The sequence below is a fragment of the Pseudomonas salmasensis genome, assembly GCF_014268375.2.
Taxonomy (GTDB): domain Bacteria; phylum Pseudomonadota; class Gammaproteobacteria; order Pseudomonadales; family Pseudomonadaceae; genus Aquipseudomonas; species Aquipseudomonas salmasensis.
Map to the genome: position 1 here is coordinate 576,715 of NZ_CP077083.1, position 230,686 is coordinate 807,400.

At 60.3% G+C, this 230,686-nt stretch carries 200 protein-coding genes and 1 tRNA gene (2 of these 201 running past the window's edge); 115 read left to right on the forward strand and 86 right to left on the reverse strand.

Annotated features, from left to right (window positions below; translation table 11 throughout):
* The 3 genes from HU731_RS02355 to HU731_RS02365 all read right to left on the reverse strand — a co-directional run.
* A protein-coding gene (locus HU731_RS02355) for a transcriptional regulator SouR (RefSeq protein ID WP_186607630.1) crosses the window boundary here: on the reverse strand, positions 1-613 show its 5' portion. 371 nt of this gene lie to the left of the window's left edge; 613 of the gene's 984 nt are visible here — the first part of the coding sequence; it begins with the start codon at positions 611-613; the stop codon falls past the left edge of the window.
* Between the two features lie 881 nt (positions 614-1,494).
* Positions 1,495-2,103 carry a LysE family translocator gene (locus HU731_RS02360; RefSeq protein WP_014718583.1) on the reverse strand — a complete coding sequence of 203 codons (609 nt, stop codon included), beginning with the start codon at positions 2,101-2,103 and terminating at the stop codon, positions 1,495-1,497.
* 122 nt (positions 2,104-2,225) lie between these two features.
* Complete coding sequence (locus HU731_RS02365) at positions 2,226-2,675, reverse strand: winged helix-turn-helix transcriptional regulator (RefSeq protein WP_186607550.1); 450 nt, start codon at positions 2,673-2,675, stop codon at positions 2,226-2,228.
* Between the two features lie 96 nt (positions 2,676-2,771).
* Between HU731_RS02365 and HU731_RS02370 the strand changes: the two genes are divergently transcribed.
* A complete protein-coding gene (locus HU731_RS02370; protein WP_186607549.1) occupies positions 2,772-3,713 on the forward strand; it encodes an aromatic alcohol reductase in 942 nt (313 codons plus the stop codon).
* A 49-nt stretch (positions 3,714-3,762) separates the two neighbouring features.
* Here the strand turns inward: HU731_RS02370 and HU731_RS02375 are convergent, their stop codons facing one another.
* Together HU731_RS02375 and HU731_RS02380 are read right to left on the reverse strand one after the other, a co-directional pair.
* Positions 3,763-3,930, reverse strand: a complete 168-nt coding sequence (locus tag HU731_RS02375) for a hypothetical protein (protein WP_186607548.1) — start codon at positions 3,928-3,930, stop codon at positions 3,763-3,765.
* A 216-nt stretch (positions 3,931-4,146) separates the two neighbouring features.
* Complete coding sequence (locus HU731_RS02380) at positions 4,147-4,956, reverse strand: META and DUF4377 domain-containing protein (protein ID WP_186607547.1); 810 nt, start codon at positions 4,954-4,956, stop codon at positions 4,147-4,149.
* 374 nt (positions 4,957-5,330) lie between these two features.
* On the opposite strand from HU731_RS02380, the gene HU731_RS02385 reads away from it, so the two are divergent.
* Positions 5,331-5,900 (forward strand): DJ-1/PfpI family protein, encoded by a 570-nt coding sequence (locus HU731_RS02385; RefSeq protein ID WP_186607546.1) that lies wholly within the window; start codon positions 5,331-5,333, stop codon positions 5,898-5,900.
* A gap of 93 nt (positions 5,901-5,993) precedes the next feature.
* Here HU731_RS02385 and HU731_RS02390 read toward each other — a convergent pair whose 3' ends face one another.
* The 3 genes from HU731_RS02390 to pvdQ all read right to left on the reverse strand — a co-directional run bounded on the left by HU731_RS02390 (position 5,994) and on the right by pvdQ (position 9,524).
* Positions 5,994-6,725, reverse strand: a complete 732-nt coding sequence (locus HU731_RS02390) for a purine nucleoside phosphorylase YfiH/LACC1 family protein (protein WP_186607545.1) — start codon at positions 6,723-6,725, stop codon at positions 5,994-5,996.
* Between the two features lie 231 nt (positions 6,726-6,956).
* A tRNA-Cys gene (locus HU731_RS02395) sits at positions 6,957-7,030 on the reverse strand.
* Between the two features lie 214 nt (positions 7,031-7,244).
* Positions 7,245-9,524 carry a bifunctional acylase PvdQ gene (gene pvdQ, locus HU731_RS02400; protein WP_186607544.1) on the reverse strand — a complete coding sequence of 760 codons (2,280 nt, stop codon included), beginning with the start codon at positions 9,522-9,524 and terminating at the stop codon, positions 7,245-7,247.
* Between the two features lie 238 nt (positions 9,525-9,762).
* Between pvdQ and HU731_RS02405 the strand changes: the two genes are divergently transcribed.
* Complete coding sequence (locus HU731_RS02405) at positions 9,763-10,143, forward strand: hypothetical protein (protein WP_014718590.1); 381 nt, start codon at positions 9,763-9,765, stop codon at positions 10,141-10,143.
* A 10-nt stretch (positions 10,144-10,153) separates the two neighbouring features.
* Here the strand turns inward: HU731_RS02405 and HU731_RS02410 are convergent, their stop codons facing one another.
* On the reverse strand, positions 10,154-10,348 hold the full coding sequence (locus tag HU731_RS02410) for a hypothetical protein (protein WP_014718591.1): 195 nt from the start codon (positions 10,346-10,348) through the stop codon (positions 10,154-10,156).
* 172 nt (positions 10,349-10,520) lie between these two features.
* On the opposite strand from HU731_RS02410, the gene HU731_RS28725 reads away from it, so the two are divergent.
* Both HU731_RS28725 and HU731_RS02415 read left to right on the forward strand, forming a co-directional pair.
* Positions 10,521-10,652, forward strand: coding sequence for a hypothetical protein (locus HU731_RS28725; protein ID WP_264083090.1), 132 nt, complete (start codon positions 10,521-10,523; stop codon positions 10,650-10,652).
* 223 nt (positions 10,653-10,875) lie between these two features.
* Complete coding sequence (locus tag HU731_RS02415; protein WP_186607543.1) at positions 10,876-15,735, forward strand: membrane-targeted effector domain-containing toxin; 4,860 nt, start codon at positions 10,876-10,878, stop codon at positions 15,733-15,735.
* Between the two features lie 54 nt (positions 15,736-15,789).
* On the opposite strand, the gene HU731_RS02420 is transcribed toward HU731_RS02415, so the two are convergent.
* From HU731_RS02420 to HU731_RS02440, 5 genes are read right to left on the reverse strand one after another with little or no spacing between them, the layout of a single operon-like run.
* Positions 15,790-16,551, reverse strand: coding sequence for an ABC transporter permease (locus HU731_RS02420; protein WP_186607542.1), 762 nt, complete (start codon positions 16,549-16,551; stop codon positions 15,790-15,792).
* Entirely contained in the window at positions 16,548-17,747 is a 1,200-nt protein-coding gene (locus tag HU731_RS02425; RefSeq protein WP_186607541.1) for an ABC transporter substrate-binding protein, read from the reverse strand. The genes HU731_RS02420 and HU731_RS02425 overlap by 4 nt, the downstream gene beginning before the upstream one ends.
* Complete coding sequence (locus tag HU731_RS02430; protein ID WP_186607540.1) at positions 17,734-18,537, reverse strand: ABC transporter ATP-binding protein; 804 nt, start codon at positions 18,535-18,537, stop codon at positions 17,734-17,736. The genes HU731_RS02425 and HU731_RS02430 overlap by 14 nt, the downstream gene beginning before the upstream one ends.
* A complete protein-coding gene (locus HU731_RS02435; RefSeq protein ID WP_186607539.1) occupies positions 18,534-19,595 on the reverse strand; it encodes an acyl-CoA dehydrogenase family protein in 1,062 nt (353 codons plus the stop codon). The genes HU731_RS02430 and HU731_RS02435 overlap by 4 nt, the downstream gene beginning before the upstream one ends.
* A 39-nt stretch (positions 19,596-19,634) precedes the next feature.
* The gene (locus HU731_RS02440) at positions 19,635-20,195 is read right to left on the reverse strand and encodes a carboxymuconolactone decarboxylase family protein (RefSeq protein WP_186607538.1); all 561 of its coding nucleotides are present in this window, start codon (positions 20,193-20,195) and stop codon (positions 19,635-19,637) included.
* A gap of 102 nt (positions 20,196-20,297) precedes the next feature.
* Between HU731_RS02440 and HU731_RS02445 the strand changes: the two genes are divergently transcribed.
* The 21 genes from HU731_RS02445 to HU731_RS02545 all read left to right on the forward strand — a co-directional run bounded on the left by HU731_RS02445 (position 20,298) and on the right by HU731_RS02545 (position 45,586).
* Complete coding sequence (locus HU731_RS02445; RefSeq protein WP_186607537.1) at positions 20,298-21,230, forward strand: AraC family transcriptional regulator; 933 nt, start codon at positions 20,298-20,300, stop codon at positions 21,228-21,230.
* A 305-nt stretch (positions 21,231-21,535) separates the two neighbouring features.
* A complete protein-coding gene (locus tag HU731_RS02450; protein WP_225931577.1) occupies positions 21,536-22,207 on the forward strand; it encodes a calcium-binding protein in 672 nt (223 codons plus the stop codon).
* A gap of 157 nt (positions 22,208-22,364) precedes the next feature.
* Positions 22,365-22,823 carry an SRPBCC family protein gene (locus tag HU731_RS02455; protein WP_186607535.1) on the forward strand — a complete coding sequence of 153 codons (459 nt, stop codon included), beginning with the start codon at positions 22,365-22,367 and terminating at the stop codon, positions 22,821-22,823.
* Between the two features lie 93 nt (positions 22,824-22,916).
* Complete coding sequence (locus tag HU731_RS02460) at positions 22,917-23,363, forward strand: DUF411 domain-containing protein (protein ID WP_186607534.1); 447 nt, start codon at positions 22,917-22,919, stop codon at positions 23,361-23,363.
* A gap of 3 nt (positions 23,364-23,366) precedes the next feature.
* Positions 23,367-23,810 (forward strand): YqaA family protein, encoded by a 444-nt coding sequence (locus HU731_RS02465; protein WP_186607533.1) that lies wholly within the window; start codon positions 23,367-23,369, stop codon positions 23,808-23,810.
* 45 nt (positions 23,811-23,855) lie between these two features.
* Positions 23,856-24,857 (forward strand): alpha/beta fold hydrolase, encoded by a 1,002-nt coding sequence (locus tag HU731_RS02470; RefSeq protein WP_186607532.1) that lies wholly within the window; start codon positions 23,856-23,858, stop codon positions 24,855-24,857.
* Between the two features lie 25 nt (positions 24,858-24,882).
* Positions 24,883-25,836, forward strand: a complete 954-nt coding sequence (locus HU731_RS02475) for a D-2-hydroxyacid dehydrogenase family protein (protein WP_186607531.1) — start codon at positions 24,883-24,885, stop codon at positions 25,834-25,836.
* A 455-nt stretch (positions 25,837-26,291) separates the two neighbouring features.
* Entirely contained in the window at positions 26,292-27,848 is a 1,557-nt protein-coding gene (glgA, locus tag HU731_RS02480) for a glycogen synthase GlgA (protein WP_186607530.1), read from the forward strand.
* 31 nt (positions 27,849-27,879) lie between these two features.
* Positions 27,880-29,625, forward strand: coding sequence for a malto-oligosyltrehalose trehalohydrolase (gene treZ / locus HU731_RS02485; protein ID WP_186607529.1), 1,746 nt, complete (start codon positions 27,880-27,882; stop codon positions 29,623-29,625).
* Positions 29,622-31,706, forward strand: coding sequence for a 4-alpha-glucanotransferase (gene malQ, locus HU731_RS02490; protein WP_186607528.1), 2,085 nt, complete (start codon positions 29,622-29,624; stop codon positions 31,704-31,706). Before treZ ends, malQ begins: the two co-directional genes overlap by 4 nt.
* Positions 31,703-34,453 (forward strand): malto-oligosyltrehalose synthase, encoded by a 2,751-nt coding sequence (locus HU731_RS02495; protein WP_186607527.1) that lies wholly within the window; start codon positions 31,703-31,705, stop codon positions 34,451-34,453. Before malQ ends, HU731_RS02495 begins: the two co-directional genes overlap by 4 nt.
* A 23-nt stretch (positions 34,454-34,476) precedes the next feature.
* The gene (locus HU731_RS02500; RefSeq protein WP_003191595.1) at positions 34,477-34,746 is read left to right on the forward strand and encodes a DUF2934 domain-containing protein; all 270 of its coding nucleotides are present in this window, start codon (positions 34,477-34,479) and stop codon (positions 34,744-34,746) included.
* A 121-nt stretch (positions 34,747-34,867) separates the two neighbouring features.
* Complete coding sequence (gene glgX, locus HU731_RS02505) at positions 34,868-37,027, forward strand: glycogen debranching protein GlgX (protein ID WP_125970132.1); 2,160 nt, start codon at positions 34,868-34,870, stop codon at positions 37,025-37,027.
* Position 37,028: 1 nt separating this feature from the next.
* Complete coding sequence (locus HU731_RS02510; protein WP_186607526.1) at positions 37,029-38,027, forward strand: acyl-CoA dehydrogenase family protein; 999 nt, start codon at positions 37,029-37,031, stop codon at positions 38,025-38,027.
* Positions 38,024-38,782, forward strand: coding sequence for a PIG-L deacetylase family protein (locus tag HU731_RS02515; protein WP_186607525.1), 759 nt, complete (start codon positions 38,024-38,026; stop codon positions 38,780-38,782). The genes HU731_RS02510 and HU731_RS02515 overlap by 4 nt, the downstream gene beginning before the upstream one ends.
* Complete coding sequence (locus HU731_RS02520) at positions 38,779-39,378, forward strand: SAM-dependent methyltransferase (protein WP_186607524.1); 600 nt, start codon at positions 38,779-38,781, stop codon at positions 39,376-39,378. The genes HU731_RS02515 and HU731_RS02520 overlap by 4 nt, the downstream gene beginning before the upstream one ends.
* Positions 39,375-40,034: a glycosyltransferase family 2 protein gene (locus HU731_RS02525; RefSeq protein WP_186607523.1), complete on the forward strand. Its 660-nt coding sequence runs from the start codon at positions 39,375-39,377 to the stop codon at positions 40,032-40,034. Before HU731_RS02520 ends, HU731_RS02525 begins: the two co-directional genes overlap by 4 nt.
* 327 nt (positions 40,035-40,361) lie before the next feature.
* On the forward strand, positions 40,362-41,123 hold the full coding sequence (locus HU731_RS02530) for a PIG-L deacetylase family protein (RefSeq protein WP_186607522.1): 762 nt from the start codon (positions 40,362-40,364) through the stop codon (positions 41,121-41,123).
* A gap of 212 nt (positions 41,124-41,335) precedes the next feature.
* The gene (locus HU731_RS02535; protein WP_186607521.1) at positions 41,336-43,489 is read left to right on the forward strand and encodes a TonB-dependent siderophore receptor; all 2,154 of its coding nucleotides are present in this window, start codon (positions 41,336-41,338) and stop codon (positions 43,487-43,489) included.
* A 183-nt stretch (positions 43,490-43,672) separates the two neighbouring features.
* Complete coding sequence (locus HU731_RS02540; protein WP_186607520.1) at positions 43,673-45,160, forward strand: methyl-accepting chemotaxis protein; 1,488 nt, start codon at positions 43,673-43,675, stop codon at positions 45,158-45,160.
* A gap of 69 nt (positions 45,161-45,229) precedes the next feature.
* Complete coding sequence (locus HU731_RS02545; RefSeq protein ID WP_186607519.1) at positions 45,230-45,586, forward strand: VOC family protein; 357 nt, start codon at positions 45,230-45,232, stop codon at positions 45,584-45,586.
* Between the two features lie 78 nt (positions 45,587-45,664).
* On the opposite strand, the gene HU731_RS02550 is transcribed toward HU731_RS02545, so the two are convergent.
* Positions 45,665-46,186, reverse strand: coding sequence for a DUF2867 domain-containing protein (locus HU731_RS02550; protein WP_186607518.1), 522 nt, complete (start codon positions 46,184-46,186; stop codon positions 45,665-45,667).
* Between the two features lie 66 nt (positions 46,187-46,252).
* Between HU731_RS02550 and HU731_RS02555 the strand changes: the two genes are divergently transcribed.
* Together HU731_RS02555 and HU731_RS02560 are read left to right on the forward strand one after the other, a co-directional pair.
* Positions 46,253-46,513 (forward strand): DUF6429 family protein, encoded by a 261-nt coding sequence (locus tag HU731_RS02555; protein WP_186607517.1) that lies wholly within the window; start codon positions 46,253-46,255, stop codon positions 46,511-46,513.
* 95 nt (positions 46,514-46,608) lie between these two features.
* Positions 46,609-47,229: a LysE family translocator gene (locus HU731_RS02560; RefSeq protein WP_034135720.1), complete on the forward strand. Its 621-nt coding sequence runs from the start codon at positions 46,609-46,611 to the stop codon at positions 47,227-47,229.
* A gap of 469 nt (positions 47,230-47,698) precedes the next feature.
* On the opposite strand, the gene HU731_RS02565 is transcribed toward HU731_RS02560, so the two are convergent.
* From HU731_RS02565 to HU731_RS02590, 6 genes are all read right to left on the reverse strand, one after another.
* Positions 47,699-48,214 (reverse strand): GNAT family N-acetyltransferase, encoded by a 516-nt coding sequence (locus HU731_RS02565; RefSeq protein ID WP_186609056.1) that lies wholly within the window; start codon positions 48,212-48,214, stop codon positions 47,699-47,701.
* A 260-nt stretch (positions 48,215-48,474) separates the two neighbouring features.
* A complete protein-coding gene (locus tag HU731_RS02570; protein WP_120248115.1) occupies positions 48,475-49,689 on the reverse strand; it encodes an aldose 1-epimerase family protein in 1,215 nt (404 codons plus the stop codon).
* A 279-nt stretch (positions 49,690-49,968) separates the two neighbouring features.
* Complete coding sequence (locus HU731_RS02575) at positions 49,969-50,454, reverse strand: hypothetical protein (RefSeq protein WP_098951317.1); 486 nt, start codon at positions 50,452-50,454, stop codon at positions 49,969-49,971.
* A gap of 206 nt (positions 50,455-50,660) precedes the next feature.
* Positions 50,661-51,110, reverse strand: a complete 450-nt coding sequence (gene aroQ / locus HU731_RS02580; protein ID WP_034127575.1) for a type II 3-dehydroquinate dehydratase — start codon at positions 51,108-51,110, stop codon at positions 50,661-50,663.
* 19 nt (positions 51,111-51,129) lie between these two features.
* On the reverse strand, positions 51,130-52,524 hold the full coding sequence (locus HU731_RS02585; RefSeq protein WP_034127576.1) for an MFS transporter: 1,395 nt from the start codon (positions 52,522-52,524) through the stop codon (positions 51,130-51,132).
* Positions 52,525-52,621: 97 nt separating this feature from the next.
* Positions 52,622-53,674 (reverse strand): Gfo/Idh/MocA family protein, encoded by a 1,053-nt coding sequence (locus tag HU731_RS02590; RefSeq protein WP_186609054.1) that lies wholly within the window; start codon positions 53,672-53,674, stop codon positions 52,622-52,624.
* Between the two features lie 109 nt (positions 53,675-53,783).
* Between HU731_RS02590 and HU731_RS02595 the strand changes: the two genes are divergently transcribed.
* Positions 53,784-54,725, forward strand: coding sequence for a LysR family transcriptional regulator (locus tag HU731_RS02595; protein ID WP_069558916.1), 942 nt, complete (start codon positions 53,784-53,786; stop codon positions 54,723-54,725).
* A gap of 81 nt (positions 54,726-54,806) precedes the next feature.
* On the opposite strand, the gene HU731_RS02600 is transcribed toward HU731_RS02595, so the two are convergent.
* Positions 54,807-55,700: a LysR family transcriptional regulator gene (locus tag HU731_RS02600; protein WP_186609052.1), complete on the reverse strand. Its 894-nt coding sequence runs from the start codon at positions 55,698-55,700 to the stop codon at positions 54,807-54,809.
* A 94-nt stretch (positions 55,701-55,794) separates the two neighbouring features.
* Between HU731_RS02600 and HU731_RS02605 the strand changes: the two genes are divergently transcribed.
* The 6 genes from HU731_RS02605 to HU731_RS02630 all read left to right on the forward strand — a co-directional run bounded on the left by HU731_RS02605 (position 55,795) and on the right by HU731_RS02630 (position 66,757).
* Positions 55,795-56,973, forward strand: a complete 1,179-nt coding sequence (locus HU731_RS02605) for an MFS transporter (RefSeq protein ID WP_186609051.1) — start codon at positions 55,795-55,797, stop codon at positions 56,971-56,973.
* A gap of 76 nt (positions 56,974-57,049) precedes the next feature.
* Positions 57,050-57,769, forward strand: coding sequence for an SDR family NAD(P)-dependent oxidoreductase (locus tag HU731_RS02610; protein WP_186609050.1), 720 nt, complete (start codon positions 57,050-57,052; stop codon positions 57,767-57,769).
* A 65-nt stretch (positions 57,770-57,834) separates the two neighbouring features.
* Positions 57,835-58,317, forward strand: coding sequence for a VOC family protein (locus HU731_RS02615; protein WP_186609049.1), 483 nt, complete (start codon positions 57,835-57,837; stop codon positions 58,315-58,317).
* A 215-nt stretch (positions 58,318-58,532) separates the two neighbouring features.
* Positions 58,533-63,443 carry an RHS repeat-associated core domain-containing protein gene (locus HU731_RS02620; RefSeq protein WP_186609048.1) on the forward strand — a complete coding sequence of 1,637 codons (4,911 nt, stop codon included), beginning with the start codon at positions 58,533-58,535 and terminating at the stop codon, positions 63,441-63,443.
* 774 nt (positions 63,444-64,217) lie between these two features.
* Positions 64,218-65,594 carry a pyridoxal-phosphate dependent enzyme gene (locus HU731_RS02625; protein WP_166405671.1) on the forward strand — a complete coding sequence of 459 codons (1,377 nt, stop codon included), beginning with the start codon at positions 64,218-64,220 and terminating at the stop codon, positions 65,592-65,594.
* Positions 65,591-66,757, forward strand: a complete 1,167-nt coding sequence (locus HU731_RS02630; RefSeq protein ID WP_186609047.1) for a cystathionine gamma-synthase — start codon at positions 65,591-65,593, stop codon at positions 66,755-66,757. The genes HU731_RS02625 and HU731_RS02630 overlap by 4 nt, the downstream gene beginning before the upstream one ends.
* A 164-nt stretch (positions 66,758-66,921) precedes the next feature.
* Here HU731_RS02630 and HU731_RS02635 read toward each other — a convergent pair whose 3' ends face one another.
* Positions 66,922-69,120 carry an OsmC domain/YcaO domain-containing protein gene (locus HU731_RS02635; protein ID WP_186609046.1) on the reverse strand — a complete coding sequence of 733 codons (2,199 nt, stop codon included), beginning with the start codon at positions 69,118-69,120 and terminating at the stop codon, positions 66,922-66,924.
* A 251-nt stretch (positions 69,121-69,371) separates the two neighbouring features.
* Here HU731_RS02635 and HU731_RS02640 point away from each other — a divergent pair, with 251 nt between their 5' ends.
* Positions 69,372-69,932, forward strand: coding sequence for a cysteine hydrolase family protein (locus tag HU731_RS02640; RefSeq protein ID WP_186609045.1), 561 nt, complete (start codon positions 69,372-69,374; stop codon positions 69,930-69,932).
* Positions 69,933-69,951: 19 nt separating this feature from the next.
* Here the strand turns inward: HU731_RS02640 and HU731_RS02645 are convergent, their stop codons facing one another.
* From HU731_RS02645 to HU731_RS02655, 3 genes are read right to left on the reverse strand one after another with little or no spacing between them, the layout of a single operon-like run.
* Positions 69,952-70,407, reverse strand: coding sequence for an NUDIX hydrolase (locus HU731_RS02645; RefSeq protein WP_186609043.1), 456 nt, complete (start codon positions 70,405-70,407; stop codon positions 69,952-69,954).
* Positions 70,400-71,197: a nucleotidyltransferase domain-containing protein gene (locus HU731_RS02650; RefSeq protein ID WP_186609041.1), complete on the reverse strand. Its 798-nt coding sequence runs from the start codon at positions 71,195-71,197 to the stop codon at positions 70,400-70,402. The genes HU731_RS02645 and HU731_RS02650 overlap by 8 nt, the downstream gene beginning before the upstream one ends.
* Positions 71,194-71,673: a P-loop nucleotide/nucleoside kinase family protein gene (locus HU731_RS02655; RefSeq protein ID WP_186609039.1), complete on the reverse strand. Its 480-nt coding sequence runs from the start codon at positions 71,671-71,673 to the stop codon at positions 71,194-71,196. Before HU731_RS02655 ends, HU731_RS02650 begins: the two co-directional genes overlap by 4 nt.
* A gap of 733 nt (positions 71,674-72,406) precedes the next feature.
* Here HU731_RS02655 and HU731_RS02660 point away from each other — a divergent pair.
* Positions 72,407-72,832 carry a DUF2231 domain-containing protein gene (locus HU731_RS02660; RefSeq protein ID WP_161905870.1) on the forward strand — a complete coding sequence of 142 codons (426 nt, stop codon included), beginning with the start codon at positions 72,407-72,409 and terminating at the stop codon, positions 72,830-72,832.
* Positions 72,829-74,121, forward strand: a complete 1,293-nt coding sequence (locus tag HU731_RS02665; protein ID WP_186609037.1) for a PQQ-dependent sugar dehydrogenase — start codon at positions 72,829-72,831, stop codon at positions 74,119-74,121. Before HU731_RS02660 ends, HU731_RS02665 begins: the two co-directional genes overlap by 4 nt.
* A 30-nt stretch (positions 74,122-74,151) precedes the next feature.
* Here HU731_RS02665 and HU731_RS02670 read toward each other — a convergent pair whose 3' ends face one another.
* A complete protein-coding gene (locus HU731_RS02670; RefSeq protein ID WP_186609035.1) occupies positions 74,152-75,060 on the reverse strand; it encodes a LysR substrate-binding domain-containing protein in 909 nt (302 codons plus the stop codon).
* Between the two features lie 92 nt (positions 75,061-75,152).
* Here HU731_RS02670 and HU731_RS02675 point away from each other — a divergent pair, with 92 nt between their 5' ends.
* Complete coding sequence (locus HU731_RS02675) at positions 75,153-76,136, forward strand: DMT family transporter (RefSeq protein ID WP_186609033.1); 984 nt, start codon at positions 75,153-75,155, stop codon at positions 76,134-76,136.
* Complete coding sequence (locus HU731_RS02680; RefSeq protein WP_186609031.1) at positions 76,133-76,978, forward strand: alpha/beta fold hydrolase; 846 nt, start codon at positions 76,133-76,135, stop codon at positions 76,976-76,978. Before HU731_RS02675 ends, HU731_RS02680 begins: the two co-directional genes overlap by 4 nt.
* On the opposite strand, the gene HU731_RS02685 is transcribed toward HU731_RS02680, so the two are convergent.
* Both HU731_RS02685 and HU731_RS02690 read right to left on the reverse strand, forming a co-directional pair.
* On the reverse strand, positions 76,965-78,368 hold the full coding sequence (locus HU731_RS02685) for an MFS transporter (RefSeq protein ID WP_186609029.1): 1,404 nt from the start codon (positions 78,366-78,368) through the stop codon (positions 76,965-76,967). The genes HU731_RS02680 and HU731_RS02685 overlap by 14 nt on opposite strands.
* A gap of 143 nt (positions 78,369-78,511) precedes the next feature.
* Positions 78,512-79,042, reverse strand: a complete 531-nt coding sequence (locus tag HU731_RS02690; protein ID WP_186609027.1) for a GNAT family N-acetyltransferase — start codon at positions 79,040-79,042, stop codon at positions 78,512-78,514.
* A 327-nt stretch (positions 79,043-79,369) separates the two neighbouring features.
* On the opposite strand from HU731_RS02690, the gene proP reads away from it, so the two are divergent.
* Together proP and HU731_RS02700 are read left to right on the forward strand one after the other, a co-directional pair.
* Positions 79,370-80,872 carry a glycine betaine/L-proline transporter ProP gene (proP, locus tag HU731_RS02695; protein ID WP_032892100.1) on the forward strand — a complete coding sequence of 501 codons (1,503 nt, stop codon included), beginning with the start codon at positions 79,370-79,372 and terminating at the stop codon, positions 80,870-80,872.
* Between the two features lie 53 nt (positions 80,873-80,925).
* Positions 80,926-81,432, forward strand: coding sequence for a GAF domain-containing protein (locus HU731_RS02700; RefSeq protein WP_032892101.1), 507 nt, complete (start codon positions 80,926-80,928; stop codon positions 81,430-81,432).
* Here HU731_RS02700 and HU731_RS02705 read toward each other — a convergent pair.
* Positions 81,407-82,330 (reverse strand): AraC family transcriptional regulator, encoded by a 924-nt coding sequence (locus HU731_RS02705; protein WP_057975769.1) that lies wholly within the window; start codon positions 82,328-82,330, stop codon positions 81,407-81,409. The two genes, HU731_RS02700 and HU731_RS02705, sit on opposite strands and share 26 nt — an antisense overlap.
* Positions 82,331-82,493: 163 nt before the next feature.
* Between HU731_RS02705 and HU731_RS02710 the strand changes: the two genes are divergently transcribed.
* Positions 82,494-83,516, forward strand: coding sequence for an alpha/beta hydrolase (locus HU731_RS02710; protein WP_186609026.1), 1,023 nt, complete (start codon positions 82,494-82,496; stop codon positions 83,514-83,516).
* Positions 83,513-84,703, forward strand: a complete 1,191-nt coding sequence (locus HU731_RS02715) for an MFS transporter (RefSeq protein WP_186609025.1) — start codon at positions 83,513-83,515, stop codon at positions 84,701-84,703. The genes HU731_RS02710 and HU731_RS02715 overlap by 4 nt, the downstream gene beginning before the upstream one ends.
* Here HU731_RS02715 and HU731_RS02720 read toward each other — a convergent pair.
* A complete protein-coding gene (locus HU731_RS02720; RefSeq protein ID WP_186609024.1) occupies positions 84,696-85,517 on the reverse strand; it encodes an AraC family transcriptional regulator in 822 nt (273 codons plus the stop codon). The genes HU731_RS02715 and HU731_RS02720 overlap by 8 nt on opposite strands.
* 102 nt (positions 85,518-85,619) lie before the next feature.
* Here HU731_RS02720 and HU731_RS02725 point away from each other — a divergent pair, with 102 nt between their 5' ends.
* The gene (locus tag HU731_RS02725) at positions 85,620-86,831 is read left to right on the forward strand and encodes an MFS transporter (RefSeq protein WP_034135455.1); all 1,212 of its coding nucleotides are present in this window, start codon (positions 85,620-85,622) and stop codon (positions 86,829-86,831) included.
* Between the two features lie 575 nt (positions 86,832-87,406).
* Here HU731_RS02725 and HU731_RS02730 read toward each other — a convergent pair.
* The gene (locus HU731_RS02730; protein ID WP_014718650.1) at positions 87,407-87,721 is read right to left on the reverse strand and encodes a DUF2834 domain-containing protein; all 315 of its coding nucleotides are present in this window, start codon (positions 87,719-87,721) and stop codon (positions 87,407-87,409) included.
* Between the two features lie 180 nt (positions 87,722-87,901).
* On the opposite strand from HU731_RS02730, the gene HU731_RS02735 reads away from it, so the two are divergent.
* The gene (locus HU731_RS02735; protein ID WP_186609023.1) at positions 87,902-89,611 is read left to right on the forward strand and encodes an amidase; all 1,710 of its coding nucleotides are present in this window, start codon (positions 87,902-87,904) and stop codon (positions 89,609-89,611) included.
* Positions 89,612-90,132: 521 nt separating this feature from the next.
* Here the strand turns inward: HU731_RS02735 and HU731_RS02740 are convergent.
* Entirely contained in the window at positions 90,133-91,458 is a 1,326-nt protein-coding gene (locus HU731_RS02740) for an aminotransferase-like domain-containing protein (protein ID WP_186609022.1), read from the reverse strand.
* A gap of 87 nt (positions 91,459-91,545) precedes the next feature.
* On the opposite strand from HU731_RS02740, the gene HU731_RS02745 reads away from it, so the two are divergent.
* Genes HU731_RS02745 through yghX form a run of 3 tightly spaced genes read left to right on the forward strand, consistent with a single transcriptional unit; the run spans position 91,546 to position 93,915 of the window.
* Entirely contained in the window at positions 91,546-92,436 is an 891-nt protein-coding gene (locus tag HU731_RS02745) for a DMT family transporter (RefSeq protein ID WP_186609021.1), read from the forward strand.
* A 52-nt stretch (positions 92,437-92,488) separates the two neighbouring features.
* Complete coding sequence (locus tag HU731_RS02750; protein ID WP_032892109.1) at positions 92,489-92,983, forward strand: PaaI family thioesterase; 495 nt, start codon at positions 92,489-92,491, stop codon at positions 92,981-92,983.
* A 44-nt stretch (positions 92,984-93,027) separates the two neighbouring features.
* Positions 93,028-93,915 (forward strand): YghX family hydrolase, encoded by an 888-nt coding sequence (gene yghX / locus HU731_RS02755; RefSeq protein WP_186609020.1) that lies wholly within the window; start codon positions 93,028-93,030, stop codon positions 93,913-93,915.
* A 95-nt stretch (positions 93,916-94,010) separates the two neighbouring features.
* Here the strand turns inward: yghX and HU731_RS02760 are convergent, their stop codons facing one another.
* On the reverse strand, positions 94,011-94,883 hold the full coding sequence (locus tag HU731_RS02760) for a LysR family transcriptional regulator (protein WP_186609018.1): 873 nt from the start codon (positions 94,881-94,883) through the stop codon (positions 94,011-94,013).
* A gap of 129 nt (positions 94,884-95,012) precedes the next feature.
* Here HU731_RS02760 and ampC point away from each other — a divergent pair, with 129 nt between their 5' ends.
* The 3 genes from ampC to HU731_RS02775 all read left to right on the forward strand — a co-directional run bounded on the left by ampC (position 95,013) and on the right by HU731_RS02775 (position 97,353).
* Positions 95,013-96,155, forward strand: a complete 1,143-nt coding sequence (gene ampC, locus HU731_RS02765; protein WP_186609016.1) for a class C beta-lactamase — start codon at positions 95,013-95,015, stop codon at positions 96,153-96,155.
* Positions 96,156-96,268: 113 nt separating this feature from the next.
* Positions 96,269-96,832 carry a nicotinamide riboside transporter PnuC gene (gene pnuC, locus HU731_RS02770; protein ID WP_186609014.1) on the forward strand — a complete coding sequence of 188 codons (564 nt, stop codon included), beginning with the start codon at positions 96,269-96,271 and terminating at the stop codon, positions 96,830-96,832.
* The gene (locus HU731_RS02775; protein WP_186609013.1) at positions 96,829-97,353 is read left to right on the forward strand and encodes an ATP/GTP-binding protein; all 525 of its coding nucleotides are present in this window, start codon (positions 96,829-96,831) and stop codon (positions 97,351-97,353) included. The genes pnuC and HU731_RS02775 overlap by 4 nt, the downstream gene beginning before the upstream one ends.
* A gap of 122 nt (positions 97,354-97,475) precedes the next feature.
* On the opposite strand, the gene ggt is transcribed toward HU731_RS02775, so the two are convergent.
* Entirely contained in the window at positions 97,476-99,200 is a 1,725-nt protein-coding gene (gene ggt / locus HU731_RS02780) for a gamma-glutamyltransferase (protein ID WP_186609012.1), read from the reverse strand.
* A gap of 201 nt (positions 99,201-99,401) precedes the next feature.
* On the opposite strand from ggt, the gene HU731_RS02785 reads away from it, so the two are divergent.
* Positions 99,402-100,547 carry a MalY/PatB family protein gene (locus tag HU731_RS02785; RefSeq protein ID WP_186609011.1) on the forward strand — a complete coding sequence of 382 codons (1,146 nt, stop codon included), beginning with the start codon at positions 99,402-99,404 and terminating at the stop codon, positions 100,545-100,547.
* Between the two features lie 55 nt (positions 100,548-100,602).
* On the opposite strand, the gene HU731_RS02790 is transcribed toward HU731_RS02785, so the two are convergent.
* Positions 100,603-100,818, reverse strand: coding sequence for a TOBE domain-containing protein (locus HU731_RS02790; protein WP_003173733.1), 216 nt, complete (start codon positions 100,816-100,818; stop codon positions 100,603-100,605).
* 345 nt (positions 100,819-101,163) lie between these two features.
* On the opposite strand from HU731_RS02790, the gene HU731_RS02795 reads away from it, so the two are divergent.
* From HU731_RS02795 to pcsA, 4 genes are all read left to right on the forward strand, one after another.
* Complete coding sequence (locus HU731_RS02795) at positions 101,164-102,414, forward strand: ribonucleotide-diphosphate reductase subunit beta (protein ID WP_032892020.1); 1,251 nt, start codon at positions 101,164-101,166, stop codon at positions 102,412-102,414.
* A gap of 150 nt (positions 102,415-102,564) precedes the next feature.
* Positions 102,565-103,053, forward strand: coding sequence for a DUF1289 domain-containing protein (locus tag HU731_RS02800; RefSeq protein WP_186608533.1), 489 nt, complete (start codon positions 102,565-102,567; stop codon positions 103,051-103,053).
* Positions 103,054-103,641: 588 nt separating this feature from the next.
* Complete coding sequence (locus HU731_RS02805) at positions 103,642-104,562, forward strand: class I SAM-dependent methyltransferase (protein ID WP_186608530.1); 921 nt, start codon at positions 103,642-103,644, stop codon at positions 104,560-104,562.
* Positions 104,563-104,710: 148 nt separating this feature from the next.
* Entirely contained in the window at positions 104,711-105,427 is a 717-nt protein-coding gene (gene pcsA / locus HU731_RS02810) for a phosphatidylcholine synthase (protein ID WP_073525045.1), read from the forward strand.
* A gap of 4 nt (positions 105,428-105,431) precedes the next feature.
* On the opposite strand, the gene HU731_RS02815 is transcribed toward pcsA, so the two are convergent.
* The 3 genes from HU731_RS02815 to HU731_RS02825 are packed head-to-tail and all read right to left on the reverse strand — an operon-like array spanning position 105,432 to position 107,652.
* Entirely contained in the window at positions 105,432-106,196 is a 765-nt protein-coding gene (locus HU731_RS02815) for a nuclear transport factor 2 family protein (RefSeq protein ID WP_186608529.1), read from the reverse strand.
* A 38-nt stretch (positions 106,197-106,234) separates the two neighbouring features.
* The gene (locus tag HU731_RS02820; RefSeq protein WP_186608528.1) at positions 106,235-106,705 is read right to left on the reverse strand and encodes a nuclear transport factor 2 family protein; all 471 of its coding nucleotides are present in this window, start codon (positions 106,703-106,705) and stop codon (positions 106,235-106,237) included.
* 2 nt (positions 106,706-106,707) lie between these two features.
* On the reverse strand, positions 106,708-107,652 hold the full coding sequence (locus HU731_RS02825) for a haloalkane dehalogenase (protein ID WP_186608527.1): 945 nt from the start codon (positions 107,650-107,652) through the stop codon (positions 106,708-106,710).
* Positions 107,653-107,766: 114 nt separating this feature from the next.
* On the opposite strand from HU731_RS02825, the gene HU731_RS02830 reads away from it, so the two are divergent.
* Together HU731_RS02830 and HU731_RS02835 are read left to right on the forward strand one after the other, a co-directional pair.
* Entirely contained in the window at positions 107,767-108,705 is a 939-nt protein-coding gene (locus HU731_RS02830) for a LysR substrate-binding domain-containing protein (RefSeq protein ID WP_186608526.1), read from the forward strand.
* 233 nt (positions 108,706-108,938) lie between these two features.
* Positions 108,939-109,718 (forward strand): TSUP family transporter, encoded by a 780-nt coding sequence (locus HU731_RS02835; protein WP_003191011.1) that lies wholly within the window; start codon positions 108,939-108,941, stop codon positions 109,716-109,718.
* Here HU731_RS02835 and nudC read toward each other — a convergent pair.
* Both nudC and HU731_RS02845 read right to left on the reverse strand, forming a co-directional pair.
* Complete coding sequence (nudC, locus tag HU731_RS02840) at positions 109,686-110,519, reverse strand: NAD(+) diphosphatase (RefSeq protein ID WP_186608525.1); 834 nt, start codon at positions 110,517-110,519, stop codon at positions 109,686-109,688. The two genes, HU731_RS02835 and nudC, sit on opposite strands and share 33 nt — an antisense overlap.
* A 5-nt stretch (positions 110,520-110,524) precedes the next feature.
* Positions 110,525-111,337 (reverse strand): crotonase/enoyl-CoA hydratase family protein, encoded by an 813-nt coding sequence (locus tag HU731_RS02845; RefSeq protein WP_186608524.1) that lies wholly within the window; start codon positions 111,335-111,337, stop codon positions 110,525-110,527.
* A 183-nt stretch (positions 111,338-111,520) separates the two neighbouring features.
* Between HU731_RS02845 and HU731_RS02850 the strand changes: the two genes are divergently transcribed.
* The 3 genes from HU731_RS02850 (at position 111,521) to HU731_RS02860 (ending at position 114,121) form a co-directional block, all read left to right on the forward strand.
* A complete protein-coding gene (locus HU731_RS02850; protein ID WP_186608523.1) occupies positions 111,521-112,075 on the forward strand; it encodes a UPF0149 family protein in 555 nt (184 codons plus the stop codon).
* Positions 112,076-112,335: 260 nt separating this feature from the next.
* Positions 112,336-113,592 (forward strand): 3-phosphoshikimate 1-carboxyvinyltransferase, encoded by a 1,257-nt coding sequence (locus HU731_RS02855; protein ID WP_186608522.1) that lies wholly within the window; start codon positions 112,336-112,338, stop codon positions 113,590-113,592.
* A 139-nt stretch (positions 113,593-113,731) separates the two neighbouring features.
* On the forward strand, positions 113,732-114,121 hold the full coding sequence (locus HU731_RS02860) for a hypothetical protein (protein ID WP_186608521.1): 390 nt from the start codon (positions 113,732-113,734) through the stop codon (positions 114,119-114,121).
* A 1-nt stretch (position 114,122) separates the two neighbouring features.
* Here HU731_RS02860 and HU731_RS02865 read toward each other — a convergent pair whose 3' ends face one another.
* Entirely contained in the window at positions 114,123-114,722 is a 600-nt protein-coding gene (locus tag HU731_RS02865) for an NAD(P)H-dependent oxidoreductase (RefSeq protein ID WP_186608520.1), read from the reverse strand.
* A gap of 72 nt (positions 114,723-114,794) precedes the next feature.
* On the opposite strand from HU731_RS02865, the gene HU731_RS02870 reads away from it, so the two are divergent.
* Positions 114,795-115,397, forward strand: coding sequence for a TetR/AcrR family transcriptional regulator (locus HU731_RS02870; protein ID WP_186608519.1), 603 nt, complete (start codon positions 114,795-114,797; stop codon positions 115,395-115,397).
* Here HU731_RS02870 and HU731_RS02875 read toward each other — a convergent pair.
* Together HU731_RS02875 and HU731_RS02880 are read right to left on the reverse strand one after the other, a co-directional pair.
* A complete protein-coding gene (locus HU731_RS02875; protein WP_186608518.1) occupies positions 115,387-116,064 on the reverse strand; it encodes a GNAT family N-acetyltransferase in 678 nt (225 codons plus the stop codon). The genes HU731_RS02870 and HU731_RS02875 overlap by 11 nt on opposite strands.
* Before the next feature lie 56 nt (positions 116,065-116,120).
* Positions 116,121-117,005: a LysR family transcriptional regulator gene (locus HU731_RS02880; RefSeq protein WP_186608517.1), complete on the reverse strand. Its 885-nt coding sequence runs from the start codon at positions 117,003-117,005 to the stop codon at positions 116,121-116,123.
* A 113-nt stretch (positions 117,006-117,118) separates the two neighbouring features.
* Here HU731_RS02880 and HU731_RS02885 point away from each other — a divergent pair, with 113 nt between their 5' ends.
* From HU731_RS02885 to HU731_RS02895, 3 genes are all read left to right on the forward strand, one after another.
* Complete coding sequence (locus HU731_RS02885) at positions 117,119-118,339, forward strand: MFS transporter (RefSeq protein ID WP_186608516.1); 1,221 nt, start codon at positions 117,119-117,121, stop codon at positions 118,337-118,339.
* Positions 118,340-118,420: 81 nt separating this feature from the next.
* Positions 118,421-119,272 carry a CAP domain-containing protein gene (locus HU731_RS02890; RefSeq protein WP_186608515.1) on the forward strand — a complete coding sequence of 284 codons (852 nt, stop codon included), beginning with the start codon at positions 118,421-118,423 and terminating at the stop codon, positions 119,270-119,272.
* A 173-nt stretch (positions 119,273-119,445) separates the two neighbouring features.
* Positions 119,446-121,650, forward strand: a complete 2,205-nt coding sequence (locus HU731_RS02895; RefSeq protein ID WP_186608514.1) for an ATP-binding protein — start codon at positions 119,446-119,448, stop codon at positions 121,648-121,650.
* Here the strand turns inward: HU731_RS02895 and HU731_RS02900 are convergent.
* The 4 genes from HU731_RS02900 to HU731_RS02915 all read right to left on the reverse strand — a co-directional run bounded on the left by HU731_RS02900 (position 121,629) and on the right by HU731_RS02915 (position 130,602).
* Positions 121,629-122,750, reverse strand: a complete 1,122-nt coding sequence (locus HU731_RS02900) for a GGDEF domain-containing protein (RefSeq protein ID WP_186608513.1) — start codon at positions 122,748-122,750, stop codon at positions 121,629-121,631. The genes HU731_RS02895 and HU731_RS02900 overlap by 22 nt on opposite strands.
* Before the next feature lie 80 nt (positions 122,751-122,830).
* Positions 122,831-125,077: a 1,4-alpha-glucan branching protein GlgB gene (glgB, locus tag HU731_RS02905; protein WP_186608512.1), complete on the reverse strand. Its 2,247-nt coding sequence runs from the start codon at positions 125,075-125,077 to the stop codon at positions 122,831-122,833.
* The gene (gene treS, locus HU731_RS02910; RefSeq protein WP_186608511.1) at positions 125,074-128,421 is read right to left on the reverse strand and encodes a maltose alpha-D-glucosyltransferase; all 3,348 of its coding nucleotides are present in this window, start codon (positions 128,419-128,421) and stop codon (positions 125,074-125,076) included. The genes glgB and treS overlap by 4 nt, the downstream gene beginning before the upstream one ends.
* 192 nt (positions 128,422-128,613) lie before the next feature.
* Positions 128,614-130,602, reverse strand: coding sequence for an alpha-1,4-glucan--maltose-1-phosphate maltosyltransferase (locus tag HU731_RS02915; protein ID WP_186608510.1), 1,989 nt, complete (start codon positions 130,600-130,602; stop codon positions 128,614-128,616).
* 204 nt (positions 130,603-130,806) lie between these two features.
* Between HU731_RS02915 and HU731_RS02920 the strand changes: the two genes are divergently transcribed.
* Positions 130,807-130,995 (forward strand): hypothetical protein, encoded by a 189-nt coding sequence (locus HU731_RS02920; RefSeq protein ID WP_032892035.1) that lies wholly within the window; start codon positions 130,807-130,809, stop codon positions 130,993-130,995.
* Between the two features lie 14 nt (positions 130,996-131,009).
* Here HU731_RS02920 and HU731_RS02925 read toward each other — a convergent pair whose 3' ends face one another.
* Entirely contained in the window at positions 131,010-131,501 is a 492-nt protein-coding gene (locus HU731_RS02925; protein ID WP_186608509.1) for an MgtC/SapB family protein, read from the reverse strand.
* Positions 131,502-131,624: 123 nt separating this feature from the next.
* Here HU731_RS02925 and HU731_RS02930 point away from each other — a divergent pair, with 123 nt between their 5' ends.
* The 4 genes from HU731_RS02930 (at position 131,625) to HU731_RS02945 (ending at position 135,566) form a co-directional block, all read left to right on the forward strand.
* Positions 131,625-131,864: a DUF3203 family protein gene (locus tag HU731_RS02930; protein WP_186608508.1), complete on the forward strand. Its 240-nt coding sequence runs from the start codon at positions 131,625-131,627 to the stop codon at positions 131,862-131,864.
* Between the two features lie 184 nt (positions 131,865-132,048).
* The gene (ccoG, locus tag HU731_RS02935; RefSeq protein WP_186608507.1) at positions 132,049-133,458 is read left to right on the forward strand and encodes a cytochrome c oxidase accessory protein CcoG; all 1,410 of its coding nucleotides are present in this window, start codon (positions 132,049-132,051) and stop codon (positions 133,456-133,458) included.
* A gap of 146 nt (positions 133,459-133,604) precedes the next feature.
* Positions 133,605-135,014: a GntR family transcriptional regulator MpaR gene (mapR, locus tag HU731_RS02940; protein ID WP_032892039.1), complete on the forward strand. Its 1,410-nt coding sequence runs from the start codon at positions 133,605-133,607 to the stop codon at positions 135,012-135,014.
* Positions 135,015-135,077: 63 nt separating this feature from the next.
* Positions 135,078-135,566, forward strand: a complete 489-nt coding sequence (locus tag HU731_RS02945; RefSeq protein ID WP_225931579.1) for a hypothetical protein — start codon at positions 135,078-135,080, stop codon at positions 135,564-135,566.
* Between the two features lie 12 nt (positions 135,567-135,578).
* On the opposite strand, the gene HU731_RS02950 is transcribed toward HU731_RS02945, so the two are convergent.
* The 9 genes from HU731_RS02950 to HU731_RS02990 all read right to left on the reverse strand — a co-directional run bounded on the left by HU731_RS02950 (position 135,579) and on the right by HU731_RS02990 (position 150,359).
* Entirely contained in the window at positions 135,579-136,325 is a 747-nt protein-coding gene (locus HU731_RS02950) for an SDR family oxidoreductase (RefSeq protein WP_186608506.1), read from the reverse strand.
* Positions 136,326-136,394: 69 nt separating this feature from the next.
* The gene (locus tag HU731_RS02955) at positions 136,395-137,468 is read right to left on the reverse strand and encodes a Kelch repeat-containing protein (protein WP_186608505.1); all 1,074 of its coding nucleotides are present in this window, start codon (positions 137,466-137,468) and stop codon (positions 136,395-136,397) included.
* A 112-nt stretch (positions 137,469-137,580) separates the two neighbouring features.
* The gene (locus tag HU731_RS02960) at positions 137,581-139,650 is read right to left on the reverse strand and encodes a putative bifunctional diguanylate cyclase/phosphodiesterase (protein WP_186608504.1); all 2,070 of its coding nucleotides are present in this window, start codon (positions 139,648-139,650) and stop codon (positions 137,581-137,583) included.
* A 291-nt stretch (positions 139,651-139,941) separates the two neighbouring features.
* Entirely contained in the window at positions 139,942-141,483 is a 1,542-nt protein-coding gene (locus HU731_RS02965; RefSeq protein ID WP_186608503.1) for an efflux transporter outer membrane subunit, read from the reverse strand.
* The gene (locus tag HU731_RS02970) at positions 141,480-144,587 is read right to left on the reverse strand and encodes an efflux RND transporter permease subunit (RefSeq protein ID WP_186608502.1); all 3,108 of its coding nucleotides are present in this window, start codon (positions 144,585-144,587) and stop codon (positions 141,480-141,482) included. Before HU731_RS02970 ends, HU731_RS02965 begins: the two co-directional genes overlap by 4 nt.
* Entirely contained in the window at positions 144,584-147,685 is a 3,102-nt protein-coding gene (locus HU731_RS02975) for an MdtB/MuxB family multidrug efflux RND transporter permease subunit (RefSeq protein ID WP_047710745.1), read from the reverse strand. The genes HU731_RS02970 and HU731_RS02975 overlap by 4 nt, the downstream gene beginning before the upstream one ends.
* On the reverse strand, positions 147,682-148,980 hold the full coding sequence (locus HU731_RS02980) for an MdtA/MuxA family multidrug efflux RND transporter periplasmic adaptor subunit (protein WP_138762617.1): 1,299 nt from the start codon (positions 148,978-148,980) through the stop codon (positions 147,682-147,684). Before HU731_RS02980 ends, HU731_RS02975 begins: the two co-directional genes overlap by 4 nt.
* 231 nt (positions 148,981-149,211) lie before the next feature.
* Positions 149,212-149,712, reverse strand: coding sequence for a thiol peroxidase (gene tpx, locus HU731_RS02985; protein ID WP_014718696.1), 501 nt, complete (start codon positions 149,710-149,712; stop codon positions 149,212-149,214).
* Positions 149,713-149,957: 245 nt separating this feature from the next.
* The gene (locus HU731_RS02990) at positions 149,958-150,359 is read right to left on the reverse strand and encodes a hypothetical protein (RefSeq protein WP_186608501.1); all 402 of its coding nucleotides are present in this window, start codon (positions 150,357-150,359) and stop codon (positions 149,958-149,960) included.
* Positions 150,360-150,598: 239 nt separating this feature from the next.
* On the opposite strand from HU731_RS02990, the gene HU731_RS02995 reads away from it, so the two are divergent.
* Complete coding sequence (locus HU731_RS02995) at positions 150,599-151,888, forward strand: glycosyltransferase (RefSeq protein WP_034135499.1); 1,290 nt, start codon at positions 150,599-150,601, stop codon at positions 151,886-151,888.
* Positions 151,889-151,960: 72 nt separating this feature from the next.
* Positions 151,961-152,866 (forward strand): AraC family transcriptional regulator, encoded by a 906-nt coding sequence (locus HU731_RS03000; RefSeq protein WP_003190965.1) that lies wholly within the window; start codon positions 151,961-151,963, stop codon positions 152,864-152,866.
* Between the two features lie 68 nt (positions 152,867-152,934).
* Here HU731_RS03000 and HU731_RS03005 read toward each other — a convergent pair whose 3' ends face one another.
* From HU731_RS03005 to HU731_RS03035, 9 genes are all read right to left on the reverse strand, one after another.
* On the reverse strand, positions 152,935-153,414 hold the full coding sequence (locus HU731_RS03005) for a DUF6392 family protein (RefSeq protein WP_186608500.1): 480 nt from the start codon (positions 153,412-153,414) through the stop codon (positions 152,935-152,937).
* Positions 153,415-153,532: 118 nt separating this feature from the next.
* Complete coding sequence (locus HU731_RS28225) at positions 153,533-153,934, reverse strand: DUF6392 family protein (protein ID WP_367616870.1); 402 nt, start codon at positions 153,932-153,934, stop codon at positions 153,533-153,535.
* A gap of 110 nt (positions 153,935-154,044) precedes the next feature.
* Positions 154,045-154,632 carry a DUF6392 family protein gene (locus HU731_RS03010; RefSeq protein WP_225931581.1) on the reverse strand — a complete coding sequence of 196 codons (588 nt, stop codon included), beginning with the start codon at positions 154,630-154,632 and terminating at the stop codon, positions 154,045-154,047.
* Between the two features lie 56 nt (positions 154,633-154,688).
* Complete coding sequence (locus HU731_RS03015) at positions 154,689-155,168, reverse strand: DUF6392 family protein (protein WP_186608499.1); 480 nt, start codon at positions 155,166-155,168, stop codon at positions 154,689-154,691.
* A 163-nt stretch (positions 155,169-155,331) separates the two neighbouring features.
* Positions 155,332-155,685: a DUF6392 family protein gene (locus HU731_RS03020; protein WP_186608498.1), complete on the reverse strand. Its 354-nt coding sequence runs from the start codon at positions 155,683-155,685 to the stop codon at positions 155,332-155,334.
* 353 nt (positions 155,686-156,038) lie between these two features.
* Positions 156,039-156,500: a DUF6392 family protein gene (locus HU731_RS03025; RefSeq protein ID WP_189661257.1), complete on the reverse strand. Its 462-nt coding sequence runs from the start codon at positions 156,498-156,500 to the stop codon at positions 156,039-156,041.
* A complete protein-coding gene (locus HU731_RS28230; protein WP_225931583.1) occupies positions 156,500-156,739 on the reverse strand; it encodes a hypothetical protein in 240 nt (79 codons plus the stop codon). The genes HU731_RS03025 and HU731_RS28230 overlap by 1 nt, the downstream gene beginning before the upstream one ends.
* Before the next feature lie 3 nt (positions 156,740-156,742).
* On the reverse strand, positions 156,743-157,963 hold the full coding sequence (locus HU731_RS03030; RefSeq protein ID WP_225931585.1) for an S-type pyocin domain-containing protein: 1,221 nt from the start codon (positions 157,961-157,963) through the stop codon (positions 156,743-156,745).
* On the reverse strand, positions 157,960-158,340 hold the full coding sequence (locus HU731_RS03035; protein WP_186608497.1) for a PAAR domain-containing protein: 381 nt from the start codon (positions 158,338-158,340) through the stop codon (positions 157,960-157,962). The genes HU731_RS03030 and HU731_RS03035 overlap by 4 nt, the downstream gene beginning before the upstream one ends.
* Before the next feature lie 290 nt (positions 158,341-158,630).
* On the opposite strand from HU731_RS03035, the gene HU731_RS03040 reads away from it, so the two are divergent.
* From HU731_RS03040 to HU731_RS03080, 9 genes are all read left to right on the forward strand, one after another.
* Complete coding sequence (locus tag HU731_RS03040) at positions 158,631-158,879, forward strand: DUF6124 family protein (protein ID WP_098951657.1); 249 nt, start codon at positions 158,631-158,633, stop codon at positions 158,877-158,879.
* A 409-nt stretch (positions 158,880-159,288) separates the two neighbouring features.
* A complete protein-coding gene (locus tag HU731_RS03045) occupies positions 159,289-160,599 on the forward strand; it encodes an ABC transporter substrate-binding protein (protein ID WP_032892053.1) in 1,311 nt (436 codons plus the stop codon).
* 134 nt (positions 160,600-160,733) lie between these two features.
* Positions 160,734-161,624 carry a carbohydrate ABC transporter permease gene (locus HU731_RS03050; protein WP_186608496.1) on the forward strand — a complete coding sequence of 297 codons (891 nt, stop codon included), beginning with the start codon at positions 160,734-160,736 and terminating at the stop codon, positions 161,622-161,624.
* A 10-nt stretch (positions 161,625-161,634) separates the two neighbouring features.
* On the forward strand, positions 161,635-162,465 hold the full coding sequence (locus HU731_RS03055; protein WP_005788583.1) for a carbohydrate ABC transporter permease: 831 nt from the start codon (positions 161,635-161,637) through the stop codon (positions 162,463-162,465).
* 22 nt (positions 162,466-162,487) lie between these two features.
* The gene (locus HU731_RS03060) at positions 162,488-163,591 is read left to right on the forward strand and encodes an ABC transporter ATP-binding protein (RefSeq protein ID WP_186608495.1); all 1,104 of its coding nucleotides are present in this window, start codon (positions 162,488-162,490) and stop codon (positions 163,589-163,591) included.
* An 18-nt stretch (positions 163,592-163,609) separates the two neighbouring features.
* A complete protein-coding gene (locus tag HU731_RS03065) occupies positions 163,610-165,091 on the forward strand; it encodes a mannitol dehydrogenase family protein (protein WP_186608494.1) in 1,482 nt (493 codons plus the stop codon).
* Positions 165,092-165,205: 114 nt separating this feature from the next.
* The gene (gene xylB / locus HU731_RS03070; RefSeq protein ID WP_186608493.1) at positions 165,206-166,687 is read left to right on the forward strand and encodes a xylulokinase; all 1,482 of its coding nucleotides are present in this window, start codon (positions 165,206-165,208) and stop codon (positions 166,685-166,687) included.
* A 12-nt stretch (positions 166,688-166,699) separates the two neighbouring features.
* Positions 166,700-167,638, forward strand: coding sequence for a carbohydrate kinase family protein (locus HU731_RS03075; RefSeq protein WP_186608492.1), 939 nt, complete (start codon positions 166,700-166,702; stop codon positions 167,636-167,638).
* Between the two features lie 145 nt (positions 167,639-167,783).
* Positions 167,784-170,378 carry an autotransporter family protein gene (locus tag HU731_RS03080; protein ID WP_186608491.1) on the forward strand — a complete coding sequence of 865 codons (2,595 nt, stop codon included), beginning with the start codon at positions 167,784-167,786 and terminating at the stop codon, positions 170,376-170,378.
* 72 nt (positions 170,379-170,450) lie between these two features.
* Here HU731_RS03080 and HU731_RS03085 read toward each other — a convergent pair whose 3' ends face one another.
* A complete protein-coding gene (locus HU731_RS03085; RefSeq protein ID WP_186608490.1) occupies positions 170,451-170,720 on the reverse strand; it encodes a DUF1652 domain-containing protein in 270 nt (89 codons plus the stop codon).
* Between the two features lie 360 nt (positions 170,721-171,080).
* Between HU731_RS03085 and HU731_RS03090 the strand changes: the two genes are divergently transcribed.
* On the forward strand, positions 171,081-171,281 hold the full coding sequence (locus HU731_RS03090; protein ID WP_003190946.1) for a ParD-like family protein: 201 nt from the start codon (positions 171,081-171,083) through the stop codon (positions 171,279-171,281).
* Complete coding sequence (gene map / locus HU731_RS03095) at positions 171,281-172,060, forward strand: type I methionyl aminopeptidase (RefSeq protein WP_186608489.1); 780 nt, start codon at positions 171,281-171,283, stop codon at positions 172,058-172,060. Before HU731_RS03090 ends, map begins: the two co-directional genes overlap by 1 nt.
* Positions 172,061-172,097: 37 nt before the next feature.
* Here the strand turns inward: map and sfnG are convergent, their stop codons facing one another.
* Both sfnG and HU731_RS03105 read right to left on the reverse strand, forming a co-directional pair.
* A complete protein-coding gene (gene sfnG / locus HU731_RS03100) occupies positions 172,098-173,222 on the reverse strand; it encodes a dimethylsulfone monooxygenase SfnG (RefSeq protein ID WP_186608488.1) in 1,125 nt (374 codons plus the stop codon).
* Between the two features lie 660 nt (positions 173,223-173,882).
* Complete coding sequence (locus HU731_RS03105) at positions 173,883-174,668, reverse strand: sulfite exporter TauE/SafE family protein (protein ID WP_054897461.1); 786 nt, start codon at positions 174,666-174,668, stop codon at positions 173,883-173,885.
* Between the two features lie 193 nt (positions 174,669-174,861).
* Between HU731_RS03105 and HU731_RS03110 the strand changes: the two genes are divergently transcribed.
* From HU731_RS03110 to HU731_RS03120, 3 genes are all read left to right on the forward strand, one after another.
* Positions 174,862-175,383, forward strand: coding sequence for a DUF3455 domain-containing protein (locus HU731_RS03110; RefSeq protein WP_186608487.1), 522 nt, complete (start codon positions 174,862-174,864; stop codon positions 175,381-175,383).
* Between the two features lie 86 nt (positions 175,384-175,469).
* Positions 175,470-176,000 (forward strand): sigma-70 family RNA polymerase sigma factor, encoded by a 531-nt coding sequence (locus HU731_RS03115; protein ID WP_186608486.1) that lies wholly within the window; start codon positions 175,470-175,472, stop codon positions 175,998-176,000.
* Complete coding sequence (locus HU731_RS03120) at positions 175,997-176,671, forward strand: anti-sigma factor (RefSeq protein WP_186608485.1); 675 nt, start codon at positions 175,997-175,999, stop codon at positions 176,669-176,671. The genes HU731_RS03115 and HU731_RS03120 overlap by 4 nt, the downstream gene beginning before the upstream one ends.
* Here the strand turns inward: HU731_RS03120 and HU731_RS03125 are convergent, their stop codons facing one another.
* The gene (locus tag HU731_RS03125; RefSeq protein WP_186608484.1) at positions 176,672-177,973 is read right to left on the reverse strand and encodes an ATP-binding protein; all 1,302 of its coding nucleotides are present in this window, start codon (positions 177,971-177,973) and stop codon (positions 176,672-176,674) included.
* Between the two features lie 3 nt (positions 177,974-177,976).
* Positions 177,977-178,678: a response regulator gene (locus HU731_RS03130; RefSeq protein WP_186608483.1), complete on the reverse strand. Its 702-nt coding sequence runs from the start codon at positions 178,676-178,678 to the stop codon at positions 177,977-177,979.
* Between the two features lie 171 nt (positions 178,679-178,849).
* On the opposite strand from HU731_RS03130, the gene HU731_RS03135 reads away from it, so the two are divergent.
* The 3 genes from HU731_RS03135 (at position 178,850) to HU731_RS03145 (ending at position 184,482) form a co-directional block, all read left to right on the forward strand.
* Positions 178,850-179,992 carry an efflux RND transporter periplasmic adaptor subunit gene (locus HU731_RS03135; RefSeq protein WP_186608482.1) on the forward strand — a complete coding sequence of 381 codons (1,143 nt, stop codon included), beginning with the start codon at positions 178,850-178,852 and terminating at the stop codon, positions 179,990-179,992.
* Between the two features lie 6 nt (positions 179,993-179,998).
* On the forward strand, positions 179,999-183,097 hold the full coding sequence (locus tag HU731_RS03140) for an efflux RND transporter permease subunit (protein WP_186608481.1): 3,099 nt from the start codon (positions 179,999-180,001) through the stop codon (positions 183,095-183,097).
* Positions 183,098-183,459: 362 nt separating this feature from the next.
* Positions 183,460-184,482 carry an IS110 family RNA-guided transposase gene (locus HU731_RS03145; RefSeq protein ID WP_186609620.1) on the forward strand — a complete coding sequence of 341 codons (1,023 nt, stop codon included), beginning with the start codon at positions 183,460-183,462 and terminating at the stop codon, positions 184,480-184,482.
* 193 nt (positions 184,483-184,675) lie between these two features.
* Here the strand turns inward: HU731_RS03145 and HU731_RS03150 are convergent, their stop codons facing one another.
* The gene (locus tag HU731_RS03150; protein WP_217894829.1) at positions 184,676-184,951 is read right to left on the reverse strand and encodes a hypothetical protein; all 276 of its coding nucleotides are present in this window, start codon (positions 184,949-184,951) and stop codon (positions 184,676-184,678) included.
* A 56-nt stretch (positions 184,952-185,007) separates the two neighbouring features.
* On the opposite strand from HU731_RS03150, the gene HU731_RS03155 reads away from it, so the two are divergent.
* From HU731_RS03155 to HU731_RS03165, 3 genes are all read left to right on the forward strand, one after another.
* On the forward strand, positions 185,008-185,649 hold the full coding sequence (locus HU731_RS03155) for a DUF1345 domain-containing protein (RefSeq protein ID WP_069558968.1): 642 nt from the start codon (positions 185,008-185,010) through the stop codon (positions 185,647-185,649).
* Positions 185,650-185,721: 72 nt separating this feature from the next.
* Complete coding sequence (locus HU731_RS03160; RefSeq protein ID WP_186609289.1) at positions 185,722-186,576, forward strand: AraC family transcriptional regulator; 855 nt, start codon at positions 185,722-185,724, stop codon at positions 186,574-186,576.
* A 39-nt stretch (positions 186,577-186,615) separates the two neighbouring features.
* The gene (locus HU731_RS03165) at positions 186,616-187,209 is read left to right on the forward strand and encodes a LysE family translocator (protein ID WP_186609328.1); all 594 of its coding nucleotides are present in this window, start codon (positions 186,616-186,618) and stop codon (positions 187,207-187,209) included.
* A 51-nt stretch (positions 187,210-187,260) separates the two neighbouring features.
* Here HU731_RS03165 and HU731_RS03170 read toward each other — a convergent pair whose 3' ends face one another.
* From HU731_RS03170 to HU731_RS03180, 3 genes are all read right to left on the reverse strand, one after another.
* Positions 187,261-189,534 (reverse strand): autotransporter outer membrane beta-barrel domain-containing protein, encoded by a 2,274-nt coding sequence (locus HU731_RS03170; RefSeq protein ID WP_186609290.1) that lies wholly within the window; start codon positions 189,532-189,534, stop codon positions 187,261-187,263.
* Positions 189,535-189,748: 214 nt separating this feature from the next.
* Positions 189,749-191,794: a hypothetical protein gene (locus HU731_RS03175; RefSeq protein ID WP_186609291.1), complete on the reverse strand. Its 2,046-nt coding sequence runs from the start codon at positions 191,792-191,794 to the stop codon at positions 189,749-189,751.
* Between the two features lie 103 nt (positions 191,795-191,897).
* Positions 191,898-193,898: a hypothetical protein gene (locus HU731_RS03180; RefSeq protein WP_186609292.1), complete on the reverse strand. Its 2,001-nt coding sequence runs from the start codon at positions 193,896-193,898 to the stop codon at positions 191,898-191,900.
* A gap of 226 nt (positions 193,899-194,124) precedes the next feature.
* Between HU731_RS03180 and HU731_RS03185 the strand changes: the two genes are divergently transcribed.
* From HU731_RS03185 to HU731_RS03205, 5 genes are all read left to right on the forward strand, one after another.
* Positions 194,125-195,171, forward strand: coding sequence for a LacI family DNA-binding transcriptional regulator (locus HU731_RS03185; protein WP_186609293.1), 1,047 nt, complete (start codon positions 194,125-194,127; stop codon positions 195,169-195,171).
* 122 nt (positions 195,172-195,293) lie between these two features.
* On the forward strand, positions 195,294-196,076 hold the full coding sequence (locus HU731_RS03190; protein ID WP_186609295.1) for a sugar phosphate isomerase/epimerase family protein: 783 nt from the start codon (positions 195,294-195,296) through the stop codon (positions 196,074-196,076).
* Entirely contained in the window at positions 196,069-197,010 is a 942-nt protein-coding gene (locus HU731_RS03195) for a sugar kinase (protein WP_186609297.1), read from the forward strand. Before HU731_RS03190 ends, HU731_RS03195 begins: the two co-directional genes overlap by 8 nt.
* Before the next feature lie 45 nt (positions 197,011-197,055).
* Positions 197,056-198,348 carry an MFS transporter gene (locus HU731_RS03200; RefSeq protein ID WP_186609299.1) on the forward strand — a complete coding sequence of 431 codons (1,293 nt, stop codon included), beginning with the start codon at positions 197,056-197,058 and terminating at the stop codon, positions 198,346-198,348.
* Positions 198,345-199,322, forward strand: coding sequence for an NAD(P)-dependent oxidoreductase (locus tag HU731_RS03205; protein ID WP_186609301.1), 978 nt, complete (start codon positions 198,345-198,347; stop codon positions 199,320-199,322). The genes HU731_RS03200 and HU731_RS03205 overlap by 4 nt, the downstream gene beginning before the upstream one ends.
* A gap of 132 nt (positions 199,323-199,454) precedes the next feature.
* On the opposite strand, the gene HU731_RS03210 is transcribed toward HU731_RS03205, so the two are convergent.
* The gene (locus tag HU731_RS03210) at positions 199,455-201,215 is read right to left on the reverse strand and encodes a methyl-accepting chemotaxis protein (RefSeq protein ID WP_437180728.1); all 1,761 of its coding nucleotides are present in this window, start codon (positions 201,213-201,215) and stop codon (positions 199,455-199,457) included.
* Positions 201,216-201,313: 98 nt separating this feature from the next.
* Between HU731_RS03210 and HU731_RS03215 the strand changes: the two genes are divergently transcribed.
* Positions 201,314-202,744, forward strand: a complete 1,431-nt coding sequence (locus tag HU731_RS03215; protein ID WP_186609305.1) for a nucleobase:cation symporter-2 family protein — start codon at positions 201,314-201,316, stop codon at positions 202,742-202,744.
* Between the two features lie 12 nt (positions 202,745-202,756).
* On the forward strand, positions 202,757-203,218 hold the full coding sequence (locus HU731_RS03220) for an LEA/WHy family protein (RefSeq protein WP_186609307.1): 462 nt from the start codon (positions 202,757-202,759) through the stop codon (positions 203,216-203,218).
* Positions 203,219-203,785: 567 nt separating this feature from the next.
* Here the strand turns inward: HU731_RS03220 and HU731_RS03225 are convergent.
* On the reverse strand, positions 203,786-204,712 hold the full coding sequence (locus HU731_RS03225; protein ID WP_186609308.1) for a carbon-nitrogen hydrolase family protein: 927 nt from the start codon (positions 204,710-204,712) through the stop codon (positions 203,786-203,788).
* A gap of 91 nt (positions 204,713-204,803) precedes the next feature.
* Here HU731_RS03225 and HU731_RS03230 point away from each other — a divergent pair, with 91 nt between their 5' ends.
* The gene (locus HU731_RS03230) at positions 204,804-205,724 is read left to right on the forward strand and encodes a LysR family transcriptional regulator (RefSeq protein ID WP_186609310.1); all 921 of its coding nucleotides are present in this window, start codon (positions 204,804-204,806) and stop codon (positions 205,722-205,724) included.
* On the opposite strand, the gene HU731_RS03235 is transcribed toward HU731_RS03230, so the two are convergent.
* Complete coding sequence (locus HU731_RS03235) at positions 205,696-205,950, reverse strand: hypothetical protein (protein ID WP_110624909.1); 255 nt, start codon at positions 205,948-205,950, stop codon at positions 205,696-205,698. The genes HU731_RS03230 and HU731_RS03235 overlap by 29 nt on opposite strands.
* Before the next feature lie 163 nt (positions 205,951-206,113).
* Between HU731_RS03235 and HU731_RS03240 the strand changes: the two genes are divergently transcribed.
* Positions 206,114-206,434, forward strand: coding sequence for an ElaB/YgaM/YqjD family protein (locus HU731_RS03240; RefSeq protein ID WP_003190903.1), 321 nt, complete (start codon positions 206,114-206,116; stop codon positions 206,432-206,434).
* A gap of 32 nt (positions 206,435-206,466) precedes the next feature.
* Here HU731_RS03240 and HU731_RS03245 read toward each other — a convergent pair whose 3' ends face one another.
* On the reverse strand, positions 206,467-207,504 hold the full coding sequence (locus HU731_RS03245; protein ID WP_186609312.1) for an Ldh family oxidoreductase: 1,038 nt from the start codon (positions 207,502-207,504) through the stop codon (positions 206,467-206,469).
* Between the two features lie 171 nt (positions 207,505-207,675).
* On the opposite strand from HU731_RS03245, the gene HU731_RS03250 reads away from it, so the two are divergent.
* The gene (locus HU731_RS03250) at positions 207,676-212,817 is read left to right on the forward strand and encodes a dermonecrotic toxin domain-containing protein (RefSeq protein WP_186609314.1); all 5,142 of its coding nucleotides are present in this window, start codon (positions 207,676-207,678) and stop codon (positions 212,815-212,817) included.
* A gap of 19 nt (positions 212,818-212,836) precedes the next feature.
* Here the strand turns inward: HU731_RS03250 and HU731_RS03255 are convergent, their stop codons facing one another.
* A complete protein-coding gene (locus HU731_RS03255) occupies positions 212,837-213,106 on the reverse strand; it encodes a PepSY domain-containing protein (protein ID WP_014718736.1) in 270 nt (89 codons plus the stop codon).
* A 147-nt stretch (positions 213,107-213,253) separates the two neighbouring features.
* On the opposite strand from HU731_RS03255, the gene HU731_RS03260 reads away from it, so the two are divergent.
* From HU731_RS03260 to fapF, 7 genes are all read left to right on the forward strand, one after another.
* A complete protein-coding gene (locus tag HU731_RS03260) occupies positions 213,254-214,252 on the forward strand; it encodes a FecR family protein (RefSeq protein ID WP_186609316.1) in 999 nt (332 codons plus the stop codon).
* A 313-nt stretch (positions 214,253-214,565) separates the two neighbouring features.
* Positions 214,566-215,024: a fibril amyloid chaperone protein FapA gene (gene fapA / locus HU731_RS03265; RefSeq protein WP_186609317.1), complete on the forward strand. Its 459-nt coding sequence runs from the start codon at positions 214,566-214,568 to the stop codon at positions 215,022-215,024.
* Positions 215,024-215,575, forward strand: a complete 552-nt coding sequence (gene fapB, locus HU731_RS03270) for a fibril amyloid subunit FapB (RefSeq protein WP_186609318.1) — start codon at positions 215,024-215,026, stop codon at positions 215,573-215,575. The genes fapA and fapB overlap by 1 nt, the downstream gene beginning before the upstream one ends.
* 72 nt (positions 215,576-215,647) lie before the next feature.
* On the forward strand, positions 215,648-216,382 hold the full coding sequence (gene fapC / locus HU731_RS03275) for an amyloid-like fimbrin subunit FapC (protein ID WP_186609319.1): 735 nt from the start codon (positions 215,648-215,650) through the stop codon (positions 216,380-216,382).
* Between the two features lie 61 nt (positions 216,383-216,443).
* Complete coding sequence (fapD, locus tag HU731_RS03280; RefSeq protein ID WP_044273466.1) at positions 216,444-217,124, forward strand: fibril amyloid maturation endopeptidase FapD; 681 nt, start codon at positions 216,444-216,446, stop codon at positions 217,122-217,124.
* 36 nt (positions 217,125-217,160) lie between these two features.
* Positions 217,161-217,904: a fibril amyloid subunit FapE gene (fapE, locus tag HU731_RS03285; protein ID WP_186609320.1), complete on the forward strand. Its 744-nt coding sequence runs from the start codon at positions 217,161-217,163 to the stop codon at positions 217,902-217,904.
* A gap of 49 nt (positions 217,905-217,953) precedes the next feature.
* The gene (fapF, locus tag HU731_RS03290; RefSeq protein WP_186609326.1) at positions 217,954-219,261 is read left to right on the forward strand and encodes a fibril amyloid transporter FapF; all 1,308 of its coding nucleotides are present in this window, start codon (positions 217,954-217,956) and stop codon (positions 219,259-219,261) included.
* A gap of 487 nt (positions 219,262-219,748) precedes the next feature.
* Here the strand turns inward: fapF and HU731_RS03295 are convergent, their stop codons facing one another.
* Positions 219,749-221,071: a sigma-54 dependent transcriptional regulator gene (locus tag HU731_RS03295; protein ID WP_186608312.1), complete on the reverse strand. Its 1,323-nt coding sequence runs from the start codon at positions 221,069-221,071 to the stop codon at positions 219,749-219,751.
* Positions 221,072-221,415: 344 nt separating this feature from the next.
* Here HU731_RS03295 and HU731_RS03300 point away from each other — a divergent pair, with 344 nt between their 5' ends.
* On the forward strand, positions 221,416-221,676 hold the full coding sequence (locus tag HU731_RS03300) for a hypothetical protein (RefSeq protein WP_032892091.1): 261 nt from the start codon (positions 221,416-221,418) through the stop codon (positions 221,674-221,676).
* Positions 221,677-221,742: 66 nt separating this feature from the next.
* Here HU731_RS03300 and HU731_RS03305 read toward each other — a convergent pair whose 3' ends face one another.
* Genes HU731_RS03305 through gnd form a run of 3 tightly spaced genes read right to left on the reverse strand, consistent with a single transcriptional unit; the run spans position 221,743 to position 225,067 of the window.
* Positions 221,743-222,567, reverse strand: a complete 825-nt coding sequence (locus HU731_RS03305; protein ID WP_186608313.1) for an HAD family hydrolase — start codon at positions 222,565-222,567, stop codon at positions 221,743-221,745.
* A complete protein-coding gene (gene zwf / locus HU731_RS03310; RefSeq protein ID WP_186608314.1) occupies positions 222,564-224,087 on the reverse strand; it encodes a glucose-6-phosphate dehydrogenase in 1,524 nt (507 codons plus the stop codon). The genes HU731_RS03305 and zwf overlap by 4 nt, the downstream gene beginning before the upstream one ends.
* A complete protein-coding gene (gene gnd / locus HU731_RS03315; RefSeq protein ID WP_186608315.1) occupies positions 224,084-225,067 on the reverse strand; it encodes a phosphogluconate dehydrogenase (NAD(+)-dependent, decarboxylating) in 984 nt (327 codons plus the stop codon). Before gnd ends, zwf begins: the two co-directional genes overlap by 4 nt.
* 274 nt (positions 225,068-225,341) lie before the next feature.
* Here gnd and HU731_RS03320 point away from each other — a divergent pair, with 274 nt between their 5' ends.
* The 4 genes from HU731_RS03320 (at position 225,342) to HU731_RS03335 (ending at position 230,123) form a co-directional block, all read left to right on the forward strand.
* On the forward strand, positions 225,342-225,503 hold the full coding sequence (locus HU731_RS03320; protein ID WP_003190881.1) for a DUF6026 family protein: 162 nt from the start codon (positions 225,342-225,344) through the stop codon (positions 225,501-225,503).
* Positions 225,504-225,660: 157 nt separating this feature from the next.
* Positions 225,661-227,403 carry a phosphoethanolamine transferase CptA gene (locus HU731_RS03325; protein ID WP_032892095.1) on the forward strand — a complete coding sequence of 581 codons (1,743 nt, stop codon included), beginning with the start codon at positions 225,661-225,663 and terminating at the stop codon, positions 227,401-227,403.
* Between the two features lie 128 nt (positions 227,404-227,531).
* Positions 227,532-229,769, forward strand: a complete 2,238-nt coding sequence (locus HU731_RS03330; protein ID WP_186608316.1) for a TonB-dependent siderophore receptor — start codon at positions 227,532-227,534, stop codon at positions 229,767-229,769.
* A 141-nt stretch (positions 229,770-229,910) separates the two neighbouring features.
* Positions 229,911-230,123, forward strand: coding sequence for a hypothetical protein (locus tag HU731_RS03335; RefSeq protein WP_186608317.1), 213 nt, complete (start codon positions 229,911-229,913; stop codon positions 230,121-230,123).
* A gap of 101 nt (positions 230,124-230,224) precedes the next feature.
* Here HU731_RS03335 and HU731_RS03340 read toward each other — a convergent pair whose 3' ends face one another.
* Positions 230,225-230,686: the 3' portion of a GNAT family N-acetyltransferase gene (locus HU731_RS03340; RefSeq protein ID WP_161906913.1), read on the reverse strand. The gene runs 30 nt beyond the window's last position; only the last 462 of its 492 coding nucleotides appear in the window; its start codon lies beyond the right edge, outside the window; the stop codon is at positions 230,225-230,227.

Genomic DNA, 230,686 nt, shown 5'->3' on the forward strand with positions numbered 1-230,686 from the left:
CCAGGATATCTTCGATGCCTTCGACCAAGGCTTTGCCATGCAGGCTCTTGATCCAGTCCAGGGCCATATGGAACGCCCCCGAGGGGCTGGACGCGGTGAGGCGGTCGCGGTCGATCACATAGGGTTCGCTGGTGACCTGCGCCGCCTTGGACACTTCCGCCAGTGCCGGCCGATGCTCGGGATGGATGGCACAGCGGTAACCCTGCAACAGCCCCGCACGCCCGAGGAACCACGAGCCGTTCCACAAACCGGCGAGGCGCACGCCCGCTTCACCCGCGCTGCGCAGCCATTGGATAAAGGGCTCGCTGGCCTTGAGCTCGGTGCGAAAACCACCGCAGATCACCAGCAGGTCCACGTCCTGCAAGCTCGCCAACATCAGGTTCGCATCCGGGCGAATGACCAGGCCCAGGTCGCTGATGACTTCGCCCTCACCCCACCCGAAGGTGCGCGTAACGAACAGATCGGGGCGCAACAGGTTGGCGGTCACCAGCGTGTCGAGGGTCTGGGTAAAGGCCGGAAGCGAAAAGTGTTCGAGCAGCAGGAAACCGACACGGGTGACCGAGGTTGATTGCTGAGGGTTATCACTGAGGTAGCGCAGGTTCTTGCCTTGCATGCCACCGCTGAACTGGCGTCTTTCCATCGAGGGTCGGCCCATGCTTATTGTTGTGCAGTGGGCGCTATCTTAGGGGCAAATGCCGTTTCTGTCTCAGGTGACGCTCAAGGCTGATAGCGGCAATAGCGCTGATCTTGATAAAAGCCGTTCGCGTGAAAAGCCACGGACCAGGCGCTGCGCGGTGATCTGATACGGTTTTTTCTTTTCGATCTGCGCCTGTATTGAAAAGCCCTTGAGGCGGACAATAGCCCCATCCCGACATTCCTGTCGTCCCCTTCCCCTCGGAGGCCTTATGACCAAGATGGCAATTTTCCTGTTTGGCTTTTTGGTGTTGACCATTGGCATCGGTATGTTGGCGACCATCTCGCCGGTCTAAGCCCGCATTAGCTTGCTCCCGCGACGGCCTGTTACCCGACGCCTCACGATTCAACTGTGGGAGCTGGCTTGCCTGCGATGGCGGCCTGACAGCCGACATCTATCTTCCTGACACCCCCGCGATTCTACTGTGGGAGCGGGCTTGCTCGCGAAGGCGGCCTGGCAGGCGACACTGTTATACCGAGTACATATCCATTCCTGCGGTAACGGCTACTTAGGGTTCCGCTCTGACAGCGGGTCACTTTGGAAAAGCCCCAAAGTAACCAAAGGGCTCTTGCCCCACCCCTCGGCACCTCGCCTTGGCTCGGTGTGCCCGAACGCAGGCTTGAATCCGTGGGCCGCCGCCACGCGCCATCCATGGCGCGGGGCGGCTAACCCGGCGTCCTGCCGGGTTACCCACGAATTCAAGCCTGCGTTCGGCCAGCGGGGTTTAACGGGGCGCTTCAGATCAAAAGCAGATCAAGAGCAAGATCAAAAGCGGCTCGCTTCGCATCGTGGTTACTTACTCAGCCCACAAACAGCATCGGATACAGCGACAACACCAACAGCCCGGCCATGGACCAGTTGAACATCCGTAACCAGCGCGGCTCACGCAGCAAGTTGCGTAAGCCGCTGCCACACCCCACCCACACGCACACACTCGGCAAGTTGACCACTGCAAATACCAGGGCGATCACCAGCACGTTGGTCACATAACCTTCAGCCGGCGTGTACGTGGTGATCGCCCCCAGCGCCATGATCCATGCCTTGGGGTTGACCCACTGGAAGGCCGCCGCACCGAGGAAGGTCATCGGCTTGCCGTGTTCATCCGGGTTGTCAGACATGCCGCCCGCATTGGCAATCTTCCACGCCAGGTACAACAAATACGCGGCGCCGACATAACGCAACAGCGTGTAGGCCCACGGGAACAGCTTGAACACCTCGCCCAAGCCCAGCCCCACACAGATCACCAACAGCATGAAGCCGATACTGATCCCCAGCGCATGGGGCATCGAACGGCGAAAGCCGAAATTCACGCCTGAGGCCAGCAACATGGTGTTGTTGGGCCCAGGGGTGATCGAAGAGACAAAAGCGAACAGCACGAAGGCTGATAACAGGCTGGTAGACATGAACATGGCGCGGCATCCAAGCGGTGGTGATGTGCCTGCGACAGTAGTGGGTTATGGCGCGCTGCGCCCCGTACAGCTAGGGGTGGATCGAGGCATACACTTGCACAGCCTTCATCGAGAAGTAGCGCTTACCGAGGCGCATCCGGAATCGGTGTGGGAACCTGCCATGCCGGTTTTTTGCCCTCCTCACTGTCGAAAATACGCCGAGCCTTGCGAAAGTCCTCCACGTTTTCGACCACCCAGGTCCAGACGGGCGACATGCGAATCAAAAGCTCCCTGCCCAGCGGCGTCAGCTCGTACTCGACGCGGGGCGGAATTTCACCGAACTCGCGCCGAACCAACAAACCATCGCGCTCCATGGCGCGTAGGGTCTTGGTCAACATGCGCTGAGTCACACCTGTCATCTGCCGTTTTATTTCGGCATGACGCATCGCACCGTACACACCCAGCGCATGCAGGATGCCCAGTGACCAGCGGCTACCGGCGTGCGCCAGGACTTCACGCCTGACGCCATCGTCTTCTTCCCTGAGCGACTGGCAGATAATTTCTGCCTGGCTGAGCGTTTCATGATCGGTCATTTCTACCCCTGGTATCACCCGTGTGCCTTCTTATGAGCGCTGCCGAATCGTGCCAGCATGAACTCATCTTATCGCCAACAGGTCTGCGGAGAAATCATGCCTGAAATGACCCCACTTCCCTCTCAATCGATCCTTGTTCTAGGTGCCGGCGAGCTCGGCCTGCCGGTTTTGCGCAACCTGGCGCGTGAGGCCAAACGCGCGCCCGGCTCCACCCTCAGCGTGTTGCTAAGGGAGTCGACCATCAACACGCAAGTGCCCGAGAAAAAGGTAGAGATCGATGAGCTGCGCGGCCTGGGCATTCAGATGGTCGCCGCAGACCTGGTGAACGACTCAATCGATCAACTTGCCAAGGTCTTCGCACGCTTCGATACCGTGATCGGCTGCGCGGGCATGGTCGCGGGCCGCGAAACCCCGATGAAGCTGGCGACCGCCGCGCTCAAGTCCGGCGTGAAGCGATACTTCCCTTGGCAGTTCGGCGTGGATTTCGAAGTGATTGGCCGGGGCAGCCCCCAGGATCTGTTCGATGCCCAGCTCGATGTGCGCGAGTTGCTGCGCGCCCAGGACAACACTGAATGGGTCATCATCTCGACAGGGATGTTCACCAGTTTCCTGTTCGAGCCGGCGTTCGAGGTCGTCGACTTCGACAACAACACAGTCAACGCCCTGGGCAGTCTGGAAAACAGCGTGACGCTCACCACACCGGACGACATCGGTACGCTGACAGCGCAAATCGTGTTCTTCGAACCGCGCCTGCGCAATCAGATTGTCTATCTTGCCGGCGACACCGTGACCTATGGGCAGGTTGCGAGCATGCTGGAGCGTGTTCTGGATCGCCCGTTCAAACGCAACGTGTGGACGGTTGACTACCTCATGCAGGCACTGGAGCAAGACCCCACACACCACATCAAGAAGTACCGTGCCGTATTCGCACAAGGTAAAGGTGTGGCCTGGCCTAAGGCGGCCACCTTCAACGAGCAACAGTCGATTCCGGTCACCACTGCCGAGCAGTGGGCTCGGGAAAACCTTGCAGACCTTTGAAAGCCGGATCCTGAGGCCAGCCGTAAAGGCTGGCCAGGTGAAGGGACGTTTAGCGGCTTTGAGCTTCACGCTGCTGGCCAGAGGCATGTTGTTTTTTTACACGCTTGCGCGACCTGAGCTCGTATTGATGGTGAATAAACCAGGCGACCAACAACACCCCAGTGACGCCAAAAACCAAGACCAATAGCTCTAGTGCAGTGCCTTCATGTGAAAACATTTTTCGTTCCTCGTCCTGAAGCCGTGTGACCGAAAAAACAGCCACACCGAAATTGTTTGTAATAATTCAAACATTTTCAGGGTAGACGGCAAATCCTCGGGTGACAACCCCGATCGGGCTACAACCCTTGATCTAGACGTGTCACTCGTCGAAAAACGGGTAAATCGCAGGCAATAAAAAACCCCGTAGACGCTAATCTACGGGGTTTGCGCGAGCTTATTTGCTGCCAGAAGCGTCCTGCTCAACCACCATATCCAACACGTAGACCGTCGAAGGCGCATCCGCTGGCGGATTCTTCCATTCGTACTGTTTGACCCGCAGCACAGTGCGCACGCCGTCATGATGCACAAAGCCTTCGATAGGCTGGTACAGCGGATGCCAGGTGTCTTGGGTCGCCAGTTGCAGGCCCGCGTCGTCATAGCGGCGCTCGCGCACTTGCAGGCACTGATAGTCCGGGATCAAAGGATGGCTGCACTTGACCGTCTTGGCCGCCACTTCCAGAAACTTGACCTCACCCTCGCTACCGTAGCGGGTCTGCGGGGTGGCCTCGCCTTGCAACTTGAGCACCGAGCCGTCCGCTGTCGTCAGTTGCAGCATCGGCGCCCCGTTATCGCCGGTGATCACAGCGCGCAGATCGCCCTTGAACAGCCACCCTACCTGGGCGTCAAGGTCCATCAGGCTCTTGTCACAGCCCATCAGCGTAGAGGCCAGTGGCTGCACCTTCAGAACCCCGTCCTGATACTGATAGCCGCCGAACTGACGATTGCAGCCACCGCTGATGCTCAGGTTCTTGTCGCCGAAGGCAACGCGCAACTTGCGCTCGATGCCTTTGTTCATCGCCATGAGAGGCTTTCCCGACGCATCCGTTGCCGAGACCAGGTTCCAGTCGTAAGCAAATAAGGTTGGCTGGGCTACAGCGGCTGAGGTAGTTGGCATCGAAGGTGATTCTTCATGGCTTTTGGAAGGGGCGGCACAGCCTTGGATGAGTGCAGCACACACGGCTACAAGAAGAATTTTTTGTTTCATGGGTCACTCTGTCAGCTTTGATGAGTGCGGGCGTTTCCTGCGTTGGCAGGATAAGCGCGCGGCTAAAACGGCGTGAGGAGGTCGCTTGAGACCTTACTGAGCCTAGACCCAATGCGTGCTTGGCGGACCTCATCCTTGGCCGATAGCAATCGGACATCATTTGCTTCGATCAGTTTCACGCAATGAGGGCGACGGCGGTAATGATTCGTTGCGTTCGATGGGCGCCATTCTGTACTCAGTTGCCTATACCTGTAGCTTATCTCAAGGATGTACCGATGCCTCGGCCAAAAGCAGTCAGTCATAACCGGCCGGCTGCCCTTGATGTAGCTGTGTTGTCGCCCTATCTTATTGGCATTCATGGAGGATTCTGACTGATGCCACGTGTGGGATTGATACTGACACCCGGTTTTGCGGACTGGGAATACGCTTTCATTGCTGGAACTGCGTCTGCGTTTTACGGGATCGACGTCAGGTTTTTCGCTTCTGCTACGGGGCAATTTCGCTCGCAGGGTGGATTGGCGGTAACGGTCGATAGCAGTTTGCAACAATGTCTGGACTGGAAGCCGGACGTTGTAGTCGTGATTGGAGGAATGGTCTGGGAGCGTGCAGAAGCACCCGATATTCGAGAGTTTCTTCATGCGAGCCGTTCAAATGGAGCGACAATTGCCGGTATCTGCGGGGGAACGCTGGCACTTGCCAGGGCCAGCCTTCTCGACACCGTTGCTCATACATCGAACAGCGCTGACTTCCTGCAACAGAATGCCGTAGGTTATGAGGGGCGCGCGCTTTATCGAAGCAGTCCAGTGGCTGTGGTTGCAGACCGCATCATCACTGCTCCAGGCCCTGCACCCGTTAGCTTCACCTGCGCAGTGTTCGAAGCTGCCGGGCTATCTTGCGAGACCACTTCTCAATTCAGATCAATGTTGGCAGCGGAGCATCGGTGACTGCGCCGCCTTACAAAACAGCCGGCTAGGTGATGTGTTCGAGTGGCCGCCCATGGACAATTTTTGCCTGTTATGAACGGCTGAAATCGCCATTCAATAAACCGGATCCCGAGAACGTCTTATCCAGGAATACTGGAAGGATTTAGCCTCGACTTGATGGCTTCGCCGCCGATAGCTGCCCAGCTGAGCGCTGCAGCAATAAGTACAGTGTTCGAGCACCTGAATCTGTTCAATACTCACGCCGCTCGCCACCAAGTGGCGCAGCGCATATTTGCGTAGATCAAACCAGGCTTCATTATGTGTGATCTCAGGTTCGACCCAAGGCGCACTTGCCGGTGGCACACGATGGGGGGTCCACGGCGCAGAATCGTGTTGCCAAAGATGGCTGTCGGCATATTCAATACCTTCGACAAACTTCCTGCTCACCTCATAACAACAGGGGCCGATAGATGGGCCTATCGCTATTCTCAATCCCGTAAGAGAAGCACCTTCTTTCTCTAGCCGGCTGATCGACTGACCGAGAATGCCTGCTTTCAAACCCTGCCATCCGGCGTGGATTGCCGCTACAAGTGGTTGATCAACCGAAGCAACCAGAACCGGCAAGCAATCGGCAGTGATGACCGCTATCGCACCCTGGGCTCCTCTCGAGAATAGTGCGTCCGCGACAGGACGCTCATCTCGCCCTTTCCGGTCAGCATCGACGATGTGCGTACCGTGAGCCTGAGCGCAGTAAAGTGTTCCTTCCGGCAGCGTTAAATTTCCCGAAGTCTCGAAACCGTGGTCCACGCCAGGGATCTCGAGCAGCAACGAAGACAGGTAGGTCATGGCGCATGATCCTATCGATGGCAATCCGGGTACCGGCATATCATCCGTAAGAGGGATGGGTCAAGTTCGTATGGAACTCTGTGTTTCGGATGAGGTGAGCGCACGTTTAACGGCGTCTCATTTGCTGAAAAAAGGCAGGGTTGCGCAAACGATCCGAAAAATTGCGGAAGCGATGACTAAATCGAAGGCAATAAAAAACCCCGTAGACGTTAATCTACGGGGTTTTAAGAGTGGAGGCCGAGGTCGGAATCGAACCGGCGTAGGCGGATTTGCAATCCGCTGCATAACCATTTTGCTACTCGGCCTCAAACGATCAATGCCCTTGTTGCTGACATTCACCGCATACAAACTTGAGTGGGCTATGTGAAGCTTGCCTCTACTCTAACTCATTGAATACATTGAAGTTTTTAATGCTTCGTTGCGTTCGATGGGCGCCATTATGTACTCATTTGCCTAGGCCTGCAACCCCTTGATTTCAAAAAATATTCTGTCTTGGCATCAAGGGGTTGCGCGTCAGCCCTACTCCTTCACCCTGTGGATCTGGTAGTGCGGGTCGGCCTTGATCTGGGCCTCGGTGAAGGGCAATGGGCGCAGGTTTTTCTCGGAGAAGGCTTGGGTCTGGTCCTTTGAGTAGGCGGACGCTGGGTTGCTGGACTCGGAGAAAGCGAGTACGCCGACTGCGTTGGGGCCTTTGTCGTCGAAGCTGACGATTTGCAGGTAGCTGGTGCCGCTGACGACTTCGCGTTTGCCGTCGGCGCGGGGCACGGTTTGCATGGCGTTGTAGATGCCCAGTTCTTGCGGGCCACCGTGGATGGGGGTTTGGCCGGAGACTTGGATATCGCCCCAGCGGGTCTGGCCCAGTTTGCCGACCTCTGCGCTGGAGGCCAGCATGGCTTCGCGCAGGGCCTTGGCGACCGGGGCGCGGTCGATGGCGAGGCCACTTGGGGTGATCAGGGGCTGGGTCGGGTCGAAGGCCACGCGCCAGGCGTCGGGGAGTTGCTGCAGGTGCTGCATCAGGTTGATGAAGTGCACCAGGCCCACGCCGCTGTCGAGGTTGGCGCGCTGGTCCCAGTTTTTCAGGCTGGTGCACAGCGGTTGCAGCGCGTTGGCGTCGGTGCCGAGCTGGTTGGCGCAGAACGTGAGCAGGTCGGGCATGACTTGGCCTGCCAGGTACACCTCGTTGTCCATGACCATATTTTGCAGGTCGGTGACGCTGATCGGCTGTTTCTCAAGGGTTTGCAGGCGCTGAAGCGCGAAGCGCGCGCGCGGGCCGAGGCCGAGGTTGTCCTGGCTGATCACCGGCGAGAAGCCGCTCAGGGGCGCCTTGGGGTTGGCCATCCAGGCAGAATCATTGGAGTGCTGCACGTAGTCGGTGCGTTGCAGCTGTGGCAACTGGTCGGCCGGGAAGATACCGGGCTGGGCCGCGCGCGGGTCGATATCCCAGGCGCAGGCGCTGTGGGCGCCGTCGAGCACGATCATTTGCAGGCCGGCCCGTGGGTCGCTGCAGGTTGCCAGCTTGGCGGCGCTGACGTTGGGCACCACCGACAGGTTCATGTACAGGCTCTGGCCCTGGTCATCGGCGGCCAGGGTGTTGACCCAGGGGATGCCTTGCAGGGTGTGCACCGAGGTTTGCAATTCCTTGAGGCTGCCGGCGCGGTTCATGGCGTACCACTGTTGCAGCACACGGTCGTTGCCCAGGTTGGCGTCGCGCAGGCTGAAGGCGTAGTGGCTGTCCCAGTTGAGCTTGCCAGGCCATTGCACCACGGGGCCGAACTGTGAACTGTAGACGGTGTGGGTTACCGCCTTGAGGCTGCCGTCGGCTTGCTTGACCTGTACCGTTACCGCCGTTTTTTCCAGGGGGATGGACTTGCCGTCCAGCAGGTAACGGGTGGCGTCCTTGGGGTCGAGGGTCAGGCGGTACAGGGTGAAATGCTTGGATGTGTCCACGGTATGGGTCCACGCCACATGCTGGTTGAAGCCGATGTTCACCACGGGCAGCCCTGGCAGTGCGGCGCCCATCACATCCAACTGGCCAGGGATGGTCAGGTGCATCTGGTAAAAACGCATGCCGCCCACCCAAGGGAAATGCGGGTTGGCCAGCAGCATGCCACGGCCATTGAATGAGCGGTCACGGCCCACGGCAACGGCATTGCTGCCTCGGTCCAAGGTGAAGCGTTGCTGGTTGGCTGCGGCCAATGCAAAGGCTTTGACACTGCGTTGCACACCAGCGGTGGCTTGGGGTGGTGCTGCCCCCACCAAGGCCTCGGCGAATTGGCCGACGCCACCTTCCACTAATAGCCTACGCGTCAACTTGACCAGGTCTTCCTTCACCAAGGGCCGTACCCAAGCGGCCTTGCACTGCGCGGGCGCGCCCTGCTCCTTGAGGTAACGGTTGTAGCCGGCCACGTACCCTTCGATGCGCTGCTGCATCGCTGGCGTCTGGGCTTTCCAGAATGCCGCCACGGCCTCGGGTGTATTCAGCCAGTTGAAGAACACATCGCTGGCGAGGTTGTTACGCTCCTCCAGGGTCGCCTGGTCCGGCCCAAAAAAACTGGCGCGCTGGCCATTGACCGTGGCCACCTCATTGGCCAACAGGCACAGATTGTCCTGGGCATAGGCGTACCCCATACCCACCCCCAGGCCACGCTCATCAACGGCGCGAATATGCGGCACGCCATAACTGGTACGGCGGATATCCGCCGACGCCTGCGTCACTTGTTCCCGTGCCGATGCGGCCAGGCTCAGCCCCAGCAACAGCCCTGCCACGCCCACTCTGGACAACCCGTTGGAAATAATCACGCCGACTCCACAGTCAAATTGAACACCCTCACAAGGGATGGTTACCCCACCGTAAGAACGCACATCGACCGGAATAATTTAGCCGCACACGGCTGTATATCGTCAGCGCTTGAAAAGTGACAAACCCGATACCGACAAATTTTCTACATCCGTCGTTTCATGATTTGCGCCACTCGTTCGTCTTATTACTCAAGAGCACCATCTTTTTCCTGATCAGGCTCTGAAAAGGAGTTTTTGCATGTATAACCCGCAAGTGCCCACGGATGGACATTCAAAGGCCACAGATACTCACTTTGGCAACGACACACGGGCGTTCGGCAACGCGCCCGAACAGCAGGGCAACCAGCGCATCCGCCATTTGCTCAAGTGTTTCGGTTTACGCACCAGCCTGATCCGGCTGAAGGTCATCGACGCCCTCCTCACTGCCGCCGACAACCAGCGCACCCTCGGGGTACGCGGCGTGCACAGCCACTTGCTGGAGCTGGGCATTCCGTTGTCGTTTCTCAGCGTGCGCGAGGTGCTCAAGCGTCTGTGCAGCGAGGGCGTGATCACCCTGAACGCCGACAAGAGCTACAGCCTCCATGAAGAGGCTGCCAAGGTACTCGAAGGTCGTGCCTGACTGACGCCCGTCAGAAGTTAGGCTTGACCTTGCGGCGCATGATGCCATTGATCACCACGACCACCACGGCAATCGCGATCGCCAGGTACTGAAAGGTTTTTTCGCTGATCACGCCTGTGTTCTGCAGATAAGACAGGCCGAACATCGCCCCCAGTACCGCCAGGGCAATCAGAAGCGAGTATTTCAAGCGTTGCTTTTGGGTCATGACAAGTTCCTGAACCTGAGAATGTATCCACTGTGTATCGCCGTGCATGCCAAGCACATACCCAATTTCGGGGATGGCACGGGGTCGGCGGGGTCTTATGTTACAGGCGATCAATAGTTTTGGCTTGTCCGGCGCCTGACTGACTTTGTAAGGCTCCCTTGAGGATCATTAAATGCTTCGACGACTCGTGCTGCTAATTCCCCTTCTGATCATGCTGAGCCTCAGCGGCTGCTTCTTCTTCCCGCGCGGCGGTGGCTGGCATGATCACCACGATGATGGCGGCCGGGGTTACGAACGGCGCTGATCCCCTCCATAAAATTTACCTGACCCTGCGTACACACTGCGTGCGGCAAGCTGGGCACCCCAGCATTGCCGCCACGGGGGTACATATTTGTAAATAACATTTCAGCGGGCCTGCTCGGAACCTTCCGACGCTTTCACCCCAATTATCCGAGGCCCAACTAAGGAAGAATCATCCACCGGATTACCATCAGGACGCCTGGGCCAATGCCATCGGAATAACTCACTTGCTTACAGGTATCGCCCACCCTCGCCTGCGCCGGGACATCTCCAGCGAGGAAACCACCCAGGCTTCTCACACCTCACAGATGTCACCCTCGGCCCAAGCCCCTTCTGCTCCTGAGGTAGAGGCTATCGCACCGGTCAGCGCGATTCGCTCTGACCTGATCAAGGGCCTGCAAATCACCGACCAACGCCTGCTGCTCAATCAATACCAGGCCCTCAACCAGGACATTCAGGCACTGCTGCTACGCCAGCCGACGCTCAGCGGTGTTATCGAGCAGCAACTCGCTCGGAGTTTCGGCATTACGCCTCCCGTGGACGTCTCGTCGCTGTACGTGCACCGCTACCACACCGATGAGCAGGGCCAACGCACGTTGGTCTCGGTGGAAGGCATCACTGAGGCGCTATTCAATGCGTTGCGCCAGCTCAAGACATCTCCCGACGCTCAGCCCTCGACCAGCACCGCCGGCATGGAAATCGGCTTTTACCGCAGCGACTCGCCAAGCGAAAGCAGCGAGCAATTGAAGGCTCGCGACCCCCTGCTTTCAATGGCACAAGCCATCGAAAAAGAACTGCCCCTGAGCCTTGCCCGATTCTGGACCGAGCCACGCACGGGCGAACCCAATCCTGAGTCAGCCCAAAACGAGTTACTGGGTATTCACCGAGAGATGCTCTCCACCCTGGCAGCGTTGGGCGTGGAAGACGGCGCGTTGACGCCCGCTGCCAAATCATTGATCGACAAGGCATTCGAATACCCGACCCTGGAAGCTCGGGAAAGCGCGATGAAAGATGGAGAACGGCCGGGTGTCTACCCGATCAAGCTCGAGGTACCACGCCCGGCCGGCAGCCTGCTGGCAGGTGCCTTCCTGGTCACCCGCAGCGATGGGTCGTCAGCGACACGCCCATTCGATAGCGCGAACACTGACCGGACCTTGCGCCCAGGCGATCAGCAAGGGCTGACCGTGCTCTACACCCCCCGCGATGGCTACGAAACATTCGACAGCCCGGCCGCGGCACTGGCGGCGCTGCGTCAACGCATCAATGACGACCCCGATGCCGCGCAGCAATTATTGCAAAGCTTGCCAGCCGTTGTTCAGCAGGGCCTGAAGGATGACTGGAAAAATCAGTTGAGCCAGAACCTCTCCCCGGTGGAGGCCGACGTCATTGCGGCAGGCGTGCCGCAATTGCTGGAGCGCCAGCGACAGCAGGTGAGCAACGAACTACGAGCGCTCTATGACGCGCACAGCCAAGAACCGATATTAGTAGACCCCTGGCGACACCTGTTGACTGAGAGAGGCCTGCATGAAGCCGCCGACCTGGGGTGGCATTTCGACGGCGACAACGCCTTGTTGACGCGCGAGCAATGGCTGGACAACCAATCACGCAATCAGGGCCCTCGCCAGGCGCTGGATCAAAGCCTTGGGGATCAGAAAAACTGGCAATACCTGGCTCAAACACTCAACGAGTCCGTCCAGACATTGCCGGAAAAACCCACAGAGCGGGACGTGTCGGCCATCCTGAAAAAAACACCGATGAATATCGCGCCAGACTCCGGCCATTACCAAACCTATATACGCGCACCTGGCATGTCCGTAAGCGTTGAAGCGTTCCTGACTGAAAACGGCTTGCCATTGCCCAAGACCCTCGACGACCTACTGGCCTTGGCGCAAACCGCGAACGTTCGAGCGCAGCAGCACCCCTTGGGCAATTTCGCAGGCGCCCTGTCATGGCCACTGCCCCTGAGCGTTGAAAACCAACGCGAACTGTTCAACGTAGTCGCAGGCAACAGCGCCAGCCTTGAGGGCTTGCCGTTGCAACATCCCAGCTGGGGCGCATTGGACTACCTGGTCAACGCCGTATCGTTGTCGCCAACCGACCTGCAAGACCCAACCAAAGCGCTGGAAAAACTGCTCGACTCGCCCCGTTACAAGGCCCTGGGCGAAGCGCTCCAAAGCAAGATCAATGGCATAGCCACCCACAGCAGTATCAACGATTACGTATTGGCGGCGATCCATTTGGGGCTTGATCACGAGTCCATCGACCATCCCAGCCAAAGCCGTGTGGCAGGCTTCGATCTCGCTGCCGATACATTCTGGAGCAAGCCGCCCTCAAACATTATCGGCGCCCTGGCAGAGCACCTGATTACCAGTGGCAAGACCTCCAAGGAGACAGCTGCATTGGGCGCGCGCCTGCTGTTGGGACGTGTCGCCCCTCAGTTCTTGGTCAAAGACATTCCTGCCGCCGTCACCGTCGGCAGCATGGCATGGGCGAATCTGTGCCTGGCAGTAGCCCGCATCGAAGCACAAACGCCTGGCAAGGCTGCGTCGATGAGTTTCAGTGAAGTCATGCTGGCTGCAGAAGACACACCGCCGGCCAGCGAAGCGGTACAGAAAGCGGTACTGATCGACTGGGCAGTTGCCAATCAAATTATCCATGTCCACCCTAGTGGCGTTCACCCGCAGGAGAACATCGAATACGCCCGTACGGTGTTCAACCAGCAACTGGATGCTCTGAAAGTAATGTCCGAATGGCTTGAAACACCGATGCCGAATCGAAGGGCAATGGCATTGGCTCTGCTCAAAGAAAAATTCGGCGATGATATCGATTTTGAAGAAAAGTGCCTGCGCATCAACTACGGGCCTGAATCTATCGGCCCTAGATTCGGCCCCGCCCATTCGATGCTGGACCTCACCATGGAGGGGATGAAACTCGATGAGTATTGGCAGCTCAGGGATGGCGCCACAATCAGCAAGCAAACATTTGACGACTTTGTCGCGTTCACTCGTAATAAAGCTGAATACAACGTCGTGGGCGAGTTCAGCAAGAAATTCACGGAGGTCACCAACCTCTACAAAGACATCAAAAAGCATCTGGTGATGAACGCTATCACGCACTTGCCCCTGGAAGACCGAACCCAACTTAACTTCGGCAAAATCCGGTTCTTCAAAGAAAACTCTTACAGGGCTTCTTACGTTCCATTCGTCGGTGAAAAGCTGTTCCATTCGAGCACTACCATTCAAGTGCAAACCGAGCTGAATGGAAAAAAGCAGTCATACTTGTTTGACACCGAGAAAGGCACCATTAAAAAAACCGGATTACACCCTGACAACCACAAACCCGTCACTTTTTCGGACGAAGTCATCAGGGTCGAGGAGTATTCCCCCAACTCCGGCTCTTTAAAGCATGGGATACCGCTGTATCACGGCAATAATCAGAACCACTTCCAAAACTCGCGCATTCAGGATGTAGCAAAAGCGGTCGTGGAGGGGCTGGGGATTGACAGTGACGCAGTCAGGCGCCGGGCCGAAGGCAGAACGGCCAGGGAACAACAGCGTGACACCCTCACCACGATAGGCGAGTTTTTGCTGGATCTTATCCCCTTCAGATCGGCCATCGTCAATTTTCGCAACGGTAACATAAAGGACGGTGCCATAGACTTGACGTTTGATTTGTTCGGCTTCCTCACTGCGGGCGTGGGCATGGTCGGAAAGTTGGCAAAAGGCGCCGGCAAAACCGGCAATGCGTTCGCCAAAGTCGCCCGCAGCAGCCGAATCATTGGGGCCACCGCCTTCAGCGCATTCAACCCGCTGGGTGGCCTAGGTGACTTGACGGTAGGCGCAGGGAAATTACTGACAGAAGGTGCTAGCTCCGCCCGCGCGGGTGTTCAACGAATGCGCGGCATGGCCACGGGCAGTAACCTGGTCGAAGCGAGCAAGCGTTTTGAGGCCGCCGCAACAGGCACTTTTAACATCGGCGGAAAGAGTGTCGAAGGCAGTGCGGTGATGCGGGATAAGCGTTGGTATGCATACGATGCGCATAAGCAGGACGCTTTCGGTGCACCTCAGGATTTCGATCCGGTGCATACGCTGATGCCCCCCTCCCCCCAGGCTGACTTTTCCCCTCGAGGGCATGTGAGCACTCGTCCCAACAACCGATTTCAGCCCTATAAAAAAACCAATACAAAAATGCCGTACAGCAATGGGAGCCCGGCAACGAAACCGCCGATAGTCGACAAAACCGATCATCTGGATGCCGTCGAAGGCGAATACATAAAGCGCTTTAATGGTGCTTCCAATGAAGCCCATTTCACACCGAGCCGCAGGGGGCCGACAGAGAAGCGGTTTGAGCATGAAATGAATGAATTTCTTCAAGCGTTTGACCCGCTGAACCCACCGAATCGCCCCGTGATTGCAGAAACGGCAGACTACGAAAACATACCCGATCTGATCGAAAAAGCCCTGGACAGCTCGGATGTGGTGATATTTGGGGAGAGCCACCAGAACCTGGCCATGTTCCGTGAAATAGACAAAAGCATAGAGATGTTCAAGCGCAAAAATGTAAAGGTGGTCGGCATTGAAGGTGTCGTCTATGACAGAGCCGGAAAGCTCATAGACGATGGCATGGGTTTTACAGGTCCTGGCCTGAGACCCGCCCACCCTCAATTCAATCTTGATACGCTGAGGGAAAAATTCGAAAAGGCCGGAATAAAGGTCGTGCCACTGGACCACATGTATCTGACACGCCACCGGCATAACCGCGACACCTATAGGGCGCTAGGAGAAGCCGATCGAAACCTGCAGCGACTCAAGCAATTTAACTACTACGCCACACGCATCATTGAACAACACAAACACGAGGGTAAAGTGATCGCCTTGGTGGGGCGCCAACACATCAACACTACCCAAGGCGTCATCGGCCTGGCTGAGGCGACCGGAGGGATCGGTATCGGTGTTTACGAACGAATAGGCATGAACGTGGGCTACGGCGCGAAAGCCGCGGACAAAGCCAAACCAGGCCCGATGGGCATCCTGAGCGAGGGAAACGATCTGACAGGAGACCTGCAAATCTATTCGCTACCAACCTGACAGTGCGTTAATTAAATAGTTGCCTGCGCAGCACGCAGGCAACGATCAAGTTCATCAGCCGCCATGCACCCACCGCCGGTGTAACCCACGCGCAAACGCATCCAGCGCAAACCCCAGCACGCCGATCACCACCACCATCGCCATCAACTCCGAATACGCGAGCCGATCACGGGTGTCGAGGATGTAATACCCCAGCCCCGCACTCACCCCAAGCATCTCGCACGGCACCAGCACGATCCACAGGATACCGATGGCCAGGCGCACGCCGGTCAGCACATGCCCGACGACGCCAGGAATGACCACCCGGCGCAATGTCTCCCAACGCGTGGCGCTCAAGCTCTTGCTCAGCTGCAACCAGCGCGGGTCCAACTGACGTACGCCCGCTGCGGTGTTGAGCATGATCGGCCAGACGGCGGCAAAGGCCAGCAGGAAGTAGATTGGCTGGTCGCCCACGCCCATCAGCATCACCACGATCGGCATCCAGGACAGGGGTGAAATCATCCGCAGAAACTGGAACGCCGGCGTGGTCGCCGCCTCCAGGTTACGCGAACTGCCCACCAGCAAACCGAGGGGCACCCCGACCAACAACGCCAGGAACAGCCCGACAAAAATACGCTTCAGGCTCACGGCGATATGCAGGTACAGCTCGCCGCGCCCGAGCAATTCCCACAGGCTGCTGGCAGTGGCCGCCAGGGAAAAACGCGCCGACAGGCCATCGGCCTCGCCAAACACGTTCACGCCCAACCACCACAGCACCAACAAACCCGCCAAGCCACTCAGCCCCAGCCACCAGCCGGGGATTGTGCTGTTGTTCAAACGCCGATCTCCTCGTGCCGCTCATAACCGTCCGGCAAACCGAAGGTCTGCATGCCGCCCACGGCTTCAATCGCCTTGCGCACGAAGCGGTCGTCCACCAGGTCCTTGGCCACGAAGGCTGGGTCCAGGTCTGCGAGGAATTTTTTGTCGCCTTCGATCAAGGTGTCCTTCAAGCGCCGCACCAGTTCTTCGGTGTAGCTGGGGAACGGGTAGGGTTGAAAGTCGATGCGATGCTCGTCCCAGTTGGCATGCTGGATCGCGCCGTCGGCCACATAGCCTGCGCGGTCGCTTGCTGCGGGGTTCAGGACTTTGCTCAACACCGGTTCGGCATGGGGGGTGTAACGGTTCGGGCCATCCTTGGACAGCAGCTTAACCGCCTCTTCACGGTTGTCGCGGGTCCACACCTGGGCCTTGACGATAGCATTCACCACCTTCTGCGACCACTGCGGACGGTTGGTCAGGTCGTGCTCATGCATGAACACCACGCAGCAGGCATGGTTGCGCCACACGTCGCCGGTAAAGCGCTGCACGCGACCGACCTTGAGGTTTTCTGCCAGGGCATTGAACGGCTCGGCGACGATGTAGCCGTCGATGCGTTTGCTGGCCAGGGCCGGAGGCATGTCCGAGGGCGGCAACACGATCAGGTTGACCTCATTGGCGGCAATCGAACTGCCAGTGGCGCGAGTAACGGGCGTGAGGCCGTTATCGCGGAACAGTTGCTGCACCACCACGTTATGAATCGAGTACCAGAACGGAATCGCCACCGACTTGCCGCCCAGTTGCTTCACGTCGGTAATGCCTGGGGATACGCTCAAGCCCGACCCGCCCACATGGTTCCACGCCACGACTTTGGCCGGCACCTTGCTGCCATAGCGCGCCCATACGGTCATCGGCGACAGCAGGTGTATGACGTTGACCTGGCCGGAGATAAACGCCTCGATTACCTGGGCCCAACTGCGCAACAACACCGGGCGCTCGGCCTTGATACCTTCGGCTTCGAACAGGCCGTTGTTGTGGGCCACCAGCAGTGGTGTGGCGTCAGTGATGGGCAAGTAGCCGATGCGCACCGGCGCGTCGGGCTCGCTGGCGGCGCGCGCCTGCAGGCTGCTCAACAGCGGCAAGGCGCCTGCGGCACTGAGCACGGCGGAGAGTTTGAGAAAGTCACGGCGCGAGTGGGTCAGGTCATCCAGACACATGGGTAAACTCCTGTTGTTCAAGGGGGTGGGGTTGAGGGCGGCTCGCCTGCCGTAAGGTTTTCAGAATTTCGATACGCAGCGCGCCAATGGCCTCGACCTGTTCTTCACGAGGGTGCGGCAGGTCGATAGCCCACTCGCCCAACGTCCGCGCCGGGCGGTTACCCAGTAGCAGGATGCGGTCCGACAGCAGCAGTGCTTCGTCGATGTCGTGGGTGATCAATACGGCCGCCGAGCCTTGCTCACGATTGACCTTGAGCAGCAGGTGCTGCATATCGGCGCGGGTGACTTCGTCCAGCGCGCCGAAGGGTTCGTCGAGCAGCAACACTTGCGGCTGACGCGCCAGGCAGCGAGCCAATGCCGTGCGCTGGGCCATGCCACCGGACAACTGCGCCGGGAACTGCTGGCGCGCAGGCTCCAGCCCCACCGCGGCAATGGCGTGGTCGACACGCCGGCGGAGCTCTTCAACACTCAAGTGCGGTTGGCGGGCGAAATCCAGACCAAAGGCGACGTTCTTTTCCAGGGTCAGCCAAGGCAGCAGGCTCGGGTCTTGAAAGGCCACCACCACGCGCGGATGCGGGCCGCTCAATGGCTCGCCCAATACCTGCACACGGCCAGATTGAGGTGCCTGCAAGCCGGCCAGCACCCGCAGCAGGCTGGATTTGCCCACGCCGCTGGGGCCCAGGATCGACACCACTTCGCCCGGTTGCAAGTGCAAGTCGAAGCCCTGCAGCACCGGCCCACTGCCATACCCCAGGCAAATACCCTGGGCCGTCAATACCGCCTGGCTCATAGACTGGCCTGGCGGTTAAGCTCGGTACGCAATTGCACCAGGCTGGGCGTCACGATCGGCACAAAGGCCGACTCGCGCCAGCGCCGGGCAAACCCGCTGCCGTGGGCGGTGAGATAGGCCTTGCCGCCGCTGGCTTGCAGTTCAAGCTGCACGGCGCTGGCGGCGGTTTCGGCCAGGGCGATGCGCAGCTTGAACAGCGGTATCGGCTCGGCGGTAAAACGCCCGGCCAACAACCCATTTTTAAGCTCGCTGACCAGATGATCCAGGGTCACGCGCAGGGCTTCCAACTCTTCGCGCAGTACAGTGCGACTGGCACCCAAATGGTGGGCCACTTCGGCCAGGGAACGCCGGGCCAAGCCAATCGACATGCCGCACTGCAAGCCCAGGAACGCCGGGCGTACCACTGGCAAGAACTTGCGCGCATCCTCGTGCAACAACCACTCGCGACTCAGCTCCACGCCTTCCAGGCCAAGCGCTGCGGTGTTGCTCGATTGCAGCCCGAGCAGCTCCAGGTCGCGTGAACGCTGTAACCCGGCCACCGAATCCGGAATCGCCAGGATAAACGGCGCGCCGCCGCCTGCATGCTCGATGGCCGCCGCAGCGACAAAACCGTTCTTGCGCAAATTGGTCACCCAATGCAGGCGACCGTTGAGGGTCCAACCGTGGTCGTTGGGCTCGGCGCTGATCTGCAACGTCTCGATACCCGACAGAAACTTCATCGCATTCGACAGCCCGGTGGCCCCGGCCAACTTGCCGCTGAGCAGGTCTGGCATCAGTTGCTCGCGCAGGCGCTGATTGGGACTCTGCAGCAAGTACTCGATAAACGAGCGCTGGCCCCAGCACACAAATGCCGCTGCCAGGGAATGGCTGGCCACATTGGCGATGGCCTCGACGGCACCCGCCACATCACCGCCCAGGCCGCCCAGTTGGGTGGGCACGCCGATTTTCAGAATATTGGCTTCTGCCAGCCGCGGCAGCACTTCCTGTGGATCGCAACTGCCCACGTCCAGGGCCTGCGCTTGAACATCGAGCCAACGGCTCAAGATTGGGTCAAGCATTCATGTCTCTCCTTTTACAGCAGGTGGGCCAACGCCGAATCAGTTGGCCGGTTTTTCCCAACGGTATTGCGCCAGCTCCGGGTTCAGCGGGGTGCGGGCAAACACGTTGGCGAAGTTGCACAGCGTTGCCAGGCTGACACCCAGGATAACTTCCAGCGCGTGGCCGTCGGTGTAGCCGGCGGCGCGGAATGCCTCAAAGCCCGCATCACTCACATCCCCACGGGTGGCGATCACTTCTCGGGTAAAGGCGGCGAGTGTCTCATAGCGCGCGTCAGGCAATTCACTGCGGCGGCGCAGGGCCTCGATCACCTCCTCTGGCAACTTGGCTTTATTTCGGGCAACTGCGGTGTGCCCGGCGACGCAGAAATCACACCCGTGGCTGGTGGCGGCAATCAACTGCACCACTTCACGGTCGGCCAGGCTCAGTTCGGCCTTCGCATTCAAGCCGGAGACGGTGATGTAGGTTTCCAGCGCAGCCGGTGCGTTGGCCAGTACCCCCAGCAGGTTAGGAATAAAACCCGAGCCTTTGAGCGCGTTTTCCAGGAAGGGTTTGGCGGCTTGCGGGGCAGTTTCCGGGGTGAGCAACGGTACACGGGACATGACGGGACTCCTGTTGGGTTCGAATGCCCCAGTCTGTTGGTTCTAAAAAAAGCGCTCAATAGGCTAAAGTAGCGATTACTTGCTCTTGAGTCTTTCCATTAGATGAATTCGTCCGGCGTACTTGTCGATTGGTTATTAGATAGCCTCGAACTCAACACCAGCCTGTTTCACGTCGGCCGCTATTGCGGTGACTGGCACGCGAGCACCCACGGCCTGGCACAGGCGAGCTTCCACTTGATCGTGCAGGGCGAATGCTGGCTGCATATCGACGGCGATCCAAGGCCACAACACCTGAATAATGGTGACGCGGTGTTTCTGCTGCGTGACTTTGCCTTCCGGCTCTCCGGCCAAGCCACGGCAGCCGGCGCCCAGGAGTGCCCACGCCGCGCGATGCTGCCCCTCGATAGCATGGCCACGGACGGTGTGGGATTAGTCTGCGGTTTCTTTCACTTCCAATCCGGCTTGTCGACACTAATCGTCGACACCCTGCCCAGCTGGATCATCCTGCGCGCCGGCGACCCGTCGCTGACGGCTGCACGCAACCTGTTCGAATTGATCCTGCAAGAATGCGCACGCGCACCAGCGCCCTCTTCCGCGCTGCTTGAGCGCCTGTGCCACCTGTTGTTCCTGTATGTGCTGCGTCAGCAAGTGCTCGATAACACCGAGCTTGGCGGCTTGGCGGCGCTGGGCCGAACACCTGCGTTCGCACATTTGCTGGAGCAATTGATCGCTCGCCCTGCCGAGCCCTGGAGCCTGGAAAGCATGGCGGCCTGCACGGGGCTTTCGCGCTCGGCGTTTTTCAAGCGCTTCAGCGAATTGTGCGGGCAGTCGCCCGGGCAAGTACTGCTGATGATCCGCATGCGCCACGCCTGTGGGTTACTCAAGGCGGACCAGACCGTGGCCGAGGTGTCGCTGGCGGCCGGGTATCAGTCGGTGGCGGCGTTTACCCGTGCATTTCGTAAGATCACCGGGCAACAGCCTGGGGCTTACCGCAGAGACCAACTGCACAGTCAGCCTGCTACCCGTGGCCAGTAAAACGCGACCTGACCGGTCGCCGATACAGGCTCGGTACAAACGCTTTGAATCACATCCTCCCTTCACCCACAGGAACTCTTTCGGCCGGTCTTCCACGCAAGAGTAGTCATGACGCCCCGTCAGACTTTCTACGATCAACCGAAGGACACCTAATGCTATCTCCTCTCACTTACCCAGTAGTAACACGACATTCCACGCCCTCCATCGAACCGAAAACAAACGACCCGTCGCCTTACGATCCGCCCTGCGACCTGACGCCAGGGGCCCAAAACGTGCGAACGCATCGGTTGCTGGAGAAAAGTGGCGTGACCTTCAGCCGCGAAATCACGTGGAACACCAAGGACGCTGAAAAGCCAAAAATTGTCTCCAGCCGGCTTGTGGTAGAAACCGGTGATGATGCCGATCGCATCCATGTGCGTCGTTGGCCAGGAGACAAGCTGCAGTTCATCATCAATGGCACGTCCTACCTGCTCGATGCCAAAGCACCACAAGGGCCGGAGCAAAGCCTGTGGATCAAAGCCAACGGTCGCGATGACAGGGTCATCGTCGATGATGACGTCAAGCATGTTCTGCAAGTCGATGGCGGCCGCGGCCACGACTTCATCCAGGCGGGAGGAGGCATTTCTGCGCTCTTTGGTGGGGCGGGCAACGATAACCTGATCTTGGGCAGCAACGACGGTTATGTCGAAGGCAATGACGGAGACGACCTGATCTTGGGTGGTCAGGGCAACACGGTACTATTGGGCAACGAGGGCAACGACCGGCTCTACGCAGGGGTTGGCAACGCGAATAAGCAGAACTTCCTGGACGGTGGCGACGGCGACGACAGCCTCTTCGCCGGTACCGGTAACAACGTGCTCAATGGCGGTAACGGCCGTGATCATCTGACAGGATATGCGCGTACCGCCTTCTATAACGGCGAAGTTCACCACACGTTGGGGGGCAATCAGAACAAAAGACTACTTTCACTCACCTAGGTCGCCCCTCCTCCCCATCAACGCTTTGACTGAGGAGAACCGTGAAGGGTCGCCTTGAGGGGTGTTGATCAATGGTCTGAATACTCCCGTGCAAAGCACAGGAGTCAGACTATTCTCACAGCTCCTAGTGTAAAAACCGCCACACAGGAGGTGTGTCATGCACGCGACTGAGCATTCGGTCCGCTTGGAGCAGATCAGTCAGGAGCGCTTCATCCAGGCGCCGATCGAGGCGGTTTATGACTATGTCACCCAGCCCGACCGCTGGCACGAATGGCACCCCACCTCCCTCAGCGCCGACACCGGTACCACAGGCTCATTGCCGGTGGGCACGCGCTTTACCGAAATCATCGACCTGCTGGGCATACGCGTCCCCATGAGTTACCGCGTACAAATCGCCCGCCGCCCCAGCGAGTTCAAAACCGTGTTCACCTCCCTGGCGGTTGACGGTTCCATCCATTACTTCTTGCACGCTCATCAGGGCGGTACGCTGTTCAAGCGGGTGCTGACTTACGAGACCGAACTGCAACTGGCGTCTTTGCATGAGCGCATGGTCGCGTTGTCGGCGATTGCGTTGGACCGGCTCAAGCAGCGACTGGAAAACCAGTGCTTCGTATAATTTAGAAACATTACAACGGCGACACATTGCAAACATGCCCGCAAAAGCAGGGAGAATGCCCGGCTTATTGCCGCGCCTTCAGTGAGACCCACGATGAAAACCCCATTGCGACTGGCCCTGCTCAGTGCCCTGTTCACCACCACCCTGGCTCAGGCCGCCGAGCTGATCCCCATCGACGTCCACCGCGACGCCAACTGCGGCTGCTGCAAAAAGTGGATCAGCCACTTGGAGAGTAACGGTTTCAAGGTCAACGACCACCTTGAAGCCGACATAAGCGCGGTAAAACAACGCCTGGGCGTGGCGCCACGCCTTGGTTCGTGCCACACCGCGGTCATCGACGGCAAATTCGTCGAAGGCCACGTGCCTGCCGAGCAGGTTCTGGCTCTGCGCAAGCGCAACGACCTGCTGGGCCTTGCCGCACCGGGCATGCCGTTGGGCTCGCCAGGCATGGAAGTGGACGGACGCAGCGAGGCCTATCAAATCATTGGCCTGACCCGAGACGGCAAAGACGTGGTGGTAGCGGACTACCCGGCTCACTGACCGGTGTTGATGGGTTACCTGGGGCTGTTCGTCGCGGCATTTGGCGCCGCGACGTTATTGCCCCTGCAATCGGAAGCCGTGCTGGTCGGCCTGCTGCTCAGCGAGCATTACAACCTGTGGCTGCTGCTGGGCATCGCCACCCTGGGTAACGTGCTGGGGTCGGTAGTCAATTGGCTGCTGGGCCGCTCGGTGGAACGCTTCAAGGAACGGCGTTGGTTCCCGGTCAGCGCCAGGCAGTTGGACAAGGCTCGCAGCCATTACGCGCGCTGGGGGCATTGGACATTGTTGCTCAGTTGGGTGCCGATCATTGGTGACCCGCTGACGTTGGTGGCTGGGGTGATGCGTGAGCCGTTATGGCGCTTTCTACTGCTGGTAACCCTGGCAAAAAGCCTGCGTTATGGCGTACTCGCAGCGCTGACGTTGCAGTGGGCGTTAATCCCCCGTTAATCGCGGGCAAAGAGCATCCGGGCATCTGTCTCGGAGCCAAAACCCATGCCTATCATCCGTACATTGTGCGTAGCCGGCCTGTTGTCGGTCAGCGCGGCACCCGTGTTAGCTGACACCTACGGCCCTGAGTTGCAGGGCTTTGAATACCCCTACCCCTTGAATCATTTTGCCTTCCAATCCCAAGGCAAATCCCTGCAAATGGGCTACATGGACGTCCCCGCCACCGGCACTCCAAACGGTCGCAGCGTGGTGCTGATGCACGGCAAGAACTTCTGCGGTGCCACCTGGGAAGGTTCGATCAAGGCCCTGAGTGACGCCGGTTACCGCGTTATCGCCCCGGACCAGATCGGTTTTTGCACCTCCAGCAAGCCCGACCACTACCAGTACAGCTTCCAGCAACTGGCGACCAACACCCACCAATTGCTGGAAAAGCTCGGCATTCAAAAAGCCACGGTGATCGGCCATTCCACCGGCGGCATGCTCGCCACGCGCTATGCGCTGATGTACCCCCAGCAAACCGAACAGCTTGGCCTCGTGAACCCCATCGGCTTGGAAGACTGGAAAGCCCTCGGTGTGCCTTACCAGAGCGTCGACCAGTGGTATCAGCGCGAGCTGAAACTGAGCGCCGACGGTGTACGCAACTATGAGCGCACCACCTATTACGTGGGGCGCTGGAAACCTGAATACGAGCGCTGGGTGGACATGCTCGCCGGCCTGAACAAAGGCCCGGGGCATCTGCAGGTTGCCTGGAACTCGGCGTTGATTTACGACATGATCTTCACCCAACCGGTGTACTACGAGTTCAAGGACCTGCAGGTGCCCACCCTGCTGCTGATCGGCACCAGCGACACCACCGCCATCGGCAAAGATGTGGCGCCGCCGGCGGTCAAGGCCAAAATCGGTCATTACGAGGTACTGGGCAAACAGGTGGCCAAGCTGATTCCCCGCGCCACGTTGGTAGAGTTCCCCGGCCTTGGCCATGCACCGCAGATGGAAGAACCTGAACAGTTTCATAAAGCCCTGTTGCAGGGGTTGAAAGCCCTTTAATTGCCACTTTTCGAGGCCCGCGTGTATGTCGATACAGATCGCAGTGTTGGATGATTGGCAGCACGTGGCCAGAGACGTAGTGGATTGGTCGACGCTGGACAGCGTGGGCAAGGTGCATTTTCTCCACGACTACCCCGCCGATACCGCCACCATGATCGAGCGCTTGAAAGGGTTCGAGGTGATTTGCCTGATGCGCGAACGCTCGACCTTTGACAAGGCGCTGCTGCAAGGGCTGCCCAAGCTCAAATTGCTGGTGACCGGCGGCATGCGCAATGCCGCCATCGATCTTCCCGCAGCCAAGGCTCTGGGCATCCAGGTGTGCGGCACCGACAGTTATAAGCACGCCGCCCCGGAACTGACCTGGGCCTTGATCATGGCCTCTACGCGCAACCTGCTCGCCGAAGCCAACTCGCTGCGCGCAGGTGGATGGCAGGTCGGCCTGGGCGGCGACCTACACGGCAAGACCCTGGGCATTCTGGGGCTGGGCAGTATTGGCCAGAAAGTCGCAAAGTTCGCCCAGGTGTTTGGCATGCGGGTGATTGCCTGGAGTGAGAACCTCACGCCTGAACGTGCGGCGGAGTCGGGGGTGACCTGGGTCAGCAAGCGCGAGCTGTTTGAGCAGGCAGATATCCTGACCATCCACCTGGTGCTCAGCGAGCGCAGTTGTGGCCTGGTGGATGCGCAAGCCTTGGGTTGGATGAAACCCAGCGCGCGACTGGTGAACACCGCACGCGGGCCGATTGTGGATGAGCAGGCGCTGGTGCAGGCATTACGCAGCGGTCGCCTGGCCGGGGCGGCACTGGACGTGTATGCCGAGGAACCGCTGCCGGCTGACCATCCGTTTCGCAGCCTGCCCACTGTGCTGGCTACGCCACACGTGGGGTATGTGAGCGAGCAGAATTACCGGCAGTTCTATCAGCAGATGATCGACGATATCCAGGCTTGGGCCAGCGGTGTGCCCATTCGCGGGCTCACCTGACGCACCATTAAAGTGCAATCTTGGTGGCTCGCGAAAAACGCCGACGATAACTTGGGCATTCTGGTTTTACGTGGCGCTCTCTGGTTTTTTGCGAGCAAGCTCGCTCCTACAGGGGCAGGGTGGCATATCGTTAAAAGTTTTTTGTCCTACAAAATCTGCATGAAAACCCAGCAGGCGCTGGGATCTGTCCTAGACTCATGACCGATGGGTCCGTTCCAAAACAAAAACCCCGCAAAAAATCTAAACTTTCGAAACCTGCCGCTGGTCAAGTTTTAGGTAAGGGCGAGCACGCGCGCTTCAGGCCGAATGCCCGCTCATCCAATCTTTTTAAGCCGACGTTGCAACTGGCATACGCCTTGCCAGCTTGTATAGCGCTTGTGTGCCTGGCCGCAGGATGCGGTCACTCGGAGCCGATGGCAGCGGGCCATTAGCCAACCAACAGATGGGAGTGCATTATGATCAGTGCCGCAGTAGATACTCAGGGAGAGCGTTTTAGTCAGCCGGCAGGAGGGCCTAAGTCTTTGGCCGACCTGCCCAACACTGTGCGGCCGGTCGTGAGTCAGAATCCGAATCGAAAGAAAGTCTTGTTTGTCACCTCCGAGTTCGCGGACCTGGTGAAAACCGGTGGCCTGGGCGACGTCTCCGCTGCCCTGCCCCGCGCCATGGCCCACCTGCATGATGTGCGGGTGCTGATCCCGGGTTACCCGCAAGTGATGGAAAGCGACAACCCGATTCATATCGTCGGTGAACTGGGCGGCCACGCTGCGTTGCCACCGTGCAAGATCGGGCGCATGGACCTTGCGGACGGTCTGGTCATCTACGTGCTGATCTGCCCCGAACTGTATGAGCGTGAAGGCACGCCCTACGGCGCCAACAATGGTCGCGACTGGCCAGACAACCATATCCGCTTCGCCCGCCTGGGCCTGGCCGCCGCCGACATGGCCGCCAACCTCGCGCAGATCCACTGGTGCCCAGACCTGGTGCACGCGCATGACTGGCCTGCGGGCCTGGCTCCGGCTTACATGCACTGGCGTGGGTCACGCACGCCAACCCTGTTCACCATTCATAACCTGGCCTACCAGGGCGTGGTCAGCTTGGCCTCGACGCCAGAGCTGGGCATTCCGCCCCACGCCCTGCAACAAGAAGGCATGGAGTTCTACGGCAAGATGTCGTTTCTCAAGGCGGGCATGGCGTATTCCAGCCATATCACCACCGTGAGCGCCACCTACGCCCAAGAGATCACCACCCCGGAATTCGGGTGTGGCCTGGATGGCTTCCTCGCCAGCAAGACCCAGCAAGGTCTGCTCAGCGGCATTCCCAACGGCATCGATGAGAGCTGGGAAACCTCCACCGACACGCACCTGACCCACAACTTCAATATCGGCGACTGGGAAGGCAAGGCCATCAATGCCGCCCATGTGCGCGAGCTGTTTGAGCTGCAGCCATCCAGTGGCCCGCTGTTCGCGGTGGTCTCGCGCCTGGTCTACCAGAAAGGCCTGGACCTCACCGAAGCCGTCGCCAGTTTCATCGTTGAAAACGGCGGCCAGATTGCGATCATCGGCCGTGGCGAGCCGGAAGAAGAGCAAGCCATGCGCGAATTGGCGCTGCGCTTCCCAGGCCAGGTGGGCGTACGCATCGGCTTCAATGAGACCGATGCGCGCCGCATGTTTGCCGGCAGCGATTTTCTGCTGATGCCGTCGCGCTACGAGCCTTGCGGCCTGAGCCAGATGTATGCGCAACGCTTCGGCTCGTTGCCGGTGGCGCGTAACACCGGCGGGCTGGCGGACACCATTGAGGATGGCGTCACCGGGTTCCTGTTCAATGAATCCACCGTGCAAAGCTACGAAGAGGCGCTGCGCCGCGCCTTCAAGGTATTCGCCTTCCCCGGTCTGCTCAATGCCATGCGCAGCCGTGCCATGACCCAGCCGTTCAACTGGTGCCAGGCCGTGGAACCCTACGCCGAACTCTACGAACAACTGGTGGCCAAGGCCCTGGGGAAATCGAACAAATAGCGATTGGAACAACTAAGGGAGGTCTTCATAGATGCCGTTACGGACTCTGGAAACCTGGCCCCACGGCGCAATCATGCTGGACGCGCACCGCACGCGCTTTGCGTTATGGGCGCCAGATGCATTTTATGTCAGCGTTGAACTGGAACAGGGTAAAACCATCGTCATGCTGCCCCAGGCCGGTGGTTGGTTCGAAGTCGAAGTCGCGTGCCCTGCCGGCACGCTTTACCGCTTTAACATCGATGGCGAAAACACGGTGCCCGACCCCGCCTCCAGGGCCCAGGCGCTGGATGTGCATGGGTGGAGCCGAGTAGTCGACCCCCTCGCCTATGAATGGCGCCACAGCCAGTGGCAGGGCCGCCCCTGGCACACGGCGGTGATCTACGAGCTCCACGTCGGCGCCATGGGCGGCTACGCTGGCGTCGAGAAACACCTGCCACGCCTGGCCGAACTGGGCGTCACCGCCATTGAGTTAATGCCTCTGGCGCAATTTCCCGGCGAACGCAATTGGGGCTATGACGGCGTACTGCCCTACGCGCCCCACGCCACCTACGGCCCCCCCGAGCAACTCAAGCAACTGATCGACAGTGCCCACGGCCACGGCTTGGCGGTGATCCTTGATGTGGTCTACAACCACTTCGGCCCCGATGGCAATTACCTGGGCCAGTACGCCCAGGGTTTCTTCCAGGAAGACGTGCACACGCCCTGGGGCGCCGGCATTGATTTCGAACGCCGCGAGGTGCGGGATTTCTTCCTTGATAACGCCTTGATGTGGCTACTCGAATACCGCTTCGACGGCCTGCGCCTGGATGCCGTGCACGCCATCGACAACCCTGGGTTTCTGCAGGAACTGGCACAACGGGCACGCCAGCAGGTGGACGGCGGGCGCCACGTGTGGCTGATGCTGGAAAACGAACTGAACCAGGCCAGCCTGTTGCAGCACGATTTTGACGCGCAATGGAATGATGACTTTCATAACGTGTTGCATGTGTTGCTCACCGGTGAAACCGACGCCTACTACAGCGACTTTGCCGAGCAGCCCACCGCCAAGCTGGCGCGCTGCCTGGCCGAGGGGTTCATCTACCAGGGCGAGACCACCCGCCATGGCCATGCACGCGGTGAACCCAGTGCGGATCTGCCCCCCAGCGCCTTCGTGGCGTTCCTGCAAAACCACGACCAGGTCGGCAACCGCGCCTTGGGCGAACGCCTGCACCAGTTGTGTTCGCCCCAGGCACTGAGTGCGGCGACTGCCCTGCTGTTGCTGTGCCCCATGATCCCGATGCTGTTCATGGGCGACGAGGTGAATGCCGCCGAGCCGTTCCTGTTTTTCACCGACCATCATGGCGAACTGGCCGAGGCGGTGCGCGAGGGGCGGCGCAATGAGTTTGCCGACTTCGCGGCGTTTCACGACCCCGAGCAACGCAAGCGCATCCCAGACCCCAATGCACTGCAAACCTTTTTGCAGTCGATGCCCTCCTTCGTCGAGAACGACCACACCCAGCTCTACCGTCACCTGCTGAGCCTGCGTCACACGCACGTGGTGCCGCACGTGCCCGGCACTGTGGCGCTCGGCGCGCGCGTGCTGGCCGACCATGCCGTCACCGCGCGCTGGCGCCTGGGCAATGGCCGTGTGCTGCAGATCGACCTGAACCTGAGTGAGCAGCCCCTGGACCATCCGGCGCCCCACCCGATTATTTTCCAAACGCCTGCCGAGCAAGGTGCGCACTTACCGCCCTTGAGCGCACGCGTTTGCTTATCCCCTGTTGGAGAAATGCTTTGAGCGAAGCGAACCTGGAAATTCTCGCCAGCCGCGCGGGCCTGGCCGTCGATTGGATCGATGCCAACGGTCGCCCGCAGCATGTAAAGCCTGACGCCCTGCGCGCCGTTCTCAAAGGCCTTGGGCACCCGGCCGACAGCGATGCCGAGATCGACGCCAGCCTGCAGCAACTTGAGCAGGCGCAGCAAGACACCCACCTGCCACCCTTGATGACCACCGACAGCGGCGCGGGCCTGGACCTGGCGCGCTATTTCGCCCCGGACACGCCGTGCCGCGTCAGCCTGGAAGGCGGCGAAACCCTCGAGTTGCGCCTGGACGGCGAAGCCGTGCTGCCCGGCGTCATTGCCCTCGGCTACCACCAGGTGCATATCGACGGGCAAACCTTCACCCTGGCCGTCGCGCCCAGCCACTGCTACAGCGTGGCCGACGCGGTCGACAGCCAACCCGCTCGCGCCTGGGGCCTGAGCGCCCAGCTGTATGCCTTGCGCCGCCTCGGCGATGGCGGTTTCGGCGATACCCTGGCCCTGGAACACCTGGTGCGTTCAGCCGCCGAACGCGGCGCAGACGCCGTGGCAATCAGCCCGATGCACGCGATGTTCAGCGCCGACACCGAGCGCTTCAGCCCTTATTCACCCTCCAGCCGCCTGTTTCTCAACAGCCTGTATGCTTCGCCGGCATGCATCCTCGGCGAACGTGAGGTGCGCAACGCCATCGAGGCTGCCGGCTTGGCCGATGAGCTGCATGCCCTGGAACAGCTCATGCTGATCGACTGGCCCGCTGCCGCCAAAGCCAAGCAACGCCTGCTGCGCACGCTGTATGAAGACTTTCGCCACGGCGCGCATCCCCAGCACGCCGACTTCCAAAGCTTCCGCCAGGCCGGCGGCGAAGCCCTGGAAAACCACTGCCGCTTCGAAGCCATACAGGCCCAGCGTGCTGCCGCCGGTGAGGACCTGGACTGGCGCCAATGGCCCGAAGCCTGGCGCACGCCGCAAAGCCCGGCCCTGGCGCAATTCGCCGAGGAAAACCGCGACGAAATCGGCTATTTCGCCTTCACCCAGTGGCTGATCGCCCGCAGCCTTGAGCGCGCGCAACAAGCCGCCCGTGGCAGCGGCATGGGCATCGGCCTGATCGCTGACTTGGCAGTGGGCGCCGACGGTGGCGGCAGCCAGGCCTGGAGCCGTCAGGACGAACTGCTGGCCGACCTGACCGTGGGCGCGCCACCGGACATTCTCAACCGCGCAGGCCAAGGCTGGGGCATCTCAGCCTTTTCACCCGAAGGCCTCAAACGCAATGGCTTTCGCGCCTTTATCGAAATGCTGCGGGCCAATTTCGCCCATGCCGGCGGCTTGCGCATCGACCATGTGATGGGCCTGCAACGCCTGTGGGTGATCCCCCTGGGTGCATCACCCCGCGAAGGTGCCTACTTGTATTACCCGGTGGATGACCTACTGCGTTTGCTCGCCCTGGAATCGCACCGCCACCAGGCCATCGTCCTCGGTGAAGACCTGGGCACCGTGCCCGACGGCCTGCGCGAAAAGCTCAGCGCCCGCTCGATCCTGGGCATGCGTGTGCTGCTGTTCGAACAGAACCATGACGGCCAGTTCAAGCCTATCCTCGACTGGCCCGACAACGCCTTGGCCACCACCAGTACCCACGACTTGCCCACCCTCAATGGCTGGTGGCACAGCCGCGACATCGAATGGAATATCCAGCTGGGCCTGATCGACGCGCCTACTGTGGACCAATGGAGCGAACACCGCCTGCGCGAACGCCAGGCACTGCGCCAAGCCTTGAGCCAGGACCCGCAGAACTTCATCGATGAGATCCGCAACGACACCGACCATATGATCGACGCCAGCGTGCGTTACCTGGGCCATACCCGCGCGCCCCTGGTGTTGTTGCCCCTGGAAGATGCATTGGGCATAGAGGAGCAAGCCAACCTGCCGGGCACGCTTGACACCCACCCCAATTGGCGCCGCCGCTTGCCCGGCGAAGCCGCCAGCCTGCTCGACAATGACAGCGCCGCGCGTCGCCTCGAACTGCTGGCCGTGGCGCGCAACCAAGCCTATGAGCGTGACCGATGAACGCACTGCCCATGCGCGCCACCCAGCGCCTGCAATTTCATAAAGGTTTTACCCTCGATGACGCGGTGCCGCTGGTGCCGTATTTCGCCCAACTGGGCATCAGCCACCTGTATGCCTCACCGCTGTTGAGCGCCCGCGCCGGCTCCATGCACGGCTACGATGTGGTCGACCCGACCCGCGTCAACCCAGAGCTGGGTGGCGAAGCGGCGTTGCGTCGCCTGGTCGACGCGCTGCGTGAGCACGACATGGGCTTGATCCTCGATATCGTCTCCAACCATATGGCCGTGGGCGGCGCGGATAACCCTTGGTGGCTCGACCTGCTGGAGTGGGGGCGCCTGAGCCCCTACAGCGAGTTCTTCGACATCCAGTGGCACTCCCCCGACCCGCTGCTCAAGGGCCAGTTGCTGATGCCCTTCCTCGGCAGCGATTACGGCGAAGCCTTGCAGAACGGTACTTTGCCGCTCAAGTTCGATGCCGCCCAGGGGAGTTTCTACGTCGAGCATTACGAACACCGTTTTCCGATCTGCCCCAGGGACTACGGCCTGGTCCTGGGCAACGATGAGTCACTCAAACCGCTGGCCGAACGTTTCGCCGCCCTCGCCTATCAGCACGACGCCTACGCCGAAGCCACCACGCTCAAACAAGCCTTGGCCGAACGCGCCAGCGAGCTGCTACCAACTATTGAACACCGCCTGGCCGCATTCGACAGTCGCCAGCCCGAGGGCTTCGAGCGCCTGCATCATCTGCTTGAACAACAGACCTATCGCCTGGCCAGTTGGCGCACCGCCGCGGACGACATCAACTGGCGGCGCTTCTTCGACGTCAATGAGCTGGGCGGCCTGCGGGTCGAACGTACAGCGGTGTTCGAAGCCACCCATGGCAAGATTTTCGATCTGATCAGCGCAGGGCTGGTCGACGGGCTGCGCATCGACCATATCGACGGCCTGGCCGACCCGCGTGGCTATTGCCGCAAATTGCGTCGGCGGGTGGATGCGCTGTCACCCCAGCGTCACCTGCCGATCTTTGTCGAAAAGATCCTCGGCGAAGGCGAAACCCTGCGTGAAGACTGGCAGGTGGACGGCACCACTGGCTATGAGTTCATGAACCAGTTGTCATTGCTGCAACACCACCCCGAGGGGTTTGCGCCGCTGGCCCAGATGTGGACGCGCTACAGCGAACGGCCCTCAGCCTTCAGCCAAGAAGCGCGGCTGGCGCGCCAGCAGATCCTCAATGGCTCGTTGGGCGGCGACTTCGAAAGCGTGGCCCAGGCCCTGCTGCAAGTGGCCCGCGATGACGTGATGACCCGCGACCTGACCCTGGGCGCCATCCGCCGTGCGTTGCAGGAACTGATTGTGCATTTCCCGGTGTACCGCACCTATATCAGCGCCAAGGGCCGCAGTGCGGACGATGACAAGGTGTTCCAGCAGGCCATGGAGGGTGCGCGCAGCACCCTCAACGAAGGCGACTGGCCGGTGCTCGACCACCTGGAGCAATGGCTCGGCGGCCAACCCTGGCGCAATCGCCCGGTGGGCCGCGAGCGCAAGATGCTCAAGCATGCCTGCGTGCGCTTCCAGCAACTGACCTCGCCCGCCGCCGCCAAGGCTGTGGAAGACACCGCGTTCTACCGTTCGGCGGTGCTACTGTCGCGCAACGACGTGGGTTTCAGCACCGAGCAATTCAGTGCGCCGCTTACAGACTTCCATGCGGCCAATCAACAACGCCTGAAGACCTTCCCTGGCAACCTGCTGGCCACCGCCACCCATGACCACAAACGCGGCGAAGACACCCGCGCGCGCCTGGCGGTGCTCAGCGAGTGCGCCCCCTGGTATGCCGAACAGGTCGAGCACTGGCGTCGTCTGGCCGAGCCCCTGCGCGAGAGCGCCGACAGCCCCTCGGCAGGTGATGAGTTGATTCTCTATCAGGTGCTGCTGGGCAGTTGGCCGCTGGAGCCCAACCCCGATCTGGAGGCGTACCAGCAACGCCTCTGGCAGTGGCAGCAAAAAGCCCTGCGCGAGGCCAAGCTGCAGAGCAGTTGGAGCGCGCCCAACGACGCCTATGAACAGGCAGTGGAAGGGTTCCTCAAGCGCCTGCTGCTCAGCGAGGCCGGTGCGCCGCTGCGCAGTGCGCTGGACAGCGCGGCCCAAGCCATCGCCCCCGCTGGCGCCCTGAACGGGCTGGCGCAAACCTTGCTTCATCTGACCGTGCCGGGTGTGCCGGATATTTACCAGGGCGATGAGTTCTGGGACTTCAGCCTGGTAGACCCGGACAACCGTCGCCCGGTGGATTTCGCTGCACGCCAACGTGCATTGCAGGCACCACCGGACATCGGCGAACTGTTGTTCAACTGGCGTGACGGGCGTATCAAACAGGCAGTGATCGCCCAGGTACTGCGCCTGCGCAAAGCCTGCCCCGAGCTGCTGCGCCATGGCAGCTACACACCGCTGGAAGTGCTGGGCCAGCACGCGGAGCGCGTGGTTGCGTTCTACCGTGAACATCAGGGCAAGCAGTTGCTGGTGGTGGTGCCGCGCTGGACTTATCTGCTGCTTGAAAACGGGATGTTTCCCCAGATCAATGCGCAGGTTTGGGGCGATACGCGGGTGAAATTACCGTTCGCCGCTCCTACGCAAAACTGGAAGGGACTTTTTCAAACGGGCGTAGTCACACCCAACAAGGAGCTGTTGATCAGCGCTGCCCTGGGGGATCTCCCGGTCAATGTCTTTATCAATCCTGATAATCAAGAAAGCTGAAAATTTTCTGTGAGGAGTTTGTGATGAGTAAAGAAGACAAACGCATTCGCGAACTGGCGCATCAGATCTGGGAGTCTGAGGGCAAGCCCGATGGCGCCCATGATCGTCACTGGGAGATGGCGCGCAAGCTGGCCGAAGCCGAGGCGCTGACGCCAAGCAAGCCCAAACCGGCCGCCAAACCGAAAACCGCGCCCAAGGCTGCGGCCAAGCCCAAGCCGGCTGCGCCTGCCGCCGCCAAGCCTGCGGCAAAGAAACCCGCCGCCCCGAAGAAGCCCAAACCGCCCGCCCCATGATTTCTCGGGCCTGCAGCACGCAATGCGCGCTGCAGGCCCTTCTCCGTCCATGCCATGCGCTGAAGCACCGTCAGTACGGCGGCGTTCGGCCCGAAAAAAGACCCCTTGCAGGAGCAACTCGATGAGCAAACCCGACAACACCACAGCGACGCCGGTTAATGAGCCGTCGCGGATCCGTGAAGGTTTGCCCTTCCCCCTTGGCGCCACCTGGGATGGCCTGGGTGTGAACTTTGCGCTGTTTTCCGCCAACGCCACCAAAGTGGAACTGTGCCTGTTCGACGATACCGGCGAGGTTGAGCTGGAGCGCATCGAACTGCCCGAATACACCGACGAAATCTTTCATGGCTACCTGCCCGATGCTCACCCTGGGCTGATCTATGGCTACCGCGTATACGGCCCGTATGACCCGGCCAATGGTCACCGTTTCAACCACAACAAGCTGCTGATCGACCCCTACGCCAAGCAACTGGTGGGCGAACTCAAATGGTCCGAAGCGCTGTTTGGTTACACCATCGGCCACCCGGACGACGACCTCAGTTTCGATGAACGCGACAGTGCGCCCTTCGTGCCCAAGTGCAAGGTCATCGACCCGGCGCACACCTGGGGCAACGACCAACCGGTACGGGTGCCGTGGGACCGCACGATCATCTACGAAACCCACCTGCGCGGCATCAGCATGCGCCATCCTTCGGTCGGCGAGTCAGTACGTGGCACCTGCGCTGGCTTGATGGAAGATGACGTACTCAAGCACATCCGTCAGTTGGGCATTTCCTCGGTCGAGCTGCTGCCCGTGCACGCCTTCGTCAACGACCAGCATCTGCTGGAAAAAGGCATGACCAACTACTGGGGCTATAACAGCATCGCGTTCTTCGCCCCCGACCCGCGCTACCTGGCCAGCGGCAAGATCGCCGAATTCAAAGAGATGGTCGCGCACCTGCACGAGCAGAAGCTGGAAGTGATTCTGGACGTGGTCTACAACCACACCGCCGAAGGCAACGAACGCGGCCCGACCCTGTCCATGCGCGGTATCGACAACGCCTCCTACTACCGGCTGATGCCCGACGACAAGCGCTTCTACATCAACGATTCCGGCACCGGCAACACCCTGGATCTGAGCCATCCGTGCGTGCTGCAAATGGTCACCGACTCCCTGCGTTACTGGGCCACCGAGATGCACGTGGACGGCTTCCGCTTCGACCTGGCGACCATCCTCGGGCGCTACCGCGATGGGTTCGATGAGCGCCACAGTTTCCTCGTGGCTTGCCGCCAGGACCCGATCCTGCGCCAGTTAAAACTCATCGCCGAGCCCTGGGACTGCGGCCCCGGTGGCTACCAGGTGGGCAACTTCCCACCGGGCTGGGTGGAATGGAACGACCGCTTCCGCGACACCGTGCGTGCGTTCTGGAAAGGCGACGACGGCCAACTCGCAGACTTCGCCGGGCGCATGACCGCCTCGGGCGAAATGTTCAACCACCGCGGTCGCAGGCCGTACAGCTCGGTGAACTTCATCACAGCCCACGACGGCTTCACCTTGCACGACCTGGTGTCGTACAACGACAAACACAACGAGGCCAACGACGAAAACAACCAGGACGGCAGCAATAACAACCTGTCCTGGAACCACGGTGTCGAAGGCCCTACCGACGACCCGGAGATCAACGCGCTGCGCCTGCGCCAGATGCGCAACTTCTTCGCCACCCTGTTGCTGGCCCAGGGCACGCCGATGATCGTCGCCGGGGACGAGTTCGCTCGCACTCAGCACGGCAACAACAACGCCTATTGCCAGGACAGCGAAATCGGCTGGGTCAACTGGGACCTGGACGATGACGGCAAGGCCCTGCTCAAGTTCGTCAAGCGTCTGATCAAGTTGCGCCTGGCGTACCCGATCCTGCGGCGCGGGCGCTTCCTGGTGGGCGACTACAACGAAGACATCGGCGTGAAAGACGTCACCTGGCTGGCTCCGGATGGCAACGAGATGACCACCGAGCAGTGGGAAGACAGCCAGGGCCGTTGCCTGGGCATGCTGATGGATGGCCGCGCCCAGGAAACCGGGATTCGCCGCGCCGGGGCCGACGCCACCTTGCTGCTGGTGGTCAACGCCCATCACGACCTGGTCAATTTCCGCCTGCCACCGGTGCCGGAGGGTGAGTTCTGGACCTGCCTGCTCGACACCAACGACCCGGCTGTGCGTGGCCAGGAGCGCTTTGATTTCGAACATGAGTACGCGGTCACCGGCCGCTCACTGTTGCTGTTTGAACTGCAGCACGAAGGCGAGGTGTGAGATGGCGTTGCACGGTTTCCTTCAGGGCTACCGGGGCTACGCCGACACGCAAGCCCTGGGGAATGCGCTGAGGGCTCTTCAAGAGGAAGGCCTTGATCAACTGCCGCTGCCGGGCAGCGGCCAGACCCTCGCCCGCCTGAGCCAATTGGCCCAGGTGGCCGGGCATGACCTGCGCCTGTGCAAGTTGTTCGAAGGCCATACCGATGCGCTGGCGATCATTGCCGAACTCAACAGCCCCTTGCCGCCGCTGGGCAGCACCTGGGGCATGTGGGCGGCCGAGCCGCCGACCGCCAAGGTGCGCGTGCGTCGCGACGGGCAGCAATTGCTCGTCGAGGGGCGCAAGGCCTGGTGTTCCGGTGCGGCGGTGGTCAGCCACGGCTTGCTGACGGCCTGGGACGAAGAGGACCGCCAGCAGTTGGTGGCCGTGGCAATGGATCAGCCTGGCATCACGGTGACAGATGAGGGCTGGAAGGCGGTGGGCATGGCGGCGACCGGTAGTGTCGACATCCTGTTCAGCGCCGCCAGGGGAATCCCCGTGGGAGGCCCGGGTGACTATCTGTCCCGCCCAGGCTTCTGGCACGGTGGGATCGGCATCGCCGCGTGCTGGTACGGCGCCGCGCAACGCCTGGGTGAAGTGCTGCGCGCCCAGTGTGCCGAACGAGGAGAGCCCCATGCACTGGCACACCTTGGCGCGGTCGACAGCGCCCTGAACAGCGCCGCCTGCGTGTTACGCGCCAGCGCCGCGCAGATCGACCGCGAGCCTCGCGCCGATGCGCGGCAACTGGCGCAACAGACGCGCGCGTGTATCGAGGACACGGTCGAGCAAGTGATCCAGCATGTGGGCCGTGCGGTCGGCGCCGGGCCGTATTGCAAGGACCCGCACTTTGCCCAGTTAATGGCGGATTTGCCGGTGTATGTGCGGCAAAGCCACGCCGAACGCGACTTGGCCGCCCTGGGCGAACAGGTCGCCGGCGAGCCTACAGGGAGATGGGCGCTATGAAGCCCAATCCGATTGTTGGCCAGGGCACCCCGTTAAGCCACTGGCAAAACTCTGAACGGCTGGCCGAGTTGCCCCACATCAGCGTGGCGCAGTTAGTGCCGCCAGGGCATCGAGCGGTGATCGTCGCCCCGCACCCGGATGATGAAGTGCTGGGCAGCGGCGGCTTGCTGCAAGGGTTGGCTGCGCTGGATCGCCCCATCCAGTTGATCTCCGTCACCGATGGCAGCGCCAGCCATCCGGGCTCCCGACGCTGGCCGGTGGAGCGCCTGAGCGTGGTACGCCCGCAGGAGTCGGCCCAGGCCTTGCACCGCCTTGGCCTGCCGCTGCACAGTTTGAAATGGCTGCGCGGCGGGTTTGCCGACAGCCACGTAGCCGAGCGTGAAACCCAGCTTAGCGAATTTATCCAGCGCCATCTCAAGCCCAACGACGTGGTGTTTGCCACGTGGTGCGAGGATGGCCATTGCGACCATGAAGCCGTGGGCCGCGCCAGCGCCAAGGCAGCCAAGGCCGTCGGCGCAGTGTTGTGTGAACTGCCGGTATGGACCTGGCACTGGGCCACTGCCGAAGACCACAAGGTGCCCTGGCATCGTGCGCGCAAGATCCCGCTCACCGCCGAGCAAGTGGCGCGCAAACGCCATGCGATCCACGCCTTTGCCAGCCAATTGGAGGGCGACCCGCAAATCGGCCTGCCTCCTGTGCTGGCGCCCTATGTGGTGGAGCGCTTGCTGCAACCTTTTGAAGTGGTGTTCGTATGAGTGTGGCAACCCCCTACTTTGACCAGTTGTTCGCCGGCAATGACGACCCCTGGGCTTTTCGCCAACGCTGGTACGAACAACGCAAGCGCGCCCTGACCTTGGCCGTGCTGACGCGGCCGCGCTATGCGTCGATATTCGAGCCCGGCTGTGCCAATGGCGAACTGAGTGCCGAGCTGGCGCCACGTTGCGACCGCCTGCTGTGTTGCGACACCGCCAGCGCTGCGGTGCGCCTGGCACAGGCGCGGCTGGAGTGTTTTCCTCACGCTCGCGTGGAGCAGCGTTGCCTGCCGGAACAATGGCCCAGTGGGCAGTTCGAACTGATCGTATTGAGTGAGCTTTGTTACTACCTTGATGCAGAGGATTTTAATCGCCTGATCGACCGCGCCCTCGCCGCCTTGAGCGCTGATGGTCAACTGCTGGCCTGCCATTGGCGAGCGCCCATTGACGGCTGCCCACAAACCGCCGAACAGGTGCACGCCGTGCTGCAACAGCGTCTGGGTATAGCACCGCTGGTGCAGTACCAGGACGCGGATTTCCTGCTCGACCTGTGGAGCCTCGACGGCACCTCGGTCGCTCGCCACGAGGGTTTACGATGATCGGTATTCTGATCCCGGCACATAACGAAGAAGCCTTGCTCGATGATTGCCTGAGGGCGGCGCGAATCGCCGCCGACCATCCTGGCTTGCTGGGTGAAGCGGTGCAGATCCTGGTGGTGCTCGACAGTTGCAGCGACGCCAGTGCAGCGATTGCCCAGGCCCACCACGTGCACTGTCTGCACGTGCAGGCTCGCAATGTCGGCCACGCGCGTGGCGTGGGTGCGAGGTACTTGCTGGAGCAAGGCGCACGGTGGATTTCCTGTACCGACGCCGACAGCCGTGTTGCCCCTGACTGGCTGGTGGCCCAACTGGCTCAAGGTTGCGACGCGGTGTGCGGCACCGTCACCGTGGACGCCTGGAACGAACGCTTCGACCCGGCTGCACAGATCCGCTATCAGCAGGCCTACCAAGCTCGCGATGGGCATCGGCATATCCACGGTGCCAACCTGGGCGTGAGCGCCCGCGCCTATGTAGAAGCCGGAGGGTTTGAACCGCTGCAATGCCACGAGGATGTACAACTGGTGCGCGACCTGGAGCGTTGCGGTGCTTCTATTGCCTGGAGCCATGCACCGCAAGTGGTGACCAGCGCACGCTTGGACTGCCGGGCTGAGGGTGGGTTTGGGGACTATTTGAAAAGTTTGATGCAGGCTGGGTGAAAACGAAAACGCCTTTAACAGCAGGCGGCTGGGGCGCCGTCATCGCAGGCAAGCCAGCTCCCACACTGGTCATGTATTACCCACAAAATCAACGCCTGGCACAGTCCCTGTGGGAGCGTGGGACAGCAGGATAATAGTCGACTGTCATGCGGCATCGCATCCAAAGTTGTGCAGATACCCAGGCCTGTCTATGCTCCTAACGCCTCGCACAGCATTCCGATAGTGGCATGCCACGCACTCACCCCAGCGGAGCCTGCGGTGAAGACAAGAGCGTCGTCCCGTCAACGGAGCACGACCCGGTATCAACCGACAAGGATGTGACACCCCATGAAGCCTGCCTCCTTAAGCGAAGGCCGTCGCGGCCCCGCGCAAATCTGGAACAGTGCGCCGCAGTTGGCGCAAACCCCCATCATCTCCCTGAATACCCTGGTACCGCCCGGCGCTCGCGTGGTGGTGATCGCCCCGCACCCGGGCGATGAAGTGCTGGCGTGCGGCGGTTTGCTGCAACTGCTCAGCACCCAGGAGCATCCACTGCAATTGATCTCCATCACCGATGGCAGCGCCAGCCATCCGGGCTCTCAGGTATGGCCGGCCAGCCGCCTAAGCGTGGTGCGCCCCCAGGAAAGCGCCGAGGCCCTGCGCCGATTGGGCATGCCCTTGCACAGCCTGAAATGGATTCGTGGCGGGTTTTGTGATGACGCCCTGGCCGCCCGTGAACAGCCCATGAGCCAATTCATCGCGCGCTACCTGCAACCCGGCGACGTGGTGTTTACCACCTGGCGCAATGACGGCAATGACGACCATGACGCCGTCGGTCGCGCGACTGCCAAGGCGTGCAGCCTGGTAGGTGCACAACTGTATGAACTGCCGATCTGGGCCTGGCATTGGCCAGCCCGGGAAAGCGCGGTAATGCCCTGGCAACGTGCACGCAAGGTCCGCCTGGACGCCTGGACCGTCGCACGCAAGCTGCACGCCGCCCACGCCTACGCCAGCCAGTTGGTGGGCGACCCGCAGATCGGCTTACCGCCGATGCTCGCGCAAATATTGCTGGAACGCATGCGCGAGCCCTACGAAATCCTGTTCACCTGAACACCCCCCTGTAGGAGCGAGCTTGCTCGCGAAAAACCTCAACGATAATGCGTGCTTGCTGAATAAACGCGGCGCCTGTGAGTCTTTCGCGAGCTAGCTCGCTCCTACAGAGTTCGGGCTTTTCCCTACAGACTCAATCTGCCAAACTGATGCGAATAATTATCAACAGATTTATTATTCGCCACGGACGGCGCTTGGGGAGCCCTACTTTCATGTCTGTGCAACAACGCGCCGCTAACGTTTTTACACCCAGCCTGATGGCGATCACTATCGCTCTAGCAACCTCCAATGCGGCCATGGCCGCCGACGCCCAAGCACCAGCCACCATTGAGCTGGGCGCCACCCAGGTCTCCGGCCAACAGCTTGGCGCAACCACCGAAGGCAGCGAGTCGTACACCACCGGCTCGATGAAGACCGCAACCAAACTGCCGCTGACCCTGCGCGAAACCCCGCAGGCCGTCACCGTGATCACGCGCCAGCGCATGGATGACCAGGCCATGACCAGCATCAACGACGTGGTCAACGCCACGCCGGGGCTGTTCCTCAATTACTCCAACGGCCCTGGGCGACAAGGCTTTACCGCACGCGGTTTCGACATCGACAACCTCATGTATGACGGTATACCCAGCGGCTACAACGGTGCCTCGGTAGGCGCCCAGCCGAACCTGGCAATGTTCGACCGCGTCGAAGTGGTGCGCGGCGCTACCGGCCTGGTGACCGGCGCGGGCAACCCGTCGGCCGCCATCAACCTGATCCGCAAGCGGCCACTGGACGAGCAGAAAGTCACGCTCACCGGCGCCGTCGGCAGCTGGGACGACTACCGAGGCGAGCTCGACGCCTCCAGCCCACTCAATGACAGCGGCACCTGGCGCGGTCGCGTCGTCACCTCTTACCGGGATGCCAACAGCTTTATCGAAAAGGCTGAGCAGGATCACGGCCTGTTCTATGCCGTCACCGAAGCCGACCTGGGCGAAGACACAACCCTGACCCTCGGTTACTCGAACCAGAAGGACAAGACCAACTACTTCTGGGGCGCTTCGATGGTCGGCCTGGATGGCCGCCACCTAGGCCTGTCGCGCTCTTACAACCCAGGCACCGACTGGGAAAACAAGGACCAGGAAATCAACACCCTGTTCGCCGAGCTGCGCCAGCGCCTGGCCAACGACTGGAGCCTGCAGGTCAACGCCAACTATGCCGAACAGAACGCCTTGTTCTCCGGCTCCTACCAATCGCGTTGGACCAAAAGCACCTTGGCCCGCACGGTGTACCAAGCCAGCTACGATGAAAACCAGGCCGGGCTCGACGCCTTCGCCAGCGGCCCGTTCGAGGCGTTCGGCCGTACCCATGAACTGGTGGTGGGCGCCAGCAAGCGCATCTACGACATGACCACCCACAACTACAGCCCGTACGACCTCAACTGGCCGATCAACGCCGGCAAACCGAACTTCACCCGCACCAACAATGTGCGCGAAGTCACCACCCAGGACGGTTTTTACCTGACCAGTCGCCTGAGCCTGGCCGACCCGCTGAAGCTGATCCTCGGCGCTCGCCTGGACTGGTACGACTACGACAACCGTGATGCCGCCGGCGACTACAAAGTCACCCGCAACCTCACCCGCTACGCCGGCCTGATCTACGACCTGGACGACCAGCATTCGGTCTACGTGAGCTACAGCGACATCTTCACGCCGCAAAAAGAAAAGAGCACAGCCGGCAGCCCACTCAAGCCCATCGTCGGTAAAAACTATGAGGTTGGGGTTAAAGGCGAATATTTTGGTGGCACGCTCAATGCCAGCGTGGCGCTGTTCCGCATCGACCAGGAAAACCGCGCCGTGCCGGTGGTGGTGCCCAACTGCCCGCAGGCGTCCTGTGCCGAAGCCTCGGGCGAAATCCGCAGCCAGGGTATCGACTTCGAACTGCAAGGCGCCTTGACCGAAAATTGGCAGGTCGGCGGCGGCTATACCTATGCGCGCACCCACACCATCAAGGACGACGCCAACCCGCAGAAGGTCAACAAGCAGTTCGATACCGACATCCCGGAACATCTGTTCAAAGTGACCACACGCTACAACTTCCAGGGCCCGCTGGAAAAACTCCGAGTCGGCGGCAATATCTCCTGGCAGAGCCGCATGTACAACGACATCAAGCTCGCGGACGGCAGCAACTATCGGCTCCAGCAAGGCGGCTACGCCGTCACCGACTTGATGGCGGGCTATCGGGTCAATCAGCACCTGGACCTGCAGCTCAACGCCAACAACATCTTTGATCGCCACTACTACCAGTCCATCTCCAACTCAGTGACTTATGGCGGCGACTCCTATGGCAGCCCCCGCAACATGATGCTGACCGCAAAGTACAGCTTCTGAGGCTCACGGCAACCTCGGCTGCCCGCTCGGGCAGCCGTTCTTAAAGTCCCGCACCCGCGTGCCGATAACGCGTGGGTAACCGGCGACAATCCTGAACATCTGCTTGACTCCACAGCGGCGCGCCTGTGTGGCACACCGCGTGCTTGCTTGACCTCGACGCCCCCTCTCATGGAGTAAGAGTGAATGCCCGTCCGTTTTCTAGAGCACTATCGCAAGGCCGACCGCATCATGCTGGCATTGATCTGGCTGATGTTCCTGTTCTCCCTCGGCCTGGCGTTCTGGCACGACACCCTCATGCAGGCCGTGATCGTCGGGGGAGGCACCGGCGTGGTGCTCACGGCGCTGTACCGCGTCATCGGCGGCACCCGCGTGATGCGCTGTGCACTGGGCGCCGGCTTGATGGTGATGGCGGCGTTACACATCAACCAGGCGCACGGGGTGATCGAATCCCACTTCGGCATTTTCGCGCTGTTGGCGGTGCTGACCTTCTACCGTGACTGGCTGCCGATCCTGGTGGCGGCGCTGACCATCGCGGTGCATCACGTGGTGTTCCATGCCTTGCAGCATCAGGGCTTCCCGGTGTTTGTGATGGAGCATCACGGCGGCTGGACGATGGTCTTCGTCCACGCCTTTTATGTGGTGATGGAGACCGTCGCCCTGCTCTACCTCGCCGTCCACAGCCAGGCCGAAGCGGTGGAGAGCCAGGAAATGCTGGAGAAGATGCTCGCCGTCACCTCGCAGTTCACCGTGGAAACCGCCCACGGTGAAGGCAAGGCCCACGTGTCCCTCGCCAAGCGTTTCGACCACTTCCTGCAGCAACTCACCCACCTGATCGACGGCGTCGCCCGTGACTCCCATGGCCTGGGCCAGCTCGGCCAGGAACTGGCCAGCGCCAGCGGCACCCTGGAAAAAGGCGCCCGGCATCAACTGGCACAGATCGGCGAAATGACCGGCTCGATGCAGCGCATGGAAGACGCCATGGGCCACATTACGGTGCAGGTCGAACAGGCAGTGGAACACGCAGGCCAGGCCAGCCAGCAGATTGTGCGCGGCCAGGAAAGCGTCGGCCGCGCCCAGCATGAAATCAGCCAATTGGCTTCGCGCATCAACGGCACGGAGTCGACCGTAGAATCCCTGGCGGTGCAGGCAGAGCAAATCGGCTCGGTGCTGGAAGTGATCAGCAGCATCGCCAACCAGACCAACCTGCTGGCCCTCAACGCCGCCATCGAGGCCGCCCGCGCCGGCGAGCAAGGCCGTGGCTTTGCCGTGGTGGCCGATGAAGTGCGCAGCCTGGCCCAGCGCACCGCCCTCTCCACCCAGGAAATCAAGGGCATCATCGAGGGCCTGCAACACGGCAGCCGCCAAGCCGTCGAAGCCATGCACGCCAGCCGCGAAGGCGTAGAGCGCTGCGTGGCCGACAGCCAAGAGGCCGTGGACATGCTACGGGCGGTGGGCGAGGACATCGCGCATATCGACCAACTCAACGGCCACATTGTCACCACCACCCGCGAACAGACCTCGGCCAACCTGGAGATCGTCGAGCGCTTGCAATCGGTGCAAAGCATCGCCCAGAACACCGCCGACGACGTCGAGACACTCGCCCGCAGCAGCGAACGCCTGCCACCGATCGCGGTGCGGCTGGATGCGTTGGGGCGCAGGTTTCATCCTTGAGCGTGTGGGAAATGGGCAGGCCCGGATACGCTACACTCGTGGCCTGAACCACGAGCCACGGAGGCAACCATGAGCACAGCCGGTAAAGACAGACAGATCGACAATATCGAATTCAACGTAAGCGACATTGCCCGCAGCAAAGCTTTCTACGGCGCCGCATTCGGCTGGACGTTCGTCGACTACGGCCCCACCTACAGCGAGTTCAGCGATGGCCGGCTCACGGGCGGTTTCACCACCGGCGAGCCTGTGCGACCGGGCGGCCCCTTGGTTATCTTGTATGCAGATGATTTGGACAGTGTGCAGCAGCGGCTTCAACAGCTGGGCGCGGTGATTACGCGCCAGACGTTTTCGTTTCCAGGAGGCCGCAGGTTTCACTTCACCGATCCAGATGGGTATGAACTGGCGGTGTGGAGCGTTGCGCTGTGATCCAGCGCTTTAGCTGTATCGTTGAAGCGCGACAGCTCCGACGGAGAATAAATTGTGTTGAGGGAGTCTTTTCTAGATTCAAAGCTGTTGCAGCTTGCGCTGCAAGCGGGTCATTAGCCGATTGACGATCAGCTTGTGCGCCGGCCCCACCGGCAGCATGTAGAGGCGCCCAAAGGTGTTGTGGGTGATCACCGATGAAGTGATCGTAAGCACACGATCAGCAAGTGAAAGGCAAATCATCACATCCAGGTGCCGGTCACGCTCGGTCAGCACCAGCCTATCCGGCGCGCAGTCCTCCACCAGGAAAAAATCAAGCCGCTCACCCGCTTGCACCGTCACGCACCGATTGCCGGAGAACCCGCCGATGCGCTTTACGCCAAACCTTGAAGAAATCCCATCTCTGATCCGAAAGGCCAATTTTAACAGCGGTCCCGTTTCGGCGGTCATGATGTTCCAGGCATCCAGCGCGCTGATCTCAGTCGACAATGGCACCGACCTGCAATCGTAATAATTGAGTTCAGACGGTGCACCCAACGTGTGACTGACAGAGTGAGTCGCCAAGATTTTTTCGTCCATGATCAAAACCGGGATTGGCATCATAACGCTTCAAGCGAAATGTTGCGCTAAGCTAGGTAGGGTCTGTGGAATTCAAGCGGAGTACCCATTATGGAATACGACGAAAAACGGATTGAGGAAACCGTACTTGCCCTGCTGACCACCTTCAGCTTTGATAACGGCAACTCATGGAAAGGCCACGACTTTCAAATAATGAACCGGCTTCACGAGCAAGGTTTTATCAGTAATCCGGTGAACAAAAACAAGTCCATTTGGCTGACGCAGGAAGGCTTGGAACGGGGCCGGCAAATCGCCGATCGGTTATTTGCCGCAACCCCTGAGGCCAAGCGTTCATCCAATCCGGACACCTGAAGCGCTCGCGGGGCCAGAAGCCCGGCCACGGAGTGTTAAACCGCGCTTCATCCGTTTATCCTCAAGACTCCCCGACCTGCCAACCCGGAGCCGCCATGGACCTCGCCACCCTCGCCCTCTTCCTCCCCGCCTGCTTCGCCCTGAACATGGCCCCCGGCCCCAATAACCTGCTGTCGGTGAGTAACGCTACCCGCTACGGTTACCGCACCTCCTGCCTCGCCGGTCTCGGCCGCCTGCTGGCCTTCGCCGGCATGATCGCCCTCGCTTCCGCGGGGTTGGCGGTGGTGCTGCAAACTTCGGAGCTGTTGTTCTACGGGATCAAGATTCTCGGCGCGGCGTACCTGTTTTACCTGGCGTATCAGCTATGGCGCGCAGACCCGCAGCAGCAGGTAGAAACCGCGACGAGCAAGGTGGGCCTTTGGGCCTTGGCACGGCAGGAGTTTCTGGTGGCGGCGGGCAACCCCAAAGCGATCCTGATCTTCACCGCCTTCCTGCCGCAATTCGTGGTGCCTGGCCAACCCGTCACTGCGCAATTTGCCCTGCTGGGTGTGATGTTCCTGGCTTTGGAATGGGTCGCCATCAGCGCCTATGCCTATATGGGCCTGCATATGCGCCGCTGGTTTGCCGAGCCCAAGGGCAAGCGCCTGTTCAATCGCTGCTGCGCGGGGTTGTTGTCAGCGGCGGCGGCGGTGTTGTTGACTGCGCGCAGGGCATGAGTGAGGTGGGAGTGCCCCGGGCAGCCGACGCCGATCACACTGTGCCCCGCGATCCAACTGTGGGAGCTGGCTTGCCTGCGATGGCGGCCTGGCAGTCAACACCGTTGGATTGTGTGCATATCCATTGCTGCGGTAACGGCCACTTAGGGTTCCGCCCTGACGGCGGCTCACTTTTGAACAGCGCAAAAGTAAGCAAAACGCTCTTGCCCCACCACTCGGCACCTCGCCTAGGCTCGGTGTGCCCGTAATCCGCCAGTGATTTGGGGGGCCGCCGCCACGCGCCATCCATGGCGCGGGGCGGCTAAACCGGCATCCCTGCCGGTTTACCCCCCAAATCCCTGTCGAATTCCGGCCAGCGTGGTTTAACGGGGCGCCTGAGATCAAGATCAAAAGCAGATCAAGAGCGACTCGCTTCGCATCGTGGTTACCGTCGGCTGCTACGGTCTGCAAAGTTGCGTAGATACCTACGCTATCTCAACGGCAAGTCATACCTCACCTCCACCAGCGCAACACCGCCCCTCTCAAGATGGCGCTCAGTCCCGGCCTCCTCCACACACCCCGCCCGGCGATAAAATCGAATAGCCCGTTCATTACCGGCCAAGACCCACAGCGTTAAACGCTCATAGCCTTGCGCCAATAGATCCTGCAAGCCGGCTTTCCACAAGGCCAGCCCAACGCCGGTTTGCCAATGCTCGGCGAGCACGTAGAGGGCCATGACCTCACCTGCATTAGTCTGCACAGCGTCTTCATCACGGCTGGCGCCCACAGCTATCCAGCCAACCACCTGCTGGCCCACCTCGGCAACCCATACCGTCGACTCACCCGAGGCTAGCGAACGAACCCAATGGGCTTCGCGCCTAGCCAGGGTTGCTTGCAACCCGCTCAAGAACTGGGCGGGCATCAAGTCACGGTAGGCGTCTTGCCAACTGCTGATATGCACCTGAGCAATGGCTTTTGCGTCGGCGGGTAAGGCCCTGCGAATCATGGAAATGTTCCTGAAATACGGTTATTCCAGTATGCATGCCCGTCGATGACAAAAAAGCCCTGCGCTGAACACCGCCCAATATCAATACCAACCCCAATGTAGGAGCGAGCTTGCTCGCGAAGAACTTCAACGATAACGCGGGCTTGCTAAGTGAACCTGGCGCCTGTGGTTTTTTCGCGAGCAAGCTCGCTCCTACAACTGCAAGGCGATTCCGGCGTCGATGAAGAACGCCGGGCCCCGCGTAAAAGCTCCAGCCAACATCACCCCTTGGTCAAATCCACCAAAGGCGTCTGCCGCACCTCAGTCTCCCGCCCACCCTGAATCTCGCTGACCTGCTTCAAGGCCCTTTCCACAGCCGCCTTATCCGCCAACAAGCTGTAGCTGATACGGAACTGCTTATGTTCCTTCGCCCCGATCGTAGGCACCAGGTTCAATGGCCGCTGATAACGACGGTTGTACGAAAAACTCGTCCCCGGCTCCAACCCCGTGACATAACCCTGCCCTTGGGTATCAGTGTTCTTCCACAGCGAAAACACCGGCAGCGTCTGCGTATTGAAACCAACCGAAACCCCCAGGCTGCCGGCTTTGTTATGCAGCACCGTCAAGGTATCGCCCTTGGCATCGGCATACGGCACCACGTTGTAGACCGTTTCGTCATAGTCCTTGGTCGGTGCGCGGTAGGTTTGCCAGTCGGCCAGTTCGCCCTTGGCCTTGTCGTTGAACGGCGACACCTGCTTCACCGGCGCAACGAAACGCGCGCCCTGCTCCAGGAATGGGGTGCTGAAGTTACTGTGATACAGCGCCTGATATTCCTTCGGATAATCGCCATTGTTGGTGAGCGTGTCGTTGAGGGCGAACACCACACTGCCAGGCTCGGTGACCAGTTCGGTCGCAACAGAGAAATCGACCTTCTTGAACGCCTGCTCTTTCAGCTCGCCACGCAGGGTGATGGCGTACGGCGGTTTTTCATCGATATGCAGGGTGACTTTATTCGCAGGAATATTGGCGGCCCGACCGTGCAGGGTCAGCAGTTCGCCGTTGTCGATGCCAGGATGCCCAACCCACTCGTAGCCGCAACGGGTGACCAGCTCATTGAACCCTTCCAACCAACCCAGACCACCACGGCCATTGAGCTCGATAAAGGACGGATTTACCACTTCCTTGACCGGCGAATCCCACCCCATGCGCACATCACCAACCGACGCCTGCAACACGTTCATGCCACGCGTCGGCACCACTGAGAGCTTCATCGTGCCGTTATCGATATCAACAATGCTCACACCCTCCTGCCGACCACCGTGCAAAGTGCGCAGGGTAACGCTGAAGGGTTTGTCGGTTTGGATGCCGAGCTGCTGGCTGGTGACCTGCCAGTTCTGGGCGGCTTTGTCGGTATCGAGCAGCACGTAATCCCAGGCCAGGGCGTGGGAGGCGGCAGAGAATGCGCTGAGGGCAACGAGGAGTTTTAGCGGGGTCATGGCGGTGGCCTTTATTGGAGTTGTTTGCGTTTTATAAACTCGATGAAACGTTTCAGCAAGCTTAAAAGACGAGACCGTGTGTGGAAAGGCCATGAAGCAGGTGGAACAGATCAGGAGGTCAAGGCGATGCGCTTGCGGGCAGGCTGGAACGAAAACGCGAGTGGGCGGTGTATGAGCTTTGGTCCATCCGTGCCGGATACAACCTTGCGTTGACTCATTGGCTGCAATCGGCCAGAAGCGGACGCTCTCCAGAGTCCCTATACATAGTTGATTGCCAAGCTAATCCCTAAGCTCGAATTGCTGAAACCCCACGCGCCTGACGTAAACCCAAAAGTCATCCTTTGGCTCATATTGCTCCATGCAAACACTTTGATCCTGGCACAGTTCATCTTCGTCGATCAGGATGCGATCCCAATCGAAGTCAGGGTTCTTGGAAATGGTATAGCTAGGGTAAGGTTTGTCGAGATCGAAGTGGATCGAGTACACGAACAACGGAGATTCCCACGGCATGTGGGTTTCGTACAACCGCATCAGTTCGGGCATCTGTGCTTTACAGTGCTGTTCGGCAAACCTCAATGCCTGGGGCAAATCATCCCACGTAGCCTTGACCGCGCGTTGCGCAGCGGCGAGCCTGGCATAAGGTGGCTCGTCATTGTGGTGCTGGACGTAAATCAATCGGCTGCCGAACTGGAATTCGCATTGCCAGACACCCGAGGGAGCACGCCAGTGACCAAGCATGGATTCGGTCAGTAGATTGATGTCCATATCGGTACCACAGATGGAAAGGTGCTCAGTTTACCCTCTCAAATATCAGCCTGGGAATGCGCAGGCGTTTGGGCTATTTGTCCGACATCCATGGGGTGTGACCGGCAGCAATGGGTCGAAAACTGCCGATCGTGAACGGCGGAAATCGACCCGAAGCGTGGTAATCCGCAATTTCTGGCTCTAGGCAGTGCCAGCAAACGTCTCGGTTAGGCGTTTGATTGTTCCAGGCTGCTTGCATAGTGCTGTATCGCCATTCGATACCCATCAGTGCCGAACCCTGCGAGCACGCCTTTGGCAACGCGTGACACGTAGGAAAAATGCCTGAAATCTTCACGCCTGTGGACATTTGAGATGTGAACCTCAATCACCGGTACCTCGGCTGCAATCAACGCATCGTGGATGGCTGCCGATGTATGGGTCCATGCTCCTGGATTGATCACAATCCCCGCAATCCTTCTACGGGCGTGGTGAATCCATTCAATCATTTGCCCTTCGTGATTGGTTTGCTGAAACTCAATTACAAGCCCAAGTTCTTCGCCGTACTCACGACATGTCTGCTCAACGTCGGCCAATGTTTCCGACCCATACACCTCGGGCTCTCTCAATCCCAACATGTTCAGGTTAGGGCCGTTCAAAACCAGGATGGTTTTCATCATTTAATCCTCGCGAGTCGCTTCATTTCTTTACGGTACTCATGGCTGCCAGACGTGCCTTATGATATTCGCCGGCTTCTGTGGATTGGGCATCGCGGTTACCGAGGTCGGCTGTAGGAATTCGAGAGGTCTCGGGCGCGCACCAGGCCGCGATACCAGCTAGCAACGTGCACACACAGGCGATCCCACCGACAATCAAGGGTATGTTTTCAGTCCCAGGGCCTGCGATCAGGGCAAACAGAGCAGGTAACATTGCGGTGATGAACAGTCCGCTGTTTTGCGAAATTGCCATCCCCGACACGCGGTAACGTGTTTCAAATTGCTCTGGGAAAAAGGATGGGAACACCGCGTTGTAGCCCTGGTAGATCATTCCCCACATCAGCAGTGAGGCGCCGAAAGCAAGCGGGAGGCTGTGAATGCTGATTGCGTATAAATAAGCAAAGGACATCAGCCCGCAACCAAAGGCGCTTGCGATGATCAGAGGCCGGCGCCCAACCTTGTCAGAAAGATTGCCCACGAAAGGGATGCACAGCACCGCCACGATGTTGCCAACGACCGGGATCCACAGGTACACGCTTTTATCGAAACCGATGCCATAGGCAGGTTGCACCGCATAGGCCGCTCCAAACACGGTCGTAATGACTGGAATAACATTCATCAACGAAACCCCAACGACCACCAGCATGCCTCTCCAGCTGTGTTTGAAAGCTCCGATAACCGGCGATTCAGACTTCTCATCTTTCTTTGTTTGCTCTACGAATACTGGCGGTTCCTCAACTTCCCGGCGAATGATAAAGCCAGCGATCAGCACCACAGCGCTCAAAAGAAAGGGAATACGCCAGCCCCAGCTATTGAAGGCTTCATCGGACATGAAATAGGCCAGAGGCAGGAAAATGGCTGCTGCGAGTACCTGACCTGCCTGTACCCCTTGAAGTGTGTAGCTGCCGAAGTATCCTCTTCGTCCTTGGGGTGCATGCTCCAGAATCATTGAGCTGGCTCCCGAGATCTCTCCCGCTACAGCAAACCCCTGCACCAGTCGCAGAACTACTAGCAGGATAGGTGCCCATATACCAATCTGGTGGTAGGTCGGCAGCAGGCCTACCGCCATGGTGGCGAATCCCATCAGGAACATGCATAGCAGCAGTACGTTCTTGCGTCCTCGAGTATCACCCCAGTGCCCCAAGAAGAACGCGCCGATAGGGCGAGCAATGTACCCAACCCCGTAAGTCGCCATAGCCGCCACGATGGCAATCTTTGGATCGGTTGATGGGAAGAAGAGTTGTGGAAATATCAGTGCTGCCGCTTGGGCATAGATGAAAAAGTCGTAATACTCCAACGCGGAGCCGATCCAACCACTCGCGGTGGCTTTCTTGGCTTGCTTGGAACGGTGCTGCTCTGTCGCTGTTGCTGTGTTCATCTGACTACTCCAGATATTGTTTTTATAGGTCTGGCAGGGCAGCAAAAACCGCCCCCGGTACACGCAAAACAGGGCATGACTGGAAGCCATGCCGGGCTCAAATACGGTCGATTTCTATGATCGAGCCGCTTTTTGCGGCCTGTGAAATAGCCTCAGTGATGATCAGATTCCGCAGTCCGTCGCGCACGGAGACCAAAGGCGTTTCCGTGCCTCGTATGACGTTGCAAAAGTGCTCAAGCTGGATCTCAAGGGGATCTGTGCGGTCGACAGCGCAGTGGCCCGTTTGGAAGGGCTTCCACCATGATCTGTCTTCGGCCTTCACGTAGTATTTGAGGCGCATTGTGGGCACTGACAGTGAGCCGTTCTTCCCACTGATGACGTAGCAATCCTCATCCTCGTAGGACGGATAGCTCGCGTTTTCTTGCGATGTTTGTTCCCAACTGCGGGCACATCCGGTGCTATCGGAAAGCAAGAAGGAACCGAGAGCTCCATTCTCAAAGCGCAGGCCGATACACACGGTATCTTCGACAGGAAATCCACGTGCGACACTCGACTGCATTGCTTGAACAGCAACAATTTCTCCGCACAGCGAACGCAGGTTGCCGATCTCATGGATCATATTGATCAAGATAGGGCCACCGCCTTCCTGGCGTCGCCAGATGGCAGCGTCGAAATAGTCATCTGGTTTGTAAAACAGAGCGCTGCCTTGCACGGCAACGATGTCTCCAAGAATGTCGTCACGGATGATCTCTCGCGCCTTGGCAAGAATTGGGCTATGCGCTCGATGATGCCCTACGAGCAGCTTGGCGTCAGTTGCATCGGCAACAGCGAGTAACCGCCTGCCCTCCTCAACGCTGTGCGCCACCGGCTTCTCTATCAGCGCGGCAACACCAGCCTCAATGCATTGCAAAGTCTGTTCGACATGTAAGGCGTTTGGAGTGGCGAGAATTACGCCGTCAGGCTTGTCCTCGGCGAAACAAGCCAGAAGATTTTCATACTGCGAGGCGCCCAGCGAGTCTAGGTAGGAGCCATCAAGTTCGAACGGATCGATAACGGCTGACAGTTCGCAAGAAGAACTCGCTTGGATGAGTTCGATATGGCGTCGACCGATGAGGCCGGCACCCGCTACCGCAATTCTGATTTTGGACATGCTTTGATCTTCGCGAGCGTTATTGTTTTAAATCTCGACGTACTGAAGTCGTGATTCGATCTGCTAGGATCAAGGCTACTATCAACGCGCAAAGCTATAATTGAGCCATATGGAAAATCAGAATTCTCCCTTAGTAAATAATGATCCCTTCCTGAGGGATCTGCTTCTATTCTCAGTCATCGCAAAACGTGGAAGTTTTAGCGCGGCCGGGACAGAGCTTGGAATTTCTCCCGCCCATGTCAGCAAGCGTGTTTTGGCGTTGGAAGAAACGCTGAGCTGCAAGCTCTTTAACCGGACAACCAGGCGGGTTTCGATCACCAAAGATGGCGAAACGATGCTCGTTTGGGCGCAGACGATCATGGACAACGTCAATGGGATGCTGGAGACATCACTGGGTGACCGGGTCGAGCCCAGAGGCACGCTGCGTATCAGCACAAGCCAGCGAATGGGACGATTTCACATCGCTCCAGTTCTAGCCTTGCTTCGTAAACGCTACCCAAAATTAGAGGTGTGGCTTGAGCTGGTTGACCGTCGAACTGATCTCATTGGGGAGCAGTTCGACATCGACATCCGAGTTGGAGAAGTTAACGAGCAAAATCTGATTATTCACAAAATCGCAGATAGCCAGAGGATTCTCTGTGCTGCTCCGAGTTACCTGGAAGAGCGCGGTAATCCAAACTCTGTGAGCGAGCTTCAACGCCACGATTGCCTGTTGTTTCGTGGGAGGGATCAAAGCTTTGGTGTATGGCGGCTCGAGGGGCCAAACGGTCTTGAGTCGGTGAAAGTCACAGGGCCGATGGCGTCCAATCACAGTGATGTCGTTCGAGAGTGGGCGCATGATGGTTTCGGCATCATCATGGCATCAACCTGGGATGTGGCCCCGAGCATCAGGAATGGGACACTCATTCGCATTCTGCCTGAACATTTCCAGCCGGCGAATGTGTCCGCAGTCACTACGATTCGGGCTTCTGGCTCGATGAAGATCAGGGTATGCCTGGAGTTTCTGAGTGCACACCTGAGTTCTGGCCCTTACGCGCTACGAAATGGCTAAGTCCCAGAGGGTGTCGCTACGACCGGCATTTATTGGCCGAAATCCGCCGGTCAGCCCCCTCCTCCCCAAAAATCCCGCCCCTCAACCCACATGCTTCTCCACCAAAAAATCCACAAACGCCCTAACCCGCGCCGGCATCGCCGCTCCCCCCACAAACACCGCATGAATCGGCTCCACATCCCCAGGATTAAATTCCTCCAGCAACGCCACCAACTCCCCCCGCCTCACCTCCTCCACCACACTAAACGCCCCAATCCTCGCCACCCCCGCCCCCAGCTTCGCCAACTGCGCCAATGCCTCGCCGCTGTTCCCCTCAATCGTCCCCGCTACTTTCAGCGAAAACTCCCGCCCCTCCACCCGAAATGGCCAATCCGGCGCCGCCCGGCGGAAGTTGAAGCGCAGGCAGTTGTGCTGCAGTAAATCCTGCGGCGTTACGGGGGTGCCATGCCGTGCCAGGTAGTCCGGTGAGGCGACGATAACCTGCCCGGTAGAGCCGATAAGGCGTGCAGTCAGGGGGCTGTCGGCGAGGGGGCCGAAGCGGATGGCAACGTCGGCCTGGCCGCCGAGGATGTCCACGACTTCGTCGCCGAGCATCAGGTCGACGACGATGGCGGGGTAGCGGGCGCTGAAGGCGGCGATCAGGGGGACGATGGTCATGCGGCCGTGGGCCAGTGCGGCGCTGACGCGCAGGCGTCCGCGTGGGGTGCCTTGGTCGGTGATGGCGTCTTCGACTTCGGCCATGTCGGCCAGGATGCGCCGTGCGCCGCGCAGGTAGGCTTCGCCTTCAGCGGTGAAGGTGATGGCACGGGTGGTGCGCAGCAGCAGGCGGGTGCCGATGCGCTGTTCGGTGCGGGTGATGATGCGGCTGATGGCCGAGGGGGTCAGTCCCAACGCCCTGGCCGCACCCGACAAGCTGCCGTGCTCGGCGACCATGGTGAACACTTCCATCTCTCCCGAACGCCCGCCGATGTCCATTTGTGCCTCCTGCGCAAAGCTGTAGTTCCCAACCGAGGGCTACTGCTGCAAAAGGCAGGATTGTAGCATTTGGCTCACAGATGAGGAGTCACCCATGCGTATCAATCCACCCCTTGTAGCATTGTCCGTCGGTGCCTTTGGCATCGGGGTCACAGAGTTTGCACCGATGGGCATGTTGCCCGGTATCGCCGCTGATCTTGATGTCTCCATTCCCGCTGCGGGGCTGTTGGTGAGCGCCTACGCCATGGGCGTGTTGATTGGCGCGCCGATCATGACCCTGGCGACGGCCAGGGTGCCCCGCCGCTATTTGCTGATCGGGCTGATGGCGATTTTTACCCTGGGTAATTTGCTGTCGGCATTGGCTAGCAACTACCAGACATTGATGATCGCCAGGCTGGTGACGTCGCTCAATCACGGGGCGTTCTTTGGGATTGGCTCGATCGTGGCCGCAAGCCTGGTGGCGCCCGAAAAACGCGCGGGGGCTGTGGCGGCGATGTTCATGGGACTGACCCTGGCAACCATTGGCGGCGTGCCCCTGGCGACCTGGTTTGGCGAGAACTTTGGTTGGCGCACCGCGTTCTGGGGCATCAGTGGGCTTGGCGCAGTGGTGATGGCGGCGCTGTGGTGGGCCTTGCCCAATGCGCCGGCCCCTAAAGGCGGCGGGCTGATGGCGGAAATTCGTGTGCTGGGTCGCGGGCCGGTGCTGGCGGCGTTGGCGCTGACCGTGGTGGGCTCGAGTGCGATGTTCACGGTATTCACCTACATCGCGCCGATTCTGCGAGACGTCACCCACGCTTCGACCAACTTCGTCACCGGGATGCTGGTGCTGTTCGGCATCGGGCTCACCCTGGGCAATGTGTGGGGTGGCAAGTCTGCGGACCGCTCGGTGGACCGCACCTTGATCATCTCGCTGGTGGTGTTGATTGCCGTGCTGTTGGCCTTCTCGGTGCTCATGCAATGGCCGCTGCCTGCGGCGCTGTCGATCCTGCTGTGGGGCGCTGCCAGCTTTGCCCTGGTGCCGCCGTTGCAGATGCGGGTGATGGAGGCAGCAAAGGATGCGCCCAACCTGGCTTCGGCGATGAACATCGGTGCGTTCAATTTTGGTAATGCGATTGGTGCGGCGTTGGGTGGTGCGGTGATTAATGCCGGGTTGGGCTATCCGGCCATTTCACTGGCAGGCGCACTGATGGCGGGCCTGGGCTTGCTGATGGTACTGGGTTTGGGCTGGCGTGCGCGGCGTGCGCGTACCTGCCCGGAAGCGGTGCAAGCGTAAGCACAGCTTCATGCCGGCGCTGGAAAGCCCCAACCAACTGCCTTATAACTACGCCCTTCAGTCAAGGAGACGCGTAATGAAAACCATGGTAGTTGGCGCCAGCAAAGGCCTGGGCAAGGCCCTGATCGAGGGGTTGGGCGAAGCCGGGGATACGCTGATAGGGGTATCGCGCAGCCGTCCTGACCAGCTCAACCACAAGGCTGATGTGCAGGTGCACTGGGTCGAAGCCAACCTGGCCGAACCCGCCAAAGCTGCCCAGACCATCGTGGCCTCGGTGGTCGAGAGCGGGCTGGATACCCTGATCTACAACCTGGGTATCTGGGAAGAGTTTGCCTTCGACCCGGCTTACAACTTTTTGGCCGACAGTGATGAGCAGCTCGAAGCCATTGTCACCTGCAACATCACCTCTACTTTGTTGTTGATCAAGCGCCTGCTGCCGGTGCTGCTCAATAGCGCCAACCCACGGATCATCCTGACCGGCTCCACCTCCGGCCTGCCGCAAAGTGGCCGCCCGGAGGTGGCCTTCGGTGCCTCCAAGTTTGCGCTGCGCGGGATGGCCGATGCCTTGCGTGAAGGTTATCGGCATCAGCGCCTGGGCGTGACCTGCCTGAACCTCGGTTACCTGAATACCGAAGACCCGTTGGGCACACCGCTAGCAGTGGCCGCGCAACGCGGTGAAGGTCAGTTGATCCCTGTACATGACGTGGTGCAGGTGGTGCGCATGACGCTGAGCTTGTCCTCGGCCAGCTTCGTCAAGGACATCACCTTGCCGGCGATTCTGGATGAGCGGTTTTAAGCGAGAAAGTATGCCCGCGGTGTTCGTCTAGACTTCATGCACCTTCCAACCCGAGGAGCCTTGCGATGAACAACAAGAATACGATCTGCCTCTGGTACAACGGCGATGCCCTGGAGGCAGCGACCTTCTACGCGCAGACCTTCCCCGACAGCGCAGTGAAGGCGGTACACCGTGCGCCTGGCGACTACCCGGCCGGCAAGCAGGGCGATGAGTTGACCGTGGAATTCACCGTGTTGGGTATCCCCTGCGTGGGCCTCAATGGCGGCCCGGCGTTCAAGCACAGTGAAGCGTTTTCCTTTCAGGTGTCTACGGATGACCAGGAGGAAACCGACCGTTTGTGGCATGCCATCATCGACAACGGTGGGCAGGCGAGTGCTTGTGGTTGGTGCAAGGACAAGTGGGGGCTGTCGTGGCAGATCTCGCCGAGGGTGTTGGTCGATGCGGTGACCAGTAAAGATCCTGCCGTCGCCAAGCGTGCGTTTGAGGCGATGATGAAAATGACCAAGATTGATATTGCCGCTATAGAAGACGCCGTGGCCGGACGTTGATGGGCATGATGTCGATCCGAACTTGAAGTTCGCCACCTGTCATACAGTTCACAAACATCCTTATTCTTAAAGGGGATTAAAACAGAAAACTCAAAACTATTTGATATAAAATACTGTGAACTCTCACAGTTATCGCAGGCTAACCGGCCGTGTAGTTTTCAAGTCGTAAACATCGCCCCCACGAAGGGGGCCTACTACGACATAAGGAAATGAACATGGCCCACAACCCAATGGGTACGGACCCTAGCGATTCCGAGAACGATCCGATTTTTAACGCCACCACTCAAAAACGCAACGTGGTCGACCCACGCACAGGCCTGTTCGAAACCTTTATTCCACTCCCCTCCATCGTCGGTAACGACGGCAGCGGCCCCGTGTTTGAAATGGGGCTTCATTGCGCGCCCACCTTCAATAATGTCTTCGCGTTGGGGGATGGCTGTTTTTTTGGAGTGACCACTTATAGCATCGCACTTAGCCGTTTAACACTACACTCAGGTGAAACGCTAAAAATACAAGAACACCACGATCCCGCCCCACAAAACGATGCCGTTCACGTGTCATGGGTCATGAATAAGCTAATCGTGAAGCGCAAGGACACGAGACATGAAGTCCTGGAATTACTGGGCGACACAGGCATTTATGTGACTAAAACATTGATAACCCATAACTCCCTCTACAAAAAGCAACAAAACTTAAACTTTACCTGGACATCAATACCCCACGTTATAGAGGGTAAAACTTATCATCAACTTCAATTAACAGGCATCACGGATAGCAGCGATCGAAACCTGCTTAAGATTGAATACACGTCCCCCACGCCAGATACATCACCGGCAATTGGGACGGTCAAGGTTATTTTCTGGCCTGACGATGCCAATCAAACCCTGACCTACACGTTGGCACTTAAAGATTACGCACTGCAGTCCGTTAACCTCGGGAGTACTCGCGAAACCACCCTCGAGTATCTGGACCACCCGGTGTGTGGTTGGCTGTTGAAAAAAATCACCAATTTCGATGGGCTCCAGGAAGAGGTCGAATATAAAGACAATGGGCTGACGTTCCCGAGCAATCCACAGTTGTCGGCGTTACCCTGCGTGAGTACTCATACGCTTACCCCAGTGGGTGGCGGCATGCCTGTTATCACAACCTATGCGTATGAGCGCCAGGATGAAAAAAAATACCGGACAATCATGGCTGAGGGCGTACCGGCCATTCGCACCACGGTTTATCAATACGACGGTGAACATGAAGTCAAGACTGAGACGCTCTCCCAAGGCTCTGCCAAAACCCTGACAACTTATGTCATGAGTAAAGACGATGACCTTGACAGTCGTGAAACCAAAGTAACTTATCAGCAAGCGAACAAAAGCCGGACAACAACTAACAAGAATACCTTTAACGGTACATCCGGCCTTAGAAAAAACCAGCAACATACAATTACTACCGAGATGGATTATCTGCGCAAAAACCCGGACTACAATGTTAGCGCCGGCACGCTGAAGGCCCGCGAGTTACTGAACGCAATCGCACGCGCTTCCAAGGAGGCGCCCAATGACTTACCGAGTACTCAGTGGGAGACCGACGAAGATCAATATAGGAGCGCGTTTCCATCTACCGCCATGGACACCAAGTTTGTCGAAACGCCCGGATTGCTCGCCATAATCCCTGGGCTGTCCGACTTGATCCCCGGTTTGCGGAATGTGGCTGAGTTCGAACTTCACCGATATGAAATGAGATTCTGGGAAGAAGCTAGACTTTATAGGACATTGCAGTGCAGTTTAGCGACCGATAAATTTTCCGATGCCGCGCTAGTAGGTCAACAGTACGAGTACTATGAGCCCAGTTACTCTACAACCGAGGACTTTTGCATCGGACGCGTGAAGAGTATCCGCCGTTCGACATTGAGTAACAAAAATTTGGCGCCCCTAGTGAGTGACCCACTACGCTCGTTCACCTATGCCTTGGGAGGCGTGGGTAATATCGAACTCACCACCACAACGACCGAAACCGATGAACACGGTAACAGCCGTATCTCTTCGGAAACCAAGAGCACCCTTGACGGACGCCTCATTCGCCAAGTCGACATTGATGGCAACCGCACCGAGTACGGCTACAACAATGACGGCCAACTGAGCACTTTGACGGTGTGCGCGCAGAGCGATACCTATCGTCAGGTCACCACATACACTTACCCGGGGCCCGGGCAGATACAAGTGAGCGACCCCAATGGTCAAACTCGCTTGAGTCAGTACGATGGCCAAGACCGGTTGGTCAGCGAATACCTGATCGAAGGTGGCCAGAAAAAACAGACCATCGCCGTCACCTACGACCGTATTGGGCGTGAACTGCGTAAAACCAAGTTTGATTACCAAGAGGGTATTACGGCCCAACTCCATGAGTGGCAGGAGTTGAAGTACGATGACTGGAATCAGGTCAGCGGTCGACGCTACGGTGATGGCAAGGAAGATTTCGACCTTAACGACCCCATCGCAAAGACGCGTACACAGTGGACCGGAAAGGCGACAGACAAGCACAGAACGATTACCACCTATAACTTGGATGAGACCATCAAGAAGATTGAATGGAAAGGCCAGGACGGCAACGTTTACCAGACCCAAACAGCCACCTACACCCGGGCCAGGCAGGTCAAGCAATTGCACACGGACGGCGAACTGGGCGACACCACTATTGATTACACCTACGATGGCAGTGGTCGGCTGTTGAGCGAAAAACATAGCGAAAAGAACAATGGAATACTGGCCCCCAGCTTGGTCTACACCTATTACTACACTTACCCTAAACACTGGCTGAGGACTGAGGCCACCCAAATCGATATCGAATTCTCGAATAAACGCCACGTACTGGGCAAACGCATCATCGACAGTTGGGGCCGAGTCACCTCACTCACACGCGGCACCTGCACTGAAACCTATACCTATACAGGCGCACGCTCAGTCCCTGATTCAACACTCACCGCCGATGGCACTCTCCTCAAACATGAATACATCAAGGAGCTTGGCAACCGTTTGGCAACCACCGGCACGATCAACGCTGCCGAACAGCAATCTCACACCTACGCGTATGGGACACAGAGGACTTCGTCGGGTAGCGAGGGTGAAAAGTTTCTCGAGTACAGCCATAACGCCAATCTGTATGTAACCCGCCAGCATATACAAACTCAGCCTGGTCAAGTCAAAGAGACACTTTCCGATTATTCAATGGGGGGACGTCTGCTCACCAGCACAGACCCTACAGGTTTCAAGTCACTTTTCATTTACAGCGCCGGCCAGCGCAGAGCGGTCAACAATTTTCATTTTATGTGTAGTCATGATTATGACAGCCAGGGACTTTTGAGTCAGGAGCGGATTATGGGTCCTTTTAACTCAGCCGACCCAGACGTCACCTTTGATGTGACCTACACCTGCGACGCACAACGGCGTGAAACTAGTCGCCGATTCACACTCAGTGGCAAAGTTGATCTCAACATCGAGAGCGCGTATTACGGCGACGGTAAATTGAAATCGGTGTTGTTAAAACAAGACAACGCCGTGCTGGGCGCGCGCATCATGACTTACACGCCGGGAGGGCGACTCAAGTCCTATACCACCAAGGGCGTATGGCGACCCAAGACCCCAAAAAATCAGGACATCGACAATCAAGAGTTTACTTACGATGCCCTGGGGAATGTCGCCACTTGCGTCACAAGCTTCGGTGGAGTCAAGAACACCACGACCAACACCTACGACAGCCTGAACGGTTTCAGGTTGACGACAGTCAAGAACAGCCATTCGGACTACCCCGCAACCGCCACATTGAGTTACGACACAGCCGGGCGGGTGACACAGGGTGCTTCGGGGATAAAATACGCTTATGACTGGCACGGCCGATTGAGCCAGGCCGGGAGTATCCGTTATAGCTATGACCCCTCCGACCGCCTGATGATCCGAGACAACAATGGAGAGCACACTCAACCCATCTACGACGGGCTAACGGTATCTGGAGAATATTCGGCGAATAACGACACCAGCCGGGTGCTGAACCCCGGAAGCACGGGTTGCACGGTTTTACAGATCAAGCGCTCGGGCGTGAAAAGAACCCTGTTTGAACTCAGAGACGCCCATGGCACGGTATGGGCGAGCTATGACCTTCAGGCGCAAACCCTCAGGCATCACGCCTATACAGCATACGGCGAGCACTTTTCGGCTGAGACCGATTCTATGCTGGGTTTCAAGGGCGAGTACCTTGACGCCGACACGGGGCAATACGTTCTGGGTGCAGGCGGGCAGGGACGCTATTACTCAGCGTCCAGTATGCGATTCAACACCCCGGACAGCCTCAGCCCCTTCGGGCCAGGGGGCCCTAATCTCTATGCCTACTGCGCCGAGGGTGATCCAGTCAATTTCAGCGACCCCAGCGGACATTATTCAAGTCATGATAAAGCATTGTGGGATACATGGCAGGGCCAAGACCGCATGCCTGGGCCACTCTCGACGGGGTTCGACTTTCCCGTGAGCAGCTTTATTTTCGGTGCGGTTGGCGTACTGGCCGCCGTCGTAAGCGGGGGCACATCGTTACTGCTCACGGCTGCGTTGGTCGGGCTCGCAGGCGTGTCATTAGCGGCAAATATCGCTTCGGTGATTATCGCAGATACCAATCCTGAACTCTCGAAGGCGCTTGCCTGGGTAGCTCTGGGCACAGGCGTATTGGGCGGTGGGTATATGCTCGCTCGCAAAGCCGCGTCTCTTGCCCTGTATCTAGGGCGCTCTGGGGCCGCGATGACCAGAAACCTCTTGGTTAAAGCAGCCCCGAGCCTGACACCCACACTGAGAAGACTTGGACAATTCAAAGACTATGGTCGTCTATACGGAGATTTTGCTTATGGCAAGCCTTCGCACATGGTCGGGCCGATTTCAAGGAACACTGTGCGGGCGTTGGAAAACGCGAACAGGGCCAAAAGCCTCTTTACTGCAGCTGAAGCCAACACGGTCGTATTTATCACTACAGGGGTACTTGGAAATGTTGAAACCTTTAGCTCTGACGCGGCCAACCTCACCAATAACGCTACTGGCAACTTAACATGGTTACCTTGGGGCTCTTTTATGACGCACTGGGTCAAGCTGCGATAGCTAGCCCGATAGCGCCATAAAAGCGTTCTACTATGCCTCTATCTGTGGGAGCGCTCGAGCCTTAGCGATGCCGCGATGGCGGTGGGTCAGGCAGCACAAATGCCAACAGCACCACCGCCATCGCAGCATAGGTATCTACACAATTTTGTAGGTTGTAGCAGCCAACGGTAACCACGATGCGAAGCGAGCCGCCCTTGATCTTGCTCTTGATCTGCTCTTGATCTTAGGCGCCCCGTCAAACCACGCTGGCCGGAATTCGCCAGGGATTTGGGGGGTAAACCGGCAGGGATGCCGGTTTAGCCGCCCCGCGCCATGGATGGCGCGTGGCGGCGGCCCCCCAAATCACTGGCGGATTACGGGCACACCGAGCCTAAGCGAGGTGCCGAGTGGTGGGGCAAGAGCCTTTTGCTTACTTTTGGGCTCTTTTCAAAAGTGAGCCGCTGTCAGAGCGGAACCCTAGGTGGCCGTTACCTAAATAACGGATATGTACTCGGTCTGAGCCAACATTCCGGCAGGCTTTCAGGCCGCCTTCGCAGGCAAGCCAGCTCCCACATTTGTATCGCGGGGCATCAGGTAGATAAGCGTTGGCTGTCAAGCCGCCTTCGCGAGCAAGCCCGCTCCCACCGTTTGATTGCGCGCCCTCCCCCCCATGCGGCAAAAAAAGTCATACAACGGACGCCCGGTTGCGACACTGGCGATACCGGCCTATGTTCCAAGCCATGCTGTTTTTTTGCTGTCCCCCGCCCTACGCCCATCCCGTAACCAGGAGACGACATGCCCACGCCTTCACGCCCTGCCGTACTTGAGCTGATCGGCAACACCCCATTGGTCAAGGTCAGCCGCTTCGATACCGGCCCCTGCACGCTGTTTCTCAAACTGGAATCGCAAAACCCCGGCGGCTCCATCAAGGACCGCATTGGCCTGGCGATGATCGACGCCGCTGAACGCGACGGTCGTTTGCGCCCTGGCGGTACCATCATTGAAGCCACCGCCGGCAATACCGGCCTGGGCCTGGCGCTGGTGGGCCGGGCCAAGGGTTACCGGGTGGTGTTGGTGGTGCCCGACAAGATGTCCACGGAAAAAGTGCTGCACCTCAAGGCCATGGGCGCCGAAGTGCATATCACCCGCTCCGATGTGGGCAAGGGCCACCCCGAGTATTACCAGGACGTGGCGGCACGTTTGGCCAAGGATATTCCAGGCTCGTTCTTCGCCGACCAGTTCAACAACCCGGCCAACCCGTTGGCCCACGAGACCAGCACTGCGCCGGAGATCTGGGCGCAGACCCAGCACGACGTGGACGCCATTGTGGTGGGTGTCGGCTCGGCCGGCACGCTCACCGGTTTGACGCGTTTCTTCAAGCGCGTGCAACCCGAACTGGCCATGGTGCTGGCCGACCCGGTCGGCTCGGTGATGGCCGAGTACAGCCGCAGCCGAACGCTGGAAACCCCCGGTTCCTGGGCCGTTGAAGGGATAGGCGAGGACTTCATCCCCTCGATCGCCGACCTGTCCAGCGTGCGCCACGCCTACTCCATCAGCGATGCAGACAGCTTCGACCACGCCCGCCAACTGCTCAAGGCCGAAGGCATCCTCGGCGGTTCATCCACCGGCACACTGCTCGCCGCGGCCTTGCGCTACTGCCGCGAGCAAACCGAGCCCAAGCGCGTGGTCACCTTCGTCTGCGACACCGGCACGCGCTATCTGTCCAAGGTTTACAACGACCAGTGGATGAACGACGCCGGCCTGTTGCAGTACAAACACTACGGCGACCTGCGCGACCTGATCGCGCGCCGCTTCGAAGACGGCCGCGTGATCAGCGTAAGCCCCGACGACACCCTGCTCACCGCCTTCCAGCGCATGCGCCTGGCGGACGTGTCGCAACTGCCGGTGCTGGTCGATGGCCAGACCCTGGTGGGCGTGATCGACGAGTCCGACATCCTGCTGGGCCTGCACCACGACGCCGCAGATTTTTCCATGACCGTCGCCAGCGCCATGACCAACACCCTGCACACCCTGGCCCCCAACGCCAGCCTGGCCGAACTGCAGGCTGAACTGGATCGCGGCCTGGTCGCCATCATTGCCGACGCCGCAGGCTTTCATGGCCTGATCACCCGCGTCGACCTGCTTAACCACCTACGGAGATCCCTTGCATGAGCCAGCCCGATAAAAGCGCGTTTGCCACCCGTGTGATCCACGCCGGGCAGTCACCCGACCCGACCACGGGCGCGCTGATGCCGCCGATCTACGCCAACTCCACCTACCTGCAAGACAGCCCCGGCGTGCACAAGGGCTTTGACTATGGCCGCTCCCACAACCCCACGCGTTTTGCCCTGGAACGCTGCGTGGCCGACCTTGAAGGCGGCAGCCAGGCGTTTGCATTTGCCTCTGGGCTGGCGGCGATCTCCACCGTGCTGGAACTGCTGGATGCCGGCGCGCATATCGTCTCGGGCAATGACCTGTACGGCGGCACCTTCCGCCTGTTCGACAAGGTGCGCCAGCGCAGTGCCGGGCACCGCTTCAGCTATGTCGAACTCAGCGACGTGTCGGCGTTTGAAGCGTCATTGCAGGACGACACGCGCATGGTCTGGGTGGAGACCCCGAGCAACCCGCTGCTGAGCCTGACCGACCTGCGCGCCGTCGCCCGCATCTGCCGTGCCCGCGGGATTATCTGCGTGGCCGACAACACCTTTGCCAGCCCCTGGATCCAGCGCCCGCTGGAGCTGGGCTTCGACATCGTGGTGCACTCCACCACCAAATACCTCAATGGGCATTCTGATGTGATCGGTGGTATCGCGGTGGTTGGCGACAACGCTGAATTGGCCGAGCGCCTGGGCTTCCTGCAAAACTCCATCGGCGCCATCGCCGGGCCGTTCGATGCCTTCCTGACCCTGCGCGGGGTAAAAACCCTGGCGCTGCGCATGGAGCGCCATTGCAGCAATGCCCTGGACCTGGCCACCTGGCTGGAACAACAGCCGCAAGTGTCGCGGGTGCACTACCCGGGCTTGGAATCCCACCCACAGCACGACCTGGCGAAACAGCAGATGCGCGGGTTTGGCGGGATGATTTGCGTGGACTTGAACAGCGACCTGGCCGGCGCGACACGCTTTCTGGAAAACGTGAAGATCTTCGCCCTGGCCGAGAGCCTGGGGGGCGTGGAAAGCCTGATCGAACACCCGGCGATCATGACCCATGCCAGCATCCCGGCGGCGACGCGAGCGCAATTGGGGATTGGCGATGGGCTGGTGCGGCTGTCGGTGGGGGTTGAAGATGTGGAGGATTTGCGCGCCGATCTGGCGCAGGCCTTGGCCCACATCTAACGCCGACATACCTGTAGGAGCGAGCTTGCTCGCGAAGAACGCAAAGACAACACGGGTATCCAGACAGCCCGCGTTATCGTTGACGTTTTTCGCGAGCAAGCTCGCTCCTACAGAGTTCAGCCTTTGATCGTTCCCACGCGGAGCGTGGGAACGATCAGTGTGGGTCAGCCTTGGGTGATGTTGGCCCGCGCCGCATGCAGCTTCTTGTAGCTGTCAATGAGGCGCAAATGCCGGTCCAGGCCTTCCAGCTTCATGCTGGTCGGCGTCAGCCCATAAAAGCGCACGCTGCCGTCGACCGAACCGATCACCGCGTCCATGCGCTCATCACCGAACATGCGCCGGAAGTTGGCCTCGTAGTCAGCCAGTTCCAAGTCGTCATCCAACTCCATCTCCAGCACCGCGTTCATCGCCTGGTAAAACAGGCCGCGCTCAACGGTGTTGTCGTTGTACTGCAGGAACATCTCCACGCACTCCTTGGCCTCTTCATACTGCTTCAGCGCCAGGAATATCAGCAGCTTCAGCTCCAGGATGGTCAACTGGCCCCACGCGGTGTTGTCGTCGAACTCAATGCCAATCAACGTAGTGATATCGGTGTAGTCGTCTAGCTCGCTTTCTATCAGGCGCTCGACCAACGCCTGCAACTCTTCCTCGTTGAGGCGGTGCAGGTTGAGGATGTCTTCGCGAAAAAACAGCGCCTTGTTGGTGTTGTCCCAGATCAGGTCATCCACCGGGTAGATTTCCGAGTAGTCCGGCACCAGGATGCGGCAGGCGGTAGCGCCCAGGTGCTCATACACCGCCATGTACGACTCTTTGCCCATGCCTTCGAGGATGCCGAACAGCGTGGCGGCTTCCTGGGCGTTGGAGTCTTCGCCCTGGCCGGAGAAGTCCCATTCGACGAATTCATAATCCGACTGGGCACTGAAGAAGCGCCACGACACTACGCCGCTGGAATCGATAAAGTGCTCGACGAAGTTGTTCGGTTCGGTGACCGCCTGGCCTTCGAAGGTCGGCTGCGGCAGGTCGTTCAAGCCTTCGAAGCTACGGCCTTGCAGCAGCTCGGTGAGGCTGCGTTCCAGCGCCACTTCCAGGCTGGGGTGCGCGCCGAACGAAGCGAACACGCCGCCGGTGCGCGGGTTCATCAAGGTCACGCACATCACCGGAAATTCACCGCCCAGGGACGCATCCTTGACCAGCACCGGAAAGCCCTGAGCTTCCAAACCTTCGATGCCCGCCAAGATGCCCGGGTACTTGGCCAGCACGTCGGCGGGTACATCCGGCAGGGCAAATTCGCCTTCGATGATTTCGCGTTTCACCGCCCGCTCGAAAATCTCCGACAGGCACTGCACCTGGGCTTCGGCCAAGGTGTTGCCGGCGCTCATGCCGTTGCTCAGGTAGAGGTTTTCGATCAGGTTGGAGGGGAAATACACCACCTCGCCATCGGACTGACGCACGAACGGCAGCGAGACAATGCCACGGGCTTCGTTGCCGGAGTTGGTGTCGAACAGGTGCGAACCGCGCAGCTCGCCCTCGCGGTTGTAGACTTTCAGGCAGTAAGCATCAAGGATTTCACTCGGCAGCTCATCGTTGGGGCCCGGCTGAAACCAGCGTTCATCCGGGTAATGCACGAACGGCGCGTTGGCCAGGTCCTCGCCCCAGAACTGGTCGTTGTAGAAGAAGTTGCAGTTCAGGCGCTCAATGAACTCGCCCAGCGCCGACGCCAGCGCGCCTTCTTTCGTCGCGCCCTTGCCGTTGGTAAAGCACATCGGCGAATGGGCGTCGCGAATATGCAGCGACCACACGTTGGGCACGATATTGCGCCACGAGGCGATCTCGATCTTCATGCCCAGGCCGGCGAGAATCGCCGACATGTTGGCGATGGTCTGCTCCAACGGCAGGTCCTTGCCGGCAATGTAGGTGCCCGCTGCGGACGTGGAGTTGGGCATCAATAACGCCTGGGCATCGGCGTCGAGGTTGTCGACTTCCTCAATCACGAACTCCGGGCCGGCCTGCACCACCTTTTTTACGGTGCAACGGTCGATGGAACGCAGGATGCCTTGGCGGTCCTTGTCGCAGATGTCCGCGGGCAATTCGACCTGGATCTTGAAAATCTGGTTGTAGCGGTTTTCCGGGTCGACGATGTTGTTCTGCGACAGGCGAATATTCTCGGTGGGAATATTGCGCGTCTGGCAGTACAACTTCACAAAATACGCCGCACACAACGCCGACGAAGCCAGGAAGTAGTCGAATGGCCCCGGTGCCGAGCCATCGCCCTTGTAGCGGATGGGCTGGTCGGCAATGACCGTGAAGTCATCGAACTTGGCTTCAAGCCGAAGGTTGTCGAGAAAGTTGACCTTAATTTCCATGCGGGCACACCAGAATAACGAGCTAAACAAATTGGCCGCCATTATGAAGCGTTTCGCCGGGAAGTCTCAGGGTTTTGCGTATGGGCTGCCGATCGGTGCTAACGTCCAACCTGTGGGAGCGGGCTTGCTCGCGAATGCATGCTGCCAGTTGATAAACAAGTCACTGATAGACCGCATTCGCGAGCAAGCCCGCTCCCACATTTGGACCGCGTTGCGCCAGTTGAATAGTGCTCACCTCTAAAGGACAGGCCATGGAACCGATAGCGAAGAACGCCGCATTGCTGATCATCGATATGCAAAAAGGGATGGCCGATCCCACACTAGGCCGCCGCAACAACCCAGACGCCGAACTGCGCATACAACAGCTGCTCAATGCCTGGCGCCAGGCGCAACGCCCGATCATCCATGTGCGGCATATCTCCCGCTCTGCCGCTTCGGTGTTCCGGCCAGGCCAGCCAGGCTGTGAGTTCCAAGACGCTCTGCACCCCCTGACCCACGAACATGTGGTGGAAAAAAACGTACCGGATGCTTTCAGCGCCACGGGCCTGGAGCGCTGGCTGCACGTGCGCTCGATCCAGCAGTTGGTGATCGTCGGCGTCATCACCAACAATTCAGTGGAATCCACCGCACGCTCGGGAGGCAACCTGGGGTTCGACGTGATCGTGGCGGCGGATGCGTGTTTCACCTTCGATCAAACTGACTTGTCGGGGCGGCTGTGGGCCGCAGAAGATGTGCATGCGTTGTCGCTTAGTAACTTGGCGATGGACTATGCCAGGGTGTTCCAGACGCGTGAAATCCTGACCAGGCATTAATAAGCAATGCGAACATGCATCAGGGCAAGCGCACCCCGGTATCCTCCAGCATTTGCGGCAACGCCTGCGGCCATACCGTATCGCTCGTTGCGCGCAGCGCCTCTGCCGACCACCAGCGATGGTCCGCCATCACCTGGGCCTCTTGCTGCGTCCACTCGGCCCTGGATAACGCCTCGCTGGGCGCATGCACCACGAAGTACCGCTCAACCGCCAGCACCGTTTCGCCGCAGGGCAGCATCAAGGTCACGTTGCGCTCTGCTACACATTCCCCGACGCTGCTGACCGTGATACCCGTCTCTTCGCGCAACTCACGAATCGCAGCGCTGTGGAAGCTCTCCCCTGCCTCCACGCCACCGCCCGGTGTGGCCCAGTAATCCTGACCGGCCAAGGCGCCGTGTTTATGCACGAAGCGAAACAGCAACACCTGCTGTGCAGGGTTTATGACCAGTAATCGTGCGGCTTTGCGTTCACGCATCAGATTGATTCCTTTCTATGACTGCCGAATTCATCCAGCTCAAAAAAGCCCGCAGGCGTGTCGTGAATGCCTCGCCCTCGGCGCTCGGGTTGCGTGCCTCAAACAGGAAGTAGGCGATTTGCACACGCATGTTCGGGTGATGCTGAACAAACAGCCCAACGTAGTCTTCCAGGGTGTGCGGCCAGGTTTGCGCATCTTGCGCTCGCAGGGTGTGGGTGGCGCGGATCAAGGCCCGCGATGCTTCCCGCTGCAAGCGATGGCGTACGTGCTCAGTGCTGGCCTGTTCGATACCTACCAGATACCCCGTGAGCGCCTGTTCAAAATCGCCGTTGACCGCCAGGGCGATGGCGCGAGACGGGCGAAACGGTTCGAAGTGCAGCGACAGGTCTTCGCCCCAGAGACAGCGGCAATGATGTTTGAGCCAGAAGCCCCAACGGTTTCGGTTCTCGGGCGCCAACACCTGAGCGCGGTGGCCGATGTCGAAGTCAATCTTGGTGACGCTCGGATGCCGTTGCTCCAAGGCGAGTCGGGCCGACTCCAATTGTTCAAGCGCGGGCGCATCCGGTGGCTCGACCAGTATCAGGGAAAGGTCAAGATCAGAAGCGCCGATCTCTCCTTCGCCCCGTGCGACGCTGCCATACAGGTAAATCCCGTGCAGCCCCAGCGCAGGCTGGGACAGGGTGGCGCAGATGTCCGTCAGCAGGGGCTGGAACTCGGGTTGTATCGGCCCATCGGCGACGGTGAGGATATAGCCGTCGGCATCGATGCCAGCAGATTTTTGGGTAGTCACGGGCGATGCACCTCAATCACCAACCCTTCCTCCTCCCTCGGCACACTGAAATGGCGAGTGATCAGGTCAAACTCGGCATCGGTGGCGGCAAAATCATGCTCACCCCGAGCGTTGCGCGCATGCAGGCGCGCACGACAGGTGGCATCGTCCAGCTCCAGGTAATGCAGGCAGTGCGGCACCTTGGCTGCCTGGGCCAGGCCAAGCAGCCATTGACGATTGGCGAGGGTGTTGGCCGGAAAATCCAGCACCACATTGACGCCGCGCGCCAACAGATCAATCACCAGCGGCTCAATTACCCCACGAACCCGCTGGGCACAGCGCAGGTAGTCGGCAATGCTCTGGATCTCACCGGGGTAGATACTGGCCAGCCACTGGTCTTCGCTGAGCACGATGGCCCCCTGCTCGGCGGCCAGGGTTTTGGCGAGTGTGGACTTACCGGATGCGATCTTGCCGCAGAGCAGATGCAGGGTGGGCATAACGCGATTCCTCATGTCGGGCCAGGAAGGATGAGTCATATAGCCGCTGTGGTAAACATATGCAGGCATAGGTATCTACATAACTTTGTGGGCTGTAGCAGCAGACGGTAACCACGATGCGAAGCGAGCCGCTCTTGATCTTGATCTGCTTGTGATCTTGATCTCAGGCGCCCCGTCAAACCACGCTGGCCGGAATTCGACAGGGATTTGGGGGGTAAACCGGCAGGGATGCCGGTTTAGCCGCCCCGCGCCATGGATGGCGCGTGGCGGCGGCCCCCCAAATCACTGGCGGATTACGGGCACACCGAGCCCAAGCGAGGTGCCGAGTGGTGGGGCAAGAGCGTTTTGCTTACTTTTGCGCTTTTCAAAAGTGAGCCGCCGTCAGGGCGGAACCCTAGGTGGCCGTTACCTAAATAACGGATATGTACCCGGTCCAACTGTGTTGACTGTCAGGCCGCCTTCGCAGGCAAGCCAGCTCCCACAGTTGGATGGTGGGGTGTCAGGTAGATAGATGTCGGCTGTCAGGCCGTCACGGGAGCAAGCTCCCTCGCCACAGGTTCAGCGTCGCACCAAAATTGTGTAGAGACCTATGCATATGCAGAGGAACGCCGGACCGAAACACACCTCGACACGCCCTCCCAGTGAACTTTCTTACAAGCGCCATGCTCCTTTCCTATGCAAAGTCAGCGCGTCCTGAACCCAGGGTGCAGAACGATAAGGAGCCGCCACCACCATGACTACCCTCCCCACTTACCCCGTCGTCAGGCCCGGGCCGTTGCACGGGACTTTGCTCGCCGGCACCGTGCCGTTGTTTCTCGGAGCCTTGCTCAGTGATATCGCCTACGGCCAGACCTACCAGATTCAATGGGCCAATTTCGCCTCCTGGCTGATCGCAGGAGCCTTGGTGTTCTGTGGTTTTGCCCTGCTGTTTGCACTGGTCAACCTGGTGCGTGCCGAACACAAGGGCGGGCGCCCGGTGGCGTACTTCCTGTTGTTGCTGGGCACTTGGGTGCTGGGGCTGGTGAACGCCTTCCAGCATGCCAAGGACGCCTACGCCATGATGCCCACCGGCTTGGTGCTGTCGGCGATTGTCACCGTGCTGGCGATTGTCGCCACCTGGATCGGCTTGACCAACCTGCGCTCAGGAGCTGCCCGATGAAACCACTCAACACACTGACCCTGCTCAGCGCCGCCCTGTTGCTGAGTGCCTGCGGCGGCGAAGGTGACAAGACCCAGGCGCGCGGCCCAGACCCCAAGCTGCCTGAGCAACAAAGCAGCCTGTTGCCGAGCATGAAAATTGCCGAGCCCACGCCGTGGGGCGACCAAAAGCCCAAGGTGCCCGAAGGCTACAGCGTCACCGCCATCGCCACCGACCTTGCGATCCCGCGCCAGACCCTGGTGCTGCCCAACGGCGATATCCTGGTGGCCGAGGGCCGTGGCGGCAGTGCGGCCAAGCTCAAGCCTAAGGACGTGATCGCCAGTGTGATCAAGGCCCAGGGCAACACCAAGGTCAAAGGCGGCAACCGCCTTACGCTGCTGCGTGACGCCGACGGTGACGGCACCTATGAACTCAAGACCGTGTTCGCCGACAACCTCAACGCCCCCTACGGCCTGGCATTCGCCGACGGCAAGCTGTATGTGGCCAACCAGGACGCACTGCTGCGTTTCGACTACGCCGACGGCCAGACCAAAGCCAGCGCCCCGCCGGTCAAAGTTACCGACCTGCCGGCACAGATCAACCACCACTGGACCAAGTCGCTGGCCGTAAGTGACGACGGGCGTCAGCTGTATGTGGGCATCGGCTCCAACAGCAACATCACCGAACGCGGCATGGAAGTGGAGATCGACCGCGCAATGGTCTGGCAGATCGATGCCGCCACCGGTGCGCATAAGCCCTACGCTACGGGCCTGCGCAACCCGACAGCGCTGACCATCCAACCGGGCACCGGGCAACTGTGGACGGTGGTCAACGAGCGCGATGAACTGGGCCCCGACCTGGTGCCGGACTACCTGACGTCGGTGCGCGAAGGTGCTTTCTACGGCTGGCCCTACAGCTACTGGGGCCAGAACGTCGACCCCCGCGCCCAACCGCAAAACCCGGCCAAGGTGGCTGCGGCGATCAAGCCCGATTACAGCCTGGGCTCCCACGTGGCCGCGCTGGGCGTGGACTTTTCCATCCCTGCCATGGGTGAAAAATTCGCTGACGGCGCGTTTGTCGGCGAGCACGGCAGTTGGAACCGTGACAACCCAGTGGGCTACAAGGTGATCTTCGTACCGTTCAGCAACGGCAAGCCGGCGGGCGAGCCTATCGACTTTGCCACCGGCTTTCGCGGCGACGACGGCAAGACCCGTGGGCGCCCAGTGGGGGTGACGGTGGACCCTAAAGGCGCGCTGATCATTGCCGATGACTTGGCCAATACGATTTGGCGCGTCACGCGTAACCAATAACCGCAGATGACAGGGGCAGCAACGCCCCTGTCAGCCGTCGCTCTGCAATTGCGCCTCAAGCCAAGCCAACAACGCGCTGACCTCGTCCCGACTGCCCGCCCCTTGCTGCCGGTAGACCGAAATAGCCTCGGGCAAAAACACGCTTTCTGCGCAGGGCCGAACCAGCGCGCCACTCTCGATCAGTCGGCTTGCGGTACGACGCCACCCCATGGCGATACCGTGCCCTTCCACTGCGGCTTGCAACATCAGCGGGTAGCTGTCGAAGGTGGCACTGCGCGCATCCCTGGCCAACATACGACCGAACACCTGCAGCCACTCATCCCACTCCATCAAGTGCGGCGGCTCTGAGCTGTGGTGCAGAAATGTGCAGGGCTGTAATTCAGCCAGCGGTAGCGGTTGGTCCGGGCAGAGGTAAGCCGGACTGCACACCGGGAACACCTCGTCGGAGGCGGTGAACATCAGCGTATGGGCGCCACTGGCGCGCCGGGTACTTTGCAGGGCCACGTCGAAATGCCCGTCGAACTGGGTGATCGGCCGCGTGCAGGTCACCACCTGAATCTCGATCTGCGGGTATTGCTGGTGGAAGGTTGCCAGGCGCGGCATCAACCAATAGAACGCCTCGCATAGCTGACACAGCAGTACCACGCGATTGCGCTGCGGTGATGTTCTCAGGCTGACCGCGCCTTCACTGATGCTTTGCAAGGCCAGGCTGACCACCCGCCCCAGCTCACGCCCTTCTTGCGTCAGGAACACCCCCCGGTTGCGCCGAGAAAACAGCTTGACCCCCAGGTTGTCCTCCAGCCCGCGAATCTGCCGACTGACCGCTGCCTGGGTGATGTGCAATTCATCGGCCGCCTTGGAAAAACTCTCCAGGCGCGCCGCCGCTTCAAACGGCAACAAACTGGTCAGCGGCGGTAAGGTTTTGCCAAGTGCATTCATAATCTGTGGTTATGCATCCAAGGCCGAAAACTCGTTTGTAGCACACCCGCCGCGCTGGGCACCATGAATCCCTCACTTCATGGATCAGCCTGATGACCACCGCCCGCGCCTCACTCTTTACCGGAGTGCTATTAGCCGTTGTCGCCACCCTGGGCTGGGCGCTGAACTTCATTGCGCCCTATGTCACCGGCGTCTACAGCCTCTACGATTTGATGGCCGTGCGGTTTCTGATGGCCGGTGGGCTGGGCCTCGCCGGGATGATGGTGTGCAGGGCGCAATTGAGTGCACTCAGCACCGCCCAGTGCCTGGTCGCCGCAGCACTGGGCGCGCTGGGTTGCCTCGGTTATGGCGTGTGCGTCGCTGGCGGTGTGATGTTCGGCGGGCCGGTGCTGACGCCAGCGTTTGTCGGGATGGTCCCGGTGCTACTGGCGTTGATAGGCAACGCCAGCCATAAGACCCTACACTGGCGCCAGTTGGTGATGCCGTTGTCCTGCCTCACCGTGGGGCTGTTGCTGTCCACCATCAGCAGCCTCCACCTGCCCGCCTCCGGCACCGGCTCCTGGCTGGCCGGGTTGTGCTTCTCCCTGGGCGCAGTGGCCTTGTGGCTGGGCTTCAGCGTCATCAATCAACAGCAACTGGCGCGCCTGCCTGCCCGCGCAACCGGCCTGTGGACTGCCCTGATGCTGGTAGGCGCAGGGGGCGCGGCGCTGTGCCTGCTGCCGTGGCTATACACGCTGGGCTTGTTCCGGTTGCCGACCCTTGGTGCGGGCTGGAACCAGGCATGGCCGCTGTATGCCTGGAGCCTGGGCATCGCCGTGATGTCCACGGTGGTCGGCGCCTGGGCCTGGAACGCAGCAACGCGGCGGCTGCCCATGGTACTGAGCGGCCAATTGATTGCCCTGGAATCACTCTTCGCCAGCCTGCTCGGCCTAGGTTTTCACCCGCGCTGGCCGACGCCAATGGAAGCCGTGGGCCTGGCTGCCGTGCTTGTCGGCGTGGTCATGGCGGTTCGTGTCCTCCTGGCACAGGCAAACCCCGCCACAACCCACCAAACCTTAGGGGAGATTCAACCATGACCCATTCAACCGATGCACTGGCACTGCCCCACACCTTTGACTTTTACAACCAAACCGTGCGCTGGGGCCAGCTTGGTACCCAGGGCCCGGCGCTGGTAATGGTGCATGGCACGCCGTTCTCTTCCCATGTGTGGCGCCGTATCGCGCCCTTGTTTGCCGCGCAATACCGCGTGTTCTATTACGACCTGGTTGGCTACGGCCAGTCTGAACAGGCGCCGGGCCAGGACGTCTCCCTGGGCGTACAAAACCTGCTGCTCGCCGCATTGCTGCACCATTGGGGCCTGGAACGTCCCCATGTGCTGGCCCATGATTTTGGCGGTGCCACGGCGTTGCGCGCGCATCTGCTCGATGGCTGTGACTATGCCAGCCTGACCTTGATCGACCCTGTCGCCATGGCGCCGTGGGGGTCGCCGTTGGTGCAGCATGTGCGCCGCCATGAACAGGCCTTCAGCGAAGCGCCGGCCTATATCCATGAGGCGATTGTGCGGGCCTATCTGCAGGGTGCTGCCTTCGCGCCGCTACCTGCGCAGGTGCTGCACGCCTACGTCACACCCTGGACAGGCGAGGTTGGCCAGCCCGCCTTCTATCGCCAGATTGCACAGATGGACCAGCGCTATACCGACCCGATTGAAAACCGACTCGCCGACATGCGTTGCCCGGTGCAACTGCTCTGGGGTGAAGAAGACCAGTGGATCAACGTGGCACAGGGCGACGCGCTCGCAGGTAAATTAGATGCCCGCTACCTGCGCGTACCGCGTGCGGGGCACCTGGTGCAAGAGGACGCGCCTGAGGTCATCGTCGCTGCCTTGATGACCTTTCTAGCTAGCGCTATAGATCAGTGATTTCCTTGTGGCGCGGCACCAGCGTCTTCATCACGCTCCAGGCCACCAGGTAAGCCAGGGCGCAGATGGCAAACATGATCATGTAGCCGGTATGGATGTCGTTGATGGACTTGTAATAGTCGAACACCCAGCCGCCGATCTTGGTCATGAGCACGCCGCCCAGGCCTCCAGCCATGCCGCCAATACCGACCACCGAGGCCACGGTTTTCTGCGGGAACATGTCGGACACGGTGGTAAAAATATTGCATGACCACGCCTGGTGCGCCGAGGCGCCCACGCCAATCAGCAACACCGGCACCCAGAAGCTGAGGTAGCCCAACGGCTGCGCCAGCAACACCACCAGCGGGAACAGCGCAATCACCAGCATGGCTTTCATGCGCCCGTCATAGGGTGCATCGCCGCGCGCCATGAAGTAGCTGGGGAACCAGCCGCCGCCAATACTGCCGACCATGGTCATGCTGTACAGCACCGCCAATGGCATCACGATATCGGCGCCTTTCATGCCGTATTGGGCAGCCAGGTAGGTGGGCAGCCAGAACAGGAAAAACCACCACACGCCGTCGGTCATGAACTTGCCGAAAGCAAACGCCCAGGTCTGGCGGTAGGTCAACAATTTGAACCAGGAGACTTTCTTCGCAGCGGTGCCCGTCGGCGCCGGGGTGAACGGTTGTACGGTCTGGTCGCTGCGAATGTAGGCCAGCTCTTCAGGCGACAGGCGTTTTTGCTGCTCCGGTTTTTCGTACACGGCGGCCCACACGGCTACCCACACAAAACCGAGCATGCCGATGACCATAAACGCCGCCTCCCAACCCCACATGCCAGCAATCAAAGGGACACAGATTGGCGCCAGGATCGCGCCGACGTTGGCGCCAGAGTTGAAGATGCCGGTGGCCAGGGAGCGTTCTTTCTTGGGGAAATATTCGGCAGTGGCCTTAATGGCGATCGGGAAGTTACCCGCTTCGCCAATCGCCAACACCGCCCGTGAAAGCATGAAGCCAGCAATGGACACCGGGATCACCGCCAGGCCAATGGCACCGCTGACGGCTGCGATGCCCTCGCCCATTGGCACCGAAAACGCATGCATGATCGCGCCGGTGGACCAGATACCAATCGCTACTACATAGGCGGCCTTGGTGCCGATCTTGTCGACGAAGCGCCCGGCAAACAGCATGGAAATGGCGTAGACAAACTGGAACACCGCCGCGATGTTGGCGTAATCGGTGTTGCTCCAGCCAAACTGCGTTGACAGTTGCGGTGCCAAGAGGCTGAGCACCTGGCGGTCGAGGTAATTGACCGTGGTGGCGAAAAACAACATCGCGCAGATCGTCCAGCGATAGCTGCCGACCGCCTGGCCGACACGAAGGGCACTGATGGGCTCGTTCAGATTCATGGCATCACTTTTTATTTTTGTTAGGTAGGACATATGTAACGTCATATGTCGTCGTACAACTATGAGTTTTATATCGGGGCGCCAACGGGGTGTCAATCGCAAAGATTGCAGCTTATCGAGGATTTACGTGGAATTGAAACATGTCAGGTAGGTGCAGTTGTAGGATGACAAACCCTGAGCACCAGGCTGGGCGCTTGACCGGGTACATCATCGAGCAGACCGAAACGTTGCATGCCCAGTTTTTCCAGTACGCGGATCGACGCGGCATGATCGGGCCGCACCAAACCAAACACTTCCGGTAATGACAGGGCGTCGAACGCCAGCGCCAGGGCATCCCGCCCCAGCTCAGTGGCATACCCCTGCCCCCAGGCCTCGACAGCCAGCCGATAGCCAAGGTTGATGCGCCGCTGCGTCAGGTAGTTAAGTGGCGCAATGCCGCCAAATCCGATGATGTGTTCGGGGCTCTCTTTGCGGGCAATCGCCCACCAGCCGTAACCCTGGGAGGCCCATTGCTCAAGCCAGTGATCCAATAGCCGTTGTGCCGCAGCCAGGTTGGGCAGCGGGCCGGCAGGATTGAACAAGTTGGTCTGTGGATCACCGAAGATCGCGAACAATCGCTGAACGTCTGCGGCCTGTGGTTGGCGGTAGGTAAGGCATGAATGGCTGCTTGGCATATGAATGACTTCCCTGTTTGCCTGACTGACAATGACAATCCCCTTGTGGGAGCGCTCGAGCTTTAGCGAGGCCGCGATGGCGATAGTTCAGGCAACACAAATGCCAACAGTACCGCCGCCTTCGTAGCCTCGCCGGGGCTCGACAACTCCCACATTTGATCTGTTTCGCCGCTCGTTATGCATAGGCCTCGAAAACCGAACGTTTCATCCCATGCGAGAAAAAATACACAAAGCGGTGAATTATTTCGTGTCCACTTGTATCTGAACTGACAGAGCGGTGCCATCGTAGCGATGGCACCTCCCCTGTTCAGCTTTTGAGTGGCCCGCATGAAACTACGTAAAAAACGCGTCAAACCCATCGGATTGAAAGACATCACCATTGTCGACGACAACAAGATGCGCAAGGCGATCACCGCCGCCGCACTTGGCAATGCCATGGAATGGTTCGACTTTGGCGTCTATGGCTTTGTCGCCTACGTGCTGGGCAAGGTGTTCTTCCCCGACGCCTCCCCTAGCGTGCAGATGATCGCAGCACTGGCCACCTTCTCCGTTCCCTTCCTGATTCGCCCACTGGGCGGCCTGTTCTTCGGCGCACTGGGCGACAAGTACGGGCGGCAAAAAGTCCTGGCCGCCACCATCGTGATCATGTCCTTGAGCACCTTTGCCATCGGCCTGATCCCCGGCTATGCCTCCATCGGCATCTGGGCGCCGATCCTGTTGCTGCTGTGCAAAATGGCCCAGGGTTTCTCGGTGGGCGGTGAGTACACCGGCGCGTCGATTTTCGTGGCTGAATACGCCCCGGACCGCAAGCGCGGTTTCCTTGGCAGCTGGCTGGACTTCGGCTCCATCGCCGGTTTCGTGCTCGGCGCGGGTGTGGTGGTGTTGATCTCCACCGTGCTCGGTGAGGCTGAGTTCGAGGCCTGGGGCTGGCGCCTGCCGTTCTTCCTCGCCCTGCCCCTGGGCATCATCGGCCTGTACCTGCGCCACGCGCTGGAAGAAACCCCGGCGTTTCAACAGCATGTCGACAAACTCGAACAGGGTGACCGCGAAGGCCTGAGCCACGGCCCTAAAGTCTCGTTCAAGGAAATCGCCACCAAGCACTGGCGCAGCCTGTTGACCTGCATCGGTATCGTCGCGGCTACCAACGTGACCTACTACATGCTGCTCACCTACATGCCGAGCTACCTGTCCCACAACCTGCACTATGCCGAAAACAGCGGCGTGCTGATCATCATCGCGATCATGGTCGGCATGTTGTTCGTGCAGCCGTTCATTGGCTTTGTCAGCGACAAAATCGGCCGCAAGCCATTCATCATCGCCGGCAGCATTGGCCTGCTGTTCCTGTCGATCCCGGCCTTCATGCTGATCACCAGCGGCAAGACCGGCCTGATCTTCGGCGGCCTGCTGATTCTGGCGGTAGTGCTGAACTTCTTTATCGGTGTGATGGCGTCGACCTTGCCAGCCATGTTCCCCACCCACCTGCGCTACAGCGCCCTGGCCAGTGCCTTCAACGTCTCGGTACTGATCGCCGGTGTCACGCCCACTGCGGTGGCCTGGCTGGTGGAGAGCACCAACAACCTGTACATGCCCGCTTATTACCTGATGGTGTTCGCAGTGGTTGGCCTGATCACGGGCCTGACCATGAAGGAAACCGCCAACAAGCCCCTGCGTGGCGCGGCCCCGGCAGCTTCCGACATGGAAGAAGCCAAGGAGCTGCTGCAGGAGCATCACGACAATATCGAGCAGAAAATCGAAGACATCGACGCCGAGATTGCCGCGTTGCAAACCAAGCGGGAAAACCTGGTACAGCAACACCCGCGCATCAATTAATAACCTGACTGTGCGTGGTCGCGGCCTGCGACCACGCCATTGGAGCGTTCAGCATGGTTTCAAGCGTCACCGCCGCACACAGGTTACTCAGCGCAGACGAGCGCGCCGCCATTGCCGAAATTGAAGCAACCACCAACATCCTCAAGCTGGTCACCCGCCTGACCGGAATGAGATTCGCCGGCATCGCCAAGTTCACCGACCAGGAATGGGTGGTGTGTTCGGCTTACGACCCGCTGCAAATGGGCATCAACGTCGACGACGTACTCGACCTTGAAACCACCCTGTGCAGTGAGTTCTGCATCAACCCACACACCCTGTTCATCCCCCAGATCAGCCAGAACGGCCGTTTCGCGGCGCGCCCGGTGGTCAAGCAATACGCCATCGAAAGCTACGCCGGCGCGCCGATCTTCCTGCCCGATGGCCGCCTGTTCGGGGCGCTGTGCGCGCTGGACTCCCGGGCCATGCTGTTCGACGACCCCAACCTGCCGGAAACCCTGAGCCTGTTCGCACGGCTGATTGGCTGCATCTTCTACGCTAATCTGACCCCGGCGGATCACTGACACCCGCCCGGCCCCGCAGTGTTGCCATATCGCGCTTGGGCGGCACCCCAAACAACCGGCTGTACTCACGGCTGAATTGCGACGGGCTCTCATACCCGACTTTGAACGCGGCACTGGACACATCCTGGTGCTCGTTCAACATCAATCGACGCGCTTCATTCAAACGCAGCCATTTCTGGTATTGCAGCGGGCTCATCGCGGTCAGTTGCCGGAAGTGATGGTGAAAGGTCGCCGCGCTCATTTGCACCCGCGCTGCCAGCTCTTCCACACGCAGGGCCGCGTCGAAATTCAACTTCAGCCAGTCGATGGCCTTGGCAATCCGATAACCCTGCCCGTCCACCGAGCAGATCTGGCGCAATCGGCCGGCCTGGTCGCTTTTCAATAGCCGGTAATGAATCTCGCGCTGGATCAATGGCGCAAGTACCGGGATAGCCTCGGGTTCATCCAGCAACGCCACCAGGCGCGCGAATGCGGCCAGCATGCCGTCGGTGACTGTACCGATCCCCACCCCCTTCATGACCGCACGCTCACGCACCGGCGGCAAGCCGCCCTGGGCGATCAGCTCGGCCAGCATGCGCAGGTCCAGCTTGAACGTCAGCCCCAGGCAGGGCTGCTCGGGGCTGGCCGCCAGCACCTCGGAGTTGGCCGGGATGTCCAGCGATGTCACCAGGAACCGGGACGTGTCGTAGGGGTAGCCCTCGCCGCCGACCCACAACTGCTTCTCGCCCTGGGCCACCAGCACGATGCACGGCTCAACCATGCACACCACCGGCGCAGCGGGTTGCTCACGCCGATAAAAGCCCAGGCCGGGGATCGGCATGGCGTAGTCGCCGGGCGACGGGGTGCGCGAACCAATCGACTGGATCAGCGCATTCAGGGGGGTGGGAGTGGACGTCATGACAGACCCTTTCATAGCTTCATTGCACTTTACTCGCGCAAGCCACGGGCGTCGTCACCTGGCGCTGAAACTCAGAGGATCAGGCAAGTAATCCACTCAAATGCACTACAGAAGCCCTGCCGTCACCCGGAAAATGTGCGGACACTTCACAAGGAACATCCCTATGAAACGCCTCTTGCTCGCCTTGGGTTTGCTGGTGACTTCTCTTTCTTCATTTGGAGCCGATATGTCCAACGGTGCGGATAACTTCTACAGCAGCGACACAGTGACGGCCGAACCTGTCACCTTCAACAATCAATACGGCATGCAGGTCGCAGGCATGCTGTTCGTGCCCAAGCACCTGGCCCCAGGCTCAAAGCACGCCGCCCTTGTCGTCGGCCACCCGATGGGCGCCGTCAAAGAGCAAAGCGCCAACCTCTACGCCACCAAAATGGCTGAACAGGGTTTCGTGACCCTGTCCCTGGACCTGTCGTTCTGGGGCCAAAGCGCCGGTACGCCGCGCAACGCGGTGTTGCCCGACCTCTACGTGGAAGACTTCAGCGCCGCCGTGGATTTTCTCGGCACTCGCCCACAGGTCGACCGAGAACGCATCGGCGCCATCGGCATTTGTGGCAGCGGCAGTTTCGTGATCAGTGCGGCGAAGATCGATCCGCGTCTCAAGGCAATCGCCACGGTCAGCATGTACGACATGGGCGCGGCCAACCGCAATGGCCTCAAGCACGGCATGACCTTGCAACAGCGCCAGCAGATCCTGCGCCAGGCCGCCAACCAGCGCTATGTAGAATTCCAGGGCGGCGAGACCCTCTACACCGGTGGCACGCCGCACAGCCTCACGGGCGATCCGGTCGGCGACGAGTTCTACGATTTCTACCGTACCCCGCGCGGCGAAGTCACCCCGGCAGGCGCCTCATCCCAAACCACCACCCGGCCGACGCTGACCAGCAACGTCAAGTTCATGAACTTCTACCCCTTCAACGATATCGAGACGATCTCGCCGCGCCCGCTGCTGCTAATTACCGGGGCCGACGCGCATTCCCGTGAATTCAGTGAAGACGCCTATCAACGCGCCGCCGAGCCCAAGCAATTGCTGGTCATCCCCAACGCCGGCCATGTAGACCTGTACGACCGCGTCGAACTGATCCCGTTTGACACGCTCACCACCTTCTTCCAGAGCCACTTGCAGTGAGGTCTGTTACCCCTCAACCGCAACGCTGGGGCGCGGTGCTGGCGATGTCGTTGGCGGCGTTTGCCTTGGTCGCCTCCGAGTTCATGCCGGTCAGCCTGCTGACACCGCTGGCCGCTGACTTGCAGATCACTGAAGGCCAGGCCGGCCAGGGCATTTCCGTGTCCGGGGTGTTTGCCCTGCTCACCAGCCTGGTGATCGCGGCGGTTGCCGCGCGGATGGATCGCAAGCGCCTGCTGATGGCCTTGACCCTACTGATGATCGTCTCTGGCAGCGTGGTGGCGTTCGCACCCAATTACGCGGTGTTCATGCTCGGGCGCGCGTTGATTGGCGTGGCGATTGGCGGCTTCTGGTCGCTGTCGGCGGCCACGGCAATGCGCTTGGTCGAGCCCGCCCAAGTGCCACGGGCCTTGGCCATCGTCAACGGTGGCAACGCCCTGGCGACGGTGATTGCGGCGCCGCTGGGCAGCTTTCTCGGCGGCCTGATTGGCTGGCGCGGCGCATTCTTTTGCGTGGTGCCGGTGGCCGTGATTGCGCTGGCCTGGTTGTGGCTGAGCTTGCCTGCGCTCAAGCACAGCGGCGCAGCGAACACCGGCAATGCACTGCGCCTGCTGAAAAGCCCCAAGGTGGCCTTGGGCATGGGCGCCGTGAGCCTGTTCTTCATGGGCCAGTTCATGCTGTTCACTTACTTGCGGCCATTTCTGGAGGGCGTGACCCGGGTCGAGGTGAGCACACTGTCGTTGATGCTGCTGGTGCTCGGCCTGGCCGGTCTGGCGGGTACGGTGTTGATTGAGCATTTGCTCAAGCGCCACCTCTACCCGACGCTGATTGCCATCCCGTTGATCATGGCCGGCATCGCCCTTGCGCTGATGAAGTTCGGCGGTTCAACGATTGCCACCTCCGTGCTGTTGGGCTGCTGGGGCCTGGTAGCGACAGCTGCACCGGTTGGCTGGTGGACATGGCTGGCGCGCACCTTGCCCGACGACGCCGAGGCCGGCGGGGGGTTGATGGTCGCCATCATCCAGTTGGCGATTGCCGCCGGTGCCACCGTAGGGGGCGTGGCGTTCGACTTGAGCGGCTACCGGGCCACCTTCGAGCTGAGCGCCGCCTTGCTGGTAGTCGCCACGCTGCTGGCTTACCTGGCATCGCGCCGCACTGCTCAGGCGCGCATGGCGAGCGGCGCTACTTGAAAAAATGACTCGGCGTTTTGCCAAACTGTTTCTTGAACATGCTGGTAAAAGCGCTGGGGCTTTCATAGCCCAACTCAAACGCCACATCGATAATCTTCTGCCCCACCGCAATGCGTTCCAGCGCCAGCAATAGCCGCGCTTGCTGGCGCCACTGGCCGAAGGTCATGCCGGTTTCCTTGCGGAACAGGCGCTGGATGGTGGTCTGGTCCAATCCCAACCGCGCACTCCAGTCGGCGACGGTGGAGGCATCACTCGGCTCGTCCTGCAACGCCAGGCAAATCGGGCTCAGGCGTGGGTCGGCAGGCTGCGGCAAAGACAGCGGCAAGGCCGGCAGGATGGCCAGCTCATCAAGAATCAGGTGCATGATCCGCGCGTCGCGTGAATCCTCGGCATATGGCGGTTTCAAACTGACCGAGGCCTTGATCAGTTCGCTCAGCAGCGGCGAGACCGTCACCGTCTTGGGCTCGGCCGGCAGGTTGGGGAAGCTGTCCGGGCGCACGAACACGCTGCGCATCTGCAGCGTACCCACGCAGCGCAGCGAGTGAACTTGACCGCAAGGCATCCAAAAACCACGATTGGGCGGCACCGTCCATTGCCTCAGGGCCGAGTACACCACCATCACACCGCCAATGGCGTACAGCAGTTGGTGCTTGTTGTGGCTGTGTTCGGGGATCACCCAGTTTTCGGGGTAATCGGTGGCCGAGCTGATGACGGCCCAGTCGCCCTCATCGATTTCTCGCAGAAATTTATCCAGTGATTTGATCATTTCGCCCTTTTTGCGATAGTTTCTGCCCGAATTGCGCGAGACAGGCATTGGCGCCGAATCTAGCATAAACGCCGAGTCCAGATGGAGTGGCGGTTCACATCACCGCCGCCCGCCTCCACGCCTGTTAGCTGCCTTGTACGGAATGCCCGCATGTCCACAGTCACAGCGTCACCCGCCGCACCTTCGACCAGCCCGCAAGTAAGCCCCTTAGTCATGCGCGTCCTGGGCGCCTGTGCCCTGGCGCACCTGATCAATGACTTGATCCAGGCGGTGCTGCCGTCGATCTACCCGATGCTCAAGGCCAACTACGGCCTGAGCTTCACCCAGGTCGGCCTGATTACCCTGACCTTCCAGTTGACCGCCTCGCTGCTGCAACCGTGGATCGGCTACCACACCGACCGTCACCCCAAACCCTGGCTATTGCCGGCGGGCATGGTGTGCACCTTGGTCGGCATCTTGATGCTGGCCTTTGTCGGCAACTTCCCGGCGATATTGCTCGCGGCAGCGCTGGTGGGTGTGGGCTCGTCGACCTTCCACCCGGAAACCTCCCGCGTCGCACGCCTGGCCTCCGGTGGGCGCTACGGCCTGGCGCAATCGACCTTCCAGGTTGGCGGCAACACCGGCAGCGCCTTCGGCCCGTTGCTGGCGGCGGCGATCATCATTCCCTACGGCCAAAGCCATATCGCCTGGTTCGGCCTGTTTGCGGTGTTCGCCATTCTGGTGCTGTACGGCTTGAGCCGTTGGTACCGCCACCACCTCAACCTGTTCAAGCTCAAGCAAGGCAGCCAGGCGACCCACGGCTTGTCCAAAGGCCGCGTGACCTTCGCCCTGGTGGTATTGGCCGTGCTGGTGTTCTCCAAATACTGGTACATGACCAGCCTGACCAGTTACTTCACGTTCTACCTGATCGAGAAATTCCAGCTGTCGGTGGCAAGCTCGCAGATGTACCTGTTCCTGTTCCTCGGCGCAGTGGCCGTGGGCACCTTTGCCGGTGGCCCGATCGGCGACAAGATCGGCCGCAAAAAGGTTATCTGGTTCTCCATCCTCGGCGCCGCGCCGTTCACCCTGGCCCTGCCCTACGTCGACCTGTTCTGGACCGCCGTACTCAGCGTGGTCATCGGCTTTATCATCGCCTCGGCGTTCTCGGCCATCGTGGTGTTTGCCCAGGAGTTGGTGCCGGGCAATGTGGGCATGATCGCCGGGATATTCTTCGGTTTGATGTTCGGCTTCAGTGGGATCGGCGCGGCGCTGCTCGGGATGCTCGCCGATCATCACGGCATCGAGTACGTGTACAAGCTGTGCTCGTTCCTGCCGTTGGTGGGTATCCTGACGGTACTGTTGCCGTCGACCAAAGGGGTTTGATCGGTTGCGGGGCCCCAAATAGCCTTACCTTAGGTATCGACACAACTCTGTAGCGCTCAACGCTAACCACGATGCGAAGCGAGCCGCTCTTGATCTGCTTTTGATCTTGATCTTAAGCGCCCCGTCAAACCACGCTGGCCGGAATTCGACAGGGATTTGGGGGGTAAACCGGCAGGGATGCCGGTTTAGCCGCCCCGCGCCATGGATGGCGCGTGGCGGCGGCCCCCCCAAATCACTGGCGGATTACGGGCACACCGAGCCTAAGCGAGGTGCCGAGTGGTGGGGCAAGAGCCCTTTTGGTTACTTTTGGGGCTCTTTTCCAAAAGTGACCCGCTGTCAGAGCGGAACCCTAGGTGGCCGTTACCGCAGCAATGTATATGTACACAATCCAACTGTGTCGCCTGTCAGGCCGCCTTCGCGAGCAAGCCCGCTCCCACAGTAGGATCTTAGGGGTGTCAGGTAGATAGGCGTCGGCTGGGAGGCCGCCATCGCAGGCAAGCCAGCTCCTACATTTGGATCGTCGTGTGTCAGGTAGATCAGCATCGGCTGGCAGGTCGTCACAGGAGCAACAAACCTCACTTCATGGCCCGACGAGAAAACCCATTAACCACGATATAGAGCAACGGCCCTACCGACACAAACACTGCCGTCAGTAGAAAATACGGCAACACTGAGGCCATCGACCGCCCTCGCCCACGCGCATCCCGGTACATCCACACACACGCCAGCACCGCCATCAGATACAGGTCAATCACCACCTGCGCCGTATCGGGCCTGGACATCAGTTCCCATCCAAAGGCCAACAGTGACTGCTCGGCCGTGAGCATGGTCGCCACGGTATAGACGGTAAATCCCAGCAAGGCCGCCAGGGCGATATAAGGTTTTTGCATGGTCTCTTCCTTGAAGTGCAACGTTAATCAACGCGGCCACCTTAGCGATAAGAGGCTGCCGCTTGCAATCCTGCTGAGGTCTTTCTCGAGATGTCCTGCGCGAAGTATGCCGCGCTGGTTTTGTGAAATATCTGTACGTAGACTGCCGCCATACCCCCACTTGAAGGCGGCGAAAAAAACGTGATGCAAGTTACTGAAGTCTCCATTGCCCAATTGCGCGCTGCGCTTGAAGCCGGCCAGACCACGGCGGTTGAACTGGTGCAGGCGTACCTGGCGCGGATCGATGCCTACGATGGCCCGCAGACGGCCACTGCACTCAACGCCGTGGTGGTACGTAATCCCGAGGCGCTGAAAGAAGCCCAGGCCTCCGATGCGCGCCGCGCCAAGGGGCAAACCCTGGGGCCGCTGGATGGCATTCCCTACACCGCCAAGGACAGTTACCTGGTCAAGGGGCTGACGGCTGCATCCGGCAGCCCGGCGTTCGCCACGCTGGTGGCCCAGCGCGATGCCTTCACCATTGAGCGCCTGCGGGCCGGCGGCGCCATCTGCCTGGGCAAGACCAACATGCCGCCGATGGCCAATGGCGGCATGCAGCGTGGCGTGTATGGCCGGGCCGAAAGCCCCTACAACGCCGACTACCTCACCGCGCCGTTTGCGTCGGGCTCCTCAAACGGCGCGGGCACCGCCACCGCCGCCAGCTTTGCCGCGTTCGGGCTGGCTGAAGAAACTTGGTCCAGCGGACGCGGCCCGGCCTCCAACAACGGCCTGTGTGCCTACACGCCTTCGCGTGGGGTGATTTCGGTGCGCGGCAACTGGCCGCTGACTCCGACCATGGACGTGGTGGTGCCCTACGCCCGCACCATGGCCGACCTGCTGGAAGTACTCGACGTCGTGGTGGCCGAAGACCCAGACACCCGTGGCGACCTGTGGCGCCTGCAACCCTGGGTGCCGATCCCCAGCGTCACCTCGGTGCGCCCGGCGTCCTATGCGGCCCTGGCAGCCGGCAGCGAAAGCCTGGCCGGCAAGCGCTTTGGCGTGCCGCGCATGTACATCAATGCCGACCCGGAGGCTGGCACCAGCGAAAAACCCGGTATCGGCGGCCCGACCGGGCAAAAGATCCACACCCGTGCCACGGTGATCGAACTGTGGCAAGCCGCGCGCCAGGCACTGGAAGCGGCGGGTGCCGAAGTGATCGAAGTGGATTTCCCGCTGGTGTCCAACTGCGAAGGCGACCGCCCCGGCGCGCCGACGGTGTTTACCCGTGGCCTGGTCTCCAAGGAATTCCTCCACGACGAACTGTGGGAACTGTCGGCCTGGGCCTTCGATGACTTCCTGCGCGCCAACGGCGACCCAAACCTGAACCGCCTGGCCGATGTAGACGGGCCGAAAATATTCCCCCACGACCCCGGCACCCTGCCCAACCGTGAAGACGACCTGGCCGCCGGCATGGACGAATACGTGCGCATGGCCCAACGCGGCATCACGCCATGGGACCAGATCAGCACCGTGCCCGATGGCCTGCGCGGCCTGGAACAAACCCGACGCCTGGACCTGGAAGACTGGATGGATACCCTGGGGCTTGACGCCGTGCTGTTCCCCACCGTGGCCGATGTAGGCCCGGCGGATGCCGATGTGAACGAAGCGTCTGCCGATATCGCCTGGAGCAACGGCGTATGGGTCGCCAACGGCAACCTCGCCATCCGCCACCTGGGCGTGCCCACCGTCACCGTGCCAATGGGCGTGATGGCAGACATCGGCATGCCAGTGGGGCTCACCTTCGCCGGGCGTGCCTATGACGATTCGGCGCTGCTGCGCTTCGCCTCGGCGTTCGAAGCCACCGGCAGCAAACGCATGATCCCGCCACGTACGCCACCGCTGGTAGCCCGCTAAACACGGTCAACCTGTGGGAGCTGGCTTGCCTTATGCCAGTCAGTTAAGGCTTTTGTAGGAGCGAGCTTGCTCGCGAAGAACTCACGGGCACCGCGTTGATTCAGGAAGCCCTCGTCATCGTTGACGTTTTTCGCGAGCAAGCTCGCTCCTACAGAATTGGCCGCAGCGCCGACTCCATGTGGGAGCTGGCTTGCCTGCGATGGCGGCCGTTCAATCGACAGAGATGTCGAATGTGCCGCCCACAGGTAACCACGATGCGCAGCGAGCCGCTCTTGATCTGCTTTTGATCTTGATCTTAGGCGCCCCGTTAAACCACGCTGGCCGAACGCAGGCTTGAATTCGTGGGTAACCCGGCAGGACGCCGGGTTAGCCGCCGTCAGGGCGGAACCCTAAGTGGCCGTTACCGCAGGAATGGATATGTACTCGGTATAACTGTGTTGGCTGTCAGGCCGTCTTCGCAGGCAAGCCAGCTCCCACATTTCGCCCGTATTTCAAATCAAACCCTGTAGCCGGGTGTTCGCTCACCACACCACCACCTTGCGCACCTTCACCAGCGCCTCACGCAACGCCGCCATGGGCACCGAACCCAGGGCCAGGCGCAGCGCGTGGGGCACCTGGGCCGAGACCGCGAACGGTTCGGCGGTTGAAACCGAGATGCCCGCGCGCTGCAAGGTCATGGCGACCTGATCGGCGCGTGCATCTTCCGCCAACGGCAGCCACAGAAAGTAGGAGGACGGGTGGCTGATCGTCCTCACACCGGTCAGCACCTGCGCCGCCAATGCCTGACGAGCCTGGGCATCCGCGCGCTTTTGCGCCTCCAGTTGCGCCACCGTACCGTCTTCGAGCCAGCCCACCGCAATCGCGCTCATCACCCCTGGCACGTTCCAGGTGGTTGCCATGATCGTGCGTTCCAAGCCGCTTACCCATGCCACAGGCGCAGCGATAAAGCCCACGCGCAAACCGGTGGCAACACTCTTGGACAGCCCGCCGATGTACACCGTGCGCTCCGGTGCGAGGGTCGCCAAGAGTGGCGGCGCTTCTTCGGCGAGAAACGCATAGGCACCATCCTCGATGATCATCAAGTTGTGCTGCCGGGCGATCGCCACCAAGCGCTCGCGCTGCGCCAGGCTCATCACCCAGCCCAGCGGGTTATGCAGGGTCGGCATGCTGTACACCGCTCGCACCGGGCGCTGGCGACACAGGCGGTGCAGGTGGTCGAGGTCCGGGCCGCTGCCGGTGACTGGGATAGCGACCAGTTCCAGGTGCAGGGTTTCGGCCAGCACCTTGAACCCCGAATAGGTCAATGCATCCACCGCGACCACGTCCCCAGGCTTGAGCAAGGTCATCATGCTCACCGCCAGACCATGCTGGGCACCGCTGACCACCAGCACCTGCTCGGCGGGCACCGTCAGCCCTCGGTTCAACAAGTGCCGGGCCACGGCGGCCCGCTCGTGCACACGCCCGGCATGGGGCTGGTAGCGCAGCAGCGCCTCCAGGTCGCCAGACAGGGCAAGCTGGCGCAACGCCGTGCGCAACAGCTCGGCCTGGCCTGGCAACGACGGGTAGTTGAAATTCAGGTCAAGCAACCCCGCCGTAACCGTCATCTGCCCACTGCCCTGCCCCGGCGGTAAGGCGATCTCACGCACAAAGGTACCGCGCCCGGTTTCGCCACTGACCAAGCCCATGGCTTCCAGTTCGCTGTACACCCGGCTGGCGGTGACCAAGGCCAGGCCATGCTCGGCGGCCAATTGCCGGTGGGTGGGCAACCGCGTGCCGGGCAGCAATTGGCCGCTGCGGATGGCCTCGGCGAAGGTATCGACCAGCGTCTTGTAGCGAGCACGGGACATAGGGATGTATCCATGACAATTTTTTGATTGTCTTAATCTTCAATCCTAGGATGCCCTGCACGCAACTGCCTTTTCAGGACGCCCTCCATGGAACGTACTTCTCCCCTCGACACTCTGGACAACAGCACCCAGGGTTGGATCAACGGCTTTATCGGCGTGGTGATTTTCAGCGGCTCGCTGCCGGCCACACGTGTGGCGGTGATGGAATTCGACCCGGTGTTCCTGACCATGATCCGCGCCACCCTCGCTGCGCTACTGGGGCTGTGCCTGCTGTGGTTATTCAAGGAAAAACGCCCCACGCGCCAACAATGGGCACCGCTGGTCATCGTTGCGCTTGGCGTGGTGATCGGCTTTCCGCTGCTGACGGCCCTGGCTTTGCAGTATGTGACCTCGGCCCACTCGATCGTCTTTATCGGCCTGCTGCCACTGGCTACGGCGGTGTTCGGGGTGCTGCGCGGCGGTGAGCGTCCGAGGCCGGTGTTCTGGTTGTTTTCGATCCTGGGCAGCCTGTTGGTGATGGGTTATGCCGTTGCCCAAGGCTTGAGCGCCGCGCCCGCAGGCGATGTGCTGATGCTGTTAGCGGTGCTGGTGTGCGGCCTGGGGTATGCCGAAGGCGCCAAGCTGTCGCGCAGCCTGGGCGGCTGGCAGGTGATCTGCTGGGCGCTGGTGGTGTCGCTACCGGTAGTGGCGCCCTTGAGCCTGTTGCTGGCGCCTGCCACCCTCAGCGGTATCAGCCTGCCGGCATGGCTGAGCCTGGGCTACGTGGCGTTGTTCAGCATGTTGATCGGCTTCGTGTTCTGGTACCGGGGCCTGGCCCAGGGCGGCATTGCTGCGGTCGGCCAATTGCAGTTGCTGCAACCGTTCTTCGGCCTGGCGCTGGCAGCGGGTTTGCTGCATGAACAGGTCAGCCTGGGCATGGTGCTGGTAACGGTGGCGGTGATTGGCTGCGTGGCTGGGGCAAAGAAGTTTGCTCGCTAACCCCTGGCCTGCTAAATAGAAGCGTCGCCCAAAAAAATAACAAGGACTCTGCATGCACAGCGCTTCTCTCCAGGACACCACGGCGCCGGAAGGCATCTGCTACGGCTGCGGCAGCAGCAACCCCCATGGCCTGCACATCAAGAGCCGCTGGGATGACGATGGCGTACACGTCATTGCCGAGCACCAACCCGAGGCTAAATACAGCGGCTGGCCGGACCTGGTCTACGGTGGCCTGATCGCCATGCTGGTGGACTGCCATTCCAACTGGACCGCCATGGCCTACCACTACCGCGCCGAACAGCGTGAACCCGGCAGCCTGCCGCGCATCGATTGCGTCACCGGCAACCTGGGGATCAAATTCATCAAGCCCACGCCCATGGGTGTGCCCCTGGTCCTGCGCGCTCGGGTCGAAGGCGAAGTCGGGCGCAAAAGCCGGGTGGTCTGCGAAGTGTATGCAGGCAGCGTGCTCACCGCCGTCGGCGACTCGGTGTTCGTGCGCGTTGATACCGGGCAACTGGCCGCTGCCGCCCATGGCCGCGAGGTTTGATCCTGGTCTACAGTGACGGCAACCGCTAATCGAGGACTGCATCAATGACTCGTCTGACCGCGAAAGACTTTGCTCCCGAACTGCTGGAACTCTACGACGGCTACGCCCACGGCAAGATCAACCGCCGCGAATTTCTCGACCGCGCCGCGCTGTTCACCCTCGGTGGCCTTACCGCTTCGGCCTTGCTCGCGGCCCTGAGCCCCAATTACGCCCTGGCCGAACAGGTGAAATTCACCGACCCGGACATCGTCGCCGACTACATCACCTACCCCTCGCCCAAAGGCAATGGCACCGTGCGCGGCTACCTGGTGCGCCCAGCCAAGGCCGCAGGCAAGCTGCCCGCCGTGGTGGTAGTGCATGAAAACCGGGGCCTGAACCCCTATATCGAAGACGTGGCCCGACGCCTGGCCAAGGCCGGCTTTATCGCGTTGGCCCCGGACGGCCTGACCTCGGTGGGCGGCTACCCTGGCAATGATGAAAAAGGCGTGGCGCTGCAACAGACTGTCGACCCGACCAAGCTGATGAACGACTTCTTCGCCGCCATCGAATGGCTGATGCACCACGACAGCAGCACGGGCAAGGTCGGCATCACCGGGTTCTGTTATGGCGGTGGCGTGACCAATGCAGCGGCGGTGGCCTACCCGGAACTGGGCGCGGCGGTGTCGTTCTACGGCCGCCAACCCGACGCCAAGGACGTGCCGCGCATCAAGGCGCCGGTCATGTTGCATTTCGGCGAGCTGGATACGCGCATCAATGAAGGCTGGCCGGCGTATGAACAGGCATTGAAGGCCGCGGCTACGACGTACGAGGCGTTTATCTACAAGGGCGCCAACCACGGTTTCCATAATGACTCGACGCCACGCTATGACGAGGCAGCGGCGAACCTTGCCTGGGAACGCACCCTGGGATGGTTCCGCCAATACCTGGTGTAGGAGCGAGCTTGCTCGCGAGAAACGACAACGATAACGCGGGCTTCCTGAATAGACGCGGCGCCTGGGAGTTTTTCGCGAGCAAGCTCGCTCCTACATTAACAATTGCATGCCTGCAACCAACCTTTGAACGCCACCATCGCTGACGTCTCAGCCCGCGACTGCAAGCGCGTCAACCAATAGCTGCCCGTCGTGATCCCCACCTCGAACGGCTGGCGGATCACATCGCTCTCCAATTGCCGCGAGAACATCCGGGCCGGCGCCAGCGCCACGCCAGCCCCCTGCAGCGCGGCCTCCATCATCGCCAGCGAGGAGTCGAATACCACGCTGCGCGGCACCCGGGTGTCGCTGGGCAAACCGGCGGCCTGGAACCACAGGCTCCACTCATCGGCACGGTAGGAACGCAGCAAGGTGTGCTTCAACACATCCGCCGGGCTGCGCAGTTGTTCGGCAATCTGCGGCACACACAATACTGTCAATGGTGCCTCAAGCAAGGGGCAGGCATCGGTGCCGTGCCACGCGCCGGCGCCAAAGCGGATGGCATAATCCAGGCCCTCGGCGGCGACATCCACGCGGTTGTTGTGGGTGGACAAACGCAAGTCGATCAACGGGTAGCGGCTGTGAAAATCCGCCAGGCGTGGCAACAACCAGCCCACCGCAAAGGTACCGACCGCCCCTACGGTCAGCACTTCGCGGTAATGCCCGCCTTCAAACTGATCCAGCGTCAGGGCGATGCGGTCGAAAGCGTCACGCAGCACGGGCAGCAGGGATTCGCCTTCGCTGGTGAGCATCAAGCCCCGTGGCAGGCGCTTGAACAGCGTGACGTTGAGTTGTGCTTCGAGGCTTTTGACCTGATGACTGACCGCCGCTTGGGTCACGCATAACTCGATGGCCGCACGGGTAAAGCTCAAATGCCGCGCCGACGCTTCGAAGGCGCGCAACGCATTGAGCGGCAGGTGGGAACGCAACATGGCTTGACCCAAATTTTTCTAATGGCAGGTGCGAGATATCATCGTTTGCCCAGGCCCGCAAATCCACCTACATTTGCCACGCCTGCGCAGGCTCCGATCGTCATTGCCTTATTTACATGGAAGCGAACCATGAAGCACACCCTGAAAAAATATGCGGTTTCAGCCTTGTTGCTCGGCGCCGGCAGCTGCATGGCCGCCACCGATATGCGCCAACTCGTGGACAGCCACGTCACCCCCTTGATGAAACAGCAAGGCATCCCGGGCCTGACGGTCGCGGTGGTCCAACACGGCACCGTGCAATACTTTAACTACGGCGTCGCCGCCAAAGACACCCAGGCACCCGTCACTGAAAACACTCTGTTCGAAATCGGCTCAGTGAGCAAAACCTTCAACGCCACCCTCGGCGGGTATGCCCAGGCCATCGGCAAGCTCAAGCTGTCGGACATGACCAGCCAACACTTGCCCGTCCTGGCTGGCAGCGCGTTCGATCGCATCAGCCTGCTGCAACTGGCGACCTATACCCCCGGCGGCCTGACGCTGCAGTTTCCGGAGGCCGCCGACAGTGCAACCACCATGATGGATTATTTCCAGCATTGGAAACCCACTTATGCGCCGGGGGAACAACGCCTGTATTCCAACCCCAGCATTGGCCTGTTCGGTTACGTGACAGCACAAACCCTGGGCCAGCCGTTCACCGTCGCCATGGAAAAAACCCTGCTGCCCAAGCTGGGCTTGACCAACACCTATACCCGCGTACCCGCCGACAAGGCCGGCCAATACGCCCAGGGCTATGACAGCCAGCAGAAACCGGTTCGCGTCAACCTCGGCGCCCTGGACTTCGAAGCCTACGGCCTCAAGAGCAGCAGCCAGGACCTGGCCCGCTACGTGATCGCGAACATGCACCCGCAAACCCTGGAGCAACCGGTGCAGCAGGCCATTGCCACCACTCACGCCGGCTACTACACCGTCAACGGCATGACCCAGGGCCTGGGCTGGGAACGCTACCCCTACCCCATCGCCCTGCAAGCGTTGCTGGACGGCAACTCCACACCGATGGCGATGGAGCCGCACAAGGTTAACTGGCTCAAACCCGCCCAGGCGCAGCCTGCCAACGTGCTCTACAACAAAACCGGCTCCACCGGCGGCTTTGGCGCCTATGTGGCGTATGTACCCAGCAAGGACATGGGGGTGGTGATCCTCGCCAACAAGAACTACCCGAATGCCGAGCGGGTGAAAGTGGCCTATGCGATCTTGAGTGCGATGGATAACTGAAGCAGCAAACACCCCAAGGGCGAGGGTTTGCCTTAGAGTTCGCGGTGCACGTTTGAAGATCGCCGACCTCTAGGTACAATCACCGCCCTCTCCCACTCCCCCAAGGATCCGCCATGTCCGGGCTTGAACTGTTCGCCGCCGCCCTGGGGGTGATCGCCGTCTGGCTGACGGTCAAACAAAACCCTTGGTGCTGGCCCATCGGCCTGGTGATGGTGCTGCTCTACACCTGGGTGTTCTTTGAGGTCAAGCTCTACTCCGATATGCTCCTGCAAGTGGTCTATGCGGCCTTGCAGGTCTACGGCTGGTGGCAGTGGACCCGCGCCGGCGAGGTCAAGCAGGGCCGTCAGGTCACGAGCCTGGGAGTGCCTGCGATCATGGTAAGCCTGGCTGTTGGCGCCGTCGGTAGCCTGTTGTTGGGCGCCGCCATGGCCCACTGGACCGACGCCGCCCAGCCCTGGCTCGACGCCGCGCTCACCGGTTTCAGCCTGGTGGCGCAGATGTGGATGGCGCAAAAACGTGTGCAGTGCTGGGCATTGTGGATCGTGGTGGATGTGATCTTCGTCGGCCTGTTCCTTTACAAAGGCCTCTACCTCACCGCCGCGCTCTACGCACTGTTTACCGTGATTGCCGTGCAAGGCTGGCGCGAGTGGCGCGCCGACCCGGCGTTGCGCGCATGAAAGTGGTGGTATTGGCGGGCCCCGAATCCAGCGGCAAGAGCTGGCTGGCGGCGCAGTTGCACGCGCACTTCGGCGGGTTGATGGTGGGGGAATATGTGCGCTACTTCATCGATCAGCATCAACGCGACACCACCTTGGCGGATATCCCGGCGATTGCCCAGGGCCAACTGGCCTGGGAGGACGCCGCCCGCGCCAAACGCCCCGCGTTGCTGATCCTCGACACCCACCTGCTGACCAACAGGCTCTGGAGCCAGACCCTGTTCGGCGACTACCCCGGCTGGCTGGATGATGAACTCCTGGCGCGGCATTACGATCTGCACCTGCTGCTCTCCCCCGAAGACGTGGAGTGGAGTGCCGACGGCCAGCGCTGCCAGCCGGAACTGGCGGATCGGCGGGCATTTTTCCAGGCCAGTCTGGAGTGGATGCAACAGCATCGACAGCCGCTGGTGGTGATTGGTGGCGACTGGCAACAAAGGCGCCAGGCGGCATTTGCCGCAGTAACCCAGTTGCTCACGCCCTGACACTCTGTAGGAGCGAGCTTGCTCGCGAGAAACTTACCGACGCCGCGTGTATTCAGGAAACACGCGTTATCGTTGACGTTTTTCGCGAGCAAGCTCGCTCCTACACGGGGCAGCGCCAGGCTTTAGTAGCCCAACGATAAGCCTGTATTGCGCCGTGGGTCATTCGCCCCATAGAAGCGGTTGTTACCCACCGGCTTGCCACCCAGGGACGGCGCGCCTACCAGGATCGCGGCCAAGTGGTTGGCATCTTGCGGGCCGGCGAACTTATGGCCCCAGCTTTCAAGGATCTTCTGGGTGTCCGGGCTGACCGCAAAGGTCTCCAGGTTGGTGGTCTCAGGCATCCACTGCTGATGGAAGCGTGGCGCGTCCACGGCTTCCTGGATGTTCATCTTGTAGTCGATGACATTCAGGATGGTCAGCAAGGTAGCGGTAATAATGCGACTGCCCCCCGGTGTACCGACCACCATCACCGCCTTGCCGTCCTTGGTGACGATGGTCGGGCTCATCGACGACAGCGGTGCCTTGCCCGGTGCGATGGCGTTGGCTTCACCCTGCACCAGCCCGTACATATTCGGTACGCCGACCTTGACGGTGAAATCATCCATTTCATCGTTGAGAATCACCCCGGTGTTGCTGGCCATCACCCCGGCGCCAAACCAGTCGTTGAGGGTATAGGTCACCGAGACCGCGTTGCCCCACTTGTCGACGATGGAATAGTGGGTGGTGTTGTTGCCTTCATGGGGCGATACACCCGGTTTGATCGCCTGGGAGTCACCGGCCTTCTGTGGTTCGATCGCCGCGCGTAGCTTGGCCGCGTAGTTCTTGTCCAGCAGATGCTCGATGGGGTTCTTCACGAAGTCCGGATCGCCGAGGTAGCTGTTGCGGTCCACGTAGGCATGGCGCATCGCTTCGATCTGGTAGTGCAGGCCCTGGGCCGAGTGATAGCCCAGATCGGCCATCGGGTAGCCTTCGAGGATATTCATGATCTGGCAGATCACCACGCCGCCCGAACTGGGTGGCGGCGCCGAGACCACATGGTAGCCACGGTAGTCGCACTCGATGGGGGCCAGTTCGCGGGTTTTGTAGGCGTCGAGGTCGGCCTGGGTGATGATGCCTTTGCCGGCCTGGCTGGAATCGACCACCGCCTTGGCAACCCAGCCTTTATAGAAACCGTCCGTGCCCTTGGCCGAGATTTCCTTGAGGGTCTTGGCCAGGTCCTTCTGCACCAGCTTCTGGCCCACCTGCATAGGCTTGCCGTTGTGCAGGAAGATCGCGCGCATGTCCTGGTCTTTTTCGAACTCACCGGTGGCGGTGTGCAACAGGTCAATATCGCCCTGCTCCAGCGCAAAGCCGTTTTCCGCCAGCTTGATCGCCGGGGCAATCACTTGAGCGCGCTTGAGGGTGCCGTATTTGCTCAGGGCCAGCTCCATACCAGACACCGTGCCCGGTACGCCCACCGCTAAATGGCCTTTGGCGCTGAGGCCTTCGACCACATTGCCGGCCTTGTCGAGGTACATGTCGGCCGTCGCCGCCAACGGGGCTTTTTCGCGGAAATCGAGAAAGGTCTTGCGCCCGTCCGCCAGTTGCACGGTCATGAAACCACCGCCGCCCAGGTTACCTGCGGCCGGGTACACCACCGCCAGTGCGTAACCTACCGCCACCGCCGCATCGACCGCGTTACCGCCAGCCTTGAGCACATCGACACCCACGTGGGTTGCCAGGTGCTGGGCCGTGACCACCATGCCATTTTCACCCGCAACCGGGGCTTGGGAAGCTGCGTGCACACCGTTGACCGTCAAGACCAGCGCGGTCGCAATCAAAGTGTGACTGAAGGGTTGGTATTTCATCCATGGCTACTCTGATTATTGAGATGCACCAAAATAGCTCCTAGCCGATTCAATCCCCAGCGCAATGGCGTTTTTATTACAGAACTTGTCGGTCATGGAACGCACACCGCTGCGCAAGTCGGCAATCAGCTCTGGCCTATAAAATTAATGGCGCTAGAATCGGCGCCATTCTTTTACCGCCGCCCTGATACGAGCCTGTCCATGAGCTTTGATTTCGACACCATCCACCCACGCTTCGATACCGGCAGTACCAAGTGGAGCCGTTACCCGCAAGACGTTTTGCCGATGTGGATCGCTGACATGGACATCGCCGCGCCACCCGCCATTTTGCAAGCCCTGCACGCACGCCTTGACCAGCAGATTCTCGGCTACAGCGTGGCCGGCCCGGACGTGCGCGACGCTATCGTTGCTGACCTGTGGGCCAAGTACGCCTGGCGCGTACAGCCCGAAGAACTGCTGTTTCTGCCCGGCGTCGAGCCTGGCTTCAATATGGCCCTGCACGCTTTCGTCCAGCCCGGCCAGGCGGTGGTACTGCAAACCCCCAACTATCGGCCGATTCGCCTGGCGCCCGGCAACTGGAACCTGCCACGCATCGAAGTGCCGTTCCAATTGATCGATGACGAATACCGCACACCGCTGCCGGCCATGCGCCAAGCCTTGAGCGGGGCCGGGGCGCTGTTGCTGAGCAACCCGCACAACCCCATCGGCAAGGTGTTTGCCCACGAAGAGTTGCTGGCGGTGGCCAATGCCTGCCTGGATACCGGCGCATTGATCATCAGCGACGAAATCCACGCCGAGCTGTGCTTCGACGGCCGTCACCACATCCCCACCGCCAGCCTCAGCCCCGAGATCGCCCAGCGCACCATCACCCTGATGTCAGCGAGCAAGGCGTATAACGTGGCCGGCCTGAAGACCTGCTTCGCCGTGGTCCAGAACGCCGAGGTGCGTGAGCGTTTCAATCAGGCGCGCTGCGGCATGGTCGACAGCGTCAGCCCACTGGGCCTGGAAGCCACCCGCGCCGCCTACAGCCAATGCACCCACTGGCTCGGCGCGCTGGTGCAGTACCTGCAAGCCAACCGCGACTACCTGCTCGACGCGGTAAAAACTCGCCTGCCCGGCCTGGTGATGCATGCGCCACAGGGCACCTTCCTGGCGTGGCTGGACTGTAGCGCCCTAGGCCTGGATGACCCGCAACGGTTCTTCCTGGAACAGGCCAAGGTGGGCCTGAGCGCGGGGATTGAATTTGGCGATGACAGCCAGCAATTCGTGCGCCTGAACTTCGGTTGCCCACGGGCGATGCTCGAGGAAGGTATACAGCGGATGGAACGTGCCTTGCGCCAGCGCTGACTGGCCAAGCGAAGCATTCGTGGGAGGGGTAAGCAATCCCCCCCCACATCATCCATCACAACTTGGCGATGGACACTTCCGTCGACTTCACAAAGGCAATCACTTCACTGCCCACCTTCAATTCGAGGTCTCGCACCGAGCGCGTGGTGATCACCGACGTCACAATACCCGACGCGGTCTGCACGTCGATTTCCGACACCACCTCCCCCAGCAGAATCTCCTTGATCACGCCTTTGAATTGGTTGCGCACGTTGATCGCTTTGATGGTCATGTCGGCTTTCCTTTTGGCTGTTGGGTCAATCCGCACGAATGCGCAGGCCCTCAAAATGCGCTGCCGGCCAAAACATTAAAAGGAATATATATCTATTTATTTATTCGATAACGGCATAAGCACAATTATGTTTCCTGGCCAGTCTTCTGCTGAACAGCGACCTATGACCGCACATCTTGTGCGTTGACCAACTTTGTCACACCCCATATAGTGTGCCCACAAACAGATCAGACCACTACATAGTGTGCAGCATCGGTATTTACCGACCACACTACGCGCAGTATTTCAATGCCTTGTAGCCTGCAAAAACATTTATTTTTTCGAGTACCAGGAAGGAGTATTTCCATGCTGAGTTGGGATGAAGTCGACAACGAAGACACCGGTGCAGCGGTGATCAAAGGCGCCAACGCCGGCCACGCCACCGAAGCCAACATGGACCGCCTCGACGGTGCTGGCGCCGCTGCCGCAGTGGAAGCCCGCGCCGTCACCGCCAACGACTCCGCCGCCATCGTGCGCGCCAAGGCCGCCCTGGACAAACTCGACGTCGCCGAAGGCCTCGCCGAGCTGGAAGGCGCCTCCGCCCGCGTCGCCGTTGACGAAAAGCGCATGATCAACTGCCGCGCCGACCTCAACCAACTCGTGCCATTCAAGTACGACTGGGCCTGGCAGAAGTACCTCGACGGCTGCGCCAACCACTGGATGCCGCAAGAGGTCAACATGACCGCCGACATCGCCCTGTGGAAAAACCCCGAAGGCCTGACCGACGACGAACGCCGCATCGTCATGCGCAACCTGGGCTTCTTCTCCACCGCCGACTCCCTGGTGGCCAACAACCTGGTACTGGCCGTGTACCGCCTGATCACCAACCCCGAGTGCCGCCAGTACATCCTGCGCCAGGCCTTCGAAGAAGCGATCCACACCCACGCCTACCAGTACTGCATTGAATCGCTGGCCATGGATGAAGGCGAGATCTTCAACATGTACCACGAGATTCCATCGGTCGCCAAAAAGGCCGCCTGGGGCCTGAAATACACCCGTTCGATCTCCGATCCGAAGTTCGAAACCGGCACCGTCGACACCGACAAAGAACTGCTGCGCAACCTGGTCGCCTACTACTGCGTGCTGGAAGGCATCTTCTTCTACTGCGGCTTCACCCAGATTTTGTCCATGGGCCGCCGCAACAAAATGACCGGCGTGGCCGAGCAGTTCCAGTACATCCTGCGCGATGAGTCGATGCACCTGAACTTCGGTATCGACGTGATCAACCAGATCAAAATCGAAAACCCGCACCTGTGGGATGCCGAGATGAAAGAAGAAGCGACCCAGATGATTCTGCAAGGGACGCAGCTGGAGATCGAATATGCGCGGGATACCATGCCGCGTGGGGTGTTGGGCATGAATGCGGCGATGATGGAGGATTACCTCAAGTTCATTGCTAACCGTCGCCTGTCGCAGATCGGCTTGAAGGAAGAATATCCAGGCACCACCAACCCGTTCCCGTGGATGAGCGAGATCATGGACTTGAAGAAAGAGAAAAACTTCTTCGAGACCCGTGTGATCGAATACCAGACCGGCGGCGCGCTGAGCTGGGACTGACATAACCTCTGTAGGAGCGAGCTTGCTCGCGAAGAACGTCAACGATAACGCGTGCATCCTGAATGAACGCGGTGCCCTTGGGGTCTTCGCGAGCAAGCTCGCTCCTACATGGGGGCAGCGGTGTTCTTCAAACTTTTGCAAATTGCCTTTATGCCCAACCAAACCATCAAGACCCCTTGCGTCGGCCTGTGCTCCACCGTCTACGGTGACCTGGTCTGTCGGGGCTGCAAGCGTTATCACCATGAAGTAATCCAGTGGAATGGCTATAGCGCCGAGGAAAAACAGGCGGTGTGGCTGCGCCTGGAGCAGTTGCTGGTACAGGTGATGGCCAGCAAGCTGGAAGTCTTCGATCCGCAGCGCCTGCGTCAGCAACTGGAAGCGCGCAAGATTCGCTTTGTGCCGCACCAGTCGCCGTATTGCTGGGCATACCAACTGATTGCCCGTGGCGCACGAGTGATCTCCAAGCTGGATGCCTACGGCTTGACGTTGCTGCCCGAGTTTCGCGAACGCCACCTGGCGGACCTGCGCGATGCGATAGACCGGGAGTTCTTTCTGCTGTCCGAGGCGCATTACGAACGCTATATCGCCCCGGTTTTCTTGAAAGAGTCATTCGGACCGGCGCTGATTGCCACGCGCTGACCCACATCGCAAACGCTGTGGCTTGCCTGCGATAGTAACCACGCTGCGAAGCGAGCCGCTCTTGATCTTGCTCTTGATCTGCTTTTGATCTTGATCTTAGGCGCCCCGTTAAACCACGCTGGCCGGAATTCGACAGGGATTTGGGGGGTAAACCGGCAGGGATGCCGGTTTAGCCGCCCCGCGCCATGGATGGCGCGTGGCGGCGGCCCCCCAAATCACTGGCGGATTACGGGCACACCGAGCCTAGGCGAGGTGCCGAGTGGTGGGGCAAGAGCCCTTTTGGTTACTTTTGGGGCTCTTTTCCAAAAGTGACCCGCTGTCAGAGCGGACCCCTAAGTGGCCGTTACCTGAATAACGGATATGTACCCGGTCCAACTGTGTTGACTGTCAGGCCGCCTTCGCGAGCAAGCCCGCTCCCACAGTTTGATCGCAGGGTGTCAGGTAGAGAAGTGTCGGCTGTCAGGCCGCTATCGCAGGCAAGCCAGCTCCCACAGTTGGACCGCGGGGTGTCATCCCCTTCACAGGCCAGCCCCCCTCCTACCCAATTGTGTTTAAAATGCCGCCCGCCCCGATGACCGACGCTTAACGATGACCCCAGACGCCCTCGCTACCCTGCACGCCCACTTGCTCACTGCCCTAGCTGACGCGCCTGCGGAAACCCGGCGCGTGTTCCATGGCCGTGGCCGTTGCTGGCCGGGCTTGGAACAACTGACGGTGGACTGGCTGCAAGGGGTGGTGCTGGTTGCTTTGTTCAAAGAAACCGAGCACCTGGATGCCCTGAAGCACACGCTGTTGCAGATCGAGTGGAGCCGTTTCGGCGTGCACACCGTGGCCCTGCAACACCGCTACCTGCCGCAAAGCACCACCGAATGGCTGGTGGGCGACGCCATCGACGAACTGACCATCACCGAGGGCGGCCTGCGCTACCTGATCAACCTGGGTAAAAAACAGAACAGCGGGCTGTTCCTCGACATGCGTTACGGGCGCAACTGGGTGCGCGAACAGGCCAGCGGCCAACGGGTGCTCAACCTGTTCGCCTATACCTGCGGTTTTTCCGTGGCCGCCATCGAAGGCGGCGCCGACCATGTGGTGAACCTGGACATGGCCCGTGGCGCCCTCAGCCGTGGCCGCGACAACCATCGCCTGAATGGGCACGACCTGAGCCGGGTGAGTTTCCTGGGCCACGACCTGTTCAAGTCCTGGGCCAAGGTGACGAACAACGGCCCTTACGACCTGGTGATCATCGACCCGCCCTCCTTCCAGAAAGGCAGCTTCCTGCTGACCAAGGATTACCAGCGCGTGCTGCGCCGCCTGCCAGACTTGCTCAGTGCCCAGGGCACCGTGCTGGCATGCATGAACGATCCTGCCTTCGGCGAAGACTTCCTGATCGACGGCGTGACCCGCGAAGCGCCGGGCCTGCGGTTTGTACAGCGGCTGGAAAACCCACCGGAATTCCCTGACATCGACCCGCAAAGTGGGCTAAAGGCACTGGTGTTCCGTCAGGGCTGATGCCCAAATGGCCTACGCTTGCTACGCTAACGGATACGCCGGGCGGTGAACCTTATCCTCCCCTTCCCGGTCGATACCTGCATTCCCTGGCCAGACTCGACAGCGCTACGTCGTCGGCTGCCCCGTTTGACCTTTTGGAGAACCGCCCGTGATATCGACCCTGCATGTAGCCAGACTCAAAGCCTGGGGCGCCCACGGCTTTACCGCCACCGGTGTGGTGCTGGCCTTTCTGGCCACCCTGGCGCTGCTGGAAAACTCCCCCAAGGCGTGCCTGCTGTGGCTGGGCCTGGCATTGGTGGTGGATGGCGTCGATGGCTCACTGGCGCGACGGGTGAATGTCAGCACGGTGCTGCCCAGCTTTGACGGCTCGGTGCTGGACCTGGTGATCGACTACCTCACCTACGTATTCATTCCGGCACTGTTTATCTACCGCTACATCGACCTGCCCGATTTCACCCACCTGTTTGCGGTGTCGGTGATCCTGGTGTCGTCGCTGTTCTGCTTTTGCAACGTGAACATGAAGAGCAAGGACAACTACTTCGTCGGCTTCCCTGCCGCCTGGAACGTCGTTGCCCTGTGCGTCTATATCATCCAGCCGGATGCCTGGGTCACCTTGCTGACCGTGATCGGCCTGGCGCTGTTGACCGTGACGCCGATGAAGTTTTTGCACCCGTTCCGGGTCAAGCGCTTCATGCCGATCAACATCGCAGTGACGACCATCTGGCTGTTGTGCAGCTTCCTGATGGTGGTGGATTACCCGAATACCAACCCTTGGACATTCGGCTTGTGGTCGCTGATGTCGGCCTACTTCCTGGGTATCTGCATCTGGCGCACGGCCCTGGAATGGCTGGGCGCGCACAAATAACGTTCTAGAACGCCCCGTTGTCGTGGGGTACGACATCGGGGAACACCGCCGCTACCTGCCACTGTTCAGCGATCTTTGCGTGCGCATCGACCCTGAACAGGTCCCAGAAGGTATGGGTTTGACCATTGACCCGTCCTTCTGACTGGACCGCGACAAACTCACCTTCAGCCACCACCTGCCTGATCGCGACATACTCCTTGTCGCTCACCGCCAACGCTTGCGCCAGGCAAGCCGCGCCATCGGCAATTTCCGTAATGTGCTGCGCCAACCCATGCTTGCTGATGAACTCGGGCAGGCGCTGATGCTGCCTGTCGACCAGCACCGTCTGGACGAAGGCGGTTGCAGTGTTTTTGCTGTGCGCGGTCCTATCCGCATGTTCGACTGTCGCCGGCCCGTCGAGTTGGGTGCGACCCGATGCCGAAATACGCATGACGGGCACCGACGCATCCCAATGCTCCTGGATCTGATCATCCGCAACGCGGAACATGTCGATGCCGACAACGGCTTCGCCGCCTGTGAATACGCCGTTGAGCCAGTTGCGATGAATGCCGTGCAACACCACCAGGTCACCGTCGCTGAAGATCCTGGTCAGCTCGTAGCTGTAGTCGTCTCGCAGGCTTGCCACTAACTGCTCAAGACCTTCTCGGCCGGTTTGCACATAGGGGCTGTGCTGCTTGTAGGTCGGGGCGACCCACTTCTGGATAACGGCCGGGTCCTTGGCGGTCATCAGTTCGGTCCACATCGTGGTTACCACATCTTTTGCGTTCATGTATCACCTCGTCTTTGCAATCAGGAGTGCCGCAGTCGCTACTTCGCGTCACCGTCAACCGGACGCGCCAGGCCGAAATCGAGCAGTGCGACGTAGGGGTTCCAATGCTCGCGATAGGTTTTGATCTTGCCGCCTTCCAGCGTCACGATCGAAATGTAGTTTTGCTCGTAGAGCTTGCCCGAACCCTTGATGGTGGCCGTGCCGGAGTATTCGTAGACGTAGGTGTGCGGCTGCTGCAGCCTGTGAATGGTCCAGTTCTCTACCGGCCCGATATCGAGGTTTTCCATATAAGGCACGAGCGAGCTGAAATAGCGCTTCATGGCCTCGGCCCCACGCACTTCCTTGAAGAACAGGCCAAACTCGGTGGGCGCGAACGGAAACTCCCAACCGCCGTCCGGGGTGAAATAGGGAATCATCCGTGTCGGGTTTTCGGTCCAGCCGTTGACGGCATTGCAGACAAAGCGCGCGACTTCCAGCGCATCGTCGGGGCCTTTGTAGGTGTGTTTCATGGTCAACCTCCAGGGGTCAGGTCATGCACGGGTGTGAATGGGATGGCTTCAGATGATGGGCGCAGTTCTCGCAGGAACAGCGACAGCGCCAGGCCGATCTCGGCCGGAGCGTCTTCCTGCAGGCTATGAATACCCGGCACGCTGACTTCGCGTTGATTGGCCCAGGTGCGGGCATAGGCCAACGCACGCCCGGTAAGCACTGCGCCTGGCTCCCCGACGATCAGAAGCTTGGGCAGCGCCTCGGTCGCCAACCACGCGCCGAACGCCTCGACGATCGTGACGACGCCTGCCGGTTCACCCTCGATAGGCAGTTCGCGGGGCCAGGCTAAGGTCGGCCAGCGATCTTCCCGGGTGGCGAAGGGCGCGCGGTAGGCGTCCATTTCCTTGGCGCTCAGGGTGCGCAATGTGGTGTGAGGCAGGATCCCCTCGATGAAGAGGTTCTCCTCAAGGATCATCTGCTCGCCGGCTTCCGAGCGCAGCGCTTTGAAGAGGTCCTTGCCTGCGCCGGCGTAATCTTCCCAACTTCCCGCAAACACCACGCCTTCCATATACACCAGCGCCTGTACGCGATCCCGGTTGCGGTTGGCCCAGTGCGCCCCCAGCGCAGTGCCCCAGTCATCGGTGACCAACACAACGTTGGTCAACCCCATGGCCTCGAACCAGGCATCGAGATAGCGGGCATGGTCCTCAAAACGATAGGCACGGGTCGGCGACTTGCCCGAAAGCCCCATGCCGACCAGGTCCGGCGCCAGGCATCTGCCGTGTGGCAGCGCGTGAGGAATGATGTTGCGCCATAGATACGACCACGTCGGGTTGCCATGCAGGAAGACGATGGGCTCGCCTGTGCCGACATCCACGTAGCTCATGTGGGTGTCGAGGACGGCAACGCGCTGGCGTGGATGGGGGTCGCCGTATTGCGCAAGATTGGCGGCGGTAAGCAGAGGCATGTCGGGGGCTCCTTGGGTACCAGCTGATTCGGTGAGTCATCAGCCTAACCAAAGGACAATCATCCCAGTAGATGCTAGTTTTGAACCCTCTGTTACTTAAAACCGGACAATCGAATGACCACCCAGGCTGTGCTGGAGGACCTCAACGATCTCTACTATTTCTCCATGGTCGCCGAGCACGGCGGGTTCTCGGCGGCGGGACGCGTGCTGGGCATCCCCAAGTCGCGGCTCAGTGCACGCGTCGCGGCGCTCGAACAACGCTTGGGTGCCCGCTTATTTCATCGAACCACACGGCATGTGTCCCTGACCGACCTCGGTGAGCGGTTTTTCATCCATTGCCGCGCCTCGATCACCGAAGCGCTGGCGGCCCAGGAAGTCATCGACATGGCCAGCGCCGCGCCACGCGGGCTGGTGCGCATCAGTTGCCCGGTGCTGGCGACGCAGGTATTCCTGGCGCCTTACCTGCCGGCGTTCATGACCCGTTACCCCCAGGTGCGCGTGCAGGTGCTTGCCACCGATCGCACGGTGGACCTGCAGGCAGAATCCGTGGACATCGCCGTGCGGCTGCGCCGGCCGGAGGACATGGACCCCGACCTGGTCGCCAAACCCCTGGGGATGAGCCGGCGCATCCTGGTCGCCAGCCCCGACTACCTCAAGCGCACGGGGCCGTTGACCCATCCGGACGAGCTGGCACAACGGCAGACGCTGTACTACGAAGCGGCGGATGAGCCACAGCCACAATGGCTATTGGTTGGGCCCGAAGGTGCATACACCACGGCGAGGCTGCGGCCGACCTTGATGTGCCGCGAGCATGAAACGATCCTGAATGCGGCCATCCACGGGTTGGGCATCGCGATGATGCCGGATGTCGCGTGCCTGCCTGCGCTGGCTCGACAGCAACTGGTGGTGGTTCTGCCAGCATGGAGTGCACCCGAGCTGACAGTGCACCTGGCGTATTCGGCGCGGCGCGGCATGCTGCCTTCGGTCAGGGCGCTGATTGACTTTCTGTTCGAGCATCTGCCACAGATTGTGATGCAGAACTCGGTTCGATGAGGCCAGGTGTCTACCCGCTTCCACGGGGAATCTGTGCCGGGTGCTGATTTTGTCGGCAATGCATGACCCATGTGGGAGCTGGCTTGCCTGCGATAGCGGTGGTTCAGTTGAAGATTCAGTGACTGACACGCCGCCTTCGCGAGCAAGCCCGCTCCCACATTTGCATCGCCTAGACCCGCTACATCGCAGTAAGATGCAGCCTTTCTGCGGCCCTCCAACAATAAGCCCTGCCCATGCCCTTTGAACTCAGCGTAGACCTCACCACCCTGGCCATCCTGGCCGTTGTCGCTTTTATCGCCGGTTTTATCGACGCCATCGCCGGCGGTGGCGGTTTGTTGACCACGCCTGCCCTGCTCACCGCTGGCATGCCGCCGCATCTGGTACTGGGCACCAACAAACTCAGCTCCACCTTCGGCTCGGCCACCGCCAGCTTTACCTTCTACCGCCGCAAGCTGTTCCACCCACGCCAATGGGTGCACGCCATCGTCGGTACCTTGATCGGTGCGCTGACCGGCGCAGTCGTCGCCCATTACTTGCCCGCCGAAACCCTGAACAAGATGCTCCCGGTGATCGTCTTCGCCTGCGGTGTGTACCTGCTGTTTGGTGGCACGCCCAAGGCACCCCTGGATGCCGAGGCACCGATCAAGAAGAAATGGCAAGCCACCCAGGGCTTCGGCCTGGGCTTCTACGACGGCGTGGCGGGGCCCGGCACGGGGGCGTTCTGGACGGTCAGCACGATGCTGCTGCACCCCATCGACCTGGTGAAGGCCAGCGGCGTAGCGCGCAGCATGAACTTCGTCAGCAACGCGGCGGCGCTGACGGTGTTTATCATCAATGGGTCGGTGGACTGGATTGTCGGCCTGGCGATGGGGGTATCGGTGATGTGTGGCGCGTTCTTTGGCGCACGCAGCGCGATCAGCGGCGGCGCCAAATTCATTCGCCCGGTGTTTATCACCGTGGTCCTGGGCCTGACCGTGCGCCTAGCCTGGCAGCACTGGTTCAGCGTGGCCTAAACGGCGGGCCAGGTAGAGGTCGATGAGGTAACGCGCAATCGAGCGTGACGCCGGCAACGGCGGCAGTTCGTGGATATTGAACCACTGCGCGTCCTCGATCTCGTCGGCCTGGGGCACGATATCGCCACTGGCGTATTCGGCGTGAAAGCCCAGCATCATCGAGTGCGGGAACGGCCAGCATTGGCTGCCCATGTACTGGATGTTCTTGACCTCCACCTGCACCTCTTCGCGCACTTCACGGATCAGGCAGTCTTCGGCGGATTCACCCGGCTCGGCAAAACCGGCCAAGGTGCTGTAGACCCCCGTGACAAAACGCGGCGAACGCGCCAGCAGGATCTCATCACCACGGGTCACCAGCACAATCATGCTCGGCGAGATGCGTGGGTAGCTGCGCAGGTCGCAGGCCTGACAATACATCGCCCGCTCCCTCGGCACCTGCACCATCGCCTGGCCACAACTGCCACAAAAACGGTGCTCCCGCGCCCAGGTACCGATCTGCGCGGCGTAGCCCAGCACCTTGTACAGGGTGTGATCACCTTGCAGCATAAAACCACGCAGGCCCTGCCAACTGCACCCTTGCACCTCTGCCGGCGCGTTGAGCTCCAGCAGGTACACCGGCTCGCCATCGAGGTGGCCGATGCCGTGTTCAGCGAACACCGACAGCTCTTGGCGCTTGAGCCATTCGCGCGGGAACAGCGGGCCGTTGGTGTCGTGTAAAAAGCCTTCGCGGCTGCGGGCGACGGCCCAGCCGCCAGGGGCGTCGTTGTCCAGAAGCGTTGTGGTAATCCAGCCTGGGGTCATGTCAGTCAATCCACGAATTCGGGTTTCTGCTTACTCATATGGGCCGCGATGGCCACGCGCAGGTCGTTGGATTGCAACATAGCCGAGTTCCAGGTGGCAACGTATTCCAGGCCGTCATTGACTGTGTGGTCACGCATGTAGCTGATCATGGCCTTGGTGCCGGTCACGGCAATCGGCGACTTGGCGGCGATTTGATAGGCCAGGTCCATGACACCCGCCAGCAGGCTTTCATGATCGGCAAACACGCGATTGACCAGGCCGATGCTGCGCGCTTCTTCGGCGCCGAATTGACGACCGGTGTAGGCCAGCTCACGCAGCATCCCGTCGCCGATAATGCGCGGCAGGCGTTGCAAGGTGCCGACGTCAGCGGCCATGCCGATGTCGATTTCCTTGATCGAGAATTGCGCGTCCTCGGCGGCATAGCGCATGTCGCACGCGCTGATCAGGTCGATGGCGCCGCCAATGCAGTAGCCCTGGATCGCCGCCAGCACAGGCTTGCGGCAAGTGTCCACGGCGTTGAACGAGGCTTGCAGCTCGAGAATCTTGCGGCGCAGCAGCCGCGCATTGCGACCCACGTCCTTGCCAAAATCATTGGCGATCGAGGCCAGCATCATCAGGTCGATGCCCGAGGAAAAATGCTTGCCCGCGCCGCTGAGCACCACGGCACGCACGGCGTCGGTCTCGTCGACCCATTGGAAGATGTCGATGATTTCGGTCCAGAACGCCGCGTTCATGGCGTTGATCTTTTCCGGGCGATTGATCTGCACATGGGCAACGTTGCCGCTGAGTTCGACAACGAAGGCTTGGTATTCGGACATGGCAGTGATCCCTGACTGGCGATTGAGAAAGGCCAGACTATATCAAGGGTGCGCCACGGCGCATCGGCCAAAAGCGGGACTGGCACCGCGCAGGAAAAGACGCTGGATAAAACCCCGCACACACGCCATCCTTCGCGCTTTAAGCCGCCCCAACCGCGGCGCTCGACGTTTAAAGGACATGCCATGCAACTTCATCCCCTCGCCCCTGCCGATTTCGACGCCATCGAGGCCATCTTGCTGCAATACGGCGACGACCACTCGGTGCTGAACATGGCCGAACTCGACGGTTACTTCACCGCGCTGGTCTCAAGCCCAGCCCAAGTGGACGTGGCCGAGTGGTTCCCGGCTATCTGGGGTGGGCAGAACCCCGAATGGGACAACATGGACGAAGCCCAGGGTTTCCTTGAGTTGTGCGTGCGGCATATGAATACCCTGGCCGCGCAGTTGGCCACCGACGCCCAGGCGTTCAAGGCCCGTTTCGATGACACCGAGCATCAAGGCCAGGTGGTGACCCTTGCCGAGGAATGGTGCTTTGGCTATGTGCGCGGCGTGGCGATCGCCAACTGGCCGCCATTGCCCGCTGTACAAGCCGGGCAACTGGAGCGGATTTCCTGGTGCGCCGAGCAGGACAATTTCGAACTGCCGGCAGACCTGGATGTAAAGGCCCATCAACAGCGGGTCAGCGAAATCGAACCGGCTGCGCGGGCGCTGCATGACTACTGGCTGAGCCAGCGTTAATTCAGTAGGAGCGAGCTTGCTCGCGAAAAACTTCCAGGCGCCGCGTTCATTCAGGAAGCCCGCTTTATCGTTGGCGTTTTTCGCGAGCAAGCTCGCTCCTACAGTTAGGGCAAGCCCCCCCCCACATTTAGGCCGGAGCGCACGCCAATACATCACGCAAATCACCCGCTCACTCGACAAGCATGGCGTGTTTGCCTGATGATTCGGGTCCGCATGTCGGCCACTCCACGCCACCTCGCCTTGACCAGGAGCCTTGTACCTTGAGTTCGCAGAAAACCGTGACCGTTACACCGCCCAACTTCCCCCTCACTGGCAAGGTCGCGCCCCCCGGCTCCAAATCCATTACCAACCGTGCGCTGTTGCTGGCGGCACTGGCCAAGGGCACCAGCCGTTTGAGCGGTGCGCTCAAAAGCGATGACACGCGCCACATGTCGGTCGCCCTGCGGCAGATGGGCGTTACCATCGACGAGCCGGACGACACCACCTTTGTGGTCACCAGCCAAGGCTCGCTGCAATTGCCGGCACAACCGTTGTTCCTCGGCAACGCCGGCACCGCCATGCGCTTTCTCACGGCTGCCGTGGCCACCGTGCAAGGCACCGTGGTGCTGGACGGCGACGAGTACATGCAAAAACGCCCGATCGGTCCATTGCTGGCCACCCTCGGCCAGAACGGCATTCAGGTCGACAGCCCCACCGGTTGCCCACCGGTGACCGTGCACGGCGTGGGCAAGGTTCAGGCCAAGCGTTTCGAGATTGATGGTGGCTTGTCCAGCCAGTACGTATCGGCCCTGCTGATGCTCGCCGCGTGCGGCGAAGCGCCGATTGAAGTGGCGCTGACCGGCAAGGACATCGGTGCCCGTGGTTACGTGGACCTGACCCTCGATTGCATGCGTGCGTTCGGTGCCCAGGTCGACGCCGTGGATGACACCACCTGGCGCGTGGCTCCCACCGGCTATACCGCCCATGATTACCTGATCGAACCCGACGCTTCCGCCGCCACTTACCTGTGGGCCGCAGAAGTACTGACCGGTGGCCGTATCGACATCGGTGTAGCCGCGCAGGACTTCACCCAGCCCGACGCCAAGGCACAGGCCGTGATCGCGCAATTCCCGAACATGCAGGCCACGGTGGTGGGCTCGCAAATGCAGGATGCGATCCCGACCCTGGCGGTGCTCGCCGCGTTCAACAACACGCCGGTGCGTTTTACTGAACTGGCGAACCTGCGCGTCAAGGAATGTGACCGCGTGCAGGCGCTGCACGATGGCCTCAACGAAATTCGCCCGGGCCTGGCGACCATCGAGGGCGACGACCTGCTGGTCGCCAGCGACCCCGCCCTGGCTGGCACCGCTTGCACCGCACTGATCGACACCCACGCCGACCATCGCATCGCCATGTGCTTTGCCCTGGCTGGGCTTAAAGTCTCGGGCATTCGCATCCAAGACCCGGACTGCGTGGCCAAGACCTACCCTGACTACTGGAAAGCCCTGGCCAGCCTGGGCGTCCACCTAAACGACTGACACACAAACCTGTAGGAGCGAGCTTGCTCGCGAAAAACGTTAACGAAAACGCGCGCTTGCTGAATGAATGCGGCGCCTGTGAGTTTTTCGCGAGCAAGCTCGCTCCTACAGTTGCAGTGAAACCTTGCCGGGAGCGTCAATGACCCTTCGCCAACCCTGCCCACCCGGCGCCTGTGTCTGCAACCGTGAACAACTGCTGGAAGCGCCCAGCGCTGATCTGCGCATTCTGCAACTGACGCGCCAGCAGGAAAAAATCCTGCTGGCGCGCCTGGAAAACCTCAAGAGCCTGCAAGACCTCAAACACCTGCAACAACGGATGTACGACCAACTGGGCATCCGCGTACACATCGCGCCGGGGCATACCGAGGTCAAGAGCATGCGCGGGATCCAGATCGTCATCGACGAACTGCCGGGCATGTGTCGCAAGACCCGCCAGTCCATTCCCGCCTCCATTCGCCGTGGCCTGGAGAAGAACCCCGAGATTGCCTACCGCTTGCTCGACGCCCACGACCTGTTTCGCGACGCTTGAATTATCCCGCCACTGCCTCACGCTCAAACAATCCCTGCCCCACCGCCCGGGCCTTGTGCAAATGCGCCTGGGCCGTGCCGCTTTCCGAGTCCAGCAACAACTGCGAGGTGAGTACCCGCGCCCCGCAATAATCAAAGATGCCGTAGTCGATCTGGGTGTTCATGGCCTTGGCATAACCGTGTCGCTCAAAGGCACTCTCATCGGCCCCACCCAGGGCCAGCAGATGCACCTGCAAATGCCGCAGTTTCTTCTGCACCGGTGTATCGGGGCCGTAATCAATCGCCCAGCCATTGACGAACACGCGGTCCACCCAGCCCTTGAGCAACGCGGGCATCGACCACCAGTAGATGGGGAACGCCAGCACCAGCGCGTCGGCGCGGTCAATACGGGCCTGCTCGGCCAGCACGTCAGCGGGTGGCACCGCCCGAGTACGGTGCACCGAGTGGTCGGCAGCGCTGTAGCGTGGGTCGAACCCTTCAGCCGCAAGGTCGGCCATTTCAAAGGTGTGGCCAGAGGCGGTCAAGCCCGCGCCCACCTCGGCGGCCACGCTGTGGGTGAGAGATTGTGGGTCGTGATGGGCAACAACGATCAGTGCGTGCATGACTTTGACTCCCTTTCGGCTTAATCTACTTTTAGTAAGTTACGTCAATTAAGTTACTTTTGGTATATAAGCATGTCAAGCAGTGAATCCCCTGCCCCACGTCGTCGTTTGTCCCGTGAAGGTCGCCTGCGTCAGTTACTCGACGTGGCCTGGCAATTGGTGCGTGACGAAGGCACCGACGCCCTGACCCTGGGCCGCCTGGCCGAGCTGGCGGGCGTCACCAAACCAGTGGTTTACGACCACTTCGCTACACGCGCAGGGTTGCTGGCCGCGCTGTATGCAGACTTCGACGAGCGCCAGGACCAGGTGTTTGCCGATGCCATCGCCACCAGCAACGCGACCCTTGAGGACCGCGCGTGGGTTATCGCGTCGTCGTATGTCGATTGCGTGTTGTTGCAAGGTCGGGAAATCCCCGGCGTGATTGCCGCTTTGAGCGGTTCGCCGGAGTTGGAAGCATCCAAGCGCGAATACGAGGCGATCTTCCTCGATAAGTGCAGAGACGCGCTGTCGCCCTTCACCCATGGCGCCAGCATCTCTCAGGCTGGATTGCGCGCCATGCTCGGCGCGGCGGAAGCGCTGTCCCACGCGGCGGCCAATGGCGAGATCAGCCGCGAGGAAGCCCAGCAGGAGCTGCTGGAAACTATCCTCGGGATGGTCAGGCGCGTCAGGCCGTAGGCAGACGGCCCTGGACGAACAGTTGCGCCTTGCGCGTCAACTGGTCCAGGTGCCGATCGCGCTGTTTCTCTGCGTCGACCATGGCGCGCTTGCCGTGTTTTTGCAGCAGGTAGGTGTGGATCTGCCGCACTTCCAGCGAGCTGTAGATCGAGGCCACATCCAACACGCCCATCAGCCCTTCGGTGGCGTAGTTACGGGTGTTCATCACGACCTGGGTACCCCGCGCACCGCGCACCTGAAAACCCAGGGCTTGGAACGCCGCAACCTTCTCTACCGCACAGGCCAGTTCGGCGTGGGGATAACGCGCCAACACCTCGTCCAGCATGCTGCGTGCCACACCCTGGCGACGAAAGCCGGCCTGCACCGCCATAAACGCGATGCCACAGGCGTGCGGATCACCCTTCACCGGCAGATACAGGCAAAAGCCTACAACCGTCTCGTCTTCCATCGCCACGACCAACTCCACCGCAACGCCCTTTTCGCCATTCAACGCCTCAAGGTACAGGTGCACCTCAAACCCGATGGCGTACTGGTAGATGTTGTAGAGCAGGTTGCTCGGTGCCAGCGCCACGCTGCTGATGTCGGTGAGGTTGTCCACCACCATCTGCAGGATCTGGCTGTTGATCGGTTCGGGGCACGGCGTGGTATAGCGGGTAAGGCTGAACATGCAAATTCCTGGGGTTTCGCGTCAAGGCAGCGGCGATTGTACCTGTTGCGGGCCGCTCATGGCCCGCACACCTCGCGCAAGCACGCGCGCAGCCAGCGATGGGCCAAGTCTGCGTCCTGTCGCGGGTGCCACAGCATCGCCACGGTGAACGGCGGCAACGTCACCGGCAGCTCAAAGCAGTGCAAGCCTTGAGGCGGCGCGGTGATGTAGCGTTCAGGCACGCTGGCGATCAGGTCGGTGCTCCGCGCCAGGGCGATGGCGGTGTTGAAACCGGCGACCACGATGCTGACCTGCCGAACCAGACCTTGCGCCTCAAGGGCATCGTCGATCTGGCCACGGTCCTGCCCGCGCCGAGACACGTAGATATGTTGTCCCTGGGCGAAACGCGCTGCGCTTAGCGTGCCGCGACTCAGCGGATGGCCCTCGCGCACCACGCCCACCAGCCGGTCACGAAACAGCGCTTGGGTCAGCACTTCGGGGCTGGCGCCGACATCGACCACACCGGTTTCCAGGTCGACGCCAGCGTCGCGCAACAACGTAGTGTCCTTGTCGCTCTTGTGCACGAAACGCAAGCGCACGCTCGGTGCCTCCTGGGCGATACGCGCCAATAGCGCGGGGCCGAAGCGTTCGACGAACTCCTCACTGGTGCGCAGGGTGAAGGTACGCACCAGCTCACCCAAATCCAGGGTGTGCGCGGGGCGCAATACGGCGTGGGCGTCTTGCACCAGTTGGCTGACCTGCTCGCGCAGTTGTAACGCCCGGGGCGTCGGCACCAGGCCGCGACCGGCACGCACCAGCAGCGGATCGCCGGTGGCCGCACGCAAACGCGCCAGGGCCCGGCTCATGGCCGAAGGGCTCAGGCGCAAGCGCTGGGCAGCGCGAGCGACACTGCCTTCGGCAAGCAACACGTCCAGGGTGATGAGTAAATTGAAGTCGGGCATGCGGGCTCCTTATCAGGCGTTCGGTGCAGCTATAACCTGCAACCCATGCGTCTTCCGCCATGTTAGGCGACGCCGTAGATTTGTGACAGGTGCATTCACTCAAGGAAACGCGCATGCAAACCTCCACACGCGGCGGCTTAATCGCTTTGTCGTTGTCCATGTTGCTGGCCGCCCTGGGCACCAGCATTGCTAATGTCGGCCTGCCCAGCCTGGCGCACGCCTTCGGGGCATCGTTTCATGCGGTGCAGTGGGTGGTGCTCGCTTACCTGCTGGCCATCACCGCGGTGATTGTCAGCGCCGGGCGCCTGGGCGACCGTCTGGGGCGCCGGCGCTTGCTGCTGAGCGGGTTGCTGGTGTTTGCCCTGGCCTGCGCCGGGGGTGCCGCCGCGCCAACCCTGCCCTGGCTGATCGGCGCACGGGCATTCCAGGGCCTGGGCGCGGCGATCATGATGGCGATGACCCTGGGCATGGTGGGTGACACCGTCACCAAAGAGAATACCGGCCGAGTCATGGGCCTGCTCGGCACCATGTCGGCACTCGGCACGGCCATGGGGCCGAGTGTCGGCGGGGTATTGCTCAGCCTGTGGAGCTGGCGCGCGCTGTTTTTGATCGGCCTGCCCTTGGCGGGTGTGGCTGCCGCCCTCGCCTACCGTTATTTGCCGGTGGATGCTGACCGCCGCGAAGCTTGGCCAGGCGATACATTCTGGGCCCCCATGCGTGATGCGCCGTTGCGCGCCGGCCTGGCCATGAGTGCCCTGGTGTCGGCGGTGATCATGGCCACGTTTGTGGTGGGCCCGTTCTATCTGTCGCGTGGCCTGGGCCTCGATCCCGCCTGGATGGGCTTGGCCATGGCCGTCGGGCCAGCGGTCGCGGCGCTTACCGGTGTACCGGCGGGTTACCTGACCGATCGCCTCGACAGCCAGCGCGTAACCCTCATGGGGTTGGGTGTAATGCTGTGCGGGAGCTTGTTGCTGTCGCAGGTGTCGGGGCTCGCCATGTATCTCGCGGCCCTGACCGTGTTGACGGCCGGCTACAGCCTGTTCCAGGCGGCCAACAACACGGCGGTGATGAGCGATATACAGGCGACACGCCGAGGCACGGTGTCCGGCCTGCTGAATCTGTCGCGCAACCTGGGCCTGATTTTCGGCGCATCGGCCCTCGGCGCAGTGTTTGCCCGCGTCACTCCGGATGTCAGTCACGCCGCGCCACAGGCGGTAGCTGCCGGCATGCACGCGACCTTTGCCGTGGCCGCGGGTTTGATACTGCTGGCCATTTTGGTGAAGGTCTTGGCCCGGCGCGATCAGGGCGCGAAACACTCGGCATTCAAGAACTGAGCAAAAAAGTTCGGACCAACGGGTGCATGGATGCACCTGGATCGCGCATCATGGGCACTTTCAAGCTCAAGGGTAACGTCCATGCGCGTTCTGTCATTGATGATGGGTCTTACGACGCTGGCCGCCACTACGGTGTTCTGCGCCAGCGCGATGGCGAATGAAGAAAGTCAGTTAGTCCAACAAATCAACCAATACCGCAGCCAGGTACAACGCTGCGGTGACCAGGGTTCCCAGGAGTTGCCACCGCTGGCCAGCGACACACGGCTGGTATTGCCGGCGTCCAATGTCGGCGATTTGCAGCAGTCGCTGGCGCGCGCTGCGTACCCCATGGTGAATGTGCAGGCTATCAGCCTGTCCGGGCCCAAGGATGCCGAGGCCGCGATGAAAGCGGTGCGCGAGAGCTTCTGCCGCGTCGTGCTCGACCCGCAGTTTGTCGATATCGGCGTCAGCAACAGCGGCCAGGACTGGCGCATCGTGCTGGCCCGCCCGCTGGTGACCAGCGGCCTGGGCGATTGGCAGACCGAAGGCAGAAAGCTGCTCGACCTGATCAACACCGCCCGTGCCGAGCCGCGCCAGTGCGGCACCCAGGCGTTCACGGCGACGGCGCCCTTGTCGTGGAACGACACGCTGGCCAGCGCGGCCAACAGCCACACGCGCAATATGGCCAACGGCAATTTCTTCGACCACCTGGACCCCGATGGCCGTACGCCTGGCGACCGCGCCGAATTGGCCGGGTATATCGCGAAGAGTATCGGCGAAAACATCGCCGCCGGCCTCGACACGCCGCGCAAGGTCGTCGACGGTTGGCTCGCCAGTCCCGGCCACTGCGCCAACCTGATGAACCCGCAATTTCGCGAATTGGGTGCCGCCTACGCCATGGACCCCAAGAGTGACGCGGGCATCTATTGGACGGGTTTATTCGGCACGCAATGAAGGTTGGGTGTCGGCCCAACCCGGCCAACAATGACGGCGTGCAAATAGACAATGAAATCAAAGTGCTATCAGGGAGATAATCGCGCTGAACTGAATGCGGTCATTCCGGTCTGTAGCTAGTCGGTGTGACTCTTCAAAGCTAAACAATGCGTGGCAAGCAAGGTGTGAACCCAATGATGAATTGGCTGCAAGGCAGCAGCGAAATGGCAGAGCGGGTTCGTCAGCATGATTGGGCCAATACGCCCTTGGGGCCACTTGAACACTGGCCCGACGTGTTGAAGACAACCGTTGCGCTGTCCTTCGCATCGAGTTTCCCCCAGGCCATCGTCTGGGGGCCTCAGTTGATTACCCTCTATAACGACGCGTTCACGCCCATCCTGGGTAGCAAGCCCGACGCGTTGGGCCGCCCGTTCAACGAGATCTGGCACGAGGTGTGGGACGATATCAGCCCTATCGCCGACGCCGCGTTCGACGGGCACGCCACCTATATCGAAAACTTCCCGCTGTTGATCCAACGCAACGAAGCGCCGGAACAAGCCTATTTCACCTTTTGCTACAGCCCGATTCGCAACGCCCAAGGCATGGTGGTCGGTCTGCTCGACACGGTCACCGAAACCACTGCCACGGTGTTCCTGGCCCGTCGTCTTGAAGTGCTGGACGCCATTAGCAACTGCGTGACCAACGCCACCGACGCTGAAACCATCATGACGTCGACCACCCGTTTGTTGGCCCAGCACCTGCAGGTGTCCATTTGCGCCTACGCCGACATGGACGAGGATCAAGACGGCTTCACCATTCGCGGCGACTGGTCGGCGCAAGGCTCGCCGAGCATCATCGGCCATTACAGCCTGGCGGCGTTTGGCGAGTGCGCGGTCAACTGCCTGCGTGCCGGCGAGCCACTGGTGATACGCAATAATCTGATCGAGTTGCCGCCCCATGATGCCGCAAGCTTCCAGGCGCTCGGTGTGACAGCCACCATTTGCATGCCATTGATCAAAGACGGGCGGCTCACCGCGCTGATGGCCATACACGACAAAGTGCCGCGCTTTTGGTCGTCCTACGACATCGCGCTGCTGGGTGAAGTCACCGAACGTTCCTGGGCACATATCGAGCGCGTGCGTGCCGACGCCGCCGTGCGTAAGGGCCTGGCTGCCTATACGGAACTCAACGCCAGCCTGGAGCAGCGCGTGAATGAGCGTACCCGTGCGCTGGCCGAAGCCGAAGCCGCGCTGCGCCAGTCACAGAAGCTGGAGGCCATCGGCCAACTGACCGGTGGCGTCGCCCATGACTTCAACAACCTGCTGACCATCATCCGCTCATCCGTGGATTTCCTGCGCCAGCCGGGCCTGTCCGAGGAGCGTCGGCAACGCTATATGTGCGCGGTGTCCGACACCGTGGAGCGGGCCAGCAAGCTCACCAGCCAACTGCTCGCCTTTGCCCGTCGCCAACCATTGAACCCGCAGGTGTTCGATGTCGGCCAGCGCGTGCAGAACATCGGCGAGATGCTCGAAAGCGTTACCGGTGCACGCATTCATGTGCAGGTTAAATTGCCCGATCAGCCCTGCTATGCGCGCATCGACCCCAGCCAGTTCGAAACCGCGCTGATCAACATCGCCCTCAATGCCCGCGATGCGATGGACGGCCAGGGTACCCTGACCCTGAAGGTCGCCGGGCAGCAAACGCTGCCCCGTATCCGCGGGGATGCCGAGTCGTGCATGCCTTACATCGCGATCTCCCTGGCCGATACCGGCACCGGGATTCCCAGCGATACCTTCGAGCGCATCTTCGAGCCGTTCTTCACCACCAAGGCCGTGGGCAAAGGCACGGGCCTTGGCCTGTCGCAGGTATTCGGCTTTGCCAAGCAGTCAGGCGGCAATATCGATGTGGCCAGCACCCTCGGCCAGGGCACGGTGTTTACCTTGTACCTGCCGCAAGTCGAAGGCGAAGCGGCGCCGCACCAAGACTCGCATACAGACTTGCCAGCGCCGCAAGAGGCGGCTCATCAGCATGTGCTGATCGTCGAGGACAACCTTGAGGTGGGACGCTTCGCCAGCCAGATCCTCAAGGACCTGGGTTACCAGACCACCTGGGCGACCAATGCCGAACAGGCGTTGAACCTCGCCGGCAATGACGTTCAGGGGTTTGACGCGATTTTCTCCGACGTGGTGATGCCCGGCATGACCGGCGTGGCCATGGCCAAACTACTGCGCCAGCGCCGCCCGGACCTGCCCGTGGTACTCGTCTCTGGCTACAGTGAGGAGCTGGCGGACAGCGGCTATGAAGGCTTTGAATTCCTCGCCAAGCCCTACTCCGCCGACCAGGTTGCGCGGGTGCTGGCAAAGGCGATGTGCAAGGATCAGTCTACGACCGCCACCTGATTGCGGCCCGATGCCTTGGCCTGGTACAGGGCCTTGTCGGCGCTGTTCATCAAGCCGTTCAAATCCAGATGCTGAGCGTGGGTGGACGCCACGCCCAGGCTGGCGCTCACCCCCTGGACCGGGTCGGCGGGCAAGTCACCAATTTTCTGGATCAACTGCTCGGCAATGTCGCGCGCGGTCTCCAACGAGGTATTGGGCAGCAACACCGCAAACTCCTCGCCTCCCAGGCGACCGTAGATATCGGTCTGGCGAAAGGATGCGCTGATCACTGCGCCAATCTGGCGCAACACCTGGTCACCGACTTGGTGGCCGTAGGTGTCATTGATGGCTTTGAAGTGGTCCATGTCCATCATCAACGCACACAACGGCTGCTGCTCGCGCAGGCACTGCGCGTACAGCAACTGGGCCTGCTCGTAAAACGCCCGACGGTTCATCAGCCCGGTCAGCTCATCGGTCTGGGCGGCACGGGTGGAAATATGATGAGCGCGCTCCATCTGCCGCGTCAGGCGAAAGGCTTTCTCCAGGGCATCGGAGAGCTTGCGTGTCGCCCCGACCACAAACGAGGCAAACACCAGCACCGCCAGCGCCACACCGACTTGCATCGGTGAGGGCTGGAGCAGCATCCATACCGTACAGGGAAGCAACACCAGCGCCATGGAACCCAGCGTCATGTAGCGATAGGCCGAATAACAGGACACCGCGCTGACCGACATGCCCACGGTAAACAGCATCACCAACACCTGGGATAAACGGTCATCGACCGGCATCACCGCCAGCGCCCCGCCGCCCCAGATCCCCGCCGACAGCATCAGCGTGACCCAGTAGTGGCGTTCCCAACGGGCGGGTGTGCGCCCCGCGTCAGGGCAGCGAAACCATTGCACGAACAAATGCAGGCGCACCAATGACGAGCCCGCCAGCAGCACCAGCCACGCCAGGATGACTTGATGATCGAACCGATCCCAGCACAGCCAGCAGAGCATGACAGCGCCCAGGTAGCTGCCGAAGATCGCCGAGAATGATTGACGAAACAGCTGGTGCAAACGGTCGGTTCGCACCTGCTCTTCGATTTGCTGACCCTGATCTTGCCCGAGGCTATTCATGGGATTGGCCTGTGTGAACGGCGACGACAAAGCGCCATTGTGGCACCTTGCCAGCAAGCCGAACAGCAGCATCCGCCGCGCTAGAGCGTTTCAGGCTCCTCGGGCCGCAAAATCAGCACGCCCAAGGGCGGCAAGTTCAGCGACAGCGACACCGGTTGCCCATGGCGCGGCTCATCCTGGGTAAACACTGCGCCACCGTTACCGTAATTGGAGCCGGCGTAGGTGTCGGCATCACTGTTGATCACCTCACTCCACCGCCCGCCAAACGGCACACCGACTGCGTAGCCTTCACGGGGCACCGGGGTGAAGTTGGCAACCACCAACACCGGTTTGCCATCCTTGCTCCAGCGCAGCCAGGCGTAGACGCTGTTGATCGCATCGTCACCGATCAGCCATTGGAAGCCCTGGGGCGCATCGTCCTGTTCGTGCAGCGCCGGCTCTTCGCGGTACAGGCGGTTCAAATCGCCTACCAGCTTCTGCACCCCACGGTGCTCGGGGTACTGCAGCAAATACCAATCCAGTTGCTGGTCGTGGTTCCACTCGCGCCATTGGCCAAATTCGCAGCCCATGAACAGCAGCTTCTTGCCGGGGTGCATCCACATGAAACTGAGGTAGGCGCGCAGGTTGGCAAATTTCTGCCAGCGGTCGCCGGGCATCTTGTCGATCAGCGAGTGCTTGCCGTGCACCACCTCATCATGGGAAATCGGCAGGATAAAGCGCTCCGACCAGGCGTACACCAGCCCGAAACTCAGCTCGTTGTGATGATGGGCGCGGTACACCGGGTCTTGCTGGATGTAATGCAGGGAGTCGTGCATCCAGCCCATGTTCCATTTGTAATTGAACCCCAGGCCACCCTGTTGGGTAGGCTGGCTGACGCCGGGCCAGGCCGTGGACTCTTCGGCAATCACCAAGGCGCCCGGGGCTTCAAGGGCAACCACGTCATTCAGGTGCCGCAGGAAGTCGATGGCTTCCAGGTTCTCGCGGCCGCCATGGCGGTTGGGCACCCATTCACCGGCCTTGCGCGAATAATCGCGATACAGCATGGAGGCCACGGCGTCCACGCGCAGGCCGTCCACATGGAAATGCTTGAGCCAGTGCAAGGCCGACGCGAGCATGAAACCGTGGACCTCGGTACGGCCCAGGTTGTAGATCAGCGTGTCCCAGTCCTGGTGAAAACCTTCCAGGGGGTTGGCGTATTCGTACAGCGCGGTACCGTCAAATTGCGCCAGGCCGTGGGTATCGGTGGGGAAATGCGCTGGCACCCAGTCGAGAATCACACCGATATCGGCCTGATGGCAGGCATTGACGAACCAGGCAAAGTCTTCCGGCGAGCCAAAGCGAGCACTGGGGGCAAACTGGGATAATGCCTGATAGCCCCACGAGCCACCAAAGGGGTGTTCCATGATCGGCATCAGCTCGATATGGGTGAAGCCCAATTGTTGAACGTAAGGAATCAGCCGCTCGGCCAGTTCGCGCCAGCCATATTGCCGGGCCACTTCACCGGCCTCGTCCAACTCGCACTGCCAGGACCCTACGTGCAACTCGTAAATCGACAACGGCGCGGTGGATGTCTGCTTGTCGCCCCGCGATTGCATCCATTCATGGTCCTGCCAATCCACTTGCAAAGGTGCGGCGACCTTGGAAGCGGTGTCCGGCGGCAATTGGGTGGCCAGCGCCACAGGGTCGGCCTTGAGCGGCAAAATGCCGTGGGCGCCGAGAATTTCGTACTTATAAGCCGCGCCCGGTTGCAGGCGCGGGATGAAGATTTCCCACACGCCCGATGGATGGCGCAGGCGCATCGGGTGACGGCGCCCGTCCCAGATATTGAAGTCGCCCACCACCGAAACCCGCCGTGCGTTCGGCGCCCAGACGGCAAAGCGCACGCCTTGCACGCCGTCGACGCTGACCACCTGAGCCCCCAGGCAGTTGCCCAGATCACGGTGATTGCCTTCGGCAAACAGGTACAGGTCCATTTCCCCCAGCAGCAATTGGCTGAAGCTGTAAGGGTCTTCGGTGATCTGCTCACCGCCGGCCCACTGGATTTTCAGCAGGTAGGGCTGGCGAGTGCTGAAGTGCCCGACAAACAGGCCCGGCACCTGGGTGGCGTCGAGGCTGCCAAACGGCTCGCCCGTGTCACGCGCCAGCACCTGGGCACTCAGGGCCTCCGGCAGGAACGCGCGGATAAACTGGCCGCCCTGCTCGTCATCATGGGGCCCCAGGATCGAAAACGGATCGGGGTGCTCGGCGCGCACCAGCGCATCGACGTCCTTGGACGCCGGCAATGCAGTCAACTTGGGCTGCAGCGGTTCTCTCTGTGTAAAACTCATGACGTCTCCCCACCGCGTACAGGTTTCGATATAGGTGTCAGCCCGTTCAGCAAACCGTGCAGCCCTTGCAGGGGCACCGGCAGCCAGGTCGGGCGGTTTTCTGCTTCGTAGGCCACTTCGTACGCGGCCTTTTCCAGGCTGAACAAGGTCAGCGCTGCGTCGTGGCCGTTGGCATCCTGCCAGTCATGCGCCAGTGTAGACGCAGCGGCCTGGTAAGCCTGGGTAAATGCTACGCGGGCTTCATTCAGGTAGCGGTCGGTCACGCGTTTGCGCGCCGCGTTCGCTTCTGGCGTGTGATCCACCCCTTGCACATTCAGCGCCATGGCCGCCGCATAATCGAAGGAGCGCAGCACACCGCTCACATCCTTATAAGGGCTGTGCCTGCCGCGCCGCTCATGCAGCGGCCGCGCCGGCTCGCCCTCAAAGTCGATCAAGTAGGCATCGCCCTTGACCACCAATACCTGGCCCAGGTGCAAGTCACCGTGGACGCGAATGCGCAACCCGCCCGCCGTGGCTTTGGCCAACGCCTGAACATGCGCCGCGATGGCTTTTTTCTGCGCCAGTAATTCACTGACCAACGCCTGGTCGGCGGGGTTCAACTGGCTTTGATGAAGCTTGAGCAACTGCAGGGCACGGTCGATCTGGGCCCCGACATCCTTGGCCCAGGCTTGGGTGTCCTTGGCCGTGGTGACTTCTGGCTTGAAGGCGTTATCGCTCGTTGGCGCACCCAATACCACGTGCATTTCACCCAGGCGCTGACCGAGCAAACCGGCAAAATCCGCCAACTCGCCGAGGGCGTTGTAGTGTTGTTCCTGTTCAGAGATCGCGTCGGCCAGCTCATCGCGGATCGCCCGCTCCAGGTTGTTCTGGGTCCAGCTCCAGGCATCGCCCTGGTTGCTCAAGTAACCCTGGGCAATCATCAGCAGGTTGTCCTGCCCCTGACCGTCGCGGCGGCTCATAAAGCCCAGCAGCGGCGAAATGTTCGGGTAGCCGGCAGCGGTCAGGTAGGCGCTCATTTCCAGTTCCGGGTGCACGCCGGCGCTGACTTTACGAATCAGCTTGAGCACCAGGCTGTCACCGACCACCACCGAGCTGTTGGATTGCTCGGCAGACAAATAACGCACCGGCGATTCACGGGTCAGTTGCAGCGCGGCCAAGTGTTCAGTTGCCTCAAACCGCAGATCGCCGTCAGGGGTACTCAGCACGGTACCGGCCTGCATGGCCTGGATCACCTCAAGGATAAAATGCTCAAGGCTGAAGGCATCGGTCACCAAGCCAACCTGGCGGGTACGTCGCACCCGGGCCAGGGCCAATTGCTGGGGCAAAGCACTGGTGAACTGGTCTTCGCCAAGGAAGCCCAAGGGCAGTTGGTAGCGGCTGACCTGGCCGGCACTGGTCACTTCGATCTCACTGAGCAACACCGGATGCTGCGGGTCGCCAAAACGCACGCCGTAGGCGATGTGCACCGTGTCGATTGCCGTGTCTTTGCCGGCAAACCAGCGACGCTTGGGCAGCCAGGCCGGCAGTGAAGTGTGCTCCAGGCTGGTGCGGCAAGGTTCTTCCAGTAGCTCTTCCATGCGTTTTTTCAATACCAAAGTGGTGAAGTCGGGCATGCTTTGCGCCGGTTCCACATGCCAACTGGGCATCTGGTTCTCCGCCGCCAGCACGAACCAATAAAAGCCATAAGGCGCCAGGGTCAGCAGGAAATTCAGCTGGCCGATCGGCGGGAAGGCATTACCGCCGAGCATCTCCACCGGCACCATCCCGGCAAAGGCCGACAGGTCCAGCTCCGCCGCCTGGGCGCTGCGCGACACGTTGGCCACGCACAGGATGATCTCGGTGTGGCCGTCTTCGCCGGTGTATTCACGGGTGTAAGCCAGGATGCGCCGGTTGGTCGGCGAGAGCATTTTTAAGCTGCCACGGCCAAACGCCTTGGACTGTTTGCGCACTGCGAGCATGCGCCGGGTCCAGTTGAGCAATGAGTGCGGGTCCTGGGCCTGGGTCTCGACGTTGACCGACTGGTAGCCGTATTGCGGGTCCATGATTGGCGGCAACACCAGGCTGGCCGGGTCGGCACGGGAAAAGCCGCCATTGCGGTCGATGGACCATTGCATGGGCGTGCGCACGCCGTCACGGTCGCCCAGGTAGATGTTGTCGCCCATGCCGATTTCATCGCCGTAGTACAAGGTCGGCGTGCCCGGCATCGACAGCAACAGGCTGTTAAGCAGTTCCACCCGCCGACGATCACGCTCCACCAGCGGCGCCAGGCGTCGCCGAATACCCAGGTTGATACGGGCGCGGCGGTCTGCGGCGTAGTAGTTCCACAGGTAGTCGCGCTCTTTGTCGGTGACCATTTCCAGGGTCAGCTCATCATGGTTGCGCAGGAAAATTGCCCACTGGCAATTGGCGGGAATCTCCGGGGTTTGGCGCAGAATGTCAGTGATGGGGAAGCGATCTTCCTGGGCCAACGCCATGTACATACGCGGCATCAGCGGGAAGTGGAACGCCATGTGGCATTCATCACCGTCGTCGCCCTTTCTATCCCCAAAGTACAGTTGCGTGTCTTCCGGCCATTGGTTGGCTTCGGCCAGCAGCATGCGGTCGGGGTAATGGGCGTCGATCTCGGCGCGGATCTGCTTGAGGACGTCGTGGGTTTCGGCCAGGTTCTCGTTGTTGGTGCCGTCCCGTTCGATCAAATAGGGAATGGCGTCCAGGCGCAGGCCGTCGATGCCCAGGTCGAGCCAATAGCGCATTACCGACAGCACCGCTTTCATGACTTGCGGGTTGTCGAAGTTGAGGTCGGGTTGGTGCGAGTAAAAACGGTGCCAGAAGTACTGGCCGGCCACCGGGTCCCAGGTCCAGTTGGACTTTTCGGTGTCGAGGAAAATAATGCGCGTGCCGTCGTATTTCTGGTCATCGTCCGACCACACATAAAAGTCCCGCGCCGCCGAGCCTGGCTTGGCCTTGCGCGCACGCTGGAACCAGGGGTGCTGGTCGGAGGTGTGGTTGATCACAAGCTCGGTGATCACCCGCAGCCCGCGTTGGTGGGCTTGGGCAATAAAGCGCTTGGCGTCGGCCATCGTCCCGTAGTCGCTGTGCACGCCGCGGTATTCGGCAATGTCGTAGCCGTCATCACGGCGCGGCGAGGGGTAGAACGGCAGCAGCCAGATGGTGTTCACACCCAGGTCGGCAATGTAGTCGAGTTTTGCGATCAGCCCGGCAAAGTCACCAATGCCGTCGTTGTTGGAGTCGAAATAGGATTTGACGTGAACCTGGTAGATCACCGCGTCCTTGTACCAGAGCGGGTCTTTGATAAAGGTGGCTGCCTTGGGTTTCTTGGCCATTGCAAACTCCTGGAAATACACAATTCTTCAGAGCAAACGCTTTCCTGGGGATAGGGGCTCATCGCGTTCTGTAGGAGCGAGCTTGCTCGCGAAAAACCTCAACGATAACGCGTGCTTCCTGAATAAACGCGGTGACTGTGAGTTTTTCGCGAGCAAGCTCGCTCCTACAAAAAGCCACTCCCCCTTCCCCTCTCAGGGTGTGCTGATGCGCCAGATCCCGAACGGCATCTGTGGCTCCAGCCGGGTCCATTGGGTCTTGCCGTACCAGGTCCAGCGATGGCCGTTCATCAAGTCCTCGCCCTGGGTCTGGGCATCGTCGGGCAAGCCCATCTCCCACAGTGGCAATTCGAAGTGGGCTTGCTGGGCGTTGTGCGGGTCGAGGTTGACGGCGACCAGAATGAAATTGCTGCCGTCCTCGCTGCGCTTGCCGAAATACAGAATGTTGTCGTTCCAGGCGTTGTAGAGCTTGAGCCCCAGGTGCGTGTGCAACGCCGGGTTCTGGCGGCGGATGCGGTTGAGCTGGGCGATCTCGGCGATGATGTTGCCGGGCGCGGTGAAGTCCCGAGGGCGAATTTCGTACTTCTCCGAGTCCAGGTATTCCTCTTTGCCCGGCACCGGCGCGGCTTCGCACAACTCAAAGCCTGAATACATCCCCCACAGGCCCGAGCCCATGGTGGCCAGCGCGGCGCGGATCAGGAAGCCTGCGCGGCCGGATTCATGCAGGAAACCGGGGTTGATGTCCGGCGTATTGACGAAGAAGTTCGGGCGGTAGCATTCACGCCAGGGCGACTGGTTCAGTTGGGTAAGGTACTCGCTCAGCTCAGCCTTGGTGTTGCGCCAGGTGAAGTAGGTGTAGCTCTGGGAATAGCCGACCTTGCCCAGGCGCGCCATCATGGCCGGGGTGGTGAAGGCTTCGGCGAGGAAGATCACCTCCGGGTACTTGGCACGCACATCGCTGATCAGCCATTGCCAGAACGGCAGCGGCTTGGTGTGCGGGTTGTCGACGCGAAAGGTCTTCACGCCCTCTTCCACCCAGCCCACCACGATGTCACGCAGTTCGGTCCACAGGCTCGGGATGGCATCGGCCGCATAGAAATCGACGTTGACGATGTCCTGGTACTTTTTCGGCGGGTTTTCCGCGTACTTGATCGTGCCGTCTGGGCGCCAGTTGAACCAACCCGGATGCTCCTTGAGCCACGGATGGTCCTGGGAGCACTGGATGGCGAAGTCCAGGGCGATTTCCAGGCCGTGGTCGGCAGCAGCCTGGACCAACCGGCGAAAATCATCGCGCGTGCCCAATTGCGGGTGGATCGCCTCGTGACCGCCCTCTTCACTGCCAATGGCATAGGGGCTGCCGGGATCATCGGGGCCGGCGGTGAGCGAGTTGTTCTTGCCCTTGCGGTGGCTACGGCCGATGGGGTGGATCGGCGGGAAGTACAGCACGTCGAAGCCCATGTCGTGAATCATCGGCAAGCGTGCGTGCACGTCGTTAAACGTGCCGTGCCGTGCCGGATCGTCGGTGATCGAGCGCGGAAACAGCTCGTACCAGCTGGCAAATTGTGCAGCTTCACGCTCCACGTCGATCGGATACGCGGGGCTGACGCTCAAATAGGCACGATGGTCGGCCTGCGTCATCAGGTGTGCACTGTCTTCGTGCAGGAACAACGCCACCTGCTCGGTTTCCAGCAGGCCGGAGAGTTCATGGTGCAACAACATCAAGCGCTCACGCAGTTCATTGTCACTGCGTTCGGCGGCCTGCAACACCAGGCTGCGGCCTTCCTGCAACTCGAGGCTGACCGGCACCCCGGCCTCATGCTTCTTGCGTAGCTCGTAGCAAAAGCTGGCGAACGTATCGATCCAGGCTTCGATGCAGTACTCGTGCGGGCCTTGGTGCGCAACGGTAAACGCGCCTTCCCAGCCATTGTTGCCGACATCCAGCATGACCACGCTGTGCCAGCTTTCATCTCCCAGCGCGCGCCAGCGGATCAACACCGCGAGTTTATCGTGGCCATCGGCGAATACTTTGCTGGTCACATGGACCCGCTGGCCCACCACTGCCTTGACGGCAAACTCACCGTTGTCGATGACCGGCATGGTGCTTTCGATCGCGATCCTGGGTAACAGCAGCGCCTGGGACAGCGGCAGCACGGAGTCTTCTGGAACCAGTGTTTCAGCAGTCATCGAGCATCTTCCCCTTACGCCCTGTGGACGCTCTTGGCTTGATCCGAATTCAAAGGCGGCGGCGCTCTTCCCGAGCGTGGCCGTTTAAGGTCCGAGCCTGGGCGCGCAGCAAAAGTTCAGGTGGATATACCGCCACTGGGCAGGGAATCAATTGCCCCAGGCAGCGGTCCACCGCTAGAGCAAAGCACAAAGGAGGCCACACCGATGAATATCCCGATCCCCCCTGAACCTGAAGATCCGAATATCGACAACCCGCCTCTGCCGCCCGGCGAACCGGCGCCCGTTCCGGAGAAAGAACCGCCGGAAAACGACCCACCGCCCGTGGAGGAGCCGCCGACCACTATGCCGCCGGTAATAGGGATACAAGCCTGGCATTCGCCAAGCATCCAGTGATCCATAATGCGGCATCATTTATCCAATATTTTGACGATTCTGGGCATGATGCTGAACACCGCCAGGGCCAGCAGGGTACTGAGTACCGCAGTCGATTCACGGCCCATGCCCGCCGCCACGCCAATGGCGGCGGTCATCCATAACCCGGCCGCCGTGGTCAGGCCCTTCACATGCTGGCCCTCCTCGTCTTCCTTGCCCTTGAGGATGGTGCCAGCACCGAGGAAGCCAATGCCCGCAATCACCCCCTGAACCACACGGCTCATGGCATCTGCCTGGTTGCCGGACATCTGCGGCACCAGCACAAACAGCGCGGCGCCCAGTGCCACCAGCATATGAGTACGCACCCCGGCCGCCTTGCCCTTGTGCTCACGTTCAAACCCCAGGATGCCGCCGAGGATCGCCGCGATCAGCAGGCGTACGGTCACTTGGGTGAGTTGCCGGGCATCGCCGATGTCCGCGAATTCGGCTTGCAGGGTTTGCCACACCAGATGCCACCAGGCGTCCATGGATGCGCTCCTTTTTATTGTGGATAGATAAAAGATGGACAGCGCAGACCGCCAGTCAGTTGCCTGGAACCTGCCTCCATAGGTGCCGCCTAAGGCTATATAGCCCATAGAAAGGAGATCGCCATGACCCTTCGCATCGACAACCATTTTTGCTACTTCAAGCTCGGCGTGGACGGCCAGGAGCAAAGCCTGCCAGCCACCCGCGTGAAGATCCTTACCGACAATGACAAAGCCATGTCGTATGTGGACCTGGCGGGCGAGCGGATCTATATCACTGAAGCCGAAGCCGACGCGCTGACGGTTGAAGGGGCCACGGATGGCCGTAACCATGTGAAGGCGCAAGAGCCTGGTTCGGTGATTTGATTGATCTGTATCGTCGAATCCAATGAATCCCTGCACCCCTATGCCCTGGGGGTGCAGCACATTGACGCACACGAACGCCCCAAACCTATCTGATCCGCTTTTTATCATTCCACCTGAGTCTGTTATGCAAACAGCCTGTCGCCCATAGTTCATCGGCCTGATGGAGGCTGATGAGCGAACGACCATGAGCGAACGAATCCCAACCGTGGAAACCTTTGAGCCCATTCACCCAAAGAAGGTGAAGGCCAAATCCAGCGACAACCTGATCCATACCCGCAGCTTTACCGGTTTGTTCCGCACCTTGCGTGTGGGCGGTGCCGGCCTGCTGTTCCTGGCTTTTTTCGGCACCGTGTGGCTGAACTGGGGGGGGCGCCAAGCCGTACTGTGGGACCTGGCCGAAAGCAAGTTTCACATTTTTGGCGCCACGTTCTGGCCCCAGGACTTCATCCTGCTTTCGGCGCTGTTGATCATCTGTGCCTTCGGCCTCTTCGCGATTACCGTGTTTGCCGGCCGCGTCTGGTGCGGCTACACCTGCCCGCAAAGCTCGTTCACCTGGCTGTTCATGTGGTGTGAAAAGGTGACCGAGGGTGAACGCAACCAACGCATCAAACTGCAGGCCGCGCCCTGGAGCCTGAACAAGCTGGCACGGCGCGCGGCCAAACACACGATGTGGCTGGGCATCAGTGTGTTGACCGGGCTGACCTTTGTGGGCTATTTCACCCCCATCCGCCCCTTGGCCGCCGAACTGCTGACCTGGCAGATGGGCGGTGTGAGCCTGTTCTGGGTGCTGTTTTTCACGGCCGCCACCTACCTCAATGCCGGTTGGCTGCGCGAAGCGGTGTGCATGCACATGTGCCCCTATGCACGGTTCCAGAGCGTGATGTTTGATAAAGACACCCTGACCATTTCCTACGACGCCGCCCGCGGCGAGCAGCGTGGCCCGCGTAAACGTGATGTGCAGCCAGCCGAGGTTGGCCTGGGCGATTGCATCGACTGCCAGCTGTGCGTGCAGGTATGCCCCACCGGCATCGACATCCGCGACGGCCTGCAAATGGAATGCATCGGCTGCGCGGCCTGCATCGACGCCTGCGATTCGATCATGGACAAAATGGGCTATGCCCGTGGCTTGGTCAGTTACACCAGCGAGCATCAACTACAGGGCGGCAAGACTCACCTGCTCAGGCCACGCCTGATCGGCTACAGTGCCGTGCTGGTGGTGATGATTGCAGCGTTGGTGGTGGCCCTGATTGAACGGCCGATGGTGTCGCTGGATGTGACCAAGGACCGTGGTATGTTCCGCGAAAACAGCCAGGGCTTGATCGAGAACATCTACAGCCTCAAGGTGATCAACAAGACCCAGCAGCGCCAGGATTACCGCCTGGAACTGGTGGATGCCGAGGGGTTCCAGCTGCAAGGCAAGACCCAGGTCAGCCTGGCGCCCGGGGAAATTGTCGATGTACCGGTGTCGGTGGCGTTGCTGGCGGACACACCGGCCAGCAGTTCTCAAACTATCCGATTTAAAGTGACGGATGTGGATGAACCGTGGATTTATACCGCTGCCGACAGCCGCTTCGTTGCCCCCTTGAATCGCTAAACAACTGTAGTAGCGAGCTTGCTCGCGAAAAACTCACCGGCGCCGCGTTCATTCAGGAAACACGCGTTATCGTTGACGTTTTTCGCGAGCAAGCTCGCTCCTACATTTCGCCCTGCGTACACATTCAAAAAGCTAATTAGGCCGCCATGAAACGCTACGAAAAATTCGCCGACGACATTGCAGAACTGATCCGCTCCGGCGTCCTCGGCCCCGGCCAGCGCGTGCCATCGGTGCGCTATGCCAGCCAGGCCTACGGCGTCAGCCCGTCCACCGTGTTCCAGGCCTACTACTTGCTGGAGCGTCGTGGCCTGATTCGCGCCCGCCCGCGTTCTGGCTACTTCGTCAACACCCATGCGCCCAGCCCGTTTTCCGAACCGGTGGTGAGTGAGCAGGTGCATGAGTCCACCGATGTAGGCGTGAGTGAGCTGGTGTTCTCGGTACTGGATTCGATCAAAGACCCCAACACCGTGCCCTTCGGCTCAGCCTTCCCCAGCCCCATGCTGTTCCCGCTGCCGCGCCTGGCCCGCTCCCTGGCCAGTGCCAGTCGCGAAATGGACCCGCGCCTGGTGGTCACCGACATGTCGCCAGGCAACCCGCAACTGCGCCGCCAGATTGCCCTGCGCTATATGGTCGGCGGCCTGATGCTGCCGATGGAAGAGTTGCTGATCACCAACGGCGCCCTCGAAGCGTTGAACCTGTGCCTGCAGGCCGTGACCGAACCGGGCGACCTGGTCGCCATCGAAGCGCCGGCGTTCTACGCCTGTCTGCAAGTGCTTGAACGCCTGAAGCTCAAGGCCGTGGAGATCCCGGTGCACCCACGCGACGGGATTGACCTGAACGCCTTGGCCCAAAGCCTTGAGCGCTATCCGATCAAGGCCTGCTGGACCATGACCAGCTTCCAGAACCCCATGGGCGCCACGCTGCCTGAGGAGAAAAAACAGGCGCTGGTGCAACTGCTGCGCAGCCATCAAGTGCCGTTGATCGAAGATGACGTCTACGCCGAGCTGTATTACGGGCAACAAGCCCCAAAACCGGCCAAGGCCTTCGATACCGAAGGGTTGGTAATGCACTGCGGCTCCTTTGCCAAGAGCCTGGCGCCCGGTTACCGCGTGGGCTGGGTCGCCGCCGGGCGCTTCGCGCAGAAGGTGGAGCGGCTGAAATTAATGACCTCACTGTGCCCGTCGATGCCGGCCCAGGCGGCGATTGCCGATTACCTGCAACACGGCGGCTATGACCGCCACCTGCGCAAACTGCGCTATGCCCTGGAAGAACAGCAAAGCGCCATGCTGGCGGCCATCGCCCGCTATTTCCCGGCGCAAACCCGGGTCAGCCAACCGGCGGGAGGCTATTTTCTGTGGTTGGAATTGCCGGAGCAGACCGACTCGCTGAAATTGTTCCAGATGGCCCTGGCCCAGGGCATCAGCATTGCGCCGGGGCCGATCTTTTCCGCGACCCAGCGCTTCAGAAACTGCATACGCTTGAACTATGGCAGCCCGTGGAACGAAGCCTCGGAGAAGGCCATGGAGACATTAGGGCGGATTGTGCGCTCGTTCTAAATGGAACCTACCGTCGCGTCTTAACGACTCAGAGGCCTCCACAGACCGAATAACGAGACCTGCGTGATCACTTGGAAAAACTGCTCGCTGCCAACACGTGTGCCTCGCAGCCTGAGGCCTTTTCCCGTCCCTCGCCACTATATGCGCTGGGCGGAACAACAGCAGGTGCGCCAGATGACAGGCCCGAACGGACGCCCTGCCGGTGATCATCGCTCGGCAGAGGCGATCATCGAGCACAGTAGCGTGACAAAAAACTTCCTCAAAGGCTGCGATTTCTATCAGGTCGTCGATGACCTCAAGCGACAGGTCGGTGACTGGACAAACGCTAATCCAGACCCCAAAGCTCGAGCCAATGCGGCCTACGACCTGGATAAAGTGCTGCGTTTTCTCGATAACGTCGATGACCGAACCCTCAATGGCAGCGATAGCCGTAATGGCCATATCGAGGGTTTTTCCAACTGCGGCTATGGCGTGCTGAAGCACTCCGAAGCCGACCTGCTCCGGCAGTTCTCCTGGTACGGGTACCAGGTGCTGCGCACGCTGCGGACCTGATCAGCCAGTGCCTTAACGGCCGCCGCCCAGGTCGATAAACGTGCCAGTGGAATACGACGCCTTGTCCGAGAGTAACCAGATAATCGCCTCGGCCACTTCATCCGGGCGCCCGCCACGCGCCATGGGAATGCCCGACTCCAGCTTGCTGACCCGGTCCGGGTCGCCGCTCAGGGCATGGAAGTCGGTAAAGATATAGCCAGGGCGTACCGCGTTGACACGGATGCCCTCACCTGCGACCTCTTTCGATAAGCCGATGGTGAAGGTATCCAGCGCGCCCTTGGAGGCGGCGTAGTCGACATACTCACCCGGCGAGCCTAGCCGCGCCGCCACCGACGACACGTTGACGATACTGCCGCCCTGCCCGCCATGGCGGGGCGACATGCGCAGCACCGCGTGCTTGGCACACAGGATCGGGCCCAACACATTGGTCTTGAGGATTTTGAGGATACGAAACTCGGACATTTCATCGACCCGCGACTTGTGCCCCACGGTACCGGCGTTATTGACCAGCGCGGTGACCCGGCCCAGCTCCGCATCAACGCGATTGAACAGGCCGATCACTTCATCCTCGATGCTGACATCGGCCCGCACGGCAATCGCCTGGGCGCCCAATGCGCGGACCTGATCAAGTACACGGTGGGCAGCGTCTTCATCCGCCTGGTAGTTGATGCAGATGCGATAGCCCTGGCGCGCAGCAAGCAATGCTGTCTGGGCGCCAATGCCACGGCTGCCCCCCGTGATGATGACGACTTTGTCCATGGCTGCGGCCTCCTGATTCAACCGGATGTTTAGGGTTGGATCCAAGAATACCGCCAACAGACAGTTTTTTCACCGACCCAGGTCAGCACCTTCGCAGTCGGCCTGGGTCAGCGTGTAGATCTGTGCTGATGAGACTGGCGCAGGGTGTGATACCGGTCGTGCCCCTCCGGCCACCAAAACCTCCCCAGAAGGCAGGCAAGACGCACTATGCCCGAAGCGCCCGTACGGCATCTGTGCTGTCAAAGCCCATTGGCCAGAACAGGGCTCATATAACTCAGCGGTCCGAGCGTTTTCGGGGGTTGAAATTGCGCTGTCACCGATGACCAATACCTGACCTGTCGCCAACCTGGTCGCACTGTGATTTTTGCGCGTAACGCACATCACAGACGTCTCCCAACTGTCCGACTTCGGATCATAGGTGTAGGCACAACTTTGTGCCGGCCCAAAAGGCGTATTCGAACCGCCGGCGACCAAGACCCGACCATCCGCGAGCAAGGTCGCCGTATGCTGCATGAGCGGCATGGGCATTGGCTGTACTTGAGACCATTGCCCGGTTGATACGTGATAGATAAAGGCGCTGGACAACGCCACGTTTTGCCTGCCGGAAAAGCCGCCGACGACCAAGACGTTCGTGTCCGCCAATAAAGTGGCCGTGTGATTCATGACGTCGACGGGAAGCCAGCGCTGAAGGTGCCAGAGGTCATCAAGCGGATCATATAGCTCAACGCTGTCTTGCACCTGCCCACCCGAAGGCCCCAGGTTATTTCCGCCGATCACCAGCACCCTGCCTGAATCGAGCACGGTGGTGGTGTGACTCAAACGCGGAGTCTGCAACCGCCCCGCTCCTCTCCAGCGATCTGCTGATACGTCATATAACTGAGCATCACTCAGCGCGTAAGACGCATTGCTGCCACCTACGACCAACACCACATCGGACGGTAAAAGCGCAACGCCACAGGTATGACGAGCCACCGGCAGCAACGCTCGTGCAGACCACTCACCCAACCCTTGATTGTAGAGTTCCACACCACTGGCTCCTGCAATCACCAAAACGCCAAGCCCGGTAGTCACTGCGCAATGCCCATATCGAGGCTCAAGCATTGACCCAGTGCTTTTAAACTCACCTGCTACAGTCGTATTCATGACGCAAGCGCTCGCGCTATCTTCGTAGCACTCAATCTAACCCTCGGCCTGTGCGGTCGCTACTGTCAGAATTAACAGGCACCGGCAAGATCAACCGCGCACTCGGTACCGCTCAACCGTTAGCCTTTTGAATTTCGGCGATGAACTGATCAGCTGGAAGTGGATGACCGAGCAGGTAGCCTTGCAAGGCGTTACACCCCAGACGAGTGAGGAACCGCTGCTGCACATCGGTTTCCACACCTTCAGCAACAATCCGCAGGCCCAGGGCCTGGCCGAGGGCCACGATGGCCGAGACGATGGCCGCGTCGTCGCTGTCGTGTTCCAGGTCACGCACAAAACCGCGGTCGATCTTCAACTCGTTGGCCGGCAGGCGCTTGAGGTACATCAGGCTGGAGTAACCGGTGCCGAAGTCATCGATGGACAGGTCCACGCCCATGTCCGAGAGCTGCTGCAACACCGTCATGCTCGCATCGGCATCGCTCATGGCAGTGGTCTCGGTGATTTCCAGCGTGAGGCTGTTGGCCGGCAAGTGGTGACGCTCCAGCGCCGCCGCTACGCTGTTGACCAGCCCGGCATGGCAGAACTGCAGCGCCGACAGGTTGACGGCGATGCGCCAGCTCTCATAGCCCTGGGCGTACCACACGCGCATCTGGCGGCAGGCTTCATCGAGTACCCACTCGCCGATGGGAATGATCAGCCCGGTTTTCTCCGCCAGTGCAATAAACGTAGCGGGCATCAGCAAGCCTTGTTGCGGATGCTCCCAGCGCAACAGCGCCTCGGCCCCCACGGCAAGGCCACTGACAGCGTCGAACTTGGGTTGGTAGTGCAAGCGAAATTGCGCTTGCTCCAAGGCATTGCGCAGGTCCTGCAGCAATTGCAGTTGTTTGCGCGCATTGGTGTTCATCGACACATCGAAGAAGCTGTAGCCGTTCTTGCCCATGCCCTTGGCGTGATACATCGCCGCGTCGGCGTTCATCAGCAGTTCCTGGGGGTTATTACCGTTGCCCGGGAACATGGCGATACCGATGCTGGCCGAGATTTGCAGTTCATGGTCGGCCACCGTGAACGGGCGGTTGATCAGGCTAACCTGGCGTTCGGCCAAGCCCATGGCATCGTCGGGCTGGGTGAGCTGCACCAGCAACACAAACTCATCACCGCCGATGCGGGCCAGGGTGTCCTGGCTGCGCAAATCCTCGCGCAAGCGCAAGCCGACCTCGCGCAGCAACTGGTCGCCCAGGTGATGACCAAAGGCATCGTTGACCGGCTTGAAACCATCCAGGTCGATAAACATCAAGGCAAAGCAACCGCCCCGCTCGTTCACCGCCTGGATGCCTTGTTGAATGCGATCAGCCAGCAACGTGCGGTTAGGCAGGCCGGTGAGCATGTCATGCAGGGCCAGGTGGGTGAGTTCCTGGTTGGCCAGGGTCAGGGAGTCGGTGAGCACGGCGGTGCGCGCTTCCAGGCGCGCATCCAGCACGGAGGTCAACAGCGCAATGACCAGCACGGCCAGCGAAGTGACCAAGACCAGGTTATCCAGGCCCTTGCCGCTCAGGCCGGTCAATGCGGCGCCGCAGAAGCTGCCATCGGCAAAGCGCGCCGCAGCCATCCCGGTGTAGTGCATCCCCACGATGGCCACGCCCATCACCACGGCGGCGCCACCCCGTGCCAGCCGTACATAAGGTGTGTTGCGCCGCAGGTTGAAGGCAATCCACAGCGCGGCGCCGGAAGCCACCACCGCGATCATCAACGAAGCGCCGAACAAGGTCGGGTCGTAATCAATACCCGGCGTCATACGCATCGCGGCCATGCCGGTGTAATGCATGCTGGCGATACCGGCGCCCATCACCAGCGCGCCAAATGCCAGTTGCCAGGCCGGTAAGCGTGGCTGGCTGACCAGCCATAATGCAAACCCGCTGGATAGCATGGCGATCAACAGCGAGAACAGGGTAATGGCTACGTCAAAACCCAGGGCAAACGGGAGGCGCAGGGCCAACATCCCGATAAAGTGCATGGACCAGATGCCCACACCCATCGCCACTGCGCCGCCAGTGATCCATAGGTAAACAGCCCGCCCCTTGGCGGTCGCGATGCGCCCGGCAAGGTCCAAGGCGGTGTAGGACGCCAGGATGGCCACGCACAGGGAAATCACGACAAGGGAGGTTGAATAGCTACCGATCAGCATGGCACGTCTCGCAGGCGACCGGCGCAAAAGCCCGTGCCGGGTGGCAAATCGGGCGATTGTAGCGAGTATGAATCCGAGGCAGGTGATTAATTGATCCGTGGGCCATGACGCCGTTTCTGGCGTCAATCGGCTGGCTTCATCAGGGTGTTTTCAACGACGCCACGGACATCAAAATGCGGGGTTGTCTGTAGGAGCGAGCTTGCTCGCGAAAAACTCACAGACGCCGCGTTCATTCAGCAAGCACGCGTTATCGTTGACGTTTTTCGCGAGCAAGCTCGCTCCTACAGTCGGTCACTCCTTTTCAGCCAGGGAGGTCTGGCCGTCCCAGCCTCCGCCCAACGCTGCGATCAACTGCACACTGGCCACCAGGCGCGATTGCAGCAAGGTCAACACCGTACGCTCGTTACTCAGGGCCGTTGCCTGCACCGTGACCACATCCAGGTAGGCAATCAGCCCTGCCTTGTACTGGTTTTCGGTCAAGCGCAACGATTCACGCGCGGCCTCCAACGCTTCGTTGCTGACCACCGCCTCGTCGGCTAGCACCTTGAGCTGCACCATGTAGTTTTCCACCTCACGGAAACCATCCAGCACGGTCTGGCGGTACTTGGCCACGGTCTCGTCATAGCTGGCCACGCTGCGGTCGACTTCCGCCGAGCGCTGGCCGCCATCGAACAGGGTCATCGCCAACTTCGGCCCTACCGACCAGAAGCGGTTTGGCAGGCTGATCCAGTCCTCGTACGTACTGCTGGAATAGCCGCCCTGCAGGCTCAGGCTGAGGTCCGGATAATAAGCCGCCTTGGCCACGCCGATATTGGCGTTGGCGGCAATGACCGAGCGCTCGGCCGAGGCGATATCGGGGCGACGCTCCAGCAATTGGGACGGCAGGCTCACCGGTATCTGCGGCAGGGCCGGGATGTCTTTGCTCACCGCCAAGTTGAAGTTGGCCGGTGCTTCGCCGATCAACACCGCAATGGCGTTTTCCAACTGGGCGCGCTGCCAGATCAGGTCAATCAGGCTGGCCTGAGTGGTCTTGAGCTGGGTTTGCGCCTGGGCGATAGCGTCCTTGCCGGCCACACCGGCGCGGTACTGGTTTTCGGTCATTTTCAACGAACGCTGGTAGGTGTCCAACGTGGCTTGCAGCAGGCGCGTCTGCTCGTCCATGACCCGCAATTGCAGGTAGCTTTGCACCAACTCCGACTGTTGGCTCAGGCGCATTGCGGCCAGGTCGGCCGAGCTTGCCTCGGCGCTGGCTTCGTTGGCCTCCAGGCCGCGGCGCAACTTGCCCCAGATATCCGCCTCCCAGCTCACGCCCAACTGCGCATTGAGGGTGTCGCGGATACCGCTGCTGGAACTGCTGAGGCTGGCACTACTGCTGCCGGTGCCCTGGCTGGCGCGGGTCTTGCCAACGCTCAGGTCAACGCTGGGGTAAAACGCCCCGCGTGAGCTGCGCACCAACGCCTTTGCCTGACGAAAACGCGCTTCGGCCTGGGCGACGGTCTGGTTGGATGCGTTGAGGCGTACCACCAGGTCGTTGAGTTGACGGTCACCGTACAGCTCCCACCAGGCGCCGCGGGCCAGGGAGTCGCTGGGGTTGGCCTGGCGCCAGCCCTGAGCCTCCTTGAACTGCACCGGCTCGATGACCTCCGGGCGGTTGTAGTCAGGGCCGATGGCGCAGGCGCTGAGCAACATAGCCAGGCCCACTGTAGGAGCGAGCTTGCTCGCGAAAGCCGTCAACGAGAACGCGTTCATTCTGGATGAGCGCGGCGCATGGGCGTTCTTCGCGAGCAAGCTCGCTCCTACAGGGGTTGCAGGGGCGTTGGTTGGGTCGGTCATAGCGCAGTGTCCAGGGCAGCATCGGTACGCACGCCGCGCCAGGCGTTGAAGCGGTGGCGCGCGCGGTCGAGGTAAAGGTAAACCACCGGGGTGGTGTAAAGGGTCAGGATCTGGCTGAAGACCAGGCCACCGATGATGGTCAGGCCCAACGGATGGCGCATTTCCGCGCCGTCGCCGCTGCCGAGCAGCAACGGCAAGGCACCGAGGATCGCGGCAAGCGTGGTCATCAGGATCGGCCGCAGGCGCAACAGGCAGGCGCTGCGGATCGACTCCAGCGGGCTCATGCCATCGTTGCGCTCCAACTGCAGCGCGAGGTCGATCATCAGGATCGCGTTTTTCTTCACCACGCCGATCAACAGGAACAAGCCCAGCAAGGAAATCAGACTGAACTCGCCGCCTAGCAGGTAGATCGCCAACAACGCACCGACACCGGCCGACGGCAGCGTAGACAGGATGGTCAGCGGGTGAATGTAGCTTTCATACAGAATACCCAGCACCAGGTACACCGCCACCAGCGCGCCGAGAATCATGAACGGCTGGCCTTTCTGAGTCGCGGCGAACGCATCGGCGGTGCCGGCCATCTTGGCGATCACATCTTCGGGCAGCCCGACCTTGGCAATCGCACGCTCGATGGCCGCCGTGCCCTGCTCCACAGTGACGCCAGGCGCCATGTCGAAGGCAATATTCTCCGAAGCAAACTGGCCTTCATGGCTGACACGGTCATCGGCCAGGCTGTTTTCATAATGGGCAATGGTCGACAACGGCACCCGTGCGCCGTCGGCAGTGATCACCTGCATCTGGTTGAGAGTGATCGGGTCCTGGGCGTATTTGGGGTTGACCTCCATTACCACCTGGTACTGGTTGAGGCTGTCGTAGATAGTGGAAATCTGCCGCTGGCTGTAGGCGTTGTTGAGCACTGCCGTGACCATGTCCATGTCGATGCCCAGGCGCTTGGCCTGGTCGCGGTCGACAATCAGCGTGACCTGGGCCGCGCCCCGGCCTTCACGGGCGTCGATGGCGGTCAGCTCTGGCAACTCACGCATGGCCGCCACCACTTTCGGGTACCACAGGCGCAACGCGGCCAAGTCACCGCTTTGCAGGATGTAGGAATATTGCGCGCTGGTCTGGTCGCGACTGCCGCCAAATTGCAGGTCCTGGTCGGCCATCAGGAACAAGCGCCCGCCCGGCACCAGTGGCACCTCTTTGCGCAGGCGCTCGATCACCGCCTGGGCGGAGATCTTGCGTTCGCCGATCGGCTTGAGGCGTACCAGCATCACCGCATTGTTAGTGCCTTGGTTGCCACCGATAAAGCCGGCCACGCTGAGCACCGCCGGGTCCTTGAGCACCGCCTGGCGAAAGATCTCCATCTTCGGCTGCATCACGCTGAACGACAGGCCATCGTCACCGCGCACGAAACCGATCAACTGGCCGGTGTCCTGCTGGGGCATGAAGGTTTTGGGCACCACCACGTACAGCGCGATATTCACGCCCACGGTGACCAACAGGCTGAGCAAGGTCAGGCGCCGATGGCGCAACACCCAATCCAGGCTGGTGGCGTAGCCGGCGACCATGCGGTCGTTGACCTTCTGGCTCCAGCGCTGCAAACCGGTCTGCCGCTCCTTCACATGCGGCTTTAACCAACGGGCACAGAGCATGGGCGTCAGGGTCAGCGAGACAATCAGCGAGACGATGATCGCCGCCGACAAGGTGATGGAAAATTCACGGAACAGGTTGGTGACGATGCCGCCCATAAACAGGATGGACAGGAACACCGCCACCAGCGACACGTTCATCGACAGCAAGGTGAAGCCGACCTCCTGGGCGCCCAGGTAGGCGGCTTTCATCGGTGGCACGCCCTCATCGATGTGCCGGGAAATGTTCTCCAGCACCACGATGGCATCGTCCACCACCAGCCCGGTGGCGAGGATCAGCGCCATCAGCGAAAAGTTGTTCAGCGAAAAACCGTACAGGTACATCACCGCGAAGGTGCCCACCAACGACACCGGCACCGCCAGGGTCGGGATCAGCGAAGCACGGAAGTTACCCAGGAACAGGTACACCACCAGGATCACCAGCCCCACGGCAATCAGCAGGGTCATTTCCGCCTCATGCAGGGTGGCGGTGATCACGGGCGAGCGGTCCATGGCCAGGCTGAGCTTGACGCTGGACGGCAACACCGCCTGCAAGGCCGGCAACTGCGCCTTGATCTGCCGCACGGTTTCGATGATGTTGGCGCCGGACTGGCGGTTGATCACCAGCAACACCGCCGAATCATTGTTGAAGAAGCCACTGTTGTAGCGGTCTTCCACCCCATCGGTGATCTTCGCCACGTCCTTGAGGCGCAGGGCGGCGCCGTCCTGGTAGCGAATCAACAGGGGCTCATAGTCCTTGGCTTTTTCCAACTGATCGTTGGCCTGGATCTGCCAGTTGCGCTCGCTGTCTTCCAGTGAGCCTTTGGGCCGGCGCTGGTTGGCATTGGCGATGGTGTTGCGCACATCGTCCAGGGCGACGCCGTACTGATCGAGGGCCTTGGGTTCCAGCTCGATGCGCACCGCCGGCAGCGAACTGCCGCCGATCTGCACTTCGCCCACGCCCGGCACCTGGGACAGGCTCTGGGACAGGATGGTCGAGGCCAGGTCGTACAACTGGCCCTTCTGCAACACGTCGGAGGTCAGCGACAGCACCATGATCGGCGCTTGGGACGGGTTGATCTTCTTGTAGGTGGGCATGCTGCGCATACCGCTGGGCAGCAGGTTGCGCGACGCGTTGATGGCCGCCTGCACTTCCCGCGCCGCGCCGTTGATGTCGCGGTCGGAATCGAACGCCAGAATCACCCGGGTAGAGCCCTGGCTCGAGGAACTGCTCATGGTGGTGATACCGGCAATCGCGCCGAATGAGCGCTCCAGCGGCGTGGCCACTGTAGACGCCATCACCTCGGGGCTGGCACCGGGCAAGCTGGCCGACACCACGATCACCGGGAAGTCGATCTGCGGCAATGGCGACACCGGCAGCAAATTGAAGCTGACGCCACCGAGCAGCATGATCGCCAGGCTCAGCAGCATGGTCGCGACTGGCCGGCGGATGAAAGGTCCGGACAGGTTCATGGCTCAACCGGCTCCAGGCGTTGTGGCTCTTTGCGCCAGCGCCGGCCAAGACGATCGAAGTACAGGTAGATCACCGGCGTGGTGAACAGCGTCAACACCTGGCTCACCAGCAACCCGCCCACCATTACCAGGCCTAGGGGCTGGCGCAGTTCGGCGCCGGAGCCACTGGCGAGCATCAACGGCACGGCACCGAACAAGGCGGCCAGGGTGGTCATCAGGATCGGCCGGAAGCGCAACAGCGCGGCCTGGTAGATCGCGGTCTGCGGGTCCAGGCCCTGGTTGCGTTCGGCGTCGAGGGCGAAGTCGATCATCATGATCGCGTTCTTTTTCACGATACCGATCAGCAGGATGATGCCGATGATCGCGATCATGCCCAGGTCATTGCCGCTGAGCAGCAACGCCAGCAAGGCCCCCACCGCCGCCGATGGCAAGGTCGAGAGAATGGTGATCGGGTGGATATAGCTCTCATAGAGCACACCGAGCACGATGTACATGGTGACCACCGCCGCCAGGATCAACAGCAAGGTGCTCGACAAGGAAGCTTCGAACGCCTGGGCCGCGCCCTGGAACTGGGTTTGCACGCCCACCGGCATGCCGATGTCCTTCTGGGTCTGGTTGATCAGCTCCACGCCTTTACCCAGCGCCACGCCGGGCGCCAGGTTGAACGACATCATCACCGCCGGGAACTGGCCGATATGGGCAATCGCCAATTGCGCCTGGCGCTGTTCCACATGGGCCAGGCTCGACAGGCGTACCTGGCCACCGTCGGTGGTCTTCACATGGATCTGGTTGAGGGCCGCCGGGCCGAGGGTTTCGCCGGACTGGGCCTGCAACACCACCCGGTATTGGCTGGCCTGGGTGTAGATGGTGGAAATCTGCCGCTGCCCGAAGGCGTCATACAGCGCATCGGTGATGGTCGAGACACTCACGCCCAGGCGCGAGGCCGCATCGCGGTCGATCACCAGGTACACCTGCAAGCCTTTGTCCTGCAGGTCACTGGCAACGTCGGTGAGTTCCGGCAACTGGCTGAGGGCATGCACCAGCTTGCCGCTCCACAACGCCAGCAGCTCGGCGTCCGGGGAGGACATGCTGAACTGGTACTGGGTACGGCTGACCCGGTCCTCGATGGTGAGGTCCTGCACCGGTTGCATGAACAAGCGAATGCCCACCAGCTTGTCGATTTGCGGTTGCAGCCGTGTGATCACCTGGGCGGCGCTCAAGTCGCGCTGGCCGTGGGCCTTGAGGTTGATCAGCAAGCGGCCGCTGTTGAGGGTGGCGTTATCGCCATCCACGCCAATGTAGGACGACAGGCTCTCGACCGCAGGGTCAGCGAGAATGATCTTCGCCAACTCCTGCTGGCGCTGGCTCATGGCCGCAAAGGAAATCGACTGCGGCGCCTCGGAAATGCCTTGGATCACCCCGGTGTCCTGCACCGGGAAAAAGCCCTTGGGCACCACCAGGTACAGCACCACCGTGAGCCCCAGGGTGGCAATCGCCACCAGCAACGTCAGCGGCTGGTGCTTGAGCACCCATTGCAGCTTGCGGCCGTAGGCTTCGATCAGCCAATCAATCCAGGCGCCGCTGGCTTTGTAGAAGCGGCCCTGTTCTTCTTCCTTGGGTTCGCGCTTGAGCAGGCGCGCGCACATCATCGGCGTGAGGGTCAGGGACACCACCAGGGAAATCAGGATCGCCACGGCCAGGGTGATGGCAAATTCACGGAACAGCCGCCCGACCACATCAGCCATGAACAGCAGCGGGATCAATACCGCAATCAGCGACAAAGTCAGGGATATCAGGGTGAAACCGATCTGCTTGGCGCCCTTGAGCGCGGCGGCCATCGGCGTCTCGCCTTCCTCGATATAGCGCGAGATGTTCTCCAGCATCACGATGGCGTCGTCCACCACAAACCCGGTGGCGATGGTCAGGGCCATCAGCGTCAGGTTATTGATGGAGAATCCGGCCAGGTACATCACGCCAAAGGTACCCACCAGGGACAGCGGCACGGCGATGGACGGAATGATCGTGGCGCTGACCCGGCGCAGGAACAGGAACGTCACCATCACCACCAGGGCAATGGCGATCAGCAGCTCATGTTGTACATCTTTGACCGAGGCGCGGATGGTCTGGGTGCGGTCGGTGAGCACCGTCACGTCCAGGCCGGCCGGCAGGTTGTCGGTGATGCTGGGCAGCAGGGCCTTGATGCGGTCCACCACCTCGATCACGTTGGCACCCGGCTGGCGCTGGATATTGAGCAGCACGGCCTGGTTCTCGTTGGCCCAGGCGGCGAGGCGCTCGTTTTCGGCGCCGTCGACGATCTGCGCCACATCCTTGAGCCGCAGCGGTGCGCCATTGTTGTAAGCCAGGATCAGTTCGGCATATTGCTCGGGCGAGACCAACTGATCGTTGGCGTCGAGCATCGACACGCGGGTGGGGCCGTCAAAGTTACCCTTGGGCTGGTTGACGTTGGAGGCGGCGATCAGGGCGCGCACGTCCGAGAGGTTCAAGCCGTTGGCCGCCAGGGCCTCGGGGTTGACCTTGATGCGCACGGCCTGGCGCTGACCACCGGCGATGCTGACCATGCCGACACCGCTGATCTGCGCGATTTTCTGCGCCATGCGCGTGTCGACCAAGTCATTGAGCTTGGGCAGCAACATGGTCTTGGAGGTGATTGCCAGGGTCAGCACCGGGGTATCTGCCGGGTTGACCTTGTTGTACACCGGCGGCGCCGGCAAATCCTTGGGCAGCAGGTTGGTGGCGGCGTTGATCGCGGCCTGCACCTGTTGCTCGGCGACATCCATATTGATGTCGAGGTTGAAACGCAGGGTCAGCACCGAGGCACCGCCGGAGCTGGTGGACGCCATCTGGGTCAGCCCGGGCATCTGCCCGAACTGGCGCTCCAGCGGTGCGGTGACCGCGCTGGTCATCACGTCGGGGCTGGCGCCGGGGTACAGGGTCATCACCCGGATAGTCGGGTAATCCACCTGGGGCAACGCCGATACCGGCAGCAGGCGGTACGCGATAATGCCGGCCAGGACAATGGCCAGCATGCTCAGCGTGGTGGCGACCGGGCGAAGGATGAACAGGCGCGACAGGTTCATGAACCGACCTTTTGCGCCTTGCCGGCGTCAGCGCCGGTCTCCCCTTTCGCTGCGGGCTTGCCTTGCAGGTGTTCGGTCGGGGTGGTCGGCACCTCGCTGCTGGCGTTGACCACTTCGATCTCGCTGCCGTCCTTGAGGCGGTCGGTGCCTTCCAGTACCACGCGGTCGCCAGCGACCAGGCCTTCCTTGATCACGGTGTTGTCGCCATCGGTGTCACCTACCACCAAGGGCTGGACCTTGACCTTCTTGTCGCCGTCAAGCTTGTAGACAAAGGTGCCATTGTTGCCGAACTGGATCGCCGCGGAAGGCGCCAGCACCACGTTCTTCAAGGTATCGGCCAGCAGGTGCACATTGACAAACTGGTTGGGGAACAGCGCCTGGTCCTTGTTATCGAAACGCGCCTTGAATTTCAGGGTGCCGGTGGTGACATCAATCTGGTTGTCCAGGCTTTGCAGTACACCGACCGCCTGTTTTTTCACGTCGCTACGGTCCCAGGCTTCCACGGGCAATTTGTTGCCGGCGTGGTAACGGGCCAACACGGTTTCCAGGGTATTTTCCGGCAGGGTGAAAGCCACGCTGATTGGCTGGGTCTGGGTGATCACCGCCAGGGCGGTGGTGTCGTTGGCGGCGACAAGGTTGCCGACGTCAAGCTGGCGCAAACCGACGCGGCCACTGATGGGCGCGCGGATCTTGGTGAATTCCAGGTTGAGCTTGGCGTCGTCCACCGCGCCCTGGTTGGTCTTGACCGTGCCCTGGTATTGCAGAACCAGTGCTTCGGCGGTGTCCAGGGTTTGCTTGGCGATACTGTCCTGGGCGTACAGGTCGCGATAACGCTGTACATCAACCTGGGCGTTCTTCAACTGGGCCTGGTTCTGCAGCAAGGTGCCCTGGGCCTGGAGCAAGGCGTTCTGGTAGCTGCGCGGGTCGATTTCTGCCAGCAGGTCGCCGGCCTTGACCATCTGCCCTTCCTCGAAGGCGATCTTGACCAGCTCACCGCCCACCCGGCTGCGCACATTAATGGTGTTCAGCGCAGTGACCGTCCCCAGGGCCTTGTAGTACACCGGAAACTCACCCAGCACCGCCGGCGCCACACGCACCGGTACCGGCCCGGTGGAACCACCGAAGCCTGGGCGCGCCATGCCGGTCTTGCCCGTGTGCCCCGCCGGAGCATCTTTATGGGCCGCGCCACTGGGCCAGAATTTCCAGCACAGGCCGGCGATAACCAGCAGCACGAGCAGGCCAAACAGCCAGCGGCGGGAGTTGCGGGAGGAGGATTGCATGGAGTGATCAACCATTGGGGGTGAGAGCTTCTTCTTCGGGAGGCTGAAAGATAAGCACTGGGGTGCGTTTAGAAAAGCACCTTTACCGGCTATTTACCTTAGGCTTACAACATTTAACTTTTGGTCTTAGTCCACCGGCTATTTCGCTAAGCCGCTGACGCTCAAATAAAAACGGCCTGGACTAGGCCAGGCCGCAATCATGCATCATACGTGTTACTGCCAAACGACAGTCATACGTAGAAACAGTTACTTCAACACAGCCAGGGCGGCGTCGTAGTTTGGCTCTTCAGCGATTTCCTTGACCAACTCGCTGTGCAGCACGTTGTCGTTTTCATCCAGCACCACGACAGCACGAGCGGTGAGGCCCTGCAGCGGGCCGTCAGCGATCGAAACACCATAGTCAACGGCGAAGTCGGCGTTGCGGAAATCCGACAGGTTCTTAACGTTTTCCAGGCCTTCGGAACCACAGAAACGCGCTTGGGCGAATGGCAGGTCGGAGGAGATGCACAGCACCACGGTGTTGGCCACGTCGTTGGCCTGGGCGTTGAACTTGCGCACCGACGTCGCGCAGGTTGGGGTGTCAACGCTTGGGAAGATGTTCAGCACTTTGCGCTTGCCGGCAAAGGTAGCCAGGGTGGCGTTGGACAGATCGCCGGCGGTCAGGGTGAAGTCTGCAGCTTTGGCGCCGACTTTCGGCAATTGGCCTTCAACCTGGACCGGGTTGCCTTTAAGGGTGACTTGAGCCATGAACAGAATCCTTATGCTGGGTTTGGTTAAACGAATTCGAGAGGCGGAAGTTAACCACAAAGTGCCGAAGCTACCTACCGCCAGACACAAATTGTCATGTCCTCACGCATGATCAATACCGACACCGTCTGGAATCGGGCGCGAACACGTGCTTACCCGCCGAAATTGCGCTGATTTAGATTCAGTTCGATAGACAGGAAATGCCGGGCACCGGAGGTGCCCGGCAAGACGTTGGCGCTCGCGAGCTAGATGCTTACGGCATGCGTCGCTATTGCCCGATCATCGGGTCCGGACATATCAAAGATAAACTCTGCCCTGAACGTTACCGTCTGAGTCCCGCTCGGAATCGCTACTGACTTGTAGTTTGACCAAGTATGCCACTGCCCATCCTGCTTACGGTCATCGGGCGAGTCCAGGTCCCATACCGTGTTGTTGCCGACCTTGACCTCGTAATTAATATTGGCTTTGTTACGTGAACTATCGCCGCTGATCATGTACTCCTCGGTGGTCAACGTCAGCGTGTTACCTGAGCGCTGAAACCTGATACGCAAATTGCCGCTATAGCCGGTAACACCCCTTGTCAATGTGACGTTATGCCAATCAGCTTTAACCGCGTTCCCCTTGTTGGTTTGTTTATGGTCATCCATGGTAGGCACCTCCTAAAAACGATTTGATGAGTTCCGACCGCCCTACATCCGGAAAGCTGTAGCGAACCTAACACCCTGCACAAGCCGCGATAACTGTGAACGTTGACAGGCCACAAGCTCATTTCGCAATTAAAAACCACGCATTAATCAGCATTTGCTCGCAAGGCTTGTTGCGACGCAAAAGTGTGATTTAATCATTCGCTTTTTAAGGCCCGCCGACGGCACGAAGGACTCATTTCATGCATCAACCCGCCACCAAAGTCCTGGTCATTGGCTACGTCTGGCCCGAGCCCCGCTCCTCGGCAGCGGGCGGGCATATGATGCAAATCCTTGAGAGCTTTCTTACGCAAGGTTGGGACATTACCTTCAGCAGCCCCGCCACCATTGGCGAGCACAAGGCCGACCTGCCCGCACTCGGAATCGCCGAACGCGCCATCGAACTGAATAACAGCAGTTTCGATGACTTTGTCCGCGAACTGGCCCCGGACATTGTGCTGTTCGACCGTTTCATGATGGAGGAGCAATTCGGCTGGCGCGTGGAACAATGCTGCCCCGACGCGCTACGGGTGCTGGAGACCTCCGACCTGCAAAGCCTGCGCGACGCCCGCCACCAGCGTTTCAAGGAGCAGGTGAAAGCCAACCCCGACAGCGACGACTTCAGCGCCCTGTTCGCGCCGGCATTGGAGGACGAGTTCCAGCGCATGGCCGATACCGACCTGGCCAAACGCGAAATTGCCGCCATTTACCGCTGTGACATCAGCCTGATGATCTCCGACGTGGAAATCCGCCTGCTCACCGAACAGTTCAAGGTGCCGGCCGCCCTGCTCCACTGGTGCCCGTTGATGCTGCAACCGCCCACCGACGCATTTGCGCCCTTTGAAGACCGTGCGCATTTCCTCAGCATCGGCAACTTCCGCCACGCGCCCAACTGGGATGCGGTGCTTTGGATGAAGCACAGCCTGTGGCCGCTGATTCGCCAACAACTGCCGGGCGCGCAGTTGCACATCTACGGCGCCTACACCCCGCCCAAGGCCACCGCCCTGCACAACCCGGCGCAGGGTTTCCATGTGATGAACTGGGCCGAAGACGCGCTGCAAGTCATGACGGCGGCGCGTATTTGCCTGGCACCGCTGCGCTTTGGCGCCGGCATCAAGGGCAAGTTGGTGGACGCCATGCTGTGCGGCACGCCCACTGTCACCACCCCCATCGGTGCCGAGGCCATGGGCGATGACCAACCCTGGCCCGGCGTGATCGCACAGGACGCCCCGGCCCTGGCTGCCGCTGCCGTGGCCCTTTACCAAAGCCGCGAGCGCTGGACCCAGGCCCAGGAACAAGGGCGCCAACTGCTGGCCCGACGCTATGACCAGGACGTGCACGGGCCTGCCTTGGTGGAATGCCTGGAACGTTGCCGCAGTAACCTCGCTGCCCATCGCCGGGACAACTTCACCGGCAGCATGCTGCGCCACCACGCGCATAAAAGTACCCAGTACATGTCCCAGTGGATCGAGGCCAAAAACCGCACCCTATAAACACTGGCGCTGGCGAGGTCGCGCGCGACGGGGCATTATCCTACGCAGCAACCACAATAAAGCGACGGCAGCATGACCCGAGCAACGCGCATCACCGACCCTTCCTACGAGTTGATGGACGACCACAACGGCCTGTCCATCATCTATCGCCAGCACGGCTTCCCCTGCCCCCTGGTGCGCTGGCATTTCCACAAGGAATACGAGCTGCACCTGATCGTCGCCAGCTCCGGCAAGGTGTTTATCGGCGACTACATCGGCAACTTCTACCCCGAAAGCCTGTTCCTCACCGGCCCCAACCTGCCCCATAACTGGATCAGCCAGGTGGAAGAAGACGAAGTCGTGCCCAAGCGCGACATGCTGGTGAACTTCACCGATGAATTGTTCGAACACGGCAGCCACATCTTCACCGAACTCAAAAGCCTGGCGCCGCTGCTTGAACGTGCGCAATACGGCATCGAATTTCGCTGCAAAAAAACCATCGCCCACGCCATGACCCTGATGCAACGTATCGAAGACGCCCAAGGCATGGCACGCCTGGGGCACTTCTTCATCCTGCTGGAAGTATTAAGCGCCTGTGAGGACTACCAGTTACTGTCCGGCGTCACCACGCCACAGCAAGCCGACGAACACAGCATCGACCGCACCAACCGCGCGGTGGACTACATCTTTGCCCACTACGCCCGAGAGTTGCCGCTGGAAGAAGTGGCGGAGTACCTGGGGATGAAGCCAACGTATTTTTCCAGGGTGTTCAAACAGGCGACCGGGCGCACTTTTATTGAATTCGTCAATCGGCTGCGCATCAGCAAGTCCTGTGAATTGTTGGCCGATGGGGACAAGGCCGTGACGGATGTGTGCTTTGAGTCGGGGTTTAATAATATTTCCAACTTTAATCGGCGGTTTCAGCAGCTTAAGGGGATGACGCCGTCTCACTATCGGCGGTTGGCGGTGCAGCGGTTGACGGAGCAGAATTTGGCTTGAAGTGATTACTCCCACGCGCTGAGTGTGTGAACATTACTACTTAGTCGAATTTAATTTTCAGAGCATGTTCAATTACGGTGCACATTGCCCAAATAGAAGCCCATGCTACATACCATATCGTCATTACGATATTGAAATCCGACGTGAACACCTGGATAACCAAAATCATCCATGCGGTAGATGTCGCTACCACCGTACCCCCGATATCTTAAAATTTTAACCGGTTCCTTCGACTCACAAGGTGCTCCAAGGATTTTACCGACAGTGATCCGACTCATACTGGCTGTCATCGATAAAGGTAATTCGCCACTGTAAGGGCGGGCACCGTCAACCATACTTATTAGTGAAAAAAGAACTTTTTCGAGAGCCGCATCTTTTGATCGAAACCATAGCTCAACTCCCTCCTCCGGCTTCTGTATCAAGTATTCATTATCACAATCTACTATCGATGATTTAAAGGCATCATGAGTAACCACACCATCAGCGAAGAGCTCAGCATGGGCAAAGCCTATCCTCGCAATCAGACGATTAACCATTACGACATCCATTCACCCTCCTTCATATCAGTCTCACGCTCGCAGACGGGAAAGACCATATCTATGAGTCACTCATCGTAAAGAGTGACAACCAGCGTATTAACCTTATAGTCCTGCGCATATTTAAATATCATTTTGGCACGTGGATGTATCGTTGCGTCGAGCCTGTATGCATCCCATCCGCCCGTTTTCTATTTAGGGGAAGCTCTGTCGGACCTTTCGACTCTAGAGGCAATCCGAACAACTCCTGTATGTCAGCCTTATTCATCGATAGCGCTAGCGGTGATGGCAGTTTACCTCTATACACCGGCTGCCCCTCGACGGTTTGAGCAAGAATAACGTATAGCGTTTCCAAACATCTGGAATCAGTCGCAAAGCTCAACTCCACTCCGTCCTCTGGCTCTATATCTAGCCAGTCCCTTCCCTCATAAAGCTCTCGTAGCGGCATATTAGGGATAACACCCTCTGAAATCAGCGATTCATAAGGGCGTCCCAGATTCTTTATCAACAATATGATCATTGAGGCGTTCATCAGTACCTCACCTTAGTCGTTCCCACGCTCTGCGAAGCAACGATCATCGAAAACGTGGCGGTTATGGTGCCAAGGTTTTTTTCCACGTTAGAGATGAATGTTCTGCTGTCTTAGGGATGCCCTCGGTTGATTAACGAAAAGACCAATGTTTTGACCTGCATTGATGATGTGTACTGAAAGGATACTTTCAAATTCGGGAAGTTAATCTGATCCAGCGAATAAGTATCAAAGCCACCTAATACGGTATCCAAAGGCAGCTTCGTCAGGCCTTGTGATTCCATGGGCATGCCAAAAGCTGCTCGCACCTCTGACTTGGATGCTAATAACGCAAAAGGCTTGGGAAGCTCACCCTTGTACTCTGTTGTACCTTCAACAGTAGAGCGCAGGGTGATAAAGAGTCGCTCGTACCTCCTCGTCTCCGCCCAGAAACTTAATTCCAGGCCGTCAGCTGGCTTTTTCAGCGATAACCAATCACGCCCGTTATAGAGCTCAGTGAGTGGCAGGTCTGGAATAATCCCATGGGAAATTAAATCCTCATAGAGCCATCCTAGATGTTTGATCCAACGCTCAATTGTCACGACGCCCATCAAGATCACACCTTTTTTGATTGATATCGTCTGTCTGAGAAAAAGCAATATCTGTTCTTGGTCAAATGAAAAATCATGGGAGGCTTGCATGATCGAATAGCTAATTGCCACTGGCAATCATGTTGGCAATTCGACGCTCCATAGCTATAGCAAGCCTCTGTGAGAGCTCAATCGTGTCCGGAATCAATCAAGGAGAAACTGATATTGTTAACGCTAAGATTTTCCAGATAGCTGAGAGTCACCATCACGTTGGGATGTACCTTTTGGTCCAAGTAATATATGTCTGCTCCGCCCCGCACGCCCAATCCACCGGGCAGTTTTACGGAGGGCTTGGATTTAGTGGGCACACCTAAAACCTCACGTACGTATCGTTGATCCATATCTAACTTGAACGGTTGAGGTAATTGCCCGGCATAGACAGGCTGCCCGACTGTTTGAATCAGGACGATCATTACTTGTTCCAGCCATTTTGTTTCTGCCCAGAACCATAACTTTACACCGGGTTCTGGATTTTGAATCAGCTCCTCGTTATCAGACGTATCAAAGAGCCGCTTGAGCAGTAAATCCTGAATGAGCCCTTCGCTCACCAATTTGTGATAAGGAAAACCAAGCCCTCCTACTAAACGACTGATCGTAACGGCGCCCACCAGTACCCTCCTGAGTTTGGTTAATGTCATCACTGCTGACGAGAGGCTCCAATACCGAACTCATCACCTGCACTTGATTAAAATCAAAGAACCACTTTCTGCGCTTGGCGTTGCAGCGGCGAACTGAACAGAAACTGGCTCGAAACGAGTCAAACTAACTGGCTTATTCTCCGCCGCACAATGCAAAAGTGAGCGTTTCGACCATCATTTCGGCATTGTAGCTGAAACCTACACGGACGCCGGGATGGGTTTCTTGATGCAGTCGATATGCGTCCCATCCACCACTTTTTTTGCTACCACTTCCTGGCAGTTTGCTAGGACCTATAGATTTATATGGCATACCTAGTTCGCTACGAACGCTGAACTGATTCATCTGGCTAACGAAGGGGGACGGTAGCCCCCCTTTGTAAACGTGATCGTTTTCGTCGCGTTGAATAAGCGTTAATAAGACCTTCTCAAATATCATATTTTTTTTGCAAACCAAAGCTCCACGCCCTCGACCGGAAACTGGACCCACTCTTCGTTTTCCGTGGTATCCAACAACGGCATCAATGAGTCTCTGGAAATCAAGCCCTCACTGATCAATTCGGCGTAAGTGCGTCCCAGCCGGCTGATCAACTTGTTAATCGCTATAGCGTCCATTAATACCACCCTTGTTTCTGATTGATATTGTGCCGTTGAGAATGATCAATCTCTATGCATAGATACGCAGAAATTAATTGGTGACTTTCTTGATCGAACGACTAATCGCCACAGGCGGACAGTGTCTCCTATCGAGGATTAAGGACAGCACAGAGCAAGCGATCACCCGTTTTGCAACTGGCAATCATATTGGCAGTTCACCTGCTCCATGCTTGAGGCAACACGACCCTAATTTATCACCGAGAAACTGATATTGTTTACAGCATAGTTTTCAAGATAACCAATTATAACTTTTGCATTCGGATGCCATTCGCTGGACAACTTATATGCATCCCACCCTCCCCGTATACCCAGCCCCCCCGGAAGCCTGGCACGACCTCTCGAATCCATAGGTTCTCCCAAAGCACTACGCACACTTTGCTGATTAATCATCAGGGAAAATGGAGTGGGTAACCCTCCAGCATAAACCGATTGCCCGACCGTCGGGATGAGTGTAATCAGAATCTGCTTCAGGGACTTGGTCCTGTCATTGAAGAGCAACTCCACTCCCTCTACTGGACGCATGGTCGGCCAATCGCTGTCCTCAAATGGCTTCACCAGCGGTTGATTGGGAATCTTCCCACTTGCTACAAGTTCGGTGAAACCGAGTCCTAAACTCTCCACCCACAGCTTAATCGTTGGCGCGTCCATTAATACCACCCCATTTCTTTATTGATTTTATGCATCTTGGTCCGCGCATCTTCAAGGTCCGCCTCTTTGAACCCTTCCTCAAGCATGTAGGGCTTTATTGCATTAAAATTTCGTTCTACCGCACCTCGTAAATCAGCTGCATCCACCTGTCGTTTGAATTTTGTGTTTCTGCCTCCGAAGGTCTCACTGTATTTCTGATGAACACGAGACGGTATCGCGATGCTCACAGCGTTTTTCATTGCCTACTTCCGATCAATCTCATCAAGATGTGGAAAATTTTCCACCAAGTAATGCTCTAACGCCGCTTGGGAAGGCATGTGATCCAAGTGCATGCCTTCACGAGGCCATCCACTGAAAGCCCTATAGATGTCGACCTCCAACGGCCTGACCGCCGGCTTGGCAAACACCAAATACAACGGCGGCACACCCGAATCAGCCGGAAACGAAATGATCGTATCCTGCCAGGTGATGTTTTCTGCATCCCGCCCTGGATAGTGACTGATCGCCGAATCTTGCCCCACCGCAACCGGATGAACAAACACGTTATCCAAGCGTTCCGGTGTTCCGGGATACGGGCTCGGCACGCTGACAACCGGCCCATGGTTCGGCGTCCATGTGATGCTGATGCCATCCAGCACCGCCACCATCGCGCTTTTGTCCATATTCCACCGGGCTTGCGCAACGGGTACGCGGTCGGCGCCACTGCCAGGCTGGGTATGTAGGCCGTAAACACGCAGTTCACCGGACTCATCCTGGCGAAACTGGAAACGCACTCGCGTGCTGGCCAAACGCATCCCCTCCAACTGCTCCGGGGTGTACAGCGTTGAGTCACCGATATCCCGTGGCCAGAATGCCAGCAGCACGAGGTTGAGGGCGGAACTGGCGCCGGCCAAGCCACGTACAGCCCAGGCACCGAGGTCGCTGCCGAGTGTACCGGCTACCCTGCCGACGGCGCCCGTGGTACCGGTTGAGGCCATAAGGGCCGTGGTACCAAAGTTTTTGGCGTTTTCCGGGGCGGTGCCCGCGGCCGTAGAACCGGCTGGCACCGAAACGCAGGATTTGGCAAAAACGCAGGCATCAGCGGCACGATTCGACGCTGCGGGCGCGGCATAATTCGCAGGGGGCGAGGCGGATGCAGTCGGCCTCATTACAATCGGGGTGACACGTTGAGGCTGGGGACCGAACTCCTGAGATTTGGAACTCTGATTGGCAATCAACTCCGGCGGCGGATCGCATTTGCAGATGCACAGATCACCCTCCAGCGCCGCTTGTTTGCCGTTCCACTCTTCGTGCAAATGAGGGCCGGTAAGCGCGATGAAGCCTTCAGTGCCGCATGCCGGACAAGCGACCCGGTCACCCTCCCTCGAGATCATTTCGCCGTTGAAACTGGTGCCCTCACAACCGCTGGTTACCTTGCCACCCACCGTGGTGGTTGAACCGGTGGTGATGTTGTAGCGCCTCACATCTGACTCTCCACGCGATAACCAGCCTTTAGAAGACCAGGAATACCCTCGCCGTCCGCGTACTCCACCACCTGAGCCAGGTTTTGCAGGCTGCTCGTCACGGTGTCGCCGTTGTCGGTAGCGCTGCCGACAATAGCGATGGGCAGACCTTTGTAGGTGGCTGCGAAACCTGCTCCCGAGACAATTTCGCTCTCTTTGCCATCGGGGTAGCGCACTCGGTCGCCGACGCAAGCGATGCGCAAGTCATGGATCTCGAGGCTGGTGCTTGCAGTGATAATTTCTCCGCCCATACGTGTTCTCGAGCCGAGCGTCGCGTAGTCGTAGATGGCTTTGATTGGGCGAGTTGATGGTTGGCTTTCAGTATCGATGTCTTTCATGTTTCGTCCTTTTTATTATCCGCACAGGAGGGGCCCAAACAGAGTCGTGGCACTGATTTATGCAAAGGGGATGGCGCGCAAATGGCGCAAGAAAGATGGTGCTGGCAGGTGCAAAGCCGAACAACTGTCCGCTCGGCTAGGTATTGGGAAAAACAGAAACGTCTTACAAGCCTTTGAGGTTGCCCCTAGGACACTCCATCTCTAGTCTCCGTACACCGCTGCACACTCAGCGGTCGGGCGTCGCGGCCTGTATTTCTCCGGATTCTTTAATACATCTGCGGAGCTTGACCATGATCAAACCCACCTCAAATCCCCCAATCGATCCAGCACCCAGCGTGCTATTCACCGTTAAAGACGGCATCTGCACCCAAGACCTGCTGGTCAACCTCAGCGAATCCCTCGCCTCTGCCCACGCCCTCACCTGCGATTTCGCCTTTGAACTCGACGGCTCGCGACGAGAAGGTGCGCTGGGTATTGCACAGTTGATCGAGGTGTCTCGGTTGTTGGCTGAACGTGTACTGGCTGATATTGAGCGTTAAACACTGCGCTGATCGTTCCCGCGCTCCGCGTGGGCATGCATTCCGTGACGCTCTGCGTCACCGGGGACGCAGAGCGTCCCAAGCGGCGTTACCACGCAGAGCGTGGGAACGATCAAGCGTTAAGCACTGCACTGAGGATCGTTCCCGCGCTCCGCGTGGGCATGCATACCGTGACGCTCTGCGTCACCCGGGGACGCAGAGCGTCCCTAGCGGCGTTACCACGCGGAGCGTGGGAACGATCAGGTGGTCGACGAGTGCAAAAAAGTATCAGTGAGCGTGCTCCCAAGGATTTGTCACCGCCGCTTTTGAAGGCTGTAATCAACGCACACTCTTCCTGACTCCTGGTAGGAAGACACAACAACAATAACCGTCCTTCTGTAGCCCTCTGGGCGCGGAAATGGAGTGCGCGATGAAGTTCACAGCAAAAGCATTGCTTGCCTGTACCTGCATGACCCTCAGCGCCGTCAGCCTTGGCGCGCAAACCCTGACCATTGCCACCGTCAACAACAGCGACATGATCCGCATGCAGAAGCTCTCGAAAACCTTCGAGGCCGAGCATCCGGAGATCAAGTTGAACTGGGTGGTGCTCGAAGAAAACGTGCTGCGCCAACGCCTGACCACCGACATCGCCACCCAGGGCGGGCAGTTCGATGTGTTGACCATCGGCATGTACGAAGCCGCACTCTGGGGCGCCAAGGGGTGGCTGGAGCCGATGAAGGACTTGCCGGCGTCCTACGACCTCGACGATGTGTTCCCTTCGGTGCGTGACGGCTTGTCGGTCAAGGGCTCGTTGTACGCCCTGCCGTTCTACGCCGAAAGCTCGATCACCTATTACCGCACCGACCTGTTCAAGGACGCCGGGCTGAGCATGCCCGAGCACCCGACCTGGAGCCAGATCGGCGAATTCGCCGCCAAGCTCACCGACAAGTCCAAAGAGCAATACGGCCTGTGCCTGCGCGGCAAAGCCGGTTGGGGTGAGAACATGGCGCTGATCACCACCCTGGCCAACGGCTTCGGCGCGCGCTGGTTCGATGAGAAGTGGCAGCCAGAATTCAACGGCCCCGAGTGGAAGAACGCGCTGAACTTCTACGTCGACAACATGAAAAAATCCGGCCCGCCGGGTGCTTCCAGCAACGGCTTCAATGAAAACCTGGCGCTGTTCAACAGCGGCAAGTGCGCGATCTGGGTAGACGCCAGCGTGGCCGGCTCGTTTGTGACCGACAAGAGCCAGAGTAAGGTTGCAGACCATGTGGGCTTTACCTTCGCGCCCCATGAGAAAACCGATAAGGGCACCTCGTGGCTGTACTCCTGGAGCCTGGCGATCCCCACCAGTTCCAAGGCCAAGGACGCCGCCAAGGTGTTCACCAGTTGGGCCACCTCCAAAGAATACGGCCAGCTCGTGGCCAAGACCGATGGCATCGCCAACGTGCCGCCCGGTACGCGCCAATCCACCTACAGCGACGAGTACATGAAGGCCGCGCCGTTCGCCAAGGTGACGCTGGAATCGCTGAAAGTGGCCGACCCGACCAAGCCAACCGAGAAACCGGTGCCGTATATCGGTATCCAGTTGGTGACCATTCCTGAATTCCAGGCAATTGGTACCCAGGTGGGCAAGTTCTTCTCGGGGGCGTTGACCGGTCAGCAGACCGTCGATGCTGCATTGACCGCCGCGCAGAACACCACCGAGCGGGAAATGAAGCGGGCTGGTTACCCCAAGTAACCCCATAACCTGTAGGAGCGAGCTTGCTCGCGAAGGTATTCCAAGCGCATCGCGGTGTCGGATGTACCTTTTTCGCGAGCAAGCTCCCTCCTGCAGAGCTTTTGCGCACCTGTCTCTATCTGGCCTTGATTATCATGAATACACCCACCAAAAAACGCCTGGCCAACCCCGGCTGGTTTCTCGTCAGCCCCTCGGTGGCCTTGCTGCTGCTGTGGATGATCGTGCCGCTGGGCATGACCCTGTACTTTTCGCTGATCCGCTACAACCTGCTCTACCCCGGCGAAAACCAATTCGTGGGGCTGGAGAACTTCAGCTACTTCATCACCGATTCGGGCTTCCTGCCCGGCGCTACCAATACCCTGTTGCTGGTGGGCAGCGTGTTGCTGATCAGCGTGGTGTTCGGCGTGTTGATCAGTGCGCTGCTGGAGGCCAGTGAGTTCCTGGGGCGCGGCATCGTGCGGGTCATGCTGATCTCGCCGTTCTTCATCATGCCCACCGTGGGCGCGCTGATCTGGAAGAACCTGATTTTTCACCCGGTGTCGGGGATCCTCGCCGCCGTGTGGAAGTTCTTCGGTGCCGAGCCGGTGGACTGGCTGGCGCATTACCCGCTGCTGTCGATCATCATCATTGTGTCGTGGCAATGGCTGCCCTTCGCGATCCTGCTGCTGATGACCGCCATGCAGTCCCTGGACCAGGAGCAAAAGGAGGCCGCACGCCTGGACGGTGCCGGCGCCATTGCGATCTTCTGGCACCTGACCTTGCCCCACCTGGCCCGCCCGATTGCCGTGGTGGTGATGATCGAAACCATCTTCCTGCTCTCGGTGTTCGCCGAAATCTTCACCACCACCAACGGTGGTCCGGGCTACGCCTCCACCAACCTCGCCTACCTGATCTACAACCAGGCGCTGGTGCAGTTCGACGTGGGCATGGCCTCGGCTGGCGGCTTGATTGCCGTGGTCATCGCCAATATCGCGGCGATCATCCTCGTGCGGATGATCGGCAAAAACCTGACTGACAAGCCTTGAGGGCCGCGCCATGACGCTTCAACAATCCCGCCGCCTGCAAAGCCTGTTGCTCGGCACGTTGGCCTGGGCCATCGCGATCCTGATTTTCTTCCCGATCTTCTGGATGGTGCTGACCAGTTTCAAAACTGAAATCGACGCGTTCGCCACCCCACCGCAGTTCATCTTCACGCCGACGCTGGAGAACTACCTGCACATCAACGAGCGCAGCAACTACTTCGCCTATGCCTGGAATTCGGTAGTGATCTCGTTCAGCGCTACCGCCCTGTGCCTGCTGATTTCGGTGCCGGCCGCCTACTCCATGGCGTTCTACGAAACCCAGCGTACCAAGGGCACGCTGCTGTGGATGTTGTCCACCAAGATGCTGCCGCCGGTGGGCGTGCTGATGCCGATCTACCTGCTGGCCAAGAGCTTTGGCCTGTTGGACACGCGCATTGCGCTGATCATCATCTACACCCTGATCAACCTGCCGATTGTGGTGTGGATGGTGTACACCTACTTCAAAGATATCCCCAAGGACATCCTCGAAGCCGCCCGCCTGGACGGCGCCACCCTATGGCAGGAAATGGTCCGCGTGCTGCTGCCCATCGCCAAGGGTGGCCTGGCCTCCACGGTGTTGCTGTCGTTGATCCTGTGCTGGAACGAGGCGTTCTGGTCGCTGAACCTGACCTCCTCCAGCGCCGCGCCGTTGACCGCCTTGATCGCCTCTTACTCCAGCCCCGAAGGCTTGTTCTGGGCCAAGTTATCCGCCGTCTCGACCCTGGCCTGCGCGCCGATCCTGATTTTTGGCTGGATCAGCCAGAAGCAGTTGGTACGCGGTTTGTCCTTTGGCGCCGTCAAATAATAATTCGAAAAGGAGGCCCATCATGGCCAACCTGAAAATCAAGAATCTGCAAAAAGGCTTCGAAGGTTTTTCCATCATCAAGGGCATTGACCTGGAAGTGAACGACAAGGAATTCGTGGTATTTGTCGGCCCGTCAGGCTGTGGCAAATCCACTCTGCTGCGCCTGATCGCCGGCCTGGAAGAAGTCAGCGACGGCACCATCGAACTCGATGGCCGCGACATCACCGAAGTCACCCCGGCCAAGCGTGACCTGGCCATGGTGTTCCAGACCTACGCGCTGTACCCGCACATGAGCGTGCGCAAGAACATGTCGTTTGCCCTGGACCTGGCCGGCGTCGACAAGAAGCTGGTCGAGAGCAAAGTCAGCGAAGCGGCGCGTATCCTTGAGCTGGGGCCTTTGCTGGAGCGCAAGCCCAAGCAGCTCTCGGGTGGCCAGCGCCAGCGCGTGGCGATTGGCCGGGCGATTGTGCGCAACCCGAAGATCTTCCTGTTCGACGAACCGCTGTCCAACCTCGACGCTGCCCTGCGTGTGCAGATGCGCCTGGAGCTGGCGCGCCTGCATAAAGAACTGCAAGCGACCATGATCTACGTAACCCACGACCAGGTCGAAGCCATGACCCTGGCCGACAAGGTGGTGGTGCTCAACAGCGGGCGCATCGAACAGGTCGGCTCGCCGCTGGAGCTGTACCACCAGCCGGCCAACCTGTTCGTGGCGGGCTTTCTTGGCACGCCGAAGATGGGCTTCCTCAAGGGCCAGGTCACCCGCGTCGACGGCCAAGGCTGCGCGGTGCAACTGGACGCCGGCACCCTGATCAGCCTGCCGTTGAGCGGCGCCACCCTGAGCGTGGGCAGCGCGGTGACCCTGGGCATTCGTCCCGAGCATCTGGAAATGGCCACGCCGGGGCAAACCACCCTCACCGTCACCGCCGACGTCGGCGAGCGCCTGGGCAGCGACACCTTCTGCCACGTCATCACCCGCAACGGTGAACCGTTGACCATGCGTATCCGTGGCGACATGGCCAGCCAATACGGCGAGACGCTGCAGCTGCACCTGGACCCGGCGCACTGCCATCTGTTCGACACCGATGGCGTCGCCGTGGCCCGCCCACTGCGCGCTGCCGCCTGATTTCGTGAGTATTTCCCGATGAAATTGAATAAAGCCAACCTCACCCGACTGGCGCCCGAAGTGCAGGTGCCGACCTACGCGCTTGCCGATACCCGCCAGGGCATCGCGCACATTGGCGTCGGCGGTTTCCACCGTGCGCACCAGGCGTTTTACACCGATGCCCTGATGAACACCGGCGAAGGCCTGGACTGGAGCATCTGCGGCGTCGGCCTGCGCAGTGAAGACCGCAAGGCCCGCGATGACCTGGCCGGCCAGGATTACCTGTTCACCCTGTATGAGCTGGGCGACACCGACGACACGCAAGTGCGCGTGATCGGCTCGATCAGCGACATGCTGCTGGCCGAAGACGGCGCCCAGGCGCTGATCGATAAGCTCGCCAGCCCGCAGATCCGCATCGTCTCGCTGACCATCACCGAAGGCGGCTACTGCATCGATGACAGCAACGGCGAGTTCATGGCCCACCTGCCGCAGATCCAGCATGACCTGGCGCACCCGAGGGCACCGAAAACCGTGTTCGGCTTTATCTGCGCCGCCCTCACCCAGCGCCGCGCCGCCGGCACGCCAGCCTTTACGGTGATGTCCTGCGATAACCTGCCCCACAACGGCGCCGTCACCCGCAAGGCCCTGCTGGCCTTCGCCGCCTTGCATGACGCTGGGCTGCATGACTGGATCAAGGCCAACGTGAGCTTCCCGAATGCCATGGTTGACCGCATCACGCCAATGACCAGCACCGCCCACCGCCTGCAACTGCACGACCAGCACGGGATCGACGATGCCTGGCCGGTGGTGTGCGAACCGTTTGTGCAGTGGGTGCTGGAAGATAAATTCGTCAACGGTCGCCCGGCCTGGGAAAAGGTCGGCGTGCAGTTCACCGATGACGTCACGCCTTACGAAGAAATGAAGATCGGCCTGCTCAACGGCAGCCACCTGGCCCTCACGTACCTGGGGTTCCTCAAGGGCTACCGGTTCGTTCACGAGACCATGAACGACCCCGTGTTCGTGGCGTATATGCGCGCCTACATGGACCTGGATGTCACGCCGAACCTGGCACCGGTGCCCGGTATCGACCTGACCGAGTACAAGCAGACCCTGGTGGATCGTTTTTCCAACCAGGCGATTGCCGACCAGTTGGAGCGCGTGTGCTCCGACGGTTCATCGAAATTTCCCAAGTTCACCGTGCCGACCATCAACCGCCTGATTGCCGACGGGCGCGAGACTGAGCGTGCCGCCCTGGTGGTGGCGGCCTGGGCGCTGTACTTGAAAGGCGTGGATGAAAACGGCGCGCGCTACAGCATCCCGGACCCACGGGCAGCGTTCTGCCAGAACCTTGTGAGCGATGACGCGCTGATCAGCCAGCGGTTGCTGGGGGTGGAAGAGATTTTTGGCACGGCTATTCCCAAGTCGGCGGCGTTTGTGGCAGCGTTCGAGCGTTGCTATGCAAGCCTGCGCGACAAGGGCGTCACAGCCACGCTGCAAAACCTCCTGAACAAACTGGATTAAACATGTAGGAGCGGAGCTTGCCCGCGAAAATCCTTAACGATGACGCGCAACTCCAGTAAAAGCGCGGCGCCCATGGGATTTTCGCGAGCAAGCTCGCTCCTACAGGAGCCCCTCATGACCCAGCAAAACCTTTACCTCGGCATCGATTGCGGCACCCAGGGCACCAAGGCCATCGTCCTCGATGCGTCCAGCGGCAAGGTGCTGGGCCTGGGCGCGGCCGCGCACAGCTTGATCAGCGGCGCCAATGGCCGTCGTGAACAAAACACCCAGGAATGGCTGGACGCCTTCACCGCAGCCACCCACCGCGCCCTGCAACAGGCTGGCGTGGATGGCCAGGACATCCTCGGCATCGGCGTATCCGGCCAGCAACATGGCTTGGTGCTACTGGACGAACAAGGTGAAGTGTTGCGCCCGGCCAAGCTGTGGTGCGACACCGAAACCACGCCGGAGAACGACCGGCTGCTGCAGCATCTGGGTGGCGAACGCGGGTCCCTGGAGCGCCTGGGCGTGGCCATCGCACCGGGCTACACCGTGTCCAAGCTGCTCTGGACCCTTGAACAGCACCCCGACGTCTTCGCCCGCATTGCCCATATCCTGCTGCCCCACGACTACCTCAACTACTGGCTCACCGGCCGCGCCTGCGCCGAGTACGGCGATGCATCGGGCACCGGTTACTTCAACGTGCGCCGCCGCGAATGGGATATGGCGTTGCTCCAGCACATCGACCCCAGCGGCCGCCTGCAAGCCGCGTTGCCGACACTGATCGAAGCGGACCAAGCGGTGGGCACGATCCTGCCGGCCATTGCCGAACGCCTGGGCATCAACCCCAACGCCGTGGTGTCCAGTGGCGGCGGCGACAATATGATGGGCGCCATTGGCACCGGTAATATCGCCCCCGGCGTGATCACCATGAGCCTCGGTTCATCGGGCACCGTGTATGCCTTTGCCGACCAGCCGAACGTCAGCCCCCAGGCCTCGGTGGCGACCTTCTGCTCCTCCAGCGGCGGTTGGCTGCCACTGATCTGCACCATGAACCTGACCAACGCCACCGGGGTGATTCGCGAGCTGCTCGAACTGGACCTCGACGCCTTCAACGCCCTGGTCGAACACGCGCCGATCGGCGCCGATGGGGTGAGCATGCTGCCGTTTCTCAACGGCGAACGCGTGCCCGCCCTGCCCCACGCCACCGGCAGCCTGCAGGGCCTGACGATGACGAACTTGACCCGTGCCAACCTGTGCCGCGCGGTGGTCGAAGGCACCACCTTCGGCCTGCGTTATGGCCTCGACCTGCTGCGCCAGACCGGCCTGCAAAGCCAGAGCATCCGCCTGATCGGTGGCGGCTCGAAAAGCCCGCTGTGGCGGCAGATGGTCGCCGATATCATGCACACCGAAGTGGTGTGTACCGAACAGAGCGAGGCCGCCGCCTTGGGCGCGGCCATCCAGGCAGCGTGGTGCCAGAGCGGCGAATCGCTGGCCAGCCTGTGCGACAAATGCGTGAGCATCGACCCGGCCAGCCGCACTTTACCCGTGGCCGCCAATGTCAGCGCCTATCAACAAGCGTATGAGCGTTATCAACAGCACGTGGCAACCCTTTAAGAGCGAGCGACTATGTATCTGGTGTGTGGTGAAGCGCTGTTTGATTTTTTCAGCGAGGAGGATGCCAGCGGGCAGGCCGCCAAGCTCAACTACAAGGCGATTGCCGGTGGCTCGCCGTTCAACGTGGCGGTGGGTTTGCGCCGCCTGGGGATCGAGTCCGGGTTCTTTACCGGCCTGTCCACCGATTACCTCGGACGGCGCTTGCAGCAGGTACTGAAAGACGAAGGCATCAGCGAGCGCTTTCTGGTGGGGTTCGACGCGCCGACCACCCTGGCGATGGTCGCCGTGGGTGCCAACGGCTCGCCGCAGTACAGTTTTCGCGGCGAAGGCTGCGCCGACCGGCAATTGCAACTGACCCACTTGCCACCTTTGGGCGACGAGATTCGCGGGCTGCATGTGGGCTCGTTTTCACTGGTGGTACAACCCATTGGTGACACGCTGCTCAGCCTGGTCAAGCGTGAAAGCGGCAAGCGCTTGATCAGCCTCGACCCCAACGTACGCCTTAACCCGCAGCCCGATATTCACCTGTGGCGCGCACGCGTCGCAGAGCTGGTGCAACACGCCGACCTGATCAAGGTCAGCGACGAAGACCTGCACCTGCTCTACCCCGACCTGTCACCGGAAAGCGTGCTGCAAGGCTGGCTGCAACACCGTTGCCAATTGGTGTTCCTCACCCGTGGCGGCGACGGTGCGTCGGTATTCAGCCGCCAGCATGGCACCTGGTCGCAACCTGCGGTCAAGGTGGTGATGGCCGATACGGTGGGCGCTGGCGATACCTTCCAGGCGGCGCTGATTGCGTGGCTGACGGAACAGCAGTTGGACTCGGTTGACGGGCTGCAAAACCTTAGCCGCGAGCAGATCGACGCCATGCTGGCCTTCGCGATTCGTGCCGCCGCACTGACCTGCGGCAAGACCGGCCCAGACCTGCCCTATCGTCACCAATTGGGTTGAGCTGAGCGGCTAAAATCTCAAAGTGCCATCACGCAGGCCACGTATTCCTTGGCCTGCGTGGCATGTACCAAAAAATTGCACTACTGAAAAACTGTGCTAAACCCAAAAACAGGAGCAGTTATTACAACAAACCTAGGACACCCCCATGCAAAAGCCCAGTGGTTTCTCGACCCGGGCCGTTTTAGCTGTCGGCCTCATCTCATTGCAGTACATGACCCCTCAACCCTCCCACGCCGCCTGCGTTCTCACCCCGGGAACCGGTAACGATACCTATACGTGCGACAACGGCAGCAGTCCCGGCTTGACCGATCTTTCCGGGGATAACAGCCTGACGCTCTCCACAGGCGGCACCATCAATGGCAACGTCACCTTTGGTCCTGGAATGGATACGGTGGACATCCGCGGCGGCGTGGTCTCCGCAATTGTGCAGCAAGGCGCCGGTGTCGACCGTTTCAATATGGAGGATGGGCTGATCGACGCCCTGTTCCAAGGCGATGGCCTCGACATCTTCTACATGACGGGCGGCAGAATCATTGGCGCCTTTGAAGACGGCGACTTGGCCTACCAGAGCGGTGGCACCATTGGCCGGGTCAATATGAAGCTGGACAAGAACTTCTATGAAATGACCGGGGGGATCATTGAAGGCAACCTGGTCACAGGTTTTGATATCGACACAATCCGCATTTTAAAAGGTTTCATCGGTGGCAACATCAGCACCAGCGGCGGCGATGACAACATCACCGTCAGCGGTGGCGTGATCAATGGCGAGATTCGCGCCAGTGTCGGCAACGATACGTTCCAATGGCTAGGTGGCGGCCAGATCAACTCGGCGGTATTGATGGGTGATGGTGACGACACCGCCCTGCTGCAAGGCTTGAGTGAAAGCACGCTGACCCACACGCCCTCTATCGATGGTGGCCTGGGCAACGATCAACTGACCTTCGACGCCACCACCTCCAGCACCGCTGCACGCTACATTGGCTGGGAGACGGTCAACCTCACCAACAACTCGCGCCTGGACCTGGCCGGGGAGTTTTTCGTGGGCGACAGTGGCACTGGCAAAGGCGCAATCAACATCGACAGCAGCAGTAAACTGGTCGTGGTCAACGGCAGCATCCTCCCCTACACCGCCGGCCAACTGGCGACGCTCAATAACGCCGGGACTGTCGACATGACCGCTGACAACAGCGCGACCAGTGTGTTGACGGTGCATGGCAACTACGTGGGCAACAACGGCCAGTTGCATCTGCACACCGTACTCGGCGATGAAAACTCAGCCACCGACAAACTGGTGGTATCGGACGGCAGTATCAGCGGTCACACGCAATTGGCCGTCAGCAACCTTGGCGGTGTCGGTGGGCTTACCCGCAATGACGGAATCGAGGTGGTCCAGGCGCTTAACGGTGCGGTCAGCAGCCCCGATGCGTTCGCTTTGAATCACCCGGTATCCGCTGGGGCCTTTCAATACTTTCTATTCCACGGCGGCACCGTCGCTGGCACGGAACACAACTGGTACCTGCGATCCTCAGTGGTCGCGGTGCAACCGCCAGCCGTGGTGACGCCGACGCCGCCGGTGACGCCCGCTGTGCCCGTAGCGCCCATTCCGGCAAATCCGCCAGTAGTCGACCCGGACGAGCCGCCTGTCGAACCCCCGACCGCGCAACCGGTAGCACCGGTCGAGCCCCCTGCGCCAGCACCCAACCAGGTTGCGGCGGCCCACTCACCGCAGTCCGCGGCGAGCAACCCGCCGTTGCCAACCGCTATCGCCGGTGCCGAGCCGATTCCGTTGTATCGCCCGGAAGTGCCGATCTATTCAGTGGACATTCCCGCTGCGCAGATCATGACGCTGCAAGCCTTAGGTACCTTCCATGAACGCCAGGGCGAGCAAAGCCTGCTGACCGAGACAGGCGCAGTGCCGGCAGGCTGGGGCCGGGCCTATGGCAGTGATTTCAACAAGAGTTGGTCGGGCACGGTAGCGCCCAGTTTTGACGGCACGGTCAAAGGCTTTCAGGTGGGTCATGACCTGTACGCGGCCGAAACCAGCGGCGGGCAGACGCAGCGCTTTGGCCTGTTTATCGGCCAAAGCCGCCTGCGCGGCGACGTCAAAGGGTTTGCGCTGGGCTGGCAGAACCATCGTGCCGGACGGGTCAAACTCGACGGTGACAACGTTGGCGCCTATTGGACCCTCACAGATCCCACCGGCTGGTACGTCGACCTGGTTGCCATGGGCACGCGCCTGGAGGGCAACAACAAGTCCGACCGAGGGCTGAAGATGGACACCAAGGGCCATGCCCTGGCGTTATCCGCCGAGGCCGGCTACCCGCTCACACTGTCGGAGCATTGGGTCGTGGAGCCACAGGCGCAGGTTATTGGCCAGAAGATCGACCTGGATAGCCAGCACGATGGTATTTCCAAGGTCTCCTTCGACTCTCAGGAGTACTGGACCGGCCGCCTCGGCGCACGCCTGAAGGGCCGCTATCTGGTCAGCAACATGCCGGTGGAGCCGTACCTGCGGGCCAATGTCTGGCACACCTTCGGCGGTAGGGACACGGTGACGTTCGACGATGTAGACCGCATCAAGAGCGATCACAAGGCCTCCACGATCGATTTTGGCGCAGGCGTCGTGGCTCAATTGTCGTCCGCGTTCAGCGTGTATATGGAGGGCAAGTATGGAACCCAGTTGGACGCCAATGACTTTGAAGGTATCAGCGGCACTGTCGGCCTGAGAGCGCGCTGGTAAAGCTGAAGGCTGGTCAGCATTGGGCCTGGTAAATACCAGGCCCACGGGGTCGACTTACACCCAAGCGATCACTTAATGATAGCCGCGCCCGCTGGCGCGGTGCAGCACCGGTGCGTGACTGTGCTTGAGGTCTTCACGCAACCCGGTGATCAGGTTGCAAATCGCTCGACTGCTGTCGAGCTTGTCAGGGTGTATACCTTTGACTTCCAAATCCACCCGGTCACGGTCGCGGTCGTCGTAGACCTTGATCGTCAACGAGGCGTCTTCGGCTTTGGTGCATTCGCACCGTTTAGGCAGGAAACTTCCTTCAATAATGCTGCGAAGCTCTAGTTCTGAAAGCATGGCTAACCTCTCCTTTTTTGAGACTGCCAACATGTATATGTAACCGGCAGGCACTTGCCTGCCACGTCTTACCAACCTTGGAAGACGCGTTCAATCAATAAGCCTACTCGGCAAAAACCGCCGTGGTTGTAACCTTTCCTCATAAGCAAACCGCTTGCTCATATTAAACAAAACACTCTTTTTGGCATTATCGTCGAACTCCATCGATTAAACGTTTAACCCGCTGCGTGGGGGGCAGGCATTTATGTGGAAATCCTTTTTTCGGCAACATATCGCAACCAATCAGCCCACCACCCGGTGGTTTGCGATAAACATACGAAACATATACGATTCGTATATCAATTAAACACAGTGAACCTCATGGGCATCGTCAAGATTACCGATCAACTGCACGAACAACTGCGCCTGGCCAGCGCCGCCATGGACCGCTCCATCAACGCCCAGGCCGAGTTCTGGATCAAGATCGGCCTGCTCGCCGAACTCAACCCGCACCTGCCCTACAACGAGCTGATCAACAAGCTGTTGCTGGACAAACCCGACCTGATCCGGGGGCGCAGCTGATGATCAAGACCCCCGCACAGTTGGCCGTGATGCGTGAAGCCGGGCGCCTGTTGGCGCAAGTCTTCGACATGCTCGACGGCTTCGTCGCCGCCGGCCGCTCTACCCTGGAGCTGGACAGCACCGTCGAAGCCTTCATCCGCAATGACCTCAAGGCCCGCCCTGCCAGCCTGGGGCAATACGACTACCCCTTTTGCATCAACACCTCGATCAACGAGGTGGTGTGCCACGGCATGCCCAGCGCCAAGCAGTTTCTCAAGGACGGCGACATCATCAACATCGACATCACCCTGGAAAAAGGCGGCTTCATTGCCGACTCCAGCAAGATGTACATGATCGGCAACGTGACGCCCAAGGCCAGGCGCCTGGTGGACATGACCTTCGAGGCGATGTGGGCCGGTATCCGCCAGGTCAAGCCCGGCGCGCGCCTGGGCGATATCGGCCATGCGATCCAGAGCCATGCGCAAGCCAACGGCTACAGCGTGGTGCGCGAATACTGCGGCCACGGCATCGGCCGGCAAATGCATGAAGAACCGCAAATCCTGCACTTCGGCCGGCCTGGCACCGGCCTGCAACTGCGCGAAGGCATGGTGTTTACCATTGAACCGATGCTTAACCAGGGCAGCGCCAAAACCCGCAGCCTGAAAGACGGTTGGACGGTGGTGACCAAGGACAACAGCCTCTCGGCGCAATGGGAACATACCGTGGCGGTGACGGCAGATGGGTTTGAAGTGTTGACCTTGCAAACCCCTCAAAACCTTCACACCCCTCAAACCCTGTAGGAGCGAGCTTGCTCGCGAAGGCCGCAAGGACTACACGTTAAACCAGGCTCCCCACTTTTTCGTTCACGTTTTTCGCGAGCGAGCTCTCTCCTACAGTGGCCTTGGCTTCCATTTCGCGCACCAGCGGCAATACCCGTTTTCCGAAATACTCCACTTCTTCCTGGAAGTGCAGAAAGCCTGCAAGCACCAGGTCCACCCCCACGGCCTTGAGTGCGACGATGCGCTCGGCGATCTGCTGCGGTGTGCCGATCAGGTTGGTCTTGAAGCCATCGTTGTATTGCACCAGGTCCTCAAAGCTGGACTTGGCCCAGTTGCCCTCGCCCTCCGGCGACGCCCTGCCCGCTTGCCTGGCCGCATCACCAAAAGCGTTGACCGCTTCCGGGTCGGCCTGGTCGATGATCTGCGCCAGCACCGCCCGCGCCTCCTCCTCCGTGTCGCGGGCGATCACAAAGGCGTTCACCCCCACCTTCACCGAATGGTGGTTGGCAGCGGCCTTGGCGCGAATATCATCGACCTGGGCCTTGACGCCTTCGGGCGTGTTGCCATTGGTGAAATACCAATCCGACACCCGCGCCGCCATATCCCGCGCCGCCCGCGAACTGCCGCCCTGGAAAATCTCCGGCTGGCCCAGGGGCTTGGGCTTGAGGGTGTAATGGTTGAAGCGATAGAAATCGCCCTTGAAGGTGAAATCGTCCTGGGTCCAGATGCCTTTGAGGGCACGGATAAACTCTTCGGAGCGCCTATAGCGCTCATCGTGCTCCAGCCAATGCTCGCCAATGGCCTGGAACTCGCCCTTGAACCAGCCACTGACGATATTCACCGCAATACGGCCATTGGTGAGTTGGTCGATAGTCGCCAATTGCTTGGCCGCCAACGCCGGTTGCCACGGCCCGGGCAGAATCGCCGCGATGACCTTGAGGGTAGTGGTCGCCGCCAGCAACGCATGGCTGAACGCCACGGACTCATGCTGGTTCTCGGCGCCATAGCCTGCGGTAAAGCGAATCTGCGTCAAGCCATACTCAAAGCCCGCCGCCTCCGCCAGTTGCGCCAGCTTGCGGTTGTACTCGATACCCCAGTGGGTGCGCTGTTCAATCTTACTGACGACCAACCCACCGCTGACGTTGGGTACCCAATAGGCAAATTTCACGGCTTGCTGACTCATCGGACGGTACCTCGCACATGGGATGTACAAGGGCTTACGCAGCAAGCGTGCCAGGGGCAGGCAAATGCCCGTAGCGTGGAGGTTACGGGGCAAAAAGGGGGATTGAAGCGCTGGCTTGCCAGTGTTTGGAATCGCAGTAGTTTGTGGATCTGCTGTTGCTGGAGCAACAGTGGCGACCGGCGCCAAGCGTACCCACGATGCGAAGCGAGTAGCTCTTGATCTTGATCTGCTTTTGATCTTAGGCGCCCCGTCAAACCACGCTGGCCGGAATTCGACAGGGATTTGGGGGGTAAACCGGCAGGGATGCCGGTTTAGCCGCCCCGCGCCATGGATGGCGCGTGGCGGCGGCCCCCCAAATCACTGGCGGATTACGGGCACACCGAGCCCAAGCGAGGTGCCGAGTGGTGGGGCAAGAGCGTTTTGCTTACTTTTGCGCTTTTCAAAAGTGAGCCGCCGTCAGGGCGGAACCCTAAGTGGCCGTTACCGCAGCAATGGATATGTACCCAATCCAACTGTGTCGCCTGTCAGGCCGCCTTCGCGAGCAAGCCCGCTCCCACAAGTTTAACCGCAGGGTGTCAGGTAGATAGGTGCCGGCTGGGAGGCCGTCATCGCAGGCAAGCCAGCTCCCACAGTTGGATCAAGGCGTGTCAAACAGAGCACTCAGAACGCCAACTTGTACCCCACCGCCATCAACATCACCGCCAGACACGGCCGCAGTACCCCATCGGGAATCTTGCCCGTCATATGGCTGCCCACATAGATCCCCGGCAACGACCCCATCAGCAAAAACCCCAGCAAATGCCAGTCCATATTCCCCATGCTGGCATGGCCCAGGCCCGCCACCAAGGTCAGGGGCACCGCATGGGCGATCTCGGTGCCAACCAGGCGCCGCGTGGCCAGGAACGGGTACAGGATAAACAGCGCCACCGTACCCAGGGCGCCAGCGCCGATGGAGGTCAGGGCCACCATGGTGCCGAGGATCGCACCCGTCACGACAGTGAGCGCGTTCAGATTACGCGGGCGCAGATGATAGGAATCGCCAGCATGACGCTGGGCAAAGGCCAACAAGCTTTTCTTGAACAGAATCGCCAGGGCCGTCAGCAGCAATACCACGCCCAAGGCCTGCTTGATCACCGCGTTCATCGCGCTGGGGTCGGTGTGCAGGCTGGCCAGGAACCATAACGTCAGCAACACCGCCGGCACGCTGCCCAGGGTGAGCCAGCCGGTAATGGTCCAGTCGATGTTCTTGTTCTTGCTGTGCACCAGCACGCCACCGGACTTGGTAATGGCGGCGTACAGCAGGTCGGTGCCCACCGCGGTGGCCGGGTTGATGCCAAACCACAGCAGGATCGGGGTCATCAGCGAACCGCCGCCCACCCCGGTCATGCCCACGATAAAACCCACGATCAGGCCGGCAACCACGAAACCAATATTACCTACATCCATTCCAGCTACCCGCGGCCTTATAAATTTCTGGCCGCAGGATAGCGATTTTTCTTATAACCACTTATACCGATGCGATCTGAGTTTATGCTTTTTTGGAAATCTTCACTTTTTTTGCAAAGCACTGCATCCAATGGGCGGGCCTGGGCCGTAGTCATCAACGTAACCCTGCTGTTCTACCCAATGGAGAAACACCATGAACGCTAAAACACTGCTGTGCTTGACCGGTCTGCTCATCGCCGCACCGCCGGCGTTTGCCCAGGCAGGCCTGCCAGACAGCATCAAGGTGCCGGATGGCCACAAGGTGGCGATGCAAACCACCGGGGTCGGCGAAATCACCTACGAATGCCGCGACAAGGCCAACGCTGCCGGCCAGACCGAGTGGACCTTCGTCGGCCCCAAAGCCGTGTTGAACGACCGTAACGGCCAGCAGGTCGGCACCTACTTCGGCCCACCCGCCACCTGGCAGGCCAAGGACGGCTCGACCATCACCGGCACGCAATTGGCAGTGGCGCCGTCAAGCCCGGGTAACCTGCCCTATCAACTGGTCAAGGCCAACCCGGCCGAGGGCAAAGGTGCGATGAGCGGCGTGGCGTATATCCAGCGGGTTGCGCTCAAAGGCGGGGTCGCTCCCGCTACGCCCTGCACCACGGCGAACAAAGGCGCCAAGGAAGTGGTGAAATACCAGGCGGACTACATCTTCTGGGCCGCCAACTGAGCAAACTCAGCTACGCTGGCCAGGTAGGCGCGAGCAACCTCGCGCCTACCACGCGTAGACGTCTCCTCAGTGGCAGGAATTCTGGTTTGGCTGAAATCATCTTCGATTATGAAATGTGCCTGTTAGCCTGCGCCCGCGGCGATCAACGCGCCCTGCATCAGCTCTATGAGCAGGACAGCAGCCGCCTGCTCGGTGTGGCACTGCGCATTACCCGCAACAAGGCCCTGGCCGAGGACATCGTGCATGACGCCTTTATCAAGATCTGGCACGGCGCGCGCAGTTTCGACCCCCTGCGAGGCTCCGCACGCGGTTGGGTGTTCAGCGTGACTCGCCACCTGGCCCTGGACGTTGTACGCAGCGCCGGGCGTGACGTGCCACTGGACGACCAGTACGAAGCGCTGGCAGAGCCGGCCCAGGCCATCGAGTTTGCCGCGCGCTCCGGGCAGATCCACCAATGCCTGGAACGGCTCGACCCGACGCGCCGCACCTGCATCCTGCATGCCTATGTGGACGGTTACTCCCACAGCGAAATCGCGCAAAAACTCAGTACCCCCTTAGGCACAGTCAAAGCCTGGATCAAACGCAGCCTCGCCGCCTTGCGGGAGTGCATGGCATGAACGACAGCCTGGATGAACTGGCCAGCGAATACGTGCTGGGAACCCTGCCCGCCGAACAACGCGCGCAGGTGCAACAACGCCTGGCCCATGATGCGCCGCTACGCGCAGCGGTGGATGCCTGGGAGCAGCGCTTGTTGCCTCTGGTGGCGCTGGCGCAACCGGTGCCGCCTTCGGCACAGCTGTGGCGGCGTATTGAACGCCGCATCAAGCCCACCGAAACGAGCGTGCCGTGGTGGAACCTGCTGGCGTTCTGGCGCGGGCTTTCTGCCGCTGGCCTGATGGCAAGCGTGGTGCTGGCGGCTTTATTACTGACGCGCCCGCCCATGCCCGCACCCAGCTTCGTGGTGGTGCTGATGGCGCCGCAAAGCCAGGCACCGGGCTGGGTGGTGCAGGCCAGTGATAATCAGCAGATTCAGTTGATCCCACTGGGGGTGATGGAGATTCCCGCTGACAAAGCCCTGGAGTTCTGGACCAAGGCCGATGGCTGGCAGGGTCCCGTCTCCTTGGGGCTGGTAAAACCGGGGCAGACCTTGTCGATACCCCTGGACAAGCTGCCACCGCTGGCGCCGAACCAGTTGTTTGAACTGACGCTGGAAGGGCCCAATGGCTCGCCTACCGGCAAACCCACCGGGCCGATCCACGGGATTGGCCGCGCAGTCAAAGTGCTTTGATCATGAAAGGTTAGGCAGCCACACACGAAACCGCGCCCCGCCCAGGGGCGACGCCAGGGCCGTCAAGGTGCCGCCCTGGGCTTCCAGGGCGCGCCGGCTGATCGCCAGGCCCAGGCCAAAGCCGCCGGTGGCGCGGTCGCGGCTACGGTCCAGGCGGTAGAACGGCTCAAAGATGCGCTCGCGCTGGTCCACCGGTATGCCGATGCCATCGTCGTCCACCCAGATTTCACAGCCTTTGGGGCATACGCGCACGCCCACCTGGATGCGCTTGTCGCAGTAGCGCGTCGCATTGCGCAGCAGGTTCTGCAAGGCCCTGGCAGTCAGGCGCGGGTCGAGGCTGAAGCGCTCCACGGCGCAATCGAGCACCACATCGATGACGATATCGGGGTTTTCCAGCTCATCGTCGACACTGCCCAACACGCTGTCGATAAACTCGTCGAGCGCCACCTCTACCCGCTCGGGCAATTGCGCCGGGTTTTGCAGGCGGCTGTAAGACAGCAATTCCAGCACCAGCTCATCCAGCTCCCGAATATGCGCCACCAGGCTTTGCAGGCGCTCGCGGCTGGCCGCGGGCAAGTCTTCGGAGAGCGCCAAGGCCAGCCCGAAGTCCAGGCGGGTGAGCGGCGTGCGCAGTTCATGGGAGACCGCATTGAGCAAATCGCGCTGCTGGTTCAAGAGGCGCTCGATATCGTCGGCCATGGTGTCGAATACCGCCGCCAGGCCGCCAATGCTGGAGCTGGGGGCGAGCCCCGTACGCGCCTCCAGATGGCCCTTGCCCAATAGCGCGGCGGTGCTTTTCAAGCGTTCCAGGTCACGCCAGTGCGGACGCAGCCACACCAGCAGGCACGCCAGCAAGGCGGCGCCGACCAGCACGTTCATCGACCAGTACAGCAGGTTCATGTCCAGCGGGTCTGGCGGCACAGTCAACTTGACTGCGAACTGCTGGTTGATCGGCGAACTGATTTCTTCCATCCAGCCCCATTCGCCCAGGCGGATCACTGGCTTGCCTTGCTCCAGTAGCTGTTCTTCCTCAGGGGTATAGCGGGCATCCTGACGCAGCAACAATTGCACCTTCAGCGGTGCAAAATCATGGCTCAATTGGTCGGTCACCTGGGACCAGCGCTCCACCGGCGCCCGCTGGTACTGCTTGACCATGAGCTTTTGCAGGCCGCGAGACTGTTCGATGTTGTAGTCCATGTAGCGGTGTTCGAACAGCTGGATCACCAGCTTGGGAATCAGGTAAATCGCCGCACTGTAGGTGACGATGGTGATCAGGTAGAGGCGCAGCAGTACGCGAAACATGGTTCAGCATTCCCACTCGGAACGGCTGAACAGATACCCCTTGCCCCACACCGTCTTGATCTTGCGCGCCTCGCCCGCATGGTCGTCGAACTTGCGCCGCAGCTTGGAGATGGCCACGTCCACCGAACGGTCGGTACCGTTGAACTCGATACCGCGCAGGCGTTGCAGGATCTGATCGCGGCTGAGCACTTCCCCAGCGTGCCGGGCCAGCACCACCAGCAGGTTGTATTCACCACTGGACAGCTCCACCACCTGCTCGCGCCAAGTCACGGTGCGCTCGGACAAATCAATGCACAGGTTGCCCATGACGATCTGGTCGCTGGCCACCTGGGGTTCGGACAGGCTGCTGCGACGCAGCAATGTGCGCACCCGGGCCAGCAATACGCGCGGCTCGCAGGGTTTGGTCACGTAGTCGTCGGCGCCCATCTCCAGGCCCAGTACCTGGTCGTGGCTGTCATCGCGGGCGGTCAGCATCAGGATCGGCAGGCCCGCCGAATCGGCGCGCAGCAAGCGGCACACCTGCAGGCCGTCGAGACCCGGCAGCATCAGGTCGAGGATCACCAGGTCCGGTGGGTTCAGGCGTGCGCGTTCACGGACATGGTCGCCACGGCTGAGCACGCTGACGTGGTAGCCATTGCGTTCCAGGTAGCTGGCAATCAGCTCGGAGAGTGCGGCGTCGTCTTCCACCAGGAGGATGTTGGGCATGGTGTTTCCAAATAATGCGGTTTGTTGGTGTGTTGCAGGATTGTGCAAGGATATACGCCCCCGGCGCCCTGCGCGCCGTACCTTACACTTCTTCACAGACCCGCTACACAGCTTCACAGCACCACGGCGCAGGTGCCCCTAGGATGCGCCAGTCAATATTGGGATAAGAGCATGTCGAAGAATCTATTTGCGCCGTTTTGCCTGTTGGCCCTCACCCTGGCGCTGAGCGCGTGTGGTCAGTCGGCAGACGAGGCGCCACAAATGCCCCTGGCCAAAGTGCGGATCGAAACCCTGCAGGCCAAGCCCCTCTCTATTACCAGCGAACTGAGCGGGCGCATCGCCGCACCGCGTATCGCCGAAGTACGCGCACGGGTCGCCGGGGTGGTCATGCAGCGGGTGTTCAACGAAGGCCACGACGTCAAGCAAGGCGACGTGTTGTTCCGTATTGACCCGGCGCCGTTCAAGGCCGACCTGGACAGTGCCCAGGCCAACCTGAGCAAGGCCGAGGCCAATGCGTTCCAGGCGCGCCTGCAAGAGCAGCGCTACAGCCAATTGGTTGAAGGCAACGCCATCAGCGCCCAGGAATACGACAACGCCCGCGCCACCTTGCGCCAGACCAACGCCGAAGTGGCTGCCAACAAAGCCGCCGTCGAGCGTGCCAAATTGAACCTGGGCTATGCCACCGTGACCGCCCCCATTTCCGGGCGCATCGGCCGTGCCCTGGTAACCGAAGGCGCACTGGTGGGCCAGAACGAGGCGACGCCGTTGGCGATTATCCAGCAACTGGACCCGATCCACGCCGACCTCACCCAGTCCACCCGTGAGCTGAACGAGCTGCGCCGTGCGTTTCGTGCCGGCAGCTTGAAGCAGGTCGGCCAGGACCAAGCCAAGGCCACCTTGATCCAGGACGACGGCAGCCAGTACCCATTGCCGGGAAAATTGCTGTTTGCCGACATCAGCGTCGACCCGGGCACCGGGCAGATCATTCTGCGCAGCGAGTTCCCCAACCCGGACCTCGACCTGCTGCCGGGCAGCTTTGTGCGGGTGCGTGTCGAACAGGCCGTCGACAAGCAAGGCCTCAGCGTGCCGCAACGCGCCATTACCCGTGACAGCGCCGGTATCCCGATGGTGTTGCTGCTGGATGCCGAGCAAACCGTCAGCCAGCAACCGGTGGAACTGGGCGCGGTGATCGACAATCGCTGGATCGTCACCAGTGGCCTCAAGCCCGGCGACCGCATCATCGTCGAGGGCCTGCAACATGCACGCCCCGGTGAAAAAGTTGAAGTGGACGACAGCCCGCTCGTAAAGGAATAACCCGTCATGCCGCAGTTCTTTATTGACCGCCCGATCTTCGCCTGGGTGGTGGCTTTGTTCATCCTGCTGGCCGGTGCGCTGGCCATCCCGCAGTTGCCGGTGGCCCAGTACCCCAACGTCGCGCCGCCGCAGGTGGAAATCTATGCGGTCTACCCCGGCGCCTCGGCCCAGACTTTGGATGAGAGCGTGGTCAGCCTGATCGAGCAGGAGCTCAACGGTGTCGACCACCTGCTGTATTTCGAATCCCAGAGCAGCCTGGGCTCGGCGACCATTACCGCGACCTTCCAACCGGGCACCAACCCGGAAATGGCCCAGGTGGATGTGCAGAACCGACTCAAGGTCGTCGAGCCGCGCCTGCCGCAAGCGGTAACCCAGCAGGGCTTGCAGGTGGAGAAAGTCTCCGCCGGCTTCCTGCTGCTCGTCACCCTGACCTCCAACGACGGCAAGCTCGACGACGTAGCGCTCAGCGATTACCTGGCGCGCAACGTGATGAACGAGCTCAAGCGCCTGGACGGCGTCGGCAAGGCCCAGTTGTATGGCGCCGAACGTGCCATGCGCATCTGGATCGACCCGCAGAAGCTGATCGGCTTCAACCTTACGCCGGCCGACGTCAACGCCGCGATCAGCGCCCAGAACGCCCAGGTTTCCGCGGGCAGCATCGGTGATCTGCCGGGTACTCACACCCAGGAGATCACTGCGGCGGTGCTGGTCAAAGGGCAACTGTCCACCCCGGCCGAATTCGCCGACATCGTGCTCAAGGCCAACCCCGACGGCTCCACCGTGCGCATCGGCGATGTAGCGCGGGTGGAAGTCGGCAGCCAGGAATACCAGTTTTCCACGCGCCTGAACGGCAAGCCGTCCACCGCCGTCGGCGTGCAGCTTTCGCCAGGCGCCAACGCCCTGAACACCGCGACCCTGGTGCGGGCAAAGATGGATGAACTGTCACGCTACTTCCCGGCCAATGTGGAATACAAAATCCCTTACGACACCTCGCCGTTCGTCAAAATCTCGATCACCAAGGTGGTCTACACCTTGCTGGAGGCGATGGCGCTGGTGTTTGCGGTAATGTTCCTGTTCCTGCAGAACGTGCGCTACACCCTGATCCCCACGCTGGTAGTGCCGATTGCGCTGATGGGCACCTTCGCCACCATGTTGCTGCTGGGTTTCTCGATCAACGTGCTGACCATGTTTGGCATGGTATTGGCCATCGGTATCCTGGTGGACGATGCCATCGTGGTGGTGGAAAACGTCGAGCGGATCATGGCCACCGAAGGCCTGTCGCCCAAGGAAGCGACGAAGAAAGCCATGGGCCAGATCACCGGGGCTATCGTGGGTATCACCTTGGTGCTGGTGGCGGTATTCCTGCCGATGGCCTTCATGCCGGGTTCGGTGGGGGTGATCTACCAGCAGTTCTCGCTGTCGATGGCCACCTCGATCCTGTTCTCGGCGTTCCTGGCCCTGACCTTGACCCCGGCCCTGTGCGCCACCTTGCTCAAGCCGATTGCCAAGGGCGAGCACCATGCCAAGGGTGGTTTCTTCGGCTGGTTCAACCAGCGCTTTGACCAACTCACCAACCGCTACGAAGGGTGGGTGGCCTATGCCCTCAAGCGCAGCGGCCGCTACTTGCTGATCTACCTGGTCTTGCTGGTGGGCATGGGGCTGTTGTTCAGTCGCCTGCCCTCCTCGTTCCTGCCGGTGGAAGACCAGGGCTACACCATCACGGATATCCAGTTGCCGCCGGGGGCCAGCAAGAACCGTACGGTGCAGGTGGCCGAACAGATCGAGGCGCATAACGCAGGCGAGCCTGGCGTGGGTGATACCACCATGATCATGGGCTTCAGTTTTTCCGGTTCCGGGCAGAACGCGGCGCTGGCGTTTACCACGCTCAAGGACTGGTCGGAACGTGGCAGTGATGACTCCGCTGCCTCGATTGCCGATCGCGCCAACATGGCCCTCAGCGAACTCAAGGACGCGATTGCCTACGCCGTTCTGCCGCCACCGGTAGACGGCCTGGGCACGTCCAGTGGCTTTGAGTTCCGCCTGCAAGACCGCGGTGGCGTCGGCCATGCCGGGTTGATGGCCGCGCGCACCGAATTGCTGGACGCCGCTGCGAAAAGCCCGATCCTGGCCAACGTGCGCGAAAGCGCCCTGGCCGAAGCGCCGCAAGTGCAGCTGGAAGTGGATCGCAAGCAGGCCAACGCCTTGGGCGTTTCGTTTGCCGACGTGGGCAACGTGCTGTCCTCCGCGATCGGTTCGGCGTATATCAACGACTTCCCCAACCAGGGCCGCATGCAGCGCGTGGTGGTACAGGCCGAAGGCGACCAACGCAGCCAGGTGGCCGACCTGATGAAGATCCACGTGCGCAACAACGCCGGGAAGATGGTGCCGTTGTCGGCGTTTGTCCAGGCCAAGTGGACCCAGGGCCCAACGCAGTTGACCCGTTACAACGGCTACCCGGCCATCGCCATCAGCGGCGAAGCGGCGCCGGGGCATAGTACGGGCGAGGCCATGAACGAAATCCAGCGTTTGGTCAGCCAACTGCCTGCCGGGCTGGGCCAGGAATGGACGGGCTTGTCGTTGCAGGAGCGCTTGTCCGGCTCCCAGGCACCGCTGCTGTTGGGCCTGTCGTTGCTTATTGTGTTCCTGTGCCTGGCCGCGCTGTATGAAAGCTGGTCGATCCCCACCTCGGTGTTGCTGGTGGTGCCGCTTGGGGTACTGGGCGCAGTGTTGGCCGTGTCGCTTCGCGGGATGCCTAACGATGTGTTCTTCAAGGTCGGCCTGATCACCATCATCGGCCTGTCGGCGAAGAACGCGATCCTGATCATCGAGTTTGCCAAGGACCTGTATGACCAGGGCGAGGACTTGATCGACGCCACCTTGAAGGCAGCGCGGTTGCGGTTGCGGCCGATCATCATGACGTCCCTGGCGTTCATCCTCGGCGTGGTGCCCTTGGCAATTGCCACCGGGGCCAGCTCGGCCAGCCAACAGGCGATTGGCATCGGCGTGATTGGCGGGATGGTCACGGCGACATTGGCGGTGGTGTTTGTGCCAGTATTTTTTGTGGTGGTGATGAAGCTGGTGCGCAAGCGCCATAAACCAGACTGATCAACGCCGTAGCGAAAGGTGGTGGCTTGCAGGTTGAACCCGTCGCCGGTAACCACGATGCGAAGCGAGCCGCTCTTGATCTTGATCTGCTTTTGATCTTGATCTAAGGCGCCCCGTTAAACCACGCTGGCCGAACGCAGGCTTGAATTCGTGGGTAACCCGGCAGGACGCCGGGTTAGCCGCCCCGCGCCATGGATGGCGCGTGGCGGCGGCCCACGGATTCAAGCCTGCGTTCGGGCACACCGAGCCTAGGCGAGGTGCCGAGTGGTGGGGCAAGAGCGTTAATGAGATGGTCAGCCCGGCACGGGAACCCCGGTAAATCTAGACTTACCGGGGTTCTCACTTACTTGAGGAGACCTCTCATGGACACCTTGGAACTGCTTGGCCTGGATATTGGAAAAAGCACTTTTCATCTCATCGGGCACAACGGCAAAGGCCATGAAGTACTACGCAAGAAATTCAATCGCAATCGCTTGCTTGAGTTCGCTGCAAAACTAAAGCCTTGCACCATCGTGATGGAGTCTTGCGGCGGTTCGCACTGGCTTGCCAGAAAACTTATATCTTTCGGGCATCAAGTGAAGTTGATCGCGCCGCAACATGTAAAACCTTACGTTACCGGCAATAAAAACGACTACATCGATGCTGCTGCCATCTGTGAAGCCGCGTCCCGCCCCAGAACGCGCTACGTCGCGATCAAGACAGTGGAGCAGCAAGTGCTTTCGACCCAGCACCGCCTTCGAGAGGCGCTGGTAGGTCATCGAACTCAAACCATAAATCGCATTCATGGGTTCTTGCTTGAGTTTGGAATTGCGTTGCCTGCGACAAAAGCGGCGATGAATCAGATTCACCAAATTCTGGACGATCCTGCCGCAGAGCTGCCTCAACAGCTGAAGTGCGATATTGAATATCTGCTGGAAGAGATCAAACGGCTCACCGGGGAAATAAAGGCAATTGACCGAAGTATCAAAGAGCAAGTGGCAGCTGATGATGCGGGAACACGCTTAATGAGCATCCCCGGCATCGGCCCGATCATCGCTAGCGCGCTGCTGGCCGACATCGGGGACGCTTCCAATTTTCATTCGGCTCGAGACTTTGCCGCTTCGCTAGGACTGGTGCCGAGGCAATACTCAACAGGCGACCAAACCGTCCTTTTGAACATCAGCAAACGTGGTGATAAGTATCTTCGAAAGCTTCTGGTCCAAGGTTCGCGGGCAGTGTTGGTGCGGATCGACAAACGCAACGATGCTCTTGGAAGGTGGTGCAGAGACCTCCTTGCACGAAAGCACCCAAACAAGGTTGCCTGCGCCTTAGCCAATAAATTGGCAAGAATCGTATGGGCCGTTTTAGCTCGTGGAGGCAGCTACAACGCGCAGTTGGTGACTTGAGCGAAACACTACCGGCTTTTGCGACGACAACGATGATGACGATAAACAGCTCAGATCCTGCTTGAAAACCTGGTAAGCAAAACAGCTTTCGAAGCTGAAGCGTTTTTCAAGGACAGGCGGGAGCGACTATTCATCAAGGGCCGAGCGGTGAAACTGCCAACTATGAGCCCGGATACATTAGCGCAAGCATGCTTTACCGCTCATCGCCTGTGGTTGCAGGAGGTGGGCTGACCATACATTTGCTTACTTTTGCGCTGTTCAAAAGTGAGCCGCCGTCAGGGCGGAACCCTAAGTGGCCGTTACCGCAGCAATGGATATGTACACAATCCAACTGCGTCACCTGCCATACCGCCTTCGCGAGCAAGCCCGCTCCCACAGTTGGATTGTGGGGTGTCAGGTAGATAGGCGTCAGCTGGAAGGCCGTCATCGCAGGCAAACCATCTCCCACAGGGTTGTTGATGGCATTCATGATCAGGCACACCCGAATAAGCTATGGTGCTCACACATAGTTATCTGTGAGCCACCATGCCCTTCCTCGCCCGCACCCACCCTCGCCTCTCATCCGCCGCCGTACTGGGCCTGGCCGTCGGCCTCCTGGTGCCGGCCGACACCCTCGCCAGCAAAATCCTCATCGGCTGGAACGCCGGAGTCTGGACCTACCTTGTTTTGATGCTGTGGCTGACCATTCGCGCCAAGGCCGAGGACGTCAAGCGCATCGCCGAGGTCGAAGATGAAAACGCCGGCCTGGTGCTGTTCATGGTGTGCATCGCCGCCATCGCCAGCCTGGCCACCATCACCTTCGAACTGGTGGGCAGCAAGGACCTGGCCCCTTCCGAGCGCTTGCTGCACTACGGCTTTACCGGGCTGACGGTGATCGGCTCCTGGCTGCTGATCGGGGTGATTTTCAGCGTGCACTACGCCAGGCTCTATTACACCTGGCCAGGCAAGGAACCCGCCTTGCGTTTTGCCGAAGGCTTGCTCACCCCCAACTACTGGGATTTCCTGTATTTCTCCTTCACCATCGGCGTGGCCGTACAAACCTCGGATGTGGGGGTCGCCACCCGTGGCCTGCGCAAGGTGGTGCTGGGGCAGTCGTTGATCGGTTTTTTGTTCAACACGGCCATTCTGGGCTTTTCGATCAACATCGCCGCCGGGTTGTTTGGCTAGACTGCACAAACCTTCTAGACGCCCCTCCCGGCGTCGCCGCTAATAGCCCTTCACTTTTAGCCTCGGTGTTGTATGCCTGCGCACAATTGGATCGACCTGTCCCAGGACGCCGACACCGGCATCGAGACCCTGCGCGCGCATTTTGAAGGCCATGCGTATGACCCCCATTGGCACGACAGCTACCTGGTGGGCGTGACCGAACAAGGCGTGCAGCAATTCAACTGTCGGCGCATGCGCCATGACAGCGTGCCGGGGCAGGTGTTCCTGCTGGAGCCTGGGGAACTCCACGACGGCAATGCCCCGACGGTCGACGGCTTCACTTACCGCATGCTCTACCTCGACCCGCACTGGCTGGAGCGAGAAATCTGCAGTGTCTTCGAGGAAGCACCCGCCCATCATCAACTGAGTTTCGCCAGCACCCTGGCCAGCGATCCGCGCCTGGCCCTGGCCACCAGCCATGCATTCCAGAGTTTGCATCACGGCGAACTGCGGATCGTGCGGCAAAGTGCGCTGGACCACTTGCTGGAACACCTCACCGGCCAGCTCTACTGGCGCATGCGCTACCGCGATGACCCGCGCTTGCCGCAGGTGGCGCACAAGGCGCGGGAATACTTGCACGCCCATCTGCATCAGGACGTGGGCATGGATGAACTCGCGCAGGCCTGCGGCGTCGACCGCTTTCGCCTGAGCCGCGCCTTCAAGAGCGCCTTCGGCCTGCCACCCCACGCTTATCTGGTGCAACTGCGCCTGGCACGGGCCCGGTATTTATTGGCCAAGGGCGACCAACCGGCAGACGTGGCGATGGCCCTGGGTTTCGCTGACCAAAGTCATTTGGGCCGCTGGTTCATGCGTGCTTATGGGCTGACACCGGCCGCGTACCGCAAGCGCTGCACAAATCTTCCAGACCGGTCACGCGCAGGCTTGTGAAGATGGACTCCCTTGATGCGTTCACTGGAGTCCCCCACCATGCTGTCCACCTTCGTGCCTTTCATGCTGTTCGCCTTTGTCGCCTCCATCACCCCCGGCCCGACCAATATCCTGGTGCTCAGCAACAGTGCCCGTTACGGTTTCAAGGCTGCGCTGCCAATCATTATGGGGGCTTGCGTGGGGGCATCGGGGATTGTGCTGCTGGTGGGTTGCGGTGTGGGTCAGTCATTAGTGCAACTGCCCAACGTGCAAACGGCGATGCAGTGGGCCGGTGTGGCTTGGCTGAGTTACCTGGCCTGGCAGATCTTCAGGGCGCCAGCCCAGGCCATCAATGCCGATGACGCGCATAAACCCTTGGGCCTGTTGGGCGCCGCGGCCCTGCAATTGATCAACCCCAAAACCTGGATGATGGCGCTGGCGGTGGTCAGTGTGTTCGCTGGCCAGGGTGGGCAGCGCCAGGTGGTGTATCTGTCCCTGGTGTTTTTCCTGATCGCCTTGCCCTGCCTCGGCGCCTGGGCCGTATTGGGTGCCGGGTCGAGCCGGCTCTTGCACGCACCCAGGGCCATACAAGCCTTCAACCGAATCATGGCCTTGCTGCTGTTGGGCTCAGCCTGGCTGAGTGTGCTGATCTGAAGGCAAAAAAAGGGGAAGCTAACGCTTCCCCTGTTCAGGTGGATGAATGAATTAAAAGTCGTAACGCACGCCGAAGTTGACACCCCATGGCTGGTCGACGGTTTTACCACGTGTATGCTCCAGATCCGCATGCAGCTTGACGTTCTGAGTCACCGACATCGCCACCCCACCGGCCATTTCGATGCGCGAACCGAACACATCGTTATTGAAGCGCTCGCCGTTAACCGTGACCTTGTTGTTGTGGTTGAACTCATGGGCCAACGCCGTACGCAAGTACGGTTGCAACACACCACCGCTGTCCAGTTGGATACTCTTGCCCACCGTGACGCCCGCCTTGCCCACGACCGACGCCGAACGGTCACCTTTAGCGTGCAGGCCATTGTCCAAATCGTAGCTCTGGGCCTGGGTGATCGCCGCGTTGAGTTGCCCGTAGGGTTCAACGAAGTAACCGTCATCGAGCTTGATATGCCGACCGACTTCCACCGAAGCCCCCACGGCGTTCTGGGTGTAGTTGCCCTTGGCTTTCTTGCCGTCGCTCATGCTCACGTTGACTTCGTTGTGCAAGCGGTTGAGCTTGACCACACCGTCGAAATACAGGCCGCTCTCGTCATTGAGCCAAGTGGCATAACCGCCCACGTAGTAGCTGTCGACCGTACCGCCACCGGAGCGGTTGAGGTCGATATCGGAGGTGCTGTGACCGGCCATCACACCCGCCACCCACTGCCCATCGCCACCGTACAGCGGGGTGTCGATACCCAAGGTAAAGCCGCGCTGGTTCTGCGTGTAGCCGCCACCATCCTGATTGCCGCTGACCTCGTACTTGTTGCCGTAGCCACGCATCCAGAAACCTTCGTTGTTGCCTTGGCTGAAGCGCAACTCACCCATACGGGTACGCAACAAGGTCATCTCGCCGTACAACACCGTGGGCGAGGTGTTGAACAACGCCATCACCGCTTTGGTGCTGTTGCTGGTGCCACGACGGTTAGGGTCCAGGTACCAGTCGGTGTCTTCCTGCTTGAGCCCGTAACTGTAGGCACCTGCGTCAACCGTTCCGCCGACCAGGGCGAACTGTGCATCACCGCCCTCGGTGCTCACCACGCGAATCGGCTCGGCCGTTGCCAGCTCCGACCCCGTGGCCGCCAGCAACAGGCTGTGGTTACCTTCGGCGATGCCATTAACGGCCAGCAAGTCGGTCTGGCCGCTGCCAAAATCCGTGTGCATGACGAACGTGCCATCGCCCGACAGGCTGTCGACATCCAACCGGTAGAACTCATTAGGCCCACCAAAATGCACGCTGCCGCCCGCCATTTTCAGGTCGCCGACTTCGCTGTCGCCCACCAGTGCCCAGTGGGAGGCGTTGTTCACGCTTAACTCGGCCACGTTTTTCAGCTGGCCGGTCAACCACGAGCCGTTGTTGAGCTGCAACTTGGCGGTGCTGCCCTCCTCGACCACGACGTCACCGAACAAGGTACTGCCGTCGACATTCATGTTGGCGAAGGAGCCGCCGGTAACTTCGAGGATGTTGCCGTTGCCGCCCTTGAGGGTGGAGCCGTTGACCACCTGAATGTCAGCGTTGGTCGTGCCGTATGCATCTCCCTCCACCAGCAGTGCCGCGCCGTTGCGGCCTTCAACATGCGAGCCGTCCAATACCAAGGTGCTGCTATTGAAGTCAGCACTTTCATAACTCAGGCGCACACCATTTTCGCCGCCGGTGATAGTACTGCCGACAGCATTGGCAGAACCGCCCCATAACAGCACACCGATGCCGTCTTCATCGGTGGCAATAACATCCGAACCAAAGATATTCAGTTCGCTGAATGCCGTGGCCCGTGCACCGGTGGTAGAGCCCTGGATGACACTGTCGAATACAGCGGCCGTGGAGCCATCCTCGGTGAGAAAATTACGCGCCGCCGAGAGGCCGACACCGTTGTTATTGATGACAGTACTGCCCCTGATGAGCGCTTGGCTCCCCACCAGGTTAATGGCGACGCCCGCTGAGCCTCTGGCTTCTACCGTGGCGTTGTTCAGGTAGATTTGCGCACCTTGGCTGGCGTAAATATCTTGGGCCTTGGTCCCGGCATTGAGCGTCAGCGTGCCTGCGGTGACGCGCGACTGCCGCAACTGGGCAGCATTGGCGGTCAAATGCGCGCCCTGGCCAATGACCCAGTCGTCGATCCGAGACCCCGACTCGATCGTGCGCTCCATGCCAGGATGGAGAGTGGAGGTGGCGTGGGTGACTGAGGCCCCCAGCAGCAGCAGGCCGACCGCCGGCACTTGGAGCGCCAGGGCCAGAGGGTGTTTTTTGAACCTTGCGTTAATCGACATTGCATGTATACCCGTAAAGAACCTTCCCGAAAGGGAACGAATTGACCGGCACCAAGCGAGACAGGCCCAGGTCATGACGGGGCGCAGATTATTAAGAGATGGGTGAATAGGTATGTAGGATTTATCTGTGGTTGATCAGTGAACTTCCCACTGATTTCGTACGTTTTCATGAAAAAGAGGAGCCTAGCTCCTCTTTTTTTGGTTCAGCCAAGGCCTATATTCCGCTGGGCCAGGGCGTATTGTCACAGTAGACCGGGCCGGGTCGAACACCACCGACCAGCAAGATGGCCTCTGCGGAAGTGACGGGGGTAGGCAGCCCGATGACCGGCACGGTATAGGTGATATTGACCGAGCCCATATCTACCGCTGCCTCATTGATGGGTTTCACGTAAGTTGCATAAGGCCCGACAGTGACATGGAAACCGACCCGCGTATCTTCAAAAGTCAATGGAAGGGAAGGGAACGATCTGGTCGCGCTGGGAATAGGTACGGCGCCATCATTGTCGCTGCATCCGGTCCAGTTCACTAAAACGATCATTCCCTCTCTCAGTAGATCGTGAGGCGGAACAAAAACATGCACCTCGCGGTTCGGCCCTTGCAGCGTACTGCACCAGATCTCCGCAGGTACACCAGCCGCTGCATCTTTGACCCTGGGGGGAGCGAATGAAATCACGTTGGCGTTGACGTTTATATCCTGAATGGGTGAGGACGTGCGGTTGTGGGTTGTGCTCAGCGCGATCTCATAACGCAGTGGGATGAGGTTATTGGAATGTTTCTGGATGAACGGCCATGGAACCTCCATATGGACTTCATCACCGGGCATGGCAGTTGTGTTATCCACCGATTTTCGATCGACCACCTCGTTCTGATAGTACAGTACGACGTCGAACGGATCTGCCGAGGGCAGCGGTGTGGCGCTCCACAACGTGACAACCACATCGGCGCTCTGCTGGTCATCATCTTTATCCAACTCATTGACCTTCCCTGATCCACGACCGGTCAGTACCGGCAACGGCAGGTTAGGGTTAGTGGGTTCAGGGTCCCAGGGATTGGTCGGGCCACCCACCTCCAGTTCGATTTCGATATTGGTGGGCGTTGGCACCCAATAAAACGTCCCACCCCTGACTACCGCATACTCGACCCTCAGGTTGATGGGCCCGTTGCTCGTGCCGTACAAGGCAAGGCAGGTTGGGAAATCCACGGCAAAATTGAACGGCAATGGGGAACTGCCCAGCGGGTATGGCCCTACGTCCCGACTGCCATGGAGGGTAGTGAGCCGCACAACCAATTGGTCAAGCGTGCGGTCGGCGTCATAATTGGGAATGATCACGAACATCCCACTGGAGGCTGCAGCATCGGCGCGGTCAAACAAGCGATCACCCACACCCGTCAGCGAGAGGGCATCCCTCACACCCGGCGAGGTAAGCGTCGGAGCCGGCTTGAGCGCCACATTGACTGGCAGCTCGAACGATTCGCTACTGATATTGCCAGCCACATCCACCAAACGGTACACAAGAGGCCTTGGACCATCCGCAGCATCGGCCATGGCCTGGGTGAAGAGGGCCTCCCTATTGGGGAACACCGGGCCCTCATTGATCACCTCCAGTGACTGACCGTAATACAACCGCCATCTGTCCCCAGGATGTGCCCCCTCCGCGTCGTAAGCCGGGATGCCAAAGGGTACGACGCCAGCATTGGCATCCAACAGCGCCTGGGTAATGCTGCCAGTCCATCCAGGCGGTAGCGTCAAACGGCGAGGCCCATCAGGAATGCTGTCGTAGGGCGCGTCGCGGTCGATGACCAGTGGAGCCTCGAACGAGTCAGAAGGATTGCCGCGGTGCGTAACCGTGTAACTGACCGTATGGTCGCCATCTGTCAAGCTACGCCGCCGGATTGTGACCGGATAAGTGCCCGGAGCAGGTTCCGTAAAAAAAATCGGTTCACTGCTGACAAGCTGACCATCCAAAAAATGATCCAACGTATCAAGTTGATTAGGATTATTGGACCTAGGGGTCCAGACCGGGATATTCACGATCAGCTCAGCTTTATCCGCCTCCTCCCTCGATATCAGCCCCGGATAAGCTACAGGGTCAATGAGCCCGGAGATTTGAGGGGGAGGTAACACCGGAACAAATGCCCGTGCGCCCGTTGTTTTGGTGATGGGTTTAGCGTTTGTTTTCTTCATCAGGTTTATCTCCGCGTACAGGTTTGTGTTTTTAAGTTTCAACGCCCCAACTAACTTCCGATAAAAAATTTCCACTCACTTCATACCTCGATGACAACCACACGCACGCTGCTTGTAAAACTGCTGATCCACCGTCAAGCCGCCGTGTCATCCAAGCTGGTTCAAGTTCACAACTAACTTACTGAGTGCCGCTACTTTGGTCCGCCCCTTCCCCCGCACAGCCCTCTTGCACATCATCACAAAATCCGAAATCTCCAGGCTGACAGGGACGCCCCGAACCCGAACTTATCCGATCAATCCGGACTCGCCCGATCTGGGAGTGTGCGATCAACGCGCCGCCGCGCCGGACGAAGTATTCAGCGGTTGCCGACGCGTAATTACGCATCGGTTCAATTTTTGTTTCCCACGGCCAAACCCTGACCGACTGGCCGCCCGGCACATAATTCACGGTGATGGAAAAGTCCGTGTCATCGATGGGCCCCTCCCAGTTATTCTCTAAATAACCTTGCCAAAAAAACTCGATCTCATCGCCGGGATTAAATCGGAAGTCATCGCGTATAAACCAATAAACACCGTGACAAATGGCAGGCGTTGATTCACAGGTGAGGTACTTGGCTGGGCCGTGCAAAGTGTGCTCTATCAAGGGCGCATCAAAACGAACTAATGGCGCGGCATGAACATTAACGTGTGTATTATCAGATTGCTGTTCATTCACGCCGTTACTGGTGGTGTAGTAGACCGGTAAATCTATATAGTTCCCGCCATCGACAATCACACTGCCGGGCACGTCCGTGAATTGCACCGGCAGATCAAACGTATCCCCAGGCTGAACGGTATAGTGGGCGACCGGCCCGACGCCGTTCCAATACAACTCCAGCAACTGGCCAGGCACTGGGTTCTGGTAAAGGCGCACCCACACTTCAGCCCCGGCAGTCGCATCGCGAAAATCGAGTTCGTTGTGCAACCCAGAGCCCTTGCCAAACACGTCCACCCGCCCCAGCGTCGGGTTAAGCAATGCAGGCGCATTGGCGTGGTCTTGCCCGGCGACGGTTAAATCAACCCAGAAAAAACTCGACGGTGAAGGCACAGGAGGGCGGCCGACACGATGGATTTCGTAACGCACCTCCACCTCGATGAGCGCCAGAGGACCTGGGCCGCGCAAGATATTCCAAGGTATGGGGACCTCAGCCGGGAACCCCGTGATGGTTTGTCCAGGTAGCACAGGACGTCCGTCCCAAATCATCACAACGCTGTCGCCCGGCGCAAAATTATCGTATTCACTCGGAACCCGCGCCGTGACGACCGCTCGTGCGTCGTCACGTTTGATCAGGGAGTCGATGTAGGCAGGAGGACGAATATCGGGCCGTGGCAGGTTACTCGGGGTGGCGATGAGCAGGACCTGAAAATCCATCGGCGCGCTATAGCCGGAAAAGTTGCCAGCGCGATCGTACAGACGGTATTGCAGGTAGGCCATGCCATTATTCAGGCCGCGAAAATGCTCTGCGGGTATCCTCAGAATCAAGGGGTCGGTAACCAATGCAAACGCCTGGCTACCCGTCTGAATGGGAGGAAATGGCGGAATATTATTGCTCAGGTAATACCCGACTCGGTCCAGACCGGCACGACCGATATAGGCGGGCACTTGCACTTCGATGAACGGGTTGGCGGCCAACACGGCCTCGGTAATACCGGAAACCTCAATTGCCGGGTCAACGAAGCGCGCCTTGTCATCCGGGTCCTGAAACCTTGGGGGATTGTTGTCCACCGTCAACGTCCAGGGAAACGATGGAACCGGAGCTCCTCCTCCATCGTCCACCGTATAGAACGCCTCCACCACTGCGTCGGTTTCCCGCATGTAATCGACGGGGACGTACAAGGGGTAAGGAAAAAGCGCCGGGTCGAGTGGGCCGGTAAATGTCTGCACGTCAGCCAGAACCTCCACACCGCGCACACGCCACCACAACGTAAGGGTATGGGTCCTGCCAATTCCCGGGCCAGGCACCCATTGCGGAACGCGACACTCCAAAGGCATCAACGATACCGGCAGCGGAATCAACCCCTCCGGGTCCGTCGGGTCAACCCCAACGACCTCATCAAAAACGGGCAATACCCTGGCCTCACCGCCGGAGCCAGCCAGTACGTGGAAATTGCGTGCAGAGGCCTTTTCTGAACGGGTCATGCGGAGTTCCTTCTGGTGATGCCTGGTCAGAATTAAGCACTCAATAGCCCGCCTCGCCTACTGTCAGAACTAACAGGTACCCCTAGCCATTCATCGGTTAATTAACGGGCGCACGCTGGGCATGCTCGTAATCGGCGCTTGACTAGGACGGCTGTCCTGGTGTCTTCTGAAACCGGTTTCAGTTACATGCCGTTGCCAACCACACCAATAAGAAAGGCCCGCTACCGTGACTTCATTCTCTGCCGCCCAGCGCAGCCGCGTGACCATGCTCGACGTCGCCGAGCGCGCCGGTGTGTCCAAGGCCAGCGTGTCGCGCTTTATCGGCGATGACCGCGCCCTGCTCTCCGATGCCATCGCCCTGCGCATCGAACAGGCCATCGACGAACTCGGTTATCGCCCCAACCAGATGGCCCGTGGCCTCAAGCGTGGGCGTACGCGCCTGATCGGCATGCTGGTCGCGGATATCCGCAACCCCTACTCCATTGCCGTGATGCACGGCGTCGAAACCGCGTGCCGCCAGCACGGCTACAGCCTGGTGGTGTGCAACACCGACCGCGATGACGAACAGGAGCGCCAACACCTGGCGGCGTTGCGCTCGTACAACATCGAAGGCTTGATCGTGAACACCCTGGGCCATCACCTCGACCAACTGCTGGAACTGCAACGGGAAATGCCCCTGGTGCTGGTGGACCGCAAGGTCGAGCCCTTGCACAGCGACCTGGTGGGCCTGGATAACCCGGCGGCGGTGCGTATGGCGATGGACCACCTGGAGCTGCAGGGCTACCGCGAGGTGCTGCTGGTGAGCGAGACCACCGACGGCACCAGTTCGCGCTTGGAACGCCTGGAGAGTTTCACCACCGAGATTGCCCAGCGCCAGGCGTTGACCGGTGCCGTGGTTGAGCTGGATGGCGAACTGGAACACCGTCTGCAAGCCTTTCTCGCCAAACCCGGCCCCAAGGCACTGTTTTGCGCCAACGGCGTGGCGGCGCTGGCCTGCACCCGTGCGCTCAAGGCCCTGGGCTGCGACCTGTTCGGCGAGGTGGGCCTGATCGCCCTGGATGACCTGGACTGGTACCCGCTGGTGGGTAACGGCATCACCGCCCTCGCCCAACCGACGCAAGCGATTGGCGCCAGCGCTTTTGACTGTTTGCTCAAGCGCCTGCGCGGCGACACCGCACCCACCCACACCCTGGATTTTTTACCCGAGCTGATTATCCGTGGCTCGACCGCTTTATCCCTTTGTAGGAGCGAGCTTGCTCGCGAAAGTCGTTAACAATAACGCGCAGCATCAGGTTGAGCGCGGCGCCCTCGAGTTTTTCGCGAGCAAGCTCGCTCCTACAAGGGTTGTGCGTTTTTTTTCAGAAAAAATGAAACCGGTTTCAGAGGTAAACAACAATGCATAAATACCCCGTCTCCATCAGCCTTTCCAGCTACGGCGCCGACCTGGTTCGCCAGCAGGGCCAATTGAGTTTTGTCGCGCTGCTGCGTGCCGCCGGTGCCCAGCGCATTGAATGGCGTGAAGAACTGCTCACCACCGAGCAACCGGCCGAGTTGGCCCTGGCCGCTGCAGAACAAGGCCTGGAATCTGTCTTTTCCTCGCCCTTGGAGCTGTGGGTCGCCGGCCGTGCCCAGCCCAATGCCGAGCTGGCCGCTACCCTGGACCGCGCCCAGGCCTTTGGTTCGGGCTGGTTGAAAGTGTCCCTCGGTTACTTCACCGACACCAACGATCTGGAAAGCCTGCACGCCCTGCTCAACCGCCACCCGGTCAAGCTGCTGGTGGAAAACGACCAGACCCTGCACGGCGGGCGCATCGAGCCGATGCAACGGTTTTTCACCGAAGTCGAACGCCTGGGCCTGCCGGTGAAAATGACCTTCGATATCGGTAACTGGCAGTGGCAAGACCAATCCGCGCTCACCGCTGCGCGGTTGCTGGGCCGGCATGTGGACTACCTGCACTGCAAGGCCGTGGCCCGCCGCGCCGATGGCAAGCTGGTGGCCTTGCCGCCGGGCGCCACCGACCTGCATCTGTGGGAACAACTGCTCAAACACATGACTCAAGGTATTACCCGGGCGGTGGAATTTCCATTGCAAGGCGATGACCTGATCGAGGTCACCGCACAACAGGTCGCAGCCCTTGCCCGCCTTGGCCAACCCCATGTGGAGAACGCCCATGTCTGAGATCGATATCCTCTCGTTTGGCGAAACCATGGCGATGTTTGTCGCCGAACAGACCGGCGACCTGGCCCAGGTCGGACAGTTTCACAAACGTATTGCCGGCGCCGACAGCAACGTCGCCATCGGCCTGTCGCGCCTGGGGTTCAACGTGGCGTGGCTGAGCCGCGTGGGTAACGATTCCCTCGGGCGTTTTGTCGTCGATACCCTGACTAAAGAAGGGCTCGATTGCCGCCATGTGGCCGTCGATCCACTGCACCCCACCGGCTTTCAACTCAAGTCCCGTGAAGAGGCAGGCGCAGACCCTCAAGTGGAGTATTTTCGCAAAGGCTCGGCGGCCAGCCACTTGTGCATCGATGCCATCCACCCGACGCTGCTGCAAGCCCGCCATCTGCATGCCACCGGCATTCCGCCGGCGTTATCCGACGCCACCCGCGCACTGTCGTTCGAGCTGATGACGCAAATGCGCAAGGCCGGGCGCAGCGTGTCGTTCGACCCGAACCTGCGCCCGTCCCTGTGGGCCAGCCAGGCGCAGATGATCCGCGAAATCAACGCGTTGGCCGCTCTGGCCGACTGGGTGTTGCCGGGCCTGGGCGAAGGTCGCCTGCTCACCGGGTTCGACGACCCGCAAGACATCGCCGCGTTCTATCTCGACCAGGGCGCCGAAGCCGTGGCAATCAAGCTCGGCGCCGAGGGCGCCTATTACCGCACCCATATGGACCAGGGTTTTGTCGCCGCCGTACCGGTGGCCAACGTGGTGGATACCGTGGGTGCCGGCGATGGCTTTGCCGTGGGCATGATCAGCGCCCTGCTGGAAAACTCAAGCTTTCCCGAGGCCGTACAGCGCGGCAACTGGATCGGCAGCCGCGCCGTGCAGAGCCGTGGCGATATGGAGGGCTTGCCGACCCGCGCTGAATTACCCACCCGATCCGTTGCGTGACCCATTACCTGTTGCCACAACTACAACAAGCTCAGGAGCAACCTCATGGAAACCGTGAAACTCGCCACCCGCCGTTGGTGGTACATCATGCCTATCGTGTTTATCACCTACAGCCTGGCCTACCTGGACCGCGCCAACTACGGCTTCGCCGCCGCGTCTGGCATGGCCGAAGACCTGATGATCACGCCGGGCATGTCTTCGCTGCTCGGCGCGCTGTTTTTCCTTGGCTACTTTTTCTTCCAGGTGCCGGGGGCGATCTATGCGCAAAAGCGCAGCGTCAAGAAACTGATCTTCGTCAGCCTGATCCTCTGGGGCGGCTTGGCCACGCTGACTGGCGTGGTGTCCAACGCCTACATGCTGATCATCATTCGCTTCATGCTCGGGGTGGTCGAGGCCGCCGTGATGCCGGCCATGCTGGTGTACCTGTGCCACTGGTTCACCCGTGCCGAACGCTCGCGGGCCAACACCTTCCTGATCCTCGGCAACCCGGTGACCATGCTGTGGATGTCGGTGGTGTCGGGCTACCTGGTGCAGCATTTCAGCTGGCGCTGGATGTTCATCATCGAGGGCCTGCCGGCGGTGTTGTGGGCGTTTATCTGGTGGAAGCTGGCCGATGAGCGTCCCAAGGATGCCAAGTGGCTGAGCGACGCCGAAAAGCACAGCCTGGAAACCGCCCTGGCCGCCGAACAGGTGGGGATCAAGGCCGTGAAGAACTACGCCGAGGCGTTCCGTTCGCCCAAGGTGATCATTCTCGCCCTGCAGTTCTTTTGCTGGAGCATTGGCGTGTACGGCTTCGTGCTGTGGCTGCCATCGATCCTCAAGGCCGGCTTGCAGATGGACATGGTCGAAGCCGGCTGGCTCTCGGCGCTGCCTTACCTGGCGGCGGTGATCGGCATGCTCGTGGTCTCCTGGGGTTCGGACAAGCTGCAAAAACGTAAGCGTTTCGTCTGGCCGCCGCTGTTGATTGCGTCGATTGCCTTCTACGCGTCCTACGTGTTGGGCGCCGAACACTTCTGGTGGTCCTACACCTTACTGGTGATCGCCGGGGCGTGCATGTACGCACCCTACGGCCCGTTTTTCGCCATTGTCCCGGAAATTCTGCCGGCCAACGTCGCCGGTGGCGCCATGGCGCTGATCAATAGCATGGGCGCGCTGGGCTCGTTCGGCGGCTCGTACCTGGTGGGTTACCTCAACAGCAGCACCGGCTCGCCCGGCGCTTCGTACCTGCTGATGAGCGGCGCGCTGCTGCTTTCCGTGGTGCTGACGATTTTCCTCAAGCCCGGCGCCAGTGACCGCTCGCCGGCGCCAACCCTGGAGTTGAAGGTAAAAACCTCATGAAAAAATCTGTCGTGTTGTACAAAAAACTCTCCGCGCCGCTCATGGCTCGCCTGCACGAACAGGTCGAGGTCACGCTGATTGACGCACTGGATGAAACCGGCCTGGCCAAGCTGCGCGATGCCTTGCCTACCGCCCAGGGCCTGCTGGGGGCAAGCCTGCGCCTGGACGCCCGGTTGCTCGACCTGGCGCCCCAACTGGAAGCCGTGGCCAGCGTCTCGGTGGGCGTCGACAATTACGATATCGACTACCTGACCGAGCGCGGCATCCTGCTCAGCAACACTCCGGATGTGCTTACCGAAACCACCGCCGACACCGGTTTTGCACTGATCCTGGCCACCGCCCGGCGCGTGGTCGAACTGGCCGACATGGTGCGCGCCGGCCAATGGAACAAAAACATCGGCCCGGCGCATTTTGGCAGCGATGTCCATGGCAAGACCCTGGGTATCATCGGCATGGGCCGCATCGGCGAAGCCCTGGCACAGCGTGGGCATTTTGGCTTCGGTATGCCGGTGATCTACCACAGCCACTCGCCCAAGCCGGCGGTTGAGGCACGCTTTGGCGCGCAGTACCGCAGCTTGCAGGGCTTGCTCAAAGAGGCGGATTTTGTCTGCCTGACACTACCGTTGACGGCTGAAACCGAGAAGTTGATTGGCGCCGAGGAATTCGCGCTGATGGGGCCAGAGACGATTTTTATCAATATCTCGCGAGGCAAGGTGGTGGATGAAGCGGCGCTGGTGCAAGCGTTGCAGCAACGCACTATCCGCGCGGCGGGGTTGGATGTGTTTGAGAAGGAGCCGCTGGATCATGCGTCGCCGTTGTTGCGGTTGAACAATGTGGTAGCCACGCCGCATATTGGCTCGGCCACTCATGAGACGCGGGAGGCGATGGCCAAGTGTGCGGTGGATAATCTGCTGCAGGCGTTATCCGGTGAACGGCCGCAGAACCTGGTTAACCCAGTCGCCTGGAAACACTGATTCCTGACACAACACAGAACCCATGTGGGAGCGGGCTTGCTCGCGAATACAGTGGATCAGTCAAAAAACTTATCGACTGACACTGCGCATTCGCGAGCAAGCCCGCTCCCACATTTTTTACCTCATTTCAGGTCAGACGACGAACCTGGCCACCATTCCATTCAAGTCCACCGCCAGCCTCGACAGTTCATGGCTGGCTGCGCTGGTCTGGTTGGCGCCCGCCGCCGACTGGGTGGCCAGGTCGCGGATGTTGACCAGGTTGCGGTCCACCTCGCGGGAGACCTGGGCCTGTTCTTCCGAAGCGCTGGCGATCACCAGGTTGCGTTCGTTGATCAAGCTGATGGACGCCGTGATCTGCTCCAGTGAGGCGCCGGCAGCACGTGCCATTTCCAGGGTGGTCTGGCTGCGCTGGTTGCTTTGTTGCATGGACTGCACCGCCTCACCGGTGCCGTTCTGGATGCCGGCGACCATTTTCTCGATTTCCTGGGTCGACTGCGCAGTGCGATGGGCCAGGGCGCGCACTTCATCGGCGACCACCGCAAAGCCACGTCCGGCCTCGCCGGCACGGGCGGCTTCAATCGCCGCGTTAAGCGCCAGCAGGTTGGTTTGCTCGGCAATCGCGCGGATCACATCCAGCACCTTGCCGATATCCCGGCCCTGCGCGGCCAGGCCCTCGATCATCGCGGAGGTATTCTGCACGTCCTGGGTCATGGTCTGGATCGCGCCGACGGTTTCCATCACCCGATCCCGGCCTTCCCGCGCTGCCTGGTTGGACTGCCCGGACGCCTCGGAGGTGGAAACCGCGTTACGCGCCACCTCCTCCACTGCCGCCGTCATCTCATTGACGGCCGTGGCGGCCTGGTCGATTTCATTGTTCTGCTGTTGCAGGCCACGGGACGCTTCCTCGGTGACCGCGCTCAACTCTTCTGCGGCCGAGGCAAGCTGCGTGGCCGAGCCGGCGATATGCTGGATGGTCTGGCGCAAGCTGGCTTGCATGGTCGACAGCGCACTGAGCAACCGTGCCGGTTCGTCCTTGCCATCGTCTTCGATGGTTTTGCTCAGGTTGCCGGCGGCAATGGTTTCAGCCACTTCCACAGCCTTGCGCAACGGGGTCACGATGCTGCGGGTCAGCAACCAGGCCAGCAGCACGGTGAGCAATGCCGCCACCACGGACACCGCCACCACACCGGTGATCGCGCCCTCGAAGCTTTGCCCGGCATCCGCGTCGGCCTGCTTGGCGTCGGCCGCATTGATGGCGATCAGCTTATTCAGTTGCTCGCCCATCTGGTCAGTGCCTTCCTTGATACGGCTGTTGATCAGGGCGCGCATCTCATCGACCTTGCCCTGCCTGGACAACGCCAACATCTCGGCCTGGGCCTTGAGGTAGTTGTCGAGGGTGACGCCAAAGGTCTTGTATAGCGCAGCCTCCTCCGGGCCCGCAGGCAGCGTGGCGTACTTGGCTTGGGCGGTCTTGACCTTGTCAGCCAGCACGCCGATGCGGGTCTCGGCTTCCTGCAGGGCGGCAGGCTCGCGGTTGACCAGCACGCGAAACGACAGGATGCGCATGCGCAGCACGTTTTCGGTGATGGTGCCCAGGTGAGTCATGCTGGGCAGTTGGTTGGCGCTCATGTCCTGGGAGGATTGGCGCATTTGCGTCATACGGTTGACCGCAAACACGCCCAGCAGCACCACCAGAACCGCAATGAAGGCAAAACCGATAAACGCGCGAGGGGCAATATTCAGGTGACGGAGGGACATAGGGCTGCTCTCAGAAGTAGTGTTTGCGAGCGTCCTTGCCGCGAAACGATCCGTCAGCGTCAACGCGCTGCCCAGACCTTGGTCACCACTGTTGTCGTTGTAGTGTGGGCCTATGCTTGATATCGGCTGGGCCATGGCTTTAGCGCAGGGTCTTTATAAATATTTTTTTACACTTCAGGCGCCTGGCACTTTCTGGCATCCTGCGCCTCCATTTTCTGACCCGAGCCATCATTTTGTCTGACGCTCAAGCCCCCCGCCCGCGCTATAAATCCGACCTCATGTACGGCCTCGAAGACCGCCCGCACTTCACCGCCGCGATTTTTGCCGCGTTGCAGCATGTGTTAGCGAGTTTTGTCGGCATCATCACGCCCACCCTGATCGTCGGCGGCGTGCTGGGGCTGGAAAGCGAAGTGCCGTACCTGGTAAGCATGGCGCTGTTTGTCTCGGGGCTTGGCACCTTTGTGCAGGCGCGCACCTTCGGGCCGGTGGGTTCGGGGCTGTTGTGCCTGCAAGGCACCAGCTTTTCGTTTATCAGCGTGATTTTGAGCGCTGGCTTCATGGTCAAGGCCCGGGGCGGCGGCACCGATGAGATCCTCTCGACGATCTTTGGCATCTGCTTTTTCGCGGCGTTTATCGAAGTGGTGCTCAGCCAGTTCATCGGCAAACTGCGCAAACTGATCACCCCGGTGGTGACCGGCACCATCATCACCTTGATGGGTTTGTCGTTGATCAAGGTGGCGGTCACCGACATGGCTGGCGGCTATGGCGCCAGCGACCTGGGCGCGGCGGGCAACATGGGCCTGGCGGCGTTGGTGCTGCTGACCATCGTGGTACTCAACCGCTTCAACAACCCGTTCCTGCGCCTGGGGTCGATCGTGATCGGCTTGACCCTGGGCTTTGTAGTCGCGTGGCTGCTGGGCCGCGTCGACATGGCCGCCCTGCCCCAGGTGCCGCTGATCAGCGTGCCCGTGCCGTTCAAGTACGGTTTCTCGTTCGACTGGGTGGCGTTTATCCCGGTGGCGGTGATCTTCCTGATTTCCCCCCTGGAAGCGGCCGGTGACCTGACCGCCAACTCGATGATTTCCCAGCAACCGGTCAAGGGCCCGCTGTATATCAAGCGTATCAAGTCCGGCCTGCTGGCCGACGGCCTCAACTCCGCAATGGCTGCCACCTTCAACAGCCTGCCGATGGTGACCTTCGCCCAGAACAACGGCGTGATCCAACTGACCGGCGTGGCCAGCCGCTACGTGGCCTACTTCATTGCTGGCCTGCTGGTGCTGCTGGGGTTGTTTCCGATGATCGGCGCGGTGTTGCAACTGATGCCCAAGCCAGTACTCGGCGGCGCGACCCTGATCATGTTCGGCACCGTGGCCGTGGCCGGCATCAAGATCCTAGCCGAAGCCGGCCTGCATCGGCGCAATGTGCTGATCGTGGCGATTTCCCTAGGCATGGGCCTGGGCGTCGCCGCCGTGCCGGAAGTGCTGCGCGAGCTGCCCAAGGCGCTGCACAACATCTTCGAATCACCGATCACCGTGGGCGCATTCTGTGCAATCGTGCTGAACATTTTCCTGCCCGAAGAGTTCATAGAGCTGGAAGAAGATGAATTCGAGCCGGAGTCCTCTACCCTCAAGGTCATGCAGGACCCGGACGTCACCCCAAAGTAGGAGCATTTCTCTATGCGCAAGCTCATGGTTCTATCGCTGTTACTGCTGACCTTGAGCGCCTGCGCACTGTTCCCCAACCGTGACCCGGTGAACATCAATGTAGTGGGCATCGAGCCGCTGCAAAGCCAGGACCTGGAAGTGCGCTTTGGCGTGAAGCTGCGGGTGCAGAACCCCAATGAAACGGCAATCGACTACAACGGCGTGGCCCTGGACCTGGAGGTCAATGGCCGGCCACTCGCTTCTGGCGTCAGCGATCAGGCTGGCAGCATCCCACGCTTTTCTGAAACCGTGCTGATGGTGCCCGTCAGCGTTTCAGCGTTTTCGGTGTTGCGCCAGACCCTGGGCCTGAGCCAGACCCAAAGCCTGAATAACCTGCCCTACGTGCTGCGCGGCAAATTGGCGGGTGGCCTGTTTGGCACCATGCGTTTTGTGGAACGCGGCACCTTGGACTTGCCTAACACCGCCACTTGGTAAGTGGCTGAAAACCAAATCCCCCGAACAGTCAAGATCAAATGTAGGAGCTGGCTTGCCTGCGATGGCCATAGGTATCTACACAACTTTGTAGCCTGTAGCAGCCGACGGTAACTACGATGCGAAGCGAGCCGCTCTTGCTCTTGATCTGCTTGTGATCTTGATCTTAAGCGCCCCGTCAAACCACGCTGGCCGGAATTCGACAGGGATTTGGGGGGTAAACCGGCAGGGATGCCGGTTTAGCCGCCCCGCGCCATGGATGGCGCGTGGCGGCGGCCCCCCGAATCACTGGCGGATTACGGGCACACCGAGCCTAGGCGAGGTGCCGAGTGGTGGGGCAAGAGCGCTTTGGTTACTTTCGCGCTTTTCGAAAGTGACCCGCCGTTGGGGCGGAACCCTAAGTAGCCGTTACCGCAGGAATGGATATGTACACAATCCAACTGTGTTGACTGCTAGGCCGCCTTCGCGAGCAAGCCCGCTCCCACAGTTGGATCGTGGGGTGTCAGGTAGACAGATGTCGGCTGTCAGGCCGCCATCGCAGGCAAGCCAGCTCCCACAGGTTGATTGGGTTTAGTCAGTGATATAGCGGACGCCTGGCTTGGCGCGCTCGTCCACCACCAATTCAAAAATATCCGGCCGGGCGTAATGCCCCACTACGTCATAGTCGTAGCGGGCCCGAACCAACTGATCAGTATCGATCTGCGCCGTCAACAACCCCGCCTCGCCCACCAACGGCCCGGCCAAAATGTCGCCCATGGGCCCGACGATCACGCTGCCGCCGGCAATCAACGGACGGTCCACCGGCCAATTAGCAACCTCCACACCCAAGGCTTCAGGCGATGCCTGCACCTGGCAGGCGCTGACCACAAAGCAACGCCCTTCATGGGCAATATGGCGCATGCTCACCTGCCACATTTCTCGTTCATCCACGGTGGGCGCACACCACACCTGAACGCCCTTAGCGTACATCGCGGTGCGCAGCAACGGCATCATGTTTTCCCAGCACACCGCGCCGCCGACACGCCCCACCGCAGTGTCGATCACCGGCAGGGTCGAGCCGTCACCCTTGCCCCAGATCAGCCGCTCGGTGCCAGTCGGCATCAGTTTGCGGTGCTTGGCCACCAGGCCGCCCGAGGGTTCGAAATACAACACGGTGCAATACAGCGTGCTGCCACTGCGTTCGATCACGCCCAGCACCAGGCTGGCACCGGTACGCGCCGATAAGCCGGCCAGCGCCTCGGTCTCTGGCCCCGGAACGTCGATGGCATTGGCAAAATACCGCGCAAAGGCTTCCCGGCCCTCGGGCAGGCGATAACCCAATTGGGTGCCAAAGCTTTCGCCCTTGGGATAGCCACCCAGCAACGCCTCGGGCATGACCACCAAGTGCGCGCCACTGCCCTGGATTTGTTCCTCATAGGCCAGGATCTGCGCCAGGGTGTCAGCCTTGCCGCCAGGCAAGGCGCCGATTTGCAGGGCTGCGACAGTCGATACAGGCATCAGGCTCACTCCGATAGATAGGGGTTGCCCATTCTCCGGCCAGACTCGATCATGAATAAAGCCCACCTCAGTGCTAAATGATATGAGCCAAATGAATATCGCCCAGGTTGACCTGAACCTGCTCAAAACCTTCGAAGCCCTGCATGACGAGTCCAGTGCCAGCCGTGCGGCGCTGCGCCTGGGCGTCACGCAGTCGGCGATCAGCGCGGGCTTGCGGCGCTTGCGTGAGCTGTATGGCGACCCTTTGTTCGTGCGCACCGGCCGCGGCCTGGCACCGACATTGCGGGCCAACCAGTTGAAACCGGTAATCAGCGAGGCATTGGATCGCTGCCGCCAGAGCCTGGCGATGATCAGCCCGCAAAACCTGCACTACGAGGGGCGCTCGGTGGTGCTGGGGCTGTCGGATGACTTCGAGATTGCCTATGGCCGAAGACTGATGGAGGCCATCGCAGTGCGCCTGCCCAAGCTACGGGTGATCTTTCGCCAGACCTACAGCCAGATCGTCGCCACTGCCCTGCTCGACCGCACGCTGGACCTGGCCATTACCGCCGGCGGTTTTACCGAGCGCAGGCTGAGCCGGCAGGTGCTGGGAGAAGGTGACTACCGTTGCCTGGTAGACCCGCACAGCCTGGCGCCAGGCCAGGAGGCCATCGACCTGCAGGGGTTTGTCACACGCGAGCATGTATTGGTGTCGTCAGGCGGGTTTATCGGCATTACCGATGAAGGCTTGGCGGCGCAAGGGCTGCGCCGCCACGTGTGCGCGTCCACCAGCCACTTTGCCGCGCTGCCGTATCTGCTCAAAGGCAGCAGCGCAGTGGCAACCATTCCCGGGCATGCGGCCCACGCCATTGCGCAAATGACCGGCCTGCGCGTGCTGCCCTGCCCGCTGGCGCTGCCGCACTACCCGGTGGAGTTGGGCTGGCGCACCCAGGCTCAGTTGGACCCGCTGTTGCTCAAGGTGCGCGAAGCGATTGTGGCGTGCTTTACTTCGCTGCAGCCATCAGCTTGTTGACTTCACTGCGCACCATGCTGGAAAACTCCGGCGGCGACATGCCGTCGAGTTCGGCACGCACCCATTCGGCCCACTTGCCCTTGCGCTTGGCGCGCTCACCGAACAAGCGTGCGGCTTCGCCCTTGGCCTTGCCCAGGTTGGTTTGCCACAGGTCGTAGAGGCGCGACTTTTCATCTTCCAGCTCGGCGCGTTCGGCGAGGGTCTTGTTGGCGAGATTGAAGCTCATGTTGAATTACCTGCTGCACAAATAGGTGACATCTTACACTGAGGCCCAACGTTCCCGATCCGGATTTTGCCTCGGATGAGTACGTGGGGAAAAAAACTGCAACTTTTGCCACCCCCCGATACTCCATTGTTCACTGCCACATCCACCTGCAAGGAGTCACTCAATGGCCCGCAAAACCGCCGCCCAAGCTGTCGAAGAGCAAATCAAGGACCAAGCGTTCAGCGAACTGAGCGCGTTGATCGAAGAGTCGGACAAACTGCTCAAAAGCAGCGCATCCCTGGTGGGCGAGGAAGGTGAAACCCTGCGCGAGCAGGTTGCCATCAAACTCAAGCAAGCCCTGGAATCGGTGTCCAACGTGCGTGAACGCAGCAAGCCGGTTGTGGATGCCACCGAGACTTACATCGGTGGGCACCCATGGCAGACCGTGGCCATTTCCGCTGGCTTTGGCCTGGTGGTCGGCCTGTTGCTGGGTCGCCGTAACTGACCCATTCAGGCTGCGCACCCGCGCAGCCTGTTTCACCCCGCCGCCAACGCCCTCAACTCGCGCAACGCCTGCGCATCCAGCTCTATCCCGGTTTCCTGCGACTTCGCCCGCGTACGATGGCGTCGATCCCCCGGCAATCGCCGCAGCCCCGCCGCATGCATCTGCCGCACCAGCTCCTGGCTGCGCTGGGCGAAGCTTTGCCCTGCGGTTTTACTTGGGTCGATCACGATCAACAACTGGCCTGTCCAGGGCGTACGCGCGCCTGGGTGGTCCGTCCAATCGAATTCGAACGAGAAGTTGCCACCCGTCAGTGCTGCCGCCAGCAACTCGACCATCATCGACAGTGCCGAGCCCTTGTGCCCGCCAAACGGCAACAACGCGCCGCCTTCCAGAATGGCTTTAGGGTCCTGGGTCGGCTGACCGAGGCTATCGACGCCCATGCCGGCCGGCAGGCGCTCGCCTTTACGCGCGGCGATCTGCACGTCGCCATGGGCGATGGCGCTGGTGGCCAGGTCGAACACAATCGGCGCACCGTCGGCCCGTGGCGCTGCAAACGCGATGGGGTTGGTGCCGAACAACGGGCGATCCGCGCCGTGGGGCACCACACAGGTCATGCTGTTGACCACGCTGAGTGCCACCAGCCCCTCCTCGGCAAACGGCTCGACGTCCGGCCACAGCGCAGCAAAGTGATGGGAGTTATGGATCGCCAGCAACGCGATGCCGGCGCTGCGTGCCTTCTCCACCAGCAACGGGCGCGCCGCTGCCAGGGCCGGTTGGGCAAACCCATTGCCGGCGTCGACGCGCACACAGCCTGAGGCCACATCGGTCACGTTGGGGACGGCGTTGCCGTTGACCCAGCCACTGGCCAGCGTCGACAGGTAACCGGGGATGCGAAAAATACCGTGGCTATGGGCACCGTCACGCTCGGCACTGGCGCAGTTGTGCGCAAGTATCGCCGCAACCTGCGGCGACGTGCCGTGCCTGACGAAGACCTGTTGAAGCAATTCCACCAACTCAGCGAAGCGTATCGAGGCACAAGCCGTGGCGACTGTCGGAGACTGCGCAGACATTTGAAGCTCCGTTTTTTATGATTGGAAGGGGCAACGAATGGGAGATCCAGACCCTCGATTAAACACCACGCACGCTCTGCGTTGTCAACGTGCGCAGCGCTGAATATTTACCGCCTTGTAGCGCGAGCGCCTGCCTACCCTGTACTTTTCCTGGCACGCCGGAGACAGGCTGTGGTCCGTTTAACACCCCCGTATTTCTTCCCTGAGTTTCTCAAACCCCAAGGCAAAGCCTCGCCCACCGCTCGGGAACGCACGTTGGGGCTCACCGCCAAAGACCTTGATTGGCTGTACAACCTCTACCTGGCCACCGACGAATCCAGGCAGGACACACGCCGGCATGATCACCCCATGCGCGTTGAAAAGGTGCTGATCAACGTTTCCGGCAAGCCCCCCATCCCCCTTGCCGGCGCGTTCGCGATCAGCCCGACACCCGACAACGCCAAGGCGTTGCTCTATACCCCGGACTACGGCATCCAGGTCTATGACAGCCATGCTGAACTGCTGAGCGAATTAACCGAGCAATTGGAAGACCCACAGCAGAGCGCCCCTTTGCTCAACTACCTGTCGATGGATCAACGCAACGCGCTGGGCGCTGACACGCCCATGGTGCTGACCACCCAGATCATCGAAGGTGACGTGATGCCAGAGCAAGCGCGCATGCTCCAGGCCTGCCAGCTGGATAACGTCAAGGCCATGCTCGGCCACCTGCAAAAAACCCCGACCCTGCCCGACATGCTCGACACGCTGCTGAGCGTCATGGCCCGCCCCCATTTCAAACACCTGGATCAACGGCACACACGGGTCAATGTCTTTACCCGCGAGACTGAGCAAGCAACGCCACGCTGGGTCAACTCGCTGACCTTGAGCGAAGCGCTGCTGCAATTTTATGTGCGCCATGGCTGGCCCATAGGGCAAACGCGCGAATATTTGAACCCAAAACATCACACCACTGACTTCACCCCCTCCGAACGTGAAGAAGATCATCAGCGTTGGGAGGCCTTGGTCGAACAAAGCTCCAGCACTTTTTCCAAGCTGTTGGAAAGCCTGCTACAGACTTACTGGAATGAAGATGTCGACAGCGGCACCTCGCGCGCGGATTTTTTTGCACAGGTGATGGCGCAGAAGTTTCGCCTCGATGTGCTGCTCAAGCGCCAGAGCGACATCATTACCGCGGATGAAAGTCACGCACTTCAGGCGCTGTTCCTCAGCGACCAAAGTGCCCGCAGCGCCCATGCCGAAAACCTCACTGTGGAAAAAGTGCGCCTTTATGCGCCCCATCAGCACTACGTTGAACCGGCGAGCACCTTGATGATCACCGAGCGCCACGCTTACCTCTACACCCAATCGCGCGGGTTACAAGTGCTGGAAAACCTCGATGACTTGAAAGACCGGCTACTGAGCATGCTCAAGGCCCAAAGCCACGAGGACGAATGGCTCAACGTCCTCTCGCTGGATGAGCGCGACACGCTGCTCGGCCTGGACCCGATCAGCATCGCGGCAAGGCCGATTCCCGGCAATGTGTTTGTAACCCTGGTGCAAGACATTGTGCGCAAGCAAACGGACAACCTTAACCACGCCCTGGAAATCTACCGGCGCAGCGATGGCCAAGTGGACTTGGCGGCCCTGCTCGACAGCGCTCTGGACGTGCGTGCCCTGCTGGACAATCAACTGGCCACGCTGGAAACGTCCGGGCGCTGGACCTTGCACCCGGTCACCCGCGGCGATGGCCGCCCTTCGACGGTCAAGGCCGAGCGTGCCCGGCTCCAGCTTCAGAGCCTGCAGGCGGTTGAGCGGGCACTGGCGCTGGAGCGCGCGAACCATCCGACGTTACGCAGCATCATGGCTGATACGCTCAACGCCGAACTGAAACTGCAGCAACAGGCCGTCAAGGCCAGCGAGGTGTATATCAACACCTACGCCACCCGTGCCCAGGAGCGTGAGGAACGCACGCCAGTGCAGTCATTGAGCATGCTTGAACACTTCATAGAGCGCCTGGCCCGGGAGGCGCCGGCAGTGCCCTTTTCATCCCGGACGAAGTTTTATACCAAGGGCGAAGGCAATGTGTTCGTGCAATTGCCGAGCATGACGCTCAAGACGTTCAACACCGTCATCGAGCGTGTGCTGCTGCTGTTCTCCAAGCACGCCATGCGCCAGCAACCTCATGATTTTCTCGTCAAGACTCACGCCCAACACGCCCACTCGATGCTGGTGGGGTTACGCAGCGAAGCCGAGCTGAGGTGGCTGGATAAAACCCTCGCGCCCACCAGCCAGGCCATTCTCGACACGCTACTGCGGCCTGAGAGTCTGTCGCGCTTGACCCGCCACGGCCTCAACGGTTTTTTGCCAGATGCCTATGGGTTGACGTTGGACTTTAACGCCGTCGATACACCACAACCGCTGGCCAATATTTTTGTCATCACTGAGCGCGGCGGTATCGACCCGCAGCGCTCGGGCCAGGCGTTGCTCTGGACGCCGCGCCTGGGCTACGAAGTGTTTGCCTCGGTCAACGCCCTGCGCGATGAAATCGCCCTGCGCCTGGCGCACCCGCTCAACCGCTTGAGCCTGCTGGAGAACCTGCCGTTCTGCTTGCGCGAGCCCCATCAGGCCTTTCGCCTGGGGCCGCTGCAACGTATTGACCAGGACCTTTTGAATGATCGAGTCAACAGCTACAACGACGCGGTCATGGAAGGCGTGGATCACTTGCAATCCATAGGCCTGGGGGCTCGCGCCTTGCAAGACCGGTTGGACGCCGTCATCGAACAGCCGCCGCCCACCAACCTTGGCAGGGCGATCACGCTGGCCGATGCCCTGGTCAACCAGCAGGCACTGCCGGTGTGGCTCGGCATGGCGCCACCTCAGGACCAAATCCACCAGGCCGAGCTTCTGGAGCAATACTGCAACAACGCCGCACAGGAACACGACTACCTGCATGACATCCAACCCATGCGTGCTTATGCCTTCACCACGCTGATGACGCTGCTTGAGGCGCGCTTTCCCGGCCAGGCGCTCAACCCCGATCACATCCTGATCCCCACCCACGCGGTGCTTGATCTGAATGTCGACAACCTGACCGACTTTGCCTTGCGGCACTGGCCAAACCTGGCGGCTCAACACATCCGCCCGCGCTCACGCACCGCCAGGCCATTACCGCAAGCCCTGGACGCCAATGCGGTGATACAGCTGGTGCGACAGCTGGACCTCAAAAGCGCTTATCAGCAACTGGTGCGAAGCCACCTTGAGGCGCAAACCGACGATGCACGCCAACGCAGGCGCCTGTTTTGCCGACAACTGCCGTGGCAAGCGTTGCAGCTTGCCCACGAGCAAAAGCTGCAGGAACGGCTTTCAACCCAGGCGTTGAGCCTGGTGCAACAGCTTTTCGATATGCCCGACGCCGTGGCCCGCGCCTCACTCAGCGGGGCCACGGCGATGATTCGACCGCTGGAACTGATCGCCACCGAAGGCGCCAGTACCGCCAAGGTGCTAGGCGTGTACCTGATCAGCCCGCAGAGTCCCAGCGATGGACCATGGGTACTTTACGCGCCGTACAGCAAACAGCATGTGTTCAAGGAATATGCGGATGAAACGGCGCTGCTCAATGAGATACAAACGCCGGGCGTACTGCAGGACTGGGTGCTTATGCACCTCGAAGATCCGCACCAGGCCACTTACCGCCACTTACTGAAAAACAGCCACCCTCGCCCGTCCGATATCCGCCTGGCCGCGTCGCCAGTGACGGGCAATGTGCTGCATTACCTGTTCAGTGAAAACACAGTGATGTTGCTCAAGGTGCTGGGCAGCCAATTCGAAGAAGGCGCCAAGACCTTGTGGGACCATGCGACCCGCTTGTTCGGCAAGGAAATCCCCACGGCGGTACAGTTCATGGCCGGCAAACTCGCCTACCCGCTGGTGGTATGGCGCAGCTACAGCTTGTTCAAGCGTTCGGCCGAAGCCTTGCAGCTGCATCAGTGGAAGGCTGCGCTCAAGGATTTCGTCAGGGGCGTGACGCAGATGGCCGCCCTGCGCAGTGCGCTGGACGGCACCGCCCTTGCACCGCCCACCGAAAAGGAACGCTCGCTGGCCGAGCTGACAGACACGTCACTGCCCGCAGCCACCACCCTCGCCACCTGGCATATCACCAGCCCTTCACGCACCCGGCTGCAGCCGTTCGAGGCGCAGGATGTCGCATTGCAAGACCTGAGAAAGAACACACTCAGCCAAGTGTATGAAGACCGGAAAACCTCGAAATACTACGTGCCGCTGGCCGGCAAGGTGTACAGCGTCAAGAAAGCCGCACAACACTGGCGCCTCGCCAACGACCAGCAGGTGGGGCCGTTCATCGGCCGCAATGCGCAGGGCATCTGGGTGCTGGAGCTGGGTGGCCAAGAGCCGCGCTTCGGCAGGGCCCAGTCGTACCTCAAGACATGGCGCAACGAAGCACGGGATATCAATATTGAAGCGGTGGGCATCCGCGATATCGGGGCGTTGACCTATTGGAAAGCCCAAGCCATCACCGAAGCGCTGAACTTTGCGACTTATTACACGCTGAACTGCCGCCGCAATGTCGCGCAATTCGCCACACAACGCGACCCGACCAGCCGGGTTGGACGTTTTTTGGGAGAGATGTTCGGTGTCGTCACCCTGACCCCGGACCAGGTCTTGAGAGTCACCAAAATAATCGACGAGATCCTCGATGAACTCACCGACCCCAGCTTGACCGGTCCGAATTCCATGCGCTTTGTGGTGGGTACCAGCCGACAGGATCCCGCGTCGGATTATGCGTTCATGATTCCCGCCGACAGGGAGCGAAAACTGTATCTGCTGAGCCGATTCTTCGACCCCAATCTGGACGTTTATCAGAACCGCTTGCTGGAGAATGTGGCATTCAACATATCGACGCACGCCAGGGCCAGTACGCTGATTCACGAACTGTCGCACTTGAAACTGGACACCGTGGACATTGCCTACCTGGACAGCATGCGGCCCTTCCCGGACTTGATCAATATCGACAGGCCCGGCGCCGAAATGCTTAAAACCACCCTGGAAGACCTGCGCAGCACGGCGTTATCGACGATGACGCCTGCAACCATGCTGTTCAAGACTCAAGACAGCCTCACCGCGTTATGGGAAGACTTCAAGCCAGGCTCGGCCATTGAAAAGAAAATTTTCAAGGCCACTGGCGCCAAGACCTTGCAGGACGCAAGGGTCATCTTTATGTCAGTACCTGACAAACGCATTGACACCATCCTGGCCAACGCCGACTCCGTGACATACCTGATCACCCATCTTGGCCGCCAATTGGAGCCGGGGGCCTGAACGGCCCCCGGCGAGTGCATCAGTCTTTCTGGTCACGCAGCACGTTGCCCGAGGCGCCATCGATGCGCGCTTCATACACAATGCCGTCGGATTTGCGGCCTTTGACTTCCCAATAGCCATTGTCATCGGCTTCAGCGGCGTAGACCTCGATGTAACCGGCCTTGGTTTTCGCCACCTCGATGGCTTTCTCAATGGTGATCCAGCCTGCACCCGGCTTGTCGGCCATGGCAGCGCCTGCGCTCAACAGCGCGGAAGTAGCACACAGGGCGATCAAGGTTTTCTTCAACATTTTCGTACTCCATAGTGGACGACAGGTTAATTCCTGATTTTTAGGCGCGCGCAAACAAGAATAAGTTCCAATTGATGTGCAATCGCCATGATGCGGTTCTCGCCGTCTGCCTTGGGAGGTTAGAATGTGGGAAATCAGGATGAGTTAATGAGCGAAAAGCCCCTTTCAGAAAGCGAATATGACGCCATCACCGACGCCGCTGCGCATTGGTGCATGCGCCTGCATGCTGCAGATTGCACGGCGGGTGAACGTCAGGCTTTTACCCAGTGGCACGATGCCCATCCGCTGCACGCCTTCGAATATGCGGCCATGCTCGAGATCTGGGACGTCGCCGATCATCTGCCCCGCGACAAGCCTGAGGCGGTGATGGTGCCCCTCAAGAAGCCGCGAAGCCGCTTGCGCACCTACGCGGTGGCTGCGGCGGTGTGCCTGGCGGCATTGCCGCTTGCTGCCTTCACCGGCTGGGAAGCGGGCTGGTTGCCCAGCTCTTATGAGCGCTTCGAAGCCGCCAATGGCTTGAAAAAAGTCACCCTTGGCGACGGCAGCCAGGTGGAGTTGAACCTGGGCACCGAGTTGGTCTACAGCCATTACAAGGACCAGCGCCGGGTCACGTTGAAAAAGGGCGAAGCGTTCTTCAAGGTCGCCCACGACCGCGATCACCCATTTATCGTGCGGACCGGCGAAGGCCAGGTGCGAGTGACCGGCACGCAGTTCAATGTCTGGGAATATGAAGACCAGGTGCGGGTGATGTTACTGGAGGGCTCGGTGCAGATCTCCAGCGACAGCGAGCACGCCAGTGTGCCGCTGAGCCCAGGCATGCAAGCCAGTTTCCGTCAGGGTGACGCCGCCCCGCAGGTCGCCGCGATTAATCCCGATGACACCGCGCTGGCATGGCGCCAGGGCAAGCTGGTACTCGACAACCTGACCCTGTCGGACGCCCTGCCCCTGATCAACCGCTACCTGAAAAAGCCGGTGATGCTCGCAGACGCCAGTACCGGCGCGATTCGCATCGGCGGTATCTACAACATCAACGAGGTCAATAACCTCGTGCCCTCCCTGCCCAAGGTGTTGCCGGTCTACCTGACCCAAAACCAGGACGGCAACCCTGTACTCAATTCCATTCCGCGTAAAACCCCCAAGGGCTGAGCCCGCCGCACGAACGGGTGCGCTTGGCCCGCGGGTGTCCATTTTTGAAACACCTGCCTCACCTGCATCGCCCGCCGTGCGCGGATTCATGGTTCTGTCACAGGCAGTGTTACATCGCTGAGACAGCATGAGGTGAGCATGGGCCTGTCTCAGGCTTTGCGGACTGTTTCAAGCCTGAAACAGGGGTGCTATCACTTTGCCTTGCCTTAATCCCAAGCCCTTGAATAACCACATCTAATAGAAAGCGGCACGCCTTCTGCTCCTTCCCTGATAACGCTGTTTAGGGTCAGCGTGAAGAATAAGGACTGCCGCCGTGAACACACTCACACACGCCTCGTCGATAAACGTACTGCTGATCAGCTGTGTGCTCAGTGCCGGTGTCAGCCTGACAAGCCAGGCGGGTGACGGCGTGATCGTGACCGGGCGCACCGTGCAGGGCCATATGTATGGGCGTACCTCCCTGCCAGACCCCTACCCCAGCACCGCCAATGCCAACCCCAGCAAAGAGATCAACAACGCTTTGACCGGCGAACTCAGCGACAGGGATATCGGCGGCATCAGCAGTGGCTCGAGCCTCGCCCGCTCCCCCCAGCCCAACGGCAGCCTGTCGGGCCTGGGCGCCAACCAAAACAGCATGTCGACACTCGGCGCTGGCGCAGCAGCCGGCCATGGTGCGGGCAGCGGTAGCAGCATGGGCGGGCAGATCAGCGACTCGATCCAGCGTGGCATGACGCCGCTCAACAACCTCGGCAGCATGATGGGGGGCAAGTGATGAAGCGCGCCCTGTTGATAGTCGCCCTGTTGGGCAGCGCCTCGGCCATGGCCGATAACACCGCCGTGATCAACCATAGCGGCCAGCAGTACGAGGGTGTGCTGTCGATCAACCAGGCCGCCGGCAACGGGCAGCAAATGTCCAACAGCCGCGCCATTGCGCTCGGTGGCCAGGCCACCAACGTCAACATCCAGCGCGTCGACGGCAAAGTCGACCCGTCCCTGAACGCCAAGGCCGCGATCCAGGGCAACTCATTTACCAATGGCAACGGTGTGCTGGGCGTCAACCAGTCCGCCGGGGCCAATAACCAATCCATCAACGCTGTGCGGATCAGCCTTCACCCTGGCCCGCAAAGCATCGATGACAGCGTCCTGTTGCAACAGAACACGACGACGCTGGCAACAGACTCGGGACTCACCCCCACCACTGGCAGCCGCCAGGTCGTGACCAGCGACCAGGCCTTCACCGGCAGCCGAGGAGTGACACAGGTGACCCAGAGTGCCGGGGTGGGGAACCGAGTGGCTAACACCCTGGGCATCACTATCAAGTAACCGCTTGGTAGACGTTCGTTAGTTAGACCGTACCAACACTTAACCAACTAATTAGAAGCAAGGAGAAACACCATGAAACCTCAAATGGCTCTCAAACCAATGGTTTTCGCTCTCGCCGCGCTCATGGCTGCTGCTGCTCAAGCGGGTGGCTGGCATCCAACCCCACAACCCAGCGGTACTGTGGCCGCTGTCGTCACTGACGTACAAAAAAGCGAACACAACAAATTCGACGATACCAACACCGAGAACAACGCATCAGCCGACAACTCGGTCAATAGCAACAGCGGTAATGTCGGGGTCAACGCACAATCAGGTTCTGGCAACCAGGCCGACAACGCCGGCGCCATCTCCAGTGCAAAAGGCGACTTTGCCACCGTGTTTGCCGTGATCGATGTGGACCAAGGCAGCTCGCACAACAACTTCATCAACAAAGGCACGCAAAACAACGCCTCCCTGGACGGCTCCATCACCGGCAACTCCGGCAACGTGGGCTACAACGGCCAGGCCGGCCAGGGCAACCAGGGTAAAAACAACCTGGCCATCACCACCGCTGACGGCAAGAACATCGCAGCGGCTTCCAACACCGAGCAGAACTCGCTCAACAACAGCTACCTGAACACGGCCGCCAGCAGCCATGGTTATGGCAAGCCTCAGTACGTGTCCAACAACGCAAGCCTCGACAACTCGGTTAACCGCAACTCCGGCAACGTAGGTGTGAACCTGCAATCGGGTGCGGGCAACCAAGGCAGCAACAGCCTGTCGATCGGCCAAGGTTGCAGCGTCTGCGCCAGCGGCGTGCGCTTCTGATCCAACGGGGCCTTGGCGACAAGGCCCTTTTTTATTCCAGTGTCCAACAGGTCATTCGATCATGCGTATCGCGACCCTCACCCTCCTGATGTTACTCACCGGCACGAGCTGGGCAGGCACCATGGCGGTCTCCGCCATGCCCGGTGGTGCGGTGATTTTCAAGAAGGTCGAGAGCATTCGCGAGCGAAGGTTCGCCAACCTGGTGGAACAGAAAACCGATTTCAGCTGCGGTGCCGCGGCACTCGCCACCATCCTGCGCCAGGCCTATTGGCTGGACGTCGACGAAGCACACATCATCAAAGGCATGCTGGTCACCGCCGACCAAGACCTGGTACGAACCCAGGGCTTTTCCATGCTGGACATGAAGCGCTACCTCGAAAGCATCGGCATGCGCGCCCGGGGCTACAAGATCGCGCCCGAGACCCTGCTGACCGTGAAGATCCCCGTGGTGGTGCTGCTGGAAATCCGCGGCTACAAGCACTTCGTGGTGTTGCAACGGGCCGACAAGGACTGGGTGTACATCGGCGACCCCGTATTGGGCCACAAGCGCTATTCCCATGACGATTTCGTCAAAGGCTGGAATGGCATTGTCTTCGCCGTACTGGGTGAGGGTTACGACAAGGCCAACGTCTTGCTCGACCCGCCCCTGCCGCTGACCGCCAAGAGCCAGATGAATGAGTTCCGGCCCGTGGGCGATGCCGAGCTGATGGATTTCGGTTTTATCCAGAGCGACTTCTTCTAGAAGCGCAATAAGGGGCAGGACGCCCCAGGAGCAGCAATGAACACTTCCCGTTGGCTGACGGTCTTGTGTCTGGCCGCCTCAATGCCTGCTTATGCGTCCTCGGGGTTCAAGCCTATCGAACTCAAGGATGCCGAAATGGCCGAGCTGCGTGGCCGTTACGTCATGCCGGGGCGCATCATCAGCTTTGGCATTGTCATGAGCAGCACCTGGACCAATGCCGAAGGTAGCAACATCACCGGCACGGCCAACATGCAGATCGACAAGAGCACCCTTACTCCACAGTTCTATGTACAAACCACCGGCTCGACCGGTACTGGCACCCCTCCCAACACAGGCACCGGCAATGTGGTGGGCGGTGCCGGCCTCGGCAGCGGCCAGGGCGTGACCCAAAGTGTGCGCACCGCTGGCGATGGCAACGCCGCCTACAACAACGTGGGCATCAACGTCGAAAATGGGGTTACCCCCGCCAATAACCTGCAGTCCGGCCAAGTGTTGGTGGCGGGCGGCACAGTGACCGGCGACAGCGCCGCAGGCCGTGTCAGCGTTTCGGCCAACAATGGCGGCGTGCAGATGGCCATCCAGGCCAATCACAACCAGGGCAACAGCCTGCAACAGATCGGCGCGGGGAACGTGCTGCAGGGCACGGTTTTGACCGGTGACAGCAACCTTGTCAGAAGCATCACCCAGATCAACGTCGTGATGAACAATAACGGGCTGAACAACGCCGCGTTGAACTGCAACCTGGATCAACTTAAAGGCCTACGCACGCTCGGTTATTGAACTACGCTGACCCTCGACACTTACGCATTAGAAAAGGACGGCTTATTTCATGCATCGATCGTTATCGCTTCGTGCGGTGGTTTGTTTGAGTACGCTCTTGCCCGCATCCGTGCTGTATGCCGCGCCAGACGCTGACATCGAAACCCTGAAGAAGGAACTGCTGGAACTCAAGCAACGTTACGACGTGCAGCAAAAAGCCTTGGCCGTGCTGGAACAACGTGTGCGCCAGGTCGAGGATCAACCGGCCACGCCTGCCCCCAGGCGCCTGGCCAAGTCACCGGCCGACTTCAAGAACGGCGCTAACGCTGTCGCGGCCAGCGGTACGGGCGCCGCCGCGGCGTCCGGTGGCGCTGGCGGGGGTGGCAGCTCCTACGGCCAGGCCCTCAAGGACGACTCGGCCCCTGCGCAAAGTGTGAGCAACCTGTACAACGAGGCCAGCGGCTTTTTCGGCAATGGCAAGTTCAGCGTGGAAACCGGTATCACCTATGCCCGTTATGACGCGCGCCAATTGACCCTCAATGGTTTCCTGGCGCTGGACTCGATCTTCCTGGGCAACATCAACCTGGACCGGATCAAGTCCGACAGCTGGACCCTGGACCTCACCGGGCGCTACAACGTCGACAACCGCTGGCAGTTCGACCTGAACGTGCCGGTGGTTTACCGCGAGTCCACCTACCAATCGGGCGGCGCCGGCAACGACGCCACCGCCACCTCCGAAGGCTCCGTGACCCGCGACCCAACCATTGGCGATGTCAACTTTGGCGTCGCCTACAAGTTCCTCGACGAAACCTCGACTTTGCCGGATGCAGTGGTATCCGTGCGCGTCAAGGCACCGACGGGCAAGGAGCCTTTTGGCATCAAACTGGTCCAGCAAACGAACAACGACAACCTCTACGTGCCCGAAAGCCTGCCGACGGGCAACGGGGTCTGGTCTGTTACACCGGGCATCTCCCTGGTCAAGACCTTCGACCCGGCCGTGTTGTTCGGTTCATTGTCGTACACCCACAACTTTGAAGACTCTTTCGATGACATCAGCAGTCAAGTCAATCAGAAGGTAGGAGGCAAGGTGCGCCTGGGCGACAGCTTCCAGTTCGGGGTCGGCGTCGCCTTTGCCTTGAACGAGAAGATGAGCATGTCGTTCTCGGTGTCCGACCTGGTGCAGCGCAAGAGCAAACTCAAGCCGGATGGCGGCGACTGGCAATCGGTGGTGTCCAGCGATGCCAACGCCGGCTATTTCAACGTGGGGATGACGATTGCCGCCTCGGATAATTTGACCATCGTGCCGAACCTGGCGATTGGCATGACCGATGATGCGCCGGACTTTACGTTCAGCCTGAAATTCCCGTATTACTTCTGATTGGCTTGCCCGCAGGCGGTGTGGCAGTTGCTGGATCTGTGACTGCACTACCGCTATCGCAGGCAAGCCAGCTCCCACATTGGTCATGTATTGCCCACAGAATCAGCACCTGGCACCAATCCCCTTTGGGCTTGCTCGCGATGGCGGTGTGTCAGTCGCTGCATCTGTGACTGCACTACCGCTATCGCAGGCAAGCCAGCTCCCACATTGGTCATGTATTGCCCACAAAATCAGCGCCTGGCACAGATCCCCTGTGGGAGCGGGCTTGCTCGCGAAAGCGGTGTATCAGTCGCTGCATCTGTGACTGCACTACCGCTATCGCAGGCAAGCCAGCTCCCACATCGGCCATGTATTGCCCACAAATTCAGCGCCTGGCACAGATCCCCTGTGGGAGCGGGCTTGCCCGCGATGGCGGTATGTCAGTCACTGAAACTCTAACTGAACCACCGCTTTCGCAGGCGAGCCCGCACACACTGGGTCACCCGCCCTAGCGAATCTGGTGTTTGTGCAGCAACCGGTAGAACGTTGGCCGGGAAATCCCCAGCACGCGGGCTGCGACACTGAGGTTGTCGCTGTGCCGGTTGAGCACATCGCACAACGCCTGGCGTTCGGCGCGGTGTTTGTAGTCTTCCAATGTCGCCATCGGCGCCGTAATGACTTGCTGGCCTTGCAGCCCCAGGTCAACCGCTTCGATCTGCCGCCCTTCGGCCAGCACCAGGCCGCGCCGCACGCGGTTGGCCAGTTCACGCACATTGCCCGGCCACGGGTGCTGCCCCATCGCCACCAGGGCCTCTTCGCTGAAACTACGCGGGCGCCGCCCGGTTTCCTGGCTGTAGAAACGTGAAAAATGGTTGGCCAGCATCGCCACGTCGCCATGGCGTTCACGCAACGGCGCGGTAACCACTTGCAGGACGTTCAGGCGGTAATACAGGTCTTCGCGAAAGGCGCCCTTCTCCACCGCCGCCTCAAGGTTGACGTGGGTGGCGGCCAACACGCGTACATCCACCGGGATCGGCTGGCTGCCGCCGACGCGTTCAATGTGCTTTTCCTGAAGAAAGCGCAACAGGTTAGCTTGCAGCTCCATCGGCAGATCGCCAATTTCATCGAGGAACAGGGTGCCGCCGTTGGCCGCTTCAATCCGCCCGATCTTGCGTTGGTGGGCGCCGGTGAATGCGCCTTTTTCGTGGCCGAACAGCTCGGACTGGATGAGGTGTTCAGGGATGGCCCCGCAATTGATCGCGACAAACGGCTTGGCATGCCGCTGGGACTGGCGGTGCAAGGTCTTGGCCACCAACTCTTTGCCCGTGCCACTGTCACCGCGGATCAACACCGGGGATTCAGTGGGCGCCAACTTGGACAACAACTTGCGCAGCTCACGAATGGGGCGGCTCTCGCCCAGCAATTCATGGGGCTCATCCACCGGCGCGTAGCCCTTGCCACGCAGGCGCGCCATGCCGAACGCACGGCCCAGGGTCACCTGCACCCGGGATACATCGAAAGGCAAAGTATGGAAATCGAAGAACCATTCGCAGACAAAATCGCCGACGTTCTGCAGGCGCAGCACATCCTGGCTGAGCACGGCGATCCACTCGGTGCCGCTGCGACCAATCAACTCCTTGACCGCTTCGGGGCGTTCCAGGTGGTCACGTTGCAAACGCAGCAGGCCCACATCGCAGGAGCGCTCACCCACCGCCTCCAGGGCACAGCTGTCCACTTCCCAGCCGGCGGTGCGTAAACCGGGCAATAGCCCGTGGCAGTCGTCACAGGGGTCGACCACCAGTAAACGGCGTTGGGGGGGCGTCGCAATCATGACTGTTCCTTGGCGCCAAAATTGTTAAAGTTATTTAGAAACAGCAGTTTGTGGCGACTGCTGGTAACCCTAGCAAGATCTTGACGCGTACCTTGTACCCTTTCGCTATAAGTGTGGGCAAAAAGCCATGCCTGTTTCATAGCGCAACAAAAGTTGCTCGCCAGTAAAAGGCTTATTGCGCTTTCAAAACAGCCGCTTACATGACGTCAATCAGGGAAAGTTAAAATTTCTTGCCCTAGCATGTGACCCGCACCCCACCATCGTGCATCAGTACAAGTAACCCACCGCACGGTCAGCCCAACCGCCGGTACTCACTTGAATGGGCATACAGAGAGAAGACCCAAATGAACGCTCCGCTGCGCATCAACGAAGCTCTTTTGATTGCAGACCGTGCTTTCCAGCCCTTTCAGTGCGTGGCCTGGCACGATGGCGTTGGCGCCCTCAGCCTAAGCGTCATCGACCGTACCAACACCCGCATCGGCAGCAAACAGTTGTCCTCTACTGCGTATACCGACCCGGCCCAACTTGAAAACCTGTTGTTGCAGGCCCGTGCCGAGCTCGATAAAGAGGGTCACCAGTTGCAACACTGGGCAATGCCGAAGTAATGCAATGCAATAACTTCCAGCCCAAGTAAAACTTGAGCTGGAAGTTGTGCAGCCACACTTCGTCGCTTAACGTGCAGCGAGAATAAAACGCTCGAACGCCTCGGCAGCGCCGTCCTCGACATTGCTGCCGGTGACCACATTGGCCTGGCGCTTGACGGTTTCTTCGGCCTGGCCCATGGCAATCGACAACCCCGCCACATGAAACATCGCCGGGTCATTGCCACCGTCGCCAATCGCGGCCGTTTGCGCAAGCGGCACGCCCAGGTGCTCGGCCAGGGTTTTCAAGGCTTCGCCTTTGTTGGCCAGCATCGCAGTTACGTCCAGATACACCGGTTGCGAACGCGACACCTGGGCCAACCCCTGCACTTTCGGCTGCAATTGCGCCTCCAGTTCCACCAACAACTGGGTGTTGTTGCTGGCGGCGACGATCTTGTCGACACGGTCCAGGTACGGCTCGAAACTCTCCACCACCACCGGCCCATAGCCCAAGCCATCGGCTTCGCGCTGCACCATGGGCCCGGGCGGATCACGGCGCAGCCAGTCGCCATCGGCAAACACCCAGACTTCCACGTCCGGCTCGGCCGAAAACAGCGCCAGGGTGATCAGTGCCGCTTCCGCCGGCAGATGGTGGGCAACCAGTATGCTGCCATCCGGGTTGACCAACGTGCCGCCATTGAAGCCCGCCACCGGCACATCAATACCGAAGGTTTCGATCAAATGCCGTATGGCCTTGGGCGGACGCCCGCTGGCCAGGCTGAAAAGCACCCCGGCTTCGCGCATGGCGCGGATGGCATCGGCGGTGCGTTGGCTGAGGCTGTGGTCGGGATGCAATAGCGTCCCGTCCACATCACTGAGGACAAACCGGATGGGTTGAATCGTCGCGTCACTCATCCGAGGCTATGCCAGGCGCGGCCATCGCGGGCCAGCAAGGCATCGGCCGCCGCCGGGCCATCTTCACCCGCCTTGTAGGCCTGGATACCGTCATCTTGCTTCCAGGCATCCAGGAACGGCTGCACCGCGCGCCAACCGTTCTCGATGTTGTCGGCACGCTGGAACAGGGTCTGGTCGCCGGTCATGCAGTCGTAGATCAGGGTTTCGTAACCCGTCGACGGCTGCATTTCGAAGAAGTCCTTGTAGTCAAAGCCCAATTCGATATTGGCCATCTCCAGGGTCGGCCCAGGCTGCTTGGCCAACAGGTCGAACCACATGCCTTCGTTCGGCTGGATCTGGATCTTCAGGTAAGTGGGCTTGAGTTCATCGACTTCGGTATCGCGAAATTGCGCATAAGGCGCCTGCTTGAAGCAGATCACGATCTCGGTATCGCGGATACTCATGCGCTTGCCGGTACGCAAGTAAAACGGCACACCGACCCAACGCCAGTTATCAATCATCACTTTTAGCGCGACGAACGTCTCGGTGCTGCTGTCGGGCGCGACGTTGGCTTCTTCGCGATAACCGGGCAACGGCTTGCCGGCGATTTCGCCGGCGGTGTATTGGCCGCGCACGGAGTTGGCCCGCGCATCTTCCAGCGACCAAGGGCGGATGGCACCGACCACTTTGGCTTTTTCACCCCGCACCGCATCGGCGCCAAAGGCGGCCGGCGGTTCCATGGCGACCATCGCCAGCAACTGGAACAGGTGGTTGGGCACCATGTCCCGCAGTGTGCCGGTCTTCTCGAAGAAATTACCCCGGGTTTCCACGCCAACGGTTTCAGCGGCAGTAATTTGCACGTGATCGATGTAGTGGTTGTTCCAGAACGCTTCGAACAGCACGTTGGAGAAACGGCTGACCAGGATGTTCTGCACCGTCTCCTTGCCCAGGTAATGATCGATGCGATAGATCTGCTTCTCGCTCATCACCTTGAGCAGGCAGGCGTTGAGCGCCTCGGCGGTGGCCAGGTCGGAGCCGAACGGCTTCTCGATCACCACGCGGCGAAAGCCATCGTCGGTTTCATTCAACAAGCCGGCGCTGCCCAGGCGCTGCACCACTTCACTGAAAAAGCGCGGAGCGGTGGCCAGGTAGAACACCGCGTTGGCGGTGCCGCTGTCAGCGATCTTGCTGGCGATATCGGCATAGGTGCTGTCGTCGAGGAAATCGCCCTCGACGTAGCTGATGCCCTTGGCCAGTTGCGCCCACAACGCAGGGTCGAGGGCGTTCTCGGCATTGCCCCTGACCTTGCTGGAGGCTTCGGTACGAATGAAGTCTTCGAGTTTCTTGGCAAAGTCCGCATCGCTGATGGCGTTGTGATCAACGCCGACAATACGCAAGCCATCGCCCAGCAACCCGTCGCGGCTCAGGTTGTACAGCGCCGGCATGAGCAGGCGCTTGACCAGGTCGCCATGGGCGCCAAACAGAAACAACGTGGTGGGTGGAGCAGGTTCGGCCTTGGTTTTTTTGCCGTTGGCGGTCATTTTTTGGAAGTCTCCACATGGCCACCAAAGCCGAAGCGCATGGCAGACAGCATTTTGTCACCGTAGGTGCTCTGCTGGCGGGAACGGAAACGCGCGAACAGCGAGGTCGACAACACTGGAACCGGCACGGCCTGCTCCATGGCCGCTTCGATAGTCCAACGGCCTTCACCGCTGTCGGCCACGGAGCCTGAGTAGCCGTCCAGTTTCGGGTCGGTGGCCAGGGCGTCGGCGGTCAGGTCCAGCAGCCAGGACGACACCACGCTGCCACGACGCCAGACTTCGGCGATGTCGCCAACGTTTAGGTCAAAGCGCTGGTCTTCCGGCAGGTTTTCCGAGTTCTTGGTCTTGAGGATGTCAAAACCTTCGGCAAACGCCTGCATCATCCCGTACTCGATGCCGTTGTGGATCATCTTGACGAAGTGCCCCGAACCCGCTGGGCCGGCGTGAATGTAGCCCTGCTCGGCACGTGGGTCGGCAGAGGCCGAACGGTCCTTGGTGCGCGGGATGTTACCCAGGCCCGGCGCCAGGCTTTTGAAGATCGGGTCGAGACGATTCACGGTCTCGGTGTCGCCACCGATCATCATGCAATAGCCACGCTCCAGGCCCCAGACGCCGCCCGAGGTGCCCACGTCTACATAGTGCAGGCCCTTTTCAGCCAGGGCCTTGCCACGACGCACGTCGTCCTTGTAGTTGGTGTTGCCGCCGTCGATGATCACATCGCCGTCTTCCAGCAGTTCGCTCAGCACGTTGATGGTGTCTTCGGTGGGCGCGCCCGCCGGCAACATGACCCAGACAGCGCGAGGCGTTTGCAGGCCGGCCACCAGCGCTTTCAAGTCGGCGACGCCGGTGGCGCCCTCCTCGCTCAGGGCTTTGACGAAGGCTTCGTTACGGTCGTATACAACGGTGGTATGCCCATTGAGCATCAGGCGCCGCGCAATGTTACCGCCCATGCGGCCTAGTCCGATAATCCCCAGTTGCATGTGCTGATGCTCCTAACTTCTAAAAAATGTGTGACATAGTTTATAGCGCAATGAGGCTAATGAGGGTTAGTCCAGAGCGGATCCATGTAGTTTCATGGCAAAAAAGTTGCCATCGTTTCACCATCACCCCGGCAAAAGTCACACGACCACCAAAAATAAAAAAGTTCCCTTGGCGCGAAAAAGAATTCAAACTTGCTTCCGACTGTTGCCAAAAACCTGTTTTGGCACCGCGATCTACCGGCTATTTGCGAGGTAAGCAATGAGCACAGCACAGATGACCCGTCCGCCACAGACCCTCTACGTCACTATCCGTCGCGATGAACTGCGCCAGTTGAAAGACGAGCGTGATCAGTTGCAACAGGAAGTCCTGCGCCTGCGTTCACACCTTCAAGCCCATCTCGATCAGCCGTCGGATGCCAAGCCTGCGCTGTGCTGAAGCCCGCGCCAGTAGCCTTGTAAGGCAATACCTACAGAAAACTCACAAAGTTTTCACATTCCCCTCTTGATACTCCCGTTCCGCGATGCCGCTCACTTCCTGGGCGGCCCGATGTTGCGCGCCTGTGCGCGACAATCTTTTTCTGATGGGGCGCTGGATGGCGATGTTCAAACGCAGCACGACGACTGCGAAAGGCTTTGATTGGGCCGGCCTTGGCTGGTTATTCCTGTTTTTCTGGTATTTCTCGGGTATTACCCAACTTCTTATCCAACTGACCGGTACCTCCGGCTTCAGCGGCTTCCGCCAGGCCTTCTTCATGAGTGCGCTGTGGCTGGCGCCGATGTTGCTGTTCCCCCGCCGTACGCGCCTGCTCGCCGCCTTGATCGGCGTGGTGCTGTGGGCGTGCTCCATGGCGAGCCTGGGTTATTTCTTCATTTACCAGCAGGAATTCTCCCAGAGCGTCATCTTCATCATGTTCGAGTCGAACATCTCTGAAGCCGGCGAATACGCCACCCAATACTTTGCCTGGTGGATCGTGCTGGCGTTCATTGCCCACACCGCCTTCGCTATCTTCCTGTGGACGCGCTTGCGCCCGGTGTACCTGCCTCGCGGCCAGTCGATCGTGGCAGCCATTGCCATCGTCCTGGCGGTGGTGGGCTACCCACTGGTCAAGCAGATCGCCACCAGCGAAACCATGGAATTGGCCATCGATCGTTTTGAAACCCGCATCGAGCCTGCCGTGCCTTGGCAGATGATCGTCGCCTATCGTCGCTACACCGAGCAGTTGGACAACATGCAAGGCATGCTCACCAGTGCAAGCAAGATCCCGCCCTTGAACAACCTCAAGGACAGCATGGCCGGCCAGCCGTCCACACTTGTCTTGGTCATCGGCGAGTCGACCAACCGCCAGCGCATGAGCCTCTACGGCTACCCGCGCAACACCACGCCGGAGCTGGACAAGCTGCGCGACCAACTGGCCGTGTTCGATAACGTCATCACCCCGCGCCCCTACACCATTGAAGCGCTGCAACAGGTGCTGACCTTCGCTGACGAAGAAAACCCGGACCTGTACCTCAAGACACCGTCGATTGTCAGCGTGATGAAACAGGCTGGCTACAAGACCTTCTGGATCACCAACCAGCAGACCATGACCAAACGCAACACCATGCTCACGACCTTTTCCGAACAGGCCGACGAGCAGGTGTACCTGAACAACAACCGCAACCAGAACGCCCGTCAGTACGACGGCGATGTACTGGCGCCGTTTTCCAAGGCCCTGGCCGATACCGCCGAGCGCAAGTTCATCGTGGTGCACCTGCTGGGCACCCACATGAGCTACCAGTACCGCTACCCGCAGACCTTCGACAAATTTACCGACCGCCAGGGCGTGCCGGCGGGTGTCAGCGATGCGCAGTTGCCGACCTACAACAGCTATGACAACGCGGTGCTGTACAACGACTTCGTGGTCTCCAGCCTGATCAAGGACTACGCCAAGACCGACCCCAACGGCTTTTTGCTGTACCTCTCGGATCACGGTGAAGACGTGTTCGACTCCGCCGGCCACGACACCTTGGGCCGTAACGAAGGCAAGCCGACCGCGCCGATGTACACCATCCCGTTCATGGCCTACGCCTCGCCCAAATGGCGCGAAAGCCACGACTGGAGCTTCGCCGGCGACCTGCAACGGCCTTACAGCAGTTCGCAGTTGATCCACACCTGGGCCGACATGGCAGGCCTGAGTTTCGATGAACTGGACCACAGCAAGAGCCTGGTCAGCGACAGCTTCAAGCCACGCCCCCTGTTGATCGGCAACCCTTACGAGACCAAGCAGAAGGCGCTGATCGACTTCAGCCTGATCAAACCCAAGAAGGCCGACGGCGCCGAAGTGGTGGCCAAGTAAGCCAGGGCCTTGTAACAGAAAGATAACAATCATTCTCGTTTGAGCCTAAAGTTCCGCAGTTCCTTTCGTCTTTGAACCAAGCCCTCCCCGCCTGGGGAGGTATCAAAGACGACAAGGAGTCTGCAGCGATGTTTGCGCCCTTCACCCGTTCCATGACCTTCACCCTCGGCCTGTTCAGCCTGGCGCTGAGCCCGGATTCGCGGGCCGACACCGACCCCGATACAGCCCCCGCCAAAGCCCTGGAACTGGGCGCGACCACCATCAGCGCCGACGGCCTGGGCGCCACCACCGAGCACACCGGCGCCTACACTACTGGCTCGATGAGCACCGCCACGCGGCTGAACCTCTCCGTCAAGGAAACCCCACAATCGATCTCGGTGATCACACGCCAGCAGATGGACGACTTCAATCTCAATACCCTGACGGATGTGTTGCGCCAGACCACGGGCGTCAACGTTCAGCATTACGACTCCGATCGTGTCTACTACTCCGCCCGAGGCTATGGCATCAGCAACTTCCAGGTTGATGGGATGCTCAACACTTTCGGCTACATGAAGACCGACGCCGACACCATCATCTACGACCGCATCGAAGTGGTGCGCGGCGCGACGGGCCTGACCACGGGCGCAGGCGACCCATCGGCCACCGTCAACATGGTGCGCAAGCGCCCTACCGCCCAGTGGCAGGCCAAGACCGGCATCAGTGGCGCCAGCCATGACAACTACTACAGCTACGTTGACGTGGGCGGCCCGCTGGCGTTCGACGGCAAGTTGCGCGGGCGCAGCGTGCTGGCCTACCGCGACAGTCGGTCCTTTCGTGACAACTATGGGCTACAGCGGGCAGTAGGCTACGGCATCCTCGAGGCTGACCTTTCCGACGATACCGTGCTGGCCGCAGGCTTTGATTATCAGGACAAACAGGTACAAGGCACCTCCTGGGGCACCGTGCCCTACTGGAACAGCCAGGGCGGCAAGGCCAGGCTGCCCCGCTCCACCAATATGGCGGCGCACTGGAGCTCCTGGCCGCTGACCGACAAGACCACCTTCGCCACGCTCGACCATCGGCTTGGCGGCGACTGGCACTTGAAGGCCGCCTACACCCATCGCCAGAGTAATACCGACGGCAAGGTGTATTACGGCGGCGCCGGCTTCCCCAACCCCGACCGCAGTGGCATGACAGCCTGGGCCAGCCATATGCGCGGCACCTCGCGCATGGAGGCCATCGACCTCAACCTGGCCGGCAGCTACACGCTGCTGGGCCGCGAACACGCGCTGATGATGGGCTATGGCGAAGCTGCACAACGGGATGTCTCGCCCTTTATGCGCAGCGACCTGCCAGCCAGCTACTACCCCATCCAGGACTGGAAGCACATGGGCGGCATCGGCAAGTTCACCGACCACGTGACCGACCTCAAGGGTGAGCACAGCAAGAAACAACAGAAAGCCGGTTACCTGGCCACGCGGCTGAGCCTCACGGACCGCTTGCATGCGGTGTTGGGCAGCCGTTACGGCAGCTGGGAGCTAGAAAGCGCAGAGCCCAAGTACGACGCCAACGACCAACTGACCGCTTCGGGCAAAACCAGCCAGACCCACAATGATATGTGGACGCCCTATGCCGGCCTGCTCTACGACATCACGCCGCAGTACACCGTCTACGCCAGCTATACCGACATCTTCAAACCCCAGGACTACCGTGATGCCAATAAGAAGTACCTGGAGCCGGTGGTCGGCAGTAACTACGAAGTGGGCCTCAAGGGCAGCGTGCTCAACGAGCGCCTGAACCTGGCCGCCGCGTACTTCTGGAGCACCCAGGACAACGTCGCCGAGCGGGATGACTCCGTCCCGCCCAACCCGGTAACGGGCGAGGAGTACTACAAATCCGGCGGCAAAGGTAACAAGGTCAACGGCTTTGAGCTGGAAGCCGCCGGGGAAATCACGCCGGACTGGAACCTGGCCGCCGGCTACACCTACACCCATTCGGTCAATGGCTCGGACAACCGCAACAACACCAGCCAACCCTTGAACCTGGTGAAGATTTCCAGCGCCTATCGCCTGCCGGGCGCCTGGCGCAAGCTGACCGTCGGCGGCGCAGTGAACTGGCAGAGCGAAACCTACGACTTCAGTAACCGCCCCACCGGGCAGCGCAACAACGAAGGTCGGCCGATCACCACCCGGGCGAAAATCACGCAACAGGGCTATACCGTGGTCAACCTGATGTCGCGCTACCAGTTCGACGAGCAGGTTTCGGCGTCGGTCAACGTGAATAATCTCTTTGATAAGAAATACTACGAGCGTGTTGGTTTTTATAACGGCGTGTATTGGGGCGAGCCGCGCTCCGTCACGTTGGCGTTGGACTGGAAACTCTAGCCTCGCACGTTGAAGTTAACAAAACTGTTAACTTCAACGGCACTTCCAGTTAATTCCCACTTAATAAGATATCGCCATAGTCGCTCCATGATCTGATCACGGAGCGACCGGACACCTATCACTTTTAATGGGAATACCGCGATGAAAATGTCGACCTTGATGCTGGCCAGCCTGATGACCCTGACCTCCGCTGCCGCCTTCGCAGAGGGCGGTGCAGAGCGCTCCAAGGAGTTCTACAACAACTTCAGTTTCATTCAGGAAAAAACCCACGGCAAGGCTGAACAGCAAGTTGCCAGCGCCGATGGCAAATCGGTTAAGTCTGAGACGGTTGATCAGGCGCAACCGAACAGCTGAGTGAATGCTTACTTAATCCGTAGCACCCTGCGCCATTCTGCTCCGTTGGCAAAGGTTTATTGGGCGCCATTGAATGGCGCCCTTTTTTTGCCGGTTATTTATTACAACGGTTTATGCCAGAACAACATCCGCCCATGCGCGGGATCAAACACGGAGTCGTCAAACCCGAACTTGCGGTATGCCGACTGTGCCAGAGCATTACCTTCCAGTACTTCGAGGGTGATCTTGCAGCAACCACGCTGCCGGGCGATTTCCTCAACCTTTTGCAGCATTTTCTGACTCAACCCCAGACCGCGGAATTGCTCCATCACCATCACATCATGGACGTTAACCAAGGGCCGGCAGGCGAAGGTCGAAAAGCCTTCGAAGCAATTGACCAACCCCGCTGGCTCCCCTCCGACAAACGCCAGCACACTGAACGCGTGTGGGCGCTTGGCCAGTTCGGCTGGCAGTTGCTGCAAGAGATCGGCTGGCAGGCTGTGGCCGCCACCCATCGGATCTTCAGCGTAATGGTTGAGCAGCAGGCCAATGGCGTCGGCGTGCACGGCGTTGGTATAGCTGGC

Excerpts from the sequence above, each read along its gene's own strand:
- HU731_RS02835 (WP_003191011.1), top strand. The coding sequence starts at position 108,939 with ATGCCCTTTGAACTCAGCGTAGACCTCACCACCCTGGCCATCCTGGCC.
- HU731_RS02850 (WP_186608523.1), top strand. The coding sequence starts at position 111,521 with ATGCAACTTCATCCCCTCGCCCCTGCCGATTTCGACGCCATCGAGGCC.
- HU731_RS02760 (WP_186609018.1), bottom strand. The coding sequence starts at position 94,883 with ATGTTGCGTTCCCACCTGCCGCTCAATGCGTTGCGCGCCTTCGAAGCG.
- HU731_RS02425 (WP_186607541.1), bottom strand. The coding sequence starts at position 17,747 with ATGTGTCTGGATGACCTGACCCACTCGCGCCGTGACTTTCTCAAACTC.
- HU731_RS03080 (WP_186608491.1), top strand. The coding sequence starts at position 167,784 with ATGCAAAAGCCCAGTGGTTTCTCGACCCGGGCCGTTTTAGCTGTCGGC.
- HU731_RS03220 (WP_186609307.1), top strand. The coding sequence starts at position 202,757 with ATGCGCAAGCTCATGGTTCTATCGCTGTTACTGCTGACCTTGAGCGCC.
- HU731_RS02600 (WP_186609052.1), bottom strand. The coding sequence starts at position 55,700 with ATGGACATCGGCGGGCGTTCGGGAGAGATGGAAGTGTTCACCATGGTC.
- HU731_RS03085 (WP_186608490.1), bottom strand. The coding sequence starts at position 170,720 with ATGCTTTCAGAACTAGAGCTTCGCAGCATTATTGAAGGAAGTTTCCTG.
- HU731_RS28230 (WP_225931583.1), bottom strand. The coding sequence starts at position 156,739 with ATGAAAAACGCTGTGAGCATCGCGATACCGTCTCGTGTTCATCAGAAA.
- HU731_RS02725 (WP_034135455.1), top strand. The coding sequence starts at position 85,620 with ATGTCCACAGTCACAGCGTCACCCGCCGCACCTTCGACCAGCCCGCAA.
- HU731_RS02360 (WP_014718583.1), bottom strand. The coding sequence starts at position 2,103 with ATGTTCATGTCTACCAGCCTGTTATCAGCCTTCGTGCTGTTCGCTTTT.
- HU731_RS03125 (WP_186608484.1), bottom strand. The coding sequence starts at position 177,973 with ATGTTTCGCGTACTGCTGCGCCTCTACCTGATCACCATCGTCACCTAC.
- ampC (WP_186609016.1), top strand. The coding sequence starts at position 95,013 with ATGAAGCACACCCTGAAAAAATATGCGGTTTCAGCCTTGTTGCTCGGC.
- HU731_RS03165 (WP_186609328.1), top strand. The coding sequence starts at position 186,616 with ATGCTGTCCACCTTCGTGCCTTTCATGCTGTTCGCCTTTGTCGCCTCC.
- yghX (WP_186609020.1), top strand. The coding sequence starts at position 93,028 with ATGACTCGTCTGACCGCGAAAGACTTTGCTCCCGAACTGCTGGAACTC.
- HU731_RS02975 (WP_047710745.1), bottom strand. The coding sequence starts at position 147,685 with ATGAACCTGTCGCGCCTGTTCATCCTTCGCCCGGTCGCCACCACGCTG.
- glgX (WP_125970132.1), top strand. The coding sequence starts at position 34,868 with ATGAGCAAACCCGACAACACCACAGCGACGCCGGTTAATGAGCCGTCG.
- HU731_RS02865 (WP_186608520.1), bottom strand. The coding sequence starts at position 114,722 with ATGCACGCACTGATCGTTGTTGCCCATCACGACCCACAATCTCTCACC.
- proP (WP_032892100.1), top strand. The coding sequence starts at position 79,370 with ATGAAACTACGTAAAAAACGCGTCAAACCCATCGGATTGAAAGACATC.
- HU731_RS03005 (WP_186608500.1), bottom strand. The coding sequence starts at position 153,414 with ATGGATGTCGTAATGGTTAATCGTCTGATTGCGAGGATAGGCTTTGCC.
- zwf (WP_186608314.1), bottom strand. The coding sequence starts at position 224,087 with ATGACCGCCAACGGCAAAAAAACCAAGGCCGAACCTGCTCCACCCACC.
- HU731_RS03140 (WP_186608481.1), top strand. The coding sequence starts at position 179,999 with ATGCCGCAGTTCTTTATTGACCGCCCGATCTTCGCCTGGGTGGTGGCT.
- mapR (WP_032892039.1), top strand. The coding sequence starts at position 133,605 with ATGAAACGCTACGAAAAATTCGCCGACGACATTGCAGAACTGATCCGC.
- HU731_RS03190 (WP_186609295.1), top strand. The coding sequence starts at position 195,294 with ATGCATAAATACCCCGTCTCCATCAGCCTTTCCAGCTACGGCGCCGAC.
- HU731_RS02890 (WP_186608515.1), top strand. The coding sequence starts at position 118,421 with ATGCGCGTTCTGTCATTGATGATGGGTCTTACGACGCTGGCCGCCACT.
- HU731_RS28725 (WP_264083090.1), top strand. The coding sequence starts at position 10,521 with ATGCTTCGACGACTCGTGCTGCTAATTCCCCTTCTGATCATGCTGAGC.
- HU731_RS02435 (WP_186607539.1), bottom strand. The coding sequence starts at position 19,595 with ATGCTTGACCCAATCTTGAGCCGTTGGCTCGATGTTCAAGCGCAGGCC.
- HU731_RS03200 (WP_186609299.1), top strand. The coding sequence starts at position 197,056 with ATGGAAACCGTGAAACTCGCCACCCGCCGTTGGTGGTACATCATGCCT.
- HU731_RS03120 (WP_186608485.1), top strand. The coding sequence starts at position 175,997 with ATGAACGACAGCCTGGATGAACTGGCCAGCGAATACGTGCTGGGAACC.
- HU731_RS03180 (WP_186609292.1), bottom strand. The coding sequence starts at position 193,898 with ATGACCCGTTCAGAAAAGGCCTCTGCACGCAATTTCCACGTACTGGCT.
- sfnG (WP_186608488.1), bottom strand. The coding sequence starts at position 173,222 with ATGAGTCAGCAAGCCGTGAAATTTGCCTATTGGGTACCCAACGTCAGC.
- HU731_RS28225 (WP_367616870.1), bottom strand. The coding sequence starts at position 153,934 with ATGAACGCCTCAATGATCATATTGTTGATAAAGAATCTGGGACGCCCT.
- fapE (WP_186609320.1), top strand. The coding sequence starts at position 217,161 with ATGAACACTTCCCGTTGGCTGACGGTCTTGTGTCTGGCCGCCTCAATG.
- HU731_RS02445 (WP_186607537.1), top strand. The coding sequence starts at position 20,298 with ATGAATTCGTCCGGCGTACTTGTCGATTGGTTATTAGATAGCCTCGAA.
- HU731_RS02565 (WP_186609056.1), bottom strand. The coding sequence starts at position 48,214 with ATGATTCGCAGGGCCTTACCCGCCGACGCAAAAGCCATTGCTCAGGTG.
- HU731_RS02875 (WP_186608518.1), bottom strand. The coding sequence starts at position 116,064 with ATGTTCAGCCTTACCCGCTATACCACGCCGTGCCCCGAACCGATCAAC.
- HU731_RS02885 (WP_186608516.1), top strand. The coding sequence starts at position 117,119 with ATGCAAACCTCCACACGCGGCGGCTTAATCGCTTTGTCGTTGTCCATG.
- HU731_RS02365 (WP_186607550.1), bottom strand. The coding sequence starts at position 2,675 with ATGACCGATCATGAAACGCTCAGCCAGGCAGAAATTATCTGCCAGTCG.
- HU731_RS03055 (WP_005788583.1), top strand. The coding sequence starts at position 161,635 with ATGACGCTTCAACAATCCCGCCGCCTGCAAAGCCTGTTGCTCGGCACG.
- HU731_RS03335 (WP_186608317.1), top strand. The coding sequence starts at position 229,911 with ATGAAAATGTCGACCTTGATGCTGGCCAGCCTGATGACCCTGACCTCC.
- HU731_RS02670 (WP_186609035.1), bottom strand. The coding sequence starts at position 75,060 with ATGAATGCACTTGGCAAAACCTTACCGCCGCTGACCAGTTTGTTGCCG.
- fapF (WP_186609326.1), top strand. The coding sequence starts at position 217,954 with ATGCATCGATCGTTATCGCTTCGTGCGGTGGTTTGTTTGAGTACGCTC.
- HU731_RS03295 (WP_186608312.1), bottom strand. The coding sequence starts at position 221,071 with ATGATTGCGACGCCCCCCCAACGCCGTTTACTGGTGGTCGACCCCTGT.
- treS (WP_186608511.1), bottom strand. The coding sequence starts at position 128,421 with ATGGCCAAGAAACCCAAGGCAGCCACCTTTATCAAAGACCCGCTCTGG.
- HU731_RS02970 (WP_186608502.1), bottom strand. The coding sequence starts at position 144,587 with ATGAACCTGTCCGGACCTTTCATCCGCCGGCCAGTCGCGACCATGCTG.
- HU731_RS02745 (WP_186609021.1), top strand. The coding sequence starts at position 91,546 with ATGGAACGTACTTCTCCCCTCGACACTCTGGACAACAGCACCCAGGGT.
- glgA (WP_186607530.1), top strand. The coding sequence starts at position 26,292 with ATGATCAGTGCCGCAGTAGATACTCAGGGAGAGCGTTTTAGTCAGCCG.
- HU731_RS02800 (WP_186608533.1), top strand. The coding sequence starts at position 102,565 with ATGCCCAACCAAACCATCAAGACCCCTTGCGTCGGCCTGTGCTCCACC.
- HU731_RS02790 (WP_003173733.1), bottom strand. The coding sequence starts at position 100,818 with ATGACCATCAAAGCGATCAACGTGCGCAACCAATTCAAAGGCGTGATC.
- HU731_RS02495 (WP_186607527.1), top strand. The coding sequence starts at position 31,703 with ATGAACGCACTGCCCATGCGCGCCACCCAGCGCCTGCAATTTCATAAA.
- ggt (WP_186609012.1), bottom strand. The coding sequence starts at position 99,200 with ATGAAATACCAACCCTTCAGTCACACTTTGATTGCGACCGCGCTGGTC.
- HU731_RS02475 (WP_186607531.1), top strand. The coding sequence starts at position 24,883 with ATGTCGATACAGATCGCAGTGTTGGATGATTGGCAGCACGTGGCCAGA.
- HU731_RS02705 (WP_057975769.1), bottom strand. The coding sequence starts at position 82,330 with ATGACGTCCACTCCCACCCCCCTGAATGCGCTGATCCAGTCGATTGGT.
- HU731_RS03160 (WP_186609289.1), top strand. The coding sequence starts at position 185,722 with ATGCCTGCGCACAATTGGATCGACCTGTCCCAGGACGCCGACACCGGC.
- HU731_RS02700 (WP_032892101.1), top strand. The coding sequence starts at position 80,926 with ATGGTTTCAAGCGTCACCGCCGCACACAGGTTACTCAGCGCAGACGAG.
- HU731_RS02620 (WP_186609048.1), top strand. The coding sequence starts at position 58,533 with ATGGCCCACAACCCAATGGGTACGGACCCTAGCGATTCCGAGAACGAT.
- HU731_RS02955 (WP_186608505.1), bottom strand. The coding sequence starts at position 137,468 with ATGAATACGACTGTAGCAGGTGAGTTTAAAAGCACTGGGTCAATGCTT.
- HU731_RS02690 (WP_186609027.1), bottom strand. The coding sequence starts at position 79,042 with ATGCCAAGCAGCCATTCATGCCTTACCTACCGCCAACCACAGGCCGCA.
- HU731_RS02900 (WP_186608513.1), bottom strand. The coding sequence starts at position 122,750 with ATGAATAGCCTCGGGCAAGATCAGGGTCAGCAAATCGAAGAGCAGGTG.
- HU731_RS03205 (WP_186609301.1), top strand. The coding sequence starts at position 198,345 with ATGAAAAAATCTGTCGTGTTGTACAAAAAACTCTCCGCGCCGCTCATG.
- tpx (WP_014718696.1), bottom strand. The coding sequence starts at position 149,712 with ATGGCTCAAGTCACCCTTAAAGGCAACCCGGTCCAGGTTGAAGGCCAA.
- HU731_RS03155 (WP_069558968.1), top strand. The coding sequence starts at position 185,008 with ATGCCCTTCCTCGCCCGCACCCACCCTCGCCTCTCATCCGCCGCCGTA.
- HU731_RS02510 (WP_186607526.1), top strand. The coding sequence starts at position 37,029 with ATGGCGTTGCACGGTTTCCTTCAGGGCTACCGGGGCTACGCCGACACG.
- HU731_RS02925 (WP_186608509.1), bottom strand. The coding sequence starts at position 131,501 with ATGGACGCCTGGTGGCATCTGGTGTGGCAAACCCTGCAAGCCGAATTC.
- HU731_RS02930 (WP_186608508.1), top strand. The coding sequence starts at position 131,625 with ATGACCCTTCGCATCGACAACCATTTTTGCTACTTCAAGCTCGGCGTG.
- HU731_RS02375 (WP_186607548.1), bottom strand. The coding sequence starts at position 3,930 with ATGTTTTCACATGAAGGCACTGCACTAGAGCTATTGGTCTTGGTTTTT.
- HU731_RS02470 (WP_186607532.1), top strand. The coding sequence starts at position 23,856 with ATGCCTATCATCCGTACATTGTGCGTAGCCGGCCTGTTGTCGGTCAGC.
- pnuC (WP_186609014.1), top strand. The coding sequence starts at position 96,269 with ATGTCCGGGCTTGAACTGTTCGCCGCCGCCCTGGGGGTGATCGCCGTC.
- HU731_RS02550 (WP_186607518.1), bottom strand. The coding sequence starts at position 46,186 with ATGATGCCAATCCCGGTTTTGATCATGGACGAAAAAATCTTGGCGACT.
- HU731_RS02545 (WP_186607519.1), top strand. The coding sequence starts at position 45,230 with ATGAGCACAGCCGGTAAAGACAGACAGATCGACAATATCGAATTCAAC.
- HU731_RS02585 (WP_034127576.1), bottom strand. The coding sequence starts at position 52,524 with ATGAACACAGCAACAGCGACAGAGCAGCACCGTTCCAAGCAAGCCAAG.
- HU731_RS02615 (WP_186609049.1), top strand. The coding sequence starts at position 57,835 with ATGAACAACAAGAATACGATCTGCCTCTGGTACAACGGCGATGCCCTG.
- HU731_RS02870 (WP_186608519.1), top strand. The coding sequence starts at position 114,795 with ATGTCAAGCAGTGAATCCCCTGCCCCACGTCGTCGTTTGTCCCGTGAA.
- HU731_RS02370 (WP_186607549.1), top strand. The coding sequence starts at position 2,772 with ATGCCTGAAATGACCCCACTTCCCTCTCAATCGATCCTTGTTCTAGGT.
- HU731_RS02680 (WP_186609031.1), top strand. The coding sequence starts at position 76,133 with ATGACCCATTCAACCGATGCACTGGCACTGCCCCACACCTTTGACTTT.
- HU731_RS02605 (WP_186609051.1), top strand. The coding sequence starts at position 55,795 with ATGCGTATCAATCCACCCCTTGTAGCATTGTCCGTCGGTGCCTTTGGC.
- fapC (WP_186609319.1), top strand. The coding sequence starts at position 215,648 with ATGAAACCTCAAATGGCTCTCAAACCAATGGTTTTCGCTCTCGCCGCG.
- HU731_RS02460 (WP_186607534.1), top strand. The coding sequence starts at position 22,917 with ATGAAAACCCCATTGCGACTGGCCCTGCTCAGTGCCCTGTTCACCACC.
- HU731_RS02990 (WP_186608501.1), bottom strand. The coding sequence starts at position 150,359 with ATGGATGACCATAAACAAACCAACAAGGGGAACGCGGTTAAAGCTGAT.
- HU731_RS03225 (WP_186609308.1), bottom strand. The coding sequence starts at position 204,712 with ATGCCTGTATCGACTGTCGCAGCCCTGCAAATCGGCGCCTTGCCTGGC.
- HU731_RS02950 (WP_186608506.1), bottom strand. The coding sequence starts at position 136,325 with ATGGACAAAGTCGTCATCATCACGGGGGGCAGCCGTGGCATTGGCGCC.
- treZ (WP_186607529.1), top strand. The coding sequence starts at position 27,880 with ATGCCGTTACGGACTCTGGAAACCTGGCCCCACGGCGCAATCATGCTG.
- HU731_RS02775 (WP_186609013.1), top strand. The coding sequence starts at position 96,829 with ATGAAAGTGGTGGTATTGGCGGGCCCCGAATCCAGCGGCAAGAGCTGG.
- HU731_RS03050 (WP_186608496.1), top strand. The coding sequence starts at position 160,734 with ATGAATACACCCACCAAAAAACGCCTGGCCAACCCCGGCTGGTTTCTC.
- HU731_RS03040 (WP_098951657.1), top strand. The coding sequence starts at position 158,631 with ATGATCAAACCCACCTCAAATCCCCCAATCGATCCAGCACCCAGCGTG.
- HU731_RS02730 (WP_014718650.1), bottom strand. The coding sequence starts at position 87,721 with ATGCAAAAACCTTATATCGCCCTGGCGGCCTTGCTGGGATTTACCGTC.
- HU731_RS02405 (WP_014718590.1), top strand. The coding sequence starts at position 9,763 with ATGTATAACCCGCAAGTGCCCACGGATGGACATTCAAAGGCCACAGAT.
- HU731_RS02640 (WP_186609045.1), top strand. The coding sequence starts at position 69,372 with ATGGAACCGATAGCGAAGAACGCCGCATTGCTGATCATCGATATGCAA.
- HU731_RS02590 (WP_186609054.1), bottom strand. The coding sequence starts at position 53,674 with ATGTCCAAAATCAGAATTGCGGTAGCGGGTGCCGGCCTCATCGGTCGA.
- HU731_RS02535 (WP_186607521.1), top strand. The coding sequence starts at position 41,336 with ATGTCTGTGCAACAACGCGCCGCTAACGTTTTTACACCCAGCCTGATG.
- HU731_RS02750 (WP_032892109.1), top strand. The coding sequence starts at position 92,489 with ATGCACAGCGCTTCTCTCCAGGACACCACGGCGCCGGAAGGCATCTGC.
- HU731_RS02825 (WP_186608527.1), bottom strand. The coding sequence starts at position 107,652 with ATGCCTCTGCTTACCGCCGCCAATCTTGCGCAATACGGCGACCCCCAT.
- HU731_RS02740 (WP_186609022.1), bottom strand. The coding sequence starts at position 91,458 with ATGTCCCGTGCTCGCTACAAGACGCTGGTCGATACCTTCGCCGAGGCC.
- HU731_RS02625 (WP_166405671.1), top strand. The coding sequence starts at position 64,218 with ATGCCCACGCCTTCACGCCCTGCCGTACTTGAGCTGATCGGCAACACC.
- HU731_RS03025 (WP_189661257.1), bottom strand. The coding sequence starts at position 156,500 with ATGGACGCGCCAACGATTAAGCTGTGGGTGGAGAGTTTAGGACTCGGT.
- HU731_RS02795 (WP_032892020.1), top strand. The coding sequence starts at position 101,164 with ATGCTGAGTTGGGATGAAGTCGACAACGAAGACACCGGTGCAGCGGTG.
- HU731_RS02595 (WP_069558916.1), top strand. The coding sequence starts at position 53,784 with ATGGAAAATCAGAATTCTCCCTTAGTAAATAATGATCCCTTCCTGAGG.
- HU731_RS03230 (WP_186609310.1), top strand. The coding sequence starts at position 204,804 with ATGAATATCGCCCAGGTTGACCTGAACCTGCTCAAAACCTTCGAAGCC.
- HU731_RS02665 (WP_186609037.1), top strand. The coding sequence starts at position 72,829 with ATGAAACCACTCAACACACTGACCCTGCTCAGCGCCGCCCTGTTGCTG.
- HU731_RS02880 (WP_186608517.1), bottom strand. The coding sequence starts at position 117,005 with ATGCCCGACTTCAATTTACTCATCACCCTGGACGTGTTGCTTGCCGAA.
- HU731_RS03000 (WP_003190965.1), top strand. The coding sequence starts at position 151,961 with ATGACCCGAGCAACGCGCATCACCGACCCTTCCTACGAGTTGATGGAC.
- HU731_RS02390 (WP_186607545.1), bottom strand. The coding sequence starts at position 6,725 with ATGACCTACCTGTCTTCGTTGCTGCTCGAGATCCCTGGCGTGGACCAC.
- HU731_RS02685 (WP_186609029.1), bottom strand. The coding sequence starts at position 78,368 with ATGAATCTGAACGAGCCCATCAGTGCCCTTCGTGTCGGCCAGGCGGTC.
- HU731_RS02385 (WP_186607546.1), top strand. The coding sequence starts at position 5,331 with ATGCCACGTGTGGGATTGATACTGACACCCGGTTTTGCGGACTGGGAA.
- glgB (WP_186608512.1), bottom strand. The coding sequence starts at position 125,077 with ATGAGTTTTACACAGAGAGAACCGCTGCAGCCCAAGTTGACTGCATTG.
- HU731_RS02630 (WP_186609047.1), top strand. The coding sequence starts at position 65,591 with ATGAGCCAGCCCGATAAAAGCGCGTTTGCCACCCGTGTGATCCACGCC.
- nudC (WP_186608525.1), bottom strand. The coding sequence starts at position 110,519 with ATGACCCCAGGCTGGATTACCACAACGCTTCTGGACAACGACGCCCCT.
- HU731_RS03130 (WP_186608483.1), bottom strand. The coding sequence starts at position 178,678 with ATGCCCAACATCCTCCTGGTGGAAGACGACGCCGCACTCTCCGAGCTG.
- HU731_RS02915 (WP_186608510.1), bottom strand. The coding sequence starts at position 130,602 with ATGACTGCTGAAACACTGGTTCCAGAAGACTCCGTGCTGCCGCTGTCC.
- HU731_RS02610 (WP_186609050.1), top strand. The coding sequence starts at position 57,050 with ATGAAAACCATGGTAGTTGGCGCCAGCAAAGGCCTGGGCAAGGCCCTG.
- HU731_RS03245 (WP_186609312.1), bottom strand. The coding sequence starts at position 207,504 with ATGTCTGCGCAGTCTCCGACAGTCGCCACGGCTTGTGCCTCGATACGC.
- fapD (WP_044273466.1), top strand. The coding sequence starts at position 216,444 with ATGCGTATCGCGACCCTCACCCTCCTGATGTTACTCACCGGCACGAGC.
- HU731_RS02570 (WP_120248115.1), bottom strand. The coding sequence starts at position 49,689 with ATGACCCCGCTAAAACTCCTCGTTGCCCTCAGCGCATTCTCTGCCGCC.
- HU731_RS02860 (WP_186608521.1), top strand. The coding sequence starts at position 113,732 with ATGACCCTTCGCCAACCCTGCCCACCCGGCGCCTGTGTCTGCAACCGT.
- HU731_RS03075 (WP_186608492.1), top strand. The coding sequence starts at position 166,700 with ATGTATCTGGTGTGTGGTGAAGCGCTGTTTGATTTTTTCAGCGAGGAG.
- HU731_RS03305 (WP_186608313.1), bottom strand. The coding sequence starts at position 222,567 with ATGAGTGACGCGACGATTCAACCCATCCGGTTTGTCCTCAGTGATGTG.
- HU731_RS02525 (WP_186607523.1), top strand. The coding sequence starts at position 39,375 with ATGATCGGTATTCTGATCCCGGCACATAACGAAGAAGCCTTGCTCGAT.
- HU731_RS02560 (WP_034135720.1), top strand. The coding sequence starts at position 46,609 with ATGGACCTCGCCACCCTCGCCCTCTTCCTCCCCGCCTGCTTCGCCCTG.
- aroQ (WP_034127575.1), bottom strand. The coding sequence starts at position 51,110 with ATGATGAAAACCATCCTGGTTTTGAACGGCCCTAACCTGAACATGTTG.
- HU731_RS03105 (WP_054897461.1), bottom strand. The coding sequence starts at position 174,668 with ATGGATGTAGGTAATATTGGTTTCGTGGTTGCCGGCCTGATCGTGGGT.
- HU731_RS02805 (WP_186608530.1), top strand. The coding sequence starts at position 103,642 with ATGACCCCAGACGCCCTCGCTACCCTGCACGCCCACTTGCTCACTGCC.
- HU731_RS02410 (WP_014718591.1), bottom strand. The coding sequence starts at position 10,348 with ATGACCCAAAAGCAACGCTTGAAATACTCGCTTCTGATTGCCCTGGCG.
- HU731_RS02555 (WP_186607517.1), top strand. The coding sequence starts at position 46,253 with ATGGAATACGACGAAAAACGGATTGAGGAAACCGTACTTGCCCTGCTG.
- HU731_RS02995 (WP_034135499.1), top strand. The coding sequence starts at position 150,599 with ATGCATCAACCCGCCACCAAAGTCCTGGTCATTGGCTACGTCTGGCCC.
- HU731_RS03035 (WP_186608497.1), bottom strand. The coding sequence starts at position 158,340 with ATGAAAGACATCGATACTGAAAGCCAACCATCAACTCGCCCAATCAAA.
- HU731_RS03300 (WP_032892091.1), top strand. The coding sequence starts at position 221,416 with ATGAACGCTCCGCTGCGCATCAACGAAGCTCTTTTGATTGCAGACCGT.
- xylB (WP_186608493.1), top strand. The coding sequence starts at position 165,206 with ATGACCCAGCAAAACCTTTACCTCGGCATCGATTGCGGCACCCAGGGC.
- HU731_RS03260 (WP_186609316.1), top strand. The coding sequence starts at position 213,254 with ATGAGCGAAAAGCCCCTTTCAGAAAGCGAATATGACGCCATCACCGAC.
- HU731_RS02920 (WP_032892035.1), top strand. The coding sequence starts at position 130,807 with ATGAATATCCCGATCCCCCCTGAACCTGAAGATCCGAATATCGACAAC.
- map (WP_186608489.1), top strand. The coding sequence starts at position 171,281 with ATGATCAAGACCCCCGCACAGTTGGCCGTGATGCGTGAAGCCGGGCGC.
- HU731_RS03240 (WP_003190903.1), top strand. The coding sequence starts at position 206,114 with ATGGCCCGCAAAACCGCCGCCCAAGCTGTCGAAGAGCAAATCAAGGAC.
- HU731_RS03145 (WP_186609620.1), top strand. The coding sequence starts at position 183,460 with ATGGACACCTTGGAACTGCTTGGCCTGGATATTGGAAAAAGCACTTTT.
- HU731_RS02660 (WP_161905870.1), top strand. The coding sequence starts at position 72,407 with ATGACTACCCTCCCCACTTACCCCGTCGTCAGGCCCGGGCCGTTGCAC.
- HU731_RS02820 (WP_186608528.1), bottom strand. The coding sequence starts at position 106,705 with ATGAAACACACCTACAAAGGCCCCGACGATGCGCTGGAAGTCGCGCGC.
- HU731_RS03195 (WP_186609297.1), top strand. The coding sequence starts at position 196,069 with ATGTCTGAGATCGATATCCTCTCGTTTGGCGAAACCATGGCGATGTTT.
- HU731_RS02440 (WP_186607538.1), bottom strand. The coding sequence starts at position 20,195 with ATGTCCCGTGTACCGTTGCTCACCCCGGAAACTGCCCCGCAAGCCGCC.
- HU731_RS03135 (WP_186608482.1), top strand. The coding sequence starts at position 178,850 with ATGTCGAAGAATCTATTTGCGCCGTTTTGCCTGTTGGCCCTCACCCTG.
- fapB (WP_186609318.1), top strand. The coding sequence starts at position 215,024 with ATGAAGCGCGCCCTGTTGATAGTCGCCCTGTTGGGCAGCGCCTCGGCC.
- gnd (WP_186608315.1), bottom strand. The coding sequence starts at position 225,067 with ATGCAACTGGGGATTATCGGACTAGGCCGCATGGGCGGTAACATTGCG.
- HU731_RS02635 (WP_186609046.1), bottom strand. The coding sequence starts at position 69,120 with ATGGAAATTAAGGTCAACTTTCTCGACAACCTTCGGCTTGAAGCCAAG.
- HU731_RS03090 (WP_003190946.1), top strand. The coding sequence starts at position 171,081 with ATGGGCATCGTCAAGATTACCGATCAACTGCACGAACAACTGCGCCTG.
- HU731_RS02455 (WP_186607535.1), top strand. The coding sequence starts at position 22,365 with ATGCACGCGACTGAGCATTCGGTCCGCTTGGAGCAGATCAGTCAGGAG.
- HU731_RS02960 (WP_186608504.1), bottom strand. The coding sequence starts at position 139,650 with ATGCTGATCGGTAGCTATTCAACCTCCCTTGTCGTGATTTCCCTGTGC.
- HU731_RS03330 (WP_186608316.1), top strand. The coding sequence starts at position 227,532 with ATGTTTGCGCCCTTCACCCGTTCCATGACCTTCACCCTCGGCCTGTTC.
- HU731_RS02575 (WP_098951317.1), bottom strand. The coding sequence starts at position 50,454 with ATGGACATCAATCTACTGACCGAATCCATGCTTGGTCACTGGCGTGCT.
- HU731_RS02520 (WP_186607524.1), top strand. The coding sequence starts at position 38,779 with ATGAGTGTGGCAACCCCCTACTTTGACCAGTTGTTCGCCGGCAATGAC.
- HU731_RS02515 (WP_186607525.1), top strand. The coding sequence starts at position 38,024 with ATGAAGCCCAATCCGATTGTTGGCCAGGGCACCCCGTTAAGCCACTGG.
- HU731_RS03150 (WP_217894829.1), bottom strand. The coding sequence starts at position 184,951 with ATGAATGCCATCAACAACCCTGTGGGAGATGGTTTGCCTGCGATGACG.
- HU731_RS02710 (WP_186609026.1), top strand. The coding sequence starts at position 82,494 with ATGAAACGCCTCTTGCTCGCCTTGGGTTTGCTGGTGACTTCTCTTTCT.
- HU731_RS03325 (WP_032892095.1), top strand. The coding sequence starts at position 225,661 with ATGGCGATGTTCAAACGCAGCACGACGACTGCGAAAGGCTTTGATTGG.
- HU731_RS03170 (WP_186609290.1), bottom strand. The coding sequence starts at position 189,534 with ATGTCGATTAACGCAAGGTTCAAAAAACACCCTCTGGCCCTGGCGCTC.
- HU731_RS02965 (WP_186608503.1), bottom strand. The coding sequence starts at position 141,483 with ATGACCGACCCAACCAACGCCCCTGCAACCCCTGTAGGAGCGAGCTTG.
- HU731_RS02830 (WP_186608526.1), top strand. The coding sequence starts at position 107,767 with ATGACCACCCAGGCTGTGCTGGAGGACCTCAACGATCTCTACTATTTC.
- HU731_RS03320 (WP_003190881.1), top strand. The coding sequence starts at position 225,342 with ATGACCCGTCCGCCACAGACCCTCTACGTCACTATCCGTCGCGATGAA.
- HU731_RS02530 (WP_186607522.1), top strand. The coding sequence starts at position 40,362 with ATGAAGCCTGCCTCCTTAAGCGAAGGCCGTCGCGGCCCCGCGCAAATC.
- HU731_RS03045 (WP_032892053.1), top strand. The coding sequence starts at position 159,289 with ATGAAGTTCACAGCAAAAGCATTGCTTGCCTGTACCTGCATGACCCTC.
- HU731_RS02540 (WP_186607520.1), top strand. The coding sequence starts at position 43,673 with ATGCCCGTCCGTTTTCTAGAGCACTATCGCAAGGCCGACCGCATCATG.
- HU731_RS02845 (WP_186608524.1), bottom strand. The coding sequence starts at position 111,337 with ATGTCCGAATACCAAGCCTTCGTTGTCGAACTCAGCGGCAACGTTGCC.
- HU731_RS02645 (WP_186609043.1), bottom strand. The coding sequence starts at position 70,407 with ATGCGTGAACGCAAAGCCGCACGATTACTGGTCATAAACCCTGCACAG.
- HU731_RS03210 (WP_437180728.1), bottom strand. The coding sequence starts at position 201,215 with ATGGCCCAGCCGATATCAAGCATAGGCCCACACTACAACGACAACAGT.
- HU731_RS02720 (WP_186609024.1), bottom strand. The coding sequence starts at position 85,517 with ATGCCTGTCTCGCGCAATTCGGGCAGAAACTATCGCAAAAAGGGCGAA.
- HU731_RS02675 (WP_186609033.1), top strand. The coding sequence starts at position 75,153 with ATGACCACCGCCCGCGCCTCACTCTTTACCGGAGTGCTATTAGCCGTT.
- HU731_RS02980 (WP_138762617.1), bottom strand. The coding sequence starts at position 148,980 with ATGGTTGATCACTCCATGCAATCCTCCTCCCGCAACTCCCGCCGCTGG.
- HU731_RS03235 (WP_110624909.1), bottom strand. The coding sequence starts at position 205,950 with ATGAGCTTCAATCTCGCCAACAAGACCCTCGCCGAACGCGCCGAGCTG.
- HU731_RS02895 (WP_186608514.1), top strand. The coding sequence starts at position 119,446 with ATGATGAATTGGCTGCAAGGCAGCAGCGAAATGGCAGAGCGGGTTCGT.
- HU731_RS03255 (WP_014718736.1), bottom strand. The coding sequence starts at position 213,106 with ATGTTGAAGAAAACCTTGATCGCCCTGTGTGCTACTTCCGCGCTGTTG.
- HU731_RS03110 (WP_186608487.1), top strand. The coding sequence starts at position 174,862 with ATGAACGCTAAAACACTGCTGTGCTTGACCGGTCTGCTCATCGCCGCA.
- HU731_RS02815 (WP_186608529.1), bottom strand. The coding sequence starts at position 106,196 with ATGAACGCAAAAGATGTGGTAACCACGATGTGGACCGAACTGATGACC.
- ccoG (WP_186608507.1), top strand. The coding sequence starts at position 132,049 with ATGAGCGAACGAATCCCAACCGTGGAAACCTTTGAGCCCATTCACCCA.
- HU731_RS02655 (WP_186609039.1), bottom strand. The coding sequence starts at position 71,673 with ATGCCCACCCTGCATCTGCTCTGCGGCAAGATCGCATCCGGTAAGTCC.
- HU731_RS02430 (WP_186607540.1), bottom strand. The coding sequence starts at position 18,537 with ATGAGCCAGGCGGTATTGACGGCCCAGGGTATTTGCCTGGGGTATGGC.
- HU731_RS02500 (WP_003191595.1), top strand. The coding sequence starts at position 34,477 with ATGAGTAAAGAAGACAAACGCATTCGCGAACTGGCGCATCAGATCTGG.
- HU731_RS02380 (WP_186607547.1), bottom strand. The coding sequence starts at position 4,956 with ATGAAACAAAAAATTCTTCTTGTAGCCGTGTGTGCTGCACTCATCCAA.
- HU731_RS03060 (WP_186608495.1), top strand. The coding sequence starts at position 162,488 with ATGGCCAACCTGAAAATCAAGAATCTGCAAAAAGGCTTCGAAGGTTTT.
- HU731_RS03065 (WP_186608494.1), top strand. The coding sequence starts at position 163,610 with ATGAAATTGAATAAAGCCAACCTCACCCGACTGGCGCCCGAAGTGCAG.
- HU731_RS02785 (WP_186609011.1), top strand. The coding sequence starts at position 99,402 with ATGAGCTTTGATTTCGACACCATCCACCCACGCTTCGATACCGGCAGT.